Origin of the sequence: Pseudomonas sp. NY15435, assembly GCF_048068295.1 — a bacterium.
Classification (GTDB): Bacteria; Pseudomonadota; Gammaproteobacteria; order Pseudomonadales; family Pseudomonadaceae; genus Pseudomonas.
Genome location: NZ_JBLUQA010000004.1, coordinates 337583 through 564951 on the forward strand (window position 1 = coordinate 337583; position 227369 = coordinate 564951).

Annotated in this window: 208 protein-coding genes and 4 riboswitches (2 of these 212 running past the window's edge); of the genes, 77 read left to right on the top strand and 131 right to left on the bottom strand. The window is 63.3% G+C overall.

The window, feature by feature from the left end; translation table 11 throughout:
- On the bottom strand, window positions 1–640 hold the 5' portion of the coding sequence (locus ACNFH5_RS11830; RefSeq protein ID WP_416746164.1) for a UvrD-helicase domain-containing protein. Its footprint begins 2657 nt before the window's first position; only the first 640 of its 3297 coding nucleotides appear in the window; the start codon lies at window positions 638–640; the stop codon falls past the left edge of the window.
- Window position 641: 1 nt separating this feature from the next.
- A complete protein-coding gene (locus ACNFH5_RS11835) occupies window positions 642–1706 on the bottom strand; it encodes a hypothetical protein (RefSeq protein ID WP_416746166.1) in 1065 nt (354 codons plus the stop codon).
- 85 nt (window positions 1707–1791) lie between these two features.
- Here ACNFH5_RS11835 and ACNFH5_RS11840 point away from each other — a divergent pair, with 85 nt between their 5' ends.
- The 10 genes from ACNFH5_RS11840 to ACNFH5_RS11885 all read left to right on the top strand — a co-directional run bounded on the left by ACNFH5_RS11840 (window position 1792) and on the right by ACNFH5_RS11885 (window position 18694).
- Window positions 1792–2883, top strand: coding sequence for a taurine catabolism dioxygenase TauD (locus ACNFH5_RS11840; RefSeq protein ID WP_416746168.1), 1092 nt, complete (start codon window positions 1792–1794; stop codon window positions 2881–2883).
- A gap of 112 nt (window positions 2884–2995) precedes the next feature.
- The gene (locus ACNFH5_RS11845) at window positions 2996–7009 is read left to right on the top strand and encodes an AAA family ATPase (protein ID WP_416746169.1); all 4014 of its coding nucleotides are present in this window, start codon (window positions 2996–2998) and stop codon (window positions 7007–7009) included.
- Between the two features lie 194 nt (window positions 7010–7203).
- Window positions 7204–9483, top strand: a complete 2280-nt coding sequence (locus ACNFH5_RS11850; protein ID WP_416746171.1) for an AAA family ATPase — start codon at window positions 7204–7206, stop codon at window positions 9481–9483.
- The gene (locus ACNFH5_RS11855) at window positions 9480–10202 is read left to right on the top strand and encodes an HNH endonuclease (RefSeq protein WP_416746174.1); all 723 of its coding nucleotides are present in this window, start codon (window positions 9480–9482) and stop codon (window positions 10200–10202) included. Before ACNFH5_RS11850 ends, ACNFH5_RS11855 begins: the two co-directional genes overlap by 4 nt.
- Window positions 10203–10328: 126 nt before the next feature.
- Window positions 10329–11636: a DUF1173 family protein gene (locus tag ACNFH5_RS11860; protein ID WP_416746176.1), complete on the top strand. Its 1308-nt coding sequence runs from the start codon at window positions 10329–10331 to the stop codon at window positions 11634–11636.
- A gap of 501 nt (window positions 11637–12137) precedes the next feature.
- Window positions 12138–12989: a TnsA endonuclease N-terminal domain-containing protein gene (locus ACNFH5_RS11865; RefSeq protein WP_138212034.1), complete on the top strand. Its 852-nt coding sequence runs from the start codon at window positions 12138–12140 to the stop codon at window positions 12987–12989.
- Window positions 12983–15172 (top strand): transposase, encoded by a 2190-nt coding sequence (locus ACNFH5_RS11870; RefSeq protein ID WP_416746178.1) that lies wholly within the window; start codon window positions 12983–12985, stop codon window positions 15170–15172. The genes ACNFH5_RS11865 and ACNFH5_RS11870 overlap by 7 nt, the downstream gene beginning before the upstream one ends.
- Entirely contained in the window at window positions 15165–16559 is a 1395-nt protein-coding gene (locus tag ACNFH5_RS11875; protein WP_138212032.1) for an ATP-binding protein, read from the top strand. The genes ACNFH5_RS11870 and ACNFH5_RS11875 overlap by 8 nt, the downstream gene beginning before the upstream one ends.
- A gap of 5 nt (window positions 16560–16564) precedes the next feature.
- Entirely contained in the window at window positions 16565–17446 is an 882-nt protein-coding gene (locus tag ACNFH5_RS11880) for a TniQ family protein (RefSeq protein WP_138212031.1), read from the top strand.
- 1074 nt (window positions 17447–18520) lie between these two features.
- The gene (locus tag ACNFH5_RS11885; RefSeq protein WP_171039332.1) at window positions 18521–18694 is read left to right on the top strand and encodes a hypothetical protein; all 174 of its coding nucleotides are present in this window, start codon (window positions 18521–18523) and stop codon (window positions 18692–18694) included.
- Window positions 18695–18766: 72 nt separating this feature from the next.
- Here the strand turns inward: ACNFH5_RS11885 and ACNFH5_RS11890 are convergent, their stop codons facing one another.
- Window positions 18767–19087, bottom strand: coding sequence for a hypothetical protein (locus tag ACNFH5_RS11890; protein ID WP_138212030.1), 321 nt, complete (start codon window positions 19085–19087; stop codon window positions 18767–18769).
- 184 nt (window positions 19088–19271) lie between these two features.
- Between ACNFH5_RS11890 and ACNFH5_RS11895 the strand changes: the two genes are divergently transcribed.
- The 4 genes from ACNFH5_RS11895 (at window position 19272) to ACNFH5_RS11910 (ending at window position 27216) form a co-directional block, all read left to right on the top strand.
- On the top strand, window positions 19272–19607 hold the full coding sequence (locus tag ACNFH5_RS11895; protein WP_138212029.1) for a BPSL0761 family protein: 336 nt from the start codon (window positions 19272–19274) through the stop codon (window positions 19605–19607).
- Between the two features lie 15 nt (window positions 19608–19622).
- Window positions 19623–20060: an IclR family transcriptional regulator domain-containing protein gene (locus tag ACNFH5_RS11900; protein ID WP_171039331.1), complete on the top strand. Its 438-nt coding sequence runs from the start codon at window positions 19623–19625 to the stop codon at window positions 20058–20060.
- 791 nt (window positions 20061–20851) lie between these two features.
- Complete coding sequence (locus ACNFH5_RS11905) at window positions 20852–22540, top strand: response regulator (RefSeq protein ID WP_138212027.1); 1689 nt, start codon at window positions 20852–20854, stop codon at window positions 22538–22540.
- Between the two features lie 92 nt (window positions 22541–22632).
- Window positions 22633–27216 carry an autotransporter outer membrane beta-barrel domain-containing protein gene (locus ACNFH5_RS11910; RefSeq protein ID WP_138212026.1) on the top strand — a complete coding sequence of 1528 codons (4584 nt, stop codon included), beginning with the start codon at window positions 22633–22635 and terminating at the stop codon, window positions 27214–27216.
- Window positions 27217–27665: 449 nt separating this feature from the next.
- Here the strand turns inward: ACNFH5_RS11910 and ACNFH5_RS11915 are convergent, their stop codons facing one another.
- From ACNFH5_RS11915 to ACNFH5_RS11925, 3 genes are all read right to left on the bottom strand, one after another.
- Window positions 27666–28601, bottom strand: coding sequence for an electron transfer flavoprotein subunit alpha/FixB family protein (locus ACNFH5_RS11915; protein WP_138212025.1), 936 nt, complete (start codon window positions 28599–28601; stop codon window positions 27666–27668).
- Complete coding sequence (locus tag ACNFH5_RS11920; protein WP_138212024.1) at window positions 28601–29350, bottom strand: electron transfer flavoprotein subunit beta/FixA family protein; 750 nt, start codon at window positions 29348–29350, stop codon at window positions 28601–28603. Before ACNFH5_RS11920 ends, ACNFH5_RS11915 begins: the two co-directional genes overlap by 1 nt.
- A gap of 124 nt (window positions 29351–29474) precedes the next feature.
- Entirely contained in the window at window positions 29475–29675 is a 201-nt protein-coding gene (locus ACNFH5_RS11925; RefSeq protein ID WP_412548444.1) for a hypothetical protein, read from the bottom strand.
- 492 nt (window positions 29676–30167) lie between these two features.
- On the opposite strand from ACNFH5_RS11925, the gene ACNFH5_RS11930 reads away from it, so the two are divergent.
- From ACNFH5_RS11930 to ACNFH5_RS11950, 5 genes are all read left to right on the top strand, one after another.
- Window positions 30168–31970: an acyl-CoA dehydrogenase gene (locus ACNFH5_RS11930; protein WP_138212023.1), complete on the top strand. Its 1803-nt coding sequence runs from the start codon at window positions 30168–30170 to the stop codon at window positions 31968–31970.
- A gap of 27 nt (window positions 31971–31997) precedes the next feature.
- Window positions 31998–34109 carry a 3-hydroxyacyl-CoA dehydrogenase NAD-binding domain-containing protein gene (locus ACNFH5_RS11935; protein ID WP_138212022.1) on the top strand — a complete coding sequence of 704 codons (2112 nt, stop codon included), beginning with the start codon at window positions 31998–32000 and terminating at the stop codon, window positions 34107–34109.
- A 49-nt stretch (window positions 34110–34158) separates the two neighbouring features.
- Window positions 34159–35343 carry an acetyl-CoA C-acyltransferase gene (locus tag ACNFH5_RS11940; RefSeq protein ID WP_138212021.1) on the top strand — a complete coding sequence of 395 codons (1185 nt, stop codon included), beginning with the start codon at window positions 34159–34161 and terminating at the stop codon, window positions 35341–35343.
- The gene (locus tag ACNFH5_RS11945; RefSeq protein ID WP_138212020.1) at window positions 35343–36116 is read left to right on the top strand and encodes an SDR family NAD(P)-dependent oxidoreductase; all 774 of its coding nucleotides are present in this window, start codon (window positions 35343–35345) and stop codon (window positions 36114–36116) included. The genes ACNFH5_RS11940 and ACNFH5_RS11945 overlap by 1 nt, the downstream gene beginning before the upstream one ends.
- Before the next feature lie 112 nt (window positions 36117–36228).
- The gene (locus ACNFH5_RS11950; RefSeq protein WP_416746185.1) at window positions 36229–37806 is read left to right on the top strand and encodes a class I adenylate-forming enzyme family protein; all 1578 of its coding nucleotides are present in this window, start codon (window positions 36229–36231) and stop codon (window positions 37804–37806) included.
- Window positions 37807–37906: 100 nt separating this feature from the next.
- Here the strand turns inward: ACNFH5_RS11950 and ACNFH5_RS11955 are convergent, their stop codons facing one another.
- The 8 genes from ACNFH5_RS11955 to ACNFH5_RS11990 all read right to left on the bottom strand — a co-directional run bounded on the left by ACNFH5_RS11955 (window position 37907) and on the right by ACNFH5_RS11990 (window position 48850).
- Window positions 37907–39259, bottom strand: coding sequence for a DUF1329 domain-containing protein (locus tag ACNFH5_RS11955; protein ID WP_138212018.1), 1353 nt, complete (start codon window positions 39257–39259; stop codon window positions 37907–37909).
- 410 nt (window positions 39260–39669) lie between these two features.
- Window positions 39670–40125, bottom strand: coding sequence for a MaoC family dehydratase (locus tag ACNFH5_RS11960; RefSeq protein WP_138212017.1), 456 nt, complete (start codon window positions 40123–40125; stop codon window positions 39670–39672).
- Between the two features lie 31 nt (window positions 40126–40156).
- Window positions 40157–41296 carry an acyl-CoA dehydrogenase family protein gene (locus ACNFH5_RS11965; RefSeq protein WP_138212016.1) on the bottom strand — a complete coding sequence of 380 codons (1140 nt, stop codon included), beginning with the start codon at window positions 41294–41296 and terminating at the stop codon, window positions 40157–40159.
- A 14-nt stretch (window positions 41297–41310) separates the two neighbouring features.
- On the bottom strand, window positions 41311–42504 hold the full coding sequence (locus ACNFH5_RS11970; protein WP_138212015.1) for an acyl-CoA dehydrogenase family protein: 1194 nt from the start codon (window positions 42502–42504) through the stop codon (window positions 41311–41313).
- Between the two features lie 12 nt (window positions 42505–42516).
- Window positions 42517–43704 carry a lipid-transfer protein gene (locus tag ACNFH5_RS11975; protein ID WP_138212014.1) on the bottom strand — a complete coding sequence of 396 codons (1188 nt, stop codon included), beginning with the start codon at window positions 43702–43704 and terminating at the stop codon, window positions 42517–42519.
- A gap of 273 nt (window positions 43705–43977) precedes the next feature.
- Window positions 43978–44778, bottom strand: coding sequence for an enoyl-CoA hydratase/isomerase family protein (locus tag ACNFH5_RS11980; RefSeq protein WP_138212013.1), 801 nt, complete (start codon window positions 44776–44778; stop codon window positions 43978–43980).
- 56 nt (window positions 44779–44834) lie between these two features.
- Entirely contained in the window at window positions 44835–45983 is a 1149-nt protein-coding gene (locus ACNFH5_RS11985; protein ID WP_138212012.1) for an acyl-CoA dehydrogenase family protein, read from the bottom strand.
- A 161-nt stretch (window positions 45984–46144) separates the two neighbouring features.
- Entirely contained in the window at window positions 46145–48850 is a 2706-nt protein-coding gene (locus ACNFH5_RS11990; protein ID WP_138212011.1) for a LuxR C-terminal-related transcriptional regulator, read from the bottom strand.
- 246 nt (window positions 48851–49096) lie between these two features.
- Here ACNFH5_RS11990 and ACNFH5_RS11995 point away from each other — a divergent pair, with 246 nt between their 5' ends.
- The 4 genes from ACNFH5_RS11995 (at window position 49097) to ACNFH5_RS12010 (ending at window position 53888) form a co-directional block, all read left to right on the top strand.
- A complete protein-coding gene (locus ACNFH5_RS11995; protein WP_138212010.1) occupies window positions 49097–49870 on the top strand; it encodes an enoyl-CoA hydratase/isomerase family protein in 774 nt (257 codons plus the stop codon).
- Window positions 49871–49899: 29 nt separating this feature from the next.
- Window positions 49900–51144, top strand: a complete 1245-nt coding sequence (locus ACNFH5_RS12000) for a thiolase family protein (protein ID WP_138212009.1) — start codon at window positions 49900–49902, stop codon at window positions 51142–51144.
- An 82-nt stretch (window positions 51145–51226) separates the two neighbouring features.
- Window positions 51227–52138 (top strand): SDR family NAD(P)-dependent oxidoreductase, encoded by a 912-nt coding sequence (locus ACNFH5_RS12005; RefSeq protein WP_138212008.1) that lies wholly within the window; start codon window positions 51227–51229, stop codon window positions 52136–52138.
- A 187-nt stretch (window positions 52139–52325) separates the two neighbouring features.
- The gene (locus ACNFH5_RS12010) at window positions 52326–53888 is read left to right on the top strand and encodes an AMP-binding protein (protein WP_138212007.1); all 1563 of its coding nucleotides are present in this window, start codon (window positions 52326–52328) and stop codon (window positions 53886–53888) included.
- A 384-nt stretch (window positions 53889–54272) separates the two neighbouring features.
- Here ACNFH5_RS12010 and ACNFH5_RS12015 read toward each other — a convergent pair whose 3' ends face one another.
- The 11 genes from ACNFH5_RS12015 to ACNFH5_RS12065 form a co-directional block, all read right to left on the bottom strand.
- Window positions 54273–55310, bottom strand: a complete 1038-nt coding sequence (locus tag ACNFH5_RS12015; protein ID WP_138212006.1) for a DUF1254 domain-containing protein — start codon at window positions 55308–55310, stop codon at window positions 54273–54275.
- Window positions 55311–55378: 68 nt separating this feature from the next.
- On the bottom strand, window positions 55379–56704 hold the full coding sequence (locus tag ACNFH5_RS12020) for a DUF1214 domain-containing protein (RefSeq protein WP_138212005.1): 1326 nt from the start codon (window positions 56702–56704) through the stop codon (window positions 55379–55381).
- Between the two features lie 79 nt (window positions 56705–56783).
- Window positions 56784–57833, bottom strand: a complete 1050-nt coding sequence (locus ACNFH5_RS12025) for an NAD(P)-dependent alcohol dehydrogenase (protein WP_138212004.1) — start codon at window positions 57831–57833, stop codon at window positions 56784–56786.
- A gap of 138 nt (window positions 57834–57971) precedes the next feature.
- Entirely contained in the window at window positions 57972–59429 is a 1458-nt protein-coding gene (locus ACNFH5_RS12030) for an acyl-CoA reductase (RefSeq protein ID WP_416746192.1), read from the bottom strand.
- A gap of 3 nt (window positions 59430–59432) precedes the next feature.
- On the bottom strand, window positions 59433–60863 hold the full coding sequence (locus tag ACNFH5_RS12035; protein ID WP_416746194.1) for a hypothetical protein: 1431 nt from the start codon (window positions 60861–60863) through the stop codon (window positions 59433–59435).
- A gap of 134 nt (window positions 60864–60997) precedes the next feature.
- Window positions 60998–61756, bottom strand: coding sequence for a TetR/AcrR family transcriptional regulator (locus ACNFH5_RS12040; protein ID WP_138212001.1), 759 nt, complete (start codon window positions 61754–61756; stop codon window positions 60998–61000).
- On the bottom strand, window positions 61753–62874 hold the full coding sequence (locus ACNFH5_RS12045) for an acyl-CoA dehydrogenase family protein (RefSeq protein ID WP_138212000.1): 1122 nt from the start codon (window positions 62872–62874) through the stop codon (window positions 61753–61755). Before ACNFH5_RS12045 ends, ACNFH5_RS12040 begins: the two co-directional genes overlap by 4 nt.
- Window positions 62875–62983: 109 nt before the next feature.
- A complete protein-coding gene (locus tag ACNFH5_RS12050; protein ID WP_416746197.1) occupies window positions 62984–64132 on the bottom strand; it encodes an acyl-CoA dehydrogenase family protein in 1149 nt (382 codons plus the stop codon).
- Between the two features lie 69 nt (window positions 64133–64201).
- The gene (locus ACNFH5_RS12055; protein WP_138211998.1) at window positions 64202–66661 is read right to left on the bottom strand and encodes an efflux RND transporter permease subunit; all 2460 of its coding nucleotides are present in this window, start codon (window positions 66659–66661) and stop codon (window positions 64202–64204) included.
- 25 nt (window positions 66662–66686) lie between these two features.
- Complete coding sequence (locus tag ACNFH5_RS12060; protein WP_416746199.1) at window positions 66687–67763, bottom strand: WD40/YVTN/BNR-like repeat-containing protein; 1077 nt, start codon at window positions 67761–67763, stop codon at window positions 66687–66689.
- A gap of 167 nt (window positions 67764–67930) precedes the next feature.
- The gene (locus ACNFH5_RS12065) at window positions 67931–69622 is read right to left on the bottom strand and encodes a DUF1302 domain-containing protein (RefSeq protein WP_138211996.1); all 1692 of its coding nucleotides are present in this window, start codon (window positions 69620–69622) and stop codon (window positions 67931–67933) included.
- Between the two features lie 200 nt (window positions 69623–69822).
- On the opposite strand from ACNFH5_RS12065, the gene ACNFH5_RS12070 reads away from it, so the two are divergent.
- Entirely contained in the window at window positions 69823–70929 is a 1107-nt protein-coding gene (locus ACNFH5_RS12070; RefSeq protein WP_138211995.1) for an MBL fold metallo-hydrolase, read from the top strand.
- A gap of 216 nt (window positions 70930–71145) precedes the next feature.
- On the opposite strand, the gene ACNFH5_RS12075 is transcribed toward ACNFH5_RS12070, so the two are convergent.
- Window positions 71146–71892, bottom strand: a complete 747-nt coding sequence (locus ACNFH5_RS12075; protein WP_138211994.1) for an SDR family NAD(P)-dependent oxidoreductase — start codon at window positions 71890–71892, stop codon at window positions 71146–71148.
- Window positions 71893–72147: 255 nt separating this feature from the next.
- Here ACNFH5_RS12075 and ACNFH5_RS12080 point away from each other — a divergent pair, with 255 nt between their 5' ends.
- The 7 genes from ACNFH5_RS12080 to ACNFH5_RS12110 all read left to right on the top strand — a co-directional run bounded on the left by ACNFH5_RS12080 (window position 72148) and on the right by ACNFH5_RS12110 (window position 81710).
- Window positions 72148–74847 (top strand): LuxR C-terminal-related transcriptional regulator, encoded by a 2700-nt coding sequence (locus ACNFH5_RS12080; RefSeq protein ID WP_138211993.1) that lies wholly within the window; start codon window positions 72148–72150, stop codon window positions 74845–74847.
- 359 nt (window positions 74848–75206) lie between these two features.
- Window positions 75207–75500 carry a transporter gene (locus ACNFH5_RS12085; RefSeq protein ID WP_242015286.1) on the top strand — a complete coding sequence of 98 codons (294 nt, stop codon included), beginning with the start codon at window positions 75207–75209 and terminating at the stop codon, window positions 75498–75500.
- Between the two features lie 30 nt (window positions 75501–75530).
- Window positions 75531–76687, top strand: a protein-coding gene (locus ACNFH5_RS12090; protein WP_412548445.1) for an IS3 family transposase whose coding sequence is annotated in 2 segments (ribosomal slippage) — window positions 75531–75791 and window positions 75794–76687 — 1155 coding nt in all. Because the reading frame shifts where the segments join, the coding sequence is not laid out codon by codon here.
- Between the two features lie 156 nt (window positions 76688–76843).
- On the top strand, window positions 76844–77698 hold the full coding sequence (locus ACNFH5_RS12095) for a hypothetical protein (RefSeq protein WP_138216947.1): 855 nt from the start codon (window positions 76844–76846) through the stop codon (window positions 77696–77698).
- A gap of 99 nt (window positions 77699–77797) precedes the next feature.
- Window positions 77798–78676, top strand: coding sequence for a hypothetical protein (locus tag ACNFH5_RS12100; RefSeq protein ID WP_171039479.1), 879 nt, complete (start codon window positions 77798–77800; stop codon window positions 78674–78676).
- 127 nt (window positions 78677–78803) lie between these two features.
- Window positions 78804–80012 (top strand): DUF4297 family anti-phage-associated protein, encoded by a 1209-nt coding sequence (locus ACNFH5_RS12105; RefSeq protein ID WP_416746203.1) that lies wholly within the window; start codon window positions 78804–78806, stop codon window positions 80010–80012.
- A gap of 15 nt (window positions 80013–80027) precedes the next feature.
- The gene (locus tag ACNFH5_RS12110) at window positions 80028–81710 is read left to right on the top strand and encodes an ATP-binding protein (protein WP_138216945.1); all 1683 of its coding nucleotides are present in this window, start codon (window positions 80028–80030) and stop codon (window positions 81708–81710) included.
- A 493-nt stretch (window positions 81711–82203) separates the two neighbouring features.
- On the opposite strand, the gene ACNFH5_RS12115 is transcribed toward ACNFH5_RS12110, so the two are convergent.
- The 13 genes from ACNFH5_RS12115 to ACNFH5_RS12175 form a co-directional block, all read right to left on the bottom strand.
- Window positions 82204–83334, bottom strand: coding sequence for a TniQ family protein (locus ACNFH5_RS12115; protein WP_138216944.1), 1131 nt, complete (start codon window positions 83332–83334; stop codon window positions 82204–82206).
- A gap of 224 nt (window positions 83335–83558) precedes the next feature.
- Window positions 83559–84809 (bottom strand): OprD family porin, encoded by a 1251-nt coding sequence (locus ACNFH5_RS12120; protein ID WP_416746206.1) that lies wholly within the window; start codon window positions 84807–84809, stop codon window positions 83559–83561.
- 246 nt (window positions 84810–85055) lie between these two features.
- The gene (locus tag ACNFH5_RS12125) at window positions 85056–86033 is read right to left on the bottom strand and encodes an NADH:ubiquinone reductase (RefSeq protein ID WP_416746208.1); all 978 of its coding nucleotides are present in this window, start codon (window positions 86031–86033) and stop codon (window positions 85056–85058) included.
- Window positions 86034–86051: 18 nt separating this feature from the next.
- The gene (locus ACNFH5_RS12130; protein WP_015475457.1) at window positions 86052–86969 is read right to left on the bottom strand and encodes an SDR family NAD(P)-dependent oxidoreductase; all 918 of its coding nucleotides are present in this window, start codon (window positions 86967–86969) and stop codon (window positions 86052–86054) included.
- A gap of 49 nt (window positions 86970–87018) precedes the next feature.
- Window positions 87019–88164 (bottom strand): acyl-CoA dehydrogenase family protein, encoded by a 1146-nt coding sequence (locus ACNFH5_RS12135; protein ID WP_416746210.1) that lies wholly within the window; start codon window positions 88162–88164, stop codon window positions 87019–87021.
- A gap of 16 nt (window positions 88165–88180) precedes the next feature.
- A complete protein-coding gene (locus ACNFH5_RS12140) occupies window positions 88181–88936 on the bottom strand; it encodes an enoyl-CoA hydratase/isomerase family protein (RefSeq protein ID WP_416746463.1) in 756 nt (251 codons plus the stop codon).
- An 8-nt stretch (window positions 88937–88944) separates the two neighbouring features.
- The gene (locus ACNFH5_RS12145; protein WP_416746212.1) at window positions 88945–90003 is read right to left on the bottom strand and encodes an acyl-CoA dehydrogenase family protein; all 1059 of its coding nucleotides are present in this window, start codon (window positions 90001–90003) and stop codon (window positions 88945–88947) included.
- A 4-nt stretch (window positions 90004–90007) separates the two neighbouring features.
- A complete protein-coding gene (locus ACNFH5_RS12150; protein WP_416746465.1) occupies window positions 90008–90412 on the bottom strand; it encodes a PaaI family thioesterase in 405 nt (134 codons plus the stop codon).
- A 38-nt stretch (window positions 90413–90450) separates the two neighbouring features.
- The gene (locus ACNFH5_RS12155; protein WP_416746214.1) at window positions 90451–91809 is read right to left on the bottom strand and encodes an MFS transporter; all 1359 of its coding nucleotides are present in this window, start codon (window positions 91807–91809) and stop codon (window positions 90451–90453) included.
- 39 nt (window positions 91810–91848) lie between these two features.
- Entirely contained in the window at window positions 91849–92730 is an 882-nt protein-coding gene (locus ACNFH5_RS12160; RefSeq protein ID WP_416746216.1) for a MaoC/PaaZ C-terminal domain-containing protein, read from the bottom strand.
- The gene (locus ACNFH5_RS12165; protein WP_416746218.1) at window positions 92714–94849 is read right to left on the bottom strand and encodes an acetate--CoA ligase family protein; all 2136 of its coding nucleotides are present in this window, start codon (window positions 94847–94849) and stop codon (window positions 92714–92716) included. Before ACNFH5_RS12165 ends, ACNFH5_RS12160 begins: the two co-directional genes overlap by 17 nt.
- Window positions 94850–94971: 122 nt before the next feature.
- Complete coding sequence (locus ACNFH5_RS12170; protein ID WP_416746220.1) at window positions 94972–96123, bottom strand: thiolase; 1152 nt, start codon at window positions 96121–96123, stop codon at window positions 94972–94974.
- Entirely contained in the window at window positions 96120–96506 is a 387-nt protein-coding gene (locus ACNFH5_RS12175; RefSeq protein WP_416746222.1) for a Zn-ribbon domain-containing OB-fold protein, read from the bottom strand. Before ACNFH5_RS12175 ends, ACNFH5_RS12170 begins: the two co-directional genes overlap by 4 nt.
- Before the next feature lie 141 nt (window positions 96507–96647).
- Here ACNFH5_RS12175 and ACNFH5_RS12180 point away from each other — a divergent pair, with 141 nt between their 5' ends.
- Together ACNFH5_RS12180 and ACNFH5_RS12185 are read left to right on the top strand one after the other, a co-directional pair.
- Window positions 96648–97457, top strand: a complete 810-nt coding sequence (locus tag ACNFH5_RS12180; RefSeq protein ID WP_416746224.1) for an IclR family transcriptional regulator — start codon at window positions 96648–96650, stop codon at window positions 97455–97457.
- Window positions 97458–97832: 375 nt separating this feature from the next.
- Window positions 97833–98852: a branched-chain amino acid aminotransferase gene (locus ACNFH5_RS12185; RefSeq protein ID WP_416746226.1), complete on the top strand. Its 1020-nt coding sequence runs from the start codon at window positions 97833–97835 to the stop codon at window positions 98850–98852.
- 171 nt (window positions 98853–99023) lie between these two features.
- Here ACNFH5_RS12185 and ACNFH5_RS12190 read toward each other — a convergent pair whose 3' ends face one another.
- Window positions 99024–101414, bottom strand: a complete 2391-nt coding sequence (locus tag ACNFH5_RS12190; protein ID WP_416746228.1) for a 7TM diverse intracellular signaling domain-containing protein — start codon at window positions 101412–101414, stop codon at window positions 99024–99026.
- Between the two features lie 208 nt (window positions 101415–101622).
- Here ACNFH5_RS12190 and ACNFH5_RS12195 point away from each other — a divergent pair, with 208 nt between their 5' ends.
- The 4 genes from ACNFH5_RS12195 to ACNFH5_RS12210 all read left to right on the top strand — a co-directional run bounded on the left by ACNFH5_RS12195 (window position 101623) and on the right by ACNFH5_RS12210 (window position 105183).
- Window positions 101623–102420 (top strand): hydroxymethylpyrimidine/phosphomethylpyrimidine kinase, encoded by a 798-nt coding sequence (locus tag ACNFH5_RS12195; protein ID WP_045215075.1) that lies wholly within the window; start codon window positions 101623–101625, stop codon window positions 102418–102420.
- A 34-nt stretch (window positions 102421–102454) separates the two neighbouring features.
- Entirely contained in the window at window positions 102455–103084 is a 630-nt protein-coding gene (thiE, locus tag ACNFH5_RS12200) for a thiamine phosphate synthase (RefSeq protein ID WP_416746230.1), read from the top strand.
- Between the two features lie 42 nt (window positions 103085–103126).
- Window positions 103127–104413, top strand: coding sequence for a glutamate-1-semialdehyde 2,1-aminomutase (hemL, locus tag ACNFH5_RS12205; RefSeq protein ID WP_416746232.1), 1287 nt, complete (start codon window positions 103127–103129; stop codon window positions 104411–104413).
- A 227-nt stretch (window positions 104414–104640) separates the two neighbouring features.
- Entirely contained in the window at window positions 104641–105183 is a 543-nt protein-coding gene (locus tag ACNFH5_RS12210; RefSeq protein ID WP_017521798.1) for a tetratricopeptide repeat protein, read from the top strand.
- Between the two features lie 126 nt (window positions 105184–105309).
- Here ACNFH5_RS12210 and ACNFH5_RS12215 read toward each other — a convergent pair whose 3' ends face one another.
- Entirely contained in the window at window positions 105310–105642 is a 333-nt protein-coding gene (locus ACNFH5_RS12215; protein ID WP_045215085.1) for a DUF1820 family protein, read from the bottom strand.
- A gap of 136 nt (window positions 105643–105778) precedes the next feature.
- Between ACNFH5_RS12215 and miaB the strand changes: the two genes are divergently transcribed.
- The 5 genes from miaB to lnt all read left to right on the top strand — a co-directional run bounded on the left by miaB (window position 105779) and on the right by lnt (window position 111337).
- Complete coding sequence (miaB, locus tag ACNFH5_RS12220; RefSeq protein WP_416746235.1) at window positions 105779–107116, top strand: tRNA (N6-isopentenyl adenosine(37)-C2)-methylthiotransferase MiaB; 1338 nt, start codon at window positions 105779–105781, stop codon at window positions 107114–107116.
- Between the two features lie 94 nt (window positions 107117–107210).
- Window positions 107211–108212, top strand: coding sequence for a PhoH family protein (locus tag ACNFH5_RS12225; protein ID WP_138520117.1), 1002 nt, complete (start codon window positions 107211–107213; stop codon window positions 108210–108212).
- A complete protein-coding gene (gene ybeY / locus ACNFH5_RS12230; RefSeq protein ID WP_416746237.1) occupies window positions 108205–108666 on the top strand; it encodes an rRNA maturation RNase YbeY in 462 nt (153 codons plus the stop codon). The genes ACNFH5_RS12225 and ybeY overlap by 8 nt, the downstream gene beginning before the upstream one ends.
- Window positions 108667–108687: 21 nt before the next feature.
- Window positions 108688–109527, top strand: a complete 840-nt coding sequence (locus ACNFH5_RS12235) for an HlyC/CorC family transporter (RefSeq protein WP_416746239.1) — start codon at window positions 108688–108690, stop codon at window positions 109525–109527.
- Between the two features lie 277 nt (window positions 109528–109804).
- Complete coding sequence (gene lnt / locus ACNFH5_RS12240) at window positions 109805–111337, top strand: apolipoprotein N-acyltransferase (protein WP_416746241.1); 1533 nt, start codon at window positions 109805–109807, stop codon at window positions 111335–111337.
- 135 nt (window positions 111338–111472) lie between these two features.
- Here lnt and ACNFH5_RS12245 read toward each other — a convergent pair whose 3' ends face one another.
- Window positions 111473–112231 carry a YdcF family protein gene (locus tag ACNFH5_RS12245; RefSeq protein ID WP_416746243.1) on the bottom strand — a complete coding sequence of 253 codons (759 nt, stop codon included), beginning with the start codon at window positions 112229–112231 and terminating at the stop codon, window positions 111473–111475.
- Window positions 112232–112277: 46 nt separating this feature from the next.
- A complete protein-coding gene (locus tag ACNFH5_RS12250) occupies window positions 112278–112709 on the bottom strand; it encodes a hypothetical protein (RefSeq protein ID WP_416746245.1) in 432 nt (143 codons plus the stop codon).
- Window positions 112710–112944: 235 nt separating this feature from the next.
- On the opposite strand from ACNFH5_RS12250, the gene leuS reads away from it, so the two are divergent.
- The 3 genes from leuS to holA all read left to right on the top strand — a co-directional run bounded on the left by leuS (window position 112945) and on the right by holA (window position 117327).
- Window positions 112945–115566: a leucine--tRNA ligase gene (gene leuS / locus ACNFH5_RS12255; protein ID WP_416746247.1), complete on the top strand. Its 2622-nt coding sequence runs from the start codon at window positions 112945–112947 to the stop codon at window positions 115564–115566.
- Window positions 115567–115638: 72 nt separating this feature from the next.
- Window positions 115639–116253 (top strand): LPS assembly lipoprotein LptE, encoded by a 615-nt coding sequence (gene lptE, locus ACNFH5_RS12260; RefSeq protein WP_416746249.1) that lies wholly within the window; start codon window positions 115639–115641, stop codon window positions 116251–116253.
- A gap of 36 nt (window positions 116254–116289) precedes the next feature.
- A complete protein-coding gene (gene holA / locus ACNFH5_RS12265; RefSeq protein ID WP_416746251.1) occupies window positions 116290–117327 on the top strand; it encodes a DNA polymerase III subunit delta in 1038 nt (345 codons plus the stop codon).
- A 242-nt stretch (window positions 117328–117569) separates the two neighbouring features.
- On the opposite strand, the gene ACNFH5_RS12270 is transcribed toward holA, so the two are convergent.
- Window positions 117570–118802, bottom strand: a complete 1233-nt coding sequence (locus tag ACNFH5_RS12270; protein ID WP_416746253.1) for an MFS transporter — start codon at window positions 118800–118802, stop codon at window positions 117570–117572.
- A gap of 624 nt (window positions 118803–119426) precedes the next feature.
- A complete protein-coding gene (locus ACNFH5_RS12275) occupies window positions 119427–119777 on the bottom strand; it encodes a YciI family protein (RefSeq protein ID WP_416746255.1) in 351 nt (116 codons plus the stop codon).
- A gap of 189 nt (window positions 119778–119966) precedes the next feature.
- Between ACNFH5_RS12275 and arfA the strand changes: the two genes are divergently transcribed.
- The 3 genes from arfA to ACNFH5_RS12290 all read left to right on the top strand — a co-directional run bounded on the left by arfA (window position 119967) and on the right by ACNFH5_RS12290 (window position 121927).
- Window positions 119967–120119 (top strand): alternative ribosome rescue factor ArfA, encoded by a 153-nt coding sequence (arfA, locus tag ACNFH5_RS12280; RefSeq protein ID WP_045215115.1) that lies wholly within the window; start codon window positions 119967–119969, stop codon window positions 120117–120119.
- Between the two features lie 71 nt (window positions 120120–120190).
- Window positions 120191–120490 carry a hypothetical protein gene (locus tag ACNFH5_RS12285; RefSeq protein WP_416746257.1) on the top strand — a complete coding sequence of 100 codons (300 nt, stop codon included), beginning with the start codon at window positions 120191–120193 and terminating at the stop codon, window positions 120488–120490.
- Between the two features lie 180 nt (window positions 120491–120670).
- Window positions 120671–121927 (top strand): lytic murein transglycosylase, encoded by a 1257-nt coding sequence (locus ACNFH5_RS12290; protein ID WP_416746259.1) that lies wholly within the window; start codon window positions 120671–120673, stop codon window positions 121925–121927.
- Between the two features lie 66 nt (window positions 121928–121993).
- Here the strand turns inward: ACNFH5_RS12290 and ACNFH5_RS12295 are convergent, their stop codons facing one another.
- The 18 genes from ACNFH5_RS12295 to ACNFH5_RS12380 all read right to left on the bottom strand — a co-directional run bounded on the left by ACNFH5_RS12295 (window position 121994) and on the right by ACNFH5_RS12380 (window position 140666).
- Complete coding sequence (locus ACNFH5_RS12295) at window positions 121994–122512, bottom strand: fimbrial protein (RefSeq protein ID WP_416746261.1); 519 nt, start codon at window positions 122510–122512, stop codon at window positions 121994–121996.
- Window positions 122513–122542: 30 nt separating this feature from the next.
- Window positions 122543–123619 carry a fimbrial protein gene (locus tag ACNFH5_RS12300; protein ID WP_416746263.1) on the bottom strand — a complete coding sequence of 359 codons (1077 nt, stop codon included), beginning with the start codon at window positions 123617–123619 and terminating at the stop codon, window positions 122543–122545.
- Between the two features lie 47 nt (window positions 123620–123666).
- On the bottom strand, window positions 123667–126339 hold the full coding sequence (locus ACNFH5_RS12305; RefSeq protein ID WP_416746265.1) for a fimbria/pilus outer membrane usher protein: 2673 nt from the start codon (window positions 126337–126339) through the stop codon (window positions 123667–123669).
- A 142-nt stretch (window positions 126340–126481) separates the two neighbouring features.
- Window positions 126482–127231 (bottom strand): molecular chaperone, encoded by a 750-nt coding sequence (locus ACNFH5_RS12310; RefSeq protein WP_416746267.1) that lies wholly within the window; start codon window positions 127229–127231, stop codon window positions 126482–126484.
- A gap of 90 nt (window positions 127232–127321) precedes the next feature.
- Window positions 127322–127828, bottom strand: a complete 507-nt coding sequence (locus tag ACNFH5_RS12315; RefSeq protein WP_416746269.1) for a fimbrial protein — start codon at window positions 127826–127828, stop codon at window positions 127322–127324.
- A 365-nt stretch (window positions 127829–128193) separates the two neighbouring features.
- Entirely contained in the window at window positions 128194–129189 is a 996-nt protein-coding gene (lipA, locus tag ACNFH5_RS12320) for a lipoyl synthase (protein WP_416746271.1), read from the bottom strand.
- Between the two features lie 5 nt (window positions 129190–129194).
- Window positions 129195–129839 (bottom strand): lipoyl(octanoyl) transferase LipB, encoded by a 645-nt coding sequence (gene lipB / locus ACNFH5_RS12325; RefSeq protein WP_325436598.1) that lies wholly within the window; start codon window positions 129837–129839, stop codon window positions 129195–129197.
- On the bottom strand, window positions 129839–130138 hold the full coding sequence (locus ACNFH5_RS12330; protein ID WP_416746274.1) for a DUF493 domain-containing protein: 300 nt from the start codon (window positions 130136–130138) through the stop codon (window positions 129839–129841). The genes lipB and ACNFH5_RS12330 overlap by 1 nt, the downstream gene beginning before the upstream one ends.
- Before the next feature lie 191 nt (window positions 130139–130329).
- A complete protein-coding gene (locus ACNFH5_RS12335; RefSeq protein WP_416746276.1) occupies window positions 130330–131487 on the bottom strand; it encodes a D-alanyl-D-alanine carboxypeptidase family protein in 1158 nt (385 codons plus the stop codon).
- A gap of 96 nt (window positions 131488–131583) precedes the next feature.
- Window positions 131584–132609: a septal ring lytic transglycosylase RlpA family protein gene (locus tag ACNFH5_RS12340; protein ID WP_416746278.1), complete on the bottom strand. Its 1026-nt coding sequence runs from the start codon at window positions 132607–132609 to the stop codon at window positions 131584–131586.
- Entirely contained in the window at window positions 132606–133628 is a 1023-nt protein-coding gene (mltB, locus tag ACNFH5_RS12345) for a lytic murein transglycosylase B (protein ID WP_416746280.1), read from the bottom strand. Before mltB ends, ACNFH5_RS12340 begins: the two co-directional genes overlap by 4 nt.
- Window positions 133629–133636: 8 nt before the next feature.
- Entirely contained in the window at window positions 133637–134740 is a 1104-nt protein-coding gene (rodA, locus tag ACNFH5_RS12350) for a rod shape-determining protein RodA (RefSeq protein WP_416746467.1), read from the bottom strand.
- A gap of 44 nt (window positions 134741–134784) precedes the next feature.
- Window positions 134785–136674 (bottom strand): penicillin-binding protein 2, encoded by a 1890-nt coding sequence (mrdA, locus tag ACNFH5_RS12355; protein WP_416746282.1) that lies wholly within the window; start codon window positions 136672–136674, stop codon window positions 134785–134787.
- A 15-nt stretch (window positions 136675–136689) separates the two neighbouring features.
- Window positions 136690–137157, bottom strand: a complete 468-nt coding sequence (rlmH, locus tag ACNFH5_RS12360) for a 23S rRNA (pseudouridine(1915)-N(3))-methyltransferase RlmH (protein WP_015475414.1) — start codon at window positions 137155–137157, stop codon at window positions 136690–136692.
- Between the two features lie 7 nt (window positions 137158–137164).
- A complete protein-coding gene (gene rsfS, locus ACNFH5_RS12365; protein WP_024763994.1) occupies window positions 137165–137518 on the bottom strand; it encodes a ribosome silencing factor in 354 nt (117 codons plus the stop codon).
- Between the two features lie 19 nt (window positions 137519–137537).
- Window positions 137538–138194 carry a nicotinate-nucleotide adenylyltransferase gene (gene nadD / locus ACNFH5_RS12370; RefSeq protein ID WP_416746285.1) on the bottom strand — a complete coding sequence of 219 codons (657 nt, stop codon included), beginning with the start codon at window positions 138192–138194 and terminating at the stop codon, window positions 137538–137540.
- Entirely contained in the window at window positions 138194–139459 is a 1266-nt protein-coding gene (locus ACNFH5_RS12375) for a glutamate-5-semialdehyde dehydrogenase (protein WP_416746287.1), read from the bottom strand. Before ACNFH5_RS12375 ends, nadD begins: the two co-directional genes overlap by 1 nt.
- A gap of 184 nt (window positions 139460–139643) precedes the next feature.
- Window positions 139644–140666, bottom strand: a complete 1023-nt coding sequence (locus ACNFH5_RS12380; RefSeq protein ID WP_416746289.1) for a fimbrial protein — start codon at window positions 140664–140666, stop codon at window positions 139644–139646.
- Window positions 140667–141100: 434 nt separating this feature from the next.
- Between ACNFH5_RS12380 and ACNFH5_RS12385 the strand changes: the two genes are divergently transcribed.
- On the top strand, window positions 141101–142327 hold the full coding sequence (locus ACNFH5_RS12385; RefSeq protein WP_416746291.1) for an alpha/beta fold hydrolase: 1227 nt from the start codon (window positions 141101–141103) through the stop codon (window positions 142325–142327).
- 272 nt (window positions 142328–142599) lie between these two features.
- On the opposite strand, the gene ACNFH5_RS12390 is transcribed toward ACNFH5_RS12385, so the two are convergent.
- Entirely contained in the window at window positions 142600–143454 is an 855-nt protein-coding gene (locus ACNFH5_RS12390) for a class I SAM-dependent methyltransferase (protein ID WP_416746292.1), read from the bottom strand.
- Window positions 143455–143517: 63 nt separating this feature from the next.
- On the opposite strand from ACNFH5_RS12390, the gene ACNFH5_RS12395 reads away from it, so the two are divergent.
- Together ACNFH5_RS12395 and ACNFH5_RS12400 are read left to right on the top strand one after the other, a co-directional pair.
- Window positions 143518–144237: a DNA-3-methyladenine glycosylase gene (locus ACNFH5_RS12395; protein WP_416746294.1), complete on the top strand. Its 720-nt coding sequence runs from the start codon at window positions 143518–143520 to the stop codon at window positions 144235–144237.
- A complete protein-coding gene (locus ACNFH5_RS12400) occupies window positions 144234–145550 on the top strand; it encodes a bifunctional DedA family/phosphatase PAP2 family protein (RefSeq protein ID WP_416746296.1) in 1317 nt (438 codons plus the stop codon). Before ACNFH5_RS12395 ends, ACNFH5_RS12400 begins: the two co-directional genes overlap by 4 nt.
- A gap of 7 nt (window positions 145551–145557) precedes the next feature.
- On the opposite strand, the gene ACNFH5_RS12405 is transcribed toward ACNFH5_RS12400, so the two are convergent.
- Window positions 145558–146472, bottom strand: a complete 915-nt coding sequence (locus tag ACNFH5_RS12405) for a LysR family transcriptional regulator (protein WP_416746298.1) — start codon at window positions 146470–146472, stop codon at window positions 145558–145560.
- Window positions 146473–146575: 103 nt separating this feature from the next.
- Between ACNFH5_RS12405 and ACNFH5_RS12410 the strand changes: the two genes are divergently transcribed.
- Both ACNFH5_RS12410 and ACNFH5_RS12415 read left to right on the top strand, forming a co-directional pair.
- A complete protein-coding gene (locus tag ACNFH5_RS12410; RefSeq protein WP_416746301.1) occupies window positions 146576–146863 on the top strand; it encodes a putative quinol monooxygenase in 288 nt (95 codons plus the stop codon).
- A gap of 25 nt (window positions 146864–146888) precedes the next feature.
- Complete coding sequence (locus ACNFH5_RS12415; RefSeq protein ID WP_416746303.1) at window positions 146889–147902, top strand: zinc-binding alcohol dehydrogenase family protein; 1014 nt, start codon at window positions 146889–146891, stop codon at window positions 147900–147902.
- Between the two features lie 170 nt (window positions 147903–148072).
- Here ACNFH5_RS12415 and ACNFH5_RS12420 read toward each other — a convergent pair whose 3' ends face one another.
- From ACNFH5_RS12420 to nrdR, 13 genes are all read right to left on the bottom strand, one after another.
- Window positions 148073–148879, bottom strand: a complete 807-nt coding sequence (locus tag ACNFH5_RS12420; protein ID WP_416746305.1) for a cobalamin-binding protein — start codon at window positions 148877–148879, stop codon at window positions 148073–148075.
- Window positions 148879–149295: an MFS transporter gene (locus ACNFH5_RS12425; RefSeq protein WP_416746307.1), complete on the bottom strand. Its 417-nt coding sequence runs from the start codon at window positions 149293–149295 to the stop codon at window positions 148879–148881. The genes ACNFH5_RS12420 and ACNFH5_RS12425 overlap by 1 nt, the downstream gene beginning before the upstream one ends.
- A complete protein-coding gene (gene ribA / locus ACNFH5_RS12430) occupies window positions 149292–149921 on the bottom strand; it encodes a GTP cyclohydrolase II (RefSeq protein ID WP_416746309.1) in 630 nt (209 codons plus the stop codon). Before ribA ends, ACNFH5_RS12425 begins: the two co-directional genes overlap by 4 nt.
- A 133-nt stretch (window positions 149922–150054) precedes the next feature.
- The gene (locus ACNFH5_RS12435) at window positions 150055–150702 is read right to left on the bottom strand and encodes a retropepsin-like aspartic protease family protein (RefSeq protein ID WP_416746311.1); all 648 of its coding nucleotides are present in this window, start codon (window positions 150700–150702) and stop codon (window positions 150055–150057) included.
- Between the two features lie 5 nt (window positions 150703–150707).
- Window positions 150708–151475: a substrate-binding periplasmic protein gene (locus ACNFH5_RS12440; protein ID WP_416746313.1), complete on the bottom strand. Its 768-nt coding sequence runs from the start codon at window positions 151473–151475 to the stop codon at window positions 150708–150710.
- Window positions 151476–151484: 9 nt separating this feature from the next.
- Window positions 151485–152000, bottom strand: a complete 516-nt coding sequence (locus ACNFH5_RS12445) for a phosphatidylglycerophosphatase A (RefSeq protein ID WP_192434968.1) — start codon at window positions 151998–152000, stop codon at window positions 151485–151487.
- A gap of 2 nt (window positions 152001–152002) precedes the next feature.
- Window positions 152003–152962 carry a thiamine-phosphate kinase gene (gene thiL / locus ACNFH5_RS12450; RefSeq protein WP_416746315.1) on the bottom strand — a complete coding sequence of 320 codons (960 nt, stop codon included), beginning with the start codon at window positions 152960–152962 and terminating at the stop codon, window positions 152003–152005.
- A gap of 148 nt (window positions 152963–153110) precedes the next feature.
- A complete protein-coding gene (nusB, locus tag ACNFH5_RS12455) occupies window positions 153111–153590 on the bottom strand; it encodes a transcription antitermination factor NusB (protein ID WP_416746317.1) in 480 nt (159 codons plus the stop codon).
- Window positions 153587–154063 (bottom strand): 6,7-dimethyl-8-ribityllumazine synthase, encoded by a 477-nt coding sequence (ribE, locus tag ACNFH5_RS12460; RefSeq protein ID WP_015475395.1) that lies wholly within the window; start codon window positions 154061–154063, stop codon window positions 153587–153589. The genes nusB and ribE overlap by 4 nt, the downstream gene beginning before the upstream one ends.
- Window positions 154064–154160: 97 nt before the next feature.
- Window positions 154161–155258, bottom strand: coding sequence for a bifunctional 3,4-dihydroxy-2-butanone-4-phosphate synthase/GTP cyclohydrolase II (ribBA, locus tag ACNFH5_RS12465; protein WP_416746319.1), 1098 nt, complete (start codon window positions 155256–155258; stop codon window positions 154161–154163).
- A gap of 16 nt (window positions 155259–155274) precedes the next feature.
- On the bottom strand, window positions 155275–155943 hold the full coding sequence (locus tag ACNFH5_RS12470; protein WP_416746321.1) for a riboflavin synthase: 669 nt from the start codon (window positions 155941–155943) through the stop codon (window positions 155275–155277).
- A gap of 154 nt (window positions 155944–156097) precedes the next feature.
- A riboswitch (FMN riboswitch) is annotated at window positions 156098–156260 on the bottom strand.
- A 122-nt stretch (window positions 156261–156382) separates the two neighbouring features.
- The gene (gene ribD / locus ACNFH5_RS12475; protein ID WP_416746323.1) at window positions 156383–157492 is read right to left on the bottom strand and encodes a bifunctional diaminohydroxyphosphoribosylaminopyrimidine deaminase/5-amino-6-(5-phosphoribosylamino)uracil reductase RibD; all 1110 of its coding nucleotides are present in this window, start codon (window positions 157490–157492) and stop codon (window positions 156383–156385) included.
- Window positions 157493–157497: 5 nt separating this feature from the next.
- Window positions 157498–157962 carry a transcriptional regulator NrdR gene (nrdR, locus tag ACNFH5_RS12480; protein WP_017521848.1) on the bottom strand — a complete coding sequence of 155 codons (465 nt, stop codon included), beginning with the start codon at window positions 157960–157962 and terminating at the stop codon, window positions 157498–157500.
- A gap of 137 nt (window positions 157963–158099) precedes the next feature.
- On the opposite strand from nrdR, the gene ACNFH5_RS12485 reads away from it, so the two are divergent.
- The 3 genes from ACNFH5_RS12485 (at window position 158100) to trxA (ending at window position 160295) form a co-directional block, all read left to right on the top strand.
- Window positions 158100–158567 carry a YbaY family lipoprotein gene (locus ACNFH5_RS12485; RefSeq protein WP_416746325.1) on the top strand — a complete coding sequence of 156 codons (468 nt, stop codon included), beginning with the start codon at window positions 158100–158102 and terminating at the stop codon, window positions 158565–158567.
- Window positions 158564–159220, top strand: a complete 657-nt coding sequence (locus tag ACNFH5_RS12490) for a class I SAM-dependent methyltransferase (RefSeq protein WP_416746327.1) — start codon at window positions 158564–158566, stop codon at window positions 159218–159220. The genes ACNFH5_RS12485 and ACNFH5_RS12490 overlap by 4 nt, the downstream gene beginning before the upstream one ends.
- 205 nt (window positions 159221–159425) lie before the next feature.
- The gene (gene trxA, locus ACNFH5_RS12495) at window positions 159426–160295 is read left to right on the top strand and encodes a thioredoxin (RefSeq protein ID WP_416746329.1); all 870 of its coding nucleotides are present in this window, start codon (window positions 159426–159428) and stop codon (window positions 160293–160295) included.
- Window positions 160296–160419: 124 nt separating this feature from the next.
- Here trxA and ACNFH5_RS12500 read toward each other — a convergent pair whose 3' ends face one another.
- A complete protein-coding gene (locus ACNFH5_RS12500) occupies window positions 160420–160770 on the bottom strand; it encodes a hypothetical protein (RefSeq protein ID WP_416746331.1) in 351 nt (116 codons plus the stop codon).
- A gap of 128 nt (window positions 160771–160898) precedes the next feature.
- Between ACNFH5_RS12500 and ACNFH5_RS12505 the strand changes: the two genes are divergently transcribed.
- The 6 genes from ACNFH5_RS12505 (at window position 160899) to ACNFH5_RS12530 (ending at window position 165278) form a co-directional block, all read left to right on the top strand.
- Window positions 160899–161477, top strand: a complete 579-nt coding sequence (locus ACNFH5_RS12505; protein ID WP_416746333.1) for a DUF2796 domain-containing protein — start codon at window positions 160899–160901, stop codon at window positions 161475–161477.
- A gap of 15 nt (window positions 161478–161492) precedes the next feature.
- The gene (locus tag ACNFH5_RS12510) at window positions 161493–162200 is read left to right on the top strand and encodes an ABC transporter ATP-binding protein (protein WP_416746335.1); all 708 of its coding nucleotides are present in this window, start codon (window positions 161493–161495) and stop codon (window positions 162198–162200) included.
- Between the two features lie 2 nt (window positions 162201–162202).
- Window positions 162203–163468 (top strand): ABC transporter permease, encoded by a 1266-nt coding sequence (locus ACNFH5_RS12515; protein ID WP_416746337.1) that lies wholly within the window; start codon window positions 162203–162205, stop codon window positions 163466–163468.
- 38 nt (window positions 163469–163506) lie between these two features.
- Window positions 163507–164025 (top strand): DUF3299 domain-containing protein, encoded by a 519-nt coding sequence (locus ACNFH5_RS12520; protein WP_416746339.1) that lies wholly within the window; start codon window positions 163507–163509, stop codon window positions 164023–164025.
- Window positions 164026–164159: 134 nt separating this feature from the next.
- Window positions 164160–164864 (top strand): OmpW family outer membrane protein, encoded by a 705-nt coding sequence (locus ACNFH5_RS12525; protein ID WP_416746341.1) that lies wholly within the window; start codon window positions 164160–164162, stop codon window positions 164862–164864.
- Window positions 164865–164921: 57 nt separating this feature from the next.
- On the top strand, window positions 164922–165278 hold the full coding sequence (locus ACNFH5_RS12530; protein WP_416746343.1) for a SirB2 family protein: 357 nt from the start codon (window positions 164922–164924) through the stop codon (window positions 165276–165278).
- Here the strand turns inward: ACNFH5_RS12530 and ACNFH5_RS12535 are convergent.
- The 4 genes from ACNFH5_RS12535 to ACNFH5_RS12550 form a co-directional block, all read right to left on the bottom strand.
- Window positions 165259–166206, bottom strand: coding sequence for an NAD-dependent epimerase/dehydratase family protein (locus ACNFH5_RS12535; RefSeq protein ID WP_416746345.1), 948 nt, complete (start codon window positions 166204–166206; stop codon window positions 165259–165261). The genes ACNFH5_RS12530 and ACNFH5_RS12535 overlap by 20 nt on opposite strands.
- Window positions 166199–167083: a sugar nucleotide-binding protein gene (locus tag ACNFH5_RS12540; protein ID WP_416746347.1), complete on the bottom strand. Its 885-nt coding sequence runs from the start codon at window positions 167081–167083 to the stop codon at window positions 166199–166201. Before ACNFH5_RS12540 ends, ACNFH5_RS12535 begins: the two co-directional genes overlap by 8 nt.
- Before the next feature lie 139 nt (window positions 167084–167222).
- Window positions 167223–167786, bottom strand: coding sequence for a DUF934 domain-containing protein (locus ACNFH5_RS12545; protein WP_416746349.1), 564 nt, complete (start codon window positions 167784–167786; stop codon window positions 167223–167225).
- Window positions 167783–169447: a nitrite/sulfite reductase gene (locus ACNFH5_RS12550; protein WP_416746351.1), complete on the bottom strand. Its 1665-nt coding sequence runs from the start codon at window positions 169445–169447 to the stop codon at window positions 167783–167785. The genes ACNFH5_RS12545 and ACNFH5_RS12550 overlap by 4 nt, the downstream gene beginning before the upstream one ends.
- Before the next feature lie 345 nt (window positions 169448–169792).
- Here ACNFH5_RS12550 and ccoG point away from each other — a divergent pair, with 345 nt between their 5' ends.
- From ccoG to ACNFH5_RS12565, 3 genes are all read left to right on the top strand, one after another.
- Complete coding sequence (gene ccoG / locus ACNFH5_RS12555; protein ID WP_416746353.1) at window positions 169793–171202, top strand: cytochrome c oxidase accessory protein CcoG; 1410 nt, start codon at window positions 169793–169795, stop codon at window positions 171200–171202.
- 86 nt (window positions 171203–171288) lie between these two features.
- A complete protein-coding gene (gene mapR / locus ACNFH5_RS12560) occupies window positions 171289–172704 on the top strand; it encodes a GntR family transcriptional regulator MpaR (protein ID WP_416746469.1) in 1416 nt (471 codons plus the stop codon).
- A 455-nt stretch (window positions 172705–173159) separates the two neighbouring features.
- Window positions 173160–174941: a hybrid sensor histidine kinase/response regulator gene (locus tag ACNFH5_RS12565; RefSeq protein WP_416746355.1), complete on the top strand. Its 1782-nt coding sequence runs from the start codon at window positions 173160–173162 to the stop codon at window positions 174939–174941.
- 225 nt (window positions 174942–175166) lie between these two features.
- Here the strand turns inward: ACNFH5_RS12565 and cobM are convergent, their stop codons facing one another.
- The 4 genes from cobM to ACNFH5_RS12585 form a co-directional block, all read right to left on the bottom strand.
- A complete protein-coding gene (gene cobM / locus ACNFH5_RS12570) occupies window positions 175167–175913 on the bottom strand; it encodes a precorrin-4 C(11)-methyltransferase (RefSeq protein ID WP_416746357.1) in 747 nt (248 codons plus the stop codon).
- Window positions 175910–176326 (bottom strand): cobalamin biosynthesis protein, encoded by a 417-nt coding sequence (locus ACNFH5_RS12575; protein WP_416746358.1) that lies wholly within the window; start codon window positions 176324–176326, stop codon window positions 175910–175912. The genes cobM and ACNFH5_RS12575 overlap by 4 nt, the downstream gene beginning before the upstream one ends.
- A 70-nt stretch (window positions 176327–176396) precedes the next feature.
- Window positions 176397–177107, bottom strand: coding sequence for a CbtA family protein (locus tag ACNFH5_RS12580; RefSeq protein ID WP_416746360.1), 711 nt, complete (start codon window positions 177105–177107; stop codon window positions 176397–176399).
- A gap of 93 nt (window positions 177108–177200) precedes the next feature.
- Window positions 177201–177386, bottom strand: coding sequence for a CbtB domain-containing protein (locus ACNFH5_RS12585; RefSeq protein ID WP_017521869.1), 186 nt, complete (start codon window positions 177384–177386; stop codon window positions 177201–177203).
- Window positions 177387–177490: 104 nt separating this feature from the next.
- Window positions 177491–177701, bottom strand: a riboswitch (cobalamin riboswitch).
- Between the two features lie 60 nt (window positions 177702–177761).
- Window positions 177762–177957, top strand: a riboswitch (cobalamin riboswitch).
- Between the two features lie 224 nt (window positions 177958–178181).
- Between ACNFH5_RS12585 and cobW the strand changes: the two genes are divergently transcribed.
- Both cobW and cobN read left to right on the top strand, forming a co-directional pair.
- Window positions 178182–179234: a cobalamin biosynthesis protein CobW gene (gene cobW / locus ACNFH5_RS12590; protein ID WP_416746362.1), complete on the top strand. Its 1053-nt coding sequence runs from the start codon at window positions 178182–178184 to the stop codon at window positions 179232–179234.
- Between the two features lie 96 nt (window positions 179235–179330).
- The gene (gene cobN / locus ACNFH5_RS12595; protein ID WP_416746364.1) at window positions 179331–183062 is read left to right on the top strand and encodes a cobaltochelatase subunit CobN; all 3732 of its coding nucleotides are present in this window, start codon (window positions 179331–179333) and stop codon (window positions 183060–183062) included.
- Window positions 183063–183314: 252 nt separating this feature from the next.
- Here cobN and ACNFH5_RS12600 read toward each other — a convergent pair whose 3' ends face one another.
- Window positions 183315–184412 (bottom strand): 3-deoxy-7-phosphoheptulonate synthase, encoded by a 1098-nt coding sequence (locus ACNFH5_RS12600; RefSeq protein WP_416746366.1) that lies wholly within the window; start codon window positions 184410–184412, stop codon window positions 183315–183317.
- Between the two features lie 306 nt (window positions 184413–184718).
- Window positions 184719–184853: a hypothetical protein gene (locus tag ACNFH5_RS12605; RefSeq protein ID WP_416746368.1), complete on the bottom strand. Its 135-nt coding sequence runs from the start codon at window positions 184851–184853 to the stop codon at window positions 184719–184721.
- A 143-nt stretch (window positions 184854–184996) separates the two neighbouring features.
- On the opposite strand from ACNFH5_RS12605, the gene ACNFH5_RS12610 reads away from it, so the two are divergent.
- Together ACNFH5_RS12610 and ACNFH5_RS12615 are read left to right on the top strand one after the other, a co-directional pair.
- Window positions 184997–186004 (top strand): ATP-binding protein, encoded by a 1008-nt coding sequence (locus tag ACNFH5_RS12610; protein ID WP_416746370.1) that lies wholly within the window; start codon window positions 184997–184999, stop codon window positions 186002–186004.
- Window positions 185929–186675, top strand: coding sequence for a vWA domain-containing protein (locus ACNFH5_RS12615; RefSeq protein ID WP_416746372.1), 747 nt, complete (start codon window positions 185929–185931; stop codon window positions 186673–186675). The genes ACNFH5_RS12610 and ACNFH5_RS12615 overlap by 76 nt, the downstream gene beginning before the upstream one ends.
- Window positions 186676–186838: 163 nt before the next feature.
- Here ACNFH5_RS12615 and ACNFH5_RS12620 read toward each other — a convergent pair whose 3' ends face one another.
- The 4 genes from ACNFH5_RS12620 to cbiE form a co-directional block, all read right to left on the bottom strand.
- The gene (locus ACNFH5_RS12620; protein ID WP_416746374.1) at window positions 186839–187462 is read right to left on the bottom strand and encodes a glutathione S-transferase family protein; all 624 of its coding nucleotides are present in this window, start codon (window positions 187460–187462) and stop codon (window positions 186839–186841) included.
- A 215-nt stretch (window positions 187463–187677) separates the two neighbouring features.
- Window positions 187678–188403: a cobalt-precorrin-6A reductase gene (locus tag ACNFH5_RS12625; RefSeq protein WP_416746376.1), complete on the bottom strand. Its 726-nt coding sequence runs from the start codon at window positions 188401–188403 to the stop codon at window positions 187678–187680.
- A complete protein-coding gene (locus tag ACNFH5_RS12630) occupies window positions 188400–189497 on the bottom strand; it encodes a cobalt-precorrin-5B (C(1))-methyltransferase (RefSeq protein ID WP_416746378.1) in 1098 nt (365 codons plus the stop codon). Before ACNFH5_RS12630 ends, ACNFH5_RS12625 begins: the two co-directional genes overlap by 4 nt.
- Before the next feature lie 2 nt (window positions 189498–189499).
- The gene (gene cbiE, locus ACNFH5_RS12635; RefSeq protein WP_416746380.1) at window positions 189500–190711 is read right to left on the bottom strand and encodes a precorrin-6y C5,15-methyltransferase (decarboxylating) subunit CbiE; all 1212 of its coding nucleotides are present in this window, start codon (window positions 190709–190711) and stop codon (window positions 189500–189502) included.
- A 67-nt stretch (window positions 190712–190778) separates the two neighbouring features.
- A riboswitch (cobalamin riboswitch) is annotated at window positions 190779–191020 on the top strand.
- Between the two features lie 77 nt (window positions 191021–191097).
- Between cbiE and cobG the strand changes: the two genes are divergently transcribed.
- The 7 genes from cobG to ACNFH5_RS12670 all read left to right on the top strand — a co-directional run bounded on the left by cobG (window position 191098) and on the right by ACNFH5_RS12670 (window position 199757).
- On the top strand, window positions 191098–192453 hold the full coding sequence (cobG, locus tag ACNFH5_RS12640; protein ID WP_416746382.1) for a precorrin-3B synthase: 1356 nt from the start codon (window positions 191098–191100) through the stop codon (window positions 192451–192453).
- Window positions 192446–193072, top strand: coding sequence for a precorrin-8X methylmutase (locus ACNFH5_RS12645; RefSeq protein ID WP_045215268.1), 627 nt, complete (start codon window positions 192446–192448; stop codon window positions 193070–193072). Before cobG ends, ACNFH5_RS12645 begins: the two co-directional genes overlap by 8 nt.
- On the top strand, window positions 193072–193812 hold the full coding sequence (locus ACNFH5_RS12650) for a precorrin-2 C(20)-methyltransferase (RefSeq protein WP_416746384.1): 741 nt from the start codon (window positions 193072–193074) through the stop codon (window positions 193810–193812). Before ACNFH5_RS12645 ends, ACNFH5_RS12650 begins: the two co-directional genes overlap by 1 nt.
- Window positions 193812–195461, top strand: a complete 1650-nt coding sequence (cobJ, locus tag ACNFH5_RS12655) for a precorrin-3B C(17)-methyltransferase (protein WP_416746386.1) — start codon at window positions 193812–193814, stop codon at window positions 195459–195461. The genes ACNFH5_RS12650 and cobJ overlap by 1 nt, the downstream gene beginning before the upstream one ends.
- A gap of 188 nt (window positions 195462–195649) precedes the next feature.
- Window positions 195650–196147, top strand: a complete 498-nt coding sequence (locus ACNFH5_RS12660) for a sigma-70 family RNA polymerase sigma factor (protein ID WP_416746388.1) — start codon at window positions 195650–195652, stop codon at window positions 196145–196147.
- The gene (locus ACNFH5_RS12665; RefSeq protein ID WP_416746390.1) at window positions 196144–197118 is read left to right on the top strand and encodes a FecR domain-containing protein; all 975 of its coding nucleotides are present in this window, start codon (window positions 196144–196146) and stop codon (window positions 197116–197118) included. Before ACNFH5_RS12660 ends, ACNFH5_RS12665 begins: the two co-directional genes overlap by 4 nt.
- A 194-nt stretch (window positions 197119–197312) precedes the next feature.
- Window positions 197313–199757, top strand: coding sequence for a TonB-dependent siderophore receptor (locus ACNFH5_RS12670; RefSeq protein ID WP_416746392.1), 2445 nt, complete (start codon window positions 197313–197315; stop codon window positions 199755–199757).
- Window positions 199758–199908: 151 nt separating this feature from the next.
- Here ACNFH5_RS12670 and ACNFH5_RS12675 read toward each other — a convergent pair whose 3' ends face one another.
- From ACNFH5_RS12675 to ACNFH5_RS12685, 3 genes are all read right to left on the bottom strand, one after another.
- Window positions 199909–200097, bottom strand: a complete 189-nt coding sequence (locus ACNFH5_RS12675) for a hypothetical protein (RefSeq protein WP_205338869.1) — start codon at window positions 200095–200097, stop codon at window positions 199909–199911.
- 176 nt (window positions 200098–200273) lie between these two features.
- Window positions 200274–200774, bottom strand: a complete 501-nt coding sequence (gene ssb, locus ACNFH5_RS12680) for a single-stranded DNA-binding protein (protein ID WP_081517086.1) — start codon at window positions 200772–200774, stop codon at window positions 200274–200276.
- Window positions 200775–200792: 18 nt separating this feature from the next.
- The gene (locus ACNFH5_RS12685; RefSeq protein ID WP_416746395.1) at window positions 200793–202181 is read right to left on the bottom strand and encodes an MFS transporter; all 1389 of its coding nucleotides are present in this window, start codon (window positions 202179–202181) and stop codon (window positions 200793–200795) included.
- Between the two features lie 214 nt (window positions 202182–202395).
- On the opposite strand from ACNFH5_RS12685, the gene uvrA reads away from it, so the two are divergent.
- Complete coding sequence (gene uvrA / locus ACNFH5_RS12690; protein ID WP_416746397.1) at window positions 202396–205230, top strand: excinuclease ABC subunit UvrA; 2835 nt, start codon at window positions 202396–202398, stop codon at window positions 205228–205230.
- Between the two features lie 168 nt (window positions 205231–205398).
- Here the strand turns inward: uvrA and bfr are convergent, their stop codons facing one another.
- The 35 genes from bfr to rpoC all read right to left on the bottom strand — a co-directional run.
- Window positions 205399–205863, bottom strand: coding sequence for a bacterioferritin (gene bfr / locus ACNFH5_RS12695; protein ID WP_233299876.1), 465 nt, complete (start codon window positions 205861–205863; stop codon window positions 205399–205401).
- Between the two features lie 134 nt (window positions 205864–205997).
- On the bottom strand, window positions 205998–207446 hold the full coding sequence (gene katA, locus ACNFH5_RS12700; RefSeq protein ID WP_416746399.1) for a catalase KatA: 1449 nt from the start codon (window positions 207444–207446) through the stop codon (window positions 205998–206000).
- 272 nt (window positions 207447–207718) lie between these two features.
- Window positions 207719–208108, bottom strand: a complete 390-nt coding sequence (rplQ, locus tag ACNFH5_RS12705) for a 50S ribosomal protein L17 (protein ID WP_169942325.1) — start codon at window positions 208106–208108, stop codon at window positions 207719–207721.
- Window positions 208109–208151: 43 nt separating this feature from the next.
- On the bottom strand, window positions 208152–209153 hold the full coding sequence (locus tag ACNFH5_RS12710; protein WP_009617182.1) for a DNA-directed RNA polymerase subunit alpha: 1002 nt from the start codon (window positions 209151–209153) through the stop codon (window positions 208152–208154).
- 22 nt (window positions 209154–209175) lie between these two features.
- On the bottom strand, window positions 209176–209796 hold the full coding sequence (gene rpsD / locus ACNFH5_RS12715) for a 30S ribosomal protein S4 (RefSeq protein ID WP_416746402.1): 621 nt from the start codon (window positions 209794–209796) through the stop codon (window positions 209176–209178).
- A gap of 16 nt (window positions 209797–209812) precedes the next feature.
- The gene (gene rpsK / locus ACNFH5_RS12720; protein ID WP_003093689.1) at window positions 209813–210202 is read right to left on the bottom strand and encodes a 30S ribosomal protein S11; all 390 of its coding nucleotides are present in this window, start codon (window positions 210200–210202) and stop codon (window positions 209813–209815) included.
- Window positions 210203–210220: 18 nt separating this feature from the next.
- Window positions 210221–210577: a 30S ribosomal protein S13 gene (rpsM, locus tag ACNFH5_RS12725; RefSeq protein ID WP_024767079.1), complete on the bottom strand. Its 357-nt coding sequence runs from the start codon at window positions 210575–210577 to the stop codon at window positions 210221–210223.
- Between the two features lie 130 nt (window positions 210578–210707).
- Entirely contained in the window at window positions 210708–210824 is a 117-nt protein-coding gene (gene rpmJ / locus ACNFH5_RS12730) for a 50S ribosomal protein L36 (RefSeq protein WP_045215308.1), read from the bottom strand.
- Between the two features lie 24 nt (window positions 210825–210848).
- On the bottom strand, window positions 210849–212180 hold the full coding sequence (gene secY / locus ACNFH5_RS12735; protein ID WP_017521895.1) for a preprotein translocase subunit SecY: 1332 nt from the start codon (window positions 212178–212180) through the stop codon (window positions 210849–210851).
- Window positions 212181–212615 (bottom strand): 50S ribosomal protein L15, encoded by a 435-nt coding sequence (gene rplO / locus ACNFH5_RS12740; protein ID WP_017521896.1) that lies wholly within the window; start codon window positions 212613–212615, stop codon window positions 212181–212183. It abuts the gene before it with no gap.
- Window positions 212616–212618: 3 nt separating this feature from the next.
- Window positions 212619–212795: a 50S ribosomal protein L30 gene (gene rpmD, locus ACNFH5_RS12745; protein ID WP_009617174.1), complete on the bottom strand. Its 177-nt coding sequence runs from the start codon at window positions 212793–212795 to the stop codon at window positions 212619–212621.
- Window positions 212796–212797: 2 nt separating this feature from the next.
- Window positions 212798–213298, bottom strand: a complete 501-nt coding sequence (rpsE, locus tag ACNFH5_RS12750; RefSeq protein ID WP_009617173.1) for a 30S ribosomal protein S5 — start codon at window positions 213296–213298, stop codon at window positions 212798–212800.
- A 3-nt stretch (window positions 213299–213301) separates the two neighbouring features.
- A complete protein-coding gene (rplR, locus tag ACNFH5_RS12755; protein ID WP_017521897.1) occupies window positions 213302–213652 on the bottom strand; it encodes a 50S ribosomal protein L18 in 351 nt (116 codons plus the stop codon).
- A gap of 10 nt (window positions 213653–213662) precedes the next feature.
- Entirely contained in the window at window positions 213663–214196 is a 534-nt protein-coding gene (gene rplF, locus ACNFH5_RS12760) for a 50S ribosomal protein L6 (RefSeq protein WP_015475332.1), read from the bottom strand.
- Between the two features lie 11 nt (window positions 214197–214207).
- On the bottom strand, window positions 214208–214600 hold the full coding sequence (gene rpsH, locus ACNFH5_RS12765; RefSeq protein ID WP_015475331.1) for a 30S ribosomal protein S8: 393 nt from the start codon (window positions 214598–214600) through the stop codon (window positions 214208–214210).
- A 189-nt stretch (window positions 214601–214789) separates the two neighbouring features.
- The gene (rpsN, locus tag ACNFH5_RS12770; RefSeq protein WP_024767384.1) at window positions 214790–215095 is read right to left on the bottom strand and encodes a 30S ribosomal protein S14; all 306 of its coding nucleotides are present in this window, start codon (window positions 215093–215095) and stop codon (window positions 214790–214792) included.
- A 13-nt stretch (window positions 215096–215108) separates the two neighbouring features.
- Window positions 215109–215648: a 50S ribosomal protein L5 gene (gene rplE, locus ACNFH5_RS12775; protein ID WP_017521899.1), complete on the bottom strand. Its 540-nt coding sequence runs from the start codon at window positions 215646–215648 to the stop codon at window positions 215109–215111.
- A gap of 19 nt (window positions 215649–215667) precedes the next feature.
- Complete coding sequence (rplX, locus tag ACNFH5_RS12780) at window positions 215668–215982, bottom strand: 50S ribosomal protein L24 (RefSeq protein WP_045215317.1); 315 nt, start codon at window positions 215980–215982, stop codon at window positions 215668–215670.
- Window positions 215983–215994: 12 nt separating this feature from the next.
- Window positions 215995–216363, bottom strand: a complete 369-nt coding sequence (gene rplN / locus ACNFH5_RS12785) for a 50S ribosomal protein L14 (protein WP_017521901.1) — start codon at window positions 216361–216363, stop codon at window positions 215995–215997.
- 16 nt (window positions 216364–216379) lie between these two features.
- On the bottom strand, window positions 216380–216646 hold the full coding sequence (gene rpsQ, locus ACNFH5_RS12790) for a 30S ribosomal protein S17 (protein WP_024767386.1): 267 nt from the start codon (window positions 216644–216646) through the stop codon (window positions 216380–216382).
- Window positions 216647–216648: 2 nt separating this feature from the next.
- Entirely contained in the window at window positions 216649–216840 is a 192-nt protein-coding gene (rpmC, locus tag ACNFH5_RS12795; protein ID WP_003093720.1) for a 50S ribosomal protein L29, read from the bottom strand.
- On the bottom strand, window positions 216840–217253 hold the full coding sequence (rplP, locus tag ACNFH5_RS12800; RefSeq protein ID WP_009617163.1) for a 50S ribosomal protein L16: 414 nt from the start codon (window positions 217251–217253) through the stop codon (window positions 216840–216842). The genes rpmC and rplP overlap by 1 nt, the downstream gene beginning before the upstream one ends.
- 11 nt (window positions 217254–217264) lie before the next feature.
- On the bottom strand, window positions 217265–217951 hold the full coding sequence (rpsC, locus tag ACNFH5_RS12805; RefSeq protein WP_024767387.1) for a 30S ribosomal protein S3: 687 nt from the start codon (window positions 217949–217951) through the stop codon (window positions 217265–217267).
- Window positions 217952–217964: 13 nt separating this feature from the next.
- Window positions 217965–218297: a 50S ribosomal protein L22 gene (gene rplV / locus ACNFH5_RS12810; RefSeq protein WP_015475325.1), complete on the bottom strand. Its 333-nt coding sequence runs from the start codon at window positions 218295–218297 to the stop codon at window positions 217965–217967.
- Between the two features lie 12 nt (window positions 218298–218309).
- Window positions 218310–218585 (bottom strand): 30S ribosomal protein S19, encoded by a 276-nt coding sequence (gene rpsS, locus ACNFH5_RS12815; protein ID WP_015475324.1) that lies wholly within the window; start codon window positions 218583–218585, stop codon window positions 218310–218312.
- A gap of 16 nt (window positions 218586–218601) precedes the next feature.
- Complete coding sequence (rplB, locus tag ACNFH5_RS12820; protein ID WP_024767388.1) at window positions 218602–219423, bottom strand: 50S ribosomal protein L2; 822 nt, start codon at window positions 219421–219423, stop codon at window positions 218602–218604.
- A gap of 11 nt (window positions 219424–219434) precedes the next feature.
- On the bottom strand, window positions 219435–219734 hold the full coding sequence (rplW, locus tag ACNFH5_RS12825) for a 50S ribosomal protein L23 (RefSeq protein ID WP_015475322.1): 300 nt from the start codon (window positions 219732–219734) through the stop codon (window positions 219435–219437).
- Window positions 219731–220333, bottom strand: a complete 603-nt coding sequence (gene rplD / locus ACNFH5_RS12830; RefSeq protein ID WP_017521904.1) for a 50S ribosomal protein L4 — start codon at window positions 220331–220333, stop codon at window positions 219731–219733. Before rplD ends, rplW begins: the two co-directional genes overlap by 4 nt.
- 14 nt (window positions 220334–220347) lie before the next feature.
- Window positions 220348–220983 (bottom strand): 50S ribosomal protein L3, encoded by a 636-nt coding sequence (rplC, locus tag ACNFH5_RS12835; protein ID WP_024767389.1) that lies wholly within the window; start codon window positions 220981–220983, stop codon window positions 220348–220350.
- Between the two features lie 82 nt (window positions 220984–221065).
- Complete coding sequence (gene rpsJ, locus ACNFH5_RS12840; protein ID WP_003243886.1) at window positions 221066–221377, bottom strand: 30S ribosomal protein S10; 312 nt, start codon at window positions 221375–221377, stop codon at window positions 221066–221068.
- 155 nt (window positions 221378–221532) lie between these two features.
- Window positions 221533–222726, bottom strand: a complete 1194-nt coding sequence (gene tuf / locus ACNFH5_RS12845) for an elongation factor Tu (RefSeq protein WP_054910987.1) — start codon at window positions 222724–222726, stop codon at window positions 221533–221535.
- A 28-nt stretch (window positions 222727–222754) separates the two neighbouring features.
- Window positions 222755–224890, bottom strand: a complete 2136-nt coding sequence (gene fusA, locus ACNFH5_RS12850; protein ID WP_045217356.1) for an elongation factor G — start codon at window positions 224888–224890, stop codon at window positions 222755–222757.
- A gap of 30 nt (window positions 224891–224920) precedes the next feature.
- Window positions 224921–225391, bottom strand: a complete 471-nt coding sequence (gene rpsG, locus ACNFH5_RS12855) for a 30S ribosomal protein S7 (protein ID WP_024767125.1) — start codon at window positions 225389–225391, stop codon at window positions 224921–224923.
- Window positions 225392–225476: 85 nt separating this feature from the next.
- Window positions 225477–225848 carry a 30S ribosomal protein S12 gene (rpsL, locus tag ACNFH5_RS12860; RefSeq protein ID WP_015475317.1) on the bottom strand — a complete coding sequence of 124 codons (372 nt, stop codon included), beginning with the start codon at window positions 225846–225848 and terminating at the stop codon, window positions 225477–225479.
- Window positions 225849–226002: 154 nt separating this feature from the next.
- Window positions 226003–227369, bottom strand: partial view of a DNA-directed RNA polymerase subunit beta' gene (gene rpoC / locus ACNFH5_RS12865; protein ID WP_045217354.1) — the 3' portion only. It continues 2833 nt past the right edge of the window; the window shows 1367 of its 4200 coding nt (coding positions 2834–4200); its start codon lies beyond the right edge, outside the window; it ends in the stop codon at window positions 226003–226005.

A 227369-nucleotide genomic window follows, 5' to 3' on the forward strand; every position in this document is an offset into this window, starting at 1 on the left:
CTGCGACGACGTTGGTGTAGCGCTCCGGGGCTTCCGCAGCGGTCTTCTGTGCATCGCTAGGCTCGGGTGGCTGGCTTGCCGGAGAGATGGGGACGTCCGGAAGCAGGAGAGCATCTGCTAGCTGTTGCCGAACGAGCTCCAAGGGCATTTGCAGCTGCGTGGCTATCTGCCTTGAGCGCATGCCTTCGCTCCACATCTGCTTTGCTAAATCTCTAGGCAGGAGGAGTTCGCGCGCAAAGACGTTGGCTTGAAGCTCTTGGCGCTCCCATGCGCCGTAGCCTTCAACGATCGTCGCCCCGGGGGCCGCACCGGATGGATCCAGCATGGCCAGCTGGCTGATCGTCTTTTTCGACTCAACGAAGTCGAGGAACCAATGGCCTAGCTCATGAGCTAACAGATAGGCTCGCTCGGAGAGCGGGACGTCTCGGCGAATATAGATTGTCTCAAGCTCTCGTTTGAGCGCAGCCTCACCCGTACCCAGCTCGAAGTGGCCCTCCGGCACTGGCTCGATCGCAAGCTCGATGGCATCTTCGATGGCGTTGACCAACTCATTGCAGTTTGGGCGACTCCCAACGCAATGAATCAGTAGATCTGAGCGTACTTCTAGGGCCTTCCGACGCGCGCGATCATATGGATTCACATCAGTCACCGAGTGCCAGAAGCTTCTGCTCTTCGTCCGCCGGCAACTGCAATGCCTTTACGCCCACTTCCCAAGTCTTGGCTTGAAGACAAACAGTTGGGCTACCGTCCGGGGCTTTGAATGCCGGTGCCGTGGAGTCGAAAAAGCGAAACTCAAAGGCCTTTCTCAACGAGTCGGCCGTCACTCCTAATTTACGCGACAGCGCATCCAGTAATCTTCGCGGCGCAAGCACTGCTCCGCCTAGCACTTGGTTCATCAAGCCTCGCTGCTTACCAAGTCCAACGCTCTCAGCTAGAGCCTTAGCCCTTACTCCAATGAACGGCTCGGTAGCATCTAATGCCTCCCGCATCTGTTTGTCAGCCACATCAGTGCTCTGGCACTCGACCTGCTGTGCTAGCCCTTCAGCAACAAAATACCCCACCATTTGAGAGGCCGATTTCTTGAATTCCTGCGCTGCAAGTTTGATGTCCAGTCCTAAGTCGGCGTCTAGGCGAGCCATCCACTGATAGGATTTCTCGCCATAGCTTCGAAGCCTCTCCTCATATTTCTCAAAGAGCTGCCTAGGACTCTGCTCATCGACTTCGGTGTAGAAGCGCTCAAGGCTCTGCTCAACCAACTGGCGAGCCATGTCTGCGGCCGACATACCGTGCTTCTCAGCAGCGCTAGCAACCATGTCGTACATGGCTCGGTTGCTACTCACGCCAACGGTAACCTTCTTGGCTTTCGTGTACGTTTTCGATGTCTGAGTCGAAGCTTGATCATCAGAGTGCTTAGTCATCGTCTCTTCCGGACCTCCCTGAATAGCTGCAGCCGAGCAATTCCCCTTCCTGGAGTGCTCTGATACGACCGGTGGAGACACCAGCGTATCTGCCAGCTCGGCCATGACCTTCTTTGCCAATTGGTCTGGCGTGTCCGCGGCAACGTTTAATTCTTCTCCACCCGGCAGGCCGAAGGAGAATTCATGCCTCCCCACCTTATCTCGAAACTCCCCGACCGCTGAGACGTGCAGGAGGAATTCAGCCCATTCCCGGAGGTGGAGCGAGGTCAGATTGATATCACTTTTCATGGTAGGCTTGGCGTTGGTCACGGATGCTTGTATGTTTAGCCCACAGGCTTGATATATCAATTCTATATCACCATGGTTGGTGCGTGTGCAATTGGAAAAAATTTTTGCGGAAGCGGTTTGCACAGAAATTGCGAACTGGATGGCAGGAAGGTCACTTCAGAGCTGCTCTGACGAGCAGAGCGACCCTGTTCAGTTCAGCAATGCTTTGTTGCCTAATCTGCTTTCGCGTCTGCAGGCTGCCGGCGTCACTCGCGACCAGCTGAAGCAGCTAGCCTGGGGTGAGCCTTGCATTCACCTTCAGGGCGTTTTCCCCACGGAGGGGTACGATGACCAATTGCCTGAGACGCCGGTCGATTTCCTCCCCGTGCCCGATTGCCGGGCGACTATAGCGGCACGCGCGAGCGCGATACTCTGTCTCGCCACCATCGACTCCTCGGTAGTTTCTTACGCCTCAGAAAATGACGGTCATCTCTTCGTTAACCTGGTTGCCCTGGATGGGGATGACCATATGGCGGAGAAATCCAAAAGCAGCATGCGTGGTCACACAGACGGCGTGTTCTTTCCTATCAGGGGAGAGCGCGATGAAAAGTATCCGAACTTTGCCCCATCACCTGATTTCGTTTGCCTGTCGGCGCTGCGCAACCCAAACAGTACCGAGACGACTGTGATGCCTTTAGCAGAGGTACTTTCAGCGTTGTCAGATAGCGAGATCGCCGAGCTGTGTAAGCCGCAGTTTTCGATCGTCCCGCAGAAAACTTTCCGTAAAGGCCTCGCGCGCATCCTGAATTTGAGGAGCACGCGCCCACCACGTCTTGATAACCGAAGTGTCCTGTCCCCGCGACCGGAAGGCTTTTGGGTGCGATTCAGCCACAGTTCTGTGACTGCACCGCTCCTAACCGATGACGGGAGCGAAGAGACCGACATCGACGCGCAGAACGCGGCCAGCAGCGCTGTAGAAGCTTTTGTGAAGCACTGCGTGAACAAGCTACGCAGCGTTGTGATCAGCCCTGGCGACATCCTGCTGGTCAACAACCGAATCGGACTTCATGGGCGATCCGGTGTTGGCGAAGAGGTCGGCGGTCAGTCCCGATGGCTGCTGCGCACCTATGGGCTCGAAATCAGTGAGCTCGTTGCTGAGATGCGCTACGACGGTAGTACTTACAAGCTGTACCCCTAGACGATCAGATCTGAAGCGTGGTGCTCACATCTGCTGGTCTTGTTCTACTGAATGATTGGGAGAGGTAAGTATTCGTCGCCGCTCCCGCTGAGCGCAAGGAAGGGAGAAGGCAATGTCGGGCGAACAGGTAGACCAACTACTGGATAACCCCCTCGAGCTGGAGAGCAGCACGCTTGAGGAAATCGTTGACGCCTTGTCAGCAGGGTGCCCGATCGCGTTACCGCAAAATGCGGGACTTTTCGTACTCGATAGCGAAGACGCGCGGGCCGCGTTCAGGTTTTATGCTTCTCGTACTGAGCTCTGGCCACAGCAGAAACCGCTTTCCAGCGTGGAAGTGGATCAGCTGCTGCAAGCTCTTGAGCAGCCACTTCCAATAGTCCGTAGAACGCATCCAGTCGCGTCACCACTCAATCGCCCCCGGTGGCGCATTACCCGAGTTAGAGTGCATCGCTTTGCCGGTCTGCATCGTCATTGCGGCGTCAACGGCGAGTCCCCAGACATCTTGTCGCTCGATTTAGATCGCGATGTCACCTGTATCTGGGGATTTAACGGCGCCGGCAAGTCAGCGCTTCAAAGTGCGATTATGTGGTGCTTGACTGGTCAGGCGCTTCGTTCCCAGCACAAGCCTGCCGCGGTTCATATGCCCATAGCATTGGAGATGATGGAGGAGTCTGAGAAGGACGATCTCTTGTCCCCCGACTCCGCCCGCACTCTGTCCCTTCCTCCGATTGTTCCTCTCCCATCCGCCGATGATCTAGCCGCACTCCAGGACAAGCCTGCCTGTGACACTTGGGTTGAGCTTACACTTCGAGAGCATTCTGGGACTGAGATTGTGGTGAAGCGAGAGCTCAAGCGCGGTCCCCGGGGAGCTATCTCGACACAGTGTACTGGCCTCGAATATCTAGGCCTTCCACAGTGGGCGATCGAGGCCGGAACATTGATGCCGGCGATGGCTGCCACGATGAGGTTTGACGAAAAGACCACGTTTGCAGATGCGATCGCCCAGCTAACCGGGCTAAGACCACTGAAGGATCTTGGCAAACGCTCAGAACGCTTAGTGCGGCGACTATCGGTGGATGAAAGCGACAAAGCGGAGAGTGATGCAGACGCTGCGCTCAATCGTTACGCCGCCAGCATGCTCACCCTTGAAGAGAACTGGAGCTCCCAGACGGAGGCTCTCGGTGCAGTACCGAACCTTTTATATCCGCCACAAGAGTCCGAGGAAGAGAGCTGTAAGGCTGCCATCGAGTCTGCCGTGTTACACCTGGAGACGCTCCGCCAGCGTGGACAGAAGGACATTGACGCGATCCTCGCCGCTTCCCTGTCCTTGGAAACGAAGGATCAAGTAATAGCGTTGGAAACTGTCCTGCGAGATGCGAGAGAGCGCCTGGGCTCACTTGCGATCGCAACGCTTCCGTCCGTGGAAACACTTAAGCGCCTTGGGGAGATCCAGGTCGCTGATAGGGATGCGGTACTAGCCAAGCTTCAGGAGTTGCAGACGCGGGCTATTGAGCAAGTGGCGCGGCAGCAGAAGAAAGAAGAAGCTGCTCGCTGGCAGCTGTATGCGATGGTTTCCCAATGGCATCGCCGACATCACCCCGAACTGGGCTTGGGCGATTGTCCGGTCTGTGGTTCAGACCTTTCTGAGGTGCCACCAGATGCCCTGCTGGACAAAGGCGTAGCTGAAGCTCTACAGATCAGCGCGCAAGCGCACAATGACGCTACGAAGACATTATTGGACTGGCAGAAGGACGCCGCCGCGGAGCTGCTGGAAGCCCTTCCCGCAAGTCTGAGATTGTTCGTAGATGTAAAGGCTCCTGCGACACTCCTAGGACTATACCGCAATGCGTATGTGAACGAGCTGCTTCAGGACGCTGCGTTTAACACGCAATTGCGCCCACTCAAACAAAACGCAGCTGTAGTCTGGGACCTCGCGGTCCAGGCGAATCCGATCCCACCTCTGCCTGACGTCGAGATCGTCGGGTTGCCGGTCGAACTCCGCAATACCTTGCTCGCCACTAGATTTACCAACCTGCAGACTGCTCTATCCCTATCCCTTCATCGACAGCTGAGTGAGGACCAGATCAGGCAGATCTCTCAGCGATACTTCGGAGCGGGCACGTTCGATCGAGCTTCAGCCTTGCAAGGTCAGGTGGAAATTGCATCGGCTCCACTCAGGCACCAAGTGGTGGCGCTAGAGCAAGCAGTGACCAGCGCCGAACCCATCATCTCTCTGCTGCGCCAACTCCGTGAAATTGAGGCGATCCGGCAGACCTGGGTAAAAGCTCGCCAGCGGCATCACTTGCTGCAGCGAGCAGCCGCAGCAATCCAGCAATTTACTCGGTTGCCAGGCCTTGTGAGTCAGCAAGTTGAGGGGCTGATAGCACTGCTTGATGAGAGGACGACTGCGTGGCTCAACGTCATCTATCGGCCTCACTACGTCGGCGGACCTGGCTATATCGGCCTCGATCCATCCAGAATTCACGGGGTGGGGATATACGCAGGTTATGGGGGCCTGCGAGTGCCAGCTAATGAGGTGATGAACTCTTCACACCTACGGGCGTGTGTATGGGCGTTTGTCTTCAGCTTGTGGGAACGCATTCGTGATCGTGCGGGCGCCCTTGAGATTCTGCAACTAGACGATCCCCAGACCTACTTCGATCCGATCAACACGGAGAACCTAGCGGCAGTCATTCCGAAGCTCGTTGAGGCAGGCATGGCGCCTATCATCACTTCAAATGACAACCGCTTCATCGCGGCGGTCAAAAGTCGATTGCCGAAACTTTCGTCAGGCTCGCCATCTTGGACGATGCTCCAAGTGAGTCCGATTTCCTCCTCGCGGCGGACGGTCGCACTCACTCCGGCAGTCGAAGAGGTGATTGAGCGTCGAGCTGTTTGGCGTGATGACGAGTCGAATGTTGGTAAGGCCCAGGAGTTCGTGGAGCGAGTGCGGCTTCACATCGAAAGCCGCCTATGGGACCTGCTCGCTGCAGATCCGATGCTTATCCACAAGCCCACGCTGGCTGACCTTATCAACCATATCAGCAGTGCCCGCAATCATGGTGAGCAGCCTTTCAATGAGATCCCGTTTGAGCGTTTGCTGGACTGCCGGGCGCTGAGGCCTGGATCGGAGTTCTATCTGATCATCAACAAGGCTCACCATAACTTGCGAGATGTCACTCCGTTCGAGGCCGGGAAAGTCGACGAGTCCTTCGATGAGGTTGACCGACTACTGCGCAGCTGTAACGCGTCATATGCGAGGTTCATGGGGCGTCTCACACGAGAGGATGAGGATCTCTTCTTTGCTACACCTCCGGCGGCCCCGGCAGCGATCGCTTTGGATCAGCAGCCCATCCAGGTCTTGGGTGATTTTAGCGCTCGCACGTATTCCGATGCCCTCGCTATCGAGGCGGAGCGCACTACTTTCTCCTTCGATAGCCTGGGAGACGTTGCGCTGTTCGCCATCCGGGGCGCGAGTCTCGGTGCATTGGCTTTGCCTGGTCAAATCGTGGCGGTCTCGCTTTCAGGTGAGGCAAGAAGCGGCGATCCCGTCATCGCACTTCACGGTAGCAGCGTATTGGCTCGGCGATACCATGTTGACCAAAGTGACGCCTCGAGGCTGACCCTCGCATGTGACCAGTCAGGTAGCGAGCGAGTAGCGCCGGCGCTCACATTGCCGAGGAGCAAGGTGCGGATTCTTCCCATCGTTGGGGTTCTCTATGACAGTGTCCCGAGAGCCGGAGGCCAAGAGGCTCGTTCTGTCGACAGCTGCTCCGTATTGGACAGGCAGCTCCTTGCTGCCCGTATCATTGAAGACAGTGGATACCCGGTTGTCAGAAACGGCGACCTCGTCTTGCTGGAACAAATGGAGATACCCAGCGGGGCCACACTGGATCGAATGAAGGGGGATATGGTTGCTTTCGTGGCTGCTCAGCGGGGGGAGCAATTTGCCTACTTGAAGCGCGTCGGCTCATCAATCCAGGGCAGCAGTTTGCGGATTTTTGAAAACGTCGGAACCTTCGGGGACTCACTGGCTGTGTCCTGCTTCGGGGGCGACGGCAGCACTGCGGATCATCTTGAGATGCAAAGTATGTGGCGAGTGCATGGGGTGATTAGGAAGTCCTGACCCCTTGTTTGCAGGCGGAACTCAAGCTCTGGAAAGAGCGCTGCACCGAATCAGTGTTGCAAGAGACAGCTGCAACACCGACCTGAACATGCATCAGTGGTTCGAGTTGGTGGCCACTGGCTACCTGTGTCCCTGGTGCGTAGACTCGCCGCCCAACCTCCCAGTCCATTTCTCTTGTGCCAGGCCAACTTTTCATGGATGAAAGTAAACTTCTGCTGGGCAATCTGTTCCGTCACATCAACTCACTTGAAATGCGAGGCTCGCTGGGCGATCAGGTCTTCAGAATCGTTGTGCTCTATTTCGTCGCTGATCAAGTAATCGACTGGAGCAGTGAACAGTGGGGGGCATTACGTAGAAAGCATGAGAGCGAGCAGAGACTATTGCCGGAAGACAGTGCCTGGATCCTTATCGAGCGATGTGGAGGATCGAGGCATCTGCCCGATGGGAATCTGCCCTCTTTCCAAGAACTGCACGAACGCCTTAGTTACATGGGCGAGCAACTAGATCGTTACGAGTGGCGCGCGCTGTTCGATTCCTTGTTCTACAACATCATTGGAGAGTCCGGTTACGATCGAACTCATGCTGAGATCGGCGGGGCGTTAGCTGGCGGACTGGCGAAAAATCACGACTTGATCGATCTCGACGCCTATTGCGGCGAAGCGTTGATCGAGCACCTGAGGCTTTATGGGGGGGGCTTCGGGCGTCACCTCGTCCAGAACAAATTGGATTATCTGGACATCATTCTCCTCCGCCTTCATGTGTGGGACGTAGATTTCGAACTAATCGACGGCCGAGCGGCCAAGCTTGACGAAGAGACTTTGGCGCTACTGGACATACCTACCGACGGATATTCGCCGTTTGGGGGGGTGTTAGAGCGCCTGAGCGCAACCCCTTGCAGAGGGCGTCTGCTCTTGCTTTTCACTTCTAGGATGACCTCTGACCCCACGGCGTTAAGAGAGCTTCGGGAGCTCCTGCTAGAAGGTGACCTGCTCGAAGCGGTTTTCGACTTCAACAGTTTCAACGCCAAGGGGAGGCCAGTGCGTAGTTACGCCTGGCTGCTCAATGCGAAAAAGCGGCATGCAGATCAGACACTTTGCATCGATATCCGGGGCTTGCCTGCTATAGCCTCAGATGCCACTCACCAAAACCTGGCCGCGTTTGCCGCGGCTACCTGCACTACATGGGCGTCTAATAAGCCCGATTTAGCGCTTGCTCTGGGGCCTCTGAACGGACTCTTCGCCCAGTTGTTCGACGGGGGCTATCAAGATATTGAAGGCCTCTGCAAGGTGCTGCCGTCTTCTCAGGTGATCAAGGCATCTATCGCGTCCAGGCGGGTGCCACCGGCCAAGAGGGATCGTGAGTTGTCTCTGCTGGATCGCCGCCCGCTATTACCCCTGCTTGGTAGAGCAGGCGAGTCGCCGAGTTGCATCTACATCATCGGCAACAACGGGGTAGGCAAGAGCTTGCTACTAGCCTCACTGGTGCCTTATCTGCAGCAGAAAGAAATCCGTTGTAGCGCCATCGCCGTAGGCGGATGTGACCGTTTCCCATTAAGCGACAGCGAGCTCTATCCCAGCTACAGCTATCTCGGTGATAAAACCGGAAAGTCGTCCTCACCCAAGTCCATCGAGCGCAAGTTGATCCGGATGCTGATCAAGTTGGTGCGGATGTATGGACGCCCCGAAGTCTTCGATAAGGTTCTTGATGAAGTTGACATCAAACAACGGGTTTACCTTGCGCCTGAGAGCATATTTAGCGGCCTGCAGCTGCCATCCGAGGAGCTAGCGAGGCGCGTGGTACCTATCTCTGAAGCCAGACGTGCAATAGTGCCGCTCAAGAATATGTGCTTGGCACTGTCACGCAGAGGAACGTCCGATCTCGTGCGTTTCATCGACTTGAGTTCGGGCGAGCAGCAACTGCTGCACTTGTTTGCCAGGATCATTTATACGGCGACGCCTGGCGAGGTTCTGCTGATCGATGAACCTGAGATCAGCCTGCATGTGCGTTGGCAGCAAGTGCTACCAAGTCTCTTCAGCTCTTTAGCTCAGGAGCTTCGCTGTCAGTTCGTCATTGCCACGCACTCGCCTACCTTGGTAGCAAATGCCAGTGACTCCCAGAGCCAATGTTTCCTCGCCAAAAAACAGCAGCTGCATGCAATCGCCCCGCAGCATCGACACTCGGTGGAAACAATCCTGTTGGAAGGCTTTGAAACCTATACCCCGCACAACCGGGAAGTGGCAGAGCGCTGCGCAGCGCTAGTCGGTGAAGCCATCCGGGTGAGTAACAGCGCAGACGCCGATCATGCATCGGCGCAGAGCTCGCTGGTAGAAGCGCTCGAAAGGATGCAGGGCACCATGGCTAGCTTCGCGAACAAGGACGACCAGCGCTTTCAGCAAGATCAAAATCTCATTGAGCAGGCTCGTTTGGCGATTGCAGAGACCTTCAATCTCGCCGCGACGGTGGGCCAGGTATGAAAGGCCATGCACTGCGACGCCAGCGAATAAATCTGATGCTTAAGCTTCGCGAGCGGGCCCGACAAGGCGATGAGACTGTTTGGAGCTCGCTGGGCAAGATGGATGATCTTGCACATGCAGATCTAAAGAAAGTATTGCGCCAAGCGTTAAAAGATCGCCAAGAGCCTCGCTGCTGCTATTGCAAACGCTGGCTGTTCAACCAAGCCGCAGCTGCCCCCATCGAACATGTGCTGCCGCGCCATACGTATCCGACTTTTGCCGTGCGGTTTCGAAATCTGGCCATCGCCTGTGTCGACTGCAATACGATGAAGAGTAAAAGCGATTGGGGCAACTTCCCGCTACCGCACCTGCGTTATCCAAGTGGCCAAGAGCTGACATTCTTCCATCCGCGCTTCCATGAATACGACGAGCATGTGCGCTTCGCAAGGATGGAGACCAACAGTTACGAATACGTCATTTACAAGGGGCTCACTCCCCAAGGTCTGCATTTATGCAGAGAGCTCCTGAACCTCGTCGTGGGCAAGCAGTGCCTAAAGCGTGGTTACCCCAGCTTGGCGAAGTGGCAGCGAGTCATGGAGGATCTTGATGCACACCAACCCCAGGATGAGCGGCCGGCGCTGGAGGCGTTTCGCAAAACAATGGAGCAGGCAATCGGCGATCGTCTTAAGGACGGGCATGCCAGCGCCTTGTGGATACAGCCTGCCCAAAATGGTTCGTGATGCCTACTTTTGATCACTGGGTAGAACCAGCTCAATCAGTTGGGCACCTTAATTGCGCGTGTTCTGGCATGGTGGCGCTGGCCGGCGCTATTCAGACAGCGGCTTGTGCCTGAGCAGTGAGGGTAAATGGCGAAGATCTATGACGTACGGGTGATCAGCACCCAGCGGAAATATTCCAGGGAGTTCCAGACCCAGCCGCAGTTCGAAGATGGTTGGAAATCGGTTCTCCAGCGGGCACACGGCTCCCCACTGATCTGCCTCTGCCCGGGTAATGGCAACAGGTATCTCTCGGTTAAACATCGGGAGGGGAGCGACAACTATCACCTTGCCCGCTACGCGAACACAGGCCCAGAACACGCAAACGACTGTCGATTCCATGCTCATGCCCCAGAGCGTTCTGGCCTGCAGGGATATGCCGCGGGGGTTGTAGAAGAAGCTGATGACAACACACTGAGGATACGCCTGGCCCACGGTCTTCGAGTCAACGAAACGGCCCCCGTCGAAAACGATGCAGACGATGTACCGCGCATTCCTGGCGTGAAAAAGCCGTCGATACGGCTGCTAGGGCTGCTCCAGTTGCTGTGGTTAGAAGCCGGTCTGGCTAACTGGTACCCGCTGATGGAGGGCAAGCGAAAGCCGGCGAAGGTAGCCTACTGGGTCTCTGAGGCTGCAAAGCGTGTAAGGGCCAGCCGAATGACGGTGCACGATGTCTTGTTGATTTCGGCCAAGAAGAACTCCCCCAGGGCGGCGCGTAACGCTGAGGTCGTGGATCAGGCCCGGGAGCATTCACGCAGACTCATTGCGGTGTCTGCGTTGGCGTCCTTCAACTCGGAACGACGCAGCCTAGCCCAGTTGTCGTTCTCCGGACCATTCGGCATGCCCACGATGGACATTCGTGCCGAGGTCCGGCGCCGCGTCGAACGTAGCTTTGCTGCCGAACTGGCCGCATGGGAGGCGGGTCACGAGGTTATCGCGATCGCCCAACTGAATCTGAAGAAGGGGCGTTATGCCGACGTCCTAGATCTTGCGCTAATGCGTGTGAGCGAGCGGATGATACCGCTCGACTCCGGCTACGAAGCCGTGATCGAGGCCAAGCTTCATGCTGAGGGCCGTGCCTTTTTCAAGCCCCCGCGCTTTGAGTCCGAGGACGAAATCTTCCCTGACTTCTGGCTGTTGGACATGGGGCGTGACACGCAGTACCCCCTGGAAGTATTCGGAATGAATACGCAGGCGTACCAGCTTCGCCGACAGCGAAAGATCCGCTGGTACAACGGACAGTTCGGCCCCACTGGGTGGTGGTACTGGGATGCCTTCAACGATTCGCAGGGTAAGGCGATCCCGGTCTTCCCCGAACGGGACATCGATTACCGGGGAAAGGAATACGCAGAAACAGCCGCGGACGACGTACCGGGATCTGTCGTCGATAGTGAGTAGAAGCTGCTCAATGCCCACGAAATAGCGTTTTAGTGGACCTGGGGAGCACGTTATTCGACGTCCGAGCGCTAGGTGCCTGAACACATTAAGCCTGCCACGTCGGAAACTGCTCGGCTGGCCAGCGCTTTTCATCACTTTGTCGAGTCAATGAATCCTCAGCCCAACCCAGAGAGGGCGTGGTGGCTTCGGAATGTTCACCAAGATCTCACAGAAAAATACTTATATTTCAATTGGTTGAATGTTTGCGACAGTTTTTATTAGTTGGTGCATAGCCTCTAGAACCGTTTGGGGAGAGTTGCGACAGTTTTGAGATTTTGTTCGACTGCGCTGGAGGTCCCGGATTTTGGGGCCCCTGTGCGACAGTTTTTATTGTTTAATTCCACTTACGATGAAGAACCGACTATCTGGAATCGCCAAAACTCGGCGAATCCGCCGTAATCTGCACTCAGGGCAACCTGGCAAAAACGCCATCCGAGACATGCTCCTCCATCAGGAGGGACGATGAAGGCCAAACGACTCGAGAGTTCATCCGATATCGAGCGCCATATACGAGCCGGAGCAGGCCAAGGTGTTCGCGAATCGTATCGTCCGTGGTTGACCGTCAAGGATGTGCCGTCTCTAGGGCGCTCACGCATTGTGAAAGGCCTCACGTTGAACCGTAGGCATCACCTCCTCTCTGACCTTGAGTATCACTACTTTTTGTTATGTGACTACTCAAGCGAAGTAGTTGATATAAGAGAGCAGTTCCCTCTACTCCCCATAGAGAAAACACGCGAACTTGCAGAGATAAGCAATATTAAGCATCCGCAACAGCCTCGCTCAAAGAACCCCCTTATCATGACCACAGACTTCCTCTTAACCATTGAAAACTCCGAGGGAAAAGTATTTAACGCCGCGAAATCAATAAAATATGAAGAGCACCTAAACGACTCTAGAACTTGCGAAAAACTAGAGTTGGAACGTTTATATTGGGAGGATCAAGGAATTCCCTGGGAAATAATCACTGAGAAGTCCCTCCCCATGAAATCAATATTGAATATTGACTACATTTACGGGAAAGCGAAAGTCTCGCTAAGCGAAAACATTAAAAGCCCAGGAGTTATTTCAAGATTCCTTTCAATGCTTGAACTGCATAACGACCAAGAGAAAACCCTTTCATCTATCATTAAAGATGCAAGCCGCAACCTTCCGCTGACAGCGGAAGATGCTAAACACCTGTTTTTCCACTGTGTTTGGTCGCGCCACATATGCATAGATATCCACTCCTCCACAGTAGAACTAAGGAAATCAGTTCCATTCACTATTAACCACTCAACCTCCCAAGAAAATGAACGGGATTTAAAAGCATGCTAATAAAAATCAATGAAATACTTACCCCAATCGAGGCTGAGTGCGAGATCGCCTGCGCATGTAGAGTTATTTGGATAAATGCAAAATCAGATGCGATATGCTTATTTAAGCTATCTCACCCGGACCGAATGCCAGAGATTTACTCGCTTGCCTTGATAAAAGAACTCTTAGCCAGCCATAAGATAAGTAGAACCACAGAGAGCGTATCGCCTTTTATTTTACGACACGAAGATGACATTCCACGAAAAGAACTAGAAAAGCGCGACGATCGCTGGAAGTATATTGAGAAACTAGTAAACAGCACTGCTATCGACGAGGCATTTCTAACGGGCAGCCTAGGATCCAAAATTTCAGAGCAAGCAAAGACGCTAGCAGTTGACAGCAAGAAGATATATCGCCTTATCTATAGATATTGGAGATTCGGCCAGACAAAAAACTCCCTGCTAGACAACAGAGAGAAATCTGGTGGCAAAGGAAAGCAGCGAATTGCCAAAACGGGCACTTTCCTTGGGCGCCCGCCTAAGAAAGAATCAGCCTTCGGTTTAAAAGCTCAGTACGCGCTCACTGAATCTGACATACACAAAATACGTTGCGCCTATACACTTTACATGCGTAAGAAATCGCACTCACATACTACCGCCTACCAGGACATGATAGAGAAGTACTACTATCAGATCGACCCTACAGATATTAGCAGAAGAATTAGGCCCGAACTGGGAACATATCCATCTATTAACCAGTTCATTTACCAAGCAAAAAAAGTATTCGACCCAGTTATGACGCTTAGAAGCAGAATTGGGGATACAAAATACGAGAAAGACCACAAGGTTGTTACCGGAACTGTACAAGACAACCTCTGGGGCCCAGGGCATCGTTACGAAATCGATGCGACCATTGCTGACATTTATCTTGTGAGTTCGATAGACCGTAATCGTGTGATTGGTCGACCAGTAGTTTATAGTGTTATTGACTCGTTCAGCGGAATGTTTGCGGGCATACACGTAGGATTAGAAGGCCCCAGTTGGTACGAAGCACGACAGGCACTATTCAACTCCTTTACAGACAAGGTCGAATTCTGTAAGGAAATTGGAATTGACATAACTCCCGATGAATGGCCGTCGCACCATTTACCCCGAGAAATCACGGCTGATCGCGGCGAAATACTTAGTTTACCGGCTGAAGGAATGATTGATGGGCTAGATGTTAATCTTACCTATTGCCCACCTAGACGACCTGACTTGAAACCGATGGTGGAAAGTCATTTTCGAACATTGAAGCGTGGAAGCCGAACTGAGTTCATGCCTGGGGCAGTAGTAAAAGTAGAAACGCAGCGAGGAGAACGCGACCCTCGGCTAGATGCGACGCTCAACATTAAAGAATTTACAAAAATAATAGTCGAATGTGTTCTCAACCACATTAAAACCACTAGACGCCCAGAGTATCTATCTCTCGACATGATCACTGACGGGATTAGGCCAACTCCATTATCCATATGGAACTGGGCCATTGAAAATGACCTGCATGAGTCCCACCAACGTGCTGCCGATATTATATATCTAAATCTACTACCTAGAAAAAGAGCAATGATCACACGCTCCGGGATAAGATTTAATGGACTACGTTACTTTATCGACAATGACCCAAGCAACGCCTGGATAGAATCCATGACGCTCAGAGCGTCTGTTCGCACAGATATCTATCATGACTGTATAACCTCGAATCACATCTGGATTCAAATAAAAGGAAAAGGGCTGCAGAGATGCTCGCTTCGTGCAAGCGACCTGCATTTTTCTGAGTTTAGAGCAGAAGAAGTTGAAGATATTAAAACGTACTACAAGACATCTACACCAGAGGAGAGTCACGATGCACTCATGTGCACGATTGAGAAAAATATGAGGATCAATGAGGTTCTAAAAAAAGCGACCGCAGAAAAAGCGCAACACCCTAAACTCAAGACCAAAAAAGCAAAAACGGAAAACATTAAGATCAACAGAAACATCGAGAAGGCTATCTCTCGACAGCAGAACTTGGAAAGCAACGACCTCTACGAGAACGTTATACAACTCGAAAAGTACAAAAGCCCCCATAAATCCAAACTCCCCCCTCAAGCATCCCCCCTCGAAAGATCAGAAGTACAAGACTTCTTAAGGATCTTGGCAGAAGTTGAGGGCACCCCCAATGAGTGATGCAGTCTACTCTCTTTCTGAAATTCCCGAGCATAGCGATAACCCCCTTATCGAAGCTCTTCCTCCGATAAAAAAACCTATAGAGACAGTCAGGTCCATAATAAACACCCCTGAACTCCCAAACGAAGACACAGCACTCGCCAGCTCTGTCCGCATTCACTTATTAAACAGGATCAACCAAGTTATCCAGCCATTCCAGAGCCACATTCAGATAGAGCAATCAATCTCCATACTAATCAGAAACGGGTATTTAGGCAGAAATCCGTTCAACGCAACCACTGTAAGGCACCTACATACCATTAACCAAAGAATACACTCAGGCTTTAATTCAACAGCTAGTAGCGGATGTGTATTTGGCCTGAGCGGCATGGGGAAAACCACGGCCGTTACCTCGATTTTAAAAACCTATCCTCAAATTATAACTCACAACAAATACAAGGACCGAGCGTTTATCCAGAAGCAAGTAGTCTGGCTAAAAATTGACAGCCCAGCCGACGGCTCAATAAAATCTTTATGCTGCAGTTTCATCAGAGCATTAGGCGCAGCTCTTTGTGATGAAAAAATTGTAGACCAAGCTCGCACTCTAAGAAGCACCTCGCAACTCATACAAACAATGTCTCAGCTTGCAAGCACATATTATCTCGGACTATTAGTAGTTGATGAAATTCAGACATTAAACCGGACGCGAGCAGGTAGAGAATCTCTTCTTGACCATTTATTAATACTTATCAACGAGATAGGAATTCCAATACTTTTTGTTGGCACATTTTCAGCCATTCGATTATTCGATGGAAATTTGCGCACGACCCGTCGCATGTGTGGCATGGGAATGATAGCTATGGATAGATTTGAAAGTACTGATCCAGAATGGAATGGTCTTATTGAGAAACTATGGAAATACCAATGGGTACATCACCCCATTGAACTGACCGACTCAATCAAGAAGACAATTTACGACCTCACTCAGGGGATAACTGACCTCTTAGTCAAGCTACTAATTTCAGCCCAATATTCTGTCATAGGATCAAGAAACGAAGAGATAAATGAATCCGTCTTGATGAAGGTATTTGAAAATCGATTATCCCCCCTGAAACCCGCAATGGATGCTCTTCGTTCAGGAGGCTACAAGTCGAAAGACTTGTATGAAGATCTACTACCATCCAAAGCGCTGATTAGCTCCATGATGAACACGCCATTCGCAGTCTGCAGAGATATTTCAGAACTAATATCCAACATTGAAGGCAACTATCCACCCACCCCGACAAAAACCATTAATCGCGCGCCCACAACAAAAATCAAAGCGCCCAAAAAACCGCCGAAAGACATTATCGACATGACAAAGTGGGTTGCAAAGAACGCTCTAGAATTCTCGGGAAGCATAGAGTAGCGCCCATGCCTGGGGCTAACCATTTCTTTCCCTCACCATTACCTGGCGAGACACTTTTTAGTATCTGCTCAAGATACCATGTTCTTTCTGGGAATCCTTCACCATTGAAAACCAGAGAAGACTTGAAATGCCCTAGAAATTTCTTCGGCTTCTTAGATTTACCTACCAAAATTTCACAACTAATATCCGAAACCGTTCTTAAAAATAGAATATCAGCAGACGAACTTACAATAAAAAATACAAATTACCCGTACTTCCAACCATTCCTAACCGAACAACAGAACGCCGAATTAATCACTCTGATCTCAACAGGGAAACACCCCAAGCGCAGAATCACCCTGAGCATTAAAGCTCAAATTCGGTGCAAATACTGTGTCCACTGTGTAAATGATGACTTGTCAAGACATGGAGTATCCTATTGGCATAGGGAGCATCAGTTACCAGGGGTTTTTGTTTGCCCAACACATAACACCCCCCTTCGATTCGTACCTAATCGCTATCAAAATAAAGTAATATCAGGACTACTCCTTCCGGAGGCGACCGCCCTCAACCCTATATCCCAAGAAGCTGAGACTAAAGAATCTCTACAACTACTTACATGTATAGCCAAACGGACTTTAGACTACCTAAACCACCCCAGCATGGCTCTAATGGAGATCAATGAAGGGATTCCTCCGCTACGGAAAAATTTTGAGATACTAACAAAAACTCTTGCTAGCCTCCCCCCCCTCGGCGAATACCTTTACTTCAGACCAAGAGTCCCTGACTCCTTCCCAGCAAAGCTTCAGAAAGCCTTACACCGCCCCTTTATGCTTCATCGACCATTCGAATTCATCCTACTTAGATCAATCGCCGATGTCGTATCGCATAATCATTTGATCAATTAAAATTTTCGATAACTTGAGCTCCATTTTTCTTCAAGCGAAACCAAAAATACTCGTCATAGCGGCGACTCAAGGGCGAAAACTTTCCACTATCGAGTCGAGACTACCCGCTAATAGACGGAGACCCGCCACAGTCTTCGCGAAGGGTGAGCTTCTGTCCTTGTCGGGGGGATGTTCGATTGGCATATACCCCCGAGGTTGACCGCCCTAATCCGGTGCGCCCCTTCGCCCCTTGTCAACTTTCAAAGCCAAATTCTCACGGCTTTGGATACTGGCATAGCTTCGCGGCTGCTTGGCGGCGTGCAGTACTCGGAGCTTTTCTTCGCTGGGCTTAGGCGACTGCTGCAACTACTGATCACGCGAAGCAATTTTTCGCGCATCCGGACGTGGTTAGTAAAGGATTGGGGGGCAGTTGGAGATTGAGCCAAAGCTGAGCTCACCGAGGCGGTTTGAGAATCTGCGGGTTGGCGACAGAGCCAGGTTGCTGGAGATGATCCATTCCCTTTTTATCGACTGGCCTGCGTCCTTTCTGTCGATAGCGAAAGCGCAGCATGTTTCGAGTTCATACATCCTGGATTATCACCGGTCTTTACCCTTTTGGCTGGACAACCCGGTCAGGATGGAGTTGGGCGATAAGGATTACGCGCCGTCGGCTGCTGAGCGTAAAGCGGCGAAGGAATACCTTAAAAAAAATGGCCGCTGCGGCAGCCAGGATGAGGTGAACGGGATCCTGGGGGTGTCGTCGACTGGATACAGTGCCTCGAAACGCGAGCGTTGGAATCCGCGGGGACCAGACACTTACTCCCGAGTTCGTTCTCCTTGCGCGCGAAGGCGGATTGTTCAAGTGCTAAGCCTTGGCGGTTGACCGGCCTCCCTGCAGCACGAGCTTTGATTTTTTCCTACCAAAATACGTCAGAAAAGGCTCCTTGAACCTTGCCAGCCCAGTAACCATGGGCCTGAAGAGATTCGCTGAAGTGCTTCCGGTAATTCCAGAAGGCGAAATCTTCGATACTGCGATCACCGAGGCGATAAAGCCTCCTGGCAGCGCCCTATCTTTCTTGCAAGGATCACCAGCAAATGAAAAAGAGGAAGCTCAGAGCCGACCTGATTGAAGGGCGTTTCGAGATGAAGAACTACGAGATCAGCAAGGCCATTAAGTTTTTGGCCTTGCTCGGAGCTCTGATGCTCGCGGTGCAGGTACTCAAGGGAGACCTGTCACTGGTACTCATCATCAGCCATGTGGGGGGATGATCTGACGGCGCGCACTGGAGGGCGTCGGCCATTGAATAAATCAGCAAGCGTCCGCCGATTTCATCTCAGTGCCTATCGGCCGATCCCGCTGAGAAGTCTATTTTTTGTGTACTCAGTCAAAGCCGTCTTTTGCATCTCGGCCCAGTCCTGAAAATGGGTTTCTTGCCGTATGAATTGGTCCCATGGCCCGTCGGGGATTGCTTCCAAGTCCTCGCTGGTAAGCACGACATAGCCGGCGCCCTGAGCAAACTCCGCAAAGCTGCCAAAGCGGCTGACAGAAGAAATGAAGAGCGGGTTCATCACATCAAGGAATGGAACCTGGTTACGACCCTCCAACGACTTCGCATTCTCGATCAGACGCTTGAGGCCTGACAGATCTTTTTTGATCGGCATCGGGAGCTCCTTTTGGTTTGCTGGCACTGAAAAAGCTAGATCAACGGCAGGACTTTACAACCAGGGCGCATTTCGGTGCCCTCGGCTCGAGCCTTTCGCGTTCCAAGCCGGCGGGCGTTTGGCGGCCATAGCGCTAACCTAGGAGTAGCCGGGCGATTGGGATAAAGGCCGGCAGGAGGTTTGAATGACTACCCCCTCTGAACGCTCGCGCGCAGTTCTGCAGGCCAGAGAGCTCTTGGCAGCATTGGCTAATAATCCTGAGCTTGATGAGTCCGTGCGGGAGAGCGCGCAAGGCGTTTTACGCCACTTCCCCACGCCTTCGGAAATGCACCAGGCAGGATTGATCGAAGAGAGCTCACGTTTCGGAGCAATTTTTGAGTCGACAGATCGTGCCAGTCGCTATGGCTGGCCGGCGACTGAGTGGGGGTTCGCGAAGCGCTGCGTCTGTCGATTAACTCGTCTCCTGATCCGTTTCCTGGCAAGCGGACCAGTAAAGCGCGTTGAAGCGCTGGATCGTTAGGCGTTGGGAGAGACAGTGGCGCTGTCGTGTCTGCGCGGGCAGCAAAGCAACGTGATCATTCGCGTCATCAGCGAGAATGAACTGCATGTTGTCATTCCGCTGGGGCGTTCATTACCGATGCACGCCACGGCGGACGGCAAGGTACTGCTTTCCACTTTGAGTGACGAAGAAATCGGTCAGTGGCTTACTCCCGAACCGGAGAAGCTAACCGGTAATACACTCGGCCTGACTGCGCTGCTCAAGCAGATGCAAGCCATTCGCCGAGATGGTGTTGCCATGGATATTGAAGAGCACTCACCTGGCGTGAGCGCGATCAGCATTCTGCTCCCAACCTTCATGGGACCACACGCGGTGACGGTAATAGCCCCCACCTCGCGCTTTGAGGTCAGAAAGGAGGAGTTCCGCCAAGCCCTGGAGAAGTTCAGGGAGGACTTCAAGCAGACCCAGAAATGATTGGGCGTGAGCTAGGATAGATGGCTTGCGCATCGAGGCGCTGCTAACGCTCGTGTGCCAATCTATCTGGAGAGGAGCGCGATCGTGCGCCTCAGGAGCCTCGCTCGTCGAGCATTCGCAGGTACTGCTGAATTGGCCCCCATTCCCCGCCCACTCGGCTTATCACTACCAGGTCAGACTTCGGGGCATTCCCCGCTAACTTCCGACAGGTCACGTTCGGCGAGCTTGCAATGAGGGGGAGTCCATATACGGACGCTAGCTCCTTCAGGAGGGAAAAGGCGTCGTTTGGCCTGGAACGTGAATAGTTCGTGCGAGAGACACTGAGGAAATCGGTTTGGCTGACTAGACGATCCAGCGCGTCAAATCTGCTGAATTGGCGCAGATTGGTGTGGCTTTGTCGTTCAGTTGACACCGGTAGCATTATGTCTGCGCGCCAGCGCCGATTGAAAGCAGTGGGTGGCACAGTCAGTTATGCACCCCGCACTGCTGCTCTTTATGCGAGCCTGCGGCCCCTTAGGCGCTGCGCCGTATGTGCGCCGACACGACGTCGTAGGCCTCGCGCTCGCCGAGGTTGTTGGCGAGCGCGGTCAGCGTGTCGGATGTATGTAGGTCTAACCAGCTACCGTCGGCATGATGTTCTTGACAGTGAGCTGAACGAAACGCTCTCGATACCAGTCATGCCACCAACGGGAGTGATGCTTGCGTGCTTGGGATTTACGACGCTGAAGTTCAGGGTGCTGCCAGAGGTGGGCTACGCTTTTCTGCGAGCAAGCCGCGCGTAGGACACAAGGATGAGCCGCATCGTTATAGCCGATCCGCACCCGTACATTCGTGAGGCGCTACATCAAAGGCTCGAGCGCTCCGGCCACGAGGTAGTCGGCATCTCTGGCGACGGACGGGAATCGCTGAGTCTAGTGCAACGCCTGCAGCCGGACTTAGTGATCCTTGACCTGGATCTGCCACGTCTTGGCGGGCTGGAGCTGCTGCGGCGGTTGCGCGCAGAAAAGCCCCACCCAAAAGTGCTCGTCTTTACCAGCCTGTCAGGTGCGCACTATTACGAAGCAAGTCAGCAGGGTGGCGCAGCTGGCTTCGTCCACAAGGACAGCTCACCCAGCGACGTGGACGATGCCGTGAAGATGGTGCTCAGCGGACACAAGGTCTTCCCTGCCCACCTCGCGGGCACTACCGCAGAAGGATCAACTCAGATCGAGCACATCACTCCCCGTGAGCTGACGGTGCTGCAGTATCTTGCCCAAGGTTATCGAATCAAAGACATCGCCGACGAGCTGGCCATCAATGACCGCACCGTCAGCACCTACAAGACACGCCTATTAGAAAAGACACAAACCAGCTCCCTGATTGACCTAGTGGCGGCTGCCCATGCCCGGGGATTGCTGAGCGACCAGCAGATCAACCACCTGGCCCACGAGCCGATGCATTCGACCGCAGGAACCAATGACCTGGAGCAGTTACTGGAGATACTGCCGAACGCCGTTAGCCTGTGGAACGCAAAAGGTGAACTGCTGGCCTGCAACCGGCGCTTCGCCGAGGTGCACCGGCGTGGCAAGGCCGAGCTAATCGGCCAGCGCATCTTCGAGCTGGGCATGACGGAGCCAGGGCACATTGCCCGCGCCAAGCAGGAATTCCTCAATGGCGCCGCCGGCGGTGCTCCTTTCTCGCTTGTCGCCGCCGGCCTGCTGGACGGTGAAACGCTCACCTACCACCTGATCGGTGTACCGCTTAAGGACGATGCTGGTTCGCCGATCGGGGTGATGTGCTCCTACGCCGACGTCACCGAGCAACAGCATTACATCGAGCGCCTGCAGGAGTCCAAGGCCTACCTCGAATCGATCTTCGCCAGCCGCGCGGAGCTGCTGCTCAGCGCCGGTCGCGACCTGCTGCAGGAACTCGAAGCGCTGGATGCGCTGCTGTCCGAAGGCCGCTCGCGCCATCCGCAGGAGACTGCGCTGGTGGAGGCCCTTCCGCGCGTCGACCGAATGCGCGACAGGATTGAGGTGCTGCTGGAACTGATCCAGATGGAGCGCGGCAACATGTTGACCGTTCCGCGTTCGGAAGAACTCAACCGCCTGACGCGCAAATCATTGGATATAGCCCACCCTGACCAGGCCTTCATCCCGGAAGACCAGGAGCATTGGGCCTGGATCGACCCGAACCGCTACCAGCGTCTGTTGCGCATTCTGACGCAGTGCTTCGACAAGTCAGGCCTGCCGCAGCTCGAAGTGCGGGCGGAGTCGGCGTTACTGCCATTCGCCGAGATCACATGGCGGTTGCTTTTCGTCACCACAGACGGCACCCCCGTGCAAGACCGACTTGCCGGGATAGACCGCCAGGCCGGATGGCAACTTGCCCGGCGTCTGTGCGGCATGCTGGGTGGCGAGTTGCGGATTGGCAGCGATAGCCAACCAGAAGTCGCTGCATTGATCCAACTCAAACTTCCCAAGGGAAATCCCCGCATCTAGTGCCCCCACTACAGCGCTATCAGGCACCCACGATGTGATTGCCGCCCCCCCGAACCGATGCTCGCTCCATAGCCTTCTCATGGAGACGCATCATGAAAACCGTCGACCGCACCGCTGCTTCGCCCACTTCGAACTGTACCCTCGCGCACCTGCGCCGTTCTCACCTGGCGCAAGCGATCAGTCTTGTTCTAGCCAGCGTGTTCAGCCTGCGGGTCATCGAGGCCGAAGCCGAGGACAACGTCACCGAAACCGATACCGACGACCTTAATCTGCCGTCCGAGGCCGGCGCCGTATTCGAATCCACCGCGCCCTCCTACCTCGACCTCGCGCTGCAAGCGGCCCATGAGGCACCGGCAATCTTCGCCAATCGAACCCTGCTCGGTGCGCCGGCGCCCATCACGGTCACCACCAGCGGCGGAATCGGGGTCAGCACCGGCGTCACCACTGACACCACCATCCGGTTAGGCGGCGCCAGCACCACCGGCGTGAAAACCAGTGGCGACGTCACCTTCAACCAGGGACGCATCGAGAATATCGCCACCACCGCAGCGACGGCCAAGAGCCAGACCGGCGCCGAGGCAACCGCCGGGAAAACCCTCACGATCAGCGACAGCAGCATCGTGCTGGACCCGAAAACCACGGCCAGCGTGGCCATCACCACCAACGACCTGACTGGCGTGCGAGTGAACGCCAACGGCGCAGCGCACCTGACCGGCACGCAGGTCGTGGTTGGCGGTGGCGCAAAAGGCAACAACAACCACGGTGTCGTCGTCACCCAGGGACAACTGGACATGCGAGGCGGCTCGGTGAGCACCCAGTCCTGGGGTGGTATCGGCATATCCCTGGAAGGCGGCGCGCACGCGCGCCTGGATGACGTCGCCGTCGCCACTACTGGCGTTCGCAGTACCACCACCGGCGGCGCTCACGGTGTTCGAGTGAGCGGCGCCAGCACGCTCACGGCCAACGGCGGCACCATTGCGACCAGCGGCGGTTCCGCCTATGGGCTGCGTGCGGACCAGGGCGCGACGTCCGCCTTGAACGACATCAGTGTCACCACCGCCGGCGGCAACGGCCACGGCGTGCTGGCGGATGACGCGCGGGTGACCTTGTCCGGCGGCGCGATCAGCACCACCGGCAAAGGCTCCGTGGGCGTCTGGGCGCGTAACGGTGCAGAAGTCACCCTAAGCGGCAATACGCAAATTCATACCAGCGGCGCAGCGGTCTCCGCAGCCACTCCAGTAGACGACGAAAAATCCCTGAGTCTGAGCCACGGCCTGCTGGCCAATGGTGCGGGTACGTCCATCGATGCCGACGGCGTGGCGCTCGACATCGCTGCCGGCAGCGCCAGTGCGGCGCGCAGCGAGGACGGTGCACAGATTACCCTGCGCAATGCGGACATCGATGTAAGCGGCGGCGCAACCTCCACCGCCACGACTGCCGCCCTGCACGCGCTCTCCGGCAGCCGGATCGACATGGCCGATTCCACCCTGGATGCCACAGGCACCAATGTCGGCGGCATTCGCGCCGAGGGTAACGGCAGCCAGGTGCGGATGAGCCACAGCCAGGCGACGATCAGCGGCGCGGGCAGCGCTGCTAATCCGGCAGCCGGCGCGCGGGCGATGTCCGGCGGTAGCGTTGAACTGGACCACGCCACTCTCAATGTGCATGGCCTGACCTATGGGCACGGTGTGTCCCTCGAAGGTGCAGGCTCCAGCGGCGCGATCAGCCACTCCACGGTCACTGTGGACGGCAACCGCTCCATCGGCCTCAACATTAGCGGCGGGGCCAGCGCAAGGGTGGATGCCAGCAGCATTTCGGTGGATGCACCGTCCGGCGCCGTAGGACCCTGGTCGCCCGGCGTGCTGGTGGATGGCGCGGGATCGACCCTGCAAATGTCCGGCAGCGACGTGCACACCACACCCAAGACCAGCTACGGCGTACAGGTGCGCGAAGGCGCCGATGCCACGGTGATCAACGGCAGCATCACCACCGAGGGCAACTATTCCACCGCACTGGCCGCCGGTAGTTCTTCCAGCACCGCGCCGCGCTCGACCCTCACCGCCAGCAACCTAACCGTCACCACCCATGGCAACGACAACGCCATGGGCATCGTCGCCGACCTGGGCGCCACCGTCGTCGTCCATGGAGGCTCGGTCACCACCACCGGCAGCGGCTCGCCGGTGGCCAGCAACCTGACCTTTCCCCACGGCCTTGCCGCCCGCAATCCCGGCGCGCTGCTGATTGCCGACGGCACCAGCGTGCTGACCCAGGGTTCGCAAGCCTACGGCGCCGCTGTTGACGACGGCGGCAGCATGATCCTCGATAACCTTAGCGTGAAGACCGAAGGCCAGTATTCGGTCGGGCTGTACGCCGGCATCGGCTCAGCCAAGCCGGGCACGGTCGGCCTGAGCGCCAGCCACGTGACGGTGCAGACACTGGGAGATCACGCCAGCGGAGCCATGGTCAGCCGGCAGTACAAGAGCGAGACCGCAACGCTGGATCTCAAGGACAGCAGCATCTCCACCCAGGGCATGGGTTCCCACGGGCTGCGGGCCGAATCCGGCGGAGCATTGAGTGCGAGCAACAGCGCCGTCAGCACGCAAGGCAAACAGGCCACTGGCGTGTTCGCCAACAACACCGCCAGCGCTCGCCTGGACGGAGTGAGCGTGAATACCCAAGGCGATTTCGGCCACGGCGTGGTGGCCCGCCAGGGTGGCAGCGTCGACGCCGAGTCTGTCGTGGTCGCCGCCCACGGCGGGCAATCGGCGGCGCTCTACGTGCAAGGCACCGATGCGCTCCCCGGGCAGGTACGCATGGACCAGGCCACGCTGGGCAACCGCGACGGTGCCACTATCGCCACGGCCGGCGTCGCGGACATCGCCCTGAGCCACAGCCTCGCCGGCGGCAGCGGCCAATGGCTGAACGTGGACAGCTCGGTGGCCAGCGATGGCACCAGCGTTCCGGACATGGGCACTGGCCAGTGGCAAGGTATCGGCAGCAGCCAGGATGCTGCCGGCCAGGCGCGCCTGGACCTGTCATCCTCCGTGGTCACCGGTACGGCGAAAACCGCCAGCGGCGCCCACTCCGACGTCACCCTGCGCGACACCAGCCTCTGGCAGCTCACCGGTGACTCCAACCTGAGCAGCCTGCACAACGATTCCAGCCTGATCGACTTCAGTTCCGAGGGTGGCTACAAGCGGCTCACCGCCAATGACTACCACGGCGCCAACGGCACCATTGCCCTGAATACCTACCTGTTTAAGGACGACTCGCCGTCCGACCAGTTGGTGATCGATGGCGGCAAGGCCACCGGCGAGAGCAACCTGCGCATCAAGAATGCGGGCGGCCCCGGCGCGCTGACCGAGGGCAACGGCATCAAGGTGGTAGACGCCGTCAACGGGGGCACCACGCAAGCGGACGCCTTCCACTTGCTCAACCGGGTCAAGGCCGGCCCGTATGAGTACACGCTGCATCGCTCAAGCCTCGACGACAGCAACGGCGAAGCCTGGTACCTGCGCTCGACGACGGACGCCAACCCCGTCGATCCGGTGGACCCGGTGGACCCGGTGGATCCTGTTGATCCCGTCGACCCAGCCAATCCAGTCGATCCGGCGGACCCTGTGACACCCACTGACCCAGTCACCCCGGTCACACCAGACACCCCTGCGCCAACACCGCAAATCCCCAATTACCGTGCAGAGACCTCGCTGTACAGCGCCCTCCCCGCCATGGCGTTGAGCTACAGCCGTGCCCTGGTCGACACCCTGCACGAACGCGTCGGCGAGGAGCGGCGCAACGCCACTGACCCACTGCCCAGCGAAGATACCGACACCTACGGCCCCTCGCTCGGCTGGGGCCGGCTGATCTACCAGAAAGGCCGCGACAGCCTCCCCAGCGGCACAGACTACGACTACCGCATCCAGGCCTTCCAGGTCGGCGCCGACCTCTATCGCAACGAAGACACCGACGGCAGCACGGACCAGGCAGGGCTGTCACTGCAGGCCGGGCGCATCAAGGGCAACGTCGATCACACCGACGGCCAGGGCGCCGGAGACGATACCCTGCGCTCCTATGGTATCGGCGGCTACTGGACCCACTTCGGCCCCAAAGGCTGGTACCTCGATAGCGTACTGCAATTCAACCGCTTCGACATGCAGGCCCGCGCCAATGACGCCGATCCACTGAAGACACGCGGGCATGGCGTCACGGCCTCGCTGGAAGCCGGCTACCCGCTCAAGCTCAACCGCGACAAGACGCTCCACCTCGAACCCCAGGCCCAGGTGATCGCCAGCCGCCTGAAACTCGACGACGCCCATGACGATGCCGCCGATGTCCGCTTCGAAGACGTCGACTCCCTCACCGGCCGGTTGGGCGTGAGGATCGACAAGGACTGGTTCCGCACGGACGACAAGGGGCAGATCCATCGCACCAACGCCTGGGTACGTCCGAGCGTCTGGCATGAGTTCGAGGGCAAGGCCAAGACGGAGTTCTCCTCGGCCAACGGCTACATCCCCTTCGGCACCGACATGGATGGCACCTGGGGCGAACTGAACCTGGGCGTGGATTACCAGCTTAACGACCGGACGAGCGTCACCGGCTCACTGGGATACCAGAAATCGCTCGATGGAGAAGGCCGTAGCTACGAAGGCGTACTAGGTATCAAGGTGAAGTTCTGAAAACCTACCCTCTGACCGGCGGGGCGCCAATAGGGCGTCCCGTTAGGATCATTTATCTGCAACCTGGTGAGCGTCTTGCAAATCTCCCTCACCACGTGGTGTTATCAGCCGCCCTATCCCGCTCATAATTCGTTCGCCCAACCCGCCATCGCGTATGCGATGCGGGTCGCCTAGAGAGAAGCAAAGACGTCAGCTATGGGTTGGTAGCAGCCGTGTTACTGCTAATGATCAAGGTTCGTCCTTAGCAAACGAACCATGGCCCGTTCGCCCTCTGGCCTTCTACTCAAGCGTTGCTCCTCTCATGCGCAACTTGCGCCCCCAAATAAGCGAGCCCATGACAAACGAGACGGATCTATTCACTCAGCGAGAATAAGCACCCAGGTAGCGATTGATGCCCCACAAGAGGATGAACAGCGAGGCTCCGGCCAGCGGAGCCTCGCGCTGGAAACTCAGATCGCCTTTTCCAGCTCTGGTATCAGCTCGAACAGATCGCCAACCAAGCCGTAGTCGGCAACCTGAAAGATCGGCGCCTCTTCGTCCTTGTTGATCGCAACGATCACTTTCGAATCCTTCATGCCCGCCAGGTGCTGGATGGCGCCGGAGATACCGACGGCCACGTACAGCTGCGGAGCAACGATCTTGCCGGTCTGGCCGACCTGCATGTCGTTCGGCACGAAGCCGGCGTCGACCGCGGCGCGGGATGCACCGACGGCAGCGCCCAGCTTGTCGGCCAGGGAATAAAGGATGCTGAAGTTGTCGCCATTGCCCATGCCGCGGCCGCCGGAAACGACGATCTTGGCAGCAGTCAGTTCCGGACGGTCGGACTTGGCCAGCTCTTCACCGACGAAGGCGGACTTGCCGGCATCGGCCGGGCCGGAAACAGCTTCAACAGCGGCGGAACCACCTTCGGCAGCAACGGCGTCGAAGCCGGTGCCACGCACGGTGATCACTTTCACCGCAGCCGAGGACTGCACGGTAGCGATGGCATTACCGGCATAGATCGGGCGCTTGAAGGTGTCGGCGCTGACCACTTCGATGATTTCGGAGATCTGGTCGACGTCCAGCAGGGCGGCAACGCGCGGCAGGAAGTTCTTGCCGTTGGTGGTAGCGGCGGCCAGCACGTGGCTGAACCCACCGTCTTTCACAAGAGCAGCGATCAGTGGAGCCACATTCTCCGGCAGCTGGTGAGCATAGGCAGCGTTGTCGGCGACAAGCACCTTGGCAACACCAGCGATCTTGGCAGCGGCTTCAGCCACGCCACCGACGTTCTGGCCAGCGACCAGCACGGCGATGTCACCACCGATCTTCTGCGCAGCAGCAACAGTGTTCAGAGTGGCAGCGCCCAGTGCGCCGTTGTTGTGCTCAGCGATTACCAGGATAGCCATCAGATTACTTTCGCCTCGTTCTTCAGTTTCTCGACCAGTTCGGCAACGGACTTGACCTTGATGCCGGCGCTACGGGCAGCCGGAGCTTCGACTTTCACGGTCTTCACGGTGGAAGCGGTGGAAACGCCCAGGGCGTCCGGGGTCACCACGTCCAGCGGCTTCTTCTTCGCCTTCATGATGTTGGGCAGCGACGCGTAGCGCGGCTCGTTCAGGCGCAGGTCGGTGGTGACGATTGCCGGCAGGTTCAGGGCAACGGTCTGCAGGCCGCCGTCGATTTCACGGGTGACGTTGACCTTGTCGCCAGCCACTTCGACCTTGGAGGCGAAGGTGCCCTGGGCGTAGCCGGTCAGCGCAGCCAGCATCTGGCCGGTCTGGTTGTTGTCGCTGTCGATGGCCTGCTTGCCGAGGATGATCAGTTGCGGCTGCTCCCGGTCCAGCAGCGCCTTCAACGCCTTGGCGATGGCCAGCGAACCTAGCTCCGCCTCACTCTCCACTAGTGTGGCGCGGTCGGCACCCAGGGCTAACGCGGTACGCAATTGTTCCTGGGCTGCGCTCGAACCGACGGTGACCACCACCACTTCACCGGCGATGCCCTGCTCTTTCAGGCGCACCGCCTCTTCCACGGCGATCTCGCAGAAGGGATTGAGGGCCATTTTCACGTTGGCCAGGTCGACGCCGGATTGGTCCGCCTTGACGCGAACCTTGACGTTGAAGTCGACCACGCGCTTGACGGCAACGAGGACTTTCATCTGGGGACTCCCTAAAAAAACCGGACCTAGTGGCCCGGAAAAATATATGGACAGATTCCAAGGTGAACCGGCCCAAACCAGCCGCCGCAATATAGGACTGGCTTCGGCAGGTTCTCCCCTCCCCCTAAGGGAGGCGGTGGCGGACGCCGCAAGGGGCGACCGCACAGATACGCCATGGACTCAGTCGCGAGGATTGCTCGCCATAGGCATGGGTGAAGAGCGCCCCTTCCTTGGCGATACGGTCGATGTTCGGCGTCTCGTAGCCCATCATCCCCTGGTTGTAGGCGCTCAGATTGAAGTAGCCGATATCGTCGCCGAAGATCACCAAGATGTTCGGTTTGTCGGTGGCGTGGACAAGACAAACCGCGTCCGCCAGCGCGGCCGCCAGGCAAGCCTGGCAAAGCGTTTTCCGCTTGTTTTCGTGCGTCTTCTCGGCAGGTTGGGGGTGCGGCCACCCGCCCACCGGGCCGGAGCTGGCCGCTCGCCGGCGATACTAGTTTCCGGCTGTCCCGCGAGAGCCCCGCTATTGGAGGGGGCAGCCCCTGACGCCCGTGCGCCCCCTCGCCACGGGGGGCGGGGGACAGCGCGCCGCGCCTTACCCTGCCCGCCACATGGCCGGTCGGCGTGAGGGCGCTCCACGCAAGGCACCTTCCCGTCGGCGGGCCATCCCTCGCCTGCCGCCCTCCCCCCTAGCATCCCCCCCTCTCATAAAGGGAGGACCGCCGCGGGTGGCATTCCTGATTCACTGCCACACCGGCCGGCCCCGCGCCGCCAACCCGCCATTCGCGCCTGCCGCACCAAGACCGACGAGGGACAGATGACCGATCAACTGCTCAACGAACGCGAGCTGGACTTTCTGCTCTACGAGCTGCTCGACACCACCGCGCTGCTCGAACGCTCGCGCTACGCCGAACATGATCGGGCCGTCTTCGACGCGACCCTGCGAACGGCGCACGGCATCGCAGCCGAATACTTCGCTCCGCACAACCAGAAGGGAGACCATGAGGAGCCGACTTTCGATGGCGAACGGGTCCGCCTAATCCCGGAAACCAAGCGCGCCTGGGACGCCTTCGCCGAGGCCGGCTTCCTCGCCGCGCACCACGACGGCGCCGACGGCGGCCTCCAACTGCCAGAGGTGATCCTGCGGGCCAGCATGGCGTACTTCAATGCCGCCAACATCGCCACCGTCGCCTACTCCTTCCTGACCATAGGCTCGGCCAACCTGGTGAAGAGCTTCGCCAGCGACAACCTGCGCGAGCGCTTCCTGCCGGCCATGCTCGACGGCCGCAGCAGCGGCACCATGGCGCTGACCGAACCCGGCCAGGGCTCGGCCCTGGGCGACCTGCGTACCACCGCGCGTCCCGCCGCCGACGGCAGTTACCGGATCTTCGGCCAGAAGATGTTCATTTCCGGCGGCGACCACGACCTGACCGAGAACATCGTGCACATGGTCCTCGCCCGCATCGAAGGCGCACCGGCCGGCACCAAGGGCATCTCGCTGTTCCTCGTGCCCAAGTTCCTGGTCGATGCCGACGGCAATCCGAGCGAGCGCAACGATGTGGCTCTCGCCGGCCTGCTGCACAAGATGGGCTACCGCAACACCACTTCGACGGTGCTCAACTTCGGCGAGCAGGACGGCGCCATCGGCTACCTGGTGGGCGAGGCCAACAAGGGCCTGTCCTACATGTTCCAGATGATGAACGAAGCGCGCATCGGGGTCGCCCTGGGCGCCTCGGTGCTCGCTTACCAAAGTTTCGTGTACGCGCTCGACTACGCCCGCGAGCGCCCGCAGGGGCGCCTGCCAGGCGCCAAGGATCCGCTGGCCCCACAGGTGCGCATCGTCGAGCACGCCGACGTGCGACGCATGCTGCTGCAGCAGAAGGTCTACGCCGAAGGCAGCCTCGCCCTCTGCCTGTACGCCAGCAGCCTGTTCGAGGATGCGCATACCGCGCCCACTGCCGAGGAGCGCCAGAACGCCGGCGAGCTGCTCGACCTGCTGATCCCGATGGTCAAGTCCTACCCCTCGCGCTACGGCGTAATCGCCTCGGACATCGGCATCCAAGTCCTCGGCGGCTCCGGCTACATCCGCGAATACCCGCTGGAACAGTTCTACCGCGACAACCGCCTGAACCCGATCCACGAAGGCACCGAGGGCATCCACGGCCTCGACCTGCTGGGGCGCAAGCTGGGCCAGCGCGACGGCGCCGGCTTCCGCCAGTTCCTCGCCCTCACCCATTCAGCCATCGAGGCCTCACATACCGATGCCCGTTGTGCCGACCTCGGCGCGGCGCTGGGCGTCGCGCTGAATCATCTGCAACAGGCGACCACCGCGCTGCGTGAGCAGGTGGCCGCCGATGCCAACCTCGGTCTGGCCAACGCGACCAGCTACCTCGACCTGTTCGGCCGCGTGGTCGTCGGCTGGCTGTGGCTGCGCATGGCCGGCATCGCCAGCCGCGCTCTGCAGACCGGCGCCACCGGCAGCGAGGCCGACTTCTACCACGGCAAGCTGCAGGCCGCCCGCTACTTCATGGACTGGGAGCTGGCGCCGACCCAGGCGCTGACGCGCCTGCTCATCCAGGGCAACCGGGTGAGTTTCGACATGCAGGACCGCTGGTTCTGACCCGGCCCCATCAGGAGAGAAAACCTCATGACTGCCCTTGTTCACTACCGATTGGACGGCCAGCTGGCCCTGATCGGCCTGTCCCGCCCCCCGGTCAATGCCCTCGGCCAACCGCTGCGCGCGGCCCTGCTGGAAGCCTGCGAGCGCGCCGCCGCCGATCCCGCGGTGGCGGCAATAGTGGTGCACGGCACCAACGGCCTGTTCAGTGCCGGCGCCGACATCAGCGAATTCGGCAGCGAAGCGTCGTCGGCCGCACCCGATCTGCCCGGCCTGCTGGTTCGCCTCACCCGCATCGACAAGCCGCTGGTCGCCGCCATTGGCAAGCTGGCCCTGGGCGGCGGCCTCGAGTTGGCCCTGGCCTGCGGCTACCGCATCGGCGAGCCACAGGCCCGACTCGGCCTGCCGGAAATCAACCTCGGCCTGCTGCCCGGCGCCGGCGGCACCCAGCGCCTGCCACGGCTGATCGGCGCCGAGTCGGCGCTGAACATGATCCTTTCCGGCAAACAGGTGGATGTCCAGCACGCACACCTGATGGGCATCATCGACCGCCTGGCGGATAACCCCGAAACACTCATCGAACAAGCCTGCGCCTATGCCCGCGAGCTGCTCGCGCAAGGCGTCCCGGCACAACCAGCCGCCCGCTACCCCAGCCCCGCCGTCGATTTGCCAGAGGGCTTCTTCGCCGGCTTCCGCGCCGAACAGGAGGCACGCTGGAAAAGCCGTCTGGCGCCGCGCCTGGTGCTCGCAGCGATAGAGGCCGCCTGTCTGTTGCCGCTCGAGGAAGGCCTGGCGCGCGAGCAGGACCTGTTCCGGCAAGCCGAGGCTTCGCGCCAGTCGGCTGCGCTGCGCCATGTGTTCTTCGCCGAACGCGAGGCCGGGCGTATTCCCGGCATCGACCCTGCGCTCGACATGCGCCCCATCGCCAAGGTCGCGGTAATCGGCGCCGGCACCATGGGCGGCGGTATCGCCATGAACTTCGCCAATGCCGGCATCCCGGTGGTGATGCTGGAACAGAAGTCCGACGCCCTAGAACGCGGCCTGTCCAATGTGCAGCGCAACTACGAGATCAGCGTCAAGCGCGGCAAGCTGAGCCAGGCCGAGCTGGAGAAACGCATGCGCCTGCTGCAAGGCAGCCTTGAATATGCCGACATCGCCGATGCCGACCTGGTGATCGAAGCGGTGTTCGAGAAGCTCGAGATCAAGCAGCAGGTGTTCCGCACCCTCGACGAGGTGTGCAAACCAGGGGCGATCCTTGCGACCAACACCTCCAGCCTCGACGTCGATGCCATCGCCGCGGTGACCTCACGCCCGCAGGACGTCATCGGCCTACACTTCTTCAGTCCGGCCAACGTCATGCGCCTGCTGGAAGTGGTGCGCGCCCGCCGAACCGCGCCGGACGTGCTGGCCACCACGCTCAAGCTGGCGCGGCGGATAGGCAAGTTGCCGGTGGTTTCCGGGGTGTGCTTCGGCTTCATCGGCAACCGCATGCTCGAACCCTACGCCCGCGAGGCGATGCGCATGGTGCTGGAAGGCGCCTCGCCGGCGCAGGTCGACGGCGTGCTGACCGGGATCGACCTGAACATGGGCGTGTTGAGCATGCTCGACCTCGCCGGCATCGACGTGAACTACCTGGTGCGCCAGGCCAACAAGGCCGCTTTCGCCGACGACCCCAGCTATTGCCGCCTGGGCGACGAGCTCTACGCCATGGGTTGCTACGGCCAGAAGAGCAGCTTTGGCTTCTACCACTACGAAGGTCGCCAGCGCCTGGACGACCCTACTGTGGAGAAGGTCGCCGAGCGTCTCGCCGGCGAGCTGCAGATCCCGCGGCGCTCGCTCGCCCCCCAGGAAATCCACGACCGCTGCCTGTTCATGCTGATCAACGAAGGCATCCAGCTGCTCGACGAAGGGATCGCCCTGCGCGCCAGCGACATCGACCTGGTGTGGATCAACGGATACGGCTTCCCGGCGCACCTGGGCGGCCCGATGCACTACGCCGAGCAACTGGGCCTGGACCAGGTGCTCGACGGCATCCTGCGCCTGCAGGCGAGCCTGGGCAGCCACGGGCAGCGCTGGTTCAAGCCCGCGCCCCTGCTCAAGCGCCTGGTCGCCGCCGGCCGCACCCGCATCGAGAAATTCTGACTTTTCCGCCGCCACCTCCAGGTGGCGGCCCCGTTGCAAGGACAATTCCATGAAAGAAGCCGTCATCCTCTCCACCGCCCGCACGCCGATTGCCAAGGCCTTCCGCGGTGCCTTCAACCACACTCCGTCGCCGAGCATGGCCTCCTTCGCCATCCGCGCTGCGGTCGAGCGCGCCGGCATCGACGCCGCCGAGATCGAAGACCTGGTGATGGGCACCGGCATGCCGGCCGGCACCGCCGGCTGGAACCTCGGCCGCATGAGCGTGCTTGCGTCCGGCCTGCCACTGTCGGTCAGCGGCCAGACCCTGGACCGCCAGTGCGCTTCCGGCTTGATGGCGGTGGCCACCGCCGCCAAGCAGATCATGGTCGATGGCATGCAGGTCACTATCGGCGCCGGCCAGGAGCACATCTCCCTGGTGCAGAACCGCCACATGGAATGGGTTGGCGAGTTCCACGATCGCCTGGTGCTGCAGAACGAGCCAAACGCCTATATGCCGATGCTGCAGACCGCCGAACGGGTCGCCGAACGTTACGGCATCAGCCGCGAGGCCCAGGACGAATACGCCCTGCAGTCGCAGCTGCGCACAGCGGCCGCGCAACGTGCCGGCCTGTTCGAGGGCGAGATCGTGCCGGTCAGTGTGATCAAGCTAGTGGTCGACAAGGCCACCGGCGCCACCGGCTACGAGAAAGTCAGCCTGTCGCTCGACGAAGGCAATCGCCCGCAAACCGCACTCGCCGACCTGCAGAAGCTCAAGCCGGTCATCGAAGGCGGCTGCATCACCGCCGGCAATGCCAGCCAGCTCTCCGACGGCGCCGCCGCCTGCGTGCTGATGGAGGGCCGCCTGGCCGAGCAGCGCAATCTCGAACCGCTGGGCGCCTATCGCGGCATCGCGGTGGCCGGCCTAGCACCCGAGGAAATGGGCATCGGCCCGGTCCTGGCGGTGCCCAAGCTGCTCAAGCAACACGGCCTAAAGGTCGACGACATCGGCCTGTGGGAGCTCAACGAAGCATTCGCCTGCCAGGTGCTTTATTGCCGCGACAAACTGGGCATCGACAACGACAAGCTCAATGTCAATGGCGGTGCCATCGCCATCGGCCACCCCTACGGCATGAGCGGCGCACGCATGATCGGCCATGCCTTGCTGGAAGGTAAGCGCCGGGGCGTGAAGCACGTGGTGGTGACCATGTGCGTCGGCGGCGGCATGGGCGCGGCCGGCCTGTTCGAGGTGTTCTGATGAGCAACGAACTCTTTTCCCTCGCCGGCAAGACCGTACTCATCACCGGCGCCTCCAGCGGCATCGGTGCGCACCTAGGGCGCGTCGCTAGCCGCGCCGGCGCCCGCGTGGTGCTCGCCGCGCGCCGCGTGGAACGCCTCAACCAGCTGGCCGCCGACATCGGCTGGGACGGCGGCACCGCGCTGGCAGTCCCCATGGACGTGACCTGCCGGCAAAGCGTCGAGGCTGCCTTCAACGCCGCCGAGGAGGCCTTCGGCGTGGTCCACGTGGTGCTCAACAACGCCGGCGTCGGCAACGGCCAGCGCGCTCTTGAGGTCAGCGAGGAAGAATGGCGCCATATGCTGGCCACCAACCTCGACGGCGTCTGGCGCGTGGCCCAGGTGGCCGCCCAGCGCATGGTCCGCGCCGGCGCGCCGGGCAGCATCGTCAATATCGCCTCGATGCTCGGCCTGCGCGTGGGCACCGGCTACAGCCATTACTGTGCTGCCAAGGCCGGCGTGGTGCAGCTGACCAAGTCGCTGGCACTGGAACTGGCGCGCGAGCATATCCGCGTGAACGCCATCGCCCCGGGCTACTTCAAGACCGAGATGACCGACGCCTTCTTCGACAGCGAGAAGGGCCAGGCCTACATCCGCGCCGCCGTGCCCCTGCGCCGCCTGGGCCAACTCGAGGAGCTGGAAGGTCCCTTCCTGCTCCTGGCCAGCGCTGCCGGTGCCTTCATGACCGGCAGTGTGCTGGCGGTCGACGGCGGCCATCTGGTCGGCAGCCTCTGACCTCACGCGCCGCTCGTGCACGGGCCCGCCCCTCCCTTTGCGGGGGGACGGGTCGGTGCGGCTCCTTGCAATGCTTCCTCCGGTTGTAATCCCACCACCACCGGAGGCCATCATGAAGATCAACTTCGCCCGGATCATGGGCCAGGTCGCGCAGCGCCATGCCGACCAGGAAGCCCTCGTGAACATCGAGCGCAACCGGCGCTACAGCTTCGAGGAGCTGCACGGCCTGACCAACCGCATCAGCCACCTGCTGCATGTCCGACTGGGCCTGGGGCGCGGCGACGTCGCCCTGTGCATCCTGGAGAACGACAACCTCTCGCTGCTGCACGCCTGGACCGCGTTCAAGGGCGAGGCAGCCCTGGCGCACACCAACTTCCGCGACGCCCTCGACGAGCACCGCTGGCAGATCGAGTTCCTCCGCCCACGGGTGATCTTCATCGAGACCGTGCTGCTGGAACGCTACGCCGAGCTGCTGCGAGAGAGCGAAGCCTGCGTGGTGTGCATGGACCCGCCGCCGGCCGACCAAAGCGCCGCTCTGTACTTCTGGGACCTGCTCGAAGGCCTGCCGGACAGCGAGCCGGACGTCGAGTCCGATGACCGAGACGACATCCTCCTCTACCGCTTCACCGGCGGCACCACCGGCCGCAGCAAATGCGCCCAGTACAGCATCGACAACTGGCTGGCCGCGCGCGACTCCATGTACGCCGACAGCGAGCAGAGCGAGGCGCTCAACGCGACCACCCGCTACCTGCAGATCGCCCCCATCAGCCATGGCGCCGGACTCTCGCTGCTGCCCACGCTGTTCCGCGGCGGCTGCACCCTGACGCAGAACACCACCGACCTGAAGGCCTGGTGCCACAACGTCGAGCGCGAGCGGGTCACCACCAGTCTGATGGTGCCGACCCTAGTCAACGGCCTGCTGGAGCTCCCGGAAGCGACGCAGCACGACCTCTCCAGCCTGAGCACCCTGTACTACGGCGCAGCGCCCATGAGCCCGGCCAAGCTGGAACGGGCGCAGGCGCGCTTCGGCAACATCTTCTACCAGCTGTATGGCTCGACCGAATGCGCCCAGGCGGTCTGCACCCTGACCAAGGCCGATCACCTGACGGCCATCGCGACCGGCCGCCTCGCCTCGGCCGGCCGGCCGACCACCGGGATCGAACTGAGGGTGGTCGACGACACCGGCCAGTGCCTGCCCCCGGGCGTCACCGGCGAGATCCTGCTGCGCGGTCGCGGCACCATCTGCGGCTACTTCCGCAACCCACAGGGCACGGCGGCGGAGTTCGTCGACGGTTTCTGGAAATCCGGCGACCTGGGTTACCTGGACGAAGCCGGTTACCTGTTCATCGTCGATCGCAAGAAGGACGTCATCATCAGCGGCGGCTTCAACGTCTACGCGGTGGAAGTGGAGTCCAGCCTCAACGCGCATCCGGCCGTATCGCTCTCTGCCGTGGTAGGGGTACCTCATGGCCACTGGGGCGAGTCGGTGCATGCCGAAGTGGTGCTCAAGGAAGGTGCCAGAGTCACTCAGGATGAACTGATCGAGCATGTCAGGGAGCGCCTGGGTAGCCTGAAGGCGCCCAAGACTCTGACCTTCGTCGAGGCCTTGCCACTGAGCGCGGTCGGCAAGGTCTTGCGTCGCCAGGTCCGCGAGAAGTACTGGAAGGACCAGGTGCGCCGGGTCAGCTGATCGGTAGCGCGCCACGGAGCCTACAGAGGCTCCGCGGCGACAGCAAAAAAAGACAGACCCGCATTACGCGGGTCCGTCTTCAATGGGGGAAACGAATGCCTCAGCGGATACCGCTACCCGCCAGGCTGTCCGGGGTCCACATGTTGTCGGAGCTCATGGTCGGCGACACTTTCAGGCCGCCCAGGCTCGGCCACTGGTTGATGTAGTAGCTGCCTGCGATCAGGTCGTAATGACCGGTGGTGGTAGTGTTGATCGCCGACGCATCGTAGAGCGGGGTCAGGTAGGCGAAGCCCGGACGCCACAGCTGGCCATGACCGTCGTACTGGTCATTGGCGAGCACGGCCCAGCTGTCCTCGTCGACGTAGAAGGTGCGCTTGGCATAGATGTGCCGCTCGCTCGGCTTAAGGGTCGCTTCCACTACCCACACGCGGTGCAGTTCCCAGCGCACGAAATCGGGGTTTATGAACTTGTTGCCGAACACCTGATCGGCGTTGGCTGCGTAGTTGAAGCGATAGGTGTTGTACGGAACGTACAGCTCCTTCTTGCCGGCCAGCTTCCAGTCGTAGCGATCCATGCGACCGTTGAACAGGTTGACGTCGTCGACCGTGGACATGCCCGAGGTACTGGGGTTCGGGGTGTCGTAGGCTAGGTCCGGCGCCAGACGTACGCGGCGCTGTCCCGGCAGGTACTGGTAGGCGCGGCGGCCCTTCAGGCCATCGACGTTCTCGAAGGTCATGATCGCCTCGCCGGCGCGACGGGCCGGGCCAGTGTAGTTGGCGCGGGCCCGGTTGTAGATCACCGGCGACTCCTCCTTGTGGTCATAGAACGGACTCTCGATGGTCCATACGCCCTGGGTGGAGAGCACGCGCTTGCCGGCCGCGTCGATGTTGAATGCCGAGTACTTCGGCATCACGAAGGAGATGCCCTGGTAACGTGCGATGTGGTTGAGCATCACCTCAATACCGCTTTTCGGGATCGGGAAGGGAATCCCGCCAGCGGCATCGACCGGCGTGTAGCCGTCGGCGGCCAGCTTGGCGCCGGTGGCGTTCTTGATGGTCTTGTCGAGCACCGACTGCGGGTAAGCGACCGTTCGATGGGTGGGATATACGTCCATGCGGAAGCCCGGCAGCTTCTTCACCAGGGCCTTCGCGCCCTCGCTCATCTTGGCTGCATAGGTGTCCACGTTCTTCGCGTCGATGGTGAACAGCGGTTTCTCGCTGGCGAAGGGATCGGGGCGAATGCCCGACGCCGCGTCGAACCCCGCTGGCGGGGTGGTCAGGCCGCCAGCATAGGCCGGGATGCTGCCATCCGAGCTGCCCGCTTTTTCGGCGCCGATGGCCGTCAGGTTGCTGCCTAGTGCCTTGGCCTCGTCGGCCGAAACGGCCGCATGGAGCACGCCTGCATGCGCGGCCAGGATGCTGGCCGCGATCAGGGTTCTTGTCAGTCTATTCATGTCTCCACCTTCTCATCTTGTATTTTTGAACGTCGCGTACAGCGCGCCACACAGCTTCCGGGAGCCGCCACCATCGCCCCCGGCCGGCACCACCATGGGCGGCTACGTAGACCGGGCAGGAACAGGCTGTCGATAAGCCGCCGGCGCAGTGGCAGCGCGACAGCACGCGCCTCGACGCGGTTGGGTCGAGCCCGATTCCTGGCTTATGTTTTATCCAAGGCTCCGCTTCCCCCGCCCCCCCCGATAGGCATGGGGTGGGAGGGGACGGGCGGGCGCCACTGCCGTGCAGTCGATCGGACGATCGGACGATCGGAAAACTCCCGACGCAAATGCAATGACGCCGCAACCCTCGCGGATTGCGGCGTCATTGCTGCCCAGGCGGGAGGGCGCAGCGGCCCGTCCTGCAGGCCTCAGGCGAACACGCGGAGGATGGTTTCCGCCACGCAGGCAGGCTTGCTCGCGCCTTCCACCTCAACGGTCATTTCGTAGGTGATCTGCGCGCCATTGCCTTCCAGCGGCTCCCAGGCCAGCACCTTGAAGTGCCCGCGCAGGCGGCTGCCGACTGGCACCGGCTGGACGAAGCGCACCTTGTTCAGCCCGTAGTTCAGGCCCATCTTGACGTTGCGGATCTCGAAGGCGTCGGTCATCAAGGGCGGCAGCAGGCTGAGGGTCAGGAAGCCATGGGCGATGGTGGTGCCGAACGGGCCCTTGGCCGCGCGTTCGGGATCGACATGGATCCACTGCGAGTCGCCGGTGGCCTCGGCGAAGGTGTCGATTCGCTTTTGGTCGATGGTCAGCCAGTCGCTAGTGCCGACGACCTGGCCGACCAGACCCTGTAGTTCCGCGATGGTTTCGTAGCTTTTCATTGTTTTCACTCAAAGGGGATGAAAGCGAGTATCAGGCGCCCAGCTCAGCCTGCAGCGCCGCGGCGCAGGCCGCCTCATGGCTGTCGGCGCTGCCCAGTTGCAGGTCGGCGACGATGGCGCGCTTGTAGTAGTGGCCGATCAGGTATTCCTCGGTCATGCCGATGCCGCCGTGCAGTTGGATACCCTGCCCGCAGATGAACTTGGCGGCGCGGCTGATCAGCATCTTCGTTGCCGACAGAGTGCGGCTGCGCTCCTGCGGGGCGTCATTGGCCACCGAGGCGAGCGCCGCGTGCAGCATCGAGCGAGCCACCTCCAGCTCCGCGGCCATGTCGGCCATGCGGTGCTGCAGGGACTGGAAGCTACCGATGGCGACACCGAACTGTTGGCGCACCTTCAGGTATTCGGCGGTGACCTCGAGGGTCTTCTCCATCACCCCGATCAGCTCGGCGCACAGCGCCACGGTGGCGTGGGCCAGGCCTTCCTGCAGCGCCTCCAGGCCCTGGCCCGGCTCACCGAGCAGCGCCTCGCGGCCGATAGCCACGCCATCGAAGTGCAGTTCCTCGACCCAGCTGCCGTCATGCAGCGGCAACGCCTGGCGGTCCAGTCCGAGGAACTCGCCTTCGAGCAGCACCAGGCTCAGGCCAGGCACGTCGTCCAGCTGTACCGACACCAGCAGCGCATCGGCGCCGGGAGCGCCGAGCACCAGGCTCTTGCGACCGTGCAGTCGGTAACCCTCGCCGTGGCGTTCGCCCCGCAGCGCAACCGGCAGCGGCATGCCGCGCGAAGCCGGTTCGCTGTAGGCCAGCGCCAGGCGCAGCGAACCGTCGGCCAGTTGCGGCAGCAGACGCGCCTTCTGCGCCTCGCTGCCGCCGGCTACCAGCGTCTGTGCCGCCAGCACCGCGCAGCCCAGGTAGGGCTCCAGCACCAGGGCACGGCCCAGCTGCTGGGCGATGATCACGGTCTCCTGCAGCGAGCCGCCGAGGCCACCATAAGCCTCGGGCAGGGCCGCCATGAGCCAGCCGTTGTCGGCGAACACTTGCCAGTTGTCGGCGCGGCCGTTGCGGCCGCCCTTGAGCAGCGCGTTGCGTGTCTCGAAGCCGTAAGCCTTGTCGACATAACGGCGCACGCTGTCCTGCAGCAGCTGTTGTTCCGAATTCAGATCGAAATCCATACCCGTGTCCTGACTCAAAGTTGGAACAGCATCTTGGCGATGATGCCGCGCTGCACCTCGCTGGTGCCGCCGTAGATGGTCGAGGCGCGGCGCAGGAACATGTCGTTGGCAATGCCGCGGGCCAGCTCCTGTAACGGGTACGCCTGCGCCGGCGCCGCCTCGTGGGGATGCGCGTAAGCCACGGCACCGTAGTCGCCCAGCGCCTCCAGCTGCACCTCGGTGATGCGTTGCTGCAGCTCGGTCGCTCGGATTTTCAGCATCGAGCCCAGCACGTGCGAAGCCGGGTCGTGCCGCTGCTCCATCTGCGCGACGCGCTGTACCAGCATGCCGATGGCCTGCAGCTCGGCATCCAGGCGCGCCAGCTTCAGGGCGAACTCCGTACGCTCGATCAGCCGCCCCTCGCCGGCCGGAATGGCGGTGGCGAACAGGCGCAGCTCACGCATGTAGCGCTTGAGCTCGGGGAGGTCGGCGGTGGTCGCGTGCTCGTTGTTGAGCAGGAACTTGGTGATGTTCCAGCCCTGCCCTTCGGCGCCGATCAGGTTACCCACCGGCACCCGCACGTTGTCGAAGAAGGTCTCGTTCAGGTGATGGGCGTCGTCGATGCTGCGGATCGGCCGCACGGTCACGCCCGGGGTATTCATGTCCACCAGCAGGAAGCTGATCCCGGCCTGCTTCTTCACCTCGAAATCGGTGCGCACCAGCAGGAAGATCCAGTCGGCATGATGGGCGTAGCTGGTCCAGATCTTCTGGCCGTTGATCACGTAGTGGTCGCCGTCGCGCTCGGCGCGGGTGCGCAGCGCGGCGAGGTCGGAGCCGGCGCCCGGCTCGGAGAAGCCCTGGCACCACAGGCGCTCGCCGTTGAAGATGGCCGGCAGGTGCTCGGCCTTCTGTTCCGGCGTGGCGAAGGCATTGAGCACCGGGCCGAGCATCTTGTGCACGAAGGCGTCCTGGGTTGGGGTTCCGGCCGCGCTGCACTCATCGTCGAATACCAGGATCTGCGGCACCGACCAGCCGGTGCCGCCGTGCTCCTTCGCCCAGTAGGGCGCACCCCAGCCGCGCGCCTGCAGCAGCTTCTGCCAGCGCATGATCTGCTCGCGGGGCGAGCGCGTGCAGCGCTGCAGCCCCTTGAGCTCGGCCGGCACCTGGGCCAGGAAGTCGCGGACCTCCTGGCGGAACGCCGCGAGTCCGGCGTCAGGTTGAAAGTCCATGGCCGTTCCTCGTCAGTCTTTGCGGTACATGGTGACTACACAGGCGCCACCGATACCGATGTTGTGCTGCAGCGCGATACGCGCGCCTTCGACCTGGCGCTGCTCGGCCTGGCCGCGCAGCTGCTGGACCAGTTCGGTGCACTGCGCGAGGCCCGTGGCGCCGATCGGGTGGCCCTTGGACAGCAGGCCGCCGGACGGGTTGACCACGTAGCGGCCGCCGTAGGTGTTGTCGCCGTCGTCGACGAACTTCTGTGCGCCGCCTTCCGGGCACAGGCCCAGGGATTCGTAGGTAAGCAGCTCGTTCTGCGCGAAGCAGTCGTGCAGTTCGACGACGTTCACCGCTTCGGCGCCGATACCGGCCTGCTCGTAGACCTTCTGCGCCGCCGCGCGGGACATCGAGTAACCCGCCACGTCACGCATGTCGCCGGACTTGAAGGTCTCGGCGCCATCGGTGGTCAGCGCCTGGCCGGCGATCCACACGCGCGAATCCAGGCCATGCTTCTTGGCGTAGGCCTCGCTGCACAGCACCGCCGCCGCCGCGCCGCAGGTCGGCGGGCAAGCCATCAGGCGCGTCATGACTTCCGGCCAGACCACCTGATCGGCGAGCACGTCTTCGCTGCTCACGACCTTGCGGAACACTGCCTTGGGGTTGTTCGCGGCGTGGCGGCTGGCCTTGGCGCGAATCTTGGCGAAGGTTTCCAGGGGCGTGCCGAAGCGCTTCATGTGCTCCACCCCGGCGCTGCCGAAGATGCGCAGCGCCGCGGGGATTTCCGAGGCGCCGGGGATGGCCGCGTCGCACTGGTCGAGGAATAGCTCCAGCGGGCTGGGACGGTCGGCGAAGGCGCTGGGAATGGCCCCCGGGACCATTTGCTCGAAGCCTACGGCCAGGACGATGTCGACCATGCCGCTGGCGATCGCCTGGTTGGCCAGGTACAGCGCGGTGGAGCCGCTGGCGCAGTTGTTGTTGACGTTGATCACCGGGATACCGGTCATGCCCACGTTGTAGAGCACACGCTGGCCGCAGGTGGAATCACCGAAGACGAAGCTGGCATAGGCCTGCTGGACCGACTCGTAGCCAACGCCGGCATCTGCCAGGGCGATGCGTACGGCCTGCTCGCCCATGGCCACGTAGGTCTCGTTCTGGCCCGGTTTCACGAACGGGATCATGCCGACCCCGGCGACAACGACTTTCTGCGCCATTTGCTTCTCCTCAGAATTGCCAAGCCCACCGGGAACGCGGCGCCGCTGCGCGGCCGACGCGGATGGGCGTCATGAGTCTCAAGGATAGGCAGACCGTTCGCCCCGTCGCCCCTCCCGAATGGGATGGGTCCGCGGCCGTCGGGAGCGGCCGATCCTCACGTTTATTCGTCGCGCGCGCCCCGTGGCACAACGCGGATGTTTCATCGGGCCTACGCCCAGTCTCTCACGTCGTCGTATCGGCATCGGCCAGTACGACGGCAGGTCGAGCGCCGCTCAAGGTGCGAGGCGCGCTGCGCCGCGGTAGGGCAAGCCTTCCTTGGCCAGGAAACGGCGTACCGCCTCGGCGTGGTAGTTGCTGTCACCGCACAGCGACTGCGCCAGCGCCTCGAACTGGTTCATGGCGTGGCGATCGGTTTCGAAGCTGCGGTTGAGCAGAGTCTTCACCAGGCCCAGGGCATGGGTCGGCGCCTCGTCGAACTGCTGGGCGTATTCCAGCACGCTGTCGCGCAACTGCTCGGGCGCCACCACCGTCTGCGCCAGGCCCAGGCCGATAGCTTCCTCGGCGCCCAGCGCGCGAGCAGAGAACACGATCTCCTTGGCCCGCGCCAGGCCGATCAGGCGCGGCAGCACGTAGAGCATCGACAGGTCCGGCACCAGGCCCAGGCCGAGGAAGGTCGGCAACAGGCGGGTGCGCGGGGTGACGAAGACGAAGTCCGCCGCCAGCGCCAGGGAGAAGCCCGCGCCCACGGCTACGCCGTCCACCGCCGCGATCACCGGCTTCTCCAGATCCTGCAGCTCGCCAAACCAGCGGTGGAAGCCCAGCACCAGCTCACGCCCGGCGAACGCCGGCTCATCGCCCGGGTCCAGGCTGCCCAGGTCGAAGCCGGAACAGAAGCTGCCGCCGGCGCCAGTGAGCACCACCGAACGGACCTCGCGGTCCTCGCGGGCGGCCCGCAGCGCCGCCGGCATCGCCTCGCTGATGGCCTCGCACAGGGCGTTGCGTTTCTGCGGCCGGTTCAGCGTGATGATCGCCGTCCGCCCGACCTTCTCGAACACTACTGCGTCGTCTGTCACCTGCGTCTCTCCTCTTCGCCAGACGCCGCACGGAACGCGGGGCGCCGGCCGCTGGCTCAGCCCAGGTTGCGGGCGATGATCATCTTCTGGATGTGGCTGGTGCCTTCGTAGATCTTGGTCACCCGCACGTCGCGGCAGTAGCGCTCCACCGGGAAGTCGGCGAGATAACCGTAGCCGCCGTGAATCTGCAGGGCTTCGGAGCAGACTTTCTCGGCCATCTCGCTGGCGTACAGCTTGGCCATCGAGGCTTCCTTGGTGCAGGACACGCCGGCCGCGTGCAGACGCGCGGCATGCAGGGTGAACTGGTGCGCCACCTCCACCTGGGTGGCCATGTCGGCCAGGTCGAAGGCCACGCCCTGCAGCTGAATGATCGGCGCGCCGTAGGCTTCACGCTCCTTGGCGTACTTCACCGCGGCATCCAGTGCAGCTCGGGCGGCACCGACGGCCACCGCAGCGATACCGATGCGACCTTCGGACAGGGTGCCCATCAAGCGCTTGTAGGCAGTGCCCTCCTCCCCCAGCAGGTTCTCCGCCGGAACCCGGCAGTTGTCCAACTGGATAGCCGCTACCTGGGCGGAACGCTGGCCCATCTTTTCCTCGACGCGCGCCACGTTGTAGCCAGGGCCGCGCGGATCGACGATGAACATGCTCGCGCCCTTGCGGCCTTCCGGGGTATCGGTGTGAGCGGCAATGGCGAAGGCGATTCCGGCTTCGTTGCCGTTGGAGATGAACTGCTTACTGCCGTTGAGCACGTAGCCATCGCCGTCACGGCGCGCGGTGGTGCGGAAGGCGCCGGTATCCGAGCCGGCCTGCGGCTCGGTCAGCAAGCCGGCGGCGATCAGCTCGCCCGAGGCCATGCGCTGCAGGTACTTGTTCTTCTGCGCCTGGGTGCCGTAGCGGCACAGCATGTCGGCCAGGCCATTGTGTACGTGAAGGATGGTGGCGAAACCGGCATCTGCTGCGGCAAATTCCTCGATGGCCAGCACATACTCCGGGAAGGACATCGCCGAACCGCCGTACTCTTCCGGCAGGTGTATGCCAAGGAAGCCCAGCTCCGCTACCGCCGCCAGCTCATTGCGCGGCCATGCGCCCGTACGGTCACGCTCTGCGGCGGTCGCCGCCACCACGTCCTGAGCCACCTTGCGGGCGGTATCGCGGATCATGACTTCCTGTTCACTCAGGAACACTGCGGATGTATCGCTCATTTTCTTCCTCACGAATGGGATCGGGTTGCCGATGCTTTGCCGTGCGACGCGGCCTTGGCGGCGCACTTCGCAATGTCCGCAGGATGCCGACGCGCTTCAGGGGGGCGCGCCTCCCCTCTTGGTAGGGGAGCACCCTGCCGGGCACCTCCGCTCCGACGTCCTCAACGGATCAGCCCATGCTGGCGCGCCAGGCTGATGGCGGCGTAGCGGCTGGAAACACCGAGCTTGGCGAGGATGTTCTTCACGTTCCATTTCACCGTGCCGAAGGTGATGTTCAGGGTCAGCGCAATCCGCTTGTTGGACATTGCCTGGGCGATCAGGCCGAGGATTTCCACCTCGCGCGGGGTCAGGCTGGCGCGTTGCTCGCCGCCCGCCGCCCGCCGAGCCGGCACCGGCTCGGCGGCGCTCTCTGCAGGCGCCACATACGCCAGCAACACGTCGAGATAGCCATGCCCGGCCTCGTCCAGCCCCTCGTCCTCGCGCAGTGCCCTGAGCCGATCCAGCAGGCGAGGCCCCTCGTCGAGCAGCGTGCGTACCAGGCCGAGGCACGCACCAAGCCGGAGGGCCTCGCGCAGGCGTTCGCGGTGTTGCTCGTCCTGCCCGAGGTCATCGTGGGCAACTGCGCAGAGCAGCAAGGCCTTCACCCGCGTGCGACCGCGACCGTAGCCTTCTGCGAAGCATCCGATCAGGGCCAGCGACTCCAGCGCCGCCGCCGGCTCGTGCCCAGCCAGGGCCACGCGGGCGCGGGCGAAGGCAACCATGGTGGCAATCTCGTCCTGGCAATCGCCACGGTATTGCGCCAGCAGTTCTTCGAGACGTCCCAGGCGCTCGCCGGCGCGGCGCGCATCGCCCTGCGCCAGCAGAACCTTGACCTGTTCGGCGAGCATCAGGGCGAGCAGGCGATCCAGACCCAGCGCATGGAAATGCGCGGCCTGCGCCTCGAGGAACTCCAACAACGCCTGCGGCGTATCGCGCAACGCGGTGAGGCGCGCCCGGCACATCGAGGCGCGAGCCATCACATCGGGCATCGACGACTGCAGGATGCCGCTGCGATTGGCCAGCACGGCCAGGGCCTCGTCGATGCGATCGAGCTCGTAGTAGGCGTCGCACAGGTTCGCCGCGCACAGGTTCGCCGAGACCGAACCGCGCCCGTAGTCTTCTTCTGCCCGCGCCAGCAGGCTGGCCCCCAGGCGCGCAGCCTCGCGGGCATCGCCGATACGCAGCCAGGCCTGGGCCTGGGTGTTCTCGAAGACCATCGCCATGTCGTTGTCGCGGTCGCCCGGATCGATGGGATTTTCGTCGTGCAGACGACGCGCGGCGTCGATGCGCCCCAACGCCAGGTAGGCGCTGGCCAGCGCCGAGAGACTGATGTAGCGCAGCGAGCGGTTTTCCAGCGGCGCCTGGTGCATCGGCTCGAGCAGGCCGATGACCCGCCGCGGGTTGTCCAGCTGCAGGGCGATGGCTGCATCGGCCAGGGCGAAGCGCGACGACAGCGCAGGATTGCGCGCCGCTTCGGTACGGCGGATCTGCTCCAGCCAGCGCGCGGCCTTCTCCGGACGGGCGGTGAAGGCGTAGGTCAGGCAACCCAGGATGAACAGTCGCGGGTGAGCGAACAGGGTTTCCTGTGGCAGGCGTTCGAGCAAGTGCAGCATCGGGCTGATGTAGGCCATGCTCCAGGTGGCGCTGGCGGCCTGCTCCATGGCGGCGACGGCGAAGTCCAGGTCGCCGCCGAGGTTGGCATGGCGCACCGATTCGACTAGCAGCTCATGCTCGGCGAACCACTGGCTGGCGCGCCGATGCAACGCCTCCACTGCCGCCGAGCCCTGCTGTGCCAGGCGCTGGCCGAGAAATTCGCCGAACAGCGGGTGGAATCGGTACCAGGGCGTCTGGTCGTCAGAATCGACCCGGTAGATCAGCAGGTTCTCGTCCTCGACGCGCTTGATCAGGTCCGCCGCGTGCGAATTGCCGGTGACGAAGGCCGCGAGATCGGCGTTGAAGCGACGGAACGGCGACACCTGCTCCATCAGGCCGAGCAGTTCGGGCGCCAGGCACGCCACCACGTCCTCGGCCAGGTAGGCCTGCAGGTCCGCCGACTTCCACAGCAGCGAGCGCAGCTTGGGACGCTTGGCCGGGCGGTTGCGCAGCAGGGTGGCAATGGGTTGCAGGCTCGCCGGCCAGCCGCTGGTCAGCTCGTGAATCAGCTGTTCCTCGTCGGCGGTGAGCTTGAGATTGCCGAGGTTGTGCTCGAAGAAAACGCGAGTCTCCTCCAGGTCGAACGGCAGTTCGGCAAAGTCGATTTCCGCAACCTGGCCCTGCATACGCAAACGGCCGAGGCTCAGCGGCGGCGAGCTGCGCGAGGCGATCACCAGGTGCAGGTTGGGCGGACAATGGTCGAGCAGCTTCTGCATCAGTCGATGCGCCAGCGGCGCCTCAACGTGCTGGTAGTCGTCGATCAGCAAGTACAGCTCGCGGCCCAGTTGTTCGGCGATGCGCGTGACCTGCGCGACCAGCGCATTGAACGCGGCCTCGCCGCTGTCGCCGTGCAGCAGTTCCGCCTCGATGGCGATGTCCAGGCGCCGCAACGCCGCCAGCAGATAGGTCAGGAAGCTGGGAAACAGTCGGTCGTCGTGGCTGAGCGATAGCCAGGCGACGTCCAGGCCATCCTTGAGCAGCGCCTGGCGCCACTGCGCGAGCAGCAGGGTCTTGCCGAAACCGGCGCCGCCGGTGATCAGCGTGACGCAGCCCAGGCGCCCCTCCTGCAGCCGCTCCAGCAGGTGCGTGCGGGGAATGTGCCGGGTGTTCAGGCGCGGCGGGGAAAACTTGGTCGCGACCAGCAGGTCGTCGGCGTTCATTAGTGACGTTTGCATGTTGTCGTTCACTCTTGCTCTGGCGCATGCGGAGTCCACAGGACACCCCGCTGCAACGCTCTTTAAACGAATGGCCAGCCCCGGCGAGCGGCTTTGCGACCGCTCGGCTGCCTGGACGGCCAGGGCCATGCTGCAACAGCCACATCTCCGCCCGCCCCGTCCGCAAGGGGGGGGGTACGCCAGGGAAACCCTGGCGTAAGTTCGATTGCGACTGGATTGACCGCTGTGAACGAGCGAGGAGCAGAAATGAGCGAGTCGGTTTCTTTTGAAGTGAAAGGCCAGGTGGGCTGGATCACCCTCACCCGTCCGAAGGCGATGAACGCGCTGAATCGCGAGATGCTCGATGCCATGATCGAGACCCTGAAAGCCTGGGAAGGCGATGCCGGCGTGCGCGTCGTCGCCCTCACCGCCACCGGCACTGCGTTCTGCGCCGGCGCCGACCTGAAGGCCACGGGCAGTGCCCAGCCCGGCGAGATGGACCTGCTGGACACCATCGTCGCCTTCTTCGACCGCCTGCGCGCCTTCCCCAAGCCGGTGATCGCCGCGGTCAACGGCCTGGCCCTGGCCGGCGGCCTGGAAACGGTGCTGTGCTGCGACTTCGTGATCGCCGCCGAGACCGCGCGCTTCGGCGACGCCCACTCCAACTTCGGCGTCTTCCCCGGTGGCGGCGGCGCTGCCGTGCTGCCGCGCAAGATTCCGGAGAACATCGCCAAGTACATGCTGTTCACCGGTGACGCCCTGCCGGCCCAGGACATGAAGCTCTATGGCCTGGTCAGCGAAGTGGTGGCCGACGCCGAGCTGGTCGGCCGGGTCCAGGCCATAGGCGACAAGCTGGCCGAGAAGAGCCCGCTGGTGCTGCGCAAGATGAAGAAGGTCGCCGACGAGGCCACCGACAAGAGCCGCGCCGACGCCCTGCGCCACGAGCTGCTGGAGCTGCGCAACCACCAGCGCTCCTACGACATGGCCGAGGGCGTGCGCGCCTTCGCCGAGAAGCGCAAGCCCGACTTCAAGGGCTATTGATCCCGCCCCCTTTCCGAGAGCGAATTCAGATGGAAAACGTATACATCGTCGGCGTCGGCATGACCGCGTTCGGCCGCCACACCGACAAGACCATCAAGCAACTCACCGCCTGGGCCGTCGAGGACGCCCTGGACGATGCGGGCTGCGACCGCAAGTGGATCCAGGTCGGCTTCTTCGGCAACTGCACCCAGGGCCATTTCGACGGCCAGCACATGATCCGCGGCCAGGTCGCCCTGCTGCCGCTGGGCCTGGACGGCATCCCGATCTTCAACATCGAAGGCGCCTGCGCCTCCTCCAGCCACGCCTTCAACCTGGCGGTCACCCAGCTGCAGGCCGGCGCCGCTGACGTCGCAATCGCCGTGGGCGCGGAGAAGATGTTCTACAGCGACAAGATGAAGATGTTCTCCGCCTTCGAGTCCGCCTGGGACATCGAGACCTTCGAGGAGAACAAGAACTACCTGGCCGCCATGGGCAAGAACATCGTGCCGCCGCCCGGCTCGCAGTCCGAAAAGCCCTACAGCCCGTTCATGGACGTCTACGCCGCCCTCGGCCGTGGCGGCCTGATGGAGCGCTACGGCATCACCCAGCGCCAGCTGGCCGCCGTGTCCTCGAAGAACCACGGCCACTCGGTGCACAACGTGCGCTCGCAATACCGCAACGCCATGAGCATCGAGGAAATCCTCGCCGCGCCGCCGATCACCTACCCGATCACCCTGCCGATGTGCTCGCCGATCTCCGACGGCGCGGCGGCAGCGATTCTCTGCACCGAGTCGGCGCTGAAGAAGTATGGTTTCGACAAGAGCCGCGCGATCAAGGTGCTGGCCAGCGTCGTGCGCTCGGCCTCCGCTCGCGCCGCCGAGGACTTCGACAAGGGCTGCACGCATTTGGCCGGCAAGGCCGCCTTCGAACAGGCCGGCATCTCCCCGCAGGACGTCGACGTGGCCGAGGTGCATGACGCCACCGCCATCGGCGAGCTGCTCGCCATCGAGGCCCTGGGCCTGTGCGAGCCGGGCATGAGCGGCGTGATGGCCGAGCGCGGCGACAGCGCCCTCGGCGGCCGTCTGCCGGTCAACCCGTCCGGTGGCCTGGAATCCAAGGGCCACCCGATCGGCGCCACCGGCATCGGGCAGATCTTCGAGCTGGTCGAGCAGCTGCGCGGCAACTGCGGCCCGCGCCAGGTCGAAGGCGCGCGCATTGCCCTGCAAGGCAATGGCGGCGGCCTCTGGCGCGTCGAAGAGTCCACCGAGCACGTCGGCATCTTCGCCCGCGCCTGAGGCCGGTCGGAGAGACTTTCGCGGAGGTGCCGCCCCGGCGACACTTCCACCTTTTTCCCTTAGTACCCGTAGGTGAACAACAATGACAATTCGCTTCGACGGCCGCGTGGCCATCGTCACCGGCGCCGGCAATGGCCTGGGCCGCATCCATGCACTGCAACTGGCCGAGCGTGGCGCCAAGCTGGTGATCAACGATTTCGGCGGCAGCCGTGACGGTAGCGGCAGCTCCTCCGAGGCCGCCCTGGCGGTGGTAGAGGAAATCCGTCGTGCCGGTGGCAGCGCCATCGCCAACGGCGCCAACGTCGCCGACTACGAGCAGGTCCAGGCCCTGGTGGCGCAGACCGTCGCCCAGTTCGGCCGCGTCGATGTCCTCATCAACAACGCCGGCATCCTGCGCGACAAGTCCTTCCCGAAAATGGAGATCGCCGACTTCCGCGCGGTGCTCGATGTCCACCTTATGGGCTCGCTGTACTGCACCAAGGCTGTCTGGGACCTGATGAAGGAACAGAACTACGGGCGCATCCTGATGACCACCTCCGCCGCCGGCCTGTTCGGCAACTTCGGCCAGGCCAACTACGGCGCGGCGAAGATGGCGCTGGTGGGGCTGATGAACATGCTCGCCATCGAAGGCCGCAAGAACAACATCCACGTCAACACCCTGGCTCCGATGGCGGCCACCCGCATGACCGAGGACGTGATGCCCGAGGAGTTGCTCAAGGCCAGCCGTCCCGAGCAGGTCAGCCCGGGTGCGCTGTTCCTGGTCAGCGAAGAAGCGCCGACCAAGCTGGTGCTGGGCGCCGGTGCCGGCGTGTTCTCCGCCGTGCGCATGGAAGAGACCGCGCCGGTGTTCGTCGGCGCCAACGTGACGCCCGAAGACGTCCAGGCGCATCTGGCGCAGATCACCGACTGGAACACCGCCGGTCCGCGCAACGATGCCAACCAGCAGGTGCAGATCTTCATCGAGACCGCCATGCAGGCCCTCAAGGGCGCCTGACGGCCGCGGATTCCGCTACGCCCGAACATCGCGGAGAATGCCGGCCCAACTGCTGGGCCGGCATGCCGGCTGCCCGCCCGGAGCCGCTGCCGTCCCTGACCGGCCTATGCTGATCGGCATGCGCGCTCACCTGGATAGCCCGTCACCTGGAACGCCCGTCGCCTGGGTCAACGGCAGGAGAACAAGAATGACACTGATGAACTTCGGCCGGACGTTCGGCAACCTTGCCGTCCGCTTCGCCGAGCGCGAGGCGCTGGTCAACATCGAGCGCAAGCGCCGCTACACCTTTCGTGAACTGCACGCACTGACCAACCGCATCGCCAACATGCTGCACGACAAGTTGCAGCTGGAGCGCGGCGACGCCTACCTGTGCATCCTCGACAACGACAACCTGTCCCTGCTGCACGCCTGGACCGCCATGAAATGCCAGGCGGCCGGCGCCTACGCCAACTTCCGCGACTCCCTCGAGGAGCATTGCGCGCAGATCACGCTGATCCGGCCGAAAGTGGTGTTCCTCGAGAACGCCCTGCTGGAGCACTACTTCGACGTGCTTCGCACCCAGGACATCCGTGTGGTCTGCATGGACCCGCCGGCACAGCCGCAGGACGGCCTGCTGTACTTCTGGGACCTGCTCGAAGGCGTTTCCGAGCAGACCCCCGACGTAGTCCGCGACACCCGTAACGAAGTGGTCTCCTACCGCTTCACCGGCGGCACCACCGGCGCCAGCAAGTGCGTGCCCTACACCACCGACAACTGGATGTCGCTGCGCGACTCCATGTACATGGACGGTGAGCAGCCCTACCAGGCCGACACCCGTTTCCTGCACATGGCGCCGATCAGCCATGGGTCCAGCCTCGGCTTGCTGCCGACCTTGTTCCGCGGCGGCTGCACCCTGACCCAGAACATTCCCGATCTCGCCCAGCTGTGTCGCAACATTGCGGCCGAAAAGGTCACCATGACCCTGCTGGTGCCGACCATGATCTACCGCCTGCTGGAGATGCCCGACATCGACCTGTCGTCGTTGCGCACCCTGGTCTACGGTGCCGCGCCCATGAGCCCGGCGAAGCTGCGCCAGGCCCAGGAACGCTTCGGCAACATCTTCATGCAGATCTATGGCGCCACCGAATGCCTGCACGCGGTAGCGCTGATGAACAAGGCCGACCACCTGGAGGCCAGCGACCGGCAGATCGGCTCCGCCGGCCGGATAGTCGCGGCTGCGGAGATCATGATCGTCGACGAGCACGGCCAGGAGCTCGCCCAGGGCAACACCGGCGAGCTGTGGATCCGCACGCGCGGTACCGTGTCCGGCTACTTCGCCAATCCCGAGGCCAGCGTCGCCGAGTTCACCGACGGCTTCTGGAAATCCGGTGACCTTGGCTACATCGACGAGCAGGGCTTCCTGTTCCTGGTCGACCGCAAGAAGGACATGATCATCAGCGGCGGCTTCAACGTGTATGCCGTCGAGGTCGAGGCAGCCCTGAACGCCCATCCAGCGGTGTCCAACTCCGCGGTAGTCGGCATCCCCCACGAGGAATGGGGCGAGGCCGTGCACGCCGAGGTGGTCCTCAAGGCCGGCGCCCAGGTGTCCGTCGAGGAGTTGCAGGCACATGTGAAGGGCCGGCTCGGGCGCTTCAAGGTGCCCAAGTCAATTCTCTTCGTGGAAACCCTGCCAGTCAGCGTGGTCGGCAAGGTCCTGCGCCGCCAGGTACGCGAGAAGTACTGGAAAGACCGCGAGCGCCGGGTGTCCTGACCCCCAGGCGAAGAACAGCTCCAAGCCCCCGAAGCGCCCGGTGCCCTGCACCGGGCGCATTGTCTTTCAGGGCATTCAAAGCGAGGTTCGCGAGCAGGCTCGCTCCTACGAAGAGCGGCATTTCTGCCCGAGCCGCCGTCCTGGTGGTTGACTCCACACCCTCTCCCGCAAACGATAGCAGGTGCTGTTCGGCGCGAGCGCAGATGGCGACACCATCCTGTAGCAGCGGATCTCATCCGCGAGAATCCCCACACCGGCGCCCCTGTGGGCGCGGGCCATGCCCACGATTCGCGGACTGGGTCCGCTCCTACGACCCGGGAGGGTGGCGCGAGGCAAATCCGGACTCGTAGGAGCGGCCCATGGCCGCGATTCGCCCCCTAGGCTTCAGGACAGCGGACGCAGCCCCGGCATCTTCCAGCCACCGTCGAGGATCGCCGGTTGCGGCAGGTAGTAGCGCACCATGTAGTTCCAACCCGGCATGATCGGCAGGCAGTTGTCGCTGTCGGCCGTGCAGCCGCCGAAGCGGATGCTGACCTCGCCGCCCATCCCCTTCTTCGCCGTCAGGTTGTTCAAGGTGTAGGCATTCAGCGAGTTGGGCTGGAAGCTCCCCTCGGCGTCGTAGACGCTGATCGACCAGAAGGCCCCCACCGGTACCGGCGGCACATCCAGACGATAGGCCGTGGTGCCGTCGTCGCGGGGCGGACGGACGATCTGGTAGAAGGCATCCTTCTCGGGGTTGCCGCCCCAGGCGATGGCGCTGCCGATCAGGTGGCGCAGCGGGTCGACTTCCGCGGGCTTGCCGAACATGCCGTGGGAGTCGCCGATGGTCTGGCCGAGCGTGACCAGCGCGGCGCGCAGCCGCTCTTGCCCCTGCTTGTCCCAGTTCGGCACCTCGAAGCGCCCCGGCCCGCCGGGCTGGCTGACACCGATGCGATCCTGCAGCCCATGGGCCTGCGCCATGTCCTGCGGGTTGGCCGGATCGACCAGGGTGCGGACGCCGACCAGGACGTAGCGAGTACCGGCCATCTGGCGACTGATGAGGTAGTGGCCCGCCTGGTAATGCATCGCGAGCACATGGTTGTCTTCGTCGATGATCGCCAGCGAGCGGTAGCGCTGGCCAGCGTCGGGCAGCTCGACGGTGACCGGGCCAGCGTCCAGGTCGAACACGGCGGTGGAGTACAAGGTATCGCGGTTGGGCCTGACCACAGTCTTGGTTCCTACTGGCATCAACTCGCGCCAATGGGTGAACTGGCCGAAACCGCCACGCATCACCGTGAGGCCGAAGTAGCGATCGGATTCGGCACGGCTGAAGTTGTCGACAGTGACCGCCACCGGCGTCGTGGAAGCGGTCTCGGCGTGGGCCGCGCCGGCAAGCAGCAGGCAAAGGACAGACGCCAGGGGCGTAAGGGAACTCTTGAGCATGAGGGGACCTCGGGGTAATTGCCGGCGGGCCGGGCGCCGTCTGACTGCGCCCGGCCCACCAGGCGGTCTCAGGAACGCTTGACCAGCACTGGCGGGAAGTAGCTGCCGTCCGCCACCGCGCCTTGAGCGCCGTAGTAGCGGAAGATCAGGCGGTATGGCAGGCCCGGGCGGGTCGGCAGCCAATTGCCCTCCGGTGCATCAGCCGGTTTCTGCGGGCCGAAGTACAGCGTCAGCGAACCATCCGCGCCGTAGGTCAGCTTCGAATGGTTGTTGAGCAGGAAGCGGTTCAGCTCATTGGGCAGCACATGGAAGGTCTTCGAGTCGGTCGCGGTGATCGACCAGAAGTAGTGCACCTGGCTCGCCGGCAACTGCGCCTTCGGGAAGGTCAGGCTGTAGGTCCTGGCACCATCCAGCGGCGCGCCGTCGGCGTCGAGGAAGCCGCGGAAGTAGCTCACCTCATCGCGGGTGTTGGCCCAGATGCCGCCATAGTCGATCAGGGTGCGGGTGACGTAGTTGCTGCCGTAGGTGCCTGTCGCCGGCGGCCGCGCCCAGCCGTTGCGAACCACGCCGCCGCCGATCGTCGGCGAGGCCTTGGCGATGTTGGCATAGGCGAGGGTATGGATCAGGGTGTCGATGCGCTGGCGCTGCTGCGCATTGGCGACCACGGCGGCGACGGCGCGCACCTTGGCCTGGATGTCCGCCATGCCGGGGTTGAGGTCGGTTTCCGCCAAGGCCGCCGGCGCCGTGTCGAAGATCTCCACGCCCGGCAGCATCGGCCAGGCGAAGGGCGCCGTCTGCGGCACCTCGGGAAGCCGTGGTGAGCCGGTTGGTTTCAGGGTGAAGGCATGCTGCAGGCGCTCGGCCTGTTGCGGATCGGCGCCCAGCTCGATACGGGTCAGCACGCGCGCTGAACGGACCGGCAGGTCGATGCGCTTCGTTGCGGCCGGCAGCTTGACCTTCGCCCCCTTCAGGCAGAAGGCGAACGAGCCGTCGCGGTGCTCGGGGTAGGTGCGCTCGTTGACGTTGGCCAGCGTTTCGCCCCAGCCGTTTAGCACCTGCGTGGTGTAGTAGCGGCCCTCGATCTTCGGTACGCCGAGCAGCGTGCAGCTGTGCTCGTCCAGCGCCAGCCAGGCCTCGGAGTAGGCGACGTCGAGGTTGGGATTAGCCCAATCCACCGCGCCGGGCTTGCGGTGCACCAGCTGGTTCCACCCCATGCCTTCGTGCACGTCGAGTTGCTGCTGACGCAGTACCAACGCGCGACCGAGCAGATAGACATAGGCGTCGCTGACATCCTGATCGGCGATGGCTGCGGGCGCTTCGCCGGCGCCAGCCGTGGCACAGGCCGACAACAGCACCCCCGCCGCGATGGCGCTGAGGGCATGTGGTATACGCATGACGCTTTTCTCCAGCAGGAAGGAAAGGGCTAGCGTAGTCCGCCCCTCCCTTCCACCGGCCCCCTTTTTAGTGGGGGGATCAGTCGCGCAGCGATGCCATGTCGATAACGAAGCGGTACTTCACGTCGTTGCGTTCCAGGCGCTCGAATGCCGTGTTGATGTCCTGCATGGCGATCAGTTCGCACATCGGCAGCACCTGGTGCTCGGCGCAGAAGTCCAGCAGCTCCTGGGTCTGATCCAGGCCGCCGATCAGCGAGCCGGAGATCGAGCGGTTGTTCAGCGCCAGCAACGCGCCATGGATCGGCTCCAGCGGCTCCAGCGCACCGACCAGGACCAGCTTGCCGTGGCGGCCAAGCAGCATCAGGTAGGGGTTGACGTTGTGCTTGCGCGGGATGGTGTCGAGGATGAAATCGAAGCGGTTGGCCGCGGCCTTCATCGCCTGCGCGTCGGTGGACAGCAGCACGTGGTGCGCACCCAGCGCCCGCGCATCGTCAGCCTTGCCCGGCGAGGTGGTAATCACCGTGACTTCGGCGCCCAGGGCGACCGCCAGTTTGACCGCCATGTGCCCCAGGCCGCCCAGGCCAACCACCGCGACCCGGTGGCCCTGGCCGATGTTGTGCTCGCTCAGCGGGGTCCACACGGTGATACCGGCGCACAGCAGCGGGCCGGCGAAACGCAGGTCCAGGGCCTCGGGAACCCGCAGGACGAAGGCATCGCGCACCACTATGTGCTGTGCGTAGCCGCCCTGGGTGACCTCGCCGGTGGCGCGGTCGCGGCCATTGTAAGTCGCGGTGATGCCGTGTTCGCAGTGCGGTTCCTCGTGGGACTCGCAGGCGGCGCAGTGCTGGCAGCTGTCCACCATGCAGCCGACCGCCACCCGGTCGCCGATCTTGTAGCGGCTGACCGCGGAGCCGACAGCCGTGACATGGCCGACGATCTCGTGGCCGGGTACACAGGGAAAAACGGTGCTGTTCCAGTCGTTGTGCGCGTAATGCACATCGGTATGGCACACGCCGCAATAGGCGATTTCGATGGCGACGTCGTCGTCGCGCAGGGCACGGCGCTCGATGCGCAGCGGCGCCAGTTCGGCGCGGGCTTCATGGGCGGCATAGGCAAGGCAGTGGGTCATGATCGGTTCTCGATAAATGGAAAAAGGCCAGGGAGCACTGGCCAAGCCCTCGCGCCGCCAGGCAGTCGTTCATGCCGCTGCGGCCACCGGACCGCAGCGGGACGTCCGCCCGCTCCTGGCGTGCGCGAAGGTGAAACCTCATATAGACGGGCGCAGCCAGGGCGCCGGGGTAGTCTTGGGCGCGGCTATCTGGTTGGAGATCCACTTGCCCATGCGCCGCATGGGTTCGATGGAGTCCTGCGGGGCGGCGAATTTCATGGCCGCGGCATAGCCCAGCGAGACGATGCGCTGCGCGCCATACAGCGGCAGTAAGTCCTTCAGTTGGTCCTTGATACTTTCCGGGTAGATGCCAACGGTCTGGGTGTAGGCGTCCACTGCGCCCATCACTTCGTCCAGTTCGTCGACCGGCACCAGGTTGGCGGTGCGGTCGTCGAGCAGCGTCGAGAAGGACACTGGCTCGGGAATCTGCGAGCAGATGATCGCGCCTTCGCCGTCCTTGCCACCGATGACGCGATACCACTCGTCATCCAGGCGCAACGCGTCGACGTGCGCCTTGAGGCCCTGGTCGTAGCGCTTGGGGTGGGTGCTCAGGGTATTGGGCAGCTTGAGCATCGCGTCGTAGACGTAGCTACCGAAGGTATTCAGCCGCTCCAGACCCGCCTCGTCGGTGCCCGACTGCACGTAGACGGTGCGCGCGCAGACGCAGCCCTTCTGGTTGATCGCGCCGATGTCGGAGGCCAGGCGCACCGCCGCTTCGCGCATGCTCGCCTCGCTGGCGAAGGTGTCCTGGCCGATGATGCTTGCGCTGCGCTTGGGGTCTAGGGAGATCAGTTCCAGGCCCGGCTGGATATAGCGGGTGACGTGCTTCATCGAGGCGAAGCCGCCCCAGGCAACGATCTTCTCCAGGTTCTGCGGCTGGTACAGGCGTTGCTCGAAGGCCTCGTCGCCGCCCTTCCAGTAGGCCACGGTCAGGTGCCGGGTCAGCGGGTGGTCCGGCGCCATGTCGATCATGGTGCGGGCGACGGCCAGAGCGGTGAAGGGGTCGTTGGACGGTGCCTTGATGATGGCGTCGCTGCGCAGAACCATGTTGCGGATGATGGTCCACATCGACAGCGCCACTGCGTTGCCGGCAACGATGTGCAGGGTGCGCGCGCCGAAGCAGCGCACTTCCAGTTCGGTGCCGTCGAGCAGGCGCCGCTTCACCCAGCCTTCCAGGTAGTTCACGCCCACCGTGGCTTCCGCCATCTCGCGGATCGACTCGCGGGTCAGCAGGTTGCGCAAGCCCATGTAGGAGCCGCGGACGATGCTCGGGGTGGTCGGCGCGGTCTGGTAGGACAGCTCGCAGGCTTCCTGCAGGTAGCGGTTGCTGGCGAAGTCCAGGCGCTCGCCGAGGGCGACGCAGTAGTCGAGGATGTCCTCGAAGCTCAGGCTGTACAGGTCGGCCAGCTTCGCCGGGTTGCCCAGCGGCAGGCGGTCGATGTAGCGGTGCGCGTCGGGCGTGAGGAATGTCAGGTCGCCGCCGCGGCCGCCCACTTCGATCAGGTAGTCGGTGATGACTTCGCCACGGATGACCAGGGGCGCGATGGGATGGGTCATGGCTCAGCCCTCCAGGGTGTTGAGGAAGTCCATCGCCTCGCGATGGGACTGCTCGGACGCGGCGCAGGTGATCTTGTCGTCGTCGCCATTCTTCTCGCTGTAGCGCTGGATGGCGCCGACGACGTAGCGGCTCGGGCGGCCACAAGCGCAGGGCGCATCCCACTCGACGGTGACTTCGTCACCGGTGATGAAACCGCCCCAGTGCACGTCAGCGCCCAGGTCGAAGAAGGCCGCGCGGCCAGTCTGGCGCCCCTTGCGCGGCAGCGGCTTGCTGGTTTCGGGGTCGAGCAGGAACGGAATCGCGGTATGCGCGAAGTGGTAGTGGCCGTGCTCGCAACGCAGGTGCGAACCACTGACCACCTCGGACATTGCGTAAGACTCGTACAGCGCCTTCACGCCGGTGAAGCGCATCACCTCCTCCCGCCAGCCCTCGGGCTGGACCACGCCCTTGGCGCCGCCGGTGGTGATGATGTACGACTCGCGGTCGAACACCCCTTCCAACCCGCGCTCCAAGCCCGCCTTGGCCATGTTGTGGAGCAGGTTCCAGGTGCCGCCGATGTAGACCCGCTTGCCCTTCAGGCGCGTGGCGATGTCCTCGAAGAAGGTCGCCAGGTGCTGCGGCATCTCGGCCTGCTGACGGTCGAAGGCCTCTTTCTTGGCCAGCATCTCCGGTGCCACCACCAGGCGGTCGAGGGTGCCCTTGGCTTGGGCGGCGCGCAGCTTGGCGCCCAGGTACAGGACGTCGCTGGACAAGGTCGAGGGATAGGCCGGATGGAAGTGCGAGGCATCCGGCAGCAGCACTCGGCTGATCGCAATGACGCCGCGCAGGTGACTGAGATAGCCCTTGCTGTAGTACGGGTAGGCCGTGTGCATTTCCGGCTGCGGCGTCTGCGGGCCGCGCATGTTCCAGGCGAACAGCCGGCGCACCTGCGCCGCCTTCTCGAACTCGCGGGCGCTGCACGGCAGGAACGACAGGGTGCCGGAGGTGCCGGAGGTGTGGCTGATGATCAGCTGCGGCACCTCGCGGTCCATGGTCTCGAACCAGTCGTCGAGACCCTTGCAGGCGCTGACGTCGGCCGCGAGTATCGCCTCGCCGACCTCAGGGGTGACCAGCTTGGCCAGCCATTTGTTGATCGCGGTGAAGTTGTTCTTCTCCAGCAGCGACGGCGGATAGGACTTGAACACGGTGTGCTCGAACAGCAACGGCACCAGATCGTCGAGTTGCTCGATGCGCTCCACGCCTTCACCTTCGGCGAGCTTCTTCAGCACCGGGATGCGCTCGCGCAGTTCGGCGAAACGGCGCTGGAGGCCGGCGAGCTGGAGCGCGTCGATTTCGCCGCGGGGCATCTGCTCCCAGGTCTGGCGGCAGTGGTTGGCGAGGGCTTCGGGATCGCTGAGCAGCAGCTCCACCCGTTGGTCGATTGTTCTTGTCATGGCGCATAGGTCCTAGATTCACCCGTCCGCGCCAAGGCGCGGAGGACCGGCCGCCCGCCGCGGGCTGCCTTCTTGGTGCAGCCAGTCTAGGGGCGCAAGAGGTTGCGCTGTTCCGGATTCCGGCACCCGAAAATTCATATTAAATATATGTTTTTAAAGGATTTTTTAATCCAACTCGATTTGGCTTCCGAATCTTCCGCGGTGAGCAGCGCATGGAGCATGCGCGCCAGCAGTCGCAGGGTGTCGGCTTCAACCAGGTAGTTCGGTCGCTCGATGACCAGCGCCCGCGGCAGCGCGGTCACCGCGTGGTAGGCCAGGAACCCCGCCTTCTCGCGGTCGCGCACCAGCACCTGCGAGGAGAAACGCCGTACCAGCGCCGGAATCGCCTCGGAGGTCCAGAAGCCTTCCGAGCGCACCATTTCCAGACGCATCAGCTCCGCGTGGTAGGCGGCCTTGACGCTCAGGTCGGAGTCCAGCTGCAGCCAGCGATGCAGGTTGGCGAGGCCGGTCTGCAGGAGCATTTCGATGCCGTCCAGCAGGGTCGCCGAGACCGGCAGCTTCTCCAGGCTGGTGATCACCTCGCGGCGCGCCTCGCGACGGTAGTCCTCGAAGATCGCCGCGACCAGCGATTCGATGGTCGGGAAGTACTCGTAGATGGAGCTGATGGCGACCCCGGCGTGCTCGGCGAGGCGGTGCACGCTGAGCGCCGCCCTGCCCTCGCGTTCGAGAATCTGCCGGCCGGTGAGCATCAGTGCTTCCACCAGAGCCACCGAACGCGCCTGGCGCGGCCGCTTGCGCTGACGTGCCGGCAATTCGACGCATAGCAACGGCTCTTCCGCCGGCGCAGGACCGGGGACGTCCCGCGGCGGCTTGCTGCCGGACTTGCGGGTCATGGTGTTTGGAGCGAGGCGGCGTCACCCAGCAGCGACTGGGCGATCAGTCGCTGGTGCCATTCGGTGCTGCCTTCGCAAAGCGGCAACGCGATGGCTTCCCGCGCCAGGCGCTCCACGTCGAAGGCCCTGGCCAGGCCATCGGCACCGTGCAATTGCACGGCGTCGCGGCAGACCCGCACGGCCATCTCCCCGGCGTACCACTTCGCCATGGCAACCTGCAGGTCGCAGGCCTGGCCGTCATCCAGCAGCTCATAGGCGCGTAGGCAGAGCAGCCGCGCCGCGTCCACCAGCGTAGCCATCTGAGCCAGCGGCGCCGCCAAAGTCATTGAGGCGTCCTCGCGGCGTCCGGCGCACTCCAGACATAGATCCAGCGCCGCGCGCATCAGGCCGACGCCAAGCAGGCCGGTGTCGATGCGTGCCGCCGTCAGCGCCCGCAGGCTGTCCCGCAGCTCGGCGCCCAGCAACTGGCTGGCCGGCACCCGCGTGCCGCTAAAGCAAATTTGCGCAGTGGAATGCGAGTTCAACGCGATCCGCTCGCTGTTGCGCGCCACGAACCCGTGGGCACGGCGCTCCACCAGCAGGTGAATGCAGCTGCCGTCCTCGATACGAGCCGCAAGCACGACAAAGTCGGCGTAGCGCCCATTGGCCACCCAGGCCTGCTCACCATCGAGGACGAACTCGTCGCCTTCCCGGCGAGCGGTCACCGTGCCAGCAGTCTCCGCCTCATCGAGGCAGAAGGCGCCGAAGCCCCGTCCGCTGAGGATGTCGGGCAGATATCGCTCACCGGCTGCCGCCTGTTGAGGCGGCAGTGCGGCCAGGAAAGCGGCGATGGCCTTGTTGGTCTTCACGCACAAGGCGACGTCCGCCGAAACCCTGGCCAGCTCCTCGAAGAGCATCGCCTCAGTATGCCGCGCCAGGCCCAGGCCGCCCTGCTCCTCGCTGAGGCTGGCGCCGGGCAGTCCGAACTCGGCAAGACCCTGGGTCAGCTCGCGCATATGCCCCTTGGGGATCGGCCGATCACGGGATTCCCGGACCACCGGCAGCACCTCGCGCTGGAGGAAGGTGCGAAAGCTCGCTACCGCCAGGCGCTGTGCGTCGTTCGGCATGTCGTTGTGCATGTCCTTTCTCCCATCCCCGTTATACCGGAGCCACTCGTAGTAGCGGCGATCGTGCAAGCCTATGCCGCGCGCGCGGCAGAGCGCCTCCCCCCACGGGGAGGGGTAAGCCTTATGCCAGGTTGCGCGAGATGATGAGCTTCTGGATGTGGCTGGTGCCTTCATAGATCTTGGTCACCCGCACATCGCGGCAGTAGCGCTCCACCGGGAAATCGGCGAGGTAGCCATAGCCGCCGTGGACCTGCAGCGCGTCGGAGCACACCTGCTCGGCCATCTCGCTGGCGAACAGCTTGGCCATCGAGGCCTCCTTGGCGCATGGCACCTCGGCCTCGCACAGGCGCGCGGCGTGCAGTAGGAACTGGCGCGAAAGCTCCACGCGGGTCGCCATGTCAGCCAGGTCGAAGGCCACGCCTTGCAGCTGGATGATTGGCGCGCCGTAGGCTTCACGCTCCTTGGCGTACTTCACCGCGGCATCCAGCGCGGCTCGGGCCGTACCGGTAGCCACTGCGGCGATGGCCACGCGCCCTTCGGACAGCGAACCCATCACGGCGCGGTAGCCGCTGCCCTCCTCGCCCAGCAGGTTATTGGCCGGGATCCGGCAGTCGTCCAGCTGGATCTGCGCAACGTGCGCCGAGCGCTGGCCCATCTTGTGCTCCACGCAGGCCACCACGTAGCCAGGATGCTCCTGCGGGTCGACGATCAGCAGGCTGCTGCCGCGCTTGCCGGCATTCTTGTCGGTCACCGCCAGCACCAGGCCGACCCCGGCCTCGCTGCCGTTGGAGATGAATTGCTTGCTGCCGTTGAGCACGTAGCTGTCGCCGTCGCGGCGCGCGCTGGTCCGGAAAGAGCCGGTGTCCGAGCCGGCATGCGGCTCGCTGAGCAGGAAGGCGCCGATGCGGCTGCCGTCGGCGATGCCCGGCAGGTATTTGCGCTTCTGTTCCTCGTTACCCAGGCGGGCGATGGCCATGCCCACCGAGTTGTGCACGTGGATCAGGGTGGCGAAGCCGGTGTCGGCGGCAGCGAATTCCTCGATGGCCAGGCAGTACTCGACGAAGCTGGTGCCCGAGCCGCCGTACTCTTCGGGCACCAGCATGCCCAGGAAGCCCAGCTCGGCCACGGCTTGCAGTTCGGCGCGCGGCCAGGCGGCGGTGCGGTCGCGCTCGGCGGCGGTGGGTGCCACCACTTCGGCGGCGACCTTGCGCGCCGAGTCGCGGATCAGCAGTTCCAGTTCGCTCAGGAAGACAGCGGATGTATCGGTCATGGTGCTTACCTCGAAATCAGCGTGAATCGTCAGGAATGCCGGCGCGCAACGGTGCCGCCGGCAGGATGGTCAAACGCAACGGGCTATCGGTTGATCGTGCCGTTCAGCCTGCACCGGCGAGGCCGCGACGCGGCGGCCGGGCTCGCCGCGGCCGCGCAGCAGGAAGTGCGAGAGCGCGGGGATCAGAACCAGGGCGCCGAGCATGTTCCAGACGAACATGAAGGTCAGCAGGATGCCCATGTCGGCCTGGAACTTGATCGGCGACCAGGCCCAGGTGACGACACCGGCGGCCAGGGTGACGCCGACCAGCGCCACCACCTTGCCGGTGAAGCGCAGGGCTTCGCGGTAGGCTTCGGCCAGGCTCGCACCGTTACGCTGGCTGGCCAGCTGGATGCTCAGCAGGTAGAGCGCGTAGTCGACGCCAATGCCGACGCCCAGCGCGATCACCGGTAGGGTGGCGACTTTCACGCCGATGCCCAGCAGTACCATCAGCGCCTCGCAAAGCACCGATGTGATCACCAGCGGCACGACCGCGACTATCACCGCGCGCCAGCTGCGGAAGGTGATGAAGCACAGCACCACCACGGCCGCGTAGACGTACAGCAACATGCTGAAGTTGGCCTTCTCCACCACGATGTTGGTCGCCGCCTCTATGCCGGCGGTGCCGGCAGCGAGAAGGAACTGGCGCTCCGGCGTGCTGTGCTCGTCGGCGAAGCGCGAGGCCGCATCGACCACCCGCTCCAGGGTGTCGGCCTTGTGGTCGGCGAGGTAGGCCACCACCGGCATGATCGAGCACTCAGTGTTGAACAGCTCGGGGTTGGTGGTGCTCGCGGTACGCGCTGCGTAGTTGAGCACGTCCTGGTTCGGCGACAGGGTCAGCCACTTGTTGCTGCCCTCGTAGGAGCCGGCGGTGATCTTGCGCACGGCGTCGGCCAGCGACACGGTGCTCTGCACGCCCGGCACCTGCTGCAGGGTCCAGCCCAGACGGTCGACCTCGATCAGCGTCCTGTAGTCCAGGCAGCCCTCGGCGGGCGTCTTGACGATCACCGCGAACTGGTCGCTGGAGAGTGTGTACTTGCCGGTGATGTAGGCGTTGTCCAGGTTGTAGCGCGAATGCGGGCGCAACTCGGAAGCGCCGGCGTCCAGGTCGCCGATCTTCAGGTGCGTGCTCACCGCGAAGCCGCCCGCCGCCAGCACGGCCGCACCGGCCAGCAGCAGCGTGGCCCAGCGCCGCTCGGTTAAGCGCTCCAGCAGTGTCCAGACACCGCCGATCTCGCGCTGCTCGGCACGCAGGCTGCGTGCGGCGGCGTGGGGGCTGACGCCGGTGTAGGACAACATCACCGGCAGCAGGATCAGGTTGGTGAACACCAGCAGCGCGACGCCGATGGACGCGGTGATCGCCAGGTCCTTGATCACCGGAATATCGATCAGCATGAGCACGGCGAAGCCCACGGCGTCGGCGGCCAGCGCGGTTAGACCGGCAAGGAACAGGCGGCGGAACGTATAGCGCGCCGCCACCAGGCGGTGAGTGCCGCGACCGATGTCCTGCATGATGCCGTTCATCTTCTGCGCGCCGTGCGACACGCCGATGGCGAAGACCAGGAACGGCACCAGGATCGAATACGGGTCCAGCTCGTAGCCCAGCAGCGCGATCAGCCCCAGCTGCCAGAGCACCGCGGCGCACGAGCAGCCCAGCACCAGCAGCGTGCTGCGCAGGCAGCGGGTCCAGGCGAAGATGATCGCCGCGGCGATGGCCGCAGCCACAGCGAAGTAGAGGATCATCTGGCTGAGGCCGTCGAGCAGGTCGCCGACTACCTTGGAGAAGCCGACAATGTGCACCTGGATGTCGGCGCTGCCTTGGGCGCCGGCGTACTTGGCGCGAATCGCTTCGAGGCGCTTGGACAGTTCCCAGTAGTCGATGGCCTTGCCGCTCTCGGCATCCCTGTCCAGCAGCGGGACGAACACCATGCTCGAGCGGTAGTCGCTGCCGATCAAGTTACCCAGCAGCTGCGCGCGGCCTATGTTCTGCCGCAGTTGCTCGATGTTGGCGGGCGAGCCGGAATAGTTGTCCGGCATCACCGGGCCGCCGGCGAACCCCTCTTCGGTGACCTCGTTCCAGCGCACCACCGGCATCCACAACGATTTCACGTTGGCACGGTCGACGCCCGGGGTTAGGAAAAGGTCGTCATTTATGTGCTTGAGCACCTGCAGGTAAGCCGGGTCGAAGATGTCGCCCTTGCGATTCTCGACCACCACCCGCACCGCGTTTCCCAGACCCTTGAGCTCGTCGCGGTTGGCCAGGAAGTTGCGGATGTACGGCTGGTTGTGCGGGATGGTCTTCTCGAAGGCGGCGTTGAGCGTCAGCCCGCGCGTCTGCCAGCCGAGCAGCCCGCTGACGAGCACGCAAAGCAGCACGACCAGCAGTCGATTGTTGAAGATCAGGCGCTCCAGGCGGCTGCCCGAAGCGTGGTCGAAATCCCGCAGGTCGCTGATGCTCAGCAGCTTGTCGGTGGAATTGGTCGCAGTCATCACGTTACCCCGAATACCTTTGTTCTCACTGCGCGCGCTCCAGGCGCACACCACCGATGCCAGCCAACGCGACGCCCGCCTGCGGCGCCGGCGCCGGCGCCACCGCGAAGTTCGGTGCGACGCGGGCCAGCTTCACGCGCTGGAAGGTTGCCCCGCCATCGCGGGAGTGCAGCAGTTCGCCGGCCTGGCTGGCCAGCACGATGGTGCCGTCGGCGAGCACCGCGCCGCTGGTGAGGCCGGCGTCGGTGCCGGTCTCGACCTTGTGCCAGCTAGCACCGCCGTCGATGCTGCGGTAGGCGTTGCCGCGCAAGCCGTAGACCAGCACCGCATCGGCACTGCCGACCAGGCCGAAGAGCGTGCCCTGGTAGGGAAACTCCAGCGGTAGGAAGCGTTGCGTCGTGGCGTCGAACTTCAGCACTAGGCCCTGCTCGCCGACCACGAACAGCGTGCCCATCGCCGGGCGCATGGCGTACAGGTGCATGCCGCGAGGGTTGGAGACGTACTCTAGCCAAGGCGTCCAGTGCTGGCCGCCATCGCTTGTGCGCAGGATCAGGTTGAAGGCGCCTAGGGCATAGCCGTTGCGCTCGTCCTCGAACCACACGTCGAGCAGCGGCTTGTCGGCGCCCTGCGCCACGGCGGCCTCGGCGTCACGCTGCAGGCGCGCGGCCTCCGGATCGGCGGGATCGGCTGGGTGGCCGTACTGGCGCATCAGCAGATCGGCGATCTGAGGACCGTCCAGCTGCCGGCTCCAGGTGCGGCCGCCATCGTCGCTGTGCAGGATCACGCCCTCGTGGCCTACCGCCCAGCCTTGGCTGGCACTGGGAAAGGCCAGCGCGGTCAGGTCCGAGCTCACCGGCACCTGTGCCTGGGTCCAGTGTTGGCCGTCGTCCGAATACAGGATGTGGCCACGCTGACCGGCGGCGACCAGGCGCTGGCCGGCCAGCACCAGGGCGTTGAGCGGTACGCGAGCGGCCAGCGGCGACTGCACGGCCGGCTGCGCCAGCGGCGGAACGAAGGTCGGCTGCGCCTGCACCTGGCCTGCCAGGACGGCCAGGACGGCCAGGCCGAGCGCCAGCGGCGCCGCGAAAGTGATTCTGAACATCGATTGCCCTCACATCGAATTCGCCTCGGCTGCCGGCCCGCTCATGGCAGGACCGCGGGAATGCCGAGGTTGGCAATAGCGAAAGGAGGCGTGTCCGCCTCCTTCACCATCCGGGCGCGGCGCGTGGCGACGAAAGGCTTGTGTCGCCACGCGGCCCGGGCCAGCGCTTAGATGCTGGTCTTGAAGGTGAAGTAGACGGCGCCGCGGTCCTCGAGCAGCGCCTGGCTGCCGTTGGGGGTGAGCGCCGCACCGCTGGCGTTCTTCGAGTAGTCGCCGAAGTAGTCGACGTACTTCAGGTCGAAGCGGTAGCGGCTGTACAGGTCCAGGCCCAGGCCCGCGGCGTAGCTGCCGGCGTCCTCGCTGCCGCCCAGGGCGACTGCCGAGTTGCCGTTCAGACCTACCGAGTAGCTGACCGGCATCGACAGGTCGCCGCCGGGGAACACCTGGTACCAGGTTGGCGTGAAGTTCACCGCCATGGTGTAGGCGTTGCGGTCGACGGCATCGATGTTGGTGGACACCGAACGGTACTTCGAGCTGCCCTTGAACAGGTTCATAGGGTCGGAGTTCACCGAGACCCAGTGGCTCCAGGTCAGTTCGGTGGCCCAGGTCGCGGAATCGAACAGCGGGTTGGAACTGATCGAGCCGAGGGCGTTGACCACACCGTGCAGGGTGTCACCACGGGCGCCGAGGATGTCGCCGTCGTCCGGCAGTGCCTTGGCGGAAGTGACCACCGCCGCACTGCTGGCCAGCGGCATGTTGTGACGGTAGTTCAGGTCCGCGCCGAAGCTGATGCCGGCCACCTCTTTCGACAGGCTGATGCCGTACATGTCGATGTCCGAGGCGTAGTTCATGAAGTACTGCGGCTGCTTGGCCTGCAGCAGAATGACCTGCGGGACGGTGTCGGAGAAGTTGCGTACGTAGAAGCCGAGAGTGCCGTCGAGCCATTCCGGGCTCCAGCGCGCCATCAGGCCCCAGTCGCCGACATCCTTGGGCTCGATGTCGTCGCCATGCGTGGCACGCAGTTTCGGGCTGAGGATGTAGGACTCGCCGCCCTGCAGATAGATGTCGGAGAAGCCCAGGTAGGAACCCGACTCCGGCACGCGCGTGGGGCGCCATTCGAGGAAATACTGCGCACCGAAGGACCACTCGGGCGTGGCCTGGAACTGCGCCGAAAGCTGCGTGCGCGGGATGTACAGTTCCTTCGCCTCGATACCCGGCAGGGCCAGCGCCTTGCCCTGGTCGAGCGGGGCCTGGCCATAGGAAATGCCATTGATCGCGCCGCTGCCCAGCAACGACTCGCCCCAGTTCACGGTATGCCGACCGGCACGCAGCTGCAGCGGCGAGTCACCCAGGTTGAAGGTGCCGAAGACGAAGGCGTCGAGGATCTCGCCCGACGGACCTTCGTAGTAGCGGTTGGCGTAGCGGCTCAGGCCCAGGGCCGGCTTGCCGTCGCTGCCCAGGTGGTTCGACGTCGCCAGGCTGTCGTTGTCCAGCCCACCGGAATAGGCGTCGTCGTACCAGAGCGCGGCACTCATGCGGGCACCGTACTTGTCCTTGTAGACCAGGTCGGACTCGCTGAGGATGTCCAGGCGGTTGTTGACGATGCTGTTCTTCTTGAAGTTGCGATCGCCGTCGTCGTAGTTCGGGTTCTTCAGGATCGGAGTGCTCTGGTTCTCGACCCGCTTGCCCAGGTTGTAGCGGAAGGTGTTGTCGAAGCGTAGCTTCAGATCGTCGTTACCGGTGTCGATCTCGACGGCATGCGCGGTGCTCCAACCCATTGCGCACACCATCAGGATGCTCGTGCTCAGCTTGTGTGGAACGGGTCGACTCTGCTTCATCTTGTTCTTCTTGTTCGCCATGTTTTCCTCTCTCCCCTCGATTAACCAAGGCTCGGGCCGACGGCACCGAACCAGGAAGAAGCTCAATCAGTGATCGAGTGGGGCAAGGGTGCAGCGACGACCCGATTCTCTCCCCCCTATTAAATGGGGGCGTCCCCCCCTCCCTACCGGGCGAAACTCGTCACATGGCCGGCTTGCCAGCCCGCTTTGGAGGATCCGCAATGAACAAAGAGTTCGCCCCGCTTGCCGCCGATGACGCACTGTGTTTTCCCTGTGGCAGCCCGCCCGCCATCGGCGAGTGGTGTGAGGTGGCTCCGGGCGTGCACTGGACCTGCATGCCGCTGCCAATCTACGTTCCGACCATCAATCTGTGGCTGCTCGAAGACGGCCCTGGCGTCGCCGTGGTGGACACCGGAATCAACAGCAACGACACCCGCCAGGCCTGGGAGCGATTGTTCGACGGAGTACTACGTGGCAGGCCGGTGACTCGCGTGCTAGGAACGCATATGCACCTAGATCACATCGGTCTGGCTGGCTGGCTTGGCGAGCGCTTCGCCTGCCGTCTATGGATGACGCGCCTGGAGTACCTGCAATGCCGGATGCTTGCAGGCGATAGCGGCCGCGGCCCCTCCAAGGAAACCCAGGCGTTCCTCCAGCGCGCCGGCTGGAGCGAAGCCGCGCTTGCGCTGAACCGGGAGCGCGCCAACACTTTCGGCCATATGCTCTGGCCGCTTCCGGAGAGCTTCCGCCGCGTGAGCGATGGCGAGCGCCTGCGTATTGGTGAGCACGAATGGGAAGTCGTGGTTGGGGCAGGCCATTCGCCGGAACACGCTTGTCTTTACGAAGCCAAACGCAAGCTGCTGATATCCGGCGACCAAGTGCTGCCGCAGATCTCCTCCAATATTTCGGTACATCCCGGCGAGCCGGATGCCGACCCCATCAGCGATTGGCTCGATTCGCTGGCCATGCTGCGCGAACGCGTCAGCGACGAGGTGCTGGTGCTACCGGCACATGGCGAACCCTTCCGCGGCCTGCATGCGCGCCTGGCCCAGCTGGAGTCCAGCCTGCAACGCGCACTCGATCGGGTGCGTCGAGGACTGGATCGTCCAAGGCGAGTGGTAGATGTCTTCGAGCTGCTCTTCGCCCGGCAGATCCCAGCCAACGACATCGGCCTGATGGGCCTGGCCACCGGCGAAAGCCTCGCGCATCTAAATCACCTGCAGCAGCGCGGCGAACTATGTACGGAAACCGATCAGCACGGCGTCGTCTGGTATCGATTGACTCCCCGGGTCACCGAATCGCTGGTTCGAGATAACGAACAAGGATGAGCAACCCCGCCCCCGGGTCTCTCGACACCTGTGCCTACGCCCAGGCGATCCCGACGCGCGGCCCGATGACGATGCCACCGGCATTGCTCCAGGCGGTAGGGAAACTGTCTGCTGCAATAGAGCCTACCTAGGCCAACGAAAACGGCGCCTCGCGGCGCCGTCCGGGCGAAACAGCCAGCCCCCAGAACATCGGGATACAGGCCATTCAGGCCTGTGTCAGCGGGTGCCGCACTGGATATCGAGGGTCAGCGCGTTCAGGTAGGGGTTCTCGGCCACGTGACGGACCAACGCGGCGAACTCGCTCGGCTGCCCCATGCGCCGCGGGAACAGCAGGCTGCTGACAATGCTCTCGGAGACCTTCGCCGGCATACCGGCCGACATGCCGGACTCGAACAGCCCCGGCGCCAACGTCACCACGCGGATGCCGTGCTCGGCCAGGTCGCGGGCGATCGGAAGGGTCATGCCGATCACCCCGGCCTTGCTCGCACTGTAGGCCGCCTGGCCCATCTGCCCTTCGCGGGCAGCGCCGGAGGCGGTGTTGATGATCACCCCACGCTCGCCAGTGTCCTCGGGCTGGTTGGCGGTCATCGCCAGGGCAGCGTAGCGAATGATGTTGAAGGTGCCGGTCAAATTGACCGCCAGCACGCGGTTCCACAGGTCGCTGGGGAACGGCTGGCCCTTGGAGAGGGTTTTGCACGGGCCGAGGATGCCGGCGCAATTGACCGCGACATGGATGGCGCCAAGCTCGGCGACCACGGTGTCGATCGCCGACTTGACGCTCTCCTCGCTGGAAACGTCCACACCGATGCCGCGGACGCCCTCTCCCAGCGCCTCGTTCAGGCGAGCTTGGTCGAGATCCAGGCCCACCACACGTGCACCTGCAGTGGCCAACGCCCTGCAGGTGGCCAGCCCGAGCCCGGAAGCAGCCCCAGTGACGATCGCTACCTTGTTGTCCAGCTTCATGCGCTTGTTTCTCCTACGCTTACCCATTGAATGGGCGCCCAATGGGCGCGGATCATCGAGCATAAGCAGGGTGTTTTCGGCGTGTCCCCTCCCCTTGCGGACGCCTGTCAACGCCTCGGAAGTGCGCTGTATTAGAGGTTCTTGACGCATTTTTGGCACTCCAGTACGGTCACTCGAATAGCCGTTTTCATGCCTGCCCGCGAATGCCGCCGAGTTCCGTTCGCGCTCCCGGCCACTAGTATTTCCAGGGAAAAAATGACAATTAATCCCGCCCGCCACCTGGCTTCGACCAAGTTTTCGCCGCCGCGCATCGGTACCAAGCACGTGCCGCGCAACAACTTGATCGCTCAGCTGGACCAGATGCACGAATGCCGGCTCGCGCTGATCACCGGCGCCGCCGGCTACGGCAAGACGACCCTGCTCGCGCAATGGCGTCAGGACCGCCTGAAGGCCGGCGCGGAAGTCGCCTGGATATCGCTGACGAGCGACGACAAGGGCTATGCTCCGTTCTGCACGGCGCTCATCGAGGCCCTGCGCCGCCTGGGCATCGCCCTGGACTTCGACCTGCTGCAGGAGGACGGCACGGCCTCGGCAATGGACGCCATGGTCGCCGCCGTTGTCGAGGGCGCGGAAAACCTGTCGAAGGAGCTCTACCTGATCCTCGACGACTACCACCACGTCGAGGTACCGCTGGCCCACAAGCTGATCCAGAAACTGCTCGACCATGGGCCGGGCAACCTGCACCTGGTGATCGCCTCTCGGGTAGCACCGCCGCTGAGCCTGTCGCGGCTGCGGGTGATGCAGCAGGTTGTGGAGATCGAGAGTGTCACCCTGCCGTTCGACGCCACCGAAACCCGCGCCTTCATCGAGGAGAACCTGGGGCGAGACAAGCTCAACGCCGACGAACTGAGTCTGATCCATGAGCTGACCAGCGGCTGGCCGTCCTGCCTGCAGCTAATCGTGATCATGCTGAAGAACCGCCCGGACTCTCGCTCCATCCTCCACGACTTGGTCTGGCGTTCCAGCGACCTGCAGACCTACCTTAGCGAGGAAGTGGTGGAGCACTTACCGGCCGAACTCGTTGCGTTCGCCGAGGCGCTTTCGATCTTCCGCCGCTTCAACGCCCCCATGGCCAAAGCGGTCACTGACAGCGAAGAGGCCGGCGGGCTGATCAAGCGCATGGAAGACGAAAACCTGCTGATCTACCGGGTCGACTCGGATGATCGCCTGCCCTGGTACCGCTTCCACCCGCTGTTCGGCGAATTTCTCACCAGCCGCCTGGCACGCCACGGTGGCGACCTGCAGCAGTTGCACCGGCGCGGCGCGCGCTGGTTTGCCGAGCATCGCTGCCTGACCGAGGCGCTACGCCACGCCAGCCTGGGCGAGGACATCGACTTCGCCACCCAGGTCATTGAGCGTTCCGCGCCAGCCACCTGGAGCCTGGAATACCTGAGCCCGACGCTGCACTTGCTGGAGCGCCTGCCAGAGGACGTGCTGTTCCGCCACCAGCGCCTGCTCTTCCTTGCCTGCCTGACTGTGTCACTGACATCCCGTCCGGCGCGGGCGAAGGCCTGGCTGCAGCATCTACAGAACAGCGACCTGCAAGCCCATCCGGACATCGCCAGCGGCCTCCCGCTGATTCGTGGCGCAATCGCCGTGCAGGACGACGACACCGAACTGGCCATTGAAGTGCTCGAACCGGTACGCGATGCCAGCCTGGAAAACCCATTCCTGCGCTATGTGCTGCTGCTCGCCCTGACGGTCGCCTACACAGCCGCCGGGCGCTACGCCGATGCCCGCCGCCTGCACGACCAATACCCCATTCCGCCGGAGGACCGCGGTAACGACACGGCGATGGTTGCCGAGTTCACCAACACCACCAACCTGATCGCCGCCGGCTATGTCCGCGAGTTCGCGACGGTCGCCTCACAGTTGCTCGAACATGCCACCCGCGAGGGCGGCAGCCGCTCCATCTGCGCGAACCTGTGCGCCAGCGCCCTGACCGAGGCTTTCTACGAACTCGACCGCATCGACGACTCCCGCGAGACCATCGCCAACCGTTTCGGCCTGCTGCACTCCTCGGTGCCGGACGTGATAGTGCGCACCAACCTCACCCGCGTCCGCCTCGACTTGTTGCAGAAAGGCACCGAGGCCGCACTGAGCTTCCTCGAACAGCAGATCGCCCATCTGCGCTGCCTCGGCCAGGTCCGCCCTGTGGCCCACCTGGTGGCCGAACAGATTCGCGTACTGCTGCTCAAGGGTAGCCGCAACCGCGCCGGCGAACTGCTGGAAACCCTCGATGACCTGGTGCGCCGGCACGCGAGCGAGCGTGGCGCCCGCGCCGAGTTGCCGGCGATCGCCGCGCTCGCCCGCGCCCGCTACCTGAAGGCAGAGGATTCGACACAGACGCTTGCCCAGCTGCAGATCGTCCGAGCGTATGCGCAAGCGTTCGACCGCGGCCGCCTGCTGACACTCGTCGAGCTGCTCACCGCCTCCGCCCTAGACGACCTCAAGCGTCCAGAGGAAGCAATGCAGCACCTGCGCCAGGCGGTAACCGCCGGACAACGCTTCGGCCTAGTCCGGACCTTCATCGACGAAGGCGCGCTGTCGGAGAAGCTGCTAGCTCGCCTGGTCGAAGAACAGGCCGTCGAGGGCGAAGTGCTGGTCTACGCCGAGGAGCTGCTCGGCAAGCTCAACGATCCGTTCGCCGTCAACGCCAGCCAGCCGCGCACGCGCCGCGTCCAGCCGGCTAAGACCCAGGCGGTGCTGACCAAGCGCGAGATCGAGATCCTCGCCCTGGTGGCCCAGGCCATGTCAAGCAAACGCATCGCACTTACCCTGGACATCACCCTGGAAACGGTGAAGTGGAACCTGCGCAACATCTTCGCCAAGCTTGGCGTCTCCAGCCGCTACGACGCCATGGTCTGGGCGAAGAACCACAACCTAATCGACTAGCGCCGCCTCTCGCCTGCGTCGTGCCATGATGGGTGCGACGCTCCTGATGCCAATACGCCCAACCACGCTCGCATCCCCGTACCCCCACTCCAATCAAATTGCGTCGAGGCTCCTGGCATCCGCTCTGCTGGCGAGCCACACGGCATGACCGTCCGATGAGGGATGAGCCAATAGACGAGGTGGCGAAGCGCAAGAGCATGACCTGGATGGCGCTGGGCCTGTCCCTCTTGTTGCCAACGGCAACGGTACGGTCGGCGTCAGCATCTGGCTGCCTAGCGCGCTTAGCACCCTAGCCGCCGTGCCGGCAGAACCGGGTTGGAGCTTTCTTTTAATCTACTACCACGCAAGTGCCGACATCGGTGCCGACCAGCCTGGAGGGCACCAGCGACCTCTTTGTCGCCTGCACGCTGAAATGGAACCGCGGCGTGCACAACTTCATGGTCTATAGCATGGGCAACTTGCCGGCCGGCGCCTACGACCCAAATCGCCTGGTCAACCTGGGGCTGGGCCATGCCTCACCGGGCGCCGGCGGCGGCTACACCTACTTCAACAAGGACAATGAGCTCTCCTTGGTGGCCGGCCGACCTACAAACGGGAAAACACCGACACGCACTATCAGTGGTCTGTCCCGGGCTGAGTGGACACTGACTTAAGGTGGATAATGTCCACCGCAAGGAGTGTTCATGACCCAGACCAGACGACGTTTTCCCGAATCCTTCAAACGCGAGGCGGTAGACCAGGTGCTTGCCGGTACGCCGCTTCGTCATGTCGCCGAGACGCTGGGCATCGCCGAAAGCCTGTTGGGCAAATGGAAGCGCCAGTACGAGCAGCAAGGTGACGATGCCTTTCCGGGCAATGGCAAGCAGCGGGGCGAGAGCGCGGAGCTGCGTCGCCTACGCCAGCAACTGGCTCAGGTCACCATGGAGCGCGATGTTTTAAAAAAGGCGCTCGCCATCTTCTCGCAGCCCACGAAGTGAAGTTCCGCGCCATCGAGGCGTTGGCCGGTCGCTATCCCGTAGCGCCGATGTGCCGGCTGCTGCAGGTATCCCGCAGCGGTTTCTATGCCTGGCAGCAGCGGCCTCCCTCGGCGAGAGAGATGGCGAATCGGCGTCTGAGCAAGGAGATCCGCACCATCCACCACGAGGTGAATGGGATCTATGGCCATCGCCGAATCAAGGCCGAGTTGGCGGCCATGGGGCATGCGTGTGGTCGACACCGAGTCGCTCGACTGATGCGCGAAGCCGACCTGCGTGTTCGTTCGCGCAAGCGTTGGCGGCAGGTTTCCAGCAGTCGTCATGCTCTGCCGATTGCCCCGAACCACCTGGATCGCCAGTTCGCCTCGGATCGCGCCAATCGGCACTGGGTCTCGGACATGACCTACGTGCGGACGGCCCAAGGCTGGCTGTATCTGGCCGTCGTGCTCGATCTCTATTCACGCGCTGTCGTCGGTTGGGCGATGCACCATCGGATGCAACAGGCCCTGGTGCATGCTGCTCTGGAGATGGCCGTTGCACGCCGACAGCCGAAAGAAGAAGTGCTGCTGCACTCGGATCGTGGCAGCCAATACTGCGCGTACGACTACCAGGCCTTGCTTCGGCGACATCGAATCGTGCCCAGCCATTCACGTCCGGGGAACTGCTGGGACAACGCCGCGATGGAGAGCTTCTTCCGTTCGCTGAAGGCTGAGCGGGTTTACCTAACGCGCTATGCCAGCTACCACGAGGCGAAAACCGACCTGTTCGACTACATCCGCTTTTACAATCACCGTCGCCGCCACTCGACGCTGGGCTATCTCAGTCCGATGGAGTTTGAGCGGCGAAATGCGAGCAGTAACTCTTAACTACCTGTCCACCAGTTTCGGGACAGACCACAGATTTCCTGACCTAACAAAAGGCCTATCCTGGGGGCACTGCTCTTTCTTTCGTGTTCGCTCTGATGTACTTATCTCAATTTTCTATTTATAACTGCATGCTCTTCTACCTGTCTGGGTCGACTAATGCGCCAGAAACGTGATCGCTCAAAAAATGAAAACGTACTGCAATCTGCGATTATCGCCTCACTAATTGCCTATTGCCGCGACAACGGTATTCGGGTCAGTCATCTCGAGTATTATGCCAATCAACAGGGTGAAGGCCTGAATTTGGTTTGTGCTGACTTTCTTGCCACATTGGACGATTCAAGTCTCTTGTTGGCTGAGACTAAGGTGCAATCGGAAGGAAAGTTAATCAGCTTTGATCATGATCAGTTCGTGGATAATCTGACATTTGAGGGATTGGGGTTCCCTATTGTCTATGTCTACAACACCCTCCCGACGATGCCTTACTTCTATAAACCACAACCTTTTGACTATCCGGTGATGACCCTCAAGGCGACCAACTGCTCTCCGCCCTCCCAGCTGGCTGGCGAGGAACCTGACATAGCCAATCACTCCAGCCTGCTCCGCTGGCTAAGAGCTATTCCACGGGGCGGTGATAATACTACAAGATTTGCCGATATTTTTGGCGCAATCCGCTCAGAGGCTTTAATTACTAATGGGGTCATGATGCTGATCTATGGAACCAGCACAGTAACCTATATGGAAGATACTTCTGCGAAGAGTCTGGAACTTCTGATTAACGCATTGACCAGGGAGTCGACAGGAAAGTATCTGAACACCAGTCAGAAGGCCAAGCTCAGGGAGTTTCTCGACGAAGAGGCGGATGCATTCAATCGATGGTCAAACCTGGCAGGCGTTTACACAAGCCCATCGAATGGGCTTGGACAAGACCCTGAATACGACCCTGACAACGAGCCCGATAACGACGGAAACTTAAATAAACGTTCAAAATCGGGTTTTGACTTCAAGTTTTAACTGCTCTGGAGTGGCGTTTGTCGGCAGGTTGAACGCTTTGTTGCGCTTAGCTGTGACGGCATGCTATGCAGTCACCTTGCCATCACGCGGAGAGTGAATATGCCTGCGTTAGTCTCGGAGTTGGTGAATGCAGCGATAGATCCGACGGTTTCTTCGGCTGAACTCCTGCGCCGAGCTTTAGTCGTGACCAGGCGATTGGGCGTCTCAGTGTTGGTGGATTGGATTAACGGCGAGCTGAATGGTTATCACTCTGGCGAGGTGCCGCAGTACCGGCGAGTGAAAGGCCAGTTGGTTGTCGAGAATCCCATACATGGCCCGATTCCCCTTTTTGCTGACCCGGACTTTGTGGACGACTTAACAGACTTTCCTATCCGCCAGTCGCTGCCAGAGTTGATAGAGGTTTCCAAGAGCACCACTGGGATTTTCAGCCATTTCCCCACCAGCGTTGAGCAGCGCCTAATGCGCATGATCGAAGAGAGCAACGGCGTTGCTCTGAGGCCGGCGCTAAAGTTTTCCACCGTACAGATAAACGGGGTTATCGAGAAGGTCCGCAGTCGGGTGCTTGAATGGGCTTTGGATCTTGAGGAAAAAGGCGTGCTCGGTGAGGGCATGACGTTTTCACCGGAGGAGAAGCAGATCGTGCAGCAACAGCATTATCACTTCGGCGATGTCAGTGGATCGCAAATTCAGATCGGAACGAGTGAGTCGAGTCAGCATCAAGCTGGGGGGGATATGACGGCGCTAATGGCGTTGATTAAGCACCTAGCCGGCGTCATTCGAAAAGATGCCATTGACGTCGGCACGCGCACCGAGCTTGAAGCGGAGCTCGCAACGCTACGCGCCCAAGCCGCCTCTCCGAAGCCTAAATGGCCGATCATCAGGGCGACCGCGAGCAGTATCAAATCAGTCCTAGAGAACGCCGCAGGCGGGGCATTGGCCTCGCAAGCGTTGCCGTATCTGGCAGCGTTGATTCGATAGAGCTGGACAACTGTAAGAGCAGCGCCGCCGACCAAGCAAAACATCGCGTCACGGTGGCATTTCTACAGCAGGACTTGGCGGGCGCGCGGCGGCACCGCAATAACTTCAAGGTTGAAGGTGCAAGCAAATGGACAGAAGTGCTGTTGATACCATTCGTGGTTATTTTTATCAGTTCGACCTCTCCATCCTTAGCGTTCTGCAATTGCCCGGTCTGGATGACACGATTGAAATCGAGTGTACGGAAGATATCGATATCCGAACGGCTGACGACGCGACGGCAATGCAGTGTAAGTATTATGCGAAAACGGAATATAATCACTCCGTAATCAAAGATGCTGTTAAGCATATGGCGTCCCATTTTAAGGAAACCCTTTCTGGCGCCAAGCCTGGAATTAATTACTCGATAAAGGGTTACTACTCCTCTGGACAGGAGAAGCTCGATGGTGGAGTTGATCTTGATTTTTTAAAGAAACACTTCTTGACCTACACGAAGGACAAGATCACTCATTATCATCACGAAGAGCTTGGCCTCACTGATGCAGATCTTGAGGTTTTTCTGACACGGCTGAAAATTAATGTGAGAGCTCAGGAGTTCGAGGCTCAGTACGGCGAAGTGCTCCAGTCCCTGAGAGGGATTTTTCAAAGTTCGGCATTTTCGGCCGAGTATTTTTATTACAACAATGCTCTGTCGGTGATCCGAGACTTGTCAATCCAGGCTGCTGCGGCAGATAGGCTGATAAGCAAGAGAGCGTTTCTAGAGCGGATTAACACCGCCGATTTATTATTCAATGAGTGGTTCGTTCAGCGAAAGGGTAAAAAGTATCATTTAGCGGCGCTAAGGCGGCAATACTTTACAGAAGTCAATGTGTCGCCTTTCGAGCGCTTTTTTTTAATCGAAGTAGATCCGGGGTCCTATGTCCGTGGCGACGTAAAGGATTTGGTCCACGAGATATCTAGAAAGTGGTCGAAGCTCTCGGCTCGAGAACCGTCACCTTTCTGCCCTTACGTCTATATCCATGGGATCGTCGATGCTGAGTTGCTGGAGTTGAAGAAAGAGCTGCTTGCTGAGGGCTTCAGGTTCATTGATGGGCACGATTTTCATGGGGCGGAATTTGATTGCCAGTCGATTCTTCAGCAGGCTACCCATGGCAATGGCGTAAGGATTAAGTTCCTGAATACGATTGGGAACCTCGTTGAAGCTGTTGGGGCAATTAGGAAGACTCGCCAGGTTTACCAGTTTCATATAGAGGGTTGTTACTTTGAACTGGAAAATGCTGCGGTCAAACATGTGCGAATACAGGTCGAGAAACTCTTAGACGTAAAATCCATTATCTAGCGCAGGGACGGGATCATGGCTACAGAGAATGACGAGAAAATCAACGCTCAAGTAATCGCTGTATTTCCTGACAAAGTACGGATCGTCGTAGATGACCTTGAGAACTTTAAGGTTGCGGAGGAATCCCTCAAGGTTGGGTCGTACCTGAAGATCGCGGACAACGAGAATGCCATTCTCATCGCGATAATAGAGAATTTCCAGATTGCAGTCAGCGCTACAGGCAAGCGTGACTACATCATTGAAGCTTTTCCGTTAGGAATTCTGCGGGACGGAAAATTTGAGCGAGGGGGTGACTCGCTGGCGATCCCACCCAAAGAGGTACAGCCTGCGACAATCGCCGACATCATGCGAATCTATGAAGATTCGGTGCCTGCCGAGACGCGTTTCGGCTTCTCCTCCTTGGCCTCTAATCCCAACGTTCCAGTACCGGTTAACGGTAATAAGTTCTTCAACAAGCACATCGCTGTGGTGGGGTCCACCGGCTCAGGGAAGTCACACACCTTGGCGACCGTTATTCAGAAGGCTGTAGCTGGCAAGAGCGGAGACTTCTCCCTAAACAACTCCCACGTGATCATCTTTGATATCCACTCGGAGTATAAATCCGCGTTTCCTGCCGCTAACCACATAGATATTTCGAATCTGGTGCTGCCGTACTGGATGCTAAACAGTGAGGAGCTAGAAGAATTTTTCCTCGACACTGAGGCGAACGATCATAATCAGCGTAATATTTTTAAAGAAGCGATCATTAAAGATCGGCGAGAAAAACTCCAGGGAACCGACGCCGACAAGCAGAAAATTCACTTGGACACGCCTATTCCGTTCGACATCAAAGCGGTACTGGCCTATGCCGTCGCCAAGAACAGCGAGATGATTGATACCGGCGAGGTTTATGCAGCTACCAATAAGGAGAAGGCCGGTCAGGCAAAGTTCACTCAGGGTAGCCTCTATGGCAAGCTGACTAACTTCGTCAACCGACTTGAAAACAAAGTTAATGACAGCAGGCTAGACTTTTTCCTGGGTGATAGATCAAAAGAGATTACATTCGAGGAAACGCTGGAGAAATTGCTTGGCTATCACGGCGATAATCGTTCTAACGTGACGGTAATTGATCTTAGTGGCGTTCCGTTTGAGGTGCTGAGTATCACCGTTTCGCTAATTTCCCGATTGATATTCGAGTATGGCTACATCTACAAACGTATACGCTGCGCTGCAAATCCAGCTGAAAAAATTAACAATGATGTGCCTATCCTCCTGGTTTATGAGGAGGCGCATAAATACGTTCCGAACAGTGAGCTTTCCAAGTACCGCTCCTCCAAAGTCTCCATCGAGCGAATCGCAAAAGAGGGGCGGAAATACGGCGTGACTTTGCTGCTTGCCAGCCAGCGGCCGTCCGAGATCTCCGAAACGATTTTCTCCCAATGCAGCAATTTCATTGCGATGCGGCTGACGAACCCTGCTGACCAGGGGTACGTGAAGAAACTCTTGCCCGACTCACTTGGTTCGCTCATCGACAAGATGACCTCGTTCCGTCAAGGCGAGGCTCTTATGGTCGGGGAGTCCATCATTCTTCCCTCCATAGTTCAGATTGAGCCCTGTGTGGATGCGCCGTCCTCTAATGACATTCCTTACTGGCAGCTCTGGATGGAGGAATGGAAGGGCATGGACTTCGTAGCCCTGAAGGCGGAGTGGTACAAGTGAACCAAGCGTTCGGTGCTGTCTATGAGATCCGCATGTTTCTCGGCTTTGTCGTAGGGTAGCGGCCCCTGGTGACTCCCCACGGCTGCCTGGGCGAGGCTCAGGCGCCTTGGGGTGGTCGCTTCCGCGTTCTGAGGTGAATCTCTTCTGCTCCGACGGAAGGTCGTCCGGCTCGAGAGCTTTCCTATTTTACAGGCACCCTTAAGCTCTCTAGCACGGCTCTTTTCGCGTCATTTTTCAGTCAGGCTTTCCGATTTTTTTTCGCATTTTTTTGTAGGTCACCGTCCTTACTTCTCCGCCGCGAGCGCCGGCCATTTCATATGGCGGCTGCTTACTACACTGCTGAAGGTTAGGCATGGGCGTCGCGAGTGAGCTTGGTGACCCTATCCGAAGTCCCGTAGAAGAAGCGAAGGACTTCAATGGCCGGGATGATGGTGTGATAGGGATCGTCATCGCGTTCAATGCCAACGAATTAGGTATACCTAACCTCTACATACTATTGAGAAATATAAATCTCTCGAAAGCAAAAGCTCATTAATACTAGCCCAGGCCGTTTTTTATCAGCCTCAACTATATCAAAAAATCGAAGACACCAATCACGATCAAACCGCTCTATTTCGGAAATCAAAAAGGCGCTGTACGCCCCAGGTTTCGCGCAGATCAATTCCCTTTTAAAAACCCACTGCCAGTTTATAGCGGGATATGTCCTACATAGCACATCATATCCAGCCTCCAACCCTTCCAACAACCCACTAGAGCAAAGCCTCAAAAAATCTTCCACATCAAAAACAGTGGACAAATAGCAAATTAACAGCTCCAAATCCCCAACCTTGCCTAGACTAAAAAGTACAGGCCCGTGAAACTCATAATGTAGCAACCTTCTTGAGATATCATTATACCCATCAAGCTCCTTTACTCTAGAGACAATACAGCACTCATTCAAAATACATCGCCGACTCCACAAGTAATAATCCAGAACCCGTTCCAAGACTGAAATATCAAGACCAACCAAATTACAATCCAGAATTACTTTAAAAAACTTTGCGTATCGCAATCTTGCTGCGCAAGAGACATATTTTATTTCGCGTGGTGACTGCACGAGCTTTGCATAGCTTTTAGAAAATGAAAACTCGGAAAGCCGCACATAATCCAAAGCCATTAATTCAACACTATGCTTCCAACAGCAGCTAACACCAGGACACTGGTGCGCGCGATGCCAATAAGCCGCACCAAAGTCTTCAATATCGCTATCAAGGCATAATGGGCAATATTTTCTCTCAAAGAACGCTCCAGTGGTAACTCTCTCCTCAACATGTGCAGAAGGAAGATTTGACCTCACCATCTTTAGCTCATCAACAAAAGAGAAACTGGATAACAGAAAATAATAAGAGTGACACCTTAATAGCTCTTCAAAAAAACCCAAATCAGAATTTGAAACCCGATTCGAAAAATACAACAAATCCGCCTTACCAAGGCTTGCAGGACTTTTATTCATCCCAAATAAAACACATATAACCTCTCGAAACCCTTGAGAGGTAACAACACATTGCAAGTGCGTATATCTATAAATTAAAGACTCAAAGGACTCATCGGGAAGCGGACTGGGGAAGAAGCCTATTGGGGACATAAAGCTCTGACAGCAATCTCGAGGAAGTGGGCAAACATGTCAGAATTTATTATCTCATCATTCGCCAGTTTCTCCACACCTACTGTTTTTTTGTCAGAATTTATTCTCTTCTAGGCATTTGAGAACTCTATACAGCCCGCTGAACACCGACAGTCCGCTGTCAATATTTATTACTCAGGACCACAGGGCGATTCTGGCCAAACCGCCACCGCCCGTAGCGACTATTACCAGAGTGGCATCTGGTAGCTGACGATCACCCGCGTTTCGTCGATATCGTTGCCGAAATCGCTGCGGAAGGCGCCGTTGCGCACCTTGAAGCCAAGGTTCTTCAGTGGACCGTTCTGGATGACGTAGCCGATATCGGTGTCGCGCTCCCATTCCTTGCCGCGCCCCTGGCCGTTGAGCAGGTCGATGTGATCGCCCTGCAGGTAGCGCGTCATGAAGGTCAGGCCGGGCAGGCCGAGGCCGGCGAAGTCGTAGTCGTAGCGGGCCTGCCAGGAGCGTTCGTCCTTGTTGGCGAAATCACCGATCTGCACGAAGTTGGTCAGGTACGGGTCGGTGCCGGACAGGTAGGCGAAGCCGGTATCGCCGGACATGCGCTGGTAGCCCACACCGAAACCGCTACCACCGATGCGGTAGGTGAACAGTGCGTTGAGCGCACGGTTGTCGACGTTGCTGCCGCCGTCATCGGTGGAGCGCGCCCAGCGGATGTCGGACTTGAGCGACTGGCCCTCGGCGATCGGCAGGGTGTGCACCACGCTCAGGTAGTGCTGCCGGTAGAAGTTCTCCAGGCCGCCGTAGTGGTAGCTGGTGCTGAGGTTGTCGGTCCAGCGGTAAGTGCCGCCGGCGAGATTGAAGCGGTCGCTGCTGGTGTGGCTGCCGAGTACGATGTTGCGCTTGTTGCCACGGGTCATCGACAGGTCTTCGTCGTTGGTCGAGTCGCGCTGCTTCACCTGGCGCAGTTGGCCGAGTTGCGCGGAAAGGCCGTCGATCTCATTGATCTCGGCGAGGCCGCCCTGGAAGGTCTGCGGGTGCAGACGCGTGTCGTTGTACTGCACCACCGGCATTTTCGGCAGCAGCGTGCCGACCTTCAGGGTGCTTTTCGAGGCGCGCAGCTTGGCGGTCACGCCCAGGTCGCTGTAGTCGTCGGCGGCGCGCTTGTCGCTGGCCGAATACGGCAGCAGGCCGGAGCCGGTGCGGTCCGGGCTGGAGTCCAGCTTGATCCCCAGTAGGCCGAGCGCATCGACGCCCACGCCGACCGTGCCCTCGGTGTAGCCCGACTCGAAGCGCAGCAGGAATCCCTGCGCCCACTCCTCGGATTTCGACTGCGCGGCACCGCTCTGGCGGTAGTCGCGGTTGAAGTAGAAATTGCGCAGTTCCAGGCTGGCCTTGCTGTCCGCGATGAAGTCCGCGTGGGCGAACAGGGGCAGGCAGGCGAAGCCCGAAACGAGCGCCCGTACGGGAAGATTTTTCATTGTTGTTGTCTCTTCGTCAGGTGAGGTGAAGGCGGCGTCGCTGCTTCATGAAAGTCCGTGCAGGCCCATTCCCTCTCCCTAACCCTCTCTCTGAAGGGAGAGGGGACCGTTCGGTGCAGGTTGAAACCTTGGCGTCAGCCGGCACGGACAGCGCCCTCTCCCGTCAGGGAGAGGGCGGGGGGAGAGGGCAAGCCCAGGCACAGGCGTCCAGAAAAAGCGCTTGCTCCCACGCCGCCAAATTGAAAATCACTGGATGAGCAGCCCCTCCAGTCGCTGGCGGATCAGCTGGCGTGCCTGTTCGACGATGTCGCGCAGCAGCTCCTCGCAGCTGGGCTCATCATCGATCAGGCCCTGGACCATGCCCGCCGACCAGATACCCAGGTCGGTGTCGCCCTGCTCGTAGACCGTGCGACCGCGCAGCCCACTGACCAGTGCCGCGATGTCGGCATAGGTGGCGTTGCCGCGCGCCTCGATGGCCAGGACTTCCTGGCTGATGGCGTTGCGGGCGACCCGTGCGCTGTTGCGCAACGAACGCATGATCACGTCGGTGGAGCGCTCGTCGGCGGCACGGATCGCCGCCTTGACCTGCGGGTGGATCGGGCATTCGCGGGTGCTGAGAAAGCGCGTCCCCATGTTGATCGCGTCGGCCCCCAGCGCCAGCGCCGCCACCAGCCCGCGCCCGTCGGCGAAACCACCGGAGGCGATGATCGGCACGCTCAACCGGTTGGCCGCCGCCGGCAGCAGGACCAGGCCGGGAATGTCGTCCTCACCCGGATGACCGGCGCACTCGAAGCCGTCGATGGACACCGCATCGACACCCAGTTGCTCAGCCTTGAGCGCATGGCGCACGGCGGTGCATTTGTGGATCACCTTGATCCCGTGCTGGCGGAACTCGGCGATGTGTTCGCCAGGATTGTTGCCGGCGGTTTCGACCACGCGGATGCCGCCCTCGATGATCGCCGCGCGGTACTCGGCGTAGGGAATCGGCTTCTGCGTCGGCAACAGTGTGAGGTTGACGCCAAAGGGCTTGTCGGTGAGTTCGCGGCAGCGCGCGATCTCGTCGGCCAGCGCCTGCGGAGTCGGCTGGGTCAGCGCCGACAGAGTGGCCAGGCCGCCGGCGTTGGCGACGGCCGCCGCCATCTCGGCACGGCCCACCCACTGCATGCCGCCCTGCATGATCGGGTGCTCGACGCCGAAGGCTTCAGTGAATCGGGTCTTGAACATGCGCCTGCCTCCGAAAGGTCAGATCGGGTCCCAGGAGAACACGTCCGGGCTGCGCGCCAGGTCCATGAAGCTGCCGCGCAGCGCCGGCATGCCGTGCTCGGCGATGCTCTGCGGGGTCCAGCCGTTGTCGCTGTGCACGCTGCGCAGCGGGCGGCTCTGGCTCATCAGGAAGATCTCGTGGTTGCGCGCGGCGAACACCTGGCCGTTGACCGCACTGGCGGCGTCGGAAGCGAGGTACACGGCCAGCGGCGCGTTCTTGTCGGGCGTCATGCGCTGCAGGTTTTCCACCCGCGCCTTCTGCTCTGGCGTCTCGGCCGGGATGGAGTCGGTCATGCGGCTCCAGGCGAAGGGCGCGATGCAGTTGGAGCGCACGTTGTAGCGCTGCATGTCGAGGGCGATGGACTTGCTCAGGGCGACGATGCCGAGCTTGGCCGCCGAGTAGTTGGCCTGGCCGAAGTTGCCGATCAGCCCCGAGGTGCTGGTCATGTGCACGAAGGCGCCGCTGTTCTGCGCGCGGAAGTGCTCGGCGGCGGCGCGGCTGACGAAGAAGCTGCCGTTCAGGTGCACGTTGATCACCGACAGCCAGTCCTCGGCGCTCATCTTGTGGAAGATGGTGTCGCGCAGGATGCCGGCGTTGTTGACCACGATGTCGACGCGGCCGAAGGCGTCGATGGCGCTGGAGACGATGCGCCGGGCGCTGTCCCAGTCCGACACGCTGTCGGTGTTGATGGCGCCGTCGCCGCCGCGTTGGCGGATCAGCCCGAGGGTTTCCTCGGCCGGGGAGGCCGAGCCGCCCTCGCCTTGCAGGGACACGCCGATATCGTTGATCAGTACCCGCGCGCCGCTGTCGGCCAGAGCCAGGGCGATCTCGCGGCCGATGCCACCACCGGCGCCGGTGACGATCGCTACCTTGCCTTCGTTGAGTCGTTGGGTCATCGCTAATTCCTTACTGTTCGTTCAATCAGGGAGTTCGTTGCGCACACGCTCAGCTCGGCAGGCCGAGCACGGCCTTGGCCAGGATGTTGCGCTGGATTTCGTTGGTGCCGCCGTAGATGGTGGTGGGTCGCGACTGGATGAAGATGCCCGCCGGGTGCAGCTCGGGATCGTCGCTGAACGGATTGAGCAGCGCCGAATCAGGGCCTGCGATCTCCAGCCCCAGCTCGCTGATGCGCTGGTACAGCTCGGACTGGTGGATCTTCAGCAGGGAAACGTCCGGGCCCAGTTCCTCGCCCCGCCGCAGACGTTCGGCGAAGCGCTCGTAGAGCGCCTTGTGGCAGTCCAGGTCCATGCTCAGTGCGGCGAAGCGCTGGGCGAACACCGGGTCGTCCCACAGCCCCTGGTGACGCGCCAGGCGCACCAGGCGTTCGAGGGCGAAGGTGGCCTGCTTGGGGGAACCTAGGAAGATGCGCTCGAAGCCCAGCAGCGCCTTGGCCATGCCCCAGCCGTGGTTGACCGCGCCGACGAGGTTCTCTTGCGGCACCCGCACGTTGTTGAAGAACACCTCGCAGAACTCGCCCTGCAGTTCGAGGTTGAGGATCGGCCGCACCTCGACGCCAGGGCTGCCCATCGGCACCAGCAGGAAGCTGATGCCCTGCTGCGCCTTGGCGCTGCGCTCGGTGCGCGCCAGCACGAAGATCCAGTTGGCTTCGGTGCCCATGGTGGTCCAGGTCTTCTGGCCGTTGATTACCCATTCGCCGTCACGCAGCACCGCCTCGGTGCGCAGGCTGGCCAGGTCGGAGCCGGCGTTGGGTTCGCTGTAACCCTGGCACCAGATGTCTTCGCCACTGAGGATGCGCGGCAGGAAGCGCTCGCGCTGGGCGTCGCTGCCATAGCGGATCAGCAGCGGGCCGAGCATGGTGATGCCGCTGTCGGGCAGGCGCGCGCAGCCGTAGTTTTCCATCTCCTCGATCATGATCAGCTGCTTGCCGGCAGACAGCCCCATGCCGCCGTGCTGCACTGGCCAGCCGGGGCACAGCCAGCCTTGTTTGGACAGCGCCTGGTACCACTCCCAGGTGTCGTCGCGGCCCAGGCGGTGGGCCGGGTTGCGGATGCGTTGCGGGTAGTTGGCGGCGACCCACTCGCGCACCAGCCGGCGGAATTCGTCATCGCCCAGGGCGTTGTAATCGGTCATGTCACTGCTCTCTTGATTACTGGCCCCGGAAATTCGGGGAACGTTTTTCGAGGAACGCCGCCTTGCCTTCGGCATGGTCGGCGCTGAGGAACAGCTGGCTCTGGAAATCGCCCTCGCGTTCGAGCAGCAGTTCCAGGCCGTCGGCCAGCAATGCCTTGGTCAGCGCGAGCGACAGCGGTGCCTGCTGCTCCACCTTCGCGGCCAGCGCAAGGGCTGCATCCAGCGCAGCACCCGGCGCGCAGAGCTGGTCCACCAGGCCAATGCGCAGCGCTTCCTCGGCTTCGATCACCTGGCCGAACATCAGCACCTGCCGGGCGCGACCGATGCCGACACGCGCGGGCAAGGTGTGCAGTTGGCCGAGATCGGCGATCAATCCGACCTTGCCGAAGCCCGCGGCAAAGCGCGCCGTGCCGCCACACACCAGGCTGTCGCAGGCCAGCGCCACCGACAGCCCGGCGCCCACCGCCCAGCCTTCGATGGCGGCGATGATCGGCTTGCCCATGCGCAGCATCTGGCGGATCAGGTCGGCGTTCTTCTGCATGCGTACGCGGCCGGCGTTCAGATCGGTGACGTGCATGTCACTGAGGTCGCCGCCGGCACTGAAGACTTCCGCCGAACCGGTGAGCACCACACTGCGCACGGCGGGATCGGCGTCCGCCTCACGCAGTGCGTCGAGCAACTCGGCGCGCAATGCGGGGGACAGCGCATTGCGCCGCGCCGGATTGTTGAAGCGCAGCAGACGCACCGAGCCATGGCTTTCCTGCAGCAGCATCTCGCTCATCACGCCACCTCCGCATGCAGCAGGGCGATGTAGCGCGCCCGGTGGAAGGCCAGCGAGCCCTGGCTATTGAGCAGCACCATGGCGCGGCGCAGGAACAGGCCGATGTCCGCTTCGTCGGTGTAGCCGATGCCGCCGTGCAGCTGGATCGCCTGGCGGGTTACCAGCATGGCCGCTTCAGCGGCACGCACCTTGGCGGTGGACACCAGTCGCTGTACCTGTGCGGCCGGCGCGCCGGCGTCCAGGGCGGTGGCCGCTTCCCCGACGATGGCGCGGGCCAGTTCGATCTGCAGCTTCAGGTCGACCATGCGGTGCTGCAGCGACTGGAAGCTGCCAATCTCGCGACCGAACTGGCGGCGCACGCCGAGGTAGTCGCGAGTCTGTTCGAAGGCCGCATCCATCAGCCCCACCAGGTAGGCGGCGCAGGCCAGTGCCGACTCATCGAGCGCTGCGGGCGCAGCTTCGACGAGTTGCGCCGGCGTGCCATCGAAGCGCAGGCGCGCCAGGTGGCCGCCGTCCTGGGTCGGTTCCTGATGAATACTCAGTCCCTCGGCATTGCGCTGCACCAGTGCAAGGCCGACGTTGCAGGCGACCAGCCAGGCATCGGCCGCAGCGCCCAAGGCCACATGGGCGATCTCGCCGCGCAACTGGCCATCGCGCAGCACCGGCAAGGCGGCACCCGCCTCGTAGCCGATTCCAGCGGGCAGGACCAAGCGCTCGCCGGCCAGCAGGGCGTCGCGCTCGTCAGCCGGCAGCAAGGGAGCGACCAGGCTCGCCTCGATCAGCGGCTCGGGCAGCAGGCCGCGCCCGAGTTCTTCCAGCAGCGCGGTGTACTCGGCCATGCCCAGACCGCTGCCGCCCAGCTCTTCAGCGAGGCGCAGACCCGGCCAGCCCATGGCGCAGACTTCGCCCCAGGCGTCACGGTCAACGCTCGCCTGCTGGAAGCGCAGGCGGCGCACCCGGCCCAGGTCGCCGCCGCGCGGGACCAGGGAGGCGGCACTGTCTCGGATCAGCCGCAGGCGCTCTTCGCGCTCCTCGGCCATCGCGGTGTGGTCGGTCATTTCGTCATTCCCGTGTCGGTTGAACAGCTCCGGCCGCCGCGGGCCGGTACTTGAAACTGCCGGTGGCGCTGGCGATCAACTCGCCGGCCTCGTCGTAGATATCCGCCGCGCAGAAGCACAGGGTGCGGGTGCGCTTGAGCACCCGGCCGACAGCGTTGATCTCGCCGCGCGTGCTGCCCATGAAGTGCGTGGCCATGTCGATGGTGACCATCGAGCAGCCCGGCATCTGCGCGCGGATTGCCCCGGCCATGGCGGCATCGAGCACGCTCATCAGCACGCCGCCGTGGAAGCTGTCGATGTAGTTCATCAGCTCCGGGCGGTGGCGCAGGCGTACCCGCACCACCTCGCCATCGACCCAGCGCTCCAGGCCGAGGAACTCCTGGAAGGTGTATCGATCGCGGGGGAACATGTCCGGCCCGGGCGCATTGGCAGCGCGGGTGAGATCGGTCATCGCAGGCTTTCCTCCGTGACGGGTTGGCCCAGCGGGCGGGCAGTGCTGTGCGCCGGTGTACGCGCGGGGGGGCTGGCCTGCGTCGAACGCGCTTCGCGGTTCGGGTCATACAGCCGGTTGGGGATCATCAGCGCGGGGATCAGGCCGGTGATGACGTAGGTGATGCCCATCACCAGGAAGCCCGCGCCGATGGACACGTGGGAGGCCAGCAGGCCAATGGCCGCCGGGGCCACTGCCGCGCCGATGCGGCCGAGGTTGTAGGAAGTGCCCACGGCAGCGCCGCGCACCTGGGTGGAGAAGCTCTCGGTCATGTAGGTGGCCAGCACGCCCACCGGTACGCCGTAGATGAAACCGAACAGCGCGAGAATCCAGACGATGTTGTCAGGCGTGTGCCAGAACACGATCACCGGCATGAAGATGGCGGTGCCGATGGCGCCGGCAGCGAAGGTGGCGCGGCGGCCGAAGCGGTCCGAGGCGATCCCGGCGAGCACCTTGCCGAGGATCATCGCGGTGTAGGTGCCGACCATGTAGCCGGTCATGGACTTGAAGTTCATGCCCAGCTCGCTCTCCAGGTACGAGGGCATCCAGTTGTTGGTGCCGTAGTAGCCGAACAGCAGGAAGCACGAGGTGAGGCTCCACAGCAGGAACATGCGTCGGGTGGACGGATCGACCAGCAGTTGGCGCATGCCGCCGCTGGCAACCGCTTGCTGGCGCCCGCTGCTGGCCCGCTGCACGCGTTGTGCACGAGCCGCCAGCCACGACGGCGACTCCGGCACCCAGGGCCGCAGCGCGAGGCAGATCAGCGCCGCACCGATTGCGGTGAAGAACAGCGCACGCCAGCCGTAGTCGGGGATGATCTGCCCGGCGAGGACGGTCGCCACCAGGTAGCCGACGGTCCAGCCGGCCTGCATGGTCGCCAGGATGGTGGTGCGGTACTTCGCGGTGACGAACTCGGACATCAGGATGTTGCAGGCCACGAACAGCGAGCCCAGGCCCAGCGAGGAGACGAAGCGGATCAGCGCGAAGGCCCAGTAGTTGTGCGCCAGGCCCAGCAATGCGGTGCCGACGGAGAACACCAGGATGGTCCAGGTCACCACGCGCACCCGACCGAAGCGGTCGCACGCCCAGCCACCATAGATGCCGCCGATGGCCATGCCGGCCAGGGTGATGCTGCCCAGCGAACCCGCCTCGAAGTTGGACAGGCCGAATTCGGCCTTGAGGCTGTTAAGGCTGTAGGCGAGGAACATCAGGTCTGCGCCGTCGGCAAGCAGACCCAGGAAGCAGAAGAGGAAGGCGATCACCAGAGTCCGCCGCGGAATCGCGGCGCTCTGGGCCAAGCTGTCGGGTGCGTTCATTGTTGTTGTTCTCGCAGGTTGGTTGAGGTCGTCGTCGCGCTATGCCCGCCCGGCGTGTTCTCCCATCTCCGGGGTGAGGCGCACGCGGCCGTTGTCCAGCACCACCACGTCGCGTTCGACGACGCGGGTGCGGAAGGAGCCGTCATTCCAGATTTCGGTACGCAGGGTTTCGCCGGGGAACACCGGTGCGGAGAAGCGCACCTGCAGGTGCGCGAAGCGCTCCGCGCGGTAGTCGGCGAAGCCGCGCAGCAGTGCGTGGAAAGCCACGCCGAGGGTGCACAGGCCATGCAGAATCGGCCTGGGGAAACCACCGCGGGCGGCCGCCGCCGGGCTGGCGTGGATCGGGTTGTCGTCGCCGTTGAGGCGGTAATGCAGCGCCTGTTCGGGGCGTGTCGGCAGGTCGATGACCAGGTCCGGCGCCTGCTCGGGCAAGCGGTGCGGCTGGCTCAGCGACTGGCTGTCGCCGCCAAAACCGCCGTCACCGCGCAGGAAGGTGGTGCCACGGGCAATCGCCAGCACCTCACCGCTCTGCGCATCGCTGACGACCTTCTCGCTATAGAGCAGCGCGCCCTTGCCGGCGCCCTTGTCGACCAGCCCGGTAACGCGGGTGCGGCCGATCACTTCTCCCTCCACCGGCAGCGGCTTGTGCCACTCGATGCTCTGCTCGCCGTGGACCAGGCGCAGTGCATCGACGCCAGTGTCCGGGTTGCCCAGCCAGAAGCCGGGGTGGCCGAGCACCACGGCCATGCAGGGCAGCGCCTGGAGGTCGCGATTGGCGTCGACGAAGGTCAGCTGGTGCTCGTCCATCGGGTCCGCGCCGAGCCCCACGGACAGCGCATAGAAAGCACTGTCGTGGCGGCTGAAACGCTGCCGCACCTCAGGGATCGGGTAGTTCAGCAGGTGCTCAGGATTCAGCGCCATGGGCCACCTCCTTCACTTCCAGTACCGCATCGGCGGCCCAGGCGCCCTGCCCTTCGGGCATGGCAAAGACCGGGTTGAGGTCCACCGAACGCAGGCGCGGACCAGCCTCGGCAGCGAACTGCGAGAGCTGCGCGAGCACCCGCGACAGCGCCTTGATGTCGGTCACCGGGCGACCGCGGGCACCCAGCAGCAGCGGCGCGCCCTTGATACTGCGGATCATCTGCTCGGCCTCGTCGACGCCGAACGGGCAGCGGCGGAACACCACGTCCTTGAGCACCTCGACGAAGATGCCGCCGAGGCCGAATACCGCCACCGGACCGAACTGCGGGTCGCGCTGGATGCCCATGAAGCACTCGACGCCGCCCTGCAGCTGACGAGCCACCAGCACGCCATCGAGGCGAGCGTTCGGTGCATGCTCGGCGGCGCGTTCGAGCAGCAGTGCATAGCCCTCGCGCACGGCCTGGGCGCTGTTCACATTGAGCAGCACACCGCCGATTTCCGATTTGTGCAGGATGTCCGCCGAGGCGATTTTCAGCACCACCGGGAAGCCGATCTGCTCGGCGAATGCGGCGGCTTCCGCAGCACTTTTCAGCCCCCGTTCGGGCGCCGATTCGATGCCCGCGCGGGCCAGCAGTTGCTTGGCTTCAGCCTCACCGGGCGTGCTGGCCGGCAGCTCCACGCCACCGGGCGCGGGAATGCTGCGCAGCGGTCGGGCGAAGGCCTCGCCCAACTGCCCCATGGCCTGGATGGCGCGCACCGCGCGGGTCGGGTCCTCGAACAGGGCGAAGCCGGCCTTCTGGTACGGCGCCAGCTCCTCGCCCTCGCCCATCACCGAGACGACGAACAGGCGATCCGGGTGGTCGGCCTTGATCCGCGCGAACTGCTCGGCCAGACGCGGCCCGATGGAGGCGGCGGTACCGGCCTGGGTGAAGAAGGCGATCAGCGAGCGGTAGCCACCGTCCACCACCATGGATTCGGTGAAGTCGTGGACCAGGCTCAGGTCGTTGAGCGCCTGGGCGGTGCAGTCCACCGGGTTGAGCGGTGAGGCATAGTGCAGACGCTGTTTCAGGCGCGCCTGCGCCGCTTCGGGCATCGGTGGCATGGGCAGGCCGAAATCCTCGGCGGCGTCGCTGACGATGATTCCGGCGCCACCGCTGACGGTGATCATCCCCAGGCTGTTGTTCACCGGGTAGATGCGCTGCGTGGCGAGGTAGGCGATGTCCACCAGTTCCTCGGTGGTGCGCGCGCGAACCACCGCGTAGTCGGCCAGCACCGCATCGAGCACCTTGTCGTCGCCAGCCAGGGAGGCGGTGTGGGACATGGCCGCGCGGCCGCCCAGCTCGCTGCGCCCGACCTTGTGCAGGATCACCGGCTTGCCGGCGCGATGGGCCGCATCGAGCGCGGCGAGGAAGCTGTCGACGTTGCGGATGGATTCGGCGTAGGCCATCACCACGTCGACCTCTGGCGATTCCACCAGCCAGCCGATGGCATCGCCCAGGGTGACGTCGGCCTCGTTGCCGGTGGCGACGCAGATCGGCGTACCCAGCCCGCGCTGCCGCGACAGGCCCAGCAGGTGCGCGCCGTAGGCGCCGGACTGGGTGGCGATGCCGACCCGCCCGGCCAGCGGAATACCGCGCTCCAGGCTGGTGGAGAAGAAGGCGTAGTAGCCCAGGTTGGCGTTGAACACGCCCAGCGCATTCGGCCCCAGCAGGCGCATGTTGGCCACGCGGGCGGCTTCGACGATGGCGTCCTGCATGGCCACGCCTTCCTCGCCGACTTCGCTGAAGCCGGAGGAAAACACGATGGCGCTGCGCGCGCCCTTGCGCCCCAGTGCCTGGACGGTCTCCAGCACTTGTGGCGCGGGCACCGCGATGATCGCCACGTCCGGCGCCTCGGGCAGCGCGTCGACGCTGGCATAGGCCGGCAGGCCCTGGATCTCGGTGCGATTGGGGTTGACCGGCAGGATGCGACCGGTGAAGCCATTGCGCAGCATGTAGGCAATGGGGCGGCCACCGATGCGGTGCGGGTCGCTGGAGGCGCCAACCACGGCGACCGAGCGCGGCTGGATCAGCGGGGTAAGGCTGGCGAAGGCTGTGTGTTGCAAGTGACTCACTGACATGACGTTCCACCTGAACAGATAACGGGTGCCGGACGAGGCCATCCCGGCGCGAGGGCGAGCGCGTCCACGGCGGGCCGCCCGCTTATCGCAGGTAGCCACCGGGAGGGCGTCTTGCCCGAATTTCAGAGCACGTTCTGGGTGCCGAGCAGCGCGGTGACCTGGCTGGACAGCGTGCCGCCGTTGCCGTGCAGCAGCGCCACGTCGGCTTTCTTCAACTGGCGCTCACCGGCCTGGCGACGCAACTGGGTGACCGCCTCGATGATCAGGAACATGCCGTACATGCCCGGATGCACACAGGACAGCCCGCCACCATTGGTGTTCACCGCCAGCTCACCGCCAGGAGCGATGCGCCCACCCTGGACGAAGCGGCCGCCTTCACCTTTCGGGCAGAAGCCGAGGTCTTCGAGGAACAGGATGGTATTGATGGTGAAGGCGTCATAGACCATGACCAGGTCGATGTCCGAGTGCTTCACACCGGCCATCTGCATGGCACGCGGGCCGCTCTCGGAAGCGGCAGTGACGGTGAGGTCGGGCATGGCGACGATGGAACGGTGCCACTGCGCGCCGGCCGCGCCGAGGAAGTAGATCGGCGCCCTGGGCAGGTCCCGCGCACGGTCGGCGCGCACCATTACGCAGGCGCCGCCACCATCGGTGACCAGGCAGCAATCGGCCTTGCTCAGCGGATCGCTGACCATCCGCGCGGCGAGCACCTCATCGATGCTCAGCGGGCCACGGGCGAAAGCCTCGGGATTGAGGTTGGCCCAGCCACGGGCGGCCACGGCCACTTCGGCCAGGTGCTCGCGGGTGGTGCCGTACTGATGCATGTGCCGGCTGGCGGCCAGCGCATAGGCGGTGATCGGGTGGCGCGGCTGGTAGGGTGTTTCGTGCCACTGCGGCTCGCTCATCGATACCAGCTTGCCGCCGGCGGTGCGCTGGTTGGAGCCGTAGCAGATCAGCGCCGCGTCACACAGCCCGGCCTCCAGGGCCAGGGTCGCCTGCAGCAGGTGCAACTCGAAGCTGGAGCCGCCGACGTTGGTGCCATCGACGAATTTTGGCTTGATGCCAAGGTATTCGCAGACCGAGAGGGTCGGGAAGGCGTGGGAGCTGGTGGCGGAGAACACCGCGTCGATATCCGAGAGCGCAAGTCCCGCATCGGCGATGGCCTTCATCGAGGCCTGGCCGAGCAGTTCCATGGCGCTGTAGCCGTGGGCTTCGCCGATACCGGCGCTGCCGATGCCAACGATTGCGGTCTTGCCGCGCAGGACCTGGCTCATGGCTGCACCTCCGCCAGGGGCTCGAAGACGACGACAGCGCCGCTCTCCTGCTGGGCGATGCGCGCCTTCACGCGGGTGCCGATGGGCAGGCTGAGGTGTCCTTCGATTCGGGACATCATGCGCACGCCTTCATCCAGGTCGATCAGGGCGACGTTGTAGTCACCACTGCGGGCGCGATTGACGGTCAGGGCATAAAGGGTACCCAGGCCACTGGCGGGGACCCATTCCAGGTCCGTTTCGCCGCTGCCGGGCACCTGAGTGCGGGGGTAGAACACGTGCCGGCCGGTGGAGGCGCTGCGCTGCAACATGAAGCGACCCTGGGCGAGGAAGGCGAGGTACTGCGCCTCCGGCCCTGGCATGTTGCGGTCGGGGAAATCCACCATTGAGGTTTCTCCTTTGTTCTTGTTCTGCCTTTGTTGCAAAGTGCGTTACCGCCCATGCCAAGCCAGCTTCACGGAAGCCGTTGCAGGCGTCGCAGGGTCAGAATACATTCACAATACTGAATGTCAATCAGAATACAGAATATGACCACTGAAAAAACCGTCGAAGAAGCCAGCAGCAAACGCACCGGCGGCGCCAAGGATGTCGGCGCCGTGGTGAATGCCATCCAGATCCTGCGCCACCTGGCCAATGCCGAAGGCCCCGAGGGTGCTACCGCCATCGCCCGCGCCACCGGCATCAGCCCGAGCACCACCTTCAACATCCTGCGCACACTGAGTAACGAGGCGCTGACCTCGTTCGACAACGAAACCAAGACCTATCGCCTGGGCCTGGGCCTGTCGGAATTGGCGGTAAGCTTCATCGGCCGCAGCTACGCCGACCTGATCCAGCCGGAACTGGAGCGCCTGAGCACCAGCCACAACATCCTGATCACCCTGTGGCAGGTCACCGACGATGCGCACATCCGCGTGATCGCCGTCTCCGCCCCGACCGTGGCGCACGTCAACGTCGCCGTCGGCTCGCGCCTGCCGGAACTGGTGGGCGCCGCCGGACGCTGTATCGCCGGCCTGCGCAATCTTCCCGAGGATGAACTGCGCCGCCGCCTGACTCGGGTGCGCTGGGAAGCCCCACCCAGCTTCGAGGAGTACCAGCGCGACGCTCGCGACACACTGGAGCAGGGCTGGGCCATCGACCAGGACCACCTGTACCGCGGCGTCAGCATGGTCGCCAGCGCGATCACCGATCACGACCGGCAGCCACGCTTCGTGATCTCCGGCATCGGCATCAGCGCCCAGCACGACCGCGAGAAACTGGAGCAGATCGGCGCCAGCCTGCACGAGACAGCCCGCTTCATCAGTCGCTCGCTATTCCCGCAGAGTGGCCCAGCGGAATAAGTCGATAGATATTCACCATATGAAATGGCATTCACAAATATGGATGCCATTTCAACGCAACCAGCGGATCTGGCGCGAAACCGCACCGCGAGCCGCCGCGCGCCAGCACACCCGTCGCTACATCGCCGATGCGACTGATGGCATCGATATTCGCCGCCAGGGGCCCACAGCCGCGATTATCGCCGGTATCATGGCAGGTCTTGATGGAGTCCTGGCAGTGACCATCCCGCGGAGAACACCGTTCCCGCCGCCCGCCCGAATCCCCGCGCGATCCGGGCAGCCCGCCGCCAGAGCCCGCCAAACCCTCTGCCCGGATGTTCGCCAGCCCCGCATGGCTCGCGACCGCCGCAGGTAATCCCATTGAATGAGGCAACCATGGAACAGAAAGACATCGATTGGGGCACGCTCGGATTCGATTACATCAAGACCGACTTTCGCTACATCTCCCACTGGCGCGATGGTCTGTGGGACGACGGCAAGCTGACCGAAGACAACACCCTGCACATCAGTGAAGGCTCCTCCGCCCTGCACTACGGCCAGCAGTGCTTCGAAGGCCTGAAGGCCTACCGCTGCAAGGATGGCTCGATCAACCTGTTCCGCCCGGACCAGAACGCCGCACGCATGGCCCGCAGCTGCGCCCGCGTACTGATGCCGCAAGTGTCCGAAGCGCAATTCATCGAGGCCTGCAAACAGGTCGTGCGCGCCAACGAGCGCTTCATTCCCCCTTACGGTTCCGGCGGTGCGCTGTACCTGCGCCCGTTCGTGATCGGTGTTGGCGACAACATCGGCGTGCGCCCGGCTCCGGAATTCATCTTCTCGGTGTTCTGCATCCCGGTCGGCGCCTACTTCAAGGGCGGCATGAAGCCCCATGACTTCGTGATCTCCACCTACGACCGCGCCGCCCCCAACGGCACCGGCGCCGCCAAGGTCGGCGGCAACTACGCCGCCAGTCTGATGCCCGGCGCCCAGGCCAAGAAAGACGGTTTCGCCGACTGCATCTACCTCGATCCGGCCACCCACAGCCGCATCGAGGAAGTGGGCTCGGCCAACTTCTTCGCCATCACCCACGACAATGAGTTCGTCACCCCGCGCTCCAGCTCGGTACTGCCGGGCATCACCCGTCTGTCGCTGATGCAACTGGCCGAACAGCGCCTGGGCCTGAAAGTGGTCGAAGGCGACGTGCAGATCGACGACCTGGCCCGCTTCAAGGAAGCCGGCGCCTGCGGTACCGCGGCGGTGATCACCCCGATCGGCGGCATCCAGTACAAGGACAACCTGCATGTGTTCTTCAGCCGCGAAGACGTCGGCCCGGTGACCCGTCGCCTCTACGAAGAGCTGACCGGCATCCAGAAGGGCGACGTGGAAGGCCCGAAAGGCTGGGTCGTGAAGGTCTGAGCCTGACAGCTCGCAGAAACAGAAACGCCGCGATACCGAAAGGGATCGCGGCGTTTTTCATTGGATTGTCAGAGGGCCCGTCATTGCGTAGGAGCGGACTCTGTCCGCGATGCTATCCTGCGCGATGCGAACCTATCGCGGACGAAGTCCGCTCCTACGCATAGTCCAGCCTCAGGCGTGGCTCGGCAGCGCCGGCTGGCACAGCAGCCAGTCGTGCAGCAACGCTTGCAGTTCCTCGAACTTCACCGGCTTGGCCATGTAGTCACTCATGCCGGCAGCCAGACAGCGCTCGCGGTCGCCGCTATGACTGTGGGCGGTGATCGCCAGCACCGGCAGGTCGGCGCAACGCGGCAGCGTACGGATCGCCCGACACGTGGCGAAGCCGTCCATCACCGGCATCTGGCAATCCAGCAGCACGGTGTCGATAGCCTCCCGACGCAGCAGCTCGATAGCTTCGGCGCCGTTGTCGGCGGTGCGCACGCGGTAACCGAGCTTGAGCAGCATGCCGCGGATCACCAACTGGTTGATGGCGTTGTCTTCCACCACCAGCACGGTGCACTGGTCCGGGCTACGCAGCACCTGGCCACCCGCGCGGCGCGGCGGCGGAGCGATGCTTTGCACCGGCTGACCAACCTGCAGCTCCAGGGCGAAGCGGCTGCCCTGCCCAGGCATGGAGTCGTGGGCCAGCGTGCCACCCAGCAGCGCGACCAATTTGCGACACAGCGCCAGGCCGATGCCCAGGCCACCGTACTCGCGGGTCAGCGACCCGTCGAGCTGGAAGAAGCGCTGGTACAGCGCGCCATCCGGCGGGGTGGAGAAGCCAATGCCGCTGTCCTGGACCTCGATGCGCAGCGCCAGCCCCTCAGTGTTGGGCACACCGCCAACCCGCAGGTGCACGCCACCCTGGTGGGTGAACTTGATGGCATTGTCGATCAGGTAGCCCAGCGCCTGGGTCAGCTTGCCGGCGTCACCCTCGAGGGTGTCGGGCAGGCTCTCGTCCAGTTGCAGGACGAAGCGCAGTCCGCGCTCTTCGGCACGCGGTGCGTACTGCGCACGCAAGCCGTCGCACAGGCCGCGCAGGCTGAACGGCTCGCGGCGCGGGTATAGCTTGCCGGCCTGCAGCTCGATCAGCGCAAGGATATCGTTGACCATGCGCATCATGTCGCGCGCCGATCCGGTGGCGGTCTTGTGGTACTGGGTCAGCTCGATGTCCATGGGCACCGTCTGCATCAGCTCCAGTGAACCGATCACCCCACTCATGGGCGTACGCAGCTCATGGGTGACGGTGGCGAGGAACTCATCCTTCAGACGGTTGCTGCTGGCCAGCTCAAGGTTCAGCTGCTCCAGCTTGCGGCTGGTTTCCTGGAGGATGCGCGTGCGCTCCTCCTTCATGGCGTTGATGCGGTCCGCCAGCGCCAGGGACAGCAGGCCGACCTCCAGCGCCGAACCGATCTGACTGGCGTACATGGTGAGGAACACGTTGGGCAGGAAGCCCAGCACCATCAGCGTGTTGATCACCCCGCCGAGCAGGAAGGCGCTCCAGGCGAAGATGAAGTAGCGCGCCACGCGCATGCCGCGCAGCCAGGCGAGGATGCCGGCGGTGAAGATCACCACGGTAAAGGCCAAGGCCAGGTAGGTGGCCAGGCGCAGGGCGATGGCGTAACTGACGGTCAGCGCCAGCACCATCACCAGCGCACCAACGCCCATCAATACGCGCAGGATGCGATCGATCCACAGGCTGTGCTCGCGGGTGTGCAGGAAGCTGCGGGCGAACTGGCAGCCGAACAGCCCGGCCGAACCGATCAGGAAGGGCGTGGAGGCATTGGCCCACCAGGGATTGTTCGGCCAGAAATACTCGATGCCGGCGCCGTTGACCGAGATCTGGTAGAAGCCGAACGAGGCTATATAAAGGATGTAATACAGGTAGCTGGTGTCGCGCACGCTGAGGAAGATGAACAGGTTGTAGATCAGCATCACCAGCAGCACACCGTAGATGATGCCCAACACGTAGATACGCTGCGGCTGTTCCTCCAGGTAGGCCTTGGGCGACCAGAGCGTCAGCGGCGCCTGGATCGAGCCCTGGCTTTCCAGCCGCAGGTAGACGCGCAGCGGTTTGCCGGGCTCCAGCTTCAGATCGAACAGGTAGTTGTTCTGACGGATCGGCCGGCTGTCGAACGGCAGCGTATCGCCAGTGCGCTGGGCGAGCTTGAAGCCGCCCTGGCCGTCGGGGAGATAGAGGTCGAGCTTGTCCAGCGGCGGGTAGGCCAACTCCAGCAGCCAATTGGCAGGATCTTTCGAGGCTTGCGGCTGGTAGTCCAGGTCCAGGCGCAGCCAGAACACCGAACGCGAATAGCCGGCGTTGAGCACGTCGCGCTCATGGTGGCGGAAGCTGGCGGCCAGCGCCGGCGAGCTGATCTCGGCGATATCGGCCGTGCCGCGGACGTCCTCGAAGACATCCATCGCCCGCCCCAGGGGCAGTTGCCCGACGTGCTCGTCGAAGCTGATGGCGCTCGCCACTGGCGAGAGGATGAGAAGGATCAGGAAGATCAGCCAGTGCCGCATGGTGCCCCGCAGTGCCACCGACAGCCGCGCCGGAGATCCCCATCTCCCGCTTTGGCGCGCCGTGGAGGCGTTGTGTTGGAATCGGCGAACTCTAGCACAGGCCTTGTGCCCCGTGGCATTCGACCATCCGGACAGGGCGCGGCCGGGTGACGCGCATTGGACCGTTCGGTCAGCTCAGCGGCGCATTTTGGTGATAAGCTCCCGCGCCATGAAAACACCTGCCTCCCGTCCCGTAGTGCTCTGCCTGTCCGGCCACGACCCCAGTGGCGGCGCCGGTCTGCAGGCCGATATCGAAGCCCTGATCGCCCAAGGCTGCCACGCGGCGCCCACCGTCACCGCGCTGACCGTTCAGGATACCGTCAACGTTTCCGACTTCCGCGTGCTCGACCGCGAGTGGGTGCTGGCCCAGGCCAACGCCGTGATCGCCGACCTGCCGGTGGCCGCGGTCAAGCTGGGCATGCTCGGCTCGGTGCAGATGGTCGACACGGTCGTCGAGATCATGCAGTCCCTGCCGGGCATCCCGCTGGTCTGCGATCCGGTGCTTCGCGCCGGCGGCGGAGGTTCGCTGGGCAAGGACGACGTCGGCTACGCCATGCGCGAGCGCCTGCTGCCGATCGCCGCAGTCGCCACGCCCAACCTGCCCGAAGCGCGCATCCTCGCCGAACTGCCCGAGGGCACCGCCGACGAGTGCGCCGACAAGCTGCTGCCTTATATCCAGACCCTGCTGATCACCGGCGGCCATGGCGACGAATCCGAGGTGCACAATCGCCTCTACACCCGCGACGGCCAACGCCACACCTTCACCTGCCAGCGCCTGCCCGGCAGCTATCACGGCTCGGGCTGCACCCTGGCGAGCACCCTCGCCGGCCGCCTGGCCCTGGGTGAGGAACTGGTCAGCGCGGTGCGCAGCGCCCTGGACTACACCTGGCGCACCCTGCGTGACGCGGAAGCGCCCGGCCATGGCCAGTACGTGCCGCGCCGCCTGCCGCTGGACTATTGCAACTGATTCACTGATCAACCGTACGAAGATCGAGGCACCGATGAAACTGCGCGGACTCTACGCCATCACCGACAGCCAGCTGCTCGACGGCGGCCGCCTGCTGCCCTACGTCGAAGCCGCCCTCAAGGGCGGCGCCAAGCTGCTGCAGTACCGCGACAAGTCCGACGACGCCTCGCGCCGCTTGCGCGAGGCCGAGGCACTGCGCGATCTCTGCGCGCGCTACGGCGCCACGCTGCTGATCAATGACGACGCCGAGCTGGCCGCGCGCCTGGGCGTCAGCGTGCACCTGGGGCAGACCGACGGCTCGCTGGCCGCGGCCCGCGCCCTCCTTGGCCGCAATGCCGTCATCGGCGGCACCTGCCACGCCAGCCTCGACCTGGCCGAGAAGGCCATCGCCGAAGGTGCCAGCTACGTCGCCTTCGGCCGCTTCTTCGCCTCCCAGACCAAACCCGGCGCCTCCGCCGCCAGCCTCGAACTGCTGGAACAGGCCAAGGCGCGCTTCAACGTGCCGCTGGTGGCCATCGGCGGCGTGACCCTGGATAACGCGCCCGAGCTGATCGCCCGCGGCGCCGACATGATCGCCGTGATCCACGCACTGTTCGCCGCCGACTCCCCGGCCGAAGTCGAACAACGCGCGCGCGCCTTCAGTCAACTCTTCGAAACCCGCTGAGCGCCCGCGCGCCCGGCCCTTCACAGCTTCGCGAGGTACACCATGTCCCGTTCCGAAACGCTTTTCGCCAATGCCCAGAAACACATCCCCGGTGGCGTGAACTCGCCGGTGCGCGCGTTCAAGAGCGTCGGCGGCACCCCGCTGTTCTTCAAGCATGCCGAAGGCGCCTACGTAGTGGACGAAGATGACAAGCGCTACGTTGACTACGTCGGCTCCTGGGGCCCGATGATCCTCGGCCACAGCCATCCGGACGTCCTCGACGCCGTGCGCAAGCAGCTCGACCACGGCCTGTCCTACGGCGCACCGACCGCGCTGGAAGTGGAAATGGCCGACCTGGTCTGCTCCCTGGTTCCATCCATGGACATGGTGCGCATGGTCAGCTCCGGCACCGAAGCCACCATGAGCGCCATCCGCCTGGCCCGTGGCTACACCGGCCGCGACAGCATCATCAAGTTCGAAGGCTGCTACCACGGCCACTCCGACAGCCTGCTGGTGAAAGCCGGCTCCGGCGCCCTGACCTTCGGCGTCCCGAACTCCCCGGGCGTGCCGGCGGCCTTCGCCAAGCACACCCTGACCCTGCCCTTCAACGACATCGCCGCGGTCGAGAAGACCCTGGGCGAAGTCGGCAAGGAAGTGGCGTGCATCATCGTCGAGCCGGTCGCCGGCAACATGAACTGCGTGCCGCCGGCGCCGGGCTTCCTGGAAGGCTTGCGCCGCCTGTGCGACCAGCACGGCGTGGTGCTGATCTTCGACGAAGTGATGACCGGTTTCCGCGTCGCCCTCGGCGGTGCCCAGGCGCACTACGGCATTACCCCGGACCTTTCCACCTTCGGCAAGATCATCGGCGGCGGCATGCCGGTGGGCGCCTTCGGCGGCAAGCGCGAGATCATGGAGCAGATTTCTCCGCTCGGCCCGGTCTACCAGGCCGGCACCCTGTCGGGTAACCCGCTGGCCATGGCCGCCGGCCTGACCACCCTGCGCCTGATCAGCCGCCCCGGCTTCCACGACGAGCTGACCACCTACACCACCCGCATGCTGCAAGGCCTGCAGGAGCGCGCCGACGCCGCCGGCATCCCCTTCGTGACGACCCAGGCGGGTGCCGCGATGTTCGGCCTGTACTTCACCGGCGCCGACGACATCGTGACCTTCGACGACGTGATGACCAGCGATGCGGAACGCTTCAAGCGCTTCTTCCACCTGATGCTAGACGCCGGCATCTACCTGGCTCCGAGCGCCTTCGAAGCCGGTTTCACCTCCATCGCCCACGGCGAAACCGAGCTGAAACTGACCCTGGACGCCGCCGAGCGCGCTTTCGCCGCTCTCAAGTAACACCCTTCGCGAAGGCGCCCATCCGGGCGCCTTCCGCTCTGCCCCGAGGCTTTCTGGGCTTTATAGCCGCGTTACACTCCCCCCGCCGTACCAGTCGTTTCCAGCAAAAAAACAGAAAAGAAGGTAAAGACTTTGTAAGGAAGCGCCTGCTTATTTCATAATGTGAAGGCTGGCGCATTTCGCTGGCCGGGTTTTACCCGCCCCGATCCTGGAGGCCGTTTCTCCCCATGTACCGTTCCGGTCGCACCCTGCTGGGTTGCCTGTTGCTCGCACTGCCCCTGTTCACTCAGGCGGGCGGCAACTCGCTGCTGATTCCAGCCACCGGACGCTGCACCCTGAACACCGTGCCGGAACAGCTGCAACAGGCACTGGCCAGCTGCCAGCAGGCCGCCAACGCCGGCGATGCCCAGGCACAGTTCGAATTGGGGGAATTCTTCTACACCGGCGAACGCGCCCCGCGCGATTTCCAGGCCGCCCTGCACTGGTACGAGAAGGCTTCGCTGCAAGGCCACGCCGACGCACAACTGCGCCTGGGCACCATGTTCTTCCGCGGTGAAGGCGTGAAGGCCAACAACGTGCAGGCCTACATCGTGCTGAAGATGGCCGCGGTCAACGGCGCCGAAGACGCCATGGACAGTGCCGACCTGGTCGCCGAGCAGATGAACAAGGACGAGCTGGACATCGCCACCAAGGTGCTCGGGCAGATCTTCCGCAACTACCTGATCGAACTGCAGACCGCCGGCAACTCGCCGTTCTCGCCGCTACCCTGAGCCGCACGCCAGGCCCCCATGCCCTGTAGGAGCGAGCTTGCTCGCGAACAGGGCTATATGGCTGACTTCGGTGCTGAACGGTTCGCGAGCAAGCTCGCTCCTACAAACGTCAGCTGTCCTTAGGCGTCAGCTGTCCTTTCCGGGCATCGGCATGGGGAACGGCATCACGTTGCCGGTGATCTTGGCCTCGCTGATCTTCGCAGTGCCCAGGCGCTCCACCTCATCGATGCGAATGATCGAATGCAGCGGCACGAAGCTGCGGATGACGCCATCGAACTGCGCCTTGAGCTTCTCCTCGCTGGGGTCGACCACTACCTGGGTGCGCTCGCCGAAGACGAACTCCTCGATCTCCAGGAAGCCCCACAGATCGCTCTGGTAGATCTGTTTGGCATACATCTCGTACACCTGGCCCTGGTTGAGGAAGACCACCTTGTAGATCGGGTTCTCGCGCTTGCTCATGAACGAAGGATGACAGCTTTGCAAAAAGGGCACGCAGCATAGCACAGACAGCCGCCCCTCAAGCCCGCCGCTGGTAGATGCCCGTCTCGGGGCTTATAATGCGCGGTCATTTTTTAACCAGCCCAAGACAGGTTCCATGGCCAAGAAGCTTTTCATCCAGACCCACGGTTGCCAGATGAACGAGTACGACAGCTCGCGCATGGCCGATCTGCTGGGTGAACACCAGGCCATGGAGATCACCGAGAAGGCCGAAGAAGCCGACGTCATCCTGCTCAATACCTGCTCGATCCGCGAGAAGGCTCAGGAGAAGGTGTTCTCCGAGCTGGGCGCCTGGCGCACGCTGAAGCAGCAGAACCCCAATCTGGTGATCGGCGTCGGCGGCTGCGTAGCCAGCCAGGAAGGCGCGGCGATCCGCGAGCGCGCGCCTTACGTCGACGTGGTGTTCGGCCCGCAGACCCTGCACCGCCTGCCGGAAATGATCGACGCCGCCCGCGCCACCCGCAAACCGCAGGTGGACGTGTCCTTCCCGGAAATCGAGAAGTTCGACCGCCTCCCTGAGCCCCGCGTCGACGGTCCCACCGCTTTCGTCTCGGTGATGGAAGGCTGCAGCAAGTACTGCACCTTCTGCGTGGTGCCCTACACCCGCGGCGAGGAAGTCAGCCGCCCGTTCGACGACGTGCTTGCCGAGGTGATCCACCTGGCCGAGAACGGCGTGAAGGAAGTCACCCTGCTAGGCCAGAACGTCAACGGCTACCGTGGACCGACCCATGACGGGCGCATCGCCGACTTCGCCGAGCTGATCCGCGTGGTCGCCGAGGTCGATGGCATCGAGCGTATCCGCTACACCACCTCGCACCCGCTGGAATTCTCCGACTCGCTGATCGCTGCCCACGCCGAAGTGCCGCAACTGGTGAAGTTCGTCCACCTGCCGGTGCAGGCCGGCTCCGATCGCATCCTCGCGGCAATGAAACGCAACCACACGGCGCTGGAATTCAAGTCACGCATCCGCAAGCTGAAGGCTGCGGTGCCGGACATCTGCATCAGCTCGGACTTCATCATCGGCTTCCCCGGCGAGACCGAAAAAGACTTCGAGCAGACCATGAAGCTAGTGGAGGACGTCGGCTTCGACTTCTCCTTCTCCTTCATTTACAGCTCGCGCCCCGGCACTCCGGCCGCCGACTTGGTCGACGACACCCCGGACGAAGTGAAGAAGCAGCGCCTGCTGATCCTCAACAGCCGCCTCAATCAGCAGGGCTTCGAGATCAGCCGACGGATGGTCGGCACCATCCAGCGCATCCTCGTCACCGACTACGCCAAGCGCGACCCGGGCCAGTTGCAGGGGCGCACCGAGAACAACCGCGTGGTCAACTTCCGCTGCGACAATCCGCGCCTGATCGGCCAGTTCGTCGACGTGGAAATCTACGAGGCACTGCCCAACTCCCTGCGCGCGACCCTCGTGGAAGCACGCCACTGACGACCGACCGCCGAACGACCGAACTTTCGTACTCGGTCGCGCGGGGTTATTCTTCGACCATCTCCCTTTGAAGCACGGCGACTTAGACAACACCTTGAACGCCCCCCTGGATATTCATCGTTTCATGCTCGAGCCCTTCGAGGCCCGCAGCTTCGCCAACCTGTGCGGCCAGTTCGACGAACACCTGCACCAGATCGAGAAGCGCCTCGGCATCGAGATCCGCAACCGCGGCAACCAGTTCGAACTGGTCGGTGACCCCGAGCGCACCCAAGCGGCCGAAAACCTCCTGCAGCGCCTCTACCGCGAAGTGCAGAACGGCACCGAGATGACGCCCGACCTGGTTCACCTGTTCCTGCAGGAGTCCGGCCTGGAAGAGCTCGCCGTCGAGCCCGTCGCCCCACTGGTCACGCTCAAGACCCGCCAGGCGCACATCCGCCCGCGCGGCGCGAACCAGCAGCGCTATGTAAAAGCTATCCTCGACCACGACATCAACTTCGGCATCGGCCCGGCCGGCACCGGCAAGACCTACCTCGCCGTGGCCTGCGCCGTGGACGCCCTGGAGCGCGAACAGATCCGCCGCATCCTGCTGGTGCGCCCGGCGGTCGAAGCCGGCGAGAAGCTCGGCTTCCTGCCCGGCGACCTGTCGCAGAAGATCGACCCCTACCTGCGCCCGCTGTACGACGCGCTGTACGAGATGCTCGGCTTCGAGACCGTGGCCAAGCTGATCGAACGCCAGGTGATCGAGGTCGCGCCGCTGGCCTATATGCGCGGCCGTACGCTGAGCAACAGCTTCATCATCCTCGACGAAAGCCAGAACACGACGATGGAACAGATGAAGATGTTCCTCACCCGGATCGGCTTCGGCTCCACCGCGGTGATCACCGGCGACGTCACCCAGGTCGACCTGCCCAAAGGCACTCGCTCGGGCCTCAAGCACGTGATGGAAGTGCTGCGCGACGTCCCCGGCATCAGCTTCACCCACTTCAAGTCCAAGGACGTGGTACGCCACCCGCTGGTGCAGCGCATCGTCGATGCCTACGACGCCTACGAGAACCGTCTGACCGGTGTAGAAGGCCAGGGCAACAAGCATGCTTGAACTGGACCTGCAGATCGCATCCGAAGCGGCCGGCCTGCCGAGCGAAGCTGACTTCAGAATCTGGTGCGAACTGGCCTTGCGCCAGCGCCAGAATGATTCTGAACTCACCATCCGCCTGGTGGACGAACCCGAAGGGCGCGAACTGAACAAGACCTGGCGACACAAGGACTACGCCACCAACGTACTGTCCTTCCCCGCCGATGTTCCCGACGAGTTGCTGGACATCCCGCTGCTCGGCGACCTGGTGATCTGCGCCCCGGTAGTCACCCGCGAGGCCGCCGAACAGGGCAAGTCCGCGCAGGCCCACTGGGCCCACCTCGTCATCCATGGCTGCCTCCACCTGCTCGGCTACGATCACATCGAAGACGAAGACGCCGAGGAAATGGAAGCACTGGAACGGGAATTGCTGGCCGAACTGGGTCACCCGGACCCGTACGCGGCCGATGAAGAATAAAAGCCACCGAGCAAGGAAAAGATGAGCGAAGACCGATCGAGCAATGGGCACAAGTCGTGGTTGGACAAGATCACCCAGGCTTTTGCCCATGAGCCGAGAAACCGCCAGGAGCTGCTTGAGCTGCTGCGCGAAGCCCACGACAACAAGCTGCTGGACAGCGAAGCGCTGTCCATTGTCGAGGGGGCGATCCAGGTCGCCGACCTGCAGGTACGCGACATCATGGTGCCGCGCTCGCAGATGATCAGCATCAAGGCCACCCAGACGCCGCGCGAATTCCTGCCGGCGATTATCGAGGCAGCACACTCGCGTTACCCGGTTGTGGGCGAGAGCCTCGACGACGTCATGGGCGTCCTGCTGGCCAAGGACCTGCTGCCGCTGATCCTTCACGACAACACGCATTCGTTCAACATCAAGGACCTGCTGCGGCCAGCCACCTTCGTGCCGGAGTCCAAGCGACTGAACGTGTTGCTGCGCGAGTTCCGCGCCAACCACAACCACATGGCCATCGTCATCGACGAGTACGGCGGCGTAGCCGGGCTGGTAACCATCGAGGACGTACTCGAACAGATCGTCGGTGACATCGAGGACGAGCACGATGTCGAGGAAGACAGCTACATCAAGCCGTTACCCAGCGGTGACTTCATCGTCAAGGCGCTGACCCCGGTGGAAGCCTTCAACGATTTCTTCGGCGCGGAATTCTCCGACGAAGAATTCGACACCATCGGCGGCGTGGTGATGAGCGCCTTCGGCCACCTGCCCAAGCGCAACGAAACCACTGAACTGGGCGGCTTCCGTTTCCGCGTGCTCAACGCGGACAGCCGTCGCCTGCATCTGCTGCGCCTCACCCCGCTGCATGACTGAGCGTAGGGCGTACAACCGTTCGCGGTTGTACGCCGATGCTCGCGGATGCCAAGGCCGAACCCGCTGCGCGGGGCAAACAGCTGTAGGAGCGAACTTGCTCGCGAACATCTCCCGCAGCGGGGCGGGTTCGCGAGCAAGCTCGCCCCTACAAATAACTCCGACCTTTCCTGCAACACCCTGCCGCAGTCAGCTCATGGCTTTTGGCTTTCATCCCCATAGCCTACCGTTCGTCTCTCCATTACTCTTGCGCATCGCTTAACCGCAACAAGGATTCCCGATGCGCTGGATCACCCGCCCCGGCCTGCCAGGCCACCTGCTCGCCCTGGCCGCTGGCGCGCTCACCCCGCTGACCCTGGCTCCGTTCGGCTACTGGCCGCTGGCAGTGCTTTCGCTGGCCCTGCTCTACTTGGGCCTGCGCGGCACCCCCGCGGGCTCGGCGCTCTGGCGCGGCTGGTGGTACGGCTTCGGCGCCTTCATCGCCGGCACCAGCTGGATCTACTTCAGCATCCACAACTTCGGCGGCGCCTCGGGGCCGCTGGCAGGCTTCCTGGTCGGCGGGTTCAGTGCTGGCGTGGCCTTCTTCTTCGCCCTGCCTGCCTGGGTCTGGGCGAAATTCTTCCGCCGCAACAATGCTCCGATCAGCGACGCACTGGCCTTCGCCGCGCTGTGGGTGGTGCTGGAGCTGTTCCGCAGCTGGTTCCTCACTGGCTTCCCCTGGCTCTACGCCGGCTACAGCCAACTGGACGGCCCGTTGGCGGGCCTCGCCCCGCTGGGCGGCGTATGGCTGGTGTCGTTCGGCATCGCCCTCACCGCCGCGCTGATCATCAACATCCCGGCCCTGACCCAGCGCCCGACGCGCCTGGTCGCCGGCCTGATCCTGCTGATCGCGCCCTGGGCCGTGGGCCTGGGCTACAAGGGCCACGCCTGGACCACCCCGGCGGGTGCACCGCTGAAGGTCGCCGCGCTGCAGGGCAACATCGCCCAGGAAATGAAGTGGGACCCGAAGGCCATCACCCACCAGCTGGAGCTGTACCGCGACCTGACCGCCGAGCAGAGCGGCGTCGACCTGATCGTCTGGCCGGAAACCGCCGTGCCGGTGCTCAAGGACCAGGCCACTGGCTATCTGGAGATGATCAACGGCGTCGCCACCGCCAAGAAAGCCGCGCTCATCACTGGCGTGCCGGTGCGCGAGAAGACGGCCGAGGGCATCCGTTACTACAACGGCATTACCGTGGTCGGCGAAGGCAGCGGCAATTACCTCAAGCAGAAGCTGGTGCCGTTCGGCGAGTACGTGCCGCTGCAGGACCTGCTGCGTGGCCTGATCGCCTTCTTCGACCTGCCCATGTCCGACTTCGCCCGCGGCCCGGCCGACCAGCCGCTGCTCAAGGCCAAGGGCTACTCCGTGGCCCCGTACATCTGCTACGAAGTGGTCTACCCGGAATTCGCCGCCGAGCTCGCGGCGCAAAGCCAGTTGCTGCTGACCATCAGCAACGACGCCTGGTTCGGCACCTCCATCGGCCCGCTGCAGCACCTGCAGATGGCGCAGATGCGTGCCCTGGAAGCCGGCCGCTGGATGGTGCGCGGCACCAACAACGGCGTCACCGCGCTGATCGACCCGTTCGGCAAGCTGGCGGTGCAGATCCCGCAGTTCCAGCAAGGCGTGCTGCGCGGCGAAGTGGTGCCGATGCAGGGCTTGACCCCCTACCTGCAATGGCGCGTCTGGCCGCTGGCGATTCTCAGCGCTGTGCTGCTGGTCTGGGCGCTGGTGCGCCGCCGTACGCACCCGGAAGAGCGTCGACTGTTCGGTTGATACCGACGAAAAGGGCCTCATTGCGAGGCCCTTTTTCATTCTGGGAGCCGGGTTCGCGAGCAAGCTCGCTCCTACAGGCGCGGATCGGTCCTTGTAGGAGCGAGCTTGCTCGCGAACCGCATCATGCCGGTACCATCAATAGAACAACCGATACCCCACCAGCCCGATCGCCTCGTTCAGCAGTTGCCCGCTCTGCCAGATCGCCCGGCTTTCCGGCAGCCAGCCGCCACCGGGCACGGCATCGTCCATACCGATATAGCCCGAAGGCGCCGGCACGACTTCCAACCCGGCCTTCTCAAAGCTCCAGATCGAACGCGGCATGTGAATGGCACTCGTGACCAGCACCACTCGCTTGATACCCGCCTCGCGCAGCATCTCGGCGCTGAATTGCGCATTCTCCCAGGTCGTCCTGCTGCGGCCCTCCTCCCAGCGCACCGGCACGCCGTAATCGTCCAAGAGGCTCTGCGCCATGATCCGCGCTTCGGAGGGCGGCGTGCCGTAATGCAGGCCGCCGGAAGTCAGCACCGGCAGGCCGCTGGCCTTGGCCAGGCGCGCCGCATAGCGAATGCGCTCGCGCGCCATCAGACCGGGCTGATCCTCTTCCCAGGCACGATCCCCGCGCACCCGCCCGGCGCCCAGCACCACGATGGCGTCACCGCGCTGCGCCAGTCCCGCCCATTCCGCCTGCTTGAGCGGCTCCTGCTGCTCCAGTTGGCGCGCGCCCCACTCCACCGTCGCCGGCAGGCTCATCACCAGCAGGCCGAGGAAGCCGGAAAAGAAGCAGAACACCGACAAACGCGGATAGCGCCGACGCAGTACGAAACCCAGGAGCAGCAACAGAAGCAGCAGCCCCGGCGGCATGAATATCTGTTTGAGGATGAAGCGGATAGGCATTGGCGACTCCTTGTCGAGGCGCCAAGCCTAACGGAAAGGGGAAATATCAGCGTGCTTTCGCGTTGCGGAACAGCTGCGAACCGCAGGACGTGCAAGGCAGCACGCCCTGGTTACGACTCCAGGCCACGGGAGAGCCGCACAGAGCGCACTGCAATTGCTGTGGGCGCGCCACCAGACGCGGACGGCTGGGCGGCGTGGGTGGCCGCACATGACGTGGCACGCGGGCTGGCGCGCGCTCCAACAGTGCAAGCTCCTCCGCCGCGGCATGCCAGCCGCGCAGCCAGTTCACATCCTGGTCCAGATACGCCCTGATCAACTCCATTTCGGCACTGCTCAAACCGCGCAACTCCAGTTCCACGGGGCATTCGTCACGTAGTCGCTCTGCGGTGTCGGCCTCATCCAGGGCCAGCGCGAGCCGTTGCAACAACCGTTCATACAGACCGGAACCCGAAGCACTTGCGCGATGCAGCTCAGCCATCAGTCACCTCAAGACAGGCGGAAACCTCCCGCCCTCAGGCAAAGCTTAGCGGCCCACCCCACGCCACACCGAGCGTGCGACAAACGGCGCGGGCTACCGGCTCGGGTGGGGGTCATGTATGCTACGAGGCTTTCTGTAGCCGCCCGGCCCGTGTCTTCTCAGGGGCCGGTAGAGCGGAGGGCCACTCGACCTCCCCGGCTGCACAATTCTTTTCCGTACAGGTTCAAATCGCGCCATGCACGAGCAATATCAGCCCCTCGAGATCGAATCCCAGGCCCAGAACTTCTGGAACGAACACAACTCCTTCCGCGTCGACGAAGTCGCCGGCAAGGAGAAGTTCTATTGCCTGTCGATGTTCCCGTATCCGAGCGGCAAGCTACACATGGGGCACGTGCGCAACTACACCATCGGCGACGTGATCAGCCGCTACCACCGCATGCAGGGCAAGAACGTCCTGCAGCCGATGGGCTGGGACGCGTTCGGCATGCCGGCGGAAAACGCCGCAATGAAGAACAACGTCGCGCCGGCGGCCTGGACCTACGACAACATCGCCTACATGAAGTCGCAGCTCAACAGCCTGGGCCTGGCGATCGACTGGTCCCGCGAAGTCACCACCTGCAAGCCGGACTACTACCGCTGGGAACAGTGGCTGTTCACCCGCCTGTTCGAGAAAGGCGTGATCTACCGCAAGAACGGTACCGTGAACTGGGACCCGGCGGACCAGACCGTACTGGCCAACGAGCAGGTCATCGACGGCCGTGGCTGGCGTTCGGGCGCGCTGATCGAGAAGCGCGAAATCCCGATGTACTACTTCAAGATCACCGCCTACGCCGAAGAGCTGCTGTCCAGCCTCGACGACCTGCCGGGCTGGCCGGAACAGGTCAAGACCATGCAGCGCAACTGGATCGGCAAGTCCCGCGGCATGGAGATCGCCTTCCCCTATGACCAGGCTTCCATCGGCGAGGCCGGCCAGCTGAAGGTCTTCACCACCCGTCCGGACACCCTGATGGGCGCCACCTACGTCGCCGTGGCCGCCGAGCACCCGCTGGCCACCCTGGCCGCCGAGCGCGATCCGTCGCTGCAGGCTTTCATCGACGAGTGCAAGCGCGGCGGCGTCGCCGAAGCCGACATCGCCACCCAGGAGAAGAAAGGCGTCGCCACTTCCCTGTTCGTCGAACACCCGCTGACCGGCGACAAGCTGCCAGTGTGGATCGCCAACTACGTCCTGATGACCTACGGCGAAGGCGCCGTGATGGCCGTGCCGGGTCACGACGAGCGCGACTTCGAGTTCTCCAACAAGTACGGCCTGCCCATCGTCCAGGTCATTGCCAAGGTAGAAGGCGACAACGACTTCGAAGCCGGCACCTGGAAAGAGTGGTACGGCCTGAAGGACGAGAGCGTCATCACCGTCAATTCCGGCAAGTACGATGGCCTGGGCTACCAGGCCGCGTTCGACGCCATTGGCGCCGACCTCGCCGCCAAGAACCTCGGCCAGCAGCGTACCCAGTTCCGCCTGCGCGACTGGGGCATCAGCCGCCAGCGCTACTGGGGCTGCCCGATCCCGATCATCCATTGCGACAGCTGTGGCGACGTGCCGGTGCCGGCCGAGCAACTGCCGGTGGTCCTGCCCGAAGACGTGGTGCCGGACGGCGCCGGTTCGCCGCTGGCCAAACTGCCATCGTTCTACGAGTGCAGCTGCCCGAAATGCGGCCAGCCGGCCAAGCGCGAAACCGACACCATGGACACCTTCGTCGAGTCGTCCTGGTACTTCGCCCGTTATGCCTGCCCGCAGTTCGAAGACGGCATGCTGGACAAGAAGGCCGCCAACTACTGGCTGCCGGTCGACCAGTACATCGGCGGCATCGAGCACGCCATTCTCCACCTGCTCTACGCGCGCTTCTTCCACAAGCTGATGCGTGACGAAGGCCTGATCGACTCCGACGAGCCGTTCAAGAACCTGCTGACCCAGGGCATGGTCGTCGCCGAGACCTACTACCGCGTCGCCGCCAACGGTGGCAAGGAATGGTTCAACCCCGCGGACGTGGAAGTCGAGCGTGATGCCAAGGCCAAGGTCATCGGCGCACGCCTGAAGACCGACGGCCTGCCGGTGGAAATCGGCGGCACCGAGAAGATGTCCAAGTCCAAGAACAACGGCGTAGACCCGCAGGCCATGATCGACGCCTACGGCGCCGATACCTGCCGCCTGTTCATGATGTTCGCCTCGCCGCCGGACATGAGCTGCGAGTGGTCCGACTCCGGCATCGAAGGCGCCAACCGCTTCCTGCGCCGCGTCTGGCGTCTGGCCCAGGCCCACGTCAATGCAGGCCCTGCCGGCACCGTGGACAAGTCCGCGCTGGATGACGCGCAGAAGGCCATTCACCGCGCCATCCACCTGGCCATCCGCCAGGCCAGCCAGGACGTAGGCCAGCACCACAAGTTCAACACCGCCATCGCCGCCGTGATGACCCTGATGAACGTGCTGGAGAAAGCCCCGACTGAATCCGCCACCGACCGCACCCTGCTGCAGGAAGGCCTGGAAACCGTCACCCTGCTGCTCGCCCCGATCACTCCGCACATCTGCCACGTGATCTGGCAGGAGCTGGGCAAGGACGGCGCCGTCATCGACGCCAGCTGGCCGCAGGTCGACGAAGCCGCCCTGGTGCAGGACAGCCTGCAACTGGTGGTACAGGTCAACGGCAAGCTGCGCGGTCACATCGAAATGCCCGCCACTGCCAGCCGCGAAGAAGTCGAAGCGGCTGCCCGTGGAAATGAAAACGTCCTGCGCTTCACCGATGGCCTGACCATTCGCAAGGTCATCGTGGTGCCGGGCAAGCTGGTCAACATCGTCGCCAACTGATCCAACGCTGGAAATAAAGCAAACGCCCGTGGCACCTTCGTGCCACGGACCAACAGGAATGAGGGAAGCTTGATGAAACGTATCCTGACCAGCCTCGCGCTGATCGGCCTGGCCAGCGTTCTGACCGCGTGCGGTTTCCACCTGCGCGGCATGGGCGATACGAACTTTGCGCTCAAGGAGATCGATCTGAGCGCACGCAATGCCTACGGCGACACCGTCAAGCAACTCCAGCAGGTGCTCGAAGGCAGTGGAGTCAAGGTCGTATCCCGTGCTCCCTACCACCTCATCCTCGCCCGCGAGGACGTGACCAGCCGTACCGTCAGCTACACCAGCTCTGCGCGCAGTGCGGAGAACCAGCTGACCAACACCCTGGATTACGAAATCCGCGGTAGCGATAACCTGTTGCTGCTCAATGGCCAGGTCCAGGTGCGCAAGGTTTACGTGCAGGACGAGAACAACCTGATCGGTTCCGACCAGGAAGCCACGCAGATCCGCAACGAAATGCGCCGCGACCTGGTCCAGCAGATGTCCATGCGCCTGCAGATGATCACCCCGGCCCAGCTGGAAGACCTGCAAGCCAAGGCAGAAGCCAAGGCCAAGGCCGAAGCTGATGCGATGAAGGCCGCGGACGAGGCCCGCAAGGCCGAGCCGCAGCAGTCGCCGATCGAGTTCCCGAAAGCGCAGTAAGAGACAGGGGCCGGCCAAACCGGCCCCTGCTTCATCATGAAGCTCAATCCCGGACAACTCGCCAAGCACCTGCAAGGCAAGCTCGCGCCCGTCTATGTGGTCAGCGGCGACGAACCGCTACTCTGCCAGGAAGCGTGCGACGCCATCCGTGCCGCCTGCCGCCAGCAAGACTTCGGCGAGCGCCAGGTATTCAACGCCGAGGCCAACTTCGACTGGGGCCAACTGCTGGAAGCCGGCGCCAGCCTCTCGCTGTTCGCCGAGAAGCGCCTGATCGAGCTGCGCCTGCCCTCCGGCAAGCCCGGTGATAAAGGCGCGGCGATCCTCCAGGAATACCTGCAGCGCCCGCCGGAAGACACCGTCCTGCTGGTCAGCCTGCCCAAGCTCGATGGCAGCACACAGAAGACCAAATGGGCCAAGGCCCTGATCGACGGTGATGTCGCCCAGTTCATCCAGATCTGGCCCATCGATGTTCACCAGTTGCCGCAATGGATTCGCCAGCGCCTTTCCCAAGCCGGCCTCGCCGCCAGCCAGGAAGCAGTGGATCTGATCGCCGCCCGCGTCGAAGGGAACCTGCTGGCCGCCGCCCAGGAAATCGAAAAGCTCAAGTTGCTCGCCGATGGCCAGCAGATCGACGCCGATACCGTTCAGGCGGCGGTGGCTGACAGCGCCCGCTTCGATGTCTTCGGCCTGATCGATGCTGCCCTGAACGGCGAAGCCGCCCATTGCCTGCGCATGCTCGAGGGCCTGCGCGGCGAAGGCGTAGAGCCGCCGGTGATCCTCTGGGCCCTGGCCCGGGAAATCCGTGTACTTGCCAGCCTCGCCCAGCAGTTCAGCCAGGGTGTTCCACTGGACAAGGCGTTCAGCCAGGCTCGCCCGCCCATTTGGGATAAGCGCCGCCCGCTGATGAGCAAGGCACTGCAGCGCCACACTGCACAGCGCTGGAACCAGATGCTGCAGGACGCCCAACTGATCGACGCGCAGATCAAGGGCCAGGCCCCCGGTAACGTCTGGAACAGCCTCGCTCGCCTCGCCTTGCTGGTTGCCGGCCAGCGGATCAGTCTGCCTTCGGCCTGATTTCGGTTTCCACCGTGTCGCCGTGAGGCCAGCCGGTGAGTTATCGCGGACGAAGTCCGCTCCTACGCGACGATCCCGCCGGCACTTACACCAACAAGCCCGCTCCGTCCTCGAACCTCGGGCAGGAGCGGACTCCGTCCGCGATGCTCCCCAGCCACTCAGGCCTTCGCCCTCACACACCAGACTCGGAACCTGCCCTGTAGGAGCGAGCTTGCTCGCGAACCTGCACAGCGCCCGGAGCTTCAGGACCGCGCCGGCACTGCCCGGCGCGCCTGCCCCTCCGCCCGATCCAAGGCCACACCGCGAGTATCGCGGCCGGTACTGATCAGCAGGCAGATGAGCACCGCCACCACGCCGGCGACCATGGCCATCGCCGTGCCATAGCTGTAGCTCTTGGCTATCTCCGCCTGTAGCGGTGCATTCACTGACGCGACCAGGTTGCCCAACTGGTAGACAAATCCCGGCAATACCGCCCGCGTACCCACCGGCGCCAGTTCATTGAGGTACGCCGGAATCACACCCCAGGCGCCCTGCACCATGAACTGCATCAGGAAGGCCCCTATGCCCAGCGCCACCGCTCCATGACTGAAGGCCCACAACGGCAGCACCGGTAGCGCCAGCAACGAACCGCAGATGATCGCCTTCTTCCGCCCGATGCGCTCGGAAAGGCTGCCGAACAGAATCCCGCCCAGGATCGCCGCGATGTTGTAGGCCACTGCGATCAGGCTGACCGTGTGCGTATCGAATCCGTGCTGCACCTTGAGGAAGGTCGGGTACAGGTCCTGCGTGCCATGGCTGAAGAAGTTGAAGCAGGCCATCAGCAACACCGCATACAGGCACAGCTTCCACTGGCTGCGCAGCACCGGCCACAACGGCGTCGATTCCTTGCGCTCACGCGCCGCCTGCCAGATCGGCGACTCCGGCACCTTGAACCAGATGAACACCACCAGCACTACCGGCAGGCATCCGACGATGAACATCCCGCGCCAGCCCAGCACCTCGAAGAACAGGCCGTAGATGATCGAAGCGATCAGGTAGCCGGCCGGATAGCCGGCCTGGAACAACCCCGACACCATGCCCCGCGAGCGCTCGGGAATGGTCTCCATCGCCAGCGACGAAGCCACGCCCCAGATGCCGCCCATGGCCACGCCGTACACCACCCGCAGGATCAGGAAGGTCGTCAGGTTCGGCGAAAAAGCCGAGGCGAGTTCAAGCAACGAGTAGATCAGGATATTGATCATCAGCACCGGTCGCCGCCCGTAGCGTTCGGCCGCGCGCCCGAACAGCAACGCGCCGATGGGCCGCACCGCCAGGGTCAGCAGAATCGCCAGCGATACCTGCGGCAGGTCGACGTGGAAGGTCTGGGCGATATCGGTGAGAACGAAGACCAGCAGGAAGAAATCGAAGGCATCCAGCGTCCAGGCGAGCACCGAGGCGATCACCACATTGCGCTGGGTAGGGGACCATTGCTGCATGATACATCTCCAGCCGTGGCGTCGCCGTCCCTGCTCACCGAGGCAATAGTTAGTCAGCTACCAAACTAACCGAGCCCGAGTACAAGCCACAGTCGCGCACCTGAAAAGATCTGTTACAGAAATAGCGACAATCCGCCGCAGGCCCGGTTCGATGAATCCCTGGTGCAGTTACTCCAGGCAGCCAAGCATCAACACGCACCGCACCGCACGGCCAGCCAAAGCAGCGCCTACATCGGCGGGAGGAAGTGCCTGAATAGATGCCGGGTCGCGGAGTTGAGCGTGACAAACGGAATATGGCGAGCGCGCAAGAAGGTTCTCAAGGCTGAGAGAAGTCAGGAGATTCATTGCTCCGAAGACTCAAACTCGCACGCTTCGCCTCGTAACGTGGCCTCTGCTACCCAGCGCCCTATTTTCCATCGCGTAGGAGTCACTGTCTTTTTCTGGGGAGTCCGTACCCATTCATCCCCCCTCACCCCAGCCCTCTCTCTCAGGGAGAGGGCTGGGGTGAGGGCCAACCGAGCGCAGAACTTTCACGTAGGAGCGGACTTTGTCCGCGATGACTAACCGGCACAGTGTGGGAGCATGCCTGCTCGCGAACCACGCGCCTTGGACGCACGGGCCAAATCACTCCCACTCCCGCACCTGGCGAACCTCCACGCACCCCAGCCGCCCCGGCGGGATCTTCGCGGCAATCCGCTCGGCTTCCTCCAGGCTTTGCGCCTCAATCAGGTAGAAGCCGCCCAACTGTTCCCGCGTCTCAGCAAAAGGACCGTCGGTCACCGCGAGCTTTTCGCCTTGCCCACGTAACGTCCGCCCGGTTGACGTCGGCAGCAACGCGTTGGCCGCGATGTAATTGCCGCTGCGCCGCAACTGCTCGCTATAGGTCATACACTCATCGACGATGCCTCGCAGCTCGGCCTCTGGCAGCTCTGCCGCCTTGCGCTCATCGAAATAAATCATGCAGAGAAACTTCATCGCCCTTTTCCTCGTTCTTGTCCGCAATGTCAGAAAGGTCCGTCGTCCAGCGTAGCCCTGAACGACGGCCGCCGACCTTGGCCCGCCCGCCGGTTGATCAGCGGCATGGACAAGCGTCCCAGTTAGGCGGAAGATGCGCGCGCCGGCACAGGGCCGGCCCCACGAGGCAAGCCAGACGAGGAAAGACAGATGGCGAAGAAATCCAAACGGCCAAACAAGGCCAAGTCACTGGTCGCACAACCACTGTTCCGCAGCCGCCAGGAACAGCCACTCAAAGGCAAAGGCAGCTACCGCCGCGAAGCCTCCCGAAATTGGGAGGCTTCTTCGCTTCTGGCGGCGTGAAACGTCAAAAAACCTGAACCTCCCCCGCCCTTTCGCTTTCAACCGGACAGCCAAGCCCTGGAGGTCCCACCATGAAAGCCCCCCTGATCGTTGCCATCCTCGCCCTCCCCTTCAGCCTCTCAGCCCATGCGTTCTGCTCCGACCAGGAAGCCGAAGCCAAGGGCAAGCAAGTCGCCGCCAAAGTCACCGAGGTGACTCGCAGCGATCCCCAGCGCGCACAGAAGCTCAATGAAAAGCTCGCGGAAATGAAAAAGTCCCGCTCCAGCGAACAGCGACCCGACGACTGCGCCGCCTACGACGACATGCTCATGGAGCTCGACCAGAGCGCACCAAAGGTCGACCAGGAAACCGGCGGCGAATCCAAGCAATAACCGACGTTATCCTGTGCACAGGCACTCCCAGGCGCGCCGTTCGACGGGGATCCATCCGCAGCGGGAATTTTCCCGCATCCACGCCATCGAATCTGCACACCCGGCGCTTCTGCCCATCGCAGACGCGTCACGGAGGCCATGCTAAGGTGGCCCCTCACCTGCCAGTACTTGAGGAGAGCAATGCGCACGCCTGTTTCATCTGTTGTCGGCCAACGCTGCCTGCTCGCCGTCACCCTCTCCGTGATCTCCTTCGGTCTGCTGACCTCCTGCACAGAGCCGCCGCCCAAAGGCGCGACCGTCACTCAGGTACAGCCGACGCAAAGCTTCGAACAATGGCGTGACGGCTTCCGCGCGCAGGCGCTGGCCGCAGGCATCAGCGCACAAACCTTCGACGCCGCGTTCGAAGGCATCGAGCCGGATGACTCAGTTGTCACCGCCGACCGTAGCCAGCCCGAATTCACTCGCCCCGTGTGGCAGTATCTGGAGAGCGCCGTTTCCGCCGCGCGAGTGCGTAACGGCCAGGCCCGCTCGCTGGAAAACGCCGATGTGCTGCAACGTATCGAGACCACCTACGGCGTCGACCGCGCAACGGTGGTAGCGATCTGGGGCATGGAAAGCAACTTCGGCCAGCAGATGGGTAGCAAGAACGTCATACGCTCACTCGCCACCTTGGCCTATGAGGGACGTCGTCCTGACTTCGGCCGGGATCAACTGATTGCCGCCCTGCAGATCCTGCAGCATGGCGATGTGCCGGCGCGCAACATGATCGGCTCCTGGGCAGGCGCCATGGGGCAGACCCAGTTCATTCCCACCACCTACAACCGGTATGCGGTGGATTTTGATGGCGACGGTCGACGTGATATCTGGGGCTCATCAGAAGACGCCCTGGCCTCGACGGCCAATTACCTGCACGTGTCGGGCTGGCAGCCCGGTCGCACCTGGGGATTCGAGGTCCGGCTACCCGAAGGTTTCGACTACGCTCAAGCCGACATGAGCATCCGCAAACCCATCGCGCAATGGCGACGCCTGGGGGTACAGCCCGTGAACGGCAATCTCCCCACCGACCCAGCAGGCGAAGCCTCGCTGCTGATTCCGGCAGGTTATCGCGGCCCTGCATTCCTGGTGACGGATAACTTCCGAGCCATCCTCACCTACAACAACTCCACCTCTTATGCCCTGGCAGTCGGCCTCTTGGCCGATAGTTTCAAGGGCGGTGGCCAGTTAATCGGGCAATGGCCGGTGGATGAGCGCCCGCTCAGCCGGAGCGAACGTATCGAACTCCAGCAGAAACTGATGGAACACGGGTACGCCCTAGGCACCCTGGACGGCATCATCGGTGCCAACACGCGGCAAGCGATTCGCGCCTATCAGGCAGCCATCCATTGGCCTGCTGATGGTTATCCGACCCAGGCACTGCTGGAGCGTCTGCGCAATTGAAAAGCACAAAAAAAGGGCCCTTGAAAGGGCCCCTTTTCACCTGGCTTATCGACACACGCCGATAGGTCAATTGTACGTGAGGTACAGGTAGGTAAACGTCGAGAGATCTCCGCCAGTCACCGGCAGCGCCTTGGCATAGTACTTGGCCACATAGGTGAACGTCTGGCTGGTGGTGGTGAAGCTGACGCCCGGATCGGTCGCCAGGTTGACGGCAGTAGTGCCATCACTCTTGAACAACTGAATCTGCGCGCTGGTGCCGCTCGTGTTGGTGTTCTTCAGCGTACCGGCAGCAGCATCGACGTTCACGGCCGCGTCCCACTTCATTGTGGTGGTGGCCGTCGGGCAGTTGGTCAATACGATATCGAACGACTTCTGATTCTTGCTCAGCGCGCCCGTTGCCGCAAAATCACTGCTCATAACCGAGCTCAGCGGCACGTTGATTTGAGTCGGGGCGCTTCCAGTGCCTGCAATAGTGCAAGTTCCGTCGATAACCTTACCAGTAATATTGATTTGCGCGTCCGGTGTTGCCGCGTACACGTTGGCGGCGCAGGAAAATATCCCAGCAGCAGCAAGAATTTTTTTCATATCAACCTCACCTTTCTTGGATTCTACGTGTTAAAGATAAAGCATCGTCAATTGGACAAGTCCGACCACTTGCCCGGGCGTTACTTGCGCCGCAGTACCAGTTCTGTAATAAGCCACATTCAGGTTGATCGGCAACATGGAGTTTCCGCTGGTCGGACTGTAGCCCGCCAACGTATAGCTGGGGTCTGCAAACTTAACCGGGTTGATTCCGGTACTATCGGTGATCCGAATCCCCACCCCACCAGCCATTCCTGGACCGGATTGGTTGCTGAAAGTACCGTTTGTAGAACTGATGATGTTCGCGCCAATGGGATCCAGTTCGTAGCGAATAACATTCATGCCCGATGGGCAATTCTTGACCTGGATCTGTAGCGGCTTCTTCTTCACCTCGGTCGTCGAGGCGTAGTCCCACACATACGAGTCGGCCAATTGCAGATCCACAGAGTCCACTTGGCACATCAGTACGTTGAACTGTACCGATGATGCCAGAAATTGTTTGGGGCCGCCTTGAGTTCCATAATTTCCATCCACATAAGTCACTGCTCGTGTCAACTCGCCGCCAGCGAGAACCCCCGCAGTGATTTGTCCATATTGAACGAGACGAATTTGTACTTGGCCACCGTTGGTTACAGATCCATTAGAGTTACAGAAATTAAATGCATAGGCATTTGCACTTGAAACCAGCTTCCCCCAGCCGGCCCATCCGCAACCGTTCGCATAGAGATTATACTTAAGTACAAAACCCACGCCGTCCTTGCTGGTTTTCCAGATCGTGTACGTATCGCCCCCATCCGAGTAGGAAGAATTTGCGCTGACGGGCTTAAAGACAGCCGAACCGGTATTTGAGTCATTGGAAGTATTACAACTCCACCAGTTTGTAGCGGATGCGCCTGCAACCCAACCCGTCAGGGCCATCACTTGTGTACTATCACGAGGCACGGAGATTACCGGTGGGAAATTGAACGTATCCGCTGCTGGATTACCACTACAGGTTGCCGCAGCCATTGCTTTGCCCGACATGAGAACTACAATCGAACAGACAAGGACTACTAACAGCAGCGTATCGCTGAACCACCACTTCTTCCCATATAGCTCATGCAAACCCATTAAACACCCACTTCCGAATTAACAATTCAGACAATTACGATCAGTAACTAGCGCCCGGCAACTTTAGGTGCATCCAGAATCGCCTGGCAGGTCGAACTCACCTTCATGAAGGGAAGCTTGTCATCGCTCTGAGCTGGCAATGAGTAATCGATCTGGCAACGTTGCCCCGAGCCATCCCCCCACTTGACGAACAACTGGCCCTTCGGCTCCAGGCCCCGCAGGAATATCCTGCCGCCTTGACCAACCATGGACAGATTGTTGCCTTTCGCATCCAATACTTCGGCGCCCATGGGAATGGCCTCTCCACTGTCCCGCACCACCTGCATGAGGACGGGCGCACCAGTGATAGTGGAATACTTCAACATGACCACCGAGCCATAGCGCGGTGCGGTCTGTTGCGAGGTGACTTCAAGTTCGACATCCTTGGAAGTCCCCTTCGGATCCAGGTCAATGTCGTTACGACGGTAGGGTGTCAGCCCGCCCACAACGGCATATCCGTTGCTGGCGACCTTGGCACCGACGTTGGTGCTGATGGACGCGCCTTCGGCGCCTTTGGCCTCAACGACCGCCATGGTTTCGCTCTGGTTCTGCGAGAAGTTGATGCCGCCGGGATGTGCGACAACCGACCCGCGAGCGCCCAGGCCTACCTGTTTGTATCCGTCGCCCGTACTGAAGTTGGCGTTATAAATGGCTTCCGGTGCGCTGTAGGAAAGGTTGGCGCCACTGTTGTAGGTACGATCGCCGTCATACTTGTTACCGGACCCATAAACGCCGTAGGCAATTTGATTGTCGTCACCTGCCGAGCCATTCAGGCTGGTCTGGATGCTGTTGTTCTTGCCGTTGGTAAAGTTGACGTTACTGGTCAACGACATCGGATGACGGTTACCCAAGCCAATGGGAACGGTCACGCTGAGCATGTAGGTATTGTCGTAGTCACCGTCTTGGTTGCTGGTACGCGAGGCCGACAGCGACATCGACCCCCAATTGAAGCCGGTATTGACGCCGCCCTGGAAGCTGGTGTCACTGCTGCCCTTGTTCCAGTAATTCTGCTTCGAACCACTGAAGTACAAGGAACTGCGATCCGTGAGCGGCTGGTTGATACCCAGCTGATAACGGTTGCGCTGGCGATACAGGTTGTAGTTGTTCGCGCGATCGGTACCCCAAGCCTGGGCAAAATCCTGGAAGCTCAGGTAGTTCTCGCTGTTGAATCGATAGGCCGCGATGGTGAAGTTGGTATTCGTCGGCTCGAGCAGCTTGCTGTAGGTCACGCGGTAGCTCTGGCCGCTCATGTCCTTTTTCAGACCGTACTGGCTATCGTTCAGATCTTTGGCCTTGGACTGGGTCACGTCGGCCGCCAGGGCACCTACCGATGTGCTCAACGCCAAGCCGCCCTGCGCGGCCGCGTAATCCTCAGCGATAATGCCGCCCGTATAGGCAGTCAGGTAGTTATTGATGCCGTACTGGTAGGTGCCTTGGGCGAAGTTGGGTTCACGATCGAGGTTGTCGTCCCGGTACTTGCCTGCCGTCACGCTGTAACGGGAAATGCCCGGACGCACCAGTTGGTTGATCGAGGCGAACGGGACCAGGAACGACTTCACCCGGCCATCCGCTTCGGTGATCTCCACTGTCAGGTCACCCGAGTAACCCGTGTTGTAGAGGTCGTTGATCTCGAACGGACCGGGTGCGACGCTAGTTTCGTAAATGACATTGTCGCCCTGCTTCACCCGCACCCGCGCGTTGGTGTCCGCCACCCCGCGGATATTGGGCGCGAAGCCCCGCTGCGAATCGGGCAGCATGCGGTCGTCACTGGCCAGTTGCACGCCGGTATACGGCACGGAATCGAACACCGCACTGTCGGTGTAGTACTGGCCGGCGGTGAATTGCGACTTCAGGCTGGTAACATCGCGCTGTGCGTAGGTGCTGATGGAGTTGTAGTTACTGGTGGACTTGCTGTTGTCCGTCTCATTGCGGCTGTAGCTGCCGTTGTAACGCAACCGCCATTCGCCCAGGTTCGCGCCAGCGTTGATGCCCGCGTAATAGTTCGTGGAGTCAGTGCCGTGGCTATCACTCTTGTAGACATTGGTGTCATACATGAGGAAGCCGGCAGTCACGCCGCTGTCCCACTCCGACGGGTCGACATAACCATGCACCTGCCGGCCCAGGTACAGTTGCGGCACGGAGATGCTGGCGGATAGCTCGGAGAGGTCGATATCCAGCCTGCCAGAGGGCACTACCGCGTTGAAATCCACGCAGTCACCGGTAATCAGCTTCTGCTTTTCCGGCGGCAGCTTGCTGACATCGACACCCAGCTCCGCGAATTGGGAGCTTTTGATGCAGTAGGTGGACACAGCACTCTTGCCACTGCCCTCCGATACCGCCCTGATGGGCATTCGGCCAACCCACGACTGATTGACGTATACGTCGAGGCGATACACGCCCGGCTCGATGGGGGTTCCGTTTTCGAAACGCGACACATCCACGCTCGGCACGCTGCCGCCGTGATCGAAGAAGCTGGGGTTGAACTCAGCGACCTCCAGCGAATTGGAATTTCTCTTTCCCGATGGCTCGTCATCCGCCAGGACGGATGGCGCGCCGAACGTAAGCAAGACCCCGTACAGCAGGCAGCATCCCATGACGACGGGAAGCCAAGTCGAACCCATGGCGACGGCGGACGCCAACGGGGTGCGTTGCTGGGTGAAGGTGCCTTGCATGATGTCCATAATCGTTTTCTCTGTTGATCCGTCTTCTTGCGGACGAGCTGATCCACACCCTGACTAGAGCGGGTGTGCCGGGTGGAAACGTATTTGGTTCTCTTACGGCACCAGCCCCCGGCGCTTACCGTGGGCTGGCGAAATCAAATGCTCAGAGCTTGGCTTCAAGCTTTTGTGGAGAGCCCCAGTCGTTTACCCACTGGTAGTCGACCTGGGTTCCAGGGCCAGGGGCTGCGCTCAGGTCGTGGAGCGGAAATACTTCGCTGGCTCCAGGGGCGACCATCTTCACGTCTTCCGGCTTGACCTGATAAGCCTTGCCATTGGTCTGGACGGTGATGGTGGAGAGCGAGACGTGGAAGGCACCACTGTTCGTAGCCTTCACACCGTAACCGGCGCCGCTCTGCACAACCGACCACTTCAGCCCTTGAGCAGACTCGGCGGGAGAGCCCGGCAAATCATCAGGGCGGTAGAAAATCTTGAGGCGCGAACGCACTGCCACCTGGAGGAAGTTGGCTTCCTTGTTCTTGGGCATGGGCGGCACGTCGAGTACGTTCAGCCAGAACACAGACTCCTGTTTCTTGGAGGCTGCCTCGTCACCGGTGTAAACCAGACGCAATGCCTGGCCCTTTTTTGGCTCCACTCGGGTAATGGGAGGAGTGATCAGGAATGGGCCATCGGCCTTGTCGGGCGTCAGTTTGGAATCGCCCCTGTCGACCCAGGCCTGAACCAGCGAAGGCTCTTCCGCGTTGTTGGTCATCTTGACCGTCACTTCTCTGTCCTTGGCGGGATAAACGACGCGGGATCCGGTGATGACGATGCCGGCACTGGCCATGCTGGACCACAGGACAGCTGCACTCATGCAGCCGGCGAACCACAGAGATTTGGAAGAGAGCTTGACCATCACACACCAACCTTAGAGAAGGAACGTCGGGAGCAAAGCGCTCCCGACGGGTATTGCAGCCACCCGATGCGGCGCAATGGCCGCACGACCTTAGTAGGTCAGGGTGATGTAGCCGTAGGTGTTGACCAGGCCCGAAGTGGCCGGCAGCACGTTGGCGTAGTACTGGCCGTAGTAGCTCACGGTGGCGCTGTTGGAAGCGTCCAGAGTCACGGCGTAGCCAGCGTCGTTGTTCAGGTCGATCACCTGCTGGTTCTGGTTCAGGACCTGGACCTGGACGTTGGAGCCGCCAGCGACCAGGTTCTTCAGGTTGCCGGAGGTCAGGTCAACGTTCGGCAGCGGCTCCCAACGCAGGGTCGGCGCGGCGGTGCAGTCGGTCAGGGAGAGGTCGAACTTCTTCGCACCGGAGACGCGGGAGTTGGCGCTGAAGGAAGTCGCACCAACCTTCGGCAGGCTGACAGCGACGTCGACCATCGGGTCGGAACCGTTGATCTTGCAGGTCTGGTCAACCACTTCACCGTCGAAGGTGACTTTGACGTCAGCAGCGTATGCGCTGATGGAGGCAGCGGAGACCAGGGCAGCTACGAGCAGCTTTTTCATTTGAATTTCTCAGCAGTGTTCTGGGAGGGTGGGGAACACCTTCCAGGGATCGAGCCACATCGTTGTTCCCCCGTGGCACATGTCGCCCCCCAGCGTGGGAGAACGACGCTGGCCATTCTCCGGACTGACAAACGCGGGCGCTGTCGGGGGCGTCTCTCGCGGCCGTCAGAAACTTCTTGTTCGAAATCCATCGAGGCCTTTCCCAGGCCTTTCGCGGCATTTTCGTAACCATTGCCGGACTGGCCCGTGCAGCAGATGCCGTGCAGCGTCCCGGGGAGGCTGCAAGCCGCAGAGGTGCAACACTGGAGAAACAAAAAAGGCCGCCTCCCTGGCGGGAGGCGGCCTCATGTGGAGCGAGGGGGCGATCAGCCGATCTTGTGGCCGTGTGCCTGCTGGTCAGCGTGGTAGGAAGATCGCACCAGCGGGCCGGAAGCGACGTTCTTGAAGCCCATCTTGGCGCCTTCCTCGGCAAACCAGGCGAAGGTGTCCGGGTGGACGAAGCGCTGCACCGGCAGGTGGTTGCGCGAAGGCTGCAGGTACTGGCCGAGGGTCAGCATGTCGATGTCGTGCTCGCGCATGCGATGCATGACTTCGATGACTTCCTCGTCGGTCTCGCCCAGGCCGAGCATCAGGCCGGACTTGGTCGGCACGTGCGGCACCATCTGCTTGAACTTCTGCAGCAGGTCGAGCGACCACTCGAAGTCGGAACCCGGACGAGACGACTTGTACAGGCGCGGGACGGTTTCCAGGTTGTGGTTGAACACGTCCGGCGGCTCGTTGGCGGTGATTTCCAGGGCGATGTCCATACGGCCGCGGTAGTCCGGGACCAGGGTTTCCAGCTGCACGCCGGGGGACAGCTTGCGGATTTCGCGCAGGCAGTCGGCGAAGTGCTGGGCACCGCCGTCACGCAGATCGTCGCGGTCTACCGAGGTGATCACCACGTACTTCAGGCGCAGGTCGGCGATGGCGATGGCGAGGTTGGTCGGCTCATCGACATCCAGCGGCTTAGGACGGCCGTGGCCAACGTCGCAGAACGGGCAGCGACGGGTGCAGATGTCGCCCATGATCATGAAGGTCGCGGTGCCGCCAGAGAAGCATTCGCCCAGGTTCGGGCAGGAGGCCTCCTCACAGACGCTGTGCAGCTTGTGCTTGCGCAGCAGCTGCTTGATGCGGTCGACCTCGGGGGAAACGGGGATGCGCACGCGAATCCAGTCGGGCTTCTTCGGCAGTTCGTCGGTGGGGATGATCTTCACCGGAATGCGCGCGACCTTTTCTGCGCCGCGCAGCTTGACGCCGACTTCCACCTTGCCCGGCTTGGTGGCCGGGGCGGCCTGGCCGGAATTCTCCACAACAGTGCTCATCTAGGTTAGATCCCGCCCGTTAGGGTCTTCTGTGCCGCGTAGCCAAGGCGTTCGACGAGTTCGCCACGTAGGCGCTCGCGCACATCGGCCAATGCGATGGGGCCGGCCAGCTGACTCAGCTGGGTCATGGCCATGCCTGCGTATCCGCAGGGATTGATGCGTCGAAAGGGTTCCAGGTCCATGTCCACGTTGAGGGCCAGGCCATGGAAGGAGCGGCCATTGCGGATGCGCAGGCCGAGGGATGCGATCTTCGCGCCGTCCACATAGACGCCCGGAGCGTCGGGTTTGGACACAGCGGTGACGCCGTAGCTGTCCAGCAGACCGATGAGGCTCTGCTCGATGCGCGAGACGAGGTCACGCACGCCGATACCGGAGCGGCGCACGTCGAGCATCAGGTAGGCCACCAACTGGCCGGGGCCGTGGTAGGTCACCTGGCCGCCGCGATCTACCTGGACCACCGGGATGTCGCCGGGGAACAGCACGTGCTCGGCCTTGCCCGCCTGGCCCTGGGTGAATACCCGCTCGTGCTCGAGCAGCCAGACTTCATCGGGCGTGACGGCTTCGCGCTCGGCGGTGAAGCGCTGCATGGCGTGCCAGGTCGGCTCGTAAGGAAGGATACCCAGCTCACGAAAGCCCAGCGTTTCGCCCATCAGAGCACCATGTGGACGCGGCCGGTGGCGCGCAGGTCTTTATGGATGTTCTGCAGTTGGTCGACGCCAGTGGCGGTGATCAGCACCTGCACGGACAGGAAGCGGCCGTTGCGGCTGTCACGGGTGACCAGGGTAGTGATGTCGAGATCCGGCGCGTGGCGCTGGATGACTTCGATGACCAGATCGGGGAAGCCTTCGCCGGCGTCGCCGATAACCTTGATCGGATAGCGTTCGCAGGGGAACTCGATCTTCGGCGCGGGTTGCTCAGTCGTATCGACGGTATCAGGGGTATCAGTCATGGCAATCGCGGGCGGGTGGCCCGCCTCCGCATGAGCGTCCTGGATGGGGGCGCTCCGGGTGGATCGGACGACGGCTGCCGGACCACAGGGGGGACCGGGCAGTCGCAGGCGGGCATTTTACCCGAGTTTGCGACTGCGCGGGCGGGTCAATCCCGGCCTTGTATACAAAAGTGCAAGGCCGGGACGAGCGGTCAGTTGAACAGACCGTAGAAGAACATGCGCAGGCTGTCCCAGATGCGACGGAAGAAACCACCCTCTTCCACGGCATTCAGGGCCACCAGGTCGGAGGTGCGGACAACTTTGTCACCCAGCTTGACCTCGACCTTGCCGATGACCTGGCCCTGCTGGATCGGCGCCACCAGGTTGGGCTCGACGACCATGTTGGCCTGCAGCTGCTTGAGCTGACCGCGCGGCACGGTCATGGTCAGGTCTTCGGACAGGCCGGCTTTGACTTCGTGATCGGAGCCTTTCCAGACCATGGCCTTGGTCAGCTCGGCGCCCTTCTTGTAGAAGGTCTGCGATTCGAAGAAGCGGAAGCCATAGGTCAGCAGCTTCTGGGTCTCGGCAGCGCGAGCCTGTTCGCTGTTGGTGCCGAACACGACGGCGATCATGCGCTGACCGTCGCGCACGGCGGAGGCCACCAGGCAGTAGCCGGCTTCGTCGGTGTGGCCGGTCTTCAAGCCGTCGACGGTCTTGTCGCGCCACAGCAGCAGGTTGCGGTTGGGCTGCTTGATGTTGTTCCAGAAGAACTCTTTCTGGGCGTAGATGGCGTAGTGGGTCGGCTCGCCGTAGATGATGGCGCGGGCCAGGACGGCCATGTCCTTGGCGGACGAGTAGTGGTCCGGGTTGGGCAGGCCAGTGGCATCCATGAAGTGGGAGTTGGTCATGCCCAGCTTCTGCGCGGTGGTGTTCATCATGTCGGCGAAGGCGTCTTCGCTGCCGGCGATGTGCTCGGCCAAGGCGACCGAGGCGTCGTTGCCGGACTGGATGATGATGCCGTGCAGCAGGTCGCTCACCGAGACCTGGGAGCCGACCTTGATGAACATGCGCGAGCCGCCGGTACGCCAGGCGTGTTCGCTGACGGTGACCAGGTCGGATTCGGCGATGCGGCCGCCTTCGATTTCCTTGGTGGCGATGTAGGCGGTCATCAGCTTGGTCAGGCTGGCGGGCGGCAGGCGCTCGTCACCGGCGTTCTCGACCAGGATGTTGCCGCTGGCGCCGTCCATCAGCACCCAGGCCTTGGCCGCGAGCTGCGGGGCGGCGGGAACGACTTCTGCTGCCCAGCTGGCCACGGGGGCGCTGAACAGCACGAGCAAGGACAGGCGTTTGGCGAAGTTGAAGATGTTCATCCGTCTCTCTGGGGTTCACTAATGGTCAAACAATCCCCCGCGGGGGAACTCGTGAGGCGGCCTCTAACGTGCCGCTATCGCACGTGCGGTGGAATCTCAGTCCAGGCGCACGAGCTTGGGTTGGCCAAGGTTGGCCACGCGGATGCTGTCCTGCATCCTGCTTGCTTCATCCTGCGTTCCGATCGGCCCCAGGCGCACCCGGTACAAGGTCTGCTGGTTGACCACGACCGAGCTGATAAAGGATTTCGCCCCCGTCAGGCCGCCGACCTTCTCCTTGAGAAGCTCCGCAGCGTCCGGGTTGGCGAAGGCACCCACCTGGAGATACAGGCCATCGGCTGGTAATGAAGCGTTTTTTTTTGAGTCGATCTGGACCGGCGCCACAGGCGCGGCGTGCTGCGCCGGTGGCGGGGTATAGGTTTCGATGGGCTGCGCCATGGCGACCGCTTGCGGCTGCGCGGAGGCAGGTTGCGAGGCCATCTTCGGCAGGGCCATGATCATCGGCGGCTGCTTGCCCTGGGAGGCCCACCAGCGGTCAGGGTCGATGCCTTCGACTTTGACGTGGGCGGTGCCGGTCTCGGCATAGCCAAGCTTCTTGGCGGCGGCGAAGGACAGGTCGATCACCCGGTCGGAATAGAACGGGCCGCGGTCGTTGACGCGGACGATGACGCTCTTGCCGTTGTCCAGGTTGGTCACGCGGACGTAGCTGGGCAGCGGCAGGGTCTTGTGCGCGGCGGTCATGCCGTACAGGTCGTATTGCTCGCCGTTGGCGGTGGCCTGGCCATGGAACTTGGTGCCGTACCAGGAGGCCGTGCCGACCACGTTGTAGGTGTTCGCGTTGTTGAGCGGGTAGTAGGTCTTGCCCAGCACGGTGTAGGGGTTGTTCTTGAACGGCCCGTTGTGCGGCATCGGCACGGCATCGGGGATGCGCGAGACATCGACATCCCACCAGGGCGCCCCGTCGCGGTGCGGACGGTTGTAGTCGTAGGGGCCGGAAATACCGCTGCTCACCTGCGGCTGCGGTTGCGGCGCGCGGTTACCAGTGCAACTGGCGAGGAACACGGTGCTCAGGCCAACGCAGGCGGCCAGCGACCAGAGGCCGGGACTTGCGATTCGCTTGCTCAATGGACACCTCGTGCCTTGGCGATCTCGCCGGCCAGCTGATGGACCGCCATGGCGTACATGGCGCTGCGGTTGTAACGGGTGATCACGTAGAAGTTCGGCAGGCCGACCCAGTATTCGGTGCCCTGCGCGCCTTCCAGGCGCATGGCGGTCACCATCAGGTCGTCGCGGATCACGTCATGGGTTCGCCAGCCCTGGGAGCGTAGCTGACCGAGGTTCATCTGCGGTTCCAGGCCCTGGGTGAGCGCGTCTTCGGCGGTGGAGGTGCCGATTTCCGCCTGCGACACCACCGGCTCGCCGGTATGCCAGCCGTGCTGCTTGAAGTAGTTGGCGACGCTGCCGATGGCATCGGTGGGGTCGCTCCAGATATTGATGTGGCCGTCGCCGTCGAAGTCCACGGCATAGGCGCGGAAGCTGCTCGGCATGAACTGTGGCAGGCCCATGGCGCCGGCGTAGGAGCCGTTCAGGGTGAGCGGGTCGACCTGCTGTTCGCGGGCCAGCAGCAGGAACTGCTTGAGCTCCTTGCGGAAGAATTCGGCACGCGGCGGGTAATCGAAGCCCAGGGTGGACAGCGCGTCCATCACCCTGAAGTTGCCGGTGTTACGGCCGAAGAAGGTTTCGACGCCGATGATGGCGACGATGTACTGGGCCGGCACGCCGTATTCCTGCTCGGCGCGGGCCAGTGCCTCGGCATTCTGGTTCCAGAAGTCCACGCCGCGGTTGATGCGCGCGTCGGTGACGAAGATCGGGCGGTATTCCTTCCAGGTCTTCACTCGCTCGGCCGGGCGGGAGATGGCGTCGAGGATGGACTGCTTGCGCTCCACGTCGTGGAAGACGCCCATGAGCTGCTCGCCGGCGAAGCCGTAGTCACGGGTCATCTCGCTGACGAACTCGGCGACCTGGGGTGAACCATCGTAGTCGCCCGCGTGGGCTGCGCCGGACATGCCGATCGCCCCCGCGATTCCGACCCAATGCACCCCCCTGGCAGCCCAGGCGCGCAGTACTTGCATTCCTTTCTTCACTCTTGTCATCAAACCTGGGCGATCCACTTCCGGTGGGTGTGAATCGACATCAAAACGCCGAACCCTGACATCAGGGTCACCAGCGAAGTTCCGCCATAACTAATGAAGGGCAGCGGTACCCCCACCACTGGCAACAATCCGCTGACCATACCAATGTTGACGAAGACATACACGAAGAAGGTCATGGTGATACTGCCGGCGAGCAACTTGCCGAACAGCGTCTGCGCCTGCGCCGTGATCACCAGCCCCCGGTAGATCACCAGCAGGTACAGCACCAGCAGGAGGCACACCCCGACCAGTCCGAACTCTTCGCCGAGCACAGCAATGATAAAGTCCGTGTGGCTTTCGGGCAAAAAATCCAGATGGGACTGCGTCCCCAGCAGCCAGCCCTTGCCGAACACACCGCCCGAACCGATGGCCGCTTTTGACTGGATGATGTTCCAGCCGGTACCCAGCGGATCGCTCTCCGGGTCGAGGAAGGTCAGCACGCGCTGCTTCTGGTAGTCGTGCATGACGAAGTACCACATGCCCACCGCGACCGGCACTGCGGCCGATACCGCCATGATGATCCAGCGCCAGCGCAGGCCACCGACGAACAGCACGAAGGAGCCGGACGCCAGCACCAGCATGGCGGTGCCCAGGTCCGGCTGCTTGAGGATCAGTACGAACGGCACCACGATCAGCGCAAGCCCCACCACGCTGTGCTTGAAGCCAGGCGGCAGGGCGCGCTTGGACAGGTACCAGGCGATGGTCATGGGCATCAGCAGCTTCATGAATTCCGCCGGCTGGAAGCGGATCACGCCGGGAATGTTGATCCAGCGGGTAGCGCCCATGGCGTTGTGGCCCATCACGTCCACGACCACCAGCAAGGCCACGCCGATCAGGTAGCCCAGCGGCACCCAGCGGGCGAGGAAACGCGGCTCGATCTGCGCCAGTACGAACATCGCCCCCAGGCCCAGGCCGAACGACGACGCCTGCTTGATCAGCAGATCCCAGCTCTTGCCGCTGGCGGAATACAGGACGAACAGGCCGACCGAGCCGAGGGTTACCAGCAGCAGAAGCAGCAGGCCGTCGATATGCAGGCGCTGCAGCAGGCTGGAGCGCCGCTTCATGACATCTTCGCTGGACAGCGTGCGGTCGAAATTACTGTTCATGGTCATGGTTTGGGCGCCTCCGCCGTGGCCTGCGGTGCGTATTCGGGTTTGAGCTTGCCGGTCTCATCGAGCAGCCAGGCGTCGGTCACCGCCTTGAGCACCGGCGCGGCGACGCCGGAGCCGGACTCGCCGTTCTCCACCATTACCGCCACGGCGATCTGCGGGTTGTCCGCAGGAGCGAAGCCAACGAACAGGGCGTGGTCGCGGTGACGCTCGAGCAGCTTGGAACGGTTGTACTTCTCGCCCTGCTTGATCGCTACCACCTGCGCAGTACCCGACTTGCCGGCGATGCGGTAGACCGACGTGGCGCCGACCTTGTGGGCGGTCCCGCGGGCACCGTGGACCACCTGCTGCATGCCGTAGTCAACCAGGTTCCAGTTGTTCGGGTCCTTGAGCTGGATATCCGGCATCGGGTCCTCGTCCACCGGAGGCTTACCGTCGATGGTCTTGGCCAGGTGCGGGCGAATCCACTTGCCCTTGTTGGCCAGCAGCGCGGTCATCTGCGCCAGTTGCAGCGGCGTGGACTGCATATAGCCCTGGCCGATGCCGAGAATCAGGGTTTCGCCGGGGAACCAGGCCTGCCGGCGCAGGGCGCGCTTCCACTGGCGCGACGGCATCAGGCCGTCGGCTTCACCATACATGTCCAGGGCGACGCGCTGGCCGAAGCCGAACTTGCTCATGTAATCGTGCAGGCGATCGATACCCAGCTTGTGGGCAAGATCGTAGAAGTAGGTGTCGTTGGAACGCATGATCGCGGTTTCCAGGGTTACCCAGCCGTCGCCCATGCGGTTCCAGTTGCGGTACTTGTGGTCGTAGTTCGGCAATTGGTAGTAGCCGGGGTCGAACACGCGACTCGTCGGAGTCACCACGCCAGCATCGAGGCCGGCGATAGCCACTGCGGGTTTCACCGTCGAGCCCGGCGGGTACAGGCCGCGCAGTACGCGGTTGTACAGCGGGCGGTCTTCGGAATCGCGCAGCGCTGCGTAATCCTTGAAGCTGATGCCGGTGACGAACAGGTTGGGGTCGTAGGCTGGCTGGCTGACCATCGCCAGCACTTCGCCAGTAGACGGCTGGATCGCCACGATGGCGCCGCGCCGGCCAGCCAGCGCGGCCTCGGCGGCAGCCTGCAACTTGCTGTCGATGCTCAGTACGATATCGCGCCCAGACACCGGTTCGGTGCGCTTGAGCACGCGCAACACGCGGCCACGGGCGTTGGTCTCGACTTCCTCGTAACCCACCGTGCCGTGCAGCGCATCCTCGTAGAATTTCTCCACGCCGGTCTTGCCGATGTGGTGGGTGCCGGAATAGGCCACCGGATCGAGCTTCTTCAGCTCCGCCTCGTTGATCCGCCCGACATAGCCGACCGAGTGGGCAAAGTGCTCACCCAACGGGTAATGGCGGACGAACTGCGCGGCCACGTCGACGCCGTTCAGGCGGTACTGGTTCACCGCGATACGGGCAATCTGCTCCTCGGACAGCTCGAACATGATCGGTACCGGCTCGAACGGCCGGCGCCCCTGCTTCATGCGCTTCTCGAAGATGGCCTTGTCTTCCTCGGTGAGGCCGAGGATGTCCACCAGGGTCTTGAGCGTGTCCTGCAGGTTCTCGGTGCGCTCGCGGGTGATGGTCAGGCTGAAGCTGGGACGGTTGTCGGCGATGATCACCCCGTTGCGGTCGAAGATCAGCCCGCGATTGGGCGGAATCGGCTGCACGTGGACGCGGTTGTTCTCCGACAGCGTCGAGTGGTAGTCGTACTGCGTCACCTGCAGGTGATACATGCGCGCCACCAGCACCAGGGCGAGCAGGAAGATCGCCACGCCGCCAACGATGACGCGGGCGCGGACCAGTCGGGCGTCCTTCTCGTGGTCCTTGAGCTGTATCGGCTGCGGCATCGAAAACGGCTACGACTACTTGTGGTAGGGGTGCCCGGACAGAACCGTCCAGGCGCGGTAGATCTGCTCGCCGACCAGGATCCGCACCAGCGGGTGCGGCAGGGTCAGCGGCGACAGCGACCAGCGCTGCTCACTGCGCGCGCAGACCTCCGGCGCCAGGCCTTCCGGCCCGCCGACCATGAGGTTGACGGTGCGCGCGTCCAGACGCCAGCGGTCGAGTTCCTGCGCCAACTGGGGGGTGCTCCAGGGCTTGCCTTCGACTTCCAGGGTGACGATGCGTTCCCCGGGCTGGACCTTGCTCAGCATGGCCTCGCCTTCCTGGCGGATCAGCCGCGCCACGTCGGCATTCTTGCCGCGCGTGTTCAGCGGGATTTCCACCAGTTCCAGGGACAGCTCCGAGGGCAGGCGCTTGACGTACTCCGCCCAGCCCTCTTCCACCCAGCGCGGCATGCGCGAGCCGACCGCGATCAGACGCAGACGCACGACAGGCTTACTCGGCGCTGTGGGACGCGCGGCTCTGCTCGGCGCCCTGCCACAGACGCTCCAGGTCGTAGAACTGGCGGGTGGCCGGCTGCATGACGTGGACCACGACGTTGGCGAGGTCGATCAGGACCCACTCGCCGCCTTCCTGGCCTTCGCTGCCGATCGGGCGCACGCCCTGTTCCTTGACCTTTTCCAGCACGTTGTCGGCCAGCGACTTGACCTGACGGCTGGAGGCGCCGGTGGCGATGACCATGACGTCGGTGATGCTGGTTTTCTCGCGCACGTCGATGACGGTGATGTCCTGCGCCTTGAGATCTTCCAGGGCGGCGATGGTCAGTTCGACCAGTTGTTCGGTTTGCATGTATGACTCTCTAGCTTGATCAGTGGGGCGCCTGGTACAGGCCGTGCGCCTCGATATAGTTCAATACCGCATCCGGCACCAGGTAGCGCACCGAGCGCCCCTGCGACAGGAGTTGGCGGATCTGGGTGGCGGAAACTGCAAGCGGCGTCTGCCAGACGAAGGTGATCTGCCCGGCGGGGCCGGTCATTGCCTTCGGGTCGGCAACACTGCGCGCCGCCAGCAGGTCGCGCAGGTCTTCCGGCGGCTCGCTGTCGGCATCCGGGCGCTGCAGCACGACGATATGACAGTGCTCCAGCAACTCTTCCCAGCGATGCCAGGTCGGCAGGCCGCAGAATGCGTCCCAGCCGACCAGCAGGAACAACTGGTCCTGCTCATCCAGCTCCCCACGCAGCGACTCCAGGGTGTCGATGGTGTAGGAGGGTTTGTCACGTTTCAGCTCGCGGTCGTCGACCACCAGCGGGTCGACGCCGGCTACTGCCAGCTCGACCATCGCCAGCCGCTGCTCCGGTTTCACCTGGGGGGTGTCGCGGTGCGGCGGACGGAAATTGGGGATCAGGCGCAACTCGTCGAACTCGAACTGTTCGGCCATCTCCAGCGCGCTGCGCAGGTGACCGATGTGCACCGGGTCGAAGGTGCCACCGAACAGACCGACCCGCCGGGAAAGCGCCTTGTTCATCAGGTCCGCACGTGTCCGTCACCGAACACCACGTATTTCTCGCTGGTCAGGCCTTCCAGGCCGACCGGGCCGCGGGCGTGCAGCTTGTCGGTGGAAATGCCGATCTCAGCGCCCAGGCCGTACTCGAAACCATCGGCGAAGCGAGTCGAGGCGTTGACCATGACCGAGGCCGAGTCCACTTCGGTGAGGAAGCGGCGGGCATCGGTGAAGTTCTCGGTGATGATGGCGTCGGTGTGCTGCGAGCCGTAGGTATTGATGTGCTCGATGGCCGAGTCGAGGCCATCGACGATGCGGATCGACAGGATCGGCGCGTTGTACTCGGTGCGCCAGTCTTCCTCGGTGGCTTCGAGCACGTCGGCGCCCAGCAGCGCACGGGTGGCGGCGTCGCCACGCAGTTCCACGCCCTTGTCACGGTAGATGGCAGCCAGCGGCGGCAACACGCGCTCGGCGATGCCGGCGTGCACCAGCAGCGTCTCCATGGTGTTGCACGGTGCGTAGCGCTGGGTCTTGGCGTTGTCGGCGACACGGATCGCCTTGTCCAGATCGGCGGCGACGTCGATGTAGACATGGCAGATACCGTCCAGGTGCTTGATCACCGGCACCTTGGCGTCGCGGCTGATACGCTCGATCAGGCCCTTGCCGCCGCGCGGGACGATGACGTCCACGTACTCGCGCATGGTGATCAGCGCGCCGACAGCGGCACGGTCGGTGGTTTCCACGACCTGCACGACGCTGGCGGGCAGGCCGGCGTCGGCCAGGCCCTTCTGGATGCACGCGGCAATCGCCTGGTTGGAGTGGATCGCCTCGGACCCACCACGCAGGATGGTGGCGTTGCCCGACTTCAGGCACAGGCTGGCGGCGTCAATGGTCACGTTCGGACGGGATTCGTAGATGATCCCCACCACGCCCAGCGGCACACGCATCTTGCCCAACTGGATGCCGGACGGCACGTAGCGCATGTCGCGGATCTCGCCGATCGGGTCCGGCAGCGTGGCGACCTGGCGCAGGCCTTCGATCATGTCGTCGATGCGCGCCGGGGTCAGGGCCAGGCGGTCGAGCATGGCTGGCTCCAGACCGTTGGCACGGCCATTGGCCAGATCCTGTTCGTTGGCTTCGGTCAGCTGGGCGCGGGCGGCGTCCAGGGCATCGGCTGCGGCCAGCAGGGCTTTGTTCTTCTGCGCGGTCGTGGCGCGCGCGACAACGCGCGACGCTTCACGGGCGGCGCGGCCCAGGCGGCTCATATAGTCGAGAACGGACTCGGTCATGATCTAACGCGTCTGCGTGAGGGAAATGATCGAGTATAGCTGGAGCATACCCTTAACGACCAGACGCAGCAGCCAGCCGGCACAGCATAAGCCAGAGCACCTAACCGTCTCCGATTCCAGTGCTCCAGGCGGAGCCGTCGGGCAAGTCCCATCGTCCCGACAAAACTTCAGCAAATATTAAGCGTCATTGATAATCGAAAGTGTATACCATCGCACCATTTACCGTTCCAGGAGCGGGCCTGGCGGCAAGACTGTAATATCTAAGAGCATAGTCATAGTTCTGTGTTGTATTCGCCTGAATGCTGCCAAGCGCATTTCTGACCTGTAGCGGAACCGGTGTATTGGCACCTTGACTAACAAGTTGAACGCCAATCCCCTGTGCAGCATCGACTCCTGACTGAACGCCAACAACCCCCTGCGCGGCGGAACTAACAGGAACACCAACCCCATCAAAAGTCACGCCAACCACAGCCGGACTGTCACAGTTCAGCTTGATGGTAAAAGGCACTGGCTTTCCTACCGTCCCCACCCCTACCAAAGTGGAGGCCTGCACAACTCCCAGATCGATAGTCAGGGGAGAAACCGTAGTACATGTAATTGAACGAACAGAAACATCGCCGACAAATCCGATATAATTACTAGAACCGCCCAAACCTACTGCCGACTGGTACACCCCGAAACCAAAGCGAGTTTGTGTCTCACTTAAGGCCCCACCCGTTATCTGACCTATTTTGACAAACTCGATTGAAACCGTAACAGAATAAGACAGATCGCTATTCAGGGTCCCCAGCAATGCATTGCGCGTATCACATTGGATTCCCGCAGCATTTTGCATGGGCTGGCCGCTGGAATTACGCAATCGAATACCAAGACCAGCCACCCCTGTTGAATAAACTCCAGGGAGAACTTCCGTGCCAGACCCGTAGTAGCAGGACACTATAGGAGCTCCGGCATATATACTTTTATTACCATCCGGATTCTGGCAAAGCCCACTAAATGTAAACATCCGCACTGTACCTGGGACAGTACTCCCATCCGCCAATCCGAATGGAACGGCAATATTATTAGCGGCCTGCAGATAAGGCATGGATGGCATCGAGGTACAACTTGCGGCCTGAGCGGTGCAGGAAAGGCCCAGTACAATCATAGAAAAAATCGCAACCAGAACTTTTCCCGCCAGGCAAGAGCAACACATTTTTTTACCCATAGATAACTCCAGCAACCTGAGCCAGGCGAGAAATAGAGCGCTCAGCACTCTCACAGGAAAAGATCGAATAAAAATGTTTAATTAATTTACTTACGAAAAACAAACACGCAAGCCAGATCCCCCCTCAGTCTCTGTAAGATTTCTCCCAAATCTCCGGAGACAGCCAAATACAGCGAACTTGTTTATTTGCATTACCGTCTCCCCCTGAGCAAGAAAGCCCCCAGCGACAAGGCCATTTCCCCGACTCCTTTGCTGGCTTGGCTGGAACCGCTGCGTACACCCGGCGCGCCTCTCCACCGCCCGAAGGTTGGGTAACCAAATTCGTATCGGCTGGTTACTTTGCAAGCATGGCTAATTGCCCCCGCCGTGCTCGCATGCCAGGGAATCAGGCCAGGGAAGAACAACAAGAGGCGGCCCACCGCCGGAGAACTGCCATGCGCTATCGCACCGATTACAGCGCCCAGTCCCTGACCGCCGCCCCGGCGGTGCTGGAACTGGACGGTTGGCAACTGCACTACCAGGCCTTCTCCTCCCGGGAAGATGACACTCGCCCGCCAGTCCTGCTGTTGGGTGGCGCATTCCAGAGCTTCCGCTCCTTTGCCAGCGAGGTCTCGGAGCTGCTCGCCGGGCACCCGGTGATCCTGCTCGACCTGCCCAGCCAGGGCGGCAACCTGCAACTGGCGCCGCAGCTGAGCCTGGAGGACCTGGCTGACCTGATCGCCGCCTTCGCCGAAACGCTGCAGTTGCCACCGCTGATGCCGATCGGGCTGTCCTACGGCTCGGCGCTGGCCGCGCTGTTCGCCGCTCGTCACCCGGCGCGCTGCGGCCGTCTGCTGCTGGCCGGTATCACCGCCTTTGGCCGTCCCGGCGCCCGCGCGCTATTGGTGGAAGCCTTGGCGCGCCTGGAACTGGGCGAGCAGACGCCCTTCGCCCACGGCGTGCTGACCGGCCTGATCAACCCGCTGCGGCTGGCCGACACCGGTGTCTCCCCGGTATTCCGCAAAGCCCTGCTACGCCAATTGCAGCGCCTGACCCCGGCGGAGATCGAACGCTATCGGCAGAACAGCCAGCGCCTGCTGGCCTTCGGCGGCTTCGACCGCCACCCACAATGCCCAACCCTGGTGCTGGCTGGCGAGTACGACCACTTCACCCAGCCCTGGGAACACGCCGAGTTCGCCCATGCCTGCGCGGACGCCGAATTCGCGCTGATCCACAATGCCGACCACCTGGCCCAGTTCGAGCGCCGCGACGCCTGTGCGCGGCTGTACAACCCCTTCCTGCGTGGCGAACCGCTGCCGCGCAGCGCGGCTGGCAGCACTCGCTTCCAGCGCCAGCAACTGCTGCATCTGGAGCGCCGCTTCGAGCCGCGCCTGGCGCCGGCCGACACTCGCGCCGTGCTATGCAATGGCGAAGGCGGCGAGTGGCGTTGCGAATTGGCGGAGCTGGGGTATTTCGGCGGATTGATCCGCGTCGAGTTGCCGATGGATCGCCCCGCGCGCGGCTGGAAGCTGACCGCCGCCGGACTGCCGGAGCTGGATATCCTGCCGCTGCGCTACAGCGGCGACGGCCTGGCATTCATCTTCGCCCACGGCGACCCACAGGCCAGCGCCGCGCTGGCAGCGATGGTAGTGCCGATGCAGCAGGGGGCGTGTGCGGCTTGATGGTTTGAATGTAGCGATTTCGGAGGCTGGGCTCTTCCCTCTCCCTGAAGGGAGAGGAGACTGGAACGGCATCATGCGAAACGTCAGATGCGCAGGCCTGCACGGAATGACTCCCTCTCCCCCTGGGAGAGGGCTGGGGGGAGAGGGAAGCGCGGGCACAAGCGCCCCGCATTGATAGTGTTCGCGAGCAAGCTCGCTCCTACAAAGAGCAGCTGCAGCGCATTCGGGAGGCTGTAGGAGCGAGCTTGCTCGCGAACCGCCCAGCTCAGGCGCTACACCCGCGCCTCGATCACCCGCACCAGACTCGGCATCCGCCCCTTCGGCAGTCCCAGCCCCACGCCATCCACCTGCGGATCGAGCACGCCCACCCGGCCGAACCCGCAACCGATGAACGCCTCCTCGATCTCCGTCGCACTGCGGTAATGCAGCGGATAACCGCCCCGCGTCAGCCGGCCGATCAGCCCGACGCCCCAGCGGATCTGCCGGTAGCGCGGGTGCTCGCGCAGGTCGGGATACAGCTCGGTCAGGTAGGTCGCCTCGGGGAACACCCGCAGCGCCGAGGACAGGCGACGCCAGAACCCCTCGATCACCGGCCGCTGGAAATAATTCACCAGCCCTTCGGTGATCACCGCCACAGGGCGGTCCGGGTCCAGTTCGGACAGCAGCGCGGCGAGGCACTGCTCGCCCTGCTCGGCGAGGATGTCCACAGCCCGCACGCGGTGCTTGCCATCCAGCCAGCCCTGCTCCTGCAGCAACGCGGACTTGCGCGCAGCCATGGGCGGCAGGTCGGCTTCCAGGTAGGTCAAGTGCGGATAGCGCTCGCGAAAGCGCCGCCCGCGAGGCGAGAGCCCGCAGGCGATCTCCACCACCTGGCTGACCCCGCGCGACTCGATGGCCTGGGTCAGGCGGGCATCGATCAGCAGGTGACGTTGTAACAGGAAGTCTTCGATATTCAGCCCGAAACCGATCCGCGCGCCCCAGTTGATCGGCGCCACACAGCCGTGCACCCAGCGGCCGAACGCGGTGGCAAAGGCCGGGTCGGCCAGTTGGTGGCGATACCAGACGTAACCGGTGTAGTGCGCGCTGGGGGTGATGTGGGCGCTGTCGGCCCGGATCCGTTCAGCCATGCTTAAGAATCTTGTTGTTATGATTCCCCAGCCTAAGACCGGCCCGAGAACCGCGACAATCCAATGCCCGCCGAACCCAACCTAAGTTTGCCCTGGCCCGGGGCCAATCCCCTGCCGGACGCCTTCTTCAACCGCGACGCCCTGACCGTCGCCCGCGAGCTGCTGGGCAAGGTGATCCGCCACCGGGTCGGTGATCTGTGGCTGTCCGCGCGGATCATCGAGACCGAGGCCTATTACCTGGCCGAGAAAGGCAGCCACGCCTCGCTGGGCTACACCGAAAAGCGCAAGGCGCTGTTTCTCGATGGCGGGCACATCTACATGTATTACGCCCGCGGCGGCGATTCGCTGAATTTCAGCGCCGGCGGCGCGGGCAATGCGGTGCTGATCAAGTCCGGCCACCCCTGGATGGACCGCATCTCCGGTGACGCCTCCCTGGCCTGCATGCGCCAGCTCAACCCCGCCGCCGACGGCAGTGAGCGAGCGCTGGGAAAACTGTGTTCCGGCCAGACCCTGCTCTGCCGTTCGATGGGCCTGAAGGTCCCGGACTGGGACGCCCAGCGCTTCGACCCGCTGCGCCTGTTCGTCGACGATCTCGACGAGACACCCTCGCAAGTTATCCAGGCCGCGCGCCTGGGCATTCCCCACGGCCGCGACGAGCACCTGCAGTACCGTTTCGTCGATGCCGCCTTCGCTCCCTTCTGCACGCGCAACCCACTGCGCCGCGGACAGGTCGAAGGCCATGACTACCACCTGCTCGGAACCCAGGACGCCACCTTCCGATGATCGACCTCGCCGCCTTCAACACCTGGATGGCCACCCATCCGCAATGGCTCGCCCTTGTTCTGTTCCTGGTCGCCTTCCTCGAATGCGCGGCCATCATCGGCATCATCCTGCCCGGCGTGGTGATGCTCTTCGCCATTGCCGTACTGGCCGGCAGCGGCGCGCTGGGGCTGGGGGAAACCCTGGCATTGGCGTTCTTCGGCGGCCTGCTCGGTGACTTGTCGTCCTACTGGATCGGTCGCCACTTCCATCAGGACATCCGCCGCCTGCCGGTGCTGCGCCACCATCCGGAATGGATTGCCAGCGCGGAAGGCTTCTTCCACCGCTATGGCGTGGCGAGCCTGCTGGTGGGTCGCTTCATCGGCGCGCTGCGGCCTTTCCTGCCGATGGTTGCCGGCATGCTGGACATGCCCTTCGGCCGCTTCGTCATCGTCTCCATCATCGCTGCCGCCGGCTGGTCCATCGCTTACCTGGTGCCCGGCTGGGCAACCGGCGCGGCCATGCGCCTGCCGCTGCCCGAAGGCTTCTGGCCGGAAGCCGGGGTGGTTGCCGCGTGCATCGCGGTGGTATTCGCCCTGGTGATCCACGCCGAGCTGCGCAAGGAGCGCAACGCACCGCTGATAGGCGCCGTCGGTTGCTTCGCCCTGCTGTTCGCCCTGCTGATCGGCTGGCCGCATCTGGACGCCCTGGACAAGGGCCTGATGGCGCTGGTGCAGGAGCACCGCCACGCCTGGCTGGACCACGTGATGGTCGCCGTCACCCGTGTGGGCGACTTCCGCACCCAGTTCATCGCCGGCGCGCTGCTGGCAGTACTGCTGGCCGCCCTGCGGCTGTGGCGCCACGCTTTCTTCGCCGCCGGCACCATGGTGGGCACCGCGCTGCTCAATACCACGCTCAAACATGTCTTCGGCCGCGCCCGACCGGAAGTGATCGCCGACCCGCTATCGGCCTTCAGCATGCCCAGCGGGCACAGTTCGGCGTCCTTCGCGTTCTTCCTGGTACTGGGCGTGCTGGCCAGCCGGGAGAAATCGCCGCGCGTACGCCTGACCTGGATGCTGCTGGCGGTGATCCCCGCCGCCAGCATCGCAATGTCCCGCGTTTACCTGGGCGCCCACTGGCCCAGCGACATCATCGCCGGCGCCCTGCTTGGCGCCGCGGTCTGCGCCGCCAGCCTGTGGATAAGCCAGCGCCGCATCGAATTGCCAGCACTGGCGCCCCGCATCTGGTGGAGCTTGCTGCCGACCGCCCTGGTGCTGCTGGCAGTGGCCAGCGCCTGGGGGCTCTCGGCGGCAATCCACCGCTACGCACCGCTCTGACCCGACCTCAGGCCCAGGGGCGCTCGCGCATCAGTTCGGCGCAGCGCAACTGGACGAATTCCCGCAACTGGGTCACCGCCCGGCTCAGCTGGGCGCGGTGGGTACAGAACAGATTCATCGGCGTGGCTTCGCCCAGATAGTCCGCCAGCGCCACTTCCAGCCGGCCGGCGCGCACGTCCGCCGCTACGTCCAGCCAGGACTTGTACACCAGCCCCTGCCCTGCCACGGCCCAGCGTCGCACCACATCGGCGTCATCGCAGAGCCGGTCGCCGCGCACCGTCACCTCATGCTGCTTGCGGCTGTCGCTGAAGCGCCAGCGCTCATGGGCGCGCCCACCCAGCATGTACAGCAGGCAGTTGTGCCGTTGCAGCTCGTCCGGATGCGTCGGCTTGCCGTGGCGGGAGAAATACTCCGGTGCAGCGCAGAGCACCCGCCGGTTATCCGGGGCCAACGGCAGCGCCACCAGATTCGAGTCACCCGGCAAGCCCAGGCGGAAGGCCACCTCCACTGGCTGCCGGTAGAGATCGGCCTGGCGATCGCTGATCAGCAGGCGCAGGTTCATCCGCGGGTGCAAGGCCTGGAACTCATCGAGCCAGGGCAGTAACACGTTACGGCCGAAATCCGAGGGTGCCGACACCTGGAAATTTCCGGCGATCTCACTCTTGCCACCGGCCAGCAGCTGGCGGCCGTCGTCCAGGCTCTGCAACGCCGCGCGGGCGTGGGCCAGGTACAACTCGCCCTCGGCGGTCAGGCGCAGGCTGCGGGTGGAGCGGGCGAACAGGCGCACATCCAGCTCGCTTTCCAGGCGCTTGAGCGCGGCACTGGCCACGGCCGGCGACAGCTCCAGCTCACGGGCCGCGGCGGAGAGACTGCCGCGCTCGGCGGTGCGGACGAATATCTGCAGGTCGTCGAAACGCAGCATTTTCAAAAATCCTTTGAAAGAGACTCTCTACTTACGCGGTTTTTCTCGCTGACGAAAGAGAGCAGCATGCCCTCACCTTCCCCGCCCAACTGGAGACACCCGGATGAGCCTGACCCTGATCGCCATCATTCGCGCCAAACCCGGCCGCGCCGACAGCCTGCAGGAGCGCCTGCACGGCATGCTCGAACCGTCCCGTGCCGAAGCCGGCTGCCTGCAGTACGACCTGCACCGCGACATCAAGGACGCCGAGCTGATCTACATGATCGAGCAATGGCGCGACGCGGAAGCCCTGGCCGAGCACGAGGCGAGCCCGCACTTCCAGGCCTTCGTCAAGGCCGCCGAACCCGATCTGGCGGAACTCGATATCCGCCTGATGAACCGCATCGACTGACCGCTCAGAGCGCATAGGAATTCCCATGAAAGCCATCGGCTACACCCAGAGCCTGCCCAGCAGCGACGCCAATTCCCTGCTCGACATCCAGCTGCCCGAGCCCACGCCCGGCCCGCGCGACCTGCTGGTGGAAGTGCGAGCCATCTCCGTCAACCCGGTGGACACCAAGGTCCGCCAGCGCGCCCAGCCCGCCCCAGGCCAGCACAAGGTGCTCGGCTGGGATGCCAGCGGCGTGGTTCGCGCGGTGGGCAGCGAGGTCAGCCTGTTCAAGCCGGGCGACAAGGTCTGGTATGCCGGCGACCTGACCCGCCCCGGCAGTAACGCCGAACTGCAATTGGTAGACGAGCGTATCGTCGGTCCGATGCCGCAGAGCCTGGACTTCGCCCACGCCGCCGCGCTGCCGCTGACCACCATCACCGCCTGGGAGTTGCTGTTCGATCGCCTGCAGGTGGCCGAGGGCAGCGCCAGCAAGGGCCAGAGCCTGCTGATCGTCGGCGCGGCCGGCGGCGTTGGCTCGATCCTTACCCAGCTGGCGCGCCAGCTCACCGGCATGACCGTGATCGGCACCGCTTCGCGCCCGGAAACCCAGGAATGGGTGCGCAACCTCGGCGCGCATCACGTGATCGATCACCGCAAGCCGCTGAGCGAAGAGCTCAAGCGTATCGGTGTCGGCGAAGTCACCCACGTGGCCAGCCTCAACCAGACCGAGCAGCATCTGCCCGAAATTGTCGCGAGCCTGCGCCCGCAGGGCCGCCTGGCGCTGATCGACGACCCGGAAAACCTCGACGTGCGCCTGCTCAAGCAGAAGAGCCTGTCGCTGCACTGGGAGTTCATGTACACCCGCTCGATGTTCCAGACCGACGACATGATCGAGCAGCACAAGCTGCTGCAACGCGTGGCCGGCCTGATCGACAGCGGCGTGCTGAAGACCACCCTGGGCGAGCACTTCGGCAAGATCGACGCGGCCAACCTGCGCCGCGCCCATGCGCTGCTGGAAAGCAACACGGCCAAGGGCAAGATCGTGCTGGAAGGCTTCTGACCTCTGGCACCGATGGGCTGTAGGGCGAATAACGCCCAAGGGGTTATCCGCTCTACAGTCTGCTCCTCGCCTCCAGGCACAGAAGTTCGCGAGCAAGCTCGCTCCTACTAAGAGCGCACCGGCGCTTCCGGCAACCTGTAGGAGCGAGCTTGCTCGCGAACCCGTGCGGGTCAGTCGGCGACCTTTGCTCCAGCGAGCAACCGGCAGAGTTTCTCGGTGGCGTCGAGCATCGCAAAGCTGGGCTTCTCCAGGTTGCGATCCGGCACCACCCAGAGCTGCCTGAGCCGCGTGGCGGCAAGCTGCTGCATGCCATTCCAACCGCGCAACTGGTCCTCGCTGGCCGCCAGGATCACCTGCGGGTCACGCGCCAGCACCGCCTCCTGGCCGACCTGCGGCGCCGGCAGATCGAGATCGGCGAACAGGTTGCGACCACCACAGACTTCCAGCGCCTCGCTGATGATCTGCCGACCGCCCACGGTATAGAGCGGGCGATCCCACACCTGGTAGAACACCTTGAGCGGCTGCTCACGGTGGTACTGCGCCCGCAACTGGGCCATGCGCGTATCGAAGGCTTCCGCCAGTTCACGCCCCTTCTCCACCCGTCCCAGGCGCTCGCCGAGTTCGCGGAACTGCCGGGAGATATCTTGCAGACGGTGCGGATCGGCCACGTAGACCGGAATGCCCACGGACTTCAGGCGCTGCAACTGCGCGTCAGGCACGGCGCCAGGCCAGACCAGCAGCAGGTCGGGCTGCAGGGCGAGAATCTGTTCGAGATTGACCTGGCCGTACCGGCCGACGGACGGCAAGCTCTTCAGCGATTCAGCACGCGGCCCGCCATCGAGCAGGCCGGCCAGCCGGTCGGCGGCGCCCAGTTCGAGGACCATGTCGGTGAGCGAAGGGGCCAGGCTGACCACCCGCTCCGCTGCCGCAATGGGGAAACCGGCGAGCAACAGGAGCAGGCAGACGACGCGGCGCATCAGGCCAGTTGGCGCGGCAGGCGGTACAGCCAGAGGATGACCAGGCTGGCGAAGCCCAGCAGCAGGACCGGCACACCATGCAGGTCGACCAGCACCGCCAGGGCACCGATCCAGGCCGGAATGCTGCCCACCAGTGCACCACGGCGCTGCGCGGCGCCCAGTGCCTGCCAGGCCGCAGGCTCGTCCGCGCCATCGCGAGCCTTGCCGGTAGCGATCAGCGCGTGCTTGTAGCGACGGAACAACGGCAGGGTGAGGAACATCGACAGCAGGCCGACGACGAACACCGGCGTGGCCAGCGTGTCCGAGAACGGCGCATCACCCACCAGCGCCAGCATCAGGTGCTGTGGTGCCAGCGCGAGCGCCAGCAGCAGCCACCAGAGCAGATTCAACCGGCGCCGGGCAGCGGCGCGGTTCACGAAGCGGATGCCTCGGCCTCGGCTTCGCCCTGATGCATGTTGCCCAGCATGTGGCCCAGCTTGCCTGCCTTGGTCTGCAGGTAACGCTTGTTGTGCGGGTTCAGGCCCTTCTGCAGCGGCACGCGCTCGGCGACGGTCAGGCCGTAGCCTTCCAGCGCCTTCACCTTGCGCGGGTTGTTGGTCATCAGCTTCAGCGAGCAGACGCCCAGGTGCTTGAGCATCGGCAGGCACATGGCATAGTCACGCTGGTCAGCGCCAAAGCCAAGTGCCAGGTTGGCTTCCACGGTATCGGCACCTTCGTCCTGCAGGGCGTAGGCGCGGATCTTGTTGAGCAGGCCGATGCCACGGCCTTCCTGACGCAAGTACAGCAGGACGCCGCGGCCTTCCTTGGCGATGGCCGACAGTGCGCCCTCGAGCTGGAAACCGCAGTCGCAGCGCAGGCTGAACAGCGCATCGCCGGTAAGGCATTCGGAATGCAGACGCCCCAGCACCGGCAGGCCGTCATCGAGCTTGCCCATGGTCAGGGCGACGTGTTCCTTGCCGGTTTCCTCATCGAGGAAGCCGTGCATGGTGAATTCGCCAAAGGGGGTGGGCAGCTTGGAGGCGGCGACGAAAACGACAGACACCGGAAACTCCTGAAAGATTTATCTAAGGAAGGAGGACCGGCATTGTAGCAGCAGCGCCGGCCGCACCGTCATTGCGAATTCTGCAAGATAAGCATCGACGCTTTTGATAGAAGCCGCGATGGGAAAGGCGGAATCAGTGCTTTGCCTGGATGTACATCACGCCCTGATCTTCCCGCCAGCCCACGCGATTGAGGTAGCTCATGCCCAGCAGGATGTCGGTGGGGAAGTCGCCTTCGAGTACCGCGGCTTCCACTCCCAGCACCTCGACGCCACCGAGCTTCACGCTGTTGAGCGTTACCCGCCAGCCCTTGACGGTGCCGCTGGCGGTGGAGGCCATCATCGGTGTGCCGCTGGCGCGGTAATCAAGCCCCAGGCGCCGGGCCTGGCCCTCGTTCATGGCCACCGACGTGGCGCCGGTGTCCACCAGGAACTGCGCATTCTGGTTGTTGATGGTGCCAGCCACCCAGTAATGGCCGCCGGTGCCACGGGCAATGCTGGTCTCGGCACGGGCCGTTGGCGCTGCGTAGCCGGCGTCGTTGTATTCGCGGGACAACTCGTACGTCTGCTCGACTCCACCAATGCGCAGCACCGCCTTGTGGCTGTCGGCGCTGACTACCTGCACGCCTTCGGGCCCGGTCTGACCGACCTTGAGCAGCTTGCGCTGGCCATCGATGTTGAGCACCGCGGCGCCGGGGAACAGCCCTACCACCCGCACCTGGGGCGCCGCCGTGGCAGCGAAGGCACAGAGTGACAGGCAGATCAGGGCGGACAGGCGCGGCATGAAGATCACTCCTTGGGCGGCAGCAGCGGTTTCAGCGGGGCGTAGGGCCATTGCCAGCGGGCGAAGATGCGCTCCAGTTCGCCGCTGCGGTAGAGCGCCTGCATGCGTGAATCATAGAGCTTGGCCAGCGCGCGCCCACGGTCATTGTTGGCGAAGCCAAGATACAGCGGAATCGAGCCGATATCGGTGATGTGGTAGACGCTGGCGTCGACGCCCCTGGCGTCGATCATCTCTTCCAATTCGGGGCGGGCGTCGATGAAGTAGTCGATGCGATGGCCATCGAGCATCGGCAGCGCCGAGCTGCGCCGCTGCAGTTCGTTGCGCTGCTTGAGGTGATCCAGGTAGCGGTCAAAGGCGTAGCCGCGCATCCACGCCAGGCGGTAGCGATCCAGCGTGGCGAGGGTCGGTTGGGGAGACGTCGTCAGGCCCAGCGCGCCGATGGGGTCGACGTCATAAGGCCAGTGCGGATAGATGATGTGGTCGATTTCGTTACGGTAGGAGCCGACCCAGGCGTCCGCCTCACCGCGCTGTACCAGCCCGACCGAGCGCACGTAAGGCTCGCTGCGCAGGCTCAGGCGTACGCCTTCGGGCTCGTAGAGCGCCCGCAGCAGGTCCCAGGCCAGGCCACGGCCATCGGCCTGGGTGTAGTTGACCCAGACCTCGCTGACCACGCGGATCTCCCCCGGCAACCCGGCGGGCTTTTCCGCAGGGGCTTCAGCGGCCCAGGCCGACAGCGAGCACAGGCACAGGAGCAGGCACAGCAGTCGGCGCATCGATCTTCCTCAGATCAGCCAGTGGGCCCAACCCCATGTCAGGCCTTGCATCACCAGCCAGGCGAACACGCCGGCCAGCACATCGTCCAGCATGATGCCGACGCCGCCGTGGACGTTGCGGTCGATCCAGCTGATCGGCCAGGGCTTGGCAATGTCGACGATGCGGAACACCACGAAACCGACCAGCAACCACCACCAACCTTCCGGCACCAGCCAGAGGGTGATCCACATGCCGACCATCTCGTCCCAGACGATGCCTTCATGATCGTGCACGCGCAGATCGTCGGCGACCTTGCCGCACAGCCAGAAGCCGAACAGCATGGTGACGCCCAGCATCAGCCAGTAGCCCCAGTCCGGCAGCATCTGCCAGAGTGGTATGAAGGGTAGCGCAACCAGCGAACCCCAGGTGCCCGGCGCCTTGGGCAGGGTGCCCGAGCCGAAGCCGAAGGCCAGGAAGTGCCAGGGATTGCTCCACACCGAATGGGGAACGGGTTGGGCCGGGGCCTGGTTGGGGTGTTCTGTCACGGTCACTCCATGAAATGCAGGTAGCCGCCCTGACGCGGCGTGATATCGGCGCCAGCGCCATCGAGCACGCGCACGCCCGAGCCGGCTTCCACCCTACCGACCACGCGCAGGGCCGGCCAGTTCGCCGAAAGTGCCGGCAAATGTTCGGCAGGCAGAGTAAAGGCAAGCACGTAGTCGTCACCGGCGCCGAGCTTGAGCTGTTGCGCGCGTTCGGCGCCCAGCAGGGCTTCCAGCGCGGGGCTTTCCGGCAGTTTGTCAGCCTCGACGATCAGTGCCACGCCCGAGGCGCGGGCGATGTGCCCGCAGTCGGCGAGCAGCCCGTCGGAAATATCCAGCGCCGCCGTGGCCTTGCCGCGCAGCGCCTGGCCGAAGGCCAGCTGCGGCTGCGGCGACCAATAGCGCGCCAGCAGCGGCTCGGCGATGGCCGGTTCGGCGGTCATCTCGCCCAGCACCAGCGGCAGCGCCCCGCCCGCCTCGCCCAACGGACCACCGACACACAGCAGGTCGCCCGGCCGCGCACCGGCGCGGGTCAGCGCCTGCCCGGCGGGCACGCCGCCGAACACGGTGACGGTCATCGCCAGCGGACCACGGGTGGTATCGCCGCCGATCAGCGCCAGCGCGCATTCCTGCGCCTTCTGGTTCAAGCCACGGGCGAAACCTTCCAGCCAGGCCGGATCGGCCTCGGGCAGGGTCAGTGCAAGGGTGAAGCCGATGGGCGATGCGCCCATGGCCGCCAGGTCGCTGGCAGACACCGCCAGGGCACGCTGGCCAAGCAGGAAGGGATCGCAGAGGGTGGGGAAATGCACACCGACAACGAGCGTGTCGGTGGAAATCGCCAGCTGTTCGCCGGCCTTGGGTGCGAGGAGTGCGCAGTCGTCGCCGATCCCCAATGCCACTGCCTCGCCGCCGGCCGCACAGGCGGCCGAGGCGAAGTAGCGACGGATCAGTTCGAACTCACCCATGCCTCAGAACCTGTTCAGGATCTGTAGCGAGAGGCCGTCAGCGGGACGAAAAGCAGCGCGGGAACCGGAGTTTATGAGCCATAAATGAGGATTCCGAGCAGCGCACGCGTTCCGATCACGGTCTCGCAGTAGGATCATGGACAGGTTCTCAGCGCTTGGCGCCCCGGAGTTCGGCGGCGCGCAGGCGCGGAGCGAGCTTGTCCAGCACGCCGTTGACGAACTTGTGTCCGTCGGTGGCGCCGAAGGTCTTGGCCAGCTCGATACCTTCGTTGATGACGACCTTGTAGGGCACGTCCAGGCGGTTGCGCAGCTCGTAGGTGGCCAGGCGCAGGATCGCCAGCTCAACCGGATCGACTTCTTCCAGGGCGCGGTCCAGGCAGGGAGTGAACTCCTCGTCCAGATCGGTCTTCAGGCGCGGCACGCCGTGCAGGATCTCGTGGAAGTAGGCGCCGTCGACATCGCTGAAATCGTTCTCGGTGCGGAAGGACGCCTCGATCTCGTTGAGCGGCTGGCCAGCCATCTGCCAGGAATACAGGGCCTGCACCGCGAGGCTGCGGGCCTTGCGACGCATGGCGATCTTGTTCGGCTTGGCGGGCTTGGCCGGGTTGTTGCCGTCCTGGGTGCTCACTTGGCCTCCAGCTGCGACAGCAGGCTCACCATTTCCAGGGCGGACAGGGCAGCTTCGGCGCCTTTGTTGCCGGCCTTGGTGCCGGAGCGCTCGATGGCTTGTTCGATGGAGTCGACAGTCAGCACGCCAAAGGCGACCGGCACGCCGAACTGCAGGGAAACCTGCGCCAGACCTTTGGTGCACTCACCGGCAACGTATTCGAAGTGCGGGGTGCCGCCACGGATCACCGCGCCGAGGGCGATGATGGCGTCGAACTCGCCGCGCTGGGCGACTTTCTGCGCTACCAGCGGGATTTCGAAGGCGCCCGGAGCGCGGATCACGGTGATGTCGCTCTGAGCGACGCCGTGGCGTACCAGCGCGTCGATGGCGCCTTCCACCAGGCTTTCCACCACGAAGCTGTTGAAGCGGCCAACCACCAGGGCGAAGCGGCCTTTGGGGGCGATGAAGGTACCTTCGATGGTCTTCAGGGTCATGGGCAAGTCTCACTGTTAAAGAGCCGGAGCGTCCGCGTGACGCTCCGCAAATAGGGTAGAAGAACGGCACCGCCGTGCCAGGGCACGGCGGCGAGGTTCATTCAGCGGGCAGGTATTCTACTACTTCGAGGTCGAAACCGGATATCGCATTGAAGCGCATCGGTGCCGACATCAGGCGCATCTTGCGCACGCCCAGGTCGCGCAGGATCTGCGAACCGGCACCCACGGTGCTGTAGGTGGTGGTCGGTTTCTGCACCGGCGCCGGGGTATTGGTGATTTCGCGGACATGCGCCAGCAGGTCCTCGCCGCCAACCTGATGGCCCAGCAGCAGGACCACGCCGGTGCCAGCCTCGGCCACCTTGGCCATGGCGGCACGCAGGCTCCAGCGGCCCGCCTGGTTGACCATCAGCAGGTCGCGCAGCGGATCGGGATTGTGCACGCGCACCAGGGTCGGCTCTTCCGGGCAGACCTTGCCCAGGGTCAGCGCCAGGTGCACATCGCCTTCCACGGAGTCACGGTAGGTGATGAGGTTGAACTGGCCCAGTTCGGTGTCCAGCGGCTGCTCGGCGAGGCGCTCGACGGTGCGCTCGTGGATCAGGCGGTAGTGGATCAGGTCGGCGATGGTGCCGATCTTGATGTTGTGCTGTTTGGCGAACTCTTCCAGTTCCGGGCGACGGGCCATGGTGCCGTCGTCGTTCATGATCTCGCAGATCACCCCGGACGGCTCGAAACCGGCCATGCGCGCGAGGTCGCAGGCCGCCTCGGTGTGGCCGGCGCGAGCCAGCACGCCGCCGGGCTGCGACATCAGCGGGAAGATGTGGCCGGGGCTGACGATATCGGCGGCGACGGCGTTCTTCGCGGCGGCGGCCTGCACAGTGCGGGCACGGTCAGCGGCGGAGATGCCGGTGGTGACGCCCTCGGCGGCCTCGATGGAGACGGTGAACTTGGTGCCGAAGCCGGAACCATTGCGCTGCACCATCAGCGGAATGCCGAGGCGCTCGCAGCGCTCGCGGGTCATCGGCATGCAGATCAGGCCGCGAGCGAAGCGCGCCATGAAGTTGATGTCTTCGGTGCGGACACACTCGGAGGCGATGATCAGATCGCCTTCGTTCTCGCGGTCCTCGTCATCCATCAGGATGACCATCTTGCCCTGACGCATGTCGTCGAGCAGTTCTTCAATGCTGTTGAGTGCCATACGGGGACGAGCCTTATCAGTGTTTCAGGAAGCCGTTGTCGGCCAGGAATGCTTCGGTGATGCCGCCAGCGCCAGCAGCGGGTTCCGCCGCCTTGTCACCGAGCAGCAGACGCTCCAGATAGCGCGCCAGTAGGTCGACTTCGAGGTTGACCAGGCGACCACCGCGGTAGTCGGCCATGATGGTCTCCTGCACGGTGTGCGGGACGATGGTCAGCTCGAACTCGGCGCCGTTGACCGCGTTCACCGTCAGGCTGGTGCCATCGACGGTGATCGAGCCCTTGAGCGCGATGTACTTGGCCAGCTCGCGCGGTGCGCGCACGGTGAACTGGATGGCGCGGGCGTTTTCCTCGCGCTTGACGATCTCGCCGACGCCGTCGACGTGGCCGCTGACCAGATGGCCGCCCAGGCGGGTGGTCGGGGTCAGGGCCTTTTCCAGGTTCACCCGGCTGCCGATCTTGAGTTGCGCGAAGGCGGTGCGCGCCAGGGTTTCGCGGCTGACGTCGGCCCAGAAGCCGTCGCCGGGCAGTTCCACCGCCGTCAGGCAGATGCCGTTGACCGCGATGCTGTCGCCGAGCTTGACGTCGGCGAGGTCGAGCTTGCCGGTCTTCACGTACAGGCGCACGTCACCGCCCTTGGGGGTGATGGCCGCGATGGTGCCGATGGATTCGATTATGCCGGTGAACATGAGGCCTCCCGCACGGCAAAGGCCGCTGGCCGGCAAGGCCGCGTAGCCAACAGGGAAAGATGATGCATGTGGCGAACTCCTGTTTTGGTTAAAAAACAGGGCATATCGATCGAAGGGACTTCTCGGGCGCGCGCAGGCACGCCCCGATGGCTCATCCCGTTCTCTCTTCATCCGGACTATGACCGTCGGCCCCGGAATCACACCGGGTCTGCTGACCCTGGCCATCCGGCGAACCGGTCTGGACAGGCGCTCGCGGGCTAGACGCATTGCGCGTCATTACCGCCGGTGGGGACTTTCACCCCGCCCTGAGAACGTCAATCGCGGTCGTTACAGCGTCGACCGCGTGTGGCGTTTTACCACAGGCCGGCGCAAGTCGGAAGCTTCCTATGGATCGCTCCGCACCCGCCGACAGGCCGATGACGACAGCGCCGGCGCGCCATCACAGTGGTCTGGCGGTGACCAGCCAGTCGTCACCCACGGCGCGGATGTCGACGATCTTCAGCTCGCGGGACTCGCTCATACGCTCCAGCGGCAGCTCCAGCAACGGCCGCGCGGAGGAACCGAGCAGCTTGGGCGCCATGAAGATGCTGTATTCGTCCACCAGGCCGAGACGGGCGAAGGCGCCGGCCAGGCGTGGCCCGGCCTCCACCAGCACCTCGTTGACGCCACGGCGGCCGAGTTCACTGAGCAGTGCCAGCAGGTCGACCTGACCATCGAGGCCGGCAAGGTTCAGCAGTTCGTGGCCGACCACCGTGTAGTTCGGATCGTCCTGGGTGCTCACCACCAGCGCCGGGCCGGCCTGGAAGAAGGTGGCGGTCAGCGGCACGCGCAGGCGCCCGTCGATCAGCACGCGCAGCGGCTGGCGCTGCGCGGCCAGCTCGGTCTGCTCGGCGTCCAGGCCCAACTCGTCCGGGCGCACGGTCAGGCGGGCGTCGTCGGTCAGCACGGTATCAGCGCCGGACAACACCACACTGGATTGTGCGCGCAGGCGCTGAACGGCGCGGCGCGCGGCCGGGCCGGTGATCCACTGACTCTCGCCGCTGGCCATGGCGGTGCGGCCGTCCAGGCTCATCGCCAGCTTCACGCGGACGAACGGCAGACCGGTTTCCATGCGTTTGAGGAAGCCGACATTGAGGGCTCTGGCCTCGCTCTCCAACACGCCGGAGCGCACTTCGATGCCAGCTTCGGCGATGCGTTTCATGCCACTACCGGCGACCTGCGGGTTCGGGTCCTGCATGGCCGCAACCACGCGGGCGAGGCCGGCACCGATCAGCGCGTCGGCGCAGGGCGGCGTGCGGCCGAAGTGACTGCAGGGTTCGAGGGTGACGTAGGCGGTGGCGCCACGGGCCTTGTCGCCGGCCTGGCGCAGGGCGTGGACTTCGGCGTGGGGTTCGCCCGCGCGCACGTGCCAGCCTTCGCCGACCACCTCGCCATCACGGACGATGACGCAGCCGACGCGGGGATTAGGGTGGGTCGTGTACCAGCCCTTGCGCGCCAGTTCGATGGCGCGGGCCATCCAGACCTCATCCAGGCCTTTCACGGGATCCATGGCACTCATTCCTTCGACGGCTCGCGGGCCAGGCGCTCGATTTCCTCGCGGAACTCGTTGAGATCCTGGAAGCGGCGGTACACCGAGGCGAAGCGGATGTAGGCGACCTCATCGAGCTTCTGCAGCTCGGCCATCACCAGTTCGCCCAGCACCCGCGACTTGATCTCGCGCTCGCCGGTGGCGCGCAGCTTGTGCTTGATGTGCGCCATCGCCTCTTCCAGCCGCTCGATGCTCACCGGGCGCTTCTCCAGCGCGCGCTGCATGCCGGCGCGCAGCTTGTCCTCGTCGAAAGGCTGGCGGCTGCCGTCCTGCTTGATCAGGCGCGGCATGACCAGTTCGGCGGTCTCGAAGGTGGTGAAACGCTCACCGCAGGCCAGGCACTCGCGGCGCCGGCGGACCTGGTCGCCCTCGGCGACCAGGCGCGAATCGATGACTTTGGTGTCGTGGGCGCCGCAGAAAGGACAGTGCATGGCGAGTCTTGGGCAGTCTTGTGGGAGGAATTAGGTAAGGGCCTCATGGTAGCGCATCGACTGGCCGAATGAACCCCGCTCCCACGAGACAGGCCGCAGGCATTAGGCTATACAGGCGCCGCCTGGAATCTGCCGCGATGGAGCCCGCCATGTTCGCCCGCCTGCTGTGCCTGTCCCTCACCGTCCTGCTGGCCGCCTGCGCCAGCGAGAAGCCCGCGCCGGCCGCCCAACCGGTCGCCGTCACGAAGAAATCGAGTTCCCTGCTGGACGAGCCCGTGCCAGCCAACATGCGTGCCCTCAGCGGCCAGCTCAGCAGCGCCCAGGGCTTCCTGCCGGCCGGCAGCGAAGTGGAGCTGGCACTGCTGGTGATCGATCAGCGCGACCGCCCGCAGCAGTTGCTCTCCAGCGAGAAGATGATCGCCACCGGCCAGGCCTTGCCGTTCCGCGTGGTGTTCAACCCGCAGTCTTTCCCGGCCGGCGCCCGCGTCGAACTGCACGGCCGCGTATCGCAGTCCGGCCAGCTGGCCTGGCGCCTGCCGCCGGTGCGCATCACCCAGCCGGAAACCCGTGCCCTGGGCGAGTTGCGCCTGGAGCGCGCGCCGTGACGCCGCCGCTTTCCCTGCAGCAGGCGCTGGGCGAACTGCTCGGCGACGCGCGCCTGTCCGCTGAAACACTGCCCGGCACTGACATCCGCCTCTGGCTGATCGACGCGCAGAACATGGACCGCGAATTCAGCCCCGACGAAACCCGGCGCATCCTCGAAGAGCCGCCCTACTGGTGCTTCTGCTGGGCCAGCGGCCTGGTGCTGGCCCACTGGCTGGCCGAGAAGCCCGAATGGGTGCGCGGCAAGCGAGTGCTGGACTTCGGCGCGGGCTCGGGGATTGCCGCCATCGCTGCGGCCAAGGCCGGCGCCGCCGAAGTGGTGGCCTGCGACCTCGACCCGCTGGCGCTCGACGCCTGCCGCGCCAACGCCGAGCTGAATGACGTGGAGCTGAGTTATTCGGCGGACTTCTTCCAGGAGGAAGACCGCTTTGATCTGATCATCGTCGCCGACGTGCTCTACGACCGCGCCAACCTGCCGCTGCTGGACGAATTCCTCAGCCGCGGCCGTGAGGCCCTGGTGGCCGACTCGCGGGTGCGCGACTTCAGCCATCCGTTGTACCAGCGCCTGGGGATTCTCGACGGTTGTACCTGGCCGGACCTGGCCGAGCCGGCCGAATTCCGCCACGTCAGCCTGTATCACGCCGCACGCGCATAACGCCGGCGCGGAGGGTCGAACGATCGCGGACAAAGTCCGCTCCTACGCGCGTCCTTGCGCCGCGCTCACCGGTTACGTAGGAGCGGACTCCGTCCGCGATGGCATTCCGACAACACCACAGGCCGGGCTGGGTTGTTTCCGTTCCAGAACGCCCCCACTTATAGTGGCAATCACCTTCATCGCCCCACTCGATTCGAGATTTCCCATGAGCGATACGCCCTACATCTTCGACGCCAGCATCGCCAACTTCGATCAGGTCGTCATCGAGAACTCCTTCCACAAGCCAGTCCTGGTGGACTTCTGGGCCGACTGGTGCGCCCCGTGCAAGGCGCTGATGCCGCTGCTGGCGCAGATCACCGAGTCCTACCAGGGCGAGCTGCTGCTGGCCAAGGTCAACTGCGACGTCGAACAGGACATCGTGATGCGTTTCGGCATCCGCAGCCTGCCCACCGTGGTGCTGTTCAAGGACGGCCAGCCGGTGGACGGCTTCGCCGGCGCGCAGCCCGAATCGGCGATCCGCCAGATGCTCGAACAACACGTGCAACCGCCCGCCCCGGCCGCCGGCAATCCGCTGGAGCTGGCGCAGGCCGCCTTCAACGAAGGCCGCTTCGCCGACGCCGAGGCGCAACTGAAAGTGCTGCTGGGCGAGGACAACACCAACGCTGCCGCGCTCATCCTCTACGCCCGCTGCCTTGCCGAACGCGGCGAGCTGGGTGAAGCCGAGACGGTGCTCGACGCCGTGAAGGGCGACGACCACAAGCAGGCACTGGCCGCTGCCAAGGCCCAGCTGACCTTCCTGCGCCAGGCTGCCGACCTGCCCGATGCCGCCACGCTGAAAACCCGCCTGGCCGCCGACGCCAACGACGACGAGGCCACCTACCAACTGGCCGTCCAGCAACTGGCCCGCCAGCAGTACGAGGCCGCGCTGGACGCCCTGCTCAAGCTGTTCGTGCGCAACCGCAGCTACGGCGAGGACCTGCCGCGCAAGACACTGGTCCAGGTGTTCGACCTGCTGGGCAACGACCACCCGCTGGTGATCGCCTACCGCCGCAAATTGGCGAACGTACTGTACTGACGAAAAGGGCGCCGCGAGGCGCCCTTGTCTTTATGTAGGAGCGAGGGGGACGCCCAGTTCTTGCTCGCGAACCGAACCCACTGCGGGGCTGTTCGCGAGCAAGCTCGCTCCCACGGTTAACCTGTTACACCTCTGCCCAAGTGAAGAGCTGCACGCCATCGCGCACCTCGATCTTCACCTTGGGGCTGTGCCGCAGGCGCACCAGCAGGCCCTTCGCGGCTCCGGCGCTACCGGCGAGCGCCGCCAGTTCGTCCAGCAGTTGAGGTCCTTCACTGCTGCCACTGCGCCGCAACAGGTCCTGCGCCGCCAGCCACAGCTGGTCCACCGGCGCTCCCGCAGGTTCAGGCGCGGCAGCGGCCGCTGGCGCCACGGCGGCGGCCGGCAGGTTCTGCGCCAGCCGCGCCCAATCGGCGTCATCCATTTCCACGCTCAGGTCCACCGGCCAGTCGCCGATGGTGCCCTTGATTCTCAGCATCGCCTTCTCCTCGCGCTGTTTCGCGCATGCTCCCACGGCATCGGCGCTACGCCAAACCCACGCTAAGCTGGCCTTAATTTTTCATCTGTTATAACGTAACAAAATTATTCATCAGACCGGAGTCTCCCATGCGCCCCCTGCTCCTCGCTGTCGCCCTGCTGCCCCTAGCCGCCCAAGCCCACGACGAACATGAACATGGCAGCCTCGGCAAGCACGAGCATGGCGTCGCCCAGCTCAACGTCGCCCTCGACGGCAAGACCCTGGAACTGGAGATGGACAGCCCGGCGATGAACTTCGTCGGCTTCGAGCACGCCGCCGCCAGCGACGCCGACAAGGCCACGGTCGCCGCGGTGCAGGCCCAGCTCAAGCAGCCGCTGCAACTACTCGGCCTGCCCGCCTCGGCCAAGTGCAGTGTGCAGTCGGTAGAGCTCTCCAGCCCGCTGTTCGGCGATGCGCCCAAGGCCGACGACGATCATGACCACGAACACGCCGATGGCGACCACGACGAGCACGAAGGCCACCATCACGCCGACATTAACGCCCACTACCAACTGACCTGTGCCCAACCGCAGGACCTGGCCACTGTCGATTTTGCGCCGCTGTTCAAGCGATTCCCGGCGACCCAGAAGATTCAGGTACAACTGATCGGCCCGAGCGGCCAGCAAGGTGCAGAATTGACCGCCGCCAACCCGACCCTGAACTTCTGATCACGACGCGCTGAAATGACCGCACTGCTCGAACTCGACAACCTCGGTTTCGCCTGGCCCGGCCAGGCGGAGCTGCTGGACATCCCCGCCTTCTCGCTGGCCTGCGGCGAAACCCTGTTCCTCAAGGGCCCGTCCGGCAGCGGCAAGACCACCCTGCTCGGCCTGCTCGGCGGCGTACAGCGCCCGCAGCGCGGCAGCGTGAAGCTGCTGGGCGAAGATATCGGCCAGATGAAGTCGGCGCGCCGCGATCACTTTCGCGTCGACCACACCGGCTACATCTTCCAGCAGTTCAACCTGCTGCCCTTTCTCTCGGTGCGGGAGAACGTCGAGCTGCCCTGTCATTTCTCCCACAGCCGCGCCGAGCGGGCGACCCTGCGCCACGGCAGCGTGGCCAAGGCGGCGCAAACGCTGCTCAAGCACCTGGGCCTGGGCGACCCCGAACTGATTGAGCGCCGCGCCGACAGCCTGTCGATCGGCCAGCAGCAGCGTGTCGCCGCTGCCCGCGCGCTGATCGGCCAGCCGGAGTTGGTGATCGCCGACGAGCCGACTTCGGCGCTCGACGCCGATGCCCGCGCAGCCTTCCTCCAGCTGCTGTTCGCCGAATGCCGCGAGGCTGGTGCCAGCCTGCTGTTCGTCAGCCACGACCAGAGCCTGGCAGCGCTGTTCGACCGCAGCGTTTCCCTCGCCGACCTCAACCGCGCCGCCCACGCTCCGGGAATCTGAGCATGTACCTGTTGCGTCTGGCGCTCGCCAGCCTGTCCAACCGCCGCTTCACCGCGCTGCTGACCATCTTCGCCATCGCCCTCTCCGCTTGCCTGCTGCTGGCGGTGGAGCGCGTACGCACCGAGGCCAAGGCCAGTTTCGCCAGCACCATTTCCGGTACCGACCTGATCGTCGGCGCCCGCTCCGGCTCGGTGAACCTGCTGCTCTACTCGGTGTTCCGCATCGGCAACGCCACCAACAACATCCGCTGGGAAAGCTACGAGACGGTGACCCACAGCCCGCTGGTGAAGTGGGCGATCCCGATTTCCCTGGGCGATTCGCACCGCGGTTACCGCGTCATGGGTACCGACACCGGCTACTTCGAGCACTACCGGTTCGGCCGCGGGCAGACGCTGGAACTCGCCGAGGGCCGACCGTTCGGCCAGGACCTGTTCGACGTGGTACTCGGCGCGGAAGTCGCCCAGGCGCTGCACTACAAGCTTGGCGACAAGATCGTCCTGGCCCACGGCGTCAGCACCATCAGCCTGGTGCAGCACGACGACAAGCCGTTCACCGTGGTCGGCATCCTCAAGCGCACCGGCACGCCGGTGGACCGCACCCTGCACATCTCACTGCAGGGCATGGAGGCACTGCATGTCGACTGGAAGAACGGTGTCCCGGCTCGCGGCGCCGACCGCGTCAGCGAAGACCAGGCGCGCACCATGGACCTGCAGCCCAAGGCCATCACCGCCTTCCTGCTGGGCCTGAAGAGCAAGGTGGCGACCTTCACCCTGCAGCGGCAGATCAACGAATACGACGGCGAGCCGCTGATGGCGATCCTGCCGGGGGTGGCGCTGCAGGAGCTGTGGGGGCTGATGGGCACGGCGGAAAAGGCGCTGTTCGTGGTCTCGCTGTTCGTCGTACTGACCGGCCTGATCGGCATGCTCACGGCGATCCTCACCAGCCTCAACGAACGCCGCCGCGAGATGGCCATCCTGCGCTCAGTGGGTGCGCGCCCCTGGCACATCTTCAGCCTGCTGGTGGCGGAAGCCTTCGCCCTGGCGCTGGCCGGCGTGGCGCTGGGCGTGGGGCTGCTCTACGCGGGCATCGCCGGCAGCCAGGGCTATGTACAGGCGAACTACGGTATCTTCCTGCCACTGGCGCTGCCCACCGCCTATGAATGGTCGCTGCTGGGCGGCATACTCCTGGCCGCGCTGCTTATCGGCTGTGTGCCGGCGTGGCGTGCCTATCGGCAATCGCTGGCTGATGGCCTGTCGATCCGCCTCTGAGCCATCCCGTGTAAACCATCCCCGTACAGAGAAGCCCCATGCGCCGCCTGCTGTTCCTGCTGCTGCTCGCCATCAGCGCCACCGTCCCGGCGGCGCCGCGCGAGTTGACCTGGCCCGAGTTGATCCCGGAGGGTGCACCGCCGCCCCCGCCGCCGGTTCCGCTGCACGATATGTCCAAGCTTTCCGATGTACTCAATTCGGAGAGTGGCCCGGCGGTGAAGCAGCAGATACCCAACGCCCCCGTGGTACAGCAGCTGGATGGCCAGGAAGTGAAGATGCCGGGCTACATCGTGCCGCTGGAGGTGGAGGAAGACGGCCAGACCGTACGCGACTTCCTGCTGGTGCCCTATTACGGCGCCTGCATCCACGTACCGGCGCCACCGTCCAACCAGATCGTCTATGTTCGAGGCGGCAAGGGCGTAAAAGTCGACGAGCTTTACCAACCCTTCTGGATCATCGGCAAGATGAGCGTGAAGGCGATGGAAAGCGACCTCGCCGAGGCCGGCTACCAGATGCAGGCCAGCAGCATCGAGCCCTACGAGTACACCGGCCAGTAAGGTGCGGCGCTTCGCCGCATGCCTTGACCCTCTACGGTCTGGGGTCTTTATTGAGCCAAGTCAAAAGTGCGCTTTTAGCGCTGTCTACTATTCTGGGCACCAACACTTATACCAAAGAGATATTGGAGCTCATCATGCGTAAGTCCTGGCTCACCACCTCGCTTCTCTCACTTGCCGTCGCAGCGCCGATCGCAGCCCAGGCCGCCGACATTCGCGGCCACCAGGCTGGCGATTTCCTGGTCCGCGGCGGTATCGCCACCGTAGCGCCGGACGATAGCAGCAGCGCCCTCAAGTTCGACGGCGTGAAGGCCAGCGGCACCAAGGCCACCGTGGACAGCGACACTCAGCTGGGCCTGACCTTCGCCTACCTGCTCACCGACAAGATCGGTATCGAGCTGGTTGCCGCCACCCCGTTCAAGCACCAGGTCGATGTGAAAGGCCTGGGCGGCGGTCTCGATGGCAAACTGGCCGACATCAAGCAATTGCCGCCGACCGTGCTGCTGCAGTACTACCCCATGGGTGGTACCAACTCTGCCTTCCAGCCCTACGGCGGCCTGGGCGTGAACTACACCACCTTCTTCGACGAAGACCTGGCCGGCAACCGCAAGGACCAGGGCTTCAGCAACCTGAAGCTGCAGGATTCCTGGGGCCTGGCCGCCGAACTGGGCATGGACTACATGCTCAACGAGCATGCCTTCGTCAACGCCGCGGTCTGGTACATGGACATCGACACCAAGGCCAGCGTCGACGGCCCGAGCGCGCTGGGTTATCAGAAGACCAAGGTCGATGTTGACGTCGACCCCTGGGTTTACATGGTCGGTTTCGGCTACCGTTTCTGACGGAGCAAACATGAAAAAGGCGCCCAAGGGCGCCTTTTTCACTTTCAGGGAACCGGTATGTACCTCGAACTCAAAGCACTGCACGTCAGCCTGGCGATCATCAGCACCCTGCTCTTTCTTCTCCGCCTGGGCCTGAGCTGGTGGGGCAAGCGCCCCTCAGGCTGGCAGCGCGGGCTGCCCCATCTGATCGACACCCTGCTGCTGCTCAGCGCCCTGGGCCTGGTGCACCTGGCGATGCCCTGGCCGCTGCCGGTATGGCTGCAGGTGAAGATCGGCCTGCTGGTGCTCTACATCGTGCTGGCGGCCTTCGCCCTGCGCAGCGCCACGAAGCCGGCGAAGGCCGTGCTCAGCGTGCTGGCTCTGGGTTCGCTCGCCGGAGTCTTCTTCCTGGCGGTCAACAAACCCTGGTGGTGATCAGCTGGGCCAGGCCTTCGGCCAGCGGCGTCGGCTCATCCAGGCGATAACGTGCCAGCAGGCGGCGGTTATCCGCGCGGGAGTGGCGGATGTCACCGTGGCGCGCTGGCTGGTAGGTGATCTCCGGCAGCCCGCCAGTGAGCTTGCCGATCTCGGCCAGCAACTGGTTGAGGCTGGTGGACTGGTCGAGGCCGACGTTGATTGCCGACTCGGCCACGTCGGTGGCCAGCAGCGCGGTCATCAGCAGTTTCACCAGGTCACCGACATAGATGAAGTCGCGAGTCTGCTCGCCATCGCCGAACACGGTGATCGGCAGACCCTGCTCGGCGCGCTGGGCGAAAATGCTGATCACCCCGGAATAGGGCGAGGAAGGGTCCTGACGCGGGCCATAGACGTTGAAGAAGCGGAAGATCGCCGGCTCCAGCGCGTGCTCGCGGCGATAGAAATCCAGGTAGTACTCGCTGGCCAGCTTGTCCGAGGCATAGGGCGTCAGCGGCGCCTTGACCACATCCTCGTCGATGGCGGTGCCTTCGCCGTTCTGCCCGTAGACCGCCGCGCTGGAAGCGAACAGCACCCGGTGGATGCCTTCCTGGCGCATGGCCTCGCAGAGGTTCAGGGTGCCGGTGAAGTTGGCGCGGTGGGTCCCGACCGGGTCTTCCACCGAAGCCTGCACCGAGGCGATGGCCGCCAGGTGCACGACGCCCTGGCAACCGCTCACCGCGCCACGCAGCGCGGCTTCGTCAGCGACGTCGCCGACGATCAGCTCGACGCGGCTGTCGAGGTTCTCGCGCTTGCCGGTGGACAGGTCGTCCAGCACACGCACGGCAAAGCCCTGCGCCAGCAGCGCGTCCGCCAGATGGGAACCGATGAACCCCGCGCCGCCGGTGATGAGAATGGGTTGCGCGGAGGGAATGAGACGATCAGACATGGCGGTAGTAACGGTCCAGCAGGGCGGGCAGGCCGGCACGCCAGGCGCGCGGCTTGATACCGAAGGTATGGAGGATCTTCTTGCAGGCGAGCACCGCGTGCTGCGGTTCATCGCCGGCATCCGGGCGCGCGGCGTGGGCCTGCGGACTCGGTTCCTGGACGGCCAGGGTATGGAAGGCGCGAGCCTCGCCGAGCACCACCTGGCCCAGGGACAGGGTGGTGGTGGCCTCCAGGCCGCCGTAGTGGTAGGTGCCCCACAGCGGCGACTGGCAGTCGAGCTGCTTGAGTACCGAGAGGATTACCCGGGCGGCGTCGTCGACCGGGGTCGGGTTGCCACGACGGTCGTCGGCGAGGAACAGCACCTGCTCCTTCTCGGCTCGCTCGAGGAAGCGCCCGAGCACGCCGTCGGCGCTGTCGTCCAGCAACCAGCCGAAGCGCAACAGCACGTGGCGCGGGCAGGTCGCCCGCACCCACTGCTCCATGCGCCAGAGCGCCTGGCCGCGCGGGCCCAGCGGCAGCGGCTCGTCCTTCTCGCTGTAGGCGGTGGCGCGGGCGCCATCGAACACGCGGTAGCTGGAGGGCTGGATCAGCAGTATCTCGTGGTGCTGGCAGAGTTCGGACAGGCGCTCCACCGCGCGTTCCTGGCTGGCCAGGCGGGCGTCATCGACGCCTTCGGCCTGGAACCAGTCGTAGTAATAGGCGAGGTTGATCACCGCGTCGGGGCGGGTCTCGTCCAACAGGACGGTGAGGCTGGAAGCGTCCCAGCCCTGTTCGGGCGGCCGGGGGGCGAGGAAGCCGATGTCTTCCTCGGCACCAAGGCGGATCAGCGCCTGTCCAAGGGCATTACCGCCACCCAACAGCATCAGGCGCATGCGCATATTATGGGGGTCACTCGAATCCGTGGGTTACCCCGGTGCGCGCGGCGCCGGGGATGATGCCCGCATTTTTCCTGCCCCCCGGCACAGCGTCAAGCTTGGCCGACCCGCTGCAGCCTTGGCCGTGCGCGATAGCGACGCCCTAGGAGCGTCGCCGGAACAACGGGCGCGGCTCGATGACCGAGCGCCCATAGAGCACGCTGAGCCCCGCGAGCCCCTTCAGGGCGTCCTCCACGGACTTGTCCTCGCGCACGGCGAAGGCATCGAAACCGCACTGGCGCAGGTGCGCCAGCTGGTCGCGCAGCACGTCGCCCACCGCGCGCAGCTCGCCGCGCCAGCCCAGGCGACTGCGCAGCAGGTAGGCCAGGCTGTAGCCGCGCCCGTCGCGGAAGCTGGGAAAATCGATGGCGATCAGCGCCGGCTCCTTCAGACGCCAGATCAGGTCCTCGGGATCGTCCTCCGGCGCCAGCCACACCCCGTGAGGCTGTAGGTGCGAGCTTGCTCGCGAACCGCTCAACGCGGTTGCTTCCTGGGGATTCTGTTCGCGAGCAAGCTCGCTCCTACAGGCGCCCCGCTCCAGCCAGGCCTTGAGCGGCAGGATGATTCTGCCCTCGGGCAACTCCTCCGGCACTTCGCGCAGCAAGGTCCAGGGATCATTCGGCGCCAGCTCGGCCACACCGTCACGCAAGCGAATCAGATTCTTCATGCCGGCACCTCCGCCTGGCGATAGACCCGCGCCTTGAACGGCTCCAGGCCGATGCGTTCGACCGTCTCGACGAAGCGCTCGCCGGCGCCACGCTGCTCCAGGTAGGTCTGTACCAGCGCCTCGATCACGTCCGGCACCTCGGCGGCGCTGAACGACGGGCCAATCACCTTGCCCAGCGCGCTTTTCACGCCCTGCGCGCCACCAAGGGTGATCTGGTACCACTCGCTGCCGTTCTTATCGACACCGAGGATGCCGATGTTGCCGATATGGTGGTGGCCGCAGGCGTTCATGCAGCCGGAGATGTTCAGGCTGAGGTCGCCCAGGTCGTGCAGGTAGTCCAGGTCCTCGAAGCGCTGCTGGATGCCCTGGGCGATGGGGATCGACTTGGCGTTGGCCAGCGCGCAGAAATCGCCGCCGGGGCAGGCGATGATGTCGGTCAGCAGGCCCTGGTTCGGCGTGCCCAGGCCTGCCGCGCAGGCTTCCTGCCAGAGCGCGTGGAGATCGGCCTTGCGTACGTCCGGCAGCACCAGGTTCTGTTCGTGGGCGACGCGGATTTCGCCGAAGCCGAAGCGCTCGGCCCAGTCGGCCACCTGCTCCATCTGCTCGGCCGTCGCATCCCCCGGCGGCGCCTCGGCTCCCGGCTTGGTGGAGAGCACCACGCTGGCATAGCCCGGTACGCGGTGCGGGCGCACGTTGCGCGACACCCAGCGGGCGAATGCCGCGTCGTTGGCCAACGCCGTGCCGTAAGCGAGATCGTCAGAAGGCGCGTAGACCGGCGGATCGAATGCCGCCGCCACACGCTCGTATTCATCTAGTGTGAGTTGCGCCTCGCCATCGCGCAGATGCTGCCACTCCTCCTCGACCTCGCGGGAGAACGCCTCGATACCCAGCGCCTTCACCAGGATCTTGATCCGCGCCTTGTACTTGTTGTCGCGCCGCCCGTGGCGGTTGTACACGCGCAGGATGGCCTCGACGTAGGACAGCAGGTGCCACCACGGCAGGTCGTCGCGGATCACCTGGCCGAGCATCGGCGTACGCCCCAGCCCGCCGCCGACCAGCACCTTCAGCCGCAGTTCGCCATCTTCGGCGCGTCGCAGGTAGAGGCCGATGTCGTGCATCATCACCGCCGCGCGGTCTTCCTCGGCGGCGCAGAGGGCGATCTTGAACTTGCGCGGCAGGAAGAGGAATTCGGGGTTCACCGTCGACCACTGGCGGAGGATTTCCGCCAGCGGGCGCGGGTCGAGGAACTCGTCGGCGGCAACTCCGGCAAAAGCCTCGGTGGTGATGTTGCGCACACAGTTGCCGGAGGTCTGGATGGCATGCATCTCGACATCGGCGAGACGTTCGAGAATGTCCGGCACGCGCGCCAGTTCCACCCAGTTGAACTGGATATTCTGCCGCGTGGTGAAGTGGCCATAGCCGCGGTCGTGCTCACGGGCAATCCACGCCAGCGTGCGCATCTGCTCGCTGGACAGGGTGCCGTAGGGGATCGCCACCCGCAGCATGTAGGCGTGCTTCTGCAGGTACAGGCCGTTCTGCAGGCGCAGCGGGAGGAATTCCTCTTCGCTCAGCTCATCGCTCAGGCGCCGCTGCACCTGGTCACGGAACTGCGCCACCCGTTCGCGCACCAGGGCGCGGTCGTAATCATCGTATCGGTACATCGCCAGGCCACCTTCGGGTCGTTGCGTGGCGGCCTGCTTCTGTCGTCTGGCGCGCCACGTTGCGGTTGACCGAATAGTGGCCGGCGCCTGCTGTGCAAAACAGCGGCAGATCGCGCGGGAAAAAGCGGATCAGATGCGCCCCGCGCCTGTCCCGACGGGCCTGCGACCGGTTGCCGCAACAGGCCCGATCAGCCGTCCCATCGCGCAGTACGCCAGGCCCGTGGTGCTGCGGCGCGGAGCGATTTTCGCCATCTGATATGGTTTTTTCCGGCGAACCTGAATCTGTTTCGGGTGCAGACCGATTCGTACAGTCGCGGCGCCTCTTCTGCCTGATGGGCCACGACAATGAGCGAAAGAATCCCCGCGAAGGTCATCGAGATCGACGCACCGCAACGCTTCACCCCGCCGCCAAAACCGCTGTCGGCAGTCACCCCGACGGTCTACACCAAGCGCTTCGCCGGGCGTTTCCGCGATCTCCGCCGTCTCGGTGGTGCGCTGCTGTTCCTGCTGTTCTTCGGCACCTTGTGGCTACAGTGGAACGGCCGCCAGGCGGTGCTCTGGGACCTGCCCGAGCGCAAGTTCTACATCTTCGGCGCGACCTTCTGGCCGCAGGATTTCATCCTGCTTTCGGCGATCCTGATCATCGCCGCCTTCGGCCTGTTCTTCATCACGGTGTTCGCCGGCCGCGTCTGGTGCGGCTATACCTGCCCGCAGAGCGTGTGGACCTGGATCTTCATGTGGGCCGAACAGGTCACCGAGGGTGACCGCAACCAGCGCATCAAGCGAGACCAGGGCCCGGTGAGCGCCGAGAAAGTCCTGCGCAAGAGCGCCAAGCACGGCCTGTGGCTGCTGATCAGTCTGGTCACCGCGATCACCTTCATCGGCTATTTCACCCCAGTGCGGCCGCTGGTAATGGACCTGCTCACCTTCAAGCTCGACCTGGAAAGCACCTTCTGGGTCGCCTTCTTCGCTGCCGCCACCTACGCCAACGCCGGCTGGCTGCGCGAGCAGGTGTGCATCCACATGTGCCCGTACTCGCGCTTCCAGAGCGTGATGTTCGACAAGGACACCCTGATCATTTCCTACGACGCGGCGCGCGGTGAATCCCGCGGCGCGCGCAAGAAGGACGCCGATCCCAAGGCTCTGGGCCTGGGCGACTGCATCGACTGCCACCAGTGCGTGCAGGTCTGCCCCACTGGCATCGACATCCGCGACGGCCTGCAGATCGCCTGCATCGGCTGCGCCGCCTGCATCGATGCCTGCGACTCGGTGATGGACAAGATGGGCTACGACCGCGGGCTGGTGCGCTACACCTCCGAACGCGCACTCGAAGGCGGCAAGACCCACCTGCTGCGCCCGCGCCTGATTGGCTACGCGGCGGTGCTGCTGGTGATGATCGGCGCCTTCGTCTGGGCGCTGGAAGCCCGCCCGCTGATCAACCTCGACGTCGCCCGCGACCGTGGCCTGTTCCGCGAGAACGCTGCCGGCGAGATCGAGAACATCTACAACCTCAAGCTGATCAACAAGACCCAGCAGCCGCAGCATTACCAGCTGAGCCTCGCCGATGGCGCTGGCTACCGCCTGCAGGGCGTGCCCGAGCTGATGCTGCAACCGGGCGAGATCCGCGACTTCGCCGTCTCGGTGGCCAGTGAGGCGCAGAGCAGCGCCGGTGGTTCGGTGCCGCTGCACTTCCGCGTCAGCGACGGTAACGAAGCCATCGACGCCGCCAGCACCTTCGTCTCGCCGAGGCGCTGAGCATGGCCAGGGAGCTTGGCGTGACCTCGGCGCAGCGCCTAGAGTGGGCGGATTCTTCCGCCCCTCAGGCCACCGTGCAGGACAAGATGAAGCGCTACGAGAAGTTCGCCGACGAGATTGCCGGCCTGATCCGCAGCGGCGTGCTCGCCCCCGGCCAGAAGGTCCCCTCGGTGCGCCACGCCAGCCGCACCTACGGGGTCAGTGCTTCGACAGTGTTCCAGGCCTATTACCTGCTGGAAGATCGCGGGCTGATCGTCGCCCGCGCGCGCTCGGGCTACTTCGTCCGCGAGCATGTGCAGCGCGCCCTGGCCGAACCGGAGATCGCCCGCCACGACGCGCAGACCACCGAAGTGGACGTCAGCGAGCTGGTGTTCTCGGTGCTCAGTTCGATCAAGGACCCGGACACCGTGCCCTTCGGCTCGGCCTTCCCGGCACCGGAGCTCTTCCCCCTGCCGCGCCTGGCGCGTTCCATGGCCCACGCCGTGCGTGACATGGACCCGCGCTCGGTAGTCGCCGACCTCGCTCCCGGCAGCCACGCGCTGCGCCGGCAGATCGCCCTGCGCTACATGGTCGGCGGCATGCCGCTGCCGGTGGAAGAACTGGTGGTCACCAATGGCGCCCTGGAAGCGCTCAACCTGTGCCTGCAGGTAGTCACCCAGCCGGGCGACCTGGTCGCCATCGAAGCGCCGGCCTTCTACGCCAGCCTGCAGGTGCTGGAGCGCTTGAAGCTCAAGGCCGTGGAAATCCCCGTGCACCCGCGCGAAGGCATCGACCTCGACGTACTCGCAGACAGCCTGGCGCGTCTGCCGATCAAGGCCTGCTGGTTCATGAGCAACTTCCAGAACCCGCTGGGCGCCAGTATGAGCGAGGACAAGAAGCGTGCCCTCGCCGCCCTGCTGGCCAAGCACCAGGTGCCGCTGATCGAGGACGACGTCTACGCCGAACTGTACTTCGCTGCCCAGGCGCCGAAGCCAGTGAAGGCGTTCGACAGCGAAGGGCTGGTGATGCACTGCAGCTCCTTCTCCAAGAGCCTGGCGCCAGGCTACCGGGTCGGCTGGGTGGCCGGCGGGCGCTACGCCGAGCAGATCGAGCGGCTCAAGCTGATGACCAGCCTGTCAGCCTCCGTGCCGGCCCAGGCAGCCATTGCCGACTACCTGCAGCACGGCGGCTACGACCGCCATCTGCGCAAGTTGCGTCACGCGCTGGAAAGCCAGCAGCACGCGATGCTCGCCGCCGTGGCCCGGCACTTCCCCGCCGCCACGCGCGTCACCCGGCCCAGCGGCGGCTACTTCCTCTGGCTGGAACTGCCCGAGCACATCGACGCGCTCAAGCTGTTCCAGCTCGCCCACGCCCAAGGTATCAGCCTCGCCCCTGGGCCGATCTTTTCCGCGACGCGGCGTTTCGGCCACTGTCTGCGCCTGAACTACGGCCATCCCTGGACGACAGCCAGCGAGCAAGCGATGGAGACCCTAGGGCGGATCATTCACTCGCTGCAGGGCTGAAGGCTTCTGCTGTCAGACTGATCCGCACATTCGGAAACGATCTGTACCTGTGCGGCGCTTTGTCGCAGGCATTACCCTGACAGGCAGGAAACCCGGACGAGGGAAGCTGCCATGGAAGCGGAAGGCCTGATGATCCTGCTCACAGTGAGCGCCGCGCTCGGCGTGCACCTGTGGGTGCGCTGGTACCTGCGTCGCGGCATGGCGCCGCGCTCAGACGAGTGGCTCGCCTGAGCTGCTTTTTTGTAGGAGCGAGCTTGCTCGCGAAACGCCCAGCATCGATGCCGCCGGAACCCTGTTCGCGAGCAAGCTCGCTCCTACGAAGAGCATCAACTGCATCGCGCTCGGCGCGTACTCGCGGATGCACGGGAATCAGTGGCTGCCCTGAAACACTGGGCGCAGCCGGCGGTGATTGCTATACAGGCAAGGCCGACTGATCACTTTCCACGGATGGCCCGATGAACCTCTGGCAACGCGACCTTAGCCACTCCCCCTACGCCGAGCCGGTGCGCGCCGAGCAGTTCGACGTGCTGCGGCGCAACTCGCCCTTCTCCATCATCGCCGCCTACCTGGTCGCCGGACTCACCACCTGGGTGCTCAACGGCGCGCTGCCGCTGGAATCGCTGCTGGCCTGGTTCGCCGCGCAGACCCTGCTGGGCGGTGCCCGCCTGTGGCTGCTGCGGCGCTACGACCAACTGCGCGACAGCGGCGCCGGCCCCCGGCGCAGCTGGCTGGTCCTGGTGATGATCACCACCGGCCTCTCGGGCCTGCTCTGGGGCCTGCCCGCCGCCTACTGGATGACCGTGCTGCCTCCCTCGATGCAGATGTACGTGGTGGTCGTTCTGCTGGGCTTGGGCACCGGTGTGATGAATGCCTACAGCATCGTCCTGCCGCTGTTCTACCTGTTCATCGTGCCGGCCTTCACCCTGCCCTTCGCCAGCCTGCTGGTGCTGCTGCCGGACGTCCTGAGCAAGACCCTTGGCGCGGCGGCACTGGTCTACGCCTTCACCATCTGCGCCTTCGCCTATCGCTTCCACGCGACCTTGGTGGACTCGCTGCTGCTGCGTTTCGAGAACATCGAACTGCTGCAGAGACTGAGCATCGAGAAGGAAGCTGCCGAACGCAGCGACCAGGCCAAGACCCGATTCCTCGCCAGCGCCAGCCACGACCTGCGCCAGCCCACCTACGCGCTCGGCCTGTACCTGGGCGCCCTGCAGAAGCAGGCGCTGGACGATGCCAGCCGCAACCTTGTCGAGCACATCTCCCGCGCCCTGGCGGCGCAGGGTTCGCTGTTCGATGCGCTGCTGAATATCTCGCGGCTGGATGCCGGCATCGTCCAACCCAACCTGCAGGCCTTCTCCCTCGCCGAGTTGATCGAGCGCATCGCCGGAGACTGCCGTGTACAGGCGACCGACAAGGGCCTGAGCCTGCGCGTACGGTCCGGCGCGCCTTTCGTGAAGTCCGACCCGGCGCTGATCGAACGCATCCTGCGAAATCTGGTGGAGAACGCCATCCGCTACACCGAGCAGGGCGGCGTGCTGATCGGCTGGCGCCGCCGCGGCCGTCAGGTACGCGTGGAGGTCTGGGATAGCGGCCCGGGAATTCCCGAGCGCGAACAGCAGAAGGTGTTCTGGGAGTTCCACCAGTTGGACAACCCCGAGCGCGATCGCAGCAAGGGCCTCGGCCTCGGGCTGGCCATCGTCCAGCGCACCGCGCGGCTGCTCGACCATCCGCTGGCGCTGCATTCGCGCGAAGGGCACGGCAGCGCCTTCATGATCAGCCTGCCGCGCGCCACCGCCGTGCAGCCGCGCCAACCGGAAATCCTGCCGCTGCGCACGGTGGCGGGCAGCGACAAGCTGATCTACCTGATCGAAGACGATGCGGAAAACCGCGAAGGGCTGCGCCTGCTGTTCCAGAGCTGGGAATACCGGCACGTTATCGTTGCCGATGTCGCCGATCTGCTGGCCGACGCGACGACCGCCGCGCACAAGCCAGACCTGATCATCAGCGACTACCGCCTGCGCGACCACCAGACCGGCATCGACGCCATCACCCGCCTGCACGAGCATTACGATGACGACTGGATAGCCGCCGTGCTGGTCACCGGCGACACCGACCCGCAGTTGCTCGCCCAGGCCTCCGCCCATGGCTGGCCGCTGCTGCACAAGCCGCTGGCCGCGGAGCAGTTGAAGGCGATGATCGACGAGCAGCTTAGCGAACTCGAAGCGCTGGACGATTGAACCCAAGGGTACCTGTAGGAGCGAGCTTGCTCGCTCCTACGAAATGCAACGCGCCGACTTGTGCGTGGCCTGGTGTCGAATGGCGAGCCTGGCCCCGCGTTGGAGCGGACTTCGTCCGCGATGGGTTGGCCGGGCTCCCTGGCGCGCCGGAGCAACGTCAGCGCGATCGCGGACAGAGTCCGCTCCTACGCTAGGCCTCGCCCAGCAGTAACCTCTGGAAAAGCATCACGGCCGATACAGATGCGCGTGCCCCGCGCTGTACAGCGACGAATCGGCAAATCCCTCCGCCCCCAGCACCTTGCCCACCAGGATCAGCGCCGTGCGGCGGAAGCCCTTGGCTTCGGCCTTGGCCAGGATGTCGCCGAGGGTGCCGGTGACCTGGTCCTGGTCCAGCCAGCTGGCGCGGTGGATCACCGCGATCGGGCAATCGGCGCCGTAGTGCGGCAGCAGTTCGGCGACGATGTTCGGCAACTGCCCCACGCCGAGATGAATCGCCAGGGTCGCACGGTGCTGCGCCAGCTCGGCAAGGGATTCACCTTCGGGCATGCGCGTCTTGTGGGCGTAACGGGTAAGGATCAGCGTCTGCGAGATATCCGGCAGGGTCAGCTCGCAACCCAGGATCGCCGCGCAGGCAGAGGTGGCGGTCACGCCGGGAACGATCTCATAGGGAATGCCCAGCGCACGCAGGTGGCGAATCTGCTCACCGATGGCGCCGTACAGCGACGGGTCGCCGGAGTGCACTCGGGCAACATCCTTGCCTTCGCCATGGGCCTGGGCCAGCAGTGCGACGATCTCGTCCAGGTGCAGTTCGGCGGTATTCACCACGCGTTCGGCGCTGTGCCCTTCCAGCACCGCCGGCGGTACCAGCGAGCCTGCGTAGAGGATCACCGGGCAGGAACGGATCAGCCGCTGGCCCTTGACCGTGATGAGTTCAGGGTCGCCGGGGCCGGCACCGATGAAATGGACCGTCATGGCTGCTCCTGTATGAGTTCGACGGGGATGAAAGCCAGCGCGCAGGTGGCTTGATCGCTGCGCCGTTTGCCCACCAGCAGGCGTGCCGGCGCACCGCTTTGCGCCTCGGCCTGTAGCAATGCCGCCGCCTCGGCTACGCTGGCGCTCCCGGTGGCGGCGCGCACGGTTTCGGAGGGCTCGCCCAGGCGCTTCTCGCATGTCGCGAGCTGTTGCGGCGTGAACAGTGCCAGCGGTAAGTCGAGCGCGGTGGCCAGCGCGACAAGCCCGTCTTCGTCGGCCTTCAGCGTGGCGCTGGCCAGCGCGGTGAGGTTCGACTCGTCGAGTCCGACTTCCGCCAGCGTTTCGCGCAGCAACTCGCGCAGTTCATCGAGCGAGCAGCCACGGCGGCAACCCAGGCCGGCAACCAGCGTCATTCTCTATCTCCAGAAAACAAAACCCCGCAGGCGGCCGAGCCGGCTGCGGGGGTCGAGCATAACGCGTGGATCAGGCCGACGGCGCGAAGCGACGGAACAGCCAGGCCGCGACCAGGCCCAGGGCTGCCCAGAACACCGCGTTGGTGACCAGCGAGGCGACGATGAACTCATGGGCGAGGCTTTCCGGCGCGAGGCTGGAATGCACTTCCGGCTGCGGCGCGCCGATCACATGCGGTACCACCAGCAGTGCGGCACCGACGATCTTCAGTGCCCAGTTGCGGCCGAACACCAGCAGCGCGAGGCCGGCGGCGGTGGCGGCGGCCGTGCCGATCCACCAGGTCTGCCGCAGGTTCAGGTCGGCGGCGGCGGTGCCGGGGACTTCCGGCGGCAGGCCCAGAGACGGAGCCAGGGTGAACACGGCGAAACCGGCCAGGCCCCAGAGCAGGCCTTCGGAGGTCTTGCCCGGCTCGCGCAGGGTGAACAGGCCGGCCAGCATCAGGGCGAAGCCCACCGCGACCACCAGGTTGCCGCCGGTGGTGGAGAGGATGCGCTGCCAGCCGTCTTCCGGTTCCCAGGCTTGCGCGTCATGGTGGTGGCCAGCGGCAGCACCCTCGGCATGCTCATGAGCGTGCTCCTCGACCAGCGCGGCGGCCGGCTCGGATTTCTCATAGGTTTCCGCCTTGAGGATCAGCGGGGATACCCACAGCAACTGGACCACGGTGAGTACCAGCGCCGCGATCAGACCGGCGAAACCGGCGGTCTGGGCGATACGTTTGATCATTGCAATTCTCCAGGCGAGACGAGGCCTCGAACGCTGCGAACGCGCGACCGGGAGTGCCTCGAATTCGCTGCGCTTACGCGCAGGCGGTGCACATCAGTGGCAGGGGAAACCAGCGCTGTGGCGGGTGTCGTGCGCGGCGTTGTGCACCGCTTCCAGATGCGAGAAGCCGGCGAAATACACCAGCAGCGCGCCCAGCAGGCTGGCGCCAACGGCCAGGCTGATGCGCTTGGAAAGGGGGATGGAAGTGCTCGACGCGTGCGTCAGGGTGCTGCTGGACATGAACGTTCCCTCTGAAGATCAAAGTAAGAGAACGCAGAGGTTGAACGCATTCGAACGCGCCGGAAGGACGCGCCACGGCCTGCGCCCGCCCACCGCGGGTTTGCCAAAAAACGAAAGCTCCAGGCCGGTCTCCGGGCTTGCGACGTTGGCTCGTGGCCAAGCGGGTCAGTCTTCCCATGCGTGCGCACAGTGACTACTGATGACCCTACGATCGCCTACCGTTGCGGGGGCAGCGCCGGACTGGTCCTTGCGGACGCACCGGCTTCCCGTTTCACCTCGCGCGCGGCGCGAGACACCTGAAACCGCGCTAGCTGACCACGGCAGCCGGCAGGCGTCAACCGATCCCCGGCGATTGACCGACCCGTCTACGCTGCGTAGCCTTCCTCCCTTCGAGGTTCTCCGGCGCTGGCCGGAGCTAAGAGGGAACGTGGAAATCTTCGGATGCGCCACGGCTGCCCCCGCAACTGTGAACAGCCTGTCTCTTCATGCGCCACTGCCGATTCGGGCGGGAAGGCGAGGAGACGCCAAAGGGTTGTGAGCCAGGAGACCTGCCTCGTCACCGGTTTTCGATCTGCTGCGCGTCGGCCATACTGCGTTGGAGGATCGCCGTGGACTGCTAGTCAACTCCGCATCCCCGGCGATCCTCCGCCTAGCCTGGCTCTAGCTCGCGAGATCCGGAACCGGTTCGTTATCAACAGACAACCGGGCGGGGTGATCCGGTGGCGACCTTCGTTGCGCGGCGAACCCGCGCGCGCGCCCTTCATCCGCCTTCCAACTTCCGCTTGCGAGGCGCGCATGAAAACCCTGGCCAAACTCCCCGTCACCATCGTCACCGGCTTCCTCGGTGCCGGTAAGACCACCCTGCTCCGCCACATGCTCAACAATGCCGAAGGCCGCCGCATCGCGGTGATCGTCAACGAATTCGGCGAGCTGGGCATCGACGGCGAAATCCTCAAGCAGTGCTCCATTGGCTGCAGCGAAGAAGAAGCGGTCGGCCGCGTCTTCGAACTGGCCAACGGCTGCCTGTGCTGCACCGTGCAGGAAGAATTCTTCCCGGTGATGCGCGAGCTGGTGGCGCGCCGCGGCGACCTCGACCAGATCCTCATCGAGACCTCCGGCCTGGCCCTGCCCAAGCCGCTGGTGCAGGCCTTCCAGTGGCCGGAAATCCGCAACGCCTGCACCGTGGATGCGGTGATCACCGTGGTCGACAGCCCGGCCGTGGCCGCCGGCACCTTCGCCGCACACCCCGAGCAGGTGGACGAGCAGCGCAAGCAGGACCCGAACCTGGATCACGAATCGCCGCTGCACGAACTCTTCGAAGACCAGCTCGCCAGCGCCGACCTGGTGGTACTGAACAAGGCCGATCTGCTCGACGCCGACGCGCTGGCCCGCGTGCGCGCCGAAGTCGCGGAAGAACTGCCGCCGGCGGTGAAGATCGTCGAAGCCAATTCCGGCCAGCTGCCGCTCTCCGTGCTGCTGGGTCTGAATGCCGAAGCCGAACTGCACATCGACAGCCGCCCGACGCATCACGACCACGAGGGCCATGAAGATCATGACCACGACGAGTTCGACTCCTTCCATGTCGACCTCCCGGAAGTGGAAGAGCGCGCCCTGTTGGATGCCCTGAACGCGCTGGTCGAGCGCCACGCCGTGCTGCGCATCAAGGGCTTCGTCGCCATCCCCGGCAAACCCATGCGCCTGCTGGTGCAGGGCGTCGGCAAGCGCTTCGACAAGCACTTCGACCGCGCCTGGCGCAGCGATGAAACCCGCGGCACGCGCCTGGTGGTGATCGGCCAGGAACTGGACCAGGCCGCCATCGCCAACGAGCTGCGTACCGCCCTCTCCTGATCGTGTAGGAGCGAGCTTGCTCGCGAACCAACCTCGCAGCGGGGCAATGTTCGCGAGCAAGCTCGCTCCTACGAAGAGCCACCATCGAGCAAACCCATGCATCTGCTGCGCACCCAACCCGGCGGCTTCGTCCCCGACGACGGCATCGCCGACCTGGCCCAGACGCCCGCCGACCTGGTGATCCTCTGCAGCGGCGACTCGCACCTGGCGCTGCTCGCCGAGGCCGCCCGCGAACTGCCGGAGGATTACCCGAGCCTGCGCCTGGCCAACCCCATGCAGTTGCAGAACCACGCCTCGGTGGACCTCTACGTCGACGAGGTGCTGCAGCACGCCAAGGTCATCCTGATTTCCGTGCACGGTGGTGTCGGTTACTGGCGCTACGGCATGGAGCAGTTGGTGGCGCTGGCCGAGCGCGGCGTCACGCTCATCGCGGTACCCGGCGACGACAAACCCGACCCCGAACTGGCCGCCTTGTGCAATGTGCCCGCGCACGACGCCGAGCGCTTCTGGCAGTACCTGCGCCAGGGCGGCATGGACAACGCCCGGCAATTCTTCGCCTGCCTCGCCAACCGTCACCTGCAACGCGATTACGTCTGGAGCGAGCCACAAACCCTGCCGCGCGTGGCGGTCTATCACCCGCAAGTGGGCAGTTGCGCCCTCGCCCGCTGGCAGGCCGACTGGCACCCCGAGTCCCCGGTGGCCGCCTTGCTGTTCTATCGCACGCACCTGCAGGCGGCGAACACCGGCTTTATCGACACCTTCTGCAAACGCCTGCAGGCCCAGGGCATCAACCCGCTGCCCATCGCCGTGGCCAGCCTCAAGGAAGCCGCGTGCCTGGCGACGGTAGAAGGCCTGCTCGATAGCGCCGACGCCGAGCTGATCATCAACACCACCGGCTTCGCCCAGTCGAACCCGGAAGCGCCACAGGAACGCCCTTTCAGACGCGACGTGCCGGTGCTGCAAGCCATCTGCTCGCTGGATAACCTCGACCTCTGGCGCGCCAACCCGCAGGGCCTCGGCCCGCGCGACCTGGCCATGCACATCGCGCTGCCGGAACTGGATGGCCGTCTCATCACCCGGCCGATCAGCTTCAAGGGCCTGGCCTGGCGCAGCGAGCGCAGCCAGAGCGACGTGGTCTGCTACCTTTCGCACCTGCCAGGCATGGACTTCGTCGCCGAGCTGGCGCGGCGCTGGATGCTGCTGGCTCGCAAGGCCAATGCCGACAAGCGCGTGGCGCTGATCCTGGCCAACTATCCAACCCGCGATGGCCGCATCGGCAACGGCGTCGGCCTCGACACGCCGGCCGCCGCATTGAACATCCTGAGCGCGCTGGAGGCTCAGGGTTATCCGGTCGCCGGTTTGCCCGATTCCGGCACGGCGCTGATCCAGCAACTGCTCGGCGGCGTCAGCAACGACCTCGACAGCCTCGACCTGCGCCCCTGCGCGCAGAGCCTGGCGCTGGACGACTACCTCGCCTGCTTCGCGCGCCTGCCCGCGGCCAACCAGCAAGCCGTGCGCGAGCGCTGGGGCGAGCCGCAACAGGACCCGATGTTCCGCAGCGGCCGGATGATGGTCGCTGGCCTGCGCTTCGGCCTGGGCTTTGTCGGCATCCAGCCGGCGCGCGGCTACCAGCTCGACGCGGCGGCGATCTACCACGACCCGTCACTGGTGCCGCCCCACGGCTACCTCGCCTTCTACTTCTGGCTGCGCGAAGTGTTCGGCGCCGATGCTGTGATCCACGTCGGCAAGCACGGCAACCTGGAATGGCTGCCGGGCAAGGGCGTCGGGCTCTCGGAAGAGTGCTGGCCGGACGCGATCCTCGGTCCGCTCCCCAACCTCTACCCCTTCATCGTCAACGATCCCGGCGAAGGCGCACAGGCCAAGCGCCGCGCGCAAGCCGTGATCATCGACCACCTGATGCCGCCGCTGACCCGCGCGGAAAACTACGGCCCGCTGCGTGACCTTGAACGGCTGGCCGACGAGTACTACGACGCCTCCCTGCTCGACCCGCGCCGCGCCAGCGAGCTGCGTGGCGACATCCTCACGCTGGTGCGCGAGACCGCGCTGGACCGCGAGCTGGGCCTGCAACTGAGCGACGACCCGGAAAGCTGGCTGCCGCAGTTGGACGCCTACCTCTGCGACCTCAAGGAATCGCAGATTCGCGACGGTCTGCATGTGTTCGGCGAATCGCCCGTGGGCGAGTTGCGCCGCGACACGCTGCTGTCGCTGGTGCGCATTCCGCGCGGCGACGGACGCGGCGGCAACGCCAGCCTGTTGCGCGCACTGAGCGAGGATTTGCAGCTGGGTCGCGACCCGCTGGACGAAGCTTTCGCCGAGCCGTGGGAAGGTCCGCGCCCTGACTTGTTGACCGCCGTCAGCGACGAAACCTGGCGCAGCAACGGTGACACCCGCGAGCGCCTGGAGCTGTTCGCCCTGCGCCTGATCGACGGCTCGGTCAGCGCGCCCGGCAGCGCCAGCGCGGCGGTCCTCGCGCAGTTGCAGCAGCAGATCGCACCGACCCTGGACGCCTGCGGCGCCAGCGAAATCGGCCACCTGCTCGCCGGTCTCGCCGGCCGCTTCGTGCCGCCCGGCCCCAGCGGCGCACCCAGTCGCGGGCGGGTCGATGTGCTGCCCACCGGGCGCAACTTCTTCACCGTGGACGTGCGCAACCTGCCCACGCCCACCGCCTTCCGCCTGGGCTTCCAGTCCGCCAGTCGCCTGCTCGAACGCCACCTGCAGGACCACGGCGACCACCTGCGCCAGCTCGGCCTGTCGGTGTGGGGCACGGCAACCATGCGTACCGGCGGCGACGACATCGCCCAGGCCCTCGCGCTGCTCGGCGTGCGTCCGGTGTGGCAGGCCGGCAGCCAGCGCGTGGAGGATTTCGAGATCCTGCCGATCAGCCTGCTCGACCGCCCGCGGGTCGACGTGACGCTGCGGGTCTCGGGCTTCTTCCGCGATGCCTTCGCCAACCTGATCCGCCTGTTCGACGCCGCCGTGCAGGCCGTCGCCGCGCTGGACGAGCCGGACGATCTGAACCCGCTGGCGGCCCGTGTGCGTGCTGATCAATCTCGCCTGCTAAGCGAAGGTCTGGATGTCGACGAAGCTCGCCGACAGGCCGGCTGGCGCATCTTCGGCGCACAGCCCGGCGCATACGGTGCCGGCGTGCAGGGCGTAATCGAATCGCGCCAGTGGGACAGTCGCGCCGACCTCGCCGAGGCCTACCTGAACTGGGGCGGCTACGCCTACGGTGCCGGCGACGACGGCACCCCGGCGCGCGAGTGCTTCGCCCAGCGCCTGTCCGGCCTGCAGGCGGTGCTGCACAACCAGGACAACCGCGAGCACGACATCCTCGACTCCAACGACTACTACCAGTTCCAGGGCGGCATGCTCGCCGCCGCCGAGGTCATCCAGGGCCAGGCGCTGGCCAGCTACCACGGCGACCACAGCCAGCCGGACAACCCGCGCATCCGCACCCTGAAGGAAGAACTCGGCCGCGTGGTGCGCGCGCGCGCGGTGAACCCGAAATGGGTCGCCGGCATGAAGCGCCACGGCTACAAGGGTGCCTTCGAACTGGCCGCGACGGTGGACTACCTGTTCGCCTTCGACGCCACCAGCGAGCTGGTCGACGACCACCAGTACCGCCTGCTGGCCGACGCCTACCTGCTGGACGACGACACCCGCGAATTCATCCGCCAGCACAACCCCGAAGCCCTGCGCGACATTGCCGAACGCCTGGTGGAAGCGCAGCAGCGCGGGTTGTGGGAAGAGCCAGGGGAATACCGCGAGATGCTGGAGAACCTGCTGGTGGATAGCGAGGAGCAGTGAGGAATTTCCAGCTTTTGTAGAAGCGGACTCCGTCCGCGATGGTATCCGGCGTGATGCAGACCTATCGCGGACAAAGTCCGCTCCTACACAACAGCGCGGCATGGCGCATTGACGTGTAGGAGCGAGCTTGCTCGCGGACCCGCCCAGACCCTGAGTTGCCGGGAAACTCGTTCGCGAGCAAGCTCGCTCCTACGAAAAGCATTCGAGCGTAGGGCGCACAACCGTTCGCGGTTGTACGCCGCACCATCGACATCAACCGCGACGCAGGCGCTCTGCGGCATTCAGCAGCAGCGCCTCGGTGCCGCTCCAGCCCAGGCAGCCGTCGGTGATCGAGACACCGTAGCGCAGTTCACCGGACAGCGGCTGGCAGCCGTCGAACAGGTGACTCTCCAGCATCACGCCGCGCAGCGAGGCGTCGCCGGCCAGGCGCTGGTCGAGCACGCTGTCCAGTACCGCCGGCTGGCGCAGTGGGTCCTTGCCGCTGTTGGCGTGGCTGCAGTCGACCATGATGCTCGGATCGAGGCCGAGCTTCTCCAGCCCCTGGCGAATCTGCTGCACGCTGGCCGCATCGAAGTTCGGCCCGGCGTGGCCGCCGCGCAGCACCAGATGGGTGTCCGGGTTGCCCTGGGTCTGCACCAGCGAAGGCCGGCCCAGCGCATCGATGCCGAAGTGCTGGTGCGGGTGCGCGGCCGAACGCATGGCATCGGTGGCGATGCCGATGCTGCCGTCGGTGCCGTTCTTGAAGCCCACCGGCAGATCGAGACCACTGACCATCTCGCGGTGCACCTGGGATTCGCTGGTGCGCGCGCCGATGGCGGCCCAGCCCAGCAGGTCGTCGAAGTAGCCGGCCACTAGCGGTTGCAGCAGTTCGGTGGCGATCGGCAGGCCGCGTTCGAGCATGCCCAGCATCAGCCGGCGCGACAGTTCCAGGCCGCCGGCCATGTCGCCGCTGCCGTCCAGTTGCGGGTCGTAGACCAGGCCTTTCCAGCCGATGGTGGTGCGCGGCTTTTCGACGTAGGCGCGCATCACCAGCAGCAGCTGGTCGCTCACCTGCGGCGCCAGTTCGGCGAGGCGGTCGGCGTATTCGAGGGCGGAAACAGGGTCGTGCAGCGAGCAGGGACCGATAACGACCAGCAGGCGCGGGTCGCGGCCATCGAGCACGGCGCGGATCGCCTCGCGGCCTTCGCGGACGCGGTGGGCCATGGCGGCGGACAGCGGCAGGCGCTGGCGCAGTTCGGCGGGGCTCGGCAGCGGCTGTTCGCGGCGGCGGGCGGAGGGCAGCGGGAGGTCGAGGACTTCGGCGGAGGCTGCGTGTTCGGGGCGGATCAGGGCGGAGGTGGAAGCGTTCATCTGACTGGCATCCTTGGCCGGCGCGGTGGTCTATCCGCGCTCGGCGCTCTATCTAAGTGTTCGTGGCAAGGCTCGTTGGGTGGCACGCAGCGCGCTGCTAAATCGCCAGTCGGAGTTGCGGTAATAGCGGTAGTTGGTGGTGTTCATGTGTCGATCCTCTGTCCGGGCGTTTTGGCCCGATTCAATTTGTTTGCAATGCGTTGGCCTTGTGGGCCGGAAAAACAAAAACCCCGGTCGGGTTGCCGACCGGGGTTTTTGGGAAACTGTCTGGTTGGCGACCCTGCTTGCTAGGGCGCCTGTGGGGTATCAGGCGCGCCTTTGGCTAAACCAATACCCATAGAAGAAATAGCCGGCAGCAGCGGCCAGGACCTGCGCGCGAGCAACCACGGAGCCAATGGCACCGGGAAGGGCGAGGGACTGGATGGACAGGCTGGACGGCATGATGTTCTCCGTGGAAGTGGAGCCAAGTTACTGCATCGCGACGTGCCGATCAATGACTTGGCTCTATCGTTCTGATGGACATTGGTCGCACCTCCTACGCTCGGTTCGCTACCATGCACGGACGAAATCCGCAGGAAATCCCCATGAGCGCCCTTCCCCATTTCCCACTGGCAGCCGTCGTCGGCGCCGATGAGCTGAAACTGGCCCTGTGCCTGGCGGCCATCGACCCGGCCATCGGCGGCGTGCTGATCGAAGGGCCGCGCGGCATGGCCAAGTCCACCCTGGCGCGCGGCGTCGCCGACCTGCTGGATGGCGGGCGCTTCGTCACCCTGCCGCTGGGCGCCAGCGAGGAGCGCATCGTCGGCACCCTCGACCTGGACGCGGCACTGGGTGAAGGCCGCGCGCAGTTCTCCCCCGGCGTGCTGGCCAACGCCCACGGCGGCGTGCTCTATGTGGATGAGGTGAACCTGCTGCCCGACCATCTCGTCGACCTGCTGCTCGACGTGGCTGCCAGCGGGGTCAACCTGATCGAACGCGACGGCCTGTCCCACAGCCACCCGGCGCGCTTCGTACTGATCGGCACGATGAACCCCGAGGAAGGCGAACTGCGCCCGCAACTGCTGGATCGCTTCGGCCTCAAGGTGCAACTGGCAGGTGCGCCCGCGCCGACCGAGCGCGCCGAAATCGTCCGCCGGCGGCTGGCCTTCGACGCCGATCCGCAGGCTTTCGTCATAAGGTGGCAAGGCGCGCAACAAGCGCTGCAACAACGCTGCAGCGACGCTCGCCGGCAACTCGCGGCGATTGCGCTGGATGACCGCGCCTTGAACGACATCGCCGAGCGCTGCCATGCCGCCGGTGTCGACGGCCTGCGCGCCGATCTGGTCTGGTTGCGCGCCGCCCGCGCTCATGCGGCGTGGCGCGGGGCTGACGCCATCGAGGCGGAGGACATCGATGCGGTGGAACACTTCGCCCTCGCCCATCGCCGTCGCCACGCGCCGTCACCATCGGCAACGCCTCCGCAGTCCGCCTCCAGCCAATCGCAAGCGCCGTCCACCCCATCCAACGGCGAGGGCCAATGGGGCGAACTACCCGCGCAGAGCATCGCCATGGGCGAACGCCGGCAACTGACGGGCTGGCCAAAAAAGTCCTGAGCATCCGCCCGCGCCAGGCCCCAGGCGCGGATGCCCACCCCCGACCCGGCCAGCTCGCCGGCGGCCGCAGCGGCGCCCGCCAACAGGGCACGCACGGCCGTATCGATTGGCCTGCCACGCTGCGCAATGGTCGCCCGCGACACCGCGCAGACCTGGTGCTGCGCGCCCGCAGCCGCAAGCCCGGCGAGCTCTGGCTGGTGATAGTCGACGCCTCCGCCAGCACCCGTCGCCACGGCGCCCTCGCACAAGCCAAGGGCCTGCTCGCCGACACCTTCGAACAGGCCTATCGCCAACGTGCGCGTCTCGCCGTGCTGCACGCCACCGGCACACAAGCGCGTTGGTTGTGGCAGGGCCAGAAGGCCTCTGCGCAGCTCCAGGACTGGCTGGAAGCGCTCGGTGCCGGTGGCGGCACTCCGCTGATCGAGGCACTTGAGCGAGCTCGGGAATGGCTGGACAAGCGCCAGCGACAGAAGCCAGGCGAGCACCAACGCCTGCTGATACTGACCGACGGCCGCCTGCGTGACTGGCCGGCGTTGCAGCCGATGGACTGCCCGACTGTGCTGGTGGATATCGAAGGTGGCGCGGTACGGCTTGGCCGCGCACAAAAACTGGCCGGCGAGCTGGGCGCAGAGTATCGGCGGATCGCTGAAATTTCCGGCTCCTATCGCTAGAAGCCCCTCACCCTTTTCCAGAGGAAGAGGGAACAGTCCTGCGCGCTCTGATCGACCAACGTTCGCCGGTTACCGCCGATACACTGCCCACTCCGAACGGCCTCCTCTCCCTCTGGGAGAGGGCTGGGGTGAGGGCAATCTCGCAGCATCGCGATATTCGCCCTCAAGGCTCCCCATTGCGCCCATGCTGCAAGAACCCCGGTCGCTCGCTCAGCCGCTCGTAGTAGGCCGCCACAGCCGGTAGATCGGGGCGCTGCATGGGCGTCAGGTACCAGCGGTTCACCGACAGACCGAGTACCACATCGGCGAGACTGAAGCAGGCACCGGTGACGAAGGCGCCGGTGCGCTCCAATTGCCGGTCCAGCAGGGCCATGCAGTGATTCCACTGCGCCTCGCTCAGGGCGATGGCGGATTCGTCAGTGTGGCTGGGACTGTTGCGCACCCTGGCCATGAACACGTAGCGCCAGGCGCTGTTCAGTTCGGTTGCCTGCCAGCCCATCCACTGCTCCACCAGCGCGCGTTCGCGCACGGAGGTGGGTAGCAGTTCATCGAGCGGATACTGCGTGGCGAGGTAGCTGCAGATGGCATTGGACTCCCAGAGCACGAAGTCGCCATCGACGAGGACCGGCACCATGGCGTTGGGGTTGAGCGCGATGAATTCCGCCGAGGCAGTCGAACGGAAGCCCGTGCCCCAGTCTTCCCGTTCGTAGGACAGGTTCAGTTCGGCGCAGGTCCAGAGCACCTTGCGCACGTTGATCGATGAAGCGCGGCCGAGGATTCGCAGCATGGTGTCACTCCCTGTGATAACCGGGGCCCAGCATAGAGCCAGGTGCGTTGGCGGAGAAGAGACGTTACAGCCCCGTAGGAGCGAGCTTGCTCGCGAACCACTACGAAGCTGTGAACTCCCTGGAACAGGTCGCCCCACAGAGCCTTTGTCGTAGCTCAGTGGCATAAGCGCTGACGGCTCGGAGTAGGCCGATGGGTTTGCGAGCAAGCTCGCTCCTATAAAAGTCGGCCCGCCAAGGCAGCCCACAGCGACTCGACGCTATCGAACTCCCGGTCCACTCTCGGCAGCGCCGGCCGCGCCAGGATCAGCACCGGCACATCACGCTCGCGGGCGACCTGCAGCTTTGGTTCAGTCGCCTGACTACCACTGTTCTTGCTGACCAGCACGTCGGTGCCCAGGCGGGTAAATAGCTCGCGCTCGCCCTCCAGGGTGAACGGCCCGCGCGCGCCGAGCACCTCGGCACGCGCGTTGCCAGGCAGGCTTTGCAGGCAGCGCACGGTCCAGTGCTGGTGGGCGGGAATCTCGTCCAGGTGCTCCAGCGGCTCGCGACCCAGAGTGAACAGCGGACGGTGAAACGCCTTCAGTGCCTCGATCAGCGCCCCCCAATCGGCGACCTGCCGCCAATCGTCGCCCTCGCCCGCCTCCCAGCCGGGGCGGCGCAGCGCCCAGCACGGCACGCCGGCCAGTTGCGCAGCGCGGGCGGCGTTGGCGCTGATCTGCGCGGCGTAGGGATGGGTCGCGTCGAGCAACAGGTCGAAACCGCGTTCGCGGATGTAGTCCGCAAGGCCTTCGGCGCCGCCGTAACCACCGACGCGCACCTCGCAGGCCAGATCGTCCGGCACCTTGCCCAGGCCGGCGAGGCTGTAGAGATGCTGCGGCCCCAGGCGCCGCGCGATGGCCAGCGCTTCGCCGATACCGCCCAGTAGCAGGACTCGCTTCATCGAACCTCCAGCGCTTCGCCCACCAGGTTGCCCTGGCGGTCGATGGCGAAGACTTCCAGTTGTACTTCGGCGGGCACGATGCGTCGGGCGAAGGCCAGTGCGCGGGCGCAGACGGCGTCACCCAGAGCGATGCCCTCGGCGCGACAGAGCGCCAGCGCCTGCTGGCTGGTGTTGGCGTCGCGCATGCGTTGCTGCAGGTCCGCCGAGGCGCCGATGTCCGCCGCCCACTCGGCGAGCTGCGGCAGGTCGATGCTGGAGTGCCGACTGTGCAAATCCATGTGGCCGGCGGCGAGCTTGCTGATCTTGCCGAAGCCGCCGCAGACGCTGAAACGCTCCAGCGGCACCTTGCGCAGGTGCTTGAGCGCTGCACCGGCGAAGTCGCCCATCTCGATCAGCGCCGTGTCGTCGAAACCGTAGCGACGGCGCATGGCATCCTCGCTGGCGTTGCCGGTGCAGGCGGCGAGATGGCGGAAACCGTTGGCGCGGGCGACGTCGATGCCCTGCTGGATCGACGCGATGTAGGCCGAGCAGGAGAACGGCCGGACGATGCCGGTAGTGCCGAGGATCGACAGGCCGCCGAGAATGCCCAGGCGCGGGTTCATGGTCTTGAGCGCCAGCTCGGCGCCGCCCTCGACATGGATGGTGACGTCGAAGCCACCGGCATAGCCGCACTCGGTCGCCAGCGCAGCGAGGTTACCCTGCATCATCTGCCGTGGAACGGGATTGATTGCCGGCTCGCCCACCGCGAGCACCAGCCCCGGCTTGGTGACGGTGCCGACGCCTTCTCCAGCGTAAAAACGCACGCCCGGCTCATTGCTCAAGGCGACGCGCGCAAAGACCAGCGCACCGTGGGTCACGTCCGGGTCGTCGCCGGCATCCTTCAGCGTACCGGCTTCGGCGCCGCCAACCGTGAGGCGGCAGAACTCCAGGCGCAGGGTCGCGCTGCGCTCTTTGGGCAGGCTGATCTGTGCGGCGTCCAGCGCTTCACCGGTCAGTAGCAGGCGCGCCGCCGCCAGGCTGGTGGCGGTGGCGCAACTGCCCGTGGTGTAGCCGCTGCGCAGCGGGCGAGGTTCTTCGGGCGTCTCGTCACGCATGGTCATTCAGCCTGGGGCTTGTGCACTTCCAGCAAGGTGATCGGCAACGCCGCGCGCCAGGTATCGAAACCGCCGAGCGGCTGGGCCTGGGACACCGACAGACGAGTCAGCTCGCCGCCAAGGCGGGCGCGCCAGCTCAGCAGCATGGACTCGCTCTGCAGGGTGACGGCGTTGGCCACCAGTCGGCCGCCAGGCTTGAGTTGCTCCCAGCACTGCTCGAAGACACCGGGCAGGGTTACACCACCGCCGATGAAGATCGCATCCGGGCGCTCCAGTCCCTGCAATGCCTCCGGCGCAGCGCCGCAGACCAGTTGCAGCGCCGGCACACCGAGGGCGTCGCGGTTGAAACGGATATGTTCCTGGCGCCCGTCGTTGGCTTCGATGGCCAGCGTGCGACAGCTCGGATGTGCGCGCATCCACTCGATGCCAATGGAGCCGCAGCCGGCGCCGACATCCCAGAGGAGCTCGCCGGGCTTCGGTGCCAACCGTGCCAAGGTCACGGCGCGGACGTCGCGCTTGGTCAGTTGGCCGTCATGGCGGTAGGCGTCGTCCGGCAGGCCGATGGTCAGGGGCAGACGAACCGCGTCGACGCCGGCTACGCACTGCACAGCCACCAGGTTCAGTGCAGCCATCTCGCTCTGCGACCAGTCGCTGGCAAGCCCGTCGATACGCCGCTCCGCCTCACCGCCCAGGTGTTCCAGCACGCTGAGGCGACTCGCGCCGAATCCTCGTTCGCGCAGCAATGCGGCGATCGCCGCCGGGCTGCTGCCGTCGTTACTGAGGATCAGCAGCCTGGCGCCGTCGTGGATCTGCGCGTTGAGTGCGGCCAATGGGCGTGCCACCAGCGACAGCAGCGCGCAATCCTGCAACGCCCAGCCCAGGCGCGCCGCTGCGAGGGAGGCAGAGGACGGCGCGGAAAGCACGAGCATTTCCTCGGACGGAATCTGACGGGCCAGGCTAGCGCCGACGCCGAACCACATCGGGTCACCGCTGGCCAGCACGCAGGTCGGCTCACCGCGCCGGCGCATCACCGGTTCCAGGCTGAACGGGCTCGGCCAGGCCTGGCGATGAGCGCGCAGACAATGCGGCAGCAGCTCCAGCTGGCGTGGCGCGCCGATCACTTCGCTGGCGGCGAGCAGGGCGCGGCGCGCGGCCTTGCCGAGGCCGGCATAACCGTCCTCGCCGATGCCAACGATGGTCAGCCAGGGCGTCATGAAATTTCCTCGAAGGTGCGACGATCGATCCGACGGGCAGGCTTTTCCTGCCTTCGGGCAAAGCAGGCATAATACCCGCTTCGTCGGTGCTCGTAGGACGCTTCGCAATTGAACAGCGAAGCATCCGAGAGCCGAAGAGGGAACACGGTTGAACCGTGGCTGCCCCCGCAACTGTAAGCAGCGAGTCCGCGCAATCCGACAGCATGAAGCGCATTTTCATGCGGTCGATCAGGCCACTGGGCAACCGGGAAGGCCGCGCTGGATGAGGACCTGCCAGCCAGGAGACCTGCCGACGAAACCAGTCGCGCGTGCAGACATCGAGCGGGGTGTATCGGTGTCGTGAAGTCCCCTATGGGGGATTCGCAGGTCACCGCGACCCAGCCCTGGTGACCTCAGTGCCCGAATTCTCAGCTCCGCCCGTCCGTCCGCATGCCTGCCCCGGCCTGCTGCGCATCGTGGCCTCCCGCGATGGCGGCATCTGCCGCATCAAGCTGCCCTGTGGGCAACTCGACGCCAGCGCCGCGCGAGCCATCGCCCTGGCCGCCGAGCGCCATGCCGATGGCGTGCTGGAAGCGACCAATCGCGCCAACCTGCAGATTCGCGGCATACGCACCGGCACCGAACAGGCGCTGAGCAGGGAACTGCTCGCCGCCGGTCTCGGCCCGCGCGAACTGGCGGCGGACGATGTGCGCAACCTGCTGGTCAGCCCGGCGCTGGGCCTCGACGCCGCCACGACTTTCGATGCAGCTCCCCTGGCCGGCCAACTGCTCGATCTGCTGGAGCGCACACCGCGCTTCCACGGCCTGTCGCCCAAGTTCGGCATCCAGCTGGACGGCGGCGAAGCGCTGGCGATGCTGGAGCATCCCAACGATCTCTGGCTGTCGGCCATGTCCGGCGACGCGACGCCGCTGTTCGCCTTCGGCTTGGCCGGTTGTCCGCCGCAGCACGAAACGGATGCCCCTGCCCTCGCCGCCGTGACAGCCAAGCAGGTACCGCTGCTGGTGGAAAGCCTGCTGCACCTCTTCCTCGATCTTGCCGGCGACGGCCAGACGCGCATGCGCCACCTGCGCGAGATGCTCCGCGATGAAGTGCTGCTGGAGCGCCTGCAGCAACGCCTGCCCTTCCAGTTGCACCTCGGGCCGGCTGTGGATAACTGGCGTCGTCCTGTACCGCGGGCTTTCGGCCATCTCGGGATTCAGCCGCAGCGCCAGCCGGACCGCGCCATGGTCGGTGCGGGATTCATCCTCGGACGCCTCGACAGCACCCTACTGTTCGGCCTTGCCGATCTCGCCGAGCGATTCAGCGCCGGACAACTGCGTCTGACGCCGTGGCAAAGCCTGATCCTCCCCGATGTATCCCTGACCGACGCTCCCGTCGTACTCGCCGCGCTGGCCAACCTCGGCCTGGTGATCGATGCCGGTCAACCGCTCTCGCGCCTCGTCGCGTGCAGCGGCTCCAGCGGTTGCGCGCGCGGGCTGGCCGACACCAAGGCCGACGCCCTGCGCCTGGCCGAGCGCCTGCGTCACGCACCGCCGGCCGGCGTGCACCTGTGCGGCTGCCCGCGCTCCTGCGCCGCCGCCCACGTCGCCCCCTACACCCTGCTGGCCGTCGCCGACGGCCGCTATGACCTGTTCCGTCGCGCCGACGGCATGGCCGGCTTCGGCCAGCCGCTGGCGCGCAACCTATCCCTCGATGCCGCGGGCGACCTGCTCGCCGCACCCGGAGTTTCCACCGATGCTTGATTACATCCGCGACGGCCAGGCGATCTACCGCCAATCCTTCGCCACCATCCGCGCCGAGGCCGATCTCACCGGCATCCCCGCCGACCTGGAAAAGCTCGCCGTGCGGGTGATCCACGCCTGCGGCATGGTCGACGTCGTGCAGGACCTGCGTTTCTCCGCCGGCGCCGGGGCCATCGGCCGTGCGGCCCTGGCCGCTGGTGCGCCGATTCTCTGCGATGCACGGATGGTTGCCGAGGGCATCACCCGCGCACGCCTGCCGGCACACAACGAGGTGATCTGCACCCTCAATGATCCGGACGTCCCGGAGCTCGCCCGCGAGCTGGGCAACACCCGCTCGGCGGTGGCGCTGGAGCACTGGCGTGAGCACCTGGAAGGCAGCGTGGTGGTGATCGGCAACGCGCCGACTGCCCTCTTCTACCTGCTGGAAATGCTCGATGCCGGCGCACCGAAACCGGCACTGATCCTTGGCTTCCCGGTGGGCTTCGTCGGCGCCATGGAGTCCAAGGACGCCCTCGCCGCCGACAGCCGTGGCGTGCCCTACGTAATCGTGCGCGGACGCCGTGGCGGCAGCGCGATGGCCGCTGCGGCGGTGAATGCCCTGGCCACGGAGGTGGAGTGATGACCGGCCGCCTCATCGGCCTGGGCGTCGGCCCGGGCGACCCGGAACTGCTGACCCTCAAGGCCCTGCGCCTGCTGCGCGCCTCCCCGGTGATCGGCTACTTCGTGGCCAAGGCCAAGCACCACGCAGGCCAGGGCGGCAATGCCTTCGCCATCATCGAGCAGCACCTGCTCGATGAGCAGCAACGCCTGCCGCTGGTCTACCCGGTGACCACCGAGAAACTGGAGCCGCCGCTGACCTACGAAGGCGTGATCAGCGACTTCTATGACACCGCTGCCGAGCAGGTGGCGATGCACCTGGAAGCCGGTCGCGACGTGGCAGTGATCTGCGAGGGCGACCCGTTCTTCTACGGCTCCTACATGTACCTGCACGACCGTCTTTCGCAGCGGTATGACACCGAAGTCGTACCCGGCGTCTGCTCGATGCTGGGCAGCGCAGCGGTGCTCGGCGTGCCGCTGGTGTATCGCAACCAGAGCCTGTCGGTACTCTCCGGCGTGCTGCCGGAAGACGAACTCAAGCGCCGCCTGGCCGACGCCGATGCGGCAGTGGTGATGAAGCTCGGCCGCAACTTCGACAAGGTCCGCCGCGTGCTCCGCGAGCTGGGCCGTGACGGCGGCGCCCACTACGTCGAACGCGCCACCATGCGCGAGCAGCGCATCGTGGCGTTGGACGACGTCGACCCGATGGCTTCGCCGTACTTCTCGATGATCGTCATTCCCGGCCAGCGGTGGAACGGCTGATGCGCGCTGCCATTGTCATCCTCGGCCAGGGCGCGCTGGCCACCGCGCGACGCCTGCAGGACGTTTATCCACAGGCACGCGTATTGGGTCTGAAAGACCGCGTCGAAGGCGCCGATGAGTCCTACGCTAATTTCGGCGATACCCTGCGCCAGCTCTACCGCGACGACACCTCGATTATCGCCCTGTGCGCCGCCGGCATCGTCATCCGCACCCTCGCACCCCTGCTCAGCGAGAAGGGCGCGGAGCCGCCGGTGCTGGCCGTGGCCGAAGACGGCAGCGCCGTGGTGCCGCTACTCGGCGGACTCGGCGGGGTGAACCGCATGGCCCGCGAGATGGGCGCCGCGCTGGACGTGGCGCCCGCCATCACCACCAGCGGCGAGTTGCGTTTCGGCGCCTGCCTGCTCGACCCGCCGCCGGGCTATGCGCTGGCGGACATCGAACAGGGCAAGCGCTTCGTCTCCGACCTGCTGGGCGGCGATACTCTGCGCATCGAGGGCGATGCGCCCTGGCTGGACGAGCTGGACCTGCCGCTGGCTGACGACGCCGCGCATACCCTGCGTATCGATGCCCGCGCCGAGGGCATCGCGCAGAACGAGCTGCGCATCCATCCGCGCATCGTCCTCGCCCACGTCACGCTGGTGGACTCGCAACTGCCCGAGCGCATCCGCCAGGGCCTGGCACAGGCCGGCCTGGCCGAAGCGTCGCTGGCCGCCGTGGTCGCGCCACGCTGCCGCATGGCCGATCCGGCGCTGGCCATTGCTGCCGCAGAGCTGAATGTTCCGCTGCGCTTCGTCGAGCAGGACGCGACGCTGCCGCCGGAAGTGCTGCACGGCGATTCCTTCCATCTGCACCGCGCCGCCACCCCGCTGGAAGCCCAGCGCATCGGCCAGCCGCGTGGGCGGCTCAGCGTCATCGGCCTGGGCCCCGGCGCCAGCGACTTCATGATCCCGGCAGTGCGCCGCGCGCTGGACGAAGCCCAGGACCTGCTCGGCTACGAAACCTACGTGAGGATGGCCGAGCCGCTGCGCGACGACCAGGTGCGCCACTGCACCGACAATCGCGAGGAAATTCAGCGCGCCCGCCACGCCTTCGAACTGGCTGCCAGCGGCCGGCGGGTGGTGGTGATTTCCTCCGGCGATCCCGGCGTGTTCGCCATGGCCGCTGCGGTGATGGAGGCCCTGCACGAAAGCAGCGATCCGCACTGGCATGGCGTAGAGCTGGAGGTACTGCCGGGGGTGTCCGCTGCGCTGGCCGCTGCGGCCAAGGCTGGGGCACCGCTGGGACATGACTTCTGTCTGATTTCCCTGTCGGACAATCTCAAGCCCTGGGAAACCATCGAGACGCGCCTCGACCATGCCGGCGCCGCCGACCTGGCCATGGCCTTCTACAACCCGATCTCCAAGGCGCGGCCATGGCAACTGGGCCGGGCACTGGAAATCGTCCGTCGCCACCGCACACCGGAAACCCTGGTGGTGCTCGGCCGCGACATCGGTCGCCCGGCGGAAGCACTGCGCGTCGTCACCCTGGGCGAACTGGTACCGGAGATGGTCGACATGCGCACCCTGGTGATCATCGGCTCGTCCCTGACCCGGCGCTTCCCCCGTGCCGGTGGTGGCGACTGGGTCTACACGCCGCGCTGGTACCGCTGAGGAAAGGCACGAGGCCTATTTGTAGGAGCGAGCTTGCTCGCGAACAGATTTCCCGGCAGCTCCGGTGCCGAGCAGTTCGCGAGCAAGCTCGCTCCTACAGGAAACACCGGAGCCTCAGACATATCTTGCAAATGGCCATCGCCTTGTTGAAAATGCGACAAATTATCATTTGCAACCTTCGCGCGCCCATGCCCTCGACCTTCGACGTCCAGTCGCTCTACAGCGACCATCACGGCTGGCTGCACAACTGGCTTCGCGGCCGGCTGGGCAATGCCGCCGATGCCGCCGACCTGGCCCAGGACACCTTCCTGCGCGTACTGCTCAGACCCGAGCGCAGCGAACTGCACACACCGCGCGCATTCCTGCGCACCGTTGCCCGCGGCCTGGTCATCGATCACTGGCGACGCCAGGAGCTGGAGCGCGCCTACCTCGACTCCATCGCCCATCTGCCGGAAGCGCAAGTGCCCTCAGCGGAAGACCGGCACAACATCCTGCAACTGCTGGAAAACATCGCCCGCCTGCTCGACGGCCTCAAGCCAAAGGTGCGCAGCGCCTTCCTGCTGGCCCAGTGCGAAGGCATGCCCCACGCGCGAATCGCGGAGGAATTGGGCGTCTCGGTACGCTCGGTGGAGCGCTACATCGCCGAAGCGTTGTTCCACTGCTACCAGCTACGGTACGCCGAGTGAGCGGCGCCAGTGCCACGCCCGACCCACGGGTGGTGAAACAGGCCATCCAGTGGACCCTGCGCCTGAACGGCACTGCCGACCCCGAACTGCTCAGCGCCTGCGAGCACTGGCGCCAGGCCAGCCCGGAGCACGAAACCGCCTGGCTGCGGGTGCAGGCGCTGAACAGCGAACTGGCCAGCGGTTACCAGGCCGTGCCTGGCGCCCGCGTGGCACTGGAGACGCTGGAGAACACCAGCCAGCGCCTGCAACGGCGCCAGGCGCTCAAGCTGCTCTCGACCTTTGCCATCGGCGCCTCCGCGCTATGGCTGGCCCGCGATGTCACGCCCTGGCAGCGCTGGATGGCGGACTTCAGCACGGGGATCGGCGAGCGCCAACGTTTCACCCTGGCGGACGGCAGCATCCTGCAACTGAACACCGACAGCGCAGTGAACGTGCGCTTCGATGCGCGCCAGCGCCTGCTGATCCTGGAGCGCGGCGAAATCCTCCTGAGCACGGCGCAGGACGCCGCGCGGCCGTTGCGGGTGCGCAATCGCGATGGTCTGTTCGAGGCCCTGGGCACCCGCTTCGTGTTACGCCAGGACGAACACTCCACGCGCCTGAGCGTCGAGCACGGCTCGGTGGCGATCGCCCCGCGCGTGCGCGGCCGGACCACCGCCATCGCAGAAGCCGGGCAGACCTACCAGATCAACGGCGACAGCGCGCTGCTGGCCCAGAACGGCGATATGGACAGCGCCGCCTGGGCTGACGGACTGATCGTTACTCGTGACATGCGCCTGGCGGGCTTCCTCGCCGAGATCGGTCGCTACCGCCATGGTCATCTGCACTGCGACGAGAGCGTGGCCGACCTGCGGCTCTCCGGCGTGTTCCGCCTGGACGATACCAATCAGCTACTGGCCCTGCTGCCGCGTACGCTGCCGGTGCGGATAGAGAAGCGCACGGACTGGTGGGTGACGGTCAGCGCACGCGGCTGAGCATCTTGGGTAGGGGCGGACTTCGTCCGCGATAGGTCCGCATTGCGCTGGAGGCCATCGGGGACAGAGTCCGCTCCTACATATGCTTTCAAATAACATTTCCTCGCAATCGAGAATTATTTTTGTCGGGTTTCGCCAGCTCGGCCGGCAAGGAGGAATAACCCGATCATTTCCCCGCTAACGGAAGCCCCAGCATGCCAGCCGCCCCCCTCCCGATGCCCGCCCCCGCCCTGCCCCGCACCAGCCGGCTGGCCCATGCCGTGCGCGGCGCCCTGCTCTGTGCGAGCCTCGGCGCCAGCCTGCCGCTGAGCGCCTTCGCCGCAGACGCCGCGGCCATGACCAGCAGCCGCGCCTACGCGATTCCGGCTGGGCCGCTGGGCGAGGTGCTGAACAGTTTCGCTCGTGAGGCGGGGATCACCCTGTCGGCGACCCCGGAGCAGACCCGCGGCCTGAGCTCGGCCGGACTGAATGGAACCTACTCGGTGGACCAGGGCCTGGGCCGTCTGCTGGTGGACACCCCGCTGGAAGCGGTGGACCAGGGCAACGGCAACTATGTGCTGCGTCCGGCCGCACCGACCGACGTGCTGGCCATGCCCTCCAGCGACGTGTTCGCCCTGGGCAACGCGCTGGGCGAGGAAGACGGCTACCTGGCGACCCACAGCCAGATCGCCACCAAGACCTCCAAGTCCCTGCTGGAAACCAGCCAGAGCGTCTCAGTCATCACCCGCGAGCAGATCGACGACACCGCTTCCAAGACCGTGCAGCAGGCCATGCGCTACACCCCTGGCATCTTCACCGGCCAGGTCGGCGCCTCGAACCGCTACGACTATGTGGTGATGCGCGGCTTCGCCGACAACAGCGTGGACAACATCTACCTCGACGGCCTGAAGGCCATGGGCGACAGCGGCACCTTCAGCTCGATGCAGATCGACCCGTACTTCCTGGAGCGCATCGACGTGCTCAAGGGTCCCTCCTCGGTGCTCTATGGCCGCAGCCTGCCCGGCGGCCTGGTGGCGTTGACCAGCAAGAAGCCGCTGTACGAGGATTACCACCAGATCACCGGTACCGTCGGCAACATGGGCCAGAAGGAAATGGGCTTCGACTTCAGCGGACCGCTGGATGAGGAAAAGCGCATCGCCTATCGACTGGTCGGCCTGGGCAAGGGCTCGGACACCCAGTTCGACCACGTCAAGGAAGAGCGCTACGCCATTGCCCCGACCCTGGCCATCGACTTCACTGACGACACCACGCTGACCCTGCAGGGTTACCTGCAGCACGACCCGAACGGCGGCTACCACGGCGGTGTACCGGCGGATGGCGCACTGTTCCACCACAACGGCCAGAAGATTTCCCGCGAGTTCTTCGACGGCGAGCCGAGCCAGGACGACTTCGACCGCACCCAGCGCATGTTCGGCTACCAACTGGAGCACCGTTTCGACGACGTGTGGAGCGCGCGGCAGAACTTCCGCTATCTGGATTCGGACGTCGACCTCTCGCAGGTCTACGCCTACGGCTGGACCGCACCCGACCAGAACACCTTGAATCGCTATTACTCAGGCGCCAGCGAGCACCTGCAGGCGTACATCATCGATAACATGGCCCAGGCCGAATTCAACACCGGCATCGCCAAGCACACCCTGCTGATGGGCCTGGACTACCAGAAGCGCCGCACCACCGTGGACTGGCGCTCCGGCTCGGTAGCGCCACTGGACGCCTTCGATCCGCACTACGGCAACGACGCCATCAGCTACTACCCGGACGACAACCACACCCGTCGCCTGGAACAGACCGGCGTCTACCTGCAGGACCTGATCGACATCGACAACTGGCGCTTCTCCCTGGGCATGCGCGAGGACTGGGTGACGGTCGAGGACAAGAATCGCAGTAGCGGCAGCAAGGCCGACGACGACTGGAAGAAATTCACCGGGCGCATCGGTGCGCTGTACCTGTTCGACAACGGAATCGCGCCGTACATCAGCTACTCCGAGTCGTTCAACCCCAACGCCTACTCCGACCAGTCCGGCACGCCGCTGGAGCCGACCGAGGGCAAGCAATGGGAAGCCGGCCTGAAGTTCCAGCCCGAAGGCAGCCGCAGCCTGTACACCGCGTCGATCTTCCACATCACCCAGGAGAACGTCGCCTCGAAGGAGCCGCAGGACAACTTCTACACCTCCGTGGGCGAAGTGCGCTCCCAGGGCCTGGAACTGGAAGCCCATACCCAGGTCACCGACAACCTCAAGGTGCTCGGCAGCTACACCTACACCGACATCACCTACACCAAGTCGCTGGACGGCAACCAGGGCCACACCCCGAACCAGGCGCCCAAGCACATGACGTCGCTGTGGGCGGACTACGGCTTCAATGCCGGCCCGCTGGACGGCCTGACACTCGGTGGCGGCGCTCGCTATGTCGGCGAGACCTGGGCAGACAAGGAGAACACCCTGCGCGTACCGGACTACACCCTGGTGGATGCGCGCATCGGCTACGACCTGTCGCGCGTCGGTCTGAAGGGCCTGGATGTCAGCCTCAACGCCAACAACCTGCTGGACAAGGACTACGTGGCATCCTGCTACAGCCTGGATTTCTGCTACTTCGGCGAGAAGCGCAACGTCACCGCAACGGTGAACTACCAGTTCTGATTGCATGCCGCCCGGGTCGCCGGGCGGCATTCTTGTAGGAGCGAGCTTGCTCGCGAACGCATCACGCCATGCCGATACGGCTCGCGAGCAAGCTCGCTCCTACAGAAAAAAGAGCCCCGTGGCGCGGCCGTCGGCCCGGGGCCTTCATACCTTAGAACTCTGCCGCGTGGCGGTAACGCGCTTCCAGCTCCAGGGAAACCCGGTAGGCCTGCGCCTCGCCTTCGGTGTGGAAGATGCCGACCAATTGCCCCTCCTGGTACACATCCCAGCAACGCCCGCCGTGGGCGCGGAACTCGCGGGATTTATGGTCGTCGTCACGCTCGGTCACTGTAATGCTCATGTCTTTCTTCTCCGGTTTTGCCGTACATCAAGGCAGCTCCAGAATCATTCAGTTAGCTAGCTAATTAAATAGCTGCCGTCGAGAAAGACTTTTACGAACATTCGCCAAAACGAGCGTCCCACAAACGCAAAAGCGCAGCTCGAAGGCTGCGCTTTTGGGGGGACAAACCGTTCGGTTTAGAACGGAATATCGTCGTCGAAGCTGTCGTAGTCCGGAGCCGGTTGCGGCGCGGGCTGGGACTGCTGCTGCGGCGCAGGGCGCTGGGCCTGCTGCGGACGCTGCTGTTGCGGCTCGCGGGGAGCGCGCGGAGCGTCATCGCCACCGGCGCCCGGACGGCCACCCAGCAGCTGCATGTTGCCGTTGATGTCGACCACGATCTCGGTGGTGTACTTGTCCTGACCGTCCTGGCCTTGCCACTTGCGAGTACGCAGGCTGCCTTCGACGTAGATCTGCGAGCCCTTGCGCACGTACTCGGCGACGATCTCAGCCAGACGACCGAAGAACACCACGCGGTGCCACTCGGTACGCTCCTGCTGCTGGCCGGTCTGCTTGTCCTTCCAGCTCTCGCTGGTGGCCAGGGTGACGTTGGTCACCGCGTTGCCGTTGGGCATGTAACGGGTTTCCGGATCGCCACCGACGTTACCCACCAGAATGACTTTGTTAACCCCACGGGCCATGACGCTCTCCTAAAGGCTTCAGCACGTCGCCTGCTCGGCGCCGGCGAGGCGCTCGAGGGACGTGCGATCAACTTGTTGGGAATCTACTTTGACATAAGCGGCCGCTTCTTCAACGACCACCATCACATCGCTCACACCGGGCAATGCCTTGAAACGCTCAGCCAACGAAGCATCGCGCAGGGCCTCATCGGAGAGAGGCAGGCGAATACTCGTTACATAAGGCGGTTCACGCATGGTAACAGCAATCGCCAGCCAGATGGCAGCCAGCACCGCGCAGCCGATGAACACCCCGTCGAGCCCACCATGCTGGAACATCCAGCCCCCCAGGATGCCGCCCACGGCGGCGCCGAGGAACTGGCTGGTGGAGTACACGCCCATTGCCGTGCCCTTGCCGCCCGCCGGCGACACCTTGCTTACCAGCGACGGCAGCGAGGCCTCCAGCAGGTTGAACGCGGTGAAGTAGACGACGATGCCGAACACCAGTTCCTTGAGGCTGTTGCCGAACTCCCAGAAGAACAGTTCGCAGAGCATCAGGGTCGCCACTGCGCCAGCCAGCACGCGTTTCATCTGGCGCTTCTTCTCGGCGTAGATGATGAACGGGACCATGGCGAAGAAGCCGATCAGCAGTGCGGTCAGATACACCCACCAGTGCTGCTCCTTGGGCAGCCCGGCGCGTTCCACCAGCGCCAGCGGCAACGCAACGAAGCTCGCCATGAGAATCGCGTGCAGTACCAGGATGCCGACATCCAGGCGCAGCAGATCGCCATTCTTCAAGGTTGGGATCAGCGACTGCTTGGCGACGCTGGACTCACGATGCTGCATGCGGTGATCGGGCACCGGCACCATGAAGAGAATGATCAGGATACCCACCAGCGCCATGCCCGAGGTGAACCAGAACAGCCCGTGCAAGCCGAACCAGTGGGTCAGCACGGGGCCGGCGACCATCGAGGCGGCGAAGGAGACACCGATACTCATGCCGATGATGGCCATGGCCTTGGTCCTGTGCTGCTCGCGGGTCAGGTCCGAAAGCAGCGCCATGACCACCGCGGAAATCGCCCCGGCGCCCTGGATCACCCGACCGGCTATGACGCCCCAGATAGTGTCGGAACTGGCGGCTACACCGGCGCCGATGGCGAATACCAGCAGGCCGACGACGATGATCGCGCGGCGACCGATTCGGTCGGACAGCGTGCCCAGCGGAATCTGCAGTACCGCCTGGGTCAGGCCGTAGGCGCCCATGGCGAAGCCGATCAGGGCCGGCGTCGCGTCAGCCAGTTCCATACCGTAGGTCATCATGACCGGCAGCAGCATGAACATGCCAAGCATACGGAAGGCATAGAGCAGGGCCAGGCCGGAGGTCGCCCGGAGTTCTGTGCCACTCATGCGCTCAGTGTGGGAATCGTGCATAGGCCCCTCGTGGGAAGACGGATGTCGGGAATGCGCTCAACAGCTCCCGTGACGGCGCGGCCTTCCAAGCCGCAAAGGGCCGGCTGTCGCCAGCGCCGAAAAATAGCCGCGCATTCTACCAGCCCAACGGTCCAAGGGCACACACGCGCTACTTTGCCGCGTGCCGGAAACGCCCCGTATAATCGATAGTTTTCGCCCGCCATGCGAGGCTGCAGTGGACAAGATCCTCATCCGTGGGGCACGTACCCACAACCTGAAGAACATCGACCTGACCCTGCCACGCGACAAGCTGATCGTGATCACCGGCCTGTCCGGTTCCGGCAAGTCTTCCCTGGCCTTCGACACGCTCTACGCCGAGGGCCAGCGCCGCTATGTGGAATCCCTGTCGGCTTATGCCCGGCAGTTCCTCTCGATGATGGAAAAGCCCGACGTCGACACCATCGAGGGTCTGTCGCCGGCGATCTCCATCGAGCAGAAATCCACTTCCCACAACCCGCGTTCCACCGTGGGCACCATCACCGAGATCTACGACTACCTGCGCCTGCTCTATGCGCGCGTCGGTATTCCTCGCTGCCCGGATCACGACATCCCGCTGGAAGCGCAGACCGTCAGCCAGATGGTCGACCAGGTGCTGGCGCTGCCCGAAGGCCGCCGGCTGATGCTGCTGGCCCCGGTGATCCGCGAGCGCAAGGGCGAGCACCTGGCGGTGTTCGACGAGATGCGCGCCCAGGGTTTCGTCCGCGCCCGCGTCAACGGCAAGCTCTACGAGCTGGACGAAGTGCCGAAGCTGGACAAGAAGCTCAAGCACTCCATCGACGTGGTGGTGGACCGCTTCAAGGTGCGCGGCGACCTGCAGCAGCGCCTGGCCGAGTCCTTCGAGACGGCGATCAACCTGGCGGATGGCATCGCCCTCGTCGCGCCCATGGACGATGAAGAGGGCGAGGAAATCATCTTCTCCGCGCGCTTCGCCTGTCCGATCTGCGGCCACTCGATCAGCGAGCTGGAACCCAAGCTGTTCTCCTTCAACAACCCGGCCGGCGCCTGTCCGACCTGTGACGGCCTGGGCGTGAAGCAGTTCTTCGATGCACGCCGAGTGGTCAACGGCGAGCTGACCCTGGCCGAAGGCGCAATCCGCGGCTGGGACCGGCGCAACGTCTACTACTTCCAGATGCTCGGCTCGCTGGCCGGACATTTCGGCTTCAGCCTGGAAGAGCCCTTCCAGAATCTCGATCCGGAGCACCAGAAGTTCATCCTCAACGGTTCGGGCCGCGAGAACGTCGAGTTCCGCTACCTCAACGACCGGGGAGACATCGTCAAGCGCGCGCACCCGTTCGAAGGCATCCTGCCGAACCTGGAACGTCGCTACCGCGAAACCGAGTCGGCCACCGTGCGCGAAGAGCTGGCCAAGTTCCTCAGCACCCAGCCCTGCCCGGACTGCCACGGCACCCGCCTGCGCCGCGAAGCGCGCCACGTATGGGTCGGCGACAAGACCCTGCCGGCGATCACCGCAATGCCGGTCGGCACCGCCTGTGACTATGCAGAAAGCCTGACCCTGACCGGTCGCCGCGGCGAGATCGCCTCGAAGATCCTCAAGGAGATCCGCGAGCGCCTGCAGTTCCTGGTCAACGTCGGTCTCGACTACCTGACCCTGGACCGTAGCGCCGACACCCTCTCCGGCGGCGAGGCCCAGCGTATCCGCCTGGCCAGCCAGATCGGCGCCGGCCTGGTGGGCGTCATGTACATCCTCGACGAGCCCTCCATTGGTCTGCACCAGCGCGACAACGAGCGCTTGCTGGGCACCCTTACCCACCTGCGTAACCTCGGCAACACGGTGATCGTCGTCGAGCACGACGAGGACGCCATCCGTCTCGCCGACTACGTCGTGGACATCGGCCCCGGCGCCGGCGTGCACGGCGGACAGATTGTCGCCGAGGGCACGCCGCAGCAGGTCATGGATCATCCGGACTCGGTCACCGGTGCCTACCTGTCTGGCCGCACCAAGATCGTCGTGCCGGCCGAGCGCACCCCGCGCAACAAGAAGCAGTTGCTCAAGCTCAAGGGGGCGCGCGGCAATAACCTGCAGAACGTCAACCTGGAAATCCCGGTCGGCCTGTTCACCTGCATTACCGGCGTTTCCGGTTCGGGCAAGTCGACGCTGATCAACAACACCCTGTTCCCGATCACCGCCACCGCGCTCAACGGCGCTACCACGCTGGAGGTCGCACCCTACGACTCGTTCGACGGCCTGCAGCACCTGGACAAGGTGGTGGACATCGACCAGAGCCCGATCGGCCGCACCCCGCGCTCCAACCCGGCGACTTACACCGGGCTGTTCACGCCGATCCGCGAGCTGTTCGCCGGCGTGCCGGAAGCCCGCTCGCGCGGCTACGGCCCCGGGCGCTTCTCATTCAACGTCAAGGGCGGCCGTTGCGAGGCCTGCCAGGGCGACGGCGTGATCAAGGTGGAGATGCACTTCCTGCCGGACATCTATGTCCCCTGCGACGTCTGCAAGGGCAAGCGCTACAACCGCGAGACCCTGGAAGTCCGCTACAAGGGCAAGAGCATCACCGAGGTGCTGGACATGACCATCGAGGACGCTCGCACGTTCTTCGACGCCGTGCCGGCTATCGCTCGCAAGCTACAGACACTGATGGACGTCGGCCTGTCGTATATCAAGCTGGGCCAGAGCGCGACCACGCTGTCCGGTGGTGAAGCACAGCGGGTGAAGCTGTCTCGCGAGCTGTCCAAGCGTGATACCGGCAAGACCCTGTACATCCTCGACGAGCCGACCACCGGCCTGCACTTCGCGGATATCCAGCAACTGCTCGACGTGCTGCATCGCCTGCGCGACCACGGTAATACCGTGGTGGTGATCGAGCACAACCTGGACGTGATCAAGACTGCCGACTGGCTGGTCGACCTCGGCCCCGAGGGCGGCTCCAAGGGCGGCCAGATCATCGCCACCGGTACGCCGGAGCAGGTTGCGGAGATGGCGGTGTCGCACACCGGACACTTCCTCAAACCACTGCTGGAGCGTGACCGGGCCTGATCCGCAACGGCGGGAAAAAAGCCCCTGTCGCCGATCGGCGCAGGGGCTTTTTCTTGTGCTCTTCGTAGGAGCGAGCTTGCTCGCTCCTACGAAAACAGTGGCCGCCCGCGCAATTGAAAAAGCCCCCGACGCGTTGGCGCCGAGGGCTCTTTCAGACTGAGCCGCAACTCAGATCTGCGACTGCAGATAATTCTCCAGGCCCATCTTGGCGATCAGGCCCAGTTGCTGCTCCAGCCAGTAGGCATGGTCTTCCTCGGTATCGGTGAGCTGCACACGCAGGATATCGCGGGTGACGAAGTCCTTGTGCTTCTCGCACAAGGCGATGCCCTTGGCCAGCGCGGCGCGTACGTGGCGCTCCAGCTTCAGATCGGCTTCCAGCATCTCCGGCACGGTCTTGCCCGGGTGGATGTCGTCCGGGCGCATGCGCGGCGTCCCTTCAAGCAGCAGGATGCGGCGCAGCAGCGCGTCGGCGTGCTGGGTTTCCTCTTCCATCTCGTGGTTGAGACGCTCGTAGAGCTTGGTGAAGCCCCAGTCCTCGTACATGCGCGAATGGATGAAGTACTGGTCGCGAGCGGCCAGCTCGCCGGTCAGCAGCGTGTTGAGATAATCGATAACCTCGGCGTGGCCTTGCATCAGCCTTCTCCCTGGGACGTGACAGCAAATTAAACGGCGCTATGGTCGCGACTGGCCATGACCGGGGTCAAGTCCGCAATGCCCCATAAATGCAACCGCCCTCCGAAGAGGGCGGTTGGTGGAACGCTTTGAGTTTAGTCCAGCTTCAGGCCCAGAGCCTTGGCGACCCCTTCGCCATATGCCGGGTCGATCTTGAAGAACAGCGCCAGCTGGCGACGCTGGATGGCTTCCGGCACGCCCGCCATATCGCCGGCAATGTTCTCGTACAGACGTTGCCGCTGAGCTTGGTCGAACAGGCGGAACAGCGCAGCCGGCTGGCTGTAGTAGTCATCGTCGACGCGGTGGTTCCAGTGGTCGGCGCTGCCTTCCAGAGTCAGCGGCGGCTCGGAATAGTCCGGCTGTTCCTGCCACTGGTTGAAGCTGTTCGGCTCGTAGGTGACAGTCATGTCGCCGTTGTTGCCGTCCACCCGCATGGCGCCGTCGCGGTGATAGATACGCGGATTGTTGCGCGCGGCGTTCACCGGGATCTGGTGGTGGTTCACACCCAGGCGGTAGCGGTGCGCATCACCGTAGGAGAACAGGCGCCCCTGGAGCATCTTGTCCGGCGAGAAGCCGATTCCGGGGACGATGTTCGCCGGGGAGAAGGCGGACTGCTCGACCTCAGCGAAGTAATTCGCCGGGTTGCGATTCAGCTCGAAGTAGCCCACCTCGATCAGCGGGTAGTCGCCGTGCGGCCAGACCTTGGTCAGGTCGAACGGGTTGTATCGGTAAGTCGCCGCGTCCTTCTCCGGCATCACCTGCACGTACATCTTCCAACGCGGGAAGTCGCCCCGATCGATGGCGTCGTACAGGTCGCGCTGCGAGCTTTCGCGGTCTGCGCCCACCAGCTTGGCCGCCTCCTCGTTGCTCAGGTTTTCGATACCCTGCTGGGTTTTGAAGTGGAACTTCACCCAGAAGCGCTCATTGCTGGCGTTGATGAAGCTGAAGGTATGGCTGCCGAAGCCATGCACGTGACGGTAGCTGCGCGGCAGGCCGCGATCACCAAAGTCGATGGTCAGTTGGTGCAGCGCTTCAGGCAGATGCGAGAAGAAGTCCCACTTCATCGTGGCGTTGCGCAGGTTGGTGCGCGGATCACGCTTCACCACATGGTTCAGGTCGGGGAATTTCAGCGGATCGCGGAAGTAGAAGACCGGGGTGTTGTTGCCCACCAGATCCCAATTACCTTCCTCGGTGTAAAACTTCAGGGCAAAGCCACGGATATCTCGCTCGGCATCCGCCGCACCACGCTCGCCGGCAACGGTGGAGAAACGCAGGAACAGCGGGGTCTGCTTGCCCACCTGGGAGAACAGCTTCGCGCGGCTATAGCGCGTGATGTCGTGGGTGACGGTGAAGGTGCCGTAGGCGGCGGAGCCCTTGGCGTGCATGCGACGCTCGGGGATCACCTCACGGTCGAAGTGCGCCAGCTTCTCCAGGAACCAGACGTCCTGCAGCAGCATCGGGCCCCGCGGGCCGGCGGTCTGGACGTTCTGGTTATCGGCGACCGGCGCTCCGGCAGCGGTCGTCAGGCGGGTGTTGTCACTCATCGTTACTCTCCTCAACGGCGGGGTGTTCGTTAGCCGGCGAATCACGAAGGCTGTGAGCGCGGCCCGACATCCCAATCGGACAATTAAGCGCCTCCACCGGCGTTCTGGCTGTTGATCCAGCTCAGCAAGCAGTAGAAGTCGGCGTCGTTAAGGATCGGTGACAACGGTATTGATCAGCCAATTTATTGATTCGAGCCGATCGATAGAGAAAAACTTTTCTTCAGACGATAAAAAACCGGGCACAGGGCCCGGTTTCTTATAAGGCGTAAACCTTACTCTGCAGCTTCTACTGCTTGGCCGCCAACAGCGCGGTCAATCAGTTCGACGTATGCCATGGGGGCATTGTCGCCGGCGCGGAATCCGCACTTCAGGATGCGCAGGTAGCCGCCCGGACGGTTGGCGTAGCGCTTGCCCAGCTCGTTGAACAGCTTGCCTACGGCTTCTTTCGAACGGGTACGGTCGAAAGCGAGACGACGGTTGGCAACGCTATCCACTTTAGCCAGGGTGATCAGCGGCTCGGCAACGCGACGCAGTTCCTTGGCCTTGGGCAGGGTGGTTTTAATCAGCTCGTGCTCGAACAGCGACACAGCCATGTTTTGGAACATGGCCTTGCGGTGCGAGCTGGTACGGCTCAGGTGACGACCACTTTTACGATGGCGCATGGTTCAATTCCTTTCCAAACTTTACGTTCGGTAGCTACGACGATCAGGCAGTAGCCTTGTCGTCTTTCTTAAGACTTGCCGGCGGCCAGTTGTCAAGGCGCATACCGAGGGACAGACCGCGAGAGGCCAGAACGTCCTTGATTTCGGTCAGGGACTTCTTACCCAGGTTCGGCGTTTTGAGCAGCTCTACTTCGGTGCGCTGAATCAGGTCACCGATGTAGTAGATGTTCTCTGCCTTCAGGCAGTTGGCCGAACGGACGGTCAGCTCAAGATCATCGACCGGACGCAGCAGGATCGGATCGATCTCGTCTTCCTGCTCTTCAACGACGGGTTCGCTGTCACCTTTGAGGTCCACGAACGCTGCCAGCTGCTGTTGCAGGATGGTAGCGGCGCGACGGATAGCCTCTTCAGGATCCAGGGTGCCGTTGGTTTCCAGATCAAGGACCAGCTTGTCCAGGTTGGTACGCTGTTCGACACGGGCGTTCTCGACCACGTAGGCAACACGACGTACGGGGCTGAACGAGGCATCGAGCTGAAGACGGCCAATACTGCGGCTTTCGTCTTCATCACTCGAGCGGGCATCAGCCGGCTCGTAGCCACGGCCACGAGCGACTTTCAGCTTCATGTTCAGCGCGCCGTTATCGGCCAGGTGGGCGATAACATGGTCACCGTTGACGATCTCGACATCATGATCCAGCTGAATATCGGCAGCGGTCACCACACCCGAGCCCTTTTTCGCCAGGGTCAGCGTCACTTCGTCACGGCCGTGCAGCTTGATGGCCAGGCCTTTCAGGTTGAGCAGGATCTCGATGACGTCTTCCTGCACACCTTCGATGGCGGAGTACTCGTGGAGTACACCGTCGATCTCGGCCTCGACTACTGCACAGCCAGGCATGGAGGACAACAGGATGCGACGCAGCGCGTTGCCCAGGGTATGGCCGAAACCACGCTCGAGGGGCTCGAGGGTGATCTTGGCGCGGGTTTGGCTGACCACCTGCACATCGATGTGGCGGGGGGTCAGGAACTCATTTACCGAACTCTGCATGGATGCACCTATTTTCTAGCCCTTACTTGGAGTAGAGCTCGACAATCAGGTTTTCGTTGATGTCGGCGGACAGATCGGCACGAGCCGGGACACTTTTGAAGGTGCCAGCTTTCTTCTCCGAGTCCACGTCGACCCACTCAACGCGACCGCGCTGGGCGCACAGGTCCAGAGCTTGAGCGATACGCAGCTGGTTCTTCGATTTCTCGCGAACAGCAACGACGTCGCCAACTTTGACCTGGTAGGACGGTACGTTTACGGTCTGGCCGTTGACGCTGATGGTCTTGTGGGACACCAGCTGACGGGATTCGGAACGAGTGGAACCGAAGCCCATACGGTAGACGACGTTGTCCAGACGGCACTCAAGCAGCTGCAGCAGGTTTTCACCTGTGGAGCCCTTGCGGCGGGACGCTTCCTGATAGTAGCCACGGAATTGACGTTCCAGAACGCCGTAGATGCGGCGAACTTTTTGCTTCTCGCGCAGCTGCAGGCCGTAGTCGGACAGGCGACCACGACGCTGGCCATGCTGGCCGGGAACTTGTTCTGCCTTGCACTTCGAGTCGAGGGCACGAACGCCGCTCTTCAGGAAGAGGTCAGTGCCTTCGCGGCGGGACAGTTTGCACTTGGGACCAATGTAACGAGCCATTTCTCACTGTCTCCTATTACACGCGACGCTTTTTCGGCGGACGGCAGCCGTTATGCGGGATCGGGGTTACGTCGGTGATGCTGGCGATCTTGTAACCGCAGGCATTCAGCGCACGAACAGCCGACTCGCGGCCCGGGCCCGGGCCCTTGACGTTTACGTCAAGGTTCTTCAGACCGTATTCCAGAGCAGCCTGGCCGGCACGCTCGGCCGCTACCTGGGCAGCGAACGGAGTGCTCTTACGCGAGCCGCGGAAACCCGAACCACCGGAAGTGGCCCAGGACAGAGCGTTGCCCTGACGGTCGGTGATGGTAACGATGGTGTTGTTGAAGGACGCGTGGATATGCGCGATCCCGTCAACCACCGTCTTTTTGACTTTCTTGCGAGGACGAGCAGCAGGTTTTGCCATGACTATATTCCTAAGCGATTACTTGCGGATCGGCTTACGCGGGCCCTTACGGGTACGCGCGTTGGTCTTGGTACGCTGACCGCGAACCGGCAGACCACGACGATGACGCAGACCGCGGTAGCAACCGAGGTCCATCAGACGCTTGATATTCATGTTGATTTCGCGACGCAGGTCACCTTCGGTGGTCAGTTTGGCCACTTCGGTACGCAGCGAATCGATCTGCTCTTCGCTCAGCTCTTTGATCTTTACAGCCGGGCTGATGCCGGTGGCTGCACAGATGCTCTGTGCGGTAGTGCGACCAACACCATAGATGTAGGTCAGCGAGATAACAGTGTGCTTGTTATCCGGAATGTTTACGCCTGCAATACGGGCCATTCAGAAAAACTCCAATTGACAGCTACCCGGCGCCCAGGGAGCCAAGAAAGGGCGCGGATATTAGCGCTGTAAAAACAAATAATCAACCCGGCAGCACACTAGCTGCCGGGCTATCACGCGTGAATCACACTCAGCCTTGGCGCTGTTTGTGACGCGGCTCCGAGCTGCAGATCACGCGTACGACGCCTTCGCGACGGACGATCTTGCAGTTACGGCACAGCTTCTTAACCGATGCACGAACTTTCATCAGTGACTCCTCGAACCTTACGGGTCAGCGCAGCAGACCGCTGCCATAGCCCTTCAGGTTGGCTTTCTTCATGAGGGATTCGTACTGGTGAGAAACGAGGTGCGATTGTACTTGGGCCATAAAGTCCATCACAACCACGACCACGATCAGCAACGAGGTCCCGCCAAGGTAGAACGGTACGTGAGCAGCTACGACCAGGAACTGGGGCAGCAGGCACACAGCCGTCATGTACAGGGCACCGAACATGGTCAAACGGGTCAGTACGCCATCGATATAGCGAGCCGACTGTTCGCCCGGACGAATACCCGGAATAAATGCACCGGACTTCTTGAGGTTTTCCGCCACGTCCTTCGGGTTGAACATCAGCGCCGTGTAGAAGAAGCAGAAGAAAACGATCCCTGCACTAAACAGCAGAATGTTCAGCGGCTGCCCCGGAGCGATCGCTTGCGCGACGTCCTGCAGCCAACCCAGGCCTTCCGACTGACCGAACCAGGCACCCAGGGATGCCGGGAACAGCAGAATGCTGCTGGCGAAGATCGCGGGAATCACACCCGCCATGTTCACTTTCAGCGGCAGATGGCTCGTTTGGGCAGCAAACACCTTGCGACCTTGCTGGCGCTTGGCGTAATGCACGGCAATACGACGCTGACCACGCTCGATGAACACCACGAACGCGATGATGGCCACGGCCAGCAGGCCGATGGCGATCAGGGCGAAGATGTTGATGTCACCTTGACGCGCGGACTCGAAGGACTGGCCGATTGCTCGGGGCAGACCCGCGACGATACCGGAGAAGATCAACATGGAGATGCCGTTGCCGACACCCCGCTCGGTGATCTGCTCACCCAGCCACATCATGAACAGTGCACCCGCCACGAAGGTGGTGACCGACACGAAGTAGAAGCCGAAGTCGTTGGAGAAGGCCACACCCTGGCTACCCAGACCAATGGACATGCCAATGGCCTGGACGAGTGCCAGGGCGAGAGTTGCGTAGCGGGTGTACTGGCTGATCTTGCGACGCCCAGACTCACCCTCTTTCTTCAACTGCTCCAGCTGCGGGCTGATAGCGGTCATGAGCTGCATGATGATCGACGCCGAGATGTACGGCATGATCCCCAGTGCAAAGATACTCATGCGCTCCAGCGCGCCGCCGGAAAACATGTTGAAGAGGCTAAGAATGGTCCCCTCGTTCTGCCGGAACAGTGCCGCCAAGCGATCGGGGTTGATGCCCGGGACTGGGATATGCGCGCCGATCCGATAGACGATGATCGCCAGGAACAGGAAACGCAGACGTGCCCAGAGCTCGGACAAACCACCACCGTTGCTCAGCGCAGAGAGAGCACCTTGCTTAGCCATTTAGTCCTCGATTTTGCCGCCAGCTGCTTCGATAGCCGCACGAGCGCCCTTGGTGGCGCCGATGCCTTTCAGAGTGACCGCGCGAGTAACGTCGCCCGACAGCATGACTTTCACACGCTGTACGTTCTGGTTAATCACGTTGGCATCCTTCAGGGCCTGCACGGTTACGACATCACCCTCAACCTTGGCCAGTTCGGAAGTGCGCACTTCTGCGCGATCCATGGCTTTCAGCGAGTTGAAGCCGAACTTCGGCAGACGACGGTGCAGCGGCTGCTGACCACCCTCGAAGCCCGGAGCAATGGAGCCACCGGAGCGGGAGGTTTGACCTTTGTGACCACGGCCACCGGTCTTGCCTAGACCGCTACCGATGCCACGGCCCGGACGGTGCTTTTCGCGACGGGCACCCGGCGCGGAACGCAGATCGTTCAGTTGCATGGATTAACCCTCCACACGCAGCAGGTAGTAGGCCTTGTTAATCATGCCGCGGTTTTCAGGAGTGTCCTGAACTTCGACGGTGTGATTAATGCGACGCAGGCCGAGGCCTTTGACGCAAGCCTTGTGATTGGCCAGACGGCCGTTCAGGCTCTTGATCAGGGTAACTTTGACAGTTGCCATGGTTAGAGAATCTCCTCGACGCTCTTGCCACGCTTGGCCGCTACCGACTCAGGGGACTGCATGTTCTTCAGGCCCTTGAAGGTTGCGTAGACCACGTTCACCGGATTGGTGGAGCCGTAGCACTTCGCCAGAACGTTCTGCACACCAGCAACTTCCAGGACAGCCCGCATGGCGCCGCCGGCGATGATGCCGGTACCTTCGGAAGCCGGCTGCATGTACACCTTGGAGGCGCCATGGGCGGACTTGGTCGGGTACTGCAGGGTGGTGCCGTTCAGATCAACCTGGATCATGTTGCGGCGAGCAGCTTCCATTGCCTTCTGGATAGCGGCCGGCACTTCACGCGCCTTGCCACGACCGAAGCCAACACGGCCCTTGCCATCGCCAACCACGGTCAGCGCGGTGAAGGCGAAGATACGGCCACCTTTTACGGTTTTGGCGACGCGGTTCACTTGAACCAGCTTCTCGATGTAGCCTTCGTCGCGCTTTTGATCGTTGTTTGCCATAACTTAGAACTCCAGACCGCCTTCACGAGCGGCATCAGCCAGGGCCTTGATACGACCGTGGTACTTGAAGCCAGAACGGTCGAACGCCACCTGAGTGACGCCGGCAGCCTTGGCGCGTTCCGCGACCAGTTGACCAACTTTCTTGGCTGCGTCGACGTTGCCAGTGGCAGCTTCGCGCAGTTCTTTGTCCAGGGTCGAGGCGCTGGCCAGGACCTTGCCGCCGTCGGCTGCAATGACCTGGGCGTAGATGTGCTGGGAGGAGCGGTACACGCAGAGGCGTACGGCTTCCAGTTCGCGCATCTTCAGGCGAGCCTTGCGAGCGCGGCGCAGACGGGTTTCTTTCTTGACGCTCATTTGCTATGCCCTACTTCTTCTTGGCTTCTTTACGAAGGACGACTTCGTCGGCGTAACGCACGCCCTTGCCTTTGTACGGCTCCGGCGGACGGAAGTCGCGGATTTCCGCGGCAACCTGGCCAACCAGCTGCTTGTCGATACCCTTGATCAGGATGTCGGTCTGGCTGGGGGTTTCCGCGACGATGCCGGCAGGCAGTTCGTAATCAACCGGGTGGGAGAAGCCGAGAGCCAGGGACAGCACTTGGCCTTTGGCCTGCGCTTTGTAACCAACACCAACCAGCTGGAGCTTGCGCTCGAAGCCCTGGCTGACGCCGATTACCATGTTGTTGACCAGAGCGCGGGTGGTACCGGCCATGGCACGGGTCTGCTGGTCGCCGTTACGCGCAGCGAAACGCAGCTCACCGTTGTCCTGAATGACTTCGACGGACGGATGTACTTTCAGCTCGAGAGCGCCTTTGGCACCCTTGATCGAAAGTTCCTGACCAGCCAGCTTGATTTCAACGCCGGCGGGCAGAATGACGGGGTTCTTAGCAACGCGAGACATGCTGTTTCCCCTTAGAACACAGTGCAGAGCACTTCGCCACCGACGCCAGCGGCACGGGCAGCACGGTCAGTCATCACACCTTTGTTGGTGGAGACGATCGAAACGCCCAGGCCGCCGCGAACTTTCGGCAGCTGGTCTACGGATTTGTACTGGCGCAGGCCAGGACGGCTGATTCGCTTCACTTCCTCGATGACAGGCTTGCCTTCGAAGTACTTCAGCTCGATCGACAGCAGAGGCTTGGCCTCGGCGGTGACTTGGAAATCCGCAATATAGCCTTCGTCCTTGAGGACTTTGGCGACTGCCGCTTTCAGCTTGGAAGACGGCATGCTCACGACGGTCTTCTCAGCCATCTGGGCATTACGGATGCGAGTTAGCATGTCTGCTAACGGGTCCTGCATACTCATGGGCTTAATGCTCCTGATACAAAAGATAAGCCTTCAACTTCATAACTCGCCCTCAAAACGCCAGGCGAGATAAAACCCGGGCTCGGGGGAGCCGGGTATTCTAGAGATCGCTCAAAAACGAATCAAGCCCCACAAGGGGGCTTGCTTCGCAAAGCGATCAACGGAGCCGTTACCGACTCCGCTTATCACTTACCAGCTGGCTTTCACCAGGCCCGGTACGTCACCGCGCATAGCCGCTTCACGCAGCTTGTTACGGCTCAGGCCGAACTTGCGGTAGTAACCGTGCGGACGACCGGTCAGACGGCAACGGTTACGCAGGCGGCTGGCGCTCGCGTCACGCGGTTGCTTCTGCAGGGCGACCTGGGCGTTCCAACGATCTTCCGCAGTGGTGCTCGGATTAACGATGATCGCTTTCAGCTCGGCACGCTTTTTGGCGTACTTGGCTACCGTGCGCTGACGCTTCAGCTCACGGTTCTTCATGCTCTCTTTAGCCATGGTCCTACTCCAATCAGTTGCGGAACGGGAATTTGAAGGCGCGCAGCAGCGCACGACCTTCATCATCCGAACGCGCGGTAGTGGTCAGAGTGATATCCATACCGCGGAGGGCATCGATCTTGTCGTAATCGATTTCCGGGAAGATGATCTGCTCTTTGACGCCCATGCTGTAGTTGCCACGGCCGTCGAAGGACTTGGCATTCAGACCGCGGAAGTCACGAACGCGCGGCAGGGAGATCGACAGCAGACGGTCCAGGAACTCGTACATGCGATCGCCACGCAGGGTGACTTTAACGCCGATCGGCCAGCCTTCACGAATCTTGAAACCAGCGATGGACTTACGAGCGTAAGTCACGACCGGCTTCTGACCCGCGATCTTTTCCAGATCAGCTACGGCGCTCTCGATGACTTTTTTGTCGCCGACAGCTTCGCCAAGACCCATGTTCAGGGTGATTTTGGTAACGCGCGGAACTTCCATCACGTTCGCCAGCTGAAGCTCTTGCTTCAGCTTGGGAGCGATTTCCTTCCGATAAATTTCTTTCAATCGTGCCATGGTGATCTACCTAGCTCCCTCAAGCCTGAACCGGTTTCTGGGTCGACTTGAAGACACGAATCTTCTTACCGTCTTCGACTTTGAAACCAACGCGGTCAGCCTTGTTGGTTTCAGCGTTGAAGATGGCGACGTTGGAGACGTGCAGAGGCGCCTCCTTCTCGACGATCCCGCCTTGCTGGTTGAGCATGGGGTTGGGCTTGGTGTGGCGCTTGACCAGGTTCACACCGCCAACAACCAGACGGTCGTCAGCCAGAACCTTGATCACTTTGCCACGCTTGCCCTTGTCCTTGCCGGCAATGACGATGACTTCGTCGTCACGACGAATTTTTTGCATGACGGCTACTCCTTACAGCACTTCAGGGGCAAGGGAGACGATCTTCATGAACTTCTCAGTACGAAGTTCACGAGTCACCGGCCCGAAGATACGGGTGCCGATCGGCTCCTGCTTGTTGTTCAGCAGGACGGCGGCGTTGCCGTCGAAGCGAATGATGGAACCGTCGGTACGACGTACGCCGTGCTTGGTGCGAACGACCACGGCAGTCATTACCTGGCCCTTCTTCACCTTGCCACGCGGAATTGCTTCCTTGACGGTGACCTTGATGATGTCGCCAATGCCGGCGTAACGGCGGTGGGAACCGCCGAGCACCTTGATGCACATTACGCGACGCGCGCCGCTGTTATCAGCGACTTCGAGCATGGATTGAGTCTGAATCATCTTCTATCTCCGACCCTTAGACTTCAACCGCGCGCTCAACGACATCAACCAGGGTCCAGGCCTTGGTCTTGGCCAGCGGACGAGTCTCGCGAATGGTGACCAGGTCACCAATGCGGCACTGATTGGTTTCGTCGTGTGCGTGCAGTTTGGTCGAACGCTTCACGTATTTGCCGTAGATCGGGTGCTTAACGCGGCGCTCGATCAGAACGGTGACGGTCTTGTCCATCTTGTCGCTGACGACGCGGCCAGTCAGCGTACGGACGGTTTTCTGAGCTTCAGCCATGATTACTTACCTGCTTGCTGGTTGAGCACAGTTTTCACGCGAGCGATGTCGCGCTTAACCTGCGAGAGCAGGTGAGACTGCCCCAACTGGCCAGTTGCTTTCTGCATGCGCAGATTGAACTGGTCGCGCAGCAGGCCGAGCAGTTGCTCGTTCAGCTGCTCAACGGATTTTTCACGAAGTTCATTCGCTTTCATCACATCACCGTCCGCTTAACAAAGGAGGTGGCGAGCGGCAGCTTTGCAGCAGCCAGGGCGAATGCCTCACGCGCCAGCTCTTCGGATACACCCTCGATCTCGTACAGGACCTTGCCCGGTTGAATCTGGGCTACCCAGTACTCGACGCCGCCTTTACCTTTACCCATACGTACTTCCAGGGGCTTCTTGGTAACAGGCTTGTCGGGGAATACGCGAATCCAGATCTTGCCGCCACGTTTAACGTGACGGGTCAGCGCACGACGTGCGGACTCGATCTGACGCGCGGTGAGACGGCCACGGCTGGTTGCCTTGAGGGCAAACTCGCCGAAGCTGACTTTAGAACCGCGATGAGCCAGGCCACGGTTGTGACCGGTCATTTGCTTGCGGAACTTCGTACGCTTGGGTTGCAGCATTTGCGTACTCCTTACTTAGCAGCTTTTTTACGAGGAGCGGGCGCTTGGGGCTTCAGCTCTTCCTGGCGGCCACCAATGACCTCGCCTTTGAAGATCCAAACCTTCACACCGATCACACCGTAGGTGGTGTGCGCTTCGTAGGTTGCGTAGTCGATGTCGGCACGCAGGGTGTGCAGGGGCACACGACCTTCGCGATACCACTCGGTACGAGCGATTTCAGCGCCGCCCAGACGACCGCTTACCTGGATCTTGATGCCTTTGGCACCAATGCGCATGGCGTTCTGTACAGCGCGCTTCATGGCGCGACGGAACATAACGCGACGCTCCAGCTGCTGAGCTACGCTTTGCGCAACCAGCATACCGTCGAGTTCCGGCTTGCGGATCTCTTCGATGTTGATGTGCACCGGCACACCCATTTGCTTGGTCAGGTCCTGACGCAGCTTCTCAACATCTTCACCTTTCTTGCCGATCACGATGCCGGGACGAGCGGTGTGGATGGTGATACGTGCAGTCTGAGCCGGACGATGGATATCGATACGGCTTACGGACGCGCTTTTTAGTTTGTCTTGGAGATACTCACGTACCTTCAGGTCGGCGAACAGATAATCGGCGTAAGTGCGCTTATCTGCGTACCAAACGGAGGTGTGCTCCTTGACGATACCCAGGCGGATGCCATTGGGATGTACTTTCTGACCCATCTGATCGACTCCGTTACTTGTCCGCAACCTTGACAGTGATATGGCAAGACCGCTTGACGATGCGATCAGCACGGCCTTTGGCACGCGGCATGATGCGCTTGAGCGAACGACCTTCGTTGACGAAGACGGTGGAGACTTTGAGATCGTCTACATCGGCGCCTTCGTTGTGCTCGGCGTTGGCAACGGCCGACTCCAGCACTTTCTTCATGATCTCGGCGGCTTTCTTGTTGCTGAAAGCCAGGAGGTTGAGCGCATCGCCCACCTTCTTCCCGCGGATCTGGTCGGCGACCAAGCGGGCTTTCTGGGCGGAGATACGAGCGCCCGAGAGCTTAGCGGCTACTTCCATCTTCCTTACCCCTTAACGCTTGGCTTTCTTGTCCGCAGCGTGCCCACGATAAGTGCGGGTAGCAGCGAACTCGCCGAGTTTGTGACCGACCATGTCTTCGTTGACCAGGACCGGCACGTGTTGACGGCCGTTGTGGACAGCGATGGTCAGACCAACCATGTGCGGCAGAATCATCGAACGGCGCGACCAGGTCTTGATCGGCTTGCGGTCGTTCTTTTCCACCGCCACTTCGATCTTCTTCAGCAGGTGAAGATCGATAAAAGGACCTTTTTTCAGAGAACGTGGCACTGTCGTATCCCTCTATTTACTTGCGGCGACGGACGATCATGTTGTCGGTACGCTTGTTCGCGCGAGTCTTCTTACCCTTGGTCTGAAGACCCCACGGCGATACCGGATGACGACCAGCAGAGGTACGACCTTCACCACCACCATGCGGGTGGTCGACCGGGTTCATGGCAACACCACGAACGGTCGGGCGAACGCCACGCCAGCGTTTGGCACCGGCTTTACCCAGCGAACGCAGGCTGTGCTCGGAGTTCGAGACTTCGCCCAGGGTCGCACGGCAGTCAGCCAGGACTTTACGCATCTCACCGGAACGCAGACGTACGGTTACGTATGCACCTTCACGGGCAACCAGCTGAGCCGAAGCGCCAGCGGAGCGAGCGATCTGAGCGCCTTTGCCAGGCTTCAGTTCGATACCGTGGATGGTGCTACCAACCGGGATGTTGCGCAGCGGCATGTTGTTGCCGGCCTTGATCGGAGCGCCGATACCGGAGATCAGTTGATCGCCAGCCACCACGCCTTTGGGGGCGATGATGTAACGACGCTCGCCGTCCGCGTATTTCAGCAGAGCGATGTGAGCAGTACGGTTCGGATCGTATTCGACGCGCTCAACGATGGCAGGGATGCCATCCTTGTTGCGACGGAAGTCGACCAGACGATAGTGCTGCTTGTGGCCACCACCGATATGACGGGTGGTGATACGACCGTTGTTGTTACGGCCGCCCGACTTGGACTTCTTCTCGAGCAGGGGAGCGAACGGAGCACCTTTGTGCAGGTCCTGGTTCACTACCTTGACGACGAAACGACGACCAGCGGAAGTCGGTTTGCATTTAACGATTGCCATGATGCACCCCTTTACTCAGCGCCAGCTGCGAAATCGAGATCCTGGCCCGGCTGGAGAGCGATGTACGCTTTTTTCCAGTCGTTACGCTTGCCCAGGCCGCGAACGGTACGTTTGGTCTTGCCCTGAACGTTCAGGGTGGTGACGCGACGTACTTTCACGCCGAACAGGCTTTCTACGGCCTTCTTGATTTCCAGCTTGGTTGCATCAGTGGCAACCTTGAAAACGAATTGGCTGTTGCCGTCCGCCAGGCCAGTGGCCTTCTCGGAGATATGCGGGCCCAGCAGCACTTTGAATACGCGTTCCTGGTTCATGCCAGCAGCTCCTCGAACTTCTTCACGGCGGACACGGTGACCAGCACCTTGTCGTAGGCGATGAGGCTGACCGGATCGGAAGCCTGGACGTCACGCACATCGACGTGGGCCAGGTTGCGAGCTGCCAGGTACAGGTTCTCATCGACGCCTTCGGTGACGATCAGTACATCTTTCAGGCCCAGGCCTTCCAGCTTGCTGACCAGACCTTTGGTCTTCGGTGCATCGACAGCGAAGTCGGCAACGACAACCAGACGGTCCAGACGAACCAGCTCAGAGAGGATGGAGCGCAGAGCAGCGCGGTACATCTTCTTGTTGAGCTTCTGGGAGTGATCCTGGGGCTTGGCCGCGAAGGTCGCGCCGCCGCCACGCCAGATGGGGCTACGAATGGTGCCGGCACGAGCACGACCAGTGCCCTTCTGACGCCACGGCTTCTTGCCACCACCGGAGACTTCGGAACGAGTTTTCTGAGCCTTGGTGCCCTGACGGCCGCCAGCCATGTAGGCTACGACTGCCTGGTGAACCAGGGTCTCGTTGAATTCGCTACCAAAAGTACGCTCGGAAACTTCGATCGCCTGAGCGCCATTTACATTCAGTTGCATCTCAGCTTCCTCTCTTAACCGCGAGCCTTGGCTGCCGGACGCACCAGCACATCACCACCGGTAGCGCCGGGAACGGCACCTTTGACCAGCAGCAGATTGCGCTCTGCATCGACACGCACGACCTCAAGGGATTGAACGGTTACACGCTCAGCACCCATGTGGCCCGACATTTTTTTGCCCTTGAACACTCGACCAGGAGTCTGGCACTGGCCGATGGAACCCGGGACGCGGTGGGAAACGGAGTTACCGTGGGTGTTATCTTGACCACGGAAGTTCCAGCGCTTGATGGTACCGGCGAAGCCTTTACCCTTGGACTCGCCAGTAACGTCTACCAGCTGACCGGCCTGGAACAGGTCGACAGAAATGGAATCGCCTGCCTTGAACTCCTCTTCGCCCAGACGGAATTCCCACACGCCGCGACCGGCGGCGACATTCGCCTTGGCAAAGTGACCGGCTTGCGCCTTGGTCACGCGAGAAGCACGACGCTCGCCAGCAGTTACCTGCACAGCGCGATAGCCATCGCTTTCTTCGTTTTTGAACTGGGTGACGCGATTCGGCTCGACCTCAATGACCGTGACCGGAATAGAGACACCATCTTCGGTGAAGATGCGGGTCATGCCGCACTTACGACCGACAACACCAATTGTCATCTTTAGAACCTCTTTAGTGTACGGGGCTTTCACCCGCTATGGCCGCCCATTTCAGAGCGTTACACGACCAATGCCGAAGGCATTAGCCGAGGCTGATCTGTACTTCGACGCCAGCAGCAAGGTCGAGCTTCATCAGCGCGTCGACGGTTTTGTCGGTCGGCTGAACGATATCGAGAACACGCTTGTGGGTACGAATTTCGTACTGGTCACGAGCGTCCTTGTTGACGTGCGGGGAAATCAGCACGGTGTAACGTTCCTTGCGGGTCGGCAGAGGAATCGGACCACGCACCTGAGCGCCAGTACGTTTCGCGGTTTCCACGATTTCCTGGGTAGATTGGTCGATCAGGCGGTGATCAAAAGCCTTCAACCGAATACGGATTTGTTGATTTTGCATTTGACCTCAGACTCCAAGTTGCCATTCCCAACGGACGGACTCCGCCCGTTAAAAGGAGGCGCAATTGTACGGATGCGCCTGGAGGGTGTCAATATTTAACCAACTCAACGAAAAAGGGACCCCGAAGGGTCCCTTTTTCTGGAGCAGATCAGCGATTACTCGATGATCTTGGCAACCACGCCGGCGCCAACGGTACGGCCGCCTTCGCGAATCGCGAAGCGCAGACCATCTTCCATGGCGATCGGAGCGATCAGGGTGACAACCATTTTCACGTTGTCACCCGGCATTACCATTTCAACGCCTTCCGGCAGTTCGCAGTTGCCGGTTACGTCGGTGGTACGGAAGTAGAACTGCGGACGGTAGCCTTTGAAGAACGGGGTGTGACGACCACCTTCTTCTTTGGACAGCACGTACACTTCGCACTCGAACTTGGTGTGCGGCTTGATGGTGCCCGGCTTGGCCAGAACCTGGCCACGCTCTACGTCTTCACGCTTGGTGCCACGCAGCAGGACGCCAACGTTCTCACCAGCACGACCTTCGTCGAGCAGCTTGCGGAACATTTCAACGCCGGTGCAGGTAGTTTTGGTGGTCGCCTTGATACCGACGATTTCCACTTCTTCCTGGATCTTGACGATGCCACGCTCAACACGGCCAGTTACCACGGTGCCACGACCAGAGATCGAGAATACGTCCTCGATCGGCATCAGGAACGGCTTGTCGATGGCGCGCTCGGGCTCGGGGATGTACGAGTCCAGGGTTTCTACCAGCTTGCGCACGGCGGAAACGCCCATCTCGTTGTCGTCCTGGCCGTTCAGGGCCATCAGAGCGGAACCGATCACGATCGGAGTGTCGTCGCCCGGGAAGTCGTAGGTGTTCAGCAGATCGCGAACTTCCATTTCGACCAGTTCCAGCAACTCGGCGTCGTCAACCATGTCGGCCTTGTTCAGGAACACGACGATGTAAGGAACGCCTACCTGGCGGGACAGCAGGATGTGCTCGCGGGTCTGCGGCATGGGGCCGTCAGCAGCCGAGCAAACCAGGATCGCGCCGTCCATCTGGGCAGCACCGGTGATCATGTTCTTCACGTAGTCGGCGTGGCCCGGGCAGTCTACGTGAGCGTAGTGACGTACCGGCGAGTCGTATTCAACGTGAGAGGTGTTGATGGTGATACCACGAGCCTTCTCTTCCGGCGCGTTGTCGATCTGGTCGAAAGCGCGAGCGGAGCCACCCCAGGTCTCGGAGCAGACCTTGGTCAGAGCAGCGGTCAGAGTGGTTTTGCCGTGGTCAACGTGACCGATGGTGCCGACGTTGACGTGCGGTTTGTTACGTTCAAATTTTTCTTTAGCCACGAGAGTAACCTCTACTAAAAGAGCTGAATCAAGCTTGTTTTTTAGCCAGAGCTTCGACGACGTTCGCCGGAGCTTCAGCGTACTTGGAGAATTCCATGGAGTAGCTAGCGCGACCCTGGGACATGGAACGCACGTCGGTTGCGTAACCGAACATCTCGCCCAGCGGAACCTCGGCACGGATAACCTTACCGGAAACCGAGTCTTCCATCCCCTGAATCAGACCACGACGACGGTTCAGGTCACCCATCACGTCACCCATGTAGTCCTCAGGAGTCACCACTTCCACTTTCATGATCGGCTCCAGAACCTTGCCGCCGCCCTTCTGGGCCAGCTGCTTGGTCGCCATGGAAGCGGCGATCTTGAACGCCATCTCGTTGGAGTCGACGTCGTGGTAGGAACCATCGAAGACGGTCGCCTTCAGGCCGATCAGCGGATAACCGGCGACAACGCCGTTCTTCATCTGCTCTTCGATGCCTTTCTGGATGGCCGGGATGTATTCCTTCGGAACCACACCGCCCACGACCTCGTTGGTGAAGACCAGGCCTTCGGTGATGTTGCCCTTGTCGTCCACATCCGGAGTCGAGAAACGAATCCAGCAGTGACCGAACTGACCACGACCACCGGACTGACGAACGAACTTGCCTTCGATCTCGATGTTGTCCTTCGAGATGGTTTCGCGGTACGAAACCTGCGGCTTGCCGATGTTCGCCTCAACGCCGAATTCACGCTTCATGCGGTCGACGAGGATGTCCAGGTGCAGCTCACCCATACCGGAGATGATGGTCTGGCCGGTTTCTTCGTCGGTCTTCACGCGGAACGACGGGTCTTCCTGAGCCAGCTTGCCGAGGGCGATGCCCATCTTCTCCTGGTCAGCCTTGGTCTTCGGCTCAACAGCTACCGAGATTACCGGCTCCGGGAAGTCCATACGCTCGAGGATGATCGGCTTCTCGATGTCGCACAGGGTGTCACCAGTGGTGACGTCCTTCATGCCGATCAGAGCAGCGATGTCGCCAGCGCGTACTTCTTTGATCTCGTCACGCTGGTTGGCGTGCATCTGCACCATACGACCAACGCGCTCTTTCTTGCCTTTCACGGAGTTGATAACCGAGTTACCAGACTCCAGAACGCCCGAGTAGACGCGAACGAAGGTCAGAGTACCTACGAACGGGTCAGTGGCGATCTTGAATGCCAGAGCCGAGAACGGAGCATTGTCGTCAGCAGGACGATCGTCCTTCGGAGCTTCGTCGCCGTCGTCAATGTGATCCGGGTGGATACCCTGGATTGCAGGGATCTCGGTCGGAGCAGGCAGGAAGTCGATCACGGCGTCGAGAACCAGGGGCACGCCCTTGTTCTTGAACGACGAGCCGCAGACAGCCGGTACGATTTCGCAGGCGATAGTACGCAGACGCAGGCCAGCCTTGATCTCTTCGATCGACAGCTCACCCTCTTCCAGGTACTTGTTCATCAGCTCTTCGTTGGCTTCGGCAGCAGCCTCGACCATGTTGTTGCGCCACTCGGTGGCCAGCTCAACCATATCCGCAGGAATTTCTTCCTCGCGGTAGGAGGTGCCCTTGTCGTCTTCGTTCCAGTAGATGGCCTTCATCTTCAGCAGGTCAACCTGACCCTGGAAGTCATCTTCTGCACCGATAGCCAGCTGAACCGGGACCGGGGTGTGACCCAGACGATTCTTGATCTGGCCGACGACGCGCAGGAAGTTGGCGCCGGCGCGGTCCATCTTGTTCACGTAAACGATACGCGGAACACCGTATTTGTTGGCTTGACGCCATACGGTTTCGGACTGCGGCTCAACGCCGGAGGTGCCGCAGAACACAACGACAGCGCCGTCCAGTACGCGCAGGGAGCGCTCAACTTCAATGGTGAAGTCTACGTGGCCGGGGGTGTCGATGACGTTTACGCGGTACTTGTCGTACTGGCCGCGCGAACCTTCCCAGAAGGTCGTGATCGCAGCGGAGGTGATGGTGATACCACGCTCCTGCTCCTGCACCATCCAGTCGGTGGTAGCAGCGCCGTCGTGCACCTCACCCATCTTGTGGCTGAGACCTGTGTAGAACAGGATCCGCTCGGTAGTGGTGGTCTTGCCCGCGTCAACGTGGGCACAGATACCAATGTTCCGGTAGCGGTTGATTGCTGTGTTACGAGCCATAAAGCCCTCGCAGAAGTGTTGTTGCCGTAATTAGAAGCGGTAGTGCGAGAACGCTTTGTTGGCCTCAGCCATACGGTGCACGTCTTCGCGCTTCTTGACAGCAGCGCCTTTGCCTTCAGCGGCATCCAGCAGCTCGCCAGCGAGGCGCAGAGCCATGGACTTCTCGCCACGCTTGCGGGCGAAGTCCACCAGCCAGCGCATGGCCAGTGCATTACGACGGGACGGACGTACTTCGACCGGAACCTGGTAAGTAGCACCGCCGACACGGCGGGACTTCACTTCGACCAGCGGAGCGATGGCGTCGAGTGCTTTTTCGAAGATTTCCAGGGGGTCGCCTTTACCGCGCTCTTTGACCTTGTCCAGAGCACCGTAAACGATACGCTCGGCAACGGCTTTCTTGCCGCTTTCCATCACGTGGTTCATGAACTTCGCCAGAATCTGGCTTCCGTATTTCGGATCGGCCAGGATCTCACGTTTGGCCGCTACACGACGTCTTGGCATTGATAAGCCCTCAAACGGTCTTCAGGTAATCCGGGACTTGATGCCCGACCTTACTCTTATCGACTCAGCAAATAGGAAAACAAAATTACTTCGGACGCTTCGCGCCGTACTTCGAACGACCCTGCTTACGGTCTTTGACACCGGAGGTGTCCAGCGAACCGCGCACGGTGTGGTAGCGAACACCCGGAAGGTCCTTTACACGACCGCCACGGATCAGCACTACGCTGTGCTCTTGCAGGTTGTGACCTTCACCGCCGATGTACGAGGAAACCTCGAAACCGTTGGTCAGGCGAACACGGCACACTTTACGCAGTGCGGAGTTCGGCTTCTTCGGGGTGGTGGTGTATACGCGGGTGCATACGCCGCGACGCTGAGGGCAGTTCTGCAGGGCAGGAACGCCGCTCTTGTCGACCAGGCGCTTGCGCGGCTTGCGCACCAGCTGGTTGATAGTTGCCATCTATAGCTCCACTGATTGTCTTACGACACTTAAAAACGAAAATGAACAGAGCAAGCGCCCTGCCAATTTTCGGGGTACAAGATACTAAAGAGCTTACGGATTCCAGTCAAGACAAAGCCCCGGTTGTCAAGACAACCGGGGCTTCGTTTGAGGCTTAGTTACCGCTCAGATTGAGCGCTTCGGCCAATGCTGCTTCGGCCTCGCTCGCGCTCACACGCTGCGGTTTGCCGAGTTCACGCTGACGCTTGCGCTCGCTGTGGTAAGCCAGACCGGTACCTGCCGGGATCAGACGACCCACGACCACGTTTTCCTTCAGGCCGCGCAGGAAGTCGCGCTTGCCGGTGACCGCTGCCTCGGTGAGGACGCGAGTGGTCTCCTGGAAGGATGCCGCCGAGATGAACGACTCGGTGGACAGCGAGGCCTTGGTGATACCCAGCAGAACGCGCTCGTACTTGGCCGGGAACTTGTCCTGGGTACCCAGTACTTCGTTCTCTTCCAGCACGTGAACCAGTTCGACCTGGTCGCCCTTGATGAAGGACGAATCGCCCGACTCGGCCACTTCGACCTTGCGCAGCATCTGGCGCAGGATGGTCTCGATGTGCTTGTCGTTGATCTTCACGCCCTGCAGACGGTAAACGTCCTGGATCTCGTTGACGATGTACTTGGCCAGCGAGCTCACGCCCAGCAGACGGAGGATGTCGTGCGGGTTGCTCGGGCCGTCGGAGATCACTTCACCACGGCTTACCTGTTCACCTTCGAACACGTTCAGGTGACGCCACTTCGGAATCAGCTCCTCGTACGGATCGCTACCGTCGGTGGGAGTGATGACCAGGCGGCGCTTGCCCTTGGTTTCCTTGCCGAAGGAGATGGTGCCGCTGATTTCCGCCAGGATCGAAGGCTCTTTCGGACGACGAGCTTCGAACAGGTCGGCAACGCGCGGCAGACCACCGGTAATGTCGCGGGTCTTCGAGGTTTCCTGCGGGATACGCGCGATAACGTCACCGATACGCACTTTCGCGCCATCGTTGAGGTTGACCAGGGCGTTCGCCGGCAGGAAGTACTGGGCCGGTACGTCGGTACCCGGCAGCAGCAGATCCTTGCCAGCGGCGTCGATCAGCTTCACGGCCGGACGAATGTCCTTGCCGGCAGCCGGACGATCCTTCGGATCCATCACTTCAATGTTGGTCAGACCGGTCAGTTCGTCGGTCTGGCGCTTGATGGTGATGCCCTCTTCCATGCCCACGAAGGCCACGGTGCCGTCCATCTCGGTGACGATCGGGTGGGTGTGCGGGTCCCACTTGGCTACGATGGCGCCCGGGTCGACCTTGTCACCTTCCTTCACGGAAATCACCGCACCGTACGGCAGCTTGTAGCGCTCGCGCTCACGACCGAAGTCGTCGGCTACCGCCAGCTCGCCGGAACGGGAAACCGCTACCAGGGCGCCGTCGGCACGCTCTACGTGCTTCAGGTTGTGCAGGCGGATGGTGCCACCGTTCTTGACCTGTACGTTGTCCACGGCAG

Excerpts from the sequence above, each read along its gene's own strand:
- ACNFH5_RS11835 (WP_416746166.1), bottom strand. The coding sequence starts at position 1,706 with ATGAAAAGTGATATCAATCTGACCTCGCTCCACCTCCGGGAATGGGCT.
- ACNFH5_RS11845 (WP_416746169.1), top strand. The coding sequence starts at position 2,996 with ATGTCGGGCGAACAGGTAGACCAACTACTGGATAACCCCCTCGAGCTG.
- ACNFH5_RS11850 (WP_416746171.1), top strand. The coding sequence starts at position 7,204 with ATGGATGAAAGTAAACTTCTGCTGGGCAATCTGTTCCGTCACATCAAC.
- ACNFH5_RS11855 (WP_416746174.1), top strand. The coding sequence starts at position 9,480 with ATGAAAGGCCATGCACTGCGACGCCAGCGAATAAATCTGATGCTTAAG.
- ACNFH5_RS11860 (WP_416746176.1), top strand. The coding sequence starts at position 10,329 with ATGGCGAAGATCTATGACGTACGGGTGATCAGCACCCAGCGGAAATAT.
- ACNFH5_RS11865 (WP_138212034.1), top strand. The coding sequence starts at position 12,138 with ATGAAGGCCAAACGACTCGAGAGTTCATCCGATATCGAGCGCCATATA.
- ACNFH5_RS11870 (WP_416746178.1), top strand. The coding sequence starts at position 12,983 with ATGCTAATAAAAATCAATGAAATACTTACCCCAATCGAGGCTGAGTGC.
- ACNFH5_RS11875 (WP_138212032.1), top strand. The coding sequence starts at position 15,165 with ATGAGTGATGCAGTCTACTCTCTTTCTGAAATTCCCGAGCATAGCGAT.
- ACNFH5_RS11880 (WP_138212031.1), top strand. The coding sequence starts at position 16,565 with ATGCCTGGGGCTAACCATTTCTTTCCCTCACCATTACCTGGCGAGACA.
- ACNFH5_RS11885 (WP_171039332.1), top strand. The coding sequence starts at position 18,521 with ATGAAAAAGAGGAAGCTCAGAGCCGACCTGATTGAAGGGCGTTTCGAG.
- ACNFH5_RS11890 (WP_138212030.1), bottom strand. The coding sequence starts at position 19,087 with ATGCCGATCAAAAAAGATCTGTCAGGCCTCAAGCGTCTGATCGAGAAT.
- ACNFH5_RS11895 (WP_138212029.1), top strand. The coding sequence starts at position 19,272 with ATGACTACCCCCTCTGAACGCTCGCGCGCAGTTCTGCAGGCCAGAGAG.
- ACNFH5_RS11905 (WP_138212027.1), top strand. The coding sequence starts at position 20,852 with ATGAGCCGCATCGTTATAGCCGATCCGCACCCGTACATTCGTGAGGCG.
- ACNFH5_RS11910 (WP_138212026.1), top strand. The coding sequence starts at position 22,633 with ATGAAAACCGTCGACCGCACCGCTGCTTCGCCCACTTCGAACTGTACC.
- ACNFH5_RS11915 (WP_138212025.1), bottom strand. The coding sequence starts at position 28,601 with ATGGCTATCCTGGTAATCGCTGAGCACAACAACGGCGCACTGGGCGCT.
- ACNFH5_RS11920 (WP_138212024.1), bottom strand. The coding sequence starts at position 29,350 with ATGAAAGTCCTCGTTGCCGTCAAGCGCGTGGTCGACTTCAACGTCAAG.
- ACNFH5_RS11930 (WP_138212023.1), top strand. The coding sequence starts at position 30,168 with ATGACCGATCAACTGCTCAACGAACGCGAGCTGGACTTTCTGCTCTAC.
- ACNFH5_RS11935 (WP_138212022.1), top strand. The coding sequence starts at position 31,998 with ATGACTGCCCTTGTTCACTACCGATTGGACGGCCAGCTGGCCCTGATC.
- ACNFH5_RS11940 (WP_138212021.1), top strand. The coding sequence starts at position 34,159 with ATGAAAGAAGCCGTCATCCTCTCCACCGCCCGCACGCCGATTGCCAAG.
- ACNFH5_RS11945 (WP_138212020.1), top strand. The coding sequence starts at position 35,343 with ATGAGCAACGAACTCTTTTCCCTCGCCGGCAAGACCGTACTCATCACC.
- ACNFH5_RS11950 (WP_416746185.1), top strand. The coding sequence starts at position 36,229 with ATGAAGATCAACTTCGCCCGGATCATGGGCCAGGTCGCGCAGCGCCAT.
- ACNFH5_RS11955 (WP_138212018.1), bottom strand. The coding sequence starts at position 39,259 with ATGAATAGACTGACAAGAACCCTGATCGCGGCCAGCATCCTGGCCGCG.
- ACNFH5_RS11960 (WP_138212017.1), bottom strand. The coding sequence starts at position 40,125 with ATGAAAAGCTACGAAACCATCGCGGAACTACAGGGTCTGGTCGGCCAG.
- ACNFH5_RS11965 (WP_138212016.1), bottom strand. The coding sequence starts at position 41,296 with ATGGATTTCGATCTGAATTCGGAACAACAGCTGCTGCAGGACAGCGTG.
- ACNFH5_RS11970 (WP_138212015.1), bottom strand. The coding sequence starts at position 42,504 with ATGGACTTTCAACCTGACGCCGGACTCGCGGCGTTCCGCCAGGAGGTC.
- ACNFH5_RS11975 (WP_138212014.1), bottom strand. The coding sequence starts at position 43,704 with ATGGCGCAGAAAGTCGTTGTCGCCGGGGTCGGCATGATCCCGTTCGTG.
- ACNFH5_RS11985 (WP_138212012.1), bottom strand. The coding sequence starts at position 45,983 with ATGAGCGATACATCCGCAGTGTTCCTGAGTGAACAGGAAGTCATGATC.
- ACNFH5_RS11990 (WP_138212011.1), bottom strand. The coding sequence starts at position 48,850 with ATGCAAACGTCACTAATGAACGCCGACGACCTGCTGGTCGCGACCAAG.
- ACNFH5_RS11995 (WP_138212010.1), top strand. The coding sequence starts at position 49,097 with ATGAGCGAGTCGGTTTCTTTTGAAGTGAAAGGCCAGGTGGGCTGGATC.
- ACNFH5_RS12000 (WP_138212009.1), top strand. The coding sequence starts at position 49,900 with ATGGAAAACGTATACATCGTCGGCGTCGGCATGACCGCGTTCGGCCGC.
- ACNFH5_RS12005 (WP_138212008.1), top strand. The coding sequence starts at position 51,227 with ATGACAATTCGCTTCGACGGCCGCGTGGCCATCGTCACCGGCGCCGGC.
- ACNFH5_RS12010 (WP_138212007.1), top strand. The coding sequence starts at position 52,326 with ATGACACTGATGAACTTCGGCCGGACGTTCGGCAACCTTGCCGTCCGC.
- ACNFH5_RS12015 (WP_138212006.1), bottom strand. The coding sequence starts at position 55,310 with ATGCTCAAGAGTTCCCTTACGCCCCTGGCGTCTGTCCTTTGCCTGCTG.
- ACNFH5_RS12020 (WP_138212005.1), bottom strand. The coding sequence starts at position 56,704 with ATGCGTATACCACATGCCCTCAGCGCCATCGCGGCGGGGGTGCTGTTG.
- ACNFH5_RS12025 (WP_138212004.1), bottom strand. The coding sequence starts at position 57,833 with ATGACCCACTGCCTTGCCTATGCCGCCCATGAAGCCCGCGCCGAACTG.
- ACNFH5_RS12030 (WP_416746192.1), bottom strand. The coding sequence starts at position 59,429 with ATGACCCATCCCATCGCGCCCCTGGTCATCCGTGGCGAAGTCATCACC.
- ACNFH5_RS12035 (WP_416746194.1), bottom strand. The coding sequence starts at position 60,863 with ATGACAAGAACAATCGACCAACGGGTGGAGCTGCTGCTCAGCGATCCC.
- ACNFH5_RS12040 (WP_138212001.1), bottom strand. The coding sequence starts at position 61,756 with ATGACCCGCAAGTCCGGCAGCAAGCCGCCGCGGGACGTCCCCGGTCCT.
- ACNFH5_RS12045 (WP_138212000.1), bottom strand. The coding sequence starts at position 62,874 with ATGCACAACGACATGCCGAACGACGCACAGCGCCTGGCGGTAGCGAGC.
- ACNFH5_RS12050 (WP_416746197.1), bottom strand. The coding sequence starts at position 64,132 with ATGACCGATACATCCGCTGTCTTCCTGAGCGAACTGGAACTGCTGATC.
- ACNFH5_RS12055 (WP_138211998.1), bottom strand. The coding sequence starts at position 66,661 with ATGACTGCGACCAATTCCACCGACAAGCTGCTGAGCATCAGCGACCTG.
- ACNFH5_RS12060 (WP_416746199.1), bottom strand. The coding sequence starts at position 67,763 with ATGTTCAGAATCACTTTCGCGGCGCCGCTGGCGCTCGGCCTGGCCGTC.
- ACNFH5_RS12065 (WP_138211996.1), bottom strand. The coding sequence starts at position 69,622 with ATGGCGAACAAGAAGAACAAGATGAAGCAGAGTCGACCCGTTCCACAC.
- ACNFH5_RS12070 (WP_138211995.1), top strand. The coding sequence starts at position 69,823 with ATGAACAAAGAGTTCGCCCCGCTTGCCGCCGATGACGCACTGTGTTTT.
- ACNFH5_RS12075 (WP_138211994.1), bottom strand. The coding sequence starts at position 71,892 with ATGAAGCTGGACAACAAGGTAGCGATCGTCACTGGGGCTGCTTCCGGG.
- ACNFH5_RS12080 (WP_138211993.1), top strand. The coding sequence starts at position 72,148 with ATGACAATTAATCCCGCCCGCCACCTGGCTTCGACCAAGTTTTCGCCG.
- ACNFH5_RS12095 (WP_138216947.1), top strand. The coding sequence starts at position 76,844 with ATGCGCCAGAAACGTGATCGCTCAAAAAATGAAAACGTACTGCAATCT.
- ACNFH5_RS12100 (WP_171039479.1), top strand. The coding sequence starts at position 77,798 with ATGCCTGCGTTAGTCTCGGAGTTGGTGAATGCAGCGATAGATCCGACG.
- ACNFH5_RS12105 (WP_416746203.1), top strand. The coding sequence starts at position 78,804 with ATGGACAGAAGTGCTGTTGATACCATTCGTGGTTATTTTTATCAGTTC.
- ACNFH5_RS12110 (WP_138216945.1), top strand. The coding sequence starts at position 80,028 with ATGGCTACAGAGAATGACGAGAAAATCAACGCTCAAGTAATCGCTGTA.
- ACNFH5_RS12115 (WP_138216944.1), bottom strand. The coding sequence starts at position 83,334 with ATGTCCCCAATAGGCTTCTTCCCCAGTCCGCTTCCCGATGAGTCCTTT.
- ACNFH5_RS12120 (WP_416746206.1), bottom strand. The coding sequence starts at position 84,809 with ATGAAAAATCTTCCCGTACGGGCGCTCGTTTCGGGCTTCGCCTGCCTG.
- ACNFH5_RS12125 (WP_416746208.1), bottom strand. The coding sequence starts at position 86,033 with ATGTTCAAGACCCGATTCACTGAAGCCTTCGGCGTCGAGCACCCGATC.
- ACNFH5_RS12130 (WP_015475457.1), bottom strand. The coding sequence starts at position 86,969 with ATGACCCAACGACTCAACGAAGGCAAGGTAGCGATCGTCACCGGCGCC.
- ACNFH5_RS12135 (WP_416746210.1), bottom strand. The coding sequence starts at position 88,164 with ATGACCGATTACAACGCCCTGGGCGATGACGAATTCCGCCGGCTGGTG.
- ACNFH5_RS12140 (WP_416746463.1), bottom strand. The coding sequence starts at position 88,936 with ATGCTGCTGCAGGAAAGCCATGGCTCGGTGCGTCTGCTGCGCTTCAAC.
- ACNFH5_RS12145 (WP_416746212.1), bottom strand. The coding sequence starts at position 90,003 with ATGACCGACCACACCGCGATGGCCGAGGAGCGCGAAGAGCGCCTGCGG.
- ACNFH5_RS12150 (WP_416746465.1), bottom strand. The coding sequence starts at position 90,412 with ATGTTCCCCCGCGATCGATACACCTTCCAGGAGTTCCTCGGCCTGGAG.
- ACNFH5_RS12155 (WP_416746214.1), bottom strand. The coding sequence starts at position 91,809 with ATGAACGCACCCGACAGCTTGGCCCAGAGCGCCGCGATTCCGCGGCGG.
- ACNFH5_RS12160 (WP_416746216.1), bottom strand. The coding sequence starts at position 92,730 with ATGGCGCTGAATCCTGAGCACCTGCTGAACTACCCGATCCCTGAGGTG.
- ACNFH5_RS12165 (WP_416746218.1), bottom strand. The coding sequence starts at position 94,849 with ATGTCAGTGAGTCACTTGCAACACACAGCCTTCGCCAGCCTTACCCCG.
- ACNFH5_RS12170 (WP_416746220.1), bottom strand. The coding sequence starts at position 96,123 with ATGAGCCAGGTCCTGCGCGGCAAGACCGCAATCGTTGGCATCGGCAGC.
- ACNFH5_RS12175 (WP_416746222.1), bottom strand. The coding sequence starts at position 96,506 with ATGGTGGATTTCCCCGACCGCAACATGCCAGGGCCGGAGGCGCAGTAC.
- ACNFH5_RS12180 (WP_416746224.1), top strand. The coding sequence starts at position 96,648 with ATGACCACTGAAAAAACCGTCGAAGAAGCCAGCAGCAAACGCACCGGC.
- ACNFH5_RS12185 (WP_416746226.1), top strand. The coding sequence starts at position 97,833 with ATGGAACAGAAAGACATCGATTGGGGCACGCTCGGATTCGATTACATC.
- ACNFH5_RS12190 (WP_416746228.1), bottom strand. The coding sequence starts at position 101,414 with ATGCGGCACTGGCTGATCTTCCTGATCCTTCTCATCCTCTCGCCAGTG.
- ACNFH5_RS12195 (WP_045215075.1), top strand. The coding sequence starts at position 101,623 with ATGAAAACACCTGCCTCCCGTCCCGTAGTGCTCTGCCTGTCCGGCCAC.
- thiE (WP_416746230.1), top strand. The coding sequence starts at position 102,455 with ATGAAACTGCGCGGACTCTACGCCATCACCGACAGCCAGCTGCTCGAC.
- hemL (WP_416746232.1), top strand. The coding sequence starts at position 103,127 with ATGTCCCGTTCCGAAACGCTTTTCGCCAATGCCCAGAAACACATCCCC.
- ACNFH5_RS12210 (WP_017521798.1), top strand. The coding sequence starts at position 104,641 with ATGTACCGTTCCGGTCGCACCCTGCTGGGTTGCCTGTTGCTCGCACTG.
- ACNFH5_RS12215 (WP_045215085.1), bottom strand. The coding sequence starts at position 105,642 with ATGAGCAAGCGCGAGAACCCGATCTACAAGGTGGTCTTCCTCAACCAG.
- miaB (WP_416746235.1), top strand. The coding sequence starts at position 105,779 with ATGGCCAAGAAGCTTTTCATCCAGACCCACGGTTGCCAGATGAACGAG.
- ybeY (WP_416746237.1), top strand. The coding sequence starts at position 108,205 with ATGCTTGAACTGGACCTGCAGATCGCATCCGAAGCGGCCGGCCTGCCG.
- ACNFH5_RS12235 (WP_416746239.1), top strand. The coding sequence starts at position 108,688 with ATGAGCGAAGACCGATCGAGCAATGGGCACAAGTCGTGGTTGGACAAG.
- lnt (WP_416746241.1), top strand. The coding sequence starts at position 109,805 with ATGCGCTGGATCACCCGCCCCGGCCTGCCAGGCCACCTGCTCGCCCTG.
- ACNFH5_RS12245 (WP_416746243.1), bottom strand. The coding sequence starts at position 112,231 with ATGCCTATCCGCTTCATCCTCAAACAGATATTCATGCCGCCGGGGCTG.
- ACNFH5_RS12250 (WP_416746245.1), bottom strand. The coding sequence starts at position 112,709 with ATGGCTGAGCTGCATCGCGCAAGTGCTTCGGGTTCCGGTCTGTATGAA.
- leuS (WP_416746247.1), top strand. The coding sequence starts at position 112,945 with ATGCACGAGCAATATCAGCCCCTCGAGATCGAATCCCAGGCCCAGAAC.
- lptE (WP_416746249.1), top strand. The coding sequence starts at position 115,639 with ATGAAACGTATCCTGACCAGCCTCGCGCTGATCGGCCTGGCCAGCGTT.
- holA (WP_416746251.1), top strand. The coding sequence starts at position 116,290 with ATGAAGCTCAATCCCGGACAACTCGCCAAGCACCTGCAAGGCAAGCTC.
- ACNFH5_RS12270 (WP_416746253.1), bottom strand. The coding sequence starts at position 118,802 with ATGCAGCAATGGTCCCCTACCCAGCGCAATGTGGTGATCGCCTCGGTG.
- ACNFH5_RS12275 (WP_416746255.1), bottom strand. The coding sequence starts at position 119,777 with ATGAAGTTTCTCTGCATGATTTATTTCGATGAGCGCAAGGCGGCAGAG.
- arfA (WP_045215115.1), top strand. The coding sequence starts at position 119,967 with ATGGCGAAGAAATCCAAACGGCCAAACAAGGCCAAGTCACTGGTCGCA.
- ACNFH5_RS12285 (WP_416746257.1), top strand. The coding sequence starts at position 120,191 with ATGAAAGCCCCCCTGATCGTTGCCATCCTCGCCCTCCCCTTCAGCCTC.
- ACNFH5_RS12290 (WP_416746259.1), top strand. The coding sequence starts at position 120,671 with ATGCGCACGCCTGTTTCATCTGTTGTCGGCCAACGCTGCCTGCTCGCC.
- ACNFH5_RS12295 (WP_416746261.1), bottom strand. The coding sequence starts at position 122,512 with ATGAAAAAAATTCTTGCTGCTGCTGGGATATTTTCCTGCGCCGCCAAC.
- ACNFH5_RS12300 (WP_416746263.1), bottom strand. The coding sequence starts at position 123,619 with ATGGGTTTGCATGAGCTATATGGGAAGAAGTGGTGGTTCAGCGATACG.
- ACNFH5_RS12305 (WP_416746265.1), bottom strand. The coding sequence starts at position 126,339 with ATGGACATCATGCAAGGCACCTTCACCCAGCAACGCACCCCGTTGGCG.
- ACNFH5_RS12310 (WP_416746267.1), bottom strand. The coding sequence starts at position 127,231 with ATGGTCAAGCTCTCTTCCAAATCTCTGTGGTTCGCCGGCTGCATGAGT.
- ACNFH5_RS12315 (WP_416746269.1), bottom strand. The coding sequence starts at position 127,828 with ATGAAAAAGCTGCTCGTAGCTGCCCTGGTCTCCGCTGCCTCCATCAGC.
- lipA (WP_416746271.1), bottom strand. The coding sequence starts at position 129,189 with ATGAGCACTGTTGTGGAGAATTCCGGCCAGGCCGCCCCGGCCACCAAG.
- lipB (WP_325436598.1), bottom strand. The coding sequence starts at position 129,839 with ATGGGCGAAACGCTGGGCTTTCGTGAGCTGGGTATCCTTCCTTACGAG.
- ACNFH5_RS12330 (WP_416746274.1), bottom strand. The coding sequence starts at position 130,138 with ATGACTGATACCCCTGATACCGTCGATACGACTGAGCAACCCGCGCCG.
- ACNFH5_RS12335 (WP_416746276.1), bottom strand. The coding sequence starts at position 131,487 with ATGAACATCTTCAACTTCGCCAAACGCCTGTCCTTGCTCGTGCTGTTC.
- rodA (WP_416746467.1), bottom strand. The coding sequence starts at position 134,740 with ATGAAGCGGCGCTCCAGCCTGCTGCAGCGCCTGCATATCGACGGCCTG.
- mrdA (WP_416746282.1), bottom strand. The coding sequence starts at position 136,674 with ATGCCGCAGCCGATACAGCTCAAGGACCACGAGAAGGACGCCCGACTG.
- rsfS (WP_024763994.1), bottom strand. The coding sequence starts at position 137,518 with ATGCAAACCGAACAACTGGTCGAACTGACCATCGCCGCCCTGGAAGAT.
- nadD (WP_416746285.1), bottom strand. The coding sequence starts at position 138,194 with ATGAACAAGGCGCTTTCCCGGCGGGTCGGTCTGTTCGGTGGCACCTTC.
- ACNFH5_RS12375 (WP_416746287.1), bottom strand. The coding sequence starts at position 139,459 with ATGACCGAGTCCGTTCTCGACTATATGAGCCGCCTGGGCCGCGCCGCC.
- ACNFH5_RS12380 (WP_416746289.1), bottom strand. The coding sequence starts at position 140,666 with ATGGGTAAAAAAATGTGTTGCTCTTGCCTGGCGGGAAAAGTTCTGGTT.
- ACNFH5_RS12385 (WP_416746291.1), top strand. The coding sequence starts at position 141,101 with ATGCGCTATCGCACCGATTACAGCGCCCAGTCCCTGACCGCCGCCCCG.
- ACNFH5_RS12390 (WP_416746292.1), bottom strand. The coding sequence starts at position 143,454 with ATGGCTGAACGGATCCGGGCCGACAGCGCCCACATCACCCCCAGCGCG.
- ACNFH5_RS12395 (WP_416746294.1), top strand. The coding sequence starts at position 143,518 with ATGCCCGCCGAACCCAACCTAAGTTTGCCCTGGCCCGGGGCCAATCCC.
- ACNFH5_RS12400 (WP_416746296.1), top strand. The coding sequence starts at position 144,234 with ATGATCGACCTCGCCGCCTTCAACACCTGGATGGCCACCCATCCGCAA.
- ACNFH5_RS12405 (WP_416746298.1), bottom strand. The coding sequence starts at position 146,472 with ATGCTGCGTTTCGACGACCTGCAGATATTCGTCCGCACCGCCGAGCGC.
- ACNFH5_RS12410 (WP_416746301.1), top strand. The coding sequence starts at position 146,576 with ATGAGCCTGACCCTGATCGCCATCATTCGCGCCAAACCCGGCCGCGCC.
- ACNFH5_RS12415 (WP_416746303.1), top strand. The coding sequence starts at position 146,889 with ATGAAAGCCATCGGCTACACCCAGAGCCTGCCCAGCAGCGACGCCAAT.
- ACNFH5_RS12420 (WP_416746305.1), bottom strand. The coding sequence starts at position 148,879 with ATGCGCCGCGTCGTCTGCCTGCTCCTGTTGCTCGCCGGTTTCCCCATT.
- ACNFH5_RS12435 (WP_416746311.1), bottom strand. The coding sequence starts at position 150,702 with ATGCCGCGCCTGTCCGCCCTGATCTGCCTGTCACTCTGTGCCTTCGCT.
- ACNFH5_RS12440 (WP_416746313.1), bottom strand. The coding sequence starts at position 151,475 with ATGCGCCGACTGCTGTGCCTGCTCCTGTGCCTGTGCTCGCTGTCGGCC.
- thiL (WP_416746315.1), bottom strand. The coding sequence starts at position 152,962 with ATGGGTGAGTTCGAACTGATCCGTCGCTACTTCGCCTCGGCCGCCTGT.
- ribE (WP_015475395.1), bottom strand. The coding sequence starts at position 154,063 with ATGACCCTGAAGACCATCGAAGGTACCTTCATCGCCCCCAAAGGCCGC.
- ribBA (WP_416746319.1), bottom strand. The coding sequence starts at position 155,258 with ATGGCACTCAACAGCATTGAAGAACTGCTCGACGACATGCGTCAGGGC.
- ACNFH5_RS12470 (WP_416746321.1), bottom strand. The coding sequence starts at position 155,943 with ATGTTCACCGGCATAATCGAATCCATCGGCACCATCGCGGCCATCACC.
- ribD (WP_416746323.1), bottom strand. The coding sequence starts at position 157,492 with ATGGATCCCGTGAAAGGCCTGGATGAGGTCTGGATGGCCCGCGCCATC.
- nrdR (WP_017521848.1), bottom strand. The coding sequence starts at position 157,962 with ATGCACTGTCCTTTCTGCGGCGCCCACGACACCAAAGTCATCGATTCG.
- ACNFH5_RS12485 (WP_416746325.1), top strand. The coding sequence starts at position 158,100 with ATGGAGCCCGCCATGTTCGCCCGCCTGCTGTGCCTGTCCCTCACCGTC.
- trxA (WP_416746329.1), top strand. The coding sequence starts at position 159,426 with ATGAGCGATACGCCCTACATCTTCGACGCCAGCATCGCCAACTTCGAT.
- ACNFH5_RS12500 (WP_416746331.1), bottom strand. The coding sequence starts at position 160,770 with ATGCTGAGAATCAAGGGCACCATCGGCGACTGGCCGGTGGACCTGAGC.
- ACNFH5_RS12505 (WP_416746333.1), top strand. The coding sequence starts at position 160,899 with ATGCGCCCCCTGCTCCTCGCTGTCGCCCTGCTGCCCCTAGCCGCCCAA.
- ACNFH5_RS12510 (WP_416746335.1), top strand. The coding sequence starts at position 161,493 with ATGACCGCACTGCTCGAACTCGACAACCTCGGTTTCGCCTGGCCCGGC.
- ACNFH5_RS12515 (WP_416746337.1), top strand. The coding sequence starts at position 162,203 with ATGTACCTGTTGCGTCTGGCGCTCGCCAGCCTGTCCAACCGCCGCTTC.
- ACNFH5_RS12520 (WP_416746339.1), top strand. The coding sequence starts at position 163,507 with ATGCGCCGCCTGCTGTTCCTGCTGCTGCTCGCCATCAGCGCCACCGTC.
- ACNFH5_RS12525 (WP_416746341.1), top strand. The coding sequence starts at position 164,160 with ATGCGTAAGTCCTGGCTCACCACCTCGCTTCTCTCACTTGCCGTCGCA.
- ACNFH5_RS12530 (WP_416746343.1), top strand. The coding sequence starts at position 164,922 with ATGTACCTCGAACTCAAAGCACTGCACGTCAGCCTGGCGATCATCAGC.
- ACNFH5_RS12535 (WP_416746345.1), bottom strand. The coding sequence starts at position 166,206 with ATGTCTGATCGTCTCATTCCCTCCGCGCAACCCATTCTCATCACCGGC.
- ACNFH5_RS12540 (WP_416746347.1), bottom strand. The coding sequence starts at position 167,083 with ATGCGCATGCGCCTGATGCTGTTGGGTGGCGGTAATGCCCTTGGACAG.
- ACNFH5_RS12545 (WP_416746349.1), bottom strand. The coding sequence starts at position 167,786 with ATGAAGAATCTGATTCGCTTGCGTGACGGTGTGGCCGAGCTGGCGCCG.
- ACNFH5_RS12550 (WP_416746351.1), bottom strand. The coding sequence starts at position 169,447 with ATGTACCGATACGATGATTACGACCGCGCCCTGGTGCGCGAACGGGTG.
- ccoG (WP_416746353.1), top strand. The coding sequence starts at position 169,793 with ATGAGCGAAAGAATCCCCGCGAAGGTCATCGAGATCGACGCACCGCAA.
- mapR (WP_416746469.1), top strand. The coding sequence starts at position 171,289 with ATGAAGCGCTACGAGAAGTTCGCCGACGAGATTGCCGGCCTGATCCGC.
- ACNFH5_RS12565 (WP_416746355.1), top strand. The coding sequence starts at position 173,160 with ATGAACCTCTGGCAACGCGACCTTAGCCACTCCCCCTACGCCGAGCCG.
- cobM (WP_416746357.1), bottom strand. The coding sequence starts at position 175,913 with ATGACGGTCCATTTCATCGGTGCCGGCCCCGGCGACCCTGAACTCATC.
- ACNFH5_RS12575 (WP_416746358.1), bottom strand. The coding sequence starts at position 176,326 with ATGACGCTGGTTGCCGGCCTGGGTTGCCGCCGTGGCTGCTCGCTCGAT.
- ACNFH5_RS12580 (WP_416746360.1), bottom strand. The coding sequence starts at position 177,107 with ATGATCAAACGTATCGCCCAGACCGCCGGTTTCGCCGGTCTGATCGCG.
- ACNFH5_RS12585 (WP_017521869.1), bottom strand. The coding sequence starts at position 177,386 with ATGTCCAGCAGCACCCTGACGCACGCGTCGAGCACTTCCATCCCCCTT.
- cobW (WP_416746362.1), top strand. The coding sequence starts at position 178,182 with ATGAAAACCCTGGCCAAACTCCCCGTCACCATCGTCACCGGCTTCCTC.
- cobN (WP_416746364.1), top strand. The coding sequence starts at position 179,331 with ATGCATCTGCTGCGCACCCAACCCGGCGGCTTCGTCCCCGACGACGGC.
- ACNFH5_RS12600 (WP_416746366.1), bottom strand. The coding sequence starts at position 184,412 with ATGAACGCTTCCACCTCCGCCCTGATCCGCCCCGAACACGCAGCCTCC.
- ACNFH5_RS12605 (WP_416746368.1), bottom strand. The coding sequence starts at position 184,853 with ATGCCGTCCAGCCTGTCCATCCAGTCCCTCGCCCTTCCCGGTGCCATT.
- ACNFH5_RS12610 (WP_416746370.1), top strand. The coding sequence starts at position 184,997 with ATGAGCGCCCTTCCCCATTTCCCACTGGCAGCCGTCGTCGGCGCCGAT.
- ACNFH5_RS12615 (WP_416746372.1), top strand. The coding sequence starts at position 185,929 with ATGGGGCGAACTACCCGCGCAGAGCATCGCCATGGGCGAACGCCGGCA.
- ACNFH5_RS12620 (WP_416746374.1), bottom strand. The coding sequence starts at position 187,462 with ATGCTGCGAATCCTCGGCCGCGCTTCATCGATCAACGTGCGCAAGGTG.
- ACNFH5_RS12625 (WP_416746376.1), bottom strand. The coding sequence starts at position 188,403 with ATGAAGCGAGTCCTGCTACTGGGCGGTATCGGCGAAGCGCTGGCCATC.
- ACNFH5_RS12630 (WP_416746378.1), bottom strand. The coding sequence starts at position 189,497 with ATGCGTGACGAGACGCCCGAAGAACCTCGCCCGCTGCGCAGCGGCTAC.
- cbiE (WP_416746380.1), bottom strand. The coding sequence starts at position 190,711 with ATGACGCCCTGGCTGACCATCGTTGGCATCGGCGAGGACGGTTATGCC.
- ACNFH5_RS12645 (WP_045215268.1), top strand. The coding sequence starts at position 192,446 with ATGCTTGATTACATCCGCGACGGCCAGGCGATCTACCGCCAATCCTTC.
- ACNFH5_RS12650 (WP_416746384.1), top strand. The coding sequence starts at position 193,072 with ATGACCGGCCGCCTCATCGGCCTGGGCGTCGGCCCGGGCGACCCGGAA.
- cobJ (WP_416746386.1), top strand. The coding sequence starts at position 193,812 with ATGCGCGCTGCCATTGTCATCCTCGGCCAGGGCGCGCTGGCCACCGCG.
- ACNFH5_RS12660 (WP_416746388.1), top strand. The coding sequence starts at position 195,650 with ATGCCCTCGACCTTCGACGTCCAGTCGCTCTACAGCGACCATCACGGC.
- ACNFH5_RS12670 (WP_416746392.1), top strand. The coding sequence starts at position 197,313 with ATGCCAGCCGCCCCCCTCCCGATGCCCGCCCCCGCCCTGCCCCGCACC.
- ACNFH5_RS12675 (WP_205338869.1), bottom strand. The coding sequence starts at position 200,097 with ATGAGCATTACAGTGACCGAGCGTGACGACGACCATAAATCCCGCGAG.
- ssb (WP_081517086.1), bottom strand. The coding sequence starts at position 200,774 with ATGGCCCGTGGGGTTAACAAAGTCATTCTGGTGGGTAACGTCGGTGGC.
- ACNFH5_RS12685 (WP_416746395.1), bottom strand. The coding sequence starts at position 202,181 with ATGCACGATTCCCACACTGAGCGCATGAGTGGCACAGAACTCCGGGCG.
- bfr (WP_233299876.1), bottom strand. The coding sequence starts at position 205,863 with ATGCAAGGCCACGCCGAGGTTATCGATTATCTCAACACGCTGCTGACC.
- katA (WP_416746399.1), bottom strand. The coding sequence starts at position 207,446 with ATGAGTGACAACACCCGCCTGACGACCGCTGCCGGAGCGCCGGTCGCC.
- rplQ (WP_169942325.1), bottom strand. The coding sequence starts at position 208,108 with ATGCGCCATCGTAAAAGTGGTCGTCACCTGAGCCGTACCAGCTCGCAC.
- ACNFH5_RS12710 (WP_009617182.1), bottom strand. The coding sequence starts at position 209,153 with ATGCAGAGTTCGGTAAATGAGTTCCTGACCCCCCGCCACATCGATGTG.
- rpsD (WP_416746402.1), bottom strand. The coding sequence starts at position 209,796 with ATGGCTCGTTACATTGGTCCCAAGTGCAAACTGTCCCGCCGCGAAGGC.
- rpsK (WP_003093689.1), bottom strand. The coding sequence starts at position 210,202 with ATGGCAAAACCTGCTGCTCGTCCTCGCAAGAAAGTCAAAAAGACGGTG.
- rpsM (WP_024767079.1), bottom strand. The coding sequence starts at position 210,577 with ATGGCCCGTATTGCAGGCGTAAACATTCCGGATAACAAGCACACTGTT.
- rpmJ (WP_045215308.1), bottom strand. The coding sequence starts at position 210,824 with ATGAAAGTTCGTGCATCGGTTAAGAAGCTGTGCCGTAACTGCAAGATC.
- secY (WP_017521895.1), bottom strand. The coding sequence starts at position 212,180 with ATGGCTAAGCAAGGTGCTCTCTCTGCGCTGAGCAACGGTGGTGGTTTG.
- rplO (WP_017521896.1), bottom strand. The coding sequence starts at position 212,615 with ATGCAACTGAACGATCTGCGTTCCGCGCCGGGTGCCCGTCGCGAAAAG.
- rpmD (WP_009617174.1), bottom strand. The coding sequence starts at position 212,795 with ATGGCAACTGTCAAAGTTACCCTGATCAAGAGCCTGAACGGCCGTCTG.
- rpsE (WP_009617173.1), bottom strand. The coding sequence starts at position 213,298 with ATGGCAAACAACGATCAAAAGCGCGACGAAGGCTACATCGAGAAGCTG.
- rplR (WP_017521897.1), bottom strand. The coding sequence starts at position 213,652 with ATGAGCGTCAAGAAAGAAACCCGTCTGCGCCGCGCTCGCAAGGCTCGC.
- rplF (WP_015475332.1), bottom strand. The coding sequence starts at position 214,196 with ATGTCTCGCGTTGCTAAGAACCCCGTCATTCTGCCCGCCGGCGTTGAA.
- rpsH (WP_015475331.1), bottom strand. The coding sequence starts at position 214,600 with ATGAGTATGCAGGACCCGTTAGCAGACATGCTAACTCGCATCCGTAAT.
- rpsN (WP_024767384.1), bottom strand. The coding sequence starts at position 215,095 with ATGGCTAAAGAGAGCATGAAGAACCGTGAGCTGAAGCGTCAGCGCACG.
- rplE (WP_017521899.1), bottom strand. The coding sequence starts at position 215,648 with ATGGCACGATTGAAAGAAATTTATCGGAAGGAAATCGCTCCCAAGCTG.
- rplX (WP_045215317.1), bottom strand. The coding sequence starts at position 215,982 with ATGCAAAAAATTCGTCGTGACGACGAAGTCATCGTCATTGCCGGCAAG.
- rplN (WP_017521901.1), bottom strand. The coding sequence starts at position 216,363 with ATGATTCAGACTCAATCCATGCTCGAAGTCGCTGATAACAGCGGCGCG.
- rpsQ (WP_024767386.1), bottom strand. The coding sequence starts at position 216,646 with ATGGCTGAAGCTCAGAAAACCGTCCGTACGCTGACTGGCCGCGTCGTC.
- rpmC (WP_003093720.1), bottom strand. The coding sequence starts at position 216,840 with ATGAAAGCGAATGAACTTCGTGAAAAATCCGTTGAGCAGCTGAACGAG.
- rplP (WP_009617163.1), bottom strand. The coding sequence starts at position 217,253 with ATGCTGCAACCCAAGCGTACGAAGTTCCGCAAGCAAATGACCGGTCAC.
- rpsC (WP_024767387.1), bottom strand. The coding sequence starts at position 217,951 with ATGGGTCAGAAAGTACATCCCAATGGCATCCGCCTGGGTATCGTCAAG.
- rplV (WP_015475325.1), bottom strand. The coding sequence starts at position 218,297 with ATGGAAGTAGCCGCTAAGCTCTCGGGCGCTCGTATCTCCGCCCAGAAA.
- rplB (WP_024767388.1), bottom strand. The coding sequence starts at position 219,423 with ATGGCAATCGTTAAATGCAAACCGACTTCCGCTGGTCGTCGTTTCGTC.
- rplW (WP_015475322.1), bottom strand. The coding sequence starts at position 219,734 with ATGAACCAGGAACGCGTATTCAAAGTGCTGCTGGGCCCGCATATCTCC.
- rplD (WP_017521904.1), bottom strand. The coding sequence starts at position 220,333 with ATGCAACTGAATGTAAATGGCGCTCAGGCGATCGAAGTTTCCGAGCGT.
- rplC (WP_024767389.1), bottom strand. The coding sequence starts at position 220,983 with ATGACAATTGGTGTTGTCGGTCGTAAGTGCGGCATGACCCGCATCTTC.
- rpsJ (WP_003243886.1), bottom strand. The coding sequence starts at position 221,377 with ATGCAAAATCAACAAATCCGTATTCGGTTGAAGGCTTTTGATCACCGC.
- fusA (WP_045217356.1), bottom strand. The coding sequence starts at position 224,890 with ATGGCTCGTAACACAGCAATCAACCGCTACCGGAACATTGGTATCTGT.
- rpsG (WP_024767125.1), bottom strand. The coding sequence starts at position 225,391 with ATGCCAAGACGTCGTGTAGCGGCCAAACGTGAGATCCTGGCCGATCCG.
- rpsL (WP_015475317.1), bottom strand. The coding sequence starts at position 225,848 with ATGGCAACTATCAACCAGCTGGTGCGCAAGCCGCGCAAGCGCCTGGTC.